The sequence below is a fragment of the Streptomyces sp. NBC_01689 genome, from assembly GCF_036250675.1.
Lineage (GTDB): Bacteria > Actinomycetota > Actinomycetes > Streptomycetales > Streptomycetaceae > Streptomyces.
In genome coordinates this window covers 6,031,727-6,259,960 of record NZ_CP109592.1, presented here as the reverse complement: position 1 = coordinate 6,259,960, position 228,234 = coordinate 6,031,727, and the positions used below count along the sequence as shown (strand labels likewise).

General features: G+C 71.9%; 197 protein-coding genes, 6 tRNA genes, 1 pseudogene and 1 riboswitch (2 of these 205 only partly in view). Of the genes and pseudogenes, 96 read left to right on the top strand and 108 right to left on the bottom strand.

Annotation, left to right across the window (positions count from 1 at the left end):
• The 4 genes from iolD to iolC form a co-directional block, all read right to left on the bottom strand.
• Positions 1–1,051: the 5' portion of a 3D-(3,5/4)-trihydroxycyclohexane-1,2-dione acylhydrolase (decyclizing) gene (gene iolD / locus OG776_RS26675; protein WP_148009827.1), read on the bottom strand. It extends 851 nt beyond the left edge of the window; the window shows 1,051 of its 1,902 coding nt (coding positions 1–1,051); it begins with the start codon at positions 1,049–1,051; its stop codon lies off the left edge, out of view.
• Between the two features lie 8 nt (positions 1,052–1,059).
• On the bottom strand, positions 1,060–1,884 hold the full coding sequence (gene iolB, locus OG776_RS26670) for a 5-deoxy-glucuronate isomerase (protein ID WP_148009826.1): 825 nt from the start codon (positions 1,882–1,884) through the stop codon (positions 1,060–1,062).
• 7 nt (positions 1,885–1,891) lie between these two features.
• Complete coding sequence (locus OG776_RS26665; protein ID WP_148009839.1) at positions 1,892–2,761, bottom strand: Cgl0159 family (beta/alpha)8-fold protein; 870 nt, start codon at positions 2,759–2,761, stop codon at positions 1,892–1,894.
• A gap of 95 nt (positions 2,762–2,856) precedes the next feature.
• Positions 2,857–3,807 carry a 5-dehydro-2-deoxygluconokinase gene (gene iolC, locus OG776_RS26660; protein ID WP_148009825.1) on the bottom strand — a complete coding sequence of 317 codons (951 nt, stop codon included), beginning with the start codon at positions 3,805–3,807 and terminating at the stop codon, positions 2,857–2,859.
• 122 nt (positions 3,808–3,929) lie between these two features.
• Between iolC and OG776_RS26655 the strand changes: the two genes are divergently transcribed.
• Entirely contained in the window at positions 3,930–4,859 is a 930-nt protein-coding gene (locus OG776_RS26655) for a sugar phosphate isomerase/epimerase family protein (RefSeq protein ID WP_148009824.1), read from the top strand.
• 323 nt (positions 4,860–5,182) lie between these two features.
• The gene (locus OG776_RS26650; protein ID WP_148009823.1) at positions 5,183–5,383 is read left to right on the top strand and encodes a helix-turn-helix transcriptional regulator; all 201 of its coding nucleotides are present in this window, start codon (positions 5,183–5,185) and stop codon (positions 5,381–5,383) included.
• A 260-nt stretch (positions 5,384–5,643) separates the two neighbouring features.
• Here the strand turns inward: OG776_RS26650 and OG776_RS26645 are convergent, their stop codons facing one another.
• Both OG776_RS26645 and OG776_RS26640 read right to left on the bottom strand, forming a co-directional pair.
• A complete protein-coding gene (locus OG776_RS26645) occupies positions 5,644–6,678 on the bottom strand; it encodes a zinc-dependent alcohol dehydrogenase family protein (RefSeq protein ID WP_148009822.1) in 1,035 nt (344 codons plus the stop codon).
• A gap of 42 nt (positions 6,679–6,720) precedes the next feature.
• Positions 6,721–8,967, bottom strand: a complete 2,247-nt coding sequence (locus tag OG776_RS26640) for an MMPL family transporter (RefSeq protein WP_261994592.1) — start codon at positions 8,965–8,967, stop codon at positions 6,721–6,723.
• Positions 8,968–9,332: 365 nt separating this feature from the next.
• Between OG776_RS26640 and OG776_RS26635 the strand changes: the two genes are divergently transcribed.
• The 3 genes from OG776_RS26635 to OG776_RS26625 all read left to right on the top strand — a co-directional run bounded on the left by OG776_RS26635 (position 9,333) and on the right by OG776_RS26625 (position 13,278).
• On the top strand, positions 9,333–10,070 hold the full coding sequence (locus tag OG776_RS26635) for a TetR/AcrR family transcriptional regulator (protein WP_148008494.1): 738 nt from the start codon (positions 9,333–9,335) through the stop codon (positions 10,068–10,070).
• Positions 10,071–10,575: 505 nt separating this feature from the next.
• Positions 10,576–10,815, top strand: a complete 240-nt coding sequence (locus OG776_RS26630) for a heavy-metal-associated domain-containing protein (RefSeq protein ID WP_148008495.1) — start codon at positions 10,576–10,578, stop codon at positions 10,813–10,815.
• Positions 10,816–10,989: 174 nt separating this feature from the next.
• Complete coding sequence (locus OG776_RS26625; protein WP_148008496.1) at positions 10,990–13,278, top strand: heavy metal translocating P-type ATPase; 2,289 nt, start codon at positions 10,990–10,992, stop codon at positions 13,276–13,278.
• Positions 13,279–13,842: 564 nt separating this feature from the next.
• Here the strand turns inward: OG776_RS26625 and OG776_RS26620 are convergent.
• Positions 13,843–15,147, bottom strand: a complete 1,305-nt coding sequence (locus OG776_RS26620) for a citrate synthase (RefSeq protein WP_382652192.1) — start codon at positions 15,145–15,147, stop codon at positions 13,843–13,845.
• Positions 15,148–15,400: 253 nt separating this feature from the next.
• On the bottom strand, positions 15,401–17,689 hold the full coding sequence (gene recD2, locus OG776_RS26615; protein ID WP_148008498.1) for an SF1B family DNA helicase RecD2: 2,289 nt from the start codon (positions 17,687–17,689) through the stop codon (positions 15,401–15,403).
• Positions 17,690–17,877: 188 nt separating this feature from the next.
• Here recD2 and OG776_RS26610 point away from each other — a divergent pair, with 188 nt between their 5' ends.
• The 5 genes from OG776_RS26610 to rbsD all read left to right on the top strand — a co-directional run bounded on the left by OG776_RS26610 (position 17,878) and on the right by rbsD (position 23,833).
• A complete protein-coding gene (locus OG776_RS26610; RefSeq protein ID WP_329322649.1) occupies positions 17,878–18,969 on the top strand; it encodes a LacI family DNA-binding transcriptional regulator in 1,092 nt (363 codons plus the stop codon).
• Positions 18,966–20,522, top strand: a complete 1,557-nt coding sequence (locus tag OG776_RS26605) for a sugar ABC transporter ATP-binding protein (RefSeq protein WP_329322648.1) — start codon at positions 18,966–18,968, stop codon at positions 20,520–20,522. Before OG776_RS26610 ends, OG776_RS26605 begins: the two co-directional genes overlap by 4 nt.
• Positions 20,512–22,464 (top strand): ABC transporter permease/substrate-binding protein, encoded by a 1,953-nt coding sequence (locus OG776_RS26600; RefSeq protein WP_148012937.1) that lies wholly within the window; start codon positions 20,512–20,514, stop codon positions 22,462–22,464. The genes OG776_RS26605 and OG776_RS26600 overlap by 11 nt, the downstream gene beginning before the upstream one ends.
• An 83-nt stretch (positions 22,465–22,547) precedes the next feature.
• A complete protein-coding gene (locus OG776_RS26595) occupies positions 22,548–23,447 on the top strand; it encodes a ribokinase (RefSeq protein WP_148012936.1) in 900 nt (299 codons plus the stop codon).
• Positions 23,444–23,833 carry a D-ribose pyranase gene (gene rbsD, locus OG776_RS26590; RefSeq protein WP_148012935.1) on the top strand — a complete coding sequence of 130 codons (390 nt, stop codon included), beginning with the start codon at positions 23,444–23,446 and terminating at the stop codon, positions 23,831–23,833. Before OG776_RS26595 ends, rbsD begins: the two co-directional genes overlap by 4 nt.
• A gap of 38 nt (positions 23,834–23,871) precedes the next feature.
• Here the strand turns inward: rbsD and OG776_RS26585 are convergent, their stop codons facing one another.
• From OG776_RS26585 to OG776_RS26575, 3 genes are all read right to left on the bottom strand, one after another.
• On the bottom strand, positions 23,872–24,774 hold the full coding sequence (locus OG776_RS26585) for a hypothetical protein (RefSeq protein ID WP_329322647.1): 903 nt from the start codon (positions 24,772–24,774) through the stop codon (positions 23,872–23,874).
• A gap of 194 nt (positions 24,775–24,968) precedes the next feature.
• Positions 24,969–25,382, bottom strand: a complete 414-nt coding sequence (locus OG776_RS26580; protein ID WP_148008499.1) for a hypothetical protein — start codon at positions 25,380–25,382, stop codon at positions 24,969–24,971.
• A 458-nt stretch (positions 25,383–25,840) separates the two neighbouring features.
• A complete protein-coding gene (locus tag OG776_RS26575) occupies positions 25,841–26,845 on the bottom strand; it encodes an ArsR/SmtB family transcription factor (protein ID WP_148008500.1) in 1,005 nt (334 codons plus the stop codon).
• A gap of 400 nt (positions 26,846–27,245) precedes the next feature.
• Here OG776_RS26575 and OG776_RS26570 point away from each other — a divergent pair, with 400 nt between their 5' ends.
• The gene (locus tag OG776_RS26570) at positions 27,246–27,665 is read left to right on the top strand and encodes a DUF937 domain-containing protein (RefSeq protein ID WP_148008501.1); all 420 of its coding nucleotides are present in this window, start codon (positions 27,246–27,248) and stop codon (positions 27,663–27,665) included.
• A gap of 256 nt (positions 27,666–27,921) precedes the next feature.
• Here the strand turns inward: OG776_RS26570 and OG776_RS26565 are convergent, their stop codons facing one another.
• Genes OG776_RS26565 through OG776_RS26555 form a run of 3 tightly spaced genes read right to left on the bottom strand, consistent with a single transcriptional unit; the run spans position 27,922 to position 31,078 of the window.
• A complete protein-coding gene (locus OG776_RS26565) occupies positions 27,922–28,719 on the bottom strand; it encodes a sugar phosphate isomerase/epimerase family protein (protein WP_148009395.1) in 798 nt (265 codons plus the stop codon).
• A gap of 59 nt (positions 28,720–28,778) precedes the next feature.
• Positions 28,779–29,930, bottom strand: coding sequence for a dihydrodipicolinate synthase family protein (locus OG776_RS26560; RefSeq protein WP_148008502.1), 1,152 nt, complete (start codon positions 29,928–29,930; stop codon positions 28,779–28,781).
• Positions 29,927–31,078 carry a Gfo/Idh/MocA family protein gene (locus OG776_RS26555; RefSeq protein WP_329322646.1) on the bottom strand — a complete coding sequence of 384 codons (1,152 nt, stop codon included), beginning with the start codon at positions 31,076–31,078 and terminating at the stop codon, positions 29,927–29,929. Before OG776_RS26555 ends, OG776_RS26560 begins: the two co-directional genes overlap by 4 nt.
• A 316-nt stretch (positions 31,079–31,394) precedes the next feature.
• Here OG776_RS26555 and OG776_RS26550 point away from each other — a divergent pair, with 316 nt between their 5' ends.
• Positions 31,395–32,444 carry a LacI family DNA-binding transcriptional regulator gene (locus OG776_RS26550; protein WP_329322645.1) on the top strand — a complete coding sequence of 350 codons (1,050 nt, stop codon included), beginning with the start codon at positions 31,395–31,397 and terminating at the stop codon, positions 32,442–32,444.
• 458 nt (positions 32,445–32,902) lie between these two features.
• On the opposite strand, the gene OG776_RS26545 is transcribed toward OG776_RS26550, so the two are convergent.
• Positions 32,903–34,330: an alkaline phosphatase family protein gene (locus OG776_RS26545; RefSeq protein ID WP_329322644.1), complete on the bottom strand. Its 1,428-nt coding sequence runs from the start codon at positions 34,328–34,330 to the stop codon at positions 32,903–32,905.
• Between the two features lie 421 nt (positions 34,331–34,751).
• Between OG776_RS26545 and OG776_RS26540 the strand changes: the two genes are divergently transcribed.
• The 3 genes from OG776_RS26540 to hemC all read left to right on the top strand — a co-directional run bounded on the left by OG776_RS26540 (position 34,752) and on the right by hemC (position 37,846).
• On the top strand, positions 34,752–35,699 hold the full coding sequence (locus OG776_RS26540) for a bifunctional helix-turn-helix transcriptional regulator/GNAT family N-acetyltransferase (protein ID WP_148014656.1): 948 nt from the start codon (positions 34,752–34,754) through the stop codon (positions 35,697–35,699).
• 28 nt (positions 35,700–35,727) lie between these two features.
• The gene (locus OG776_RS26535) at positions 35,728–36,528 is read left to right on the top strand and encodes a sugar phosphate isomerase/epimerase family protein (protein WP_148014657.1); all 801 of its coding nucleotides are present in this window, start codon (positions 35,728–35,730) and stop codon (positions 36,526–36,528) included.
• Positions 36,529–36,910: 382 nt separating this feature from the next.
• The gene (gene hemC, locus OG776_RS26530; protein WP_329322643.1) at positions 36,911–37,846 is read left to right on the top strand and encodes a hydroxymethylbilane synthase; all 936 of its coding nucleotides are present in this window, start codon (positions 36,911–36,913) and stop codon (positions 37,844–37,846) included.
• Between the two features lie 67 nt (positions 37,847–37,913).
• Here hemC and aroA read toward each other — a convergent pair whose 3' ends face one another.
• A complete protein-coding gene (aroA, locus tag OG776_RS26525) occupies positions 37,914–39,158 on the bottom strand; it encodes a 3-phosphoshikimate 1-carboxyvinyltransferase (RefSeq protein ID WP_148014467.1) in 1,245 nt (414 codons plus the stop codon).
• 4 nt (positions 39,159–39,162) lie between these two features.
• Positions 39,163–40,083, bottom strand: coding sequence for an EamA family transporter (locus OG776_RS26520; RefSeq protein ID WP_148014468.1), 921 nt, complete (start codon positions 40,081–40,083; stop codon positions 39,163–39,165).
• Positions 40,084–40,171: 88 nt separating this feature from the next.
• Between OG776_RS26520 and OG776_RS26515 the strand changes: the two genes are divergently transcribed.
• From OG776_RS26515 to OG776_RS26505, 3 genes are all read left to right on the top strand, one after another.
• Positions 40,172–41,089: a LysR family transcriptional regulator gene (locus OG776_RS26515; RefSeq protein WP_329322642.1), complete on the top strand. Its 918-nt coding sequence runs from the start codon at positions 40,172–40,174 to the stop codon at positions 41,087–41,089.
• A gap of 360 nt (positions 41,090–41,449) precedes the next feature.
• On the top strand, positions 41,450–43,282 hold the full coding sequence (locus OG776_RS26510) for a glycoside hydrolase family 3 protein (protein WP_148008504.1): 1,833 nt from the start codon (positions 41,450–41,452) through the stop codon (positions 43,280–43,282).
• A gap of 112 nt (positions 43,283–43,394) precedes the next feature.
• Positions 43,395–44,018, top strand: a complete 624-nt coding sequence (locus OG776_RS26505; RefSeq protein ID WP_329322641.1) for a hypothetical protein — start codon at positions 43,395–43,397, stop codon at positions 44,016–44,018.
• 23 nt (positions 44,019–44,041) lie between these two features.
• On the opposite strand, the gene OG776_RS26500 is transcribed toward OG776_RS26505, so the two are convergent.
• Positions 44,042–45,493 carry a S28 family serine protease gene (locus tag OG776_RS26500; protein ID WP_148008506.1) on the bottom strand — a complete coding sequence of 484 codons (1,452 nt, stop codon included), beginning with the start codon at positions 45,491–45,493 and terminating at the stop codon, positions 44,042–44,044.
• A gap of 141 nt (positions 45,494–45,634) precedes the next feature.
• Complete coding sequence (locus OG776_RS26495; protein ID WP_148008507.1) at positions 45,635–46,024, bottom strand: hypothetical protein; 390 nt, start codon at positions 46,022–46,024, stop codon at positions 45,635–45,637.
• A 406-nt stretch (positions 46,025–46,430) separates the two neighbouring features.
• On the opposite strand from OG776_RS26495, the gene OG776_RS26490 reads away from it, so the two are divergent.
• Complete coding sequence (locus OG776_RS26490) at positions 46,431–46,724, top strand: hypothetical protein (RefSeq protein ID WP_329322640.1); 294 nt, start codon at positions 46,431–46,433, stop codon at positions 46,722–46,724.
• Between the two features lie 11 nt (positions 46,725–46,735).
• On the opposite strand, the gene OG776_RS26485 is transcribed toward OG776_RS26490, so the two are convergent.
• Together OG776_RS26485 and OG776_RS26480 are read right to left on the bottom strand one after the other, a co-directional pair.
• Positions 46,736–50,464: an ABC transporter ATP-binding protein gene (locus OG776_RS26485; protein ID WP_148008508.1), complete on the bottom strand. Its 3,729-nt coding sequence runs from the start codon at positions 50,462–50,464 to the stop codon at positions 46,736–46,738.
• A 556-nt stretch (positions 50,465–51,020) separates the two neighbouring features.
• On the bottom strand, positions 51,021–51,956 hold the full coding sequence (locus tag OG776_RS26480; RefSeq protein ID WP_329322639.1) for a serine hydrolase: 936 nt from the start codon (positions 51,954–51,956) through the stop codon (positions 51,021–51,023).
• Positions 51,957–52,278: 322 nt separating this feature from the next.
• Here OG776_RS26480 and OG776_RS26475 point away from each other — a divergent pair, with 322 nt between their 5' ends.
• Positions 52,279–53,085, top strand: coding sequence for an endonuclease I family protein (locus tag OG776_RS26475; protein ID WP_329322638.1), 807 nt, complete (start codon positions 52,279–52,281; stop codon positions 53,083–53,085).
• 136 nt (positions 53,086–53,221) lie between these two features.
• Here the strand turns inward: OG776_RS26475 and OG776_RS26470 are convergent, their stop codons facing one another.
• The 3 genes from OG776_RS26470 to OG776_RS26460 form a co-directional block, all read right to left on the bottom strand.
• Complete coding sequence (locus OG776_RS26470) at positions 53,222–54,910, bottom strand: thiamine pyrophosphate-binding protein (protein ID WP_329322637.1); 1,689 nt, start codon at positions 54,908–54,910, stop codon at positions 53,222–53,224.
• Entirely contained in the window at positions 54,907–55,896 is a 990-nt protein-coding gene (gene speB / locus OG776_RS26465; RefSeq protein WP_148008512.1) for an agmatinase, read from the bottom strand. Before speB ends, OG776_RS26470 begins: the two co-directional genes overlap by 4 nt.
• 368 nt (positions 55,897–56,264) lie before the next feature.
• Positions 56,265–57,740: a sodium:solute symporter gene (locus OG776_RS26460; RefSeq protein WP_329322636.1), complete on the bottom strand. Its 1,476-nt coding sequence runs from the start codon at positions 57,738–57,740 to the stop codon at positions 56,265–56,267.
• Positions 57,741–57,999: 259 nt separating this feature from the next.
• Here OG776_RS26460 and OG776_RS26455 point away from each other — a divergent pair, with 259 nt between their 5' ends.
• From OG776_RS26455 to OG776_RS26440, 4 genes are all read left to right on the top strand, one after another.
• Positions 58,000–59,616 (top strand): PucR family transcriptional regulator, encoded by a 1,617-nt coding sequence (locus OG776_RS26455; RefSeq protein WP_329322635.1) that lies wholly within the window; start codon positions 58,000–58,002, stop codon positions 59,614–59,616.
• Between the two features lie 134 nt (positions 59,617–59,750).
• Positions 59,751–60,539, top strand: a complete 789-nt coding sequence (locus OG776_RS26450) for a phosphatase (protein WP_148008515.1) — start codon at positions 59,751–59,753, stop codon at positions 60,537–60,539.
• Positions 60,540–61,949: 1,410 nt separating this feature from the next.
• Positions 61,950–62,690 carry a Crp/Fnr family transcriptional regulator gene (locus OG776_RS26445; RefSeq protein WP_148008516.1) on the top strand — a complete coding sequence of 247 codons (741 nt, stop codon included), beginning with the start codon at positions 61,950–61,952 and terminating at the stop codon, positions 62,688–62,690.
• A gap of 160 nt (positions 62,691–62,850) precedes the next feature.
• Positions 62,851–63,369, top strand: coding sequence for a hypothetical protein (locus OG776_RS26440; RefSeq protein WP_148008517.1), 519 nt, complete (start codon positions 62,851–62,853; stop codon positions 63,367–63,369).
• A gap of 190 nt (positions 63,370–63,559) precedes the next feature.
• On the opposite strand, the gene OG776_RS26435 is transcribed toward OG776_RS26440, so the two are convergent.
• The 4 genes from OG776_RS26435 to OG776_RS26420 all read right to left on the bottom strand — a co-directional run bounded on the left by OG776_RS26435 (position 63,560) and on the right by OG776_RS26420 (position 67,446).
• Positions 63,560–64,534 (bottom strand): cation diffusion facilitator family transporter, encoded by a 975-nt coding sequence (locus OG776_RS26435; RefSeq protein ID WP_148008518.1) that lies wholly within the window; start codon positions 64,532–64,534, stop codon positions 63,560–63,562.
• Positions 64,535–64,605: 71 nt separating this feature from the next.
• Entirely contained in the window at positions 64,606–65,487 is an 882-nt protein-coding gene (tesB, locus tag OG776_RS26430) for an acyl-CoA thioesterase II (RefSeq protein WP_148008519.1), read from the bottom strand.
• 47 nt (positions 65,488–65,534) lie between these two features.
• The gene (locus OG776_RS26425; protein WP_329326525.1) at positions 65,535–66,692 is read right to left on the bottom strand and encodes an acyl-CoA dehydrogenase family protein; all 1,158 of its coding nucleotides are present in this window, start codon (positions 66,690–66,692) and stop codon (positions 65,535–65,537) included.
• A 157-nt stretch (positions 66,693–66,849) separates the two neighbouring features.
• Positions 66,850–67,446, bottom strand: coding sequence for an SACE_7040 family transcriptional regulator (locus OG776_RS26420; protein WP_148008521.1), 597 nt, complete (start codon positions 67,444–67,446; stop codon positions 66,850–66,852).
• A gap of 99 nt (positions 67,447–67,545) precedes the next feature.
• Between OG776_RS26420 and OG776_RS26415 the strand changes: the two genes are divergently transcribed.
• The 10 genes from OG776_RS26415 to OG776_RS26370 all read left to right on the top strand — a co-directional run bounded on the left by OG776_RS26415 (position 67,546) and on the right by OG776_RS26370 (position 80,687).
• Positions 67,546–69,162, top strand: coding sequence for a carboxyl transferase domain-containing protein (locus tag OG776_RS26415; protein ID WP_148008522.1), 1,617 nt, complete (start codon positions 67,546–67,548; stop codon positions 69,160–69,162).
• 13 nt (positions 69,163–69,175) lie between these two features.
• Positions 69,176–71,104 carry an acetyl-CoA carboxylase biotin carboxylase subunit gene (locus tag OG776_RS26410; RefSeq protein ID WP_329322633.1) on the top strand — a complete coding sequence of 643 codons (1,929 nt, stop codon included), beginning with the start codon at positions 69,176–69,178 and terminating at the stop codon, positions 71,102–71,104.
• The gene (locus OG776_RS26405; protein ID WP_148008524.1) at positions 71,101–72,066 is read left to right on the top strand and encodes a hydroxymethylglutaryl-CoA lyase; all 966 of its coding nucleotides are present in this window, start codon (positions 71,101–71,103) and stop codon (positions 72,064–72,066) included. The genes OG776_RS26410 and OG776_RS26405 overlap by 4 nt, the downstream gene beginning before the upstream one ends.
• 11 nt (positions 72,067–72,077) lie before the next feature.
• The gene (locus OG776_RS26400; RefSeq protein WP_148009397.1) at positions 72,078–73,238 is read left to right on the top strand and encodes an acyl-CoA dehydrogenase family protein; all 1,161 of its coding nucleotides are present in this window, start codon (positions 72,078–72,080) and stop codon (positions 73,236–73,238) included.
• Between the two features lie 272 nt (positions 73,239–73,510).
• Complete coding sequence (locus tag OG776_RS26395) at positions 73,511–74,566, top strand: ABC transporter substrate-binding protein (RefSeq protein WP_329322632.1); 1,056 nt, start codon at positions 73,511–73,513, stop codon at positions 74,564–74,566.
• A 40-nt stretch (positions 74,567–74,606) separates the two neighbouring features.
• Positions 74,607–75,461: a siderophore-interacting protein gene (locus OG776_RS26390; protein WP_148008526.1), complete on the top strand. Its 855-nt coding sequence runs from the start codon at positions 74,607–74,609 to the stop codon at positions 75,459–75,461.
• A gap of 193 nt (positions 75,462–75,654) precedes the next feature.
• The gene (gene desA, locus OG776_RS26385; protein ID WP_148008527.1) at positions 75,655–77,097 is read left to right on the top strand and encodes a lysine decarboxylase DesA; all 1,443 of its coding nucleotides are present in this window, start codon (positions 75,655–75,657) and stop codon (positions 77,095–77,097) included.
• Complete coding sequence (locus OG776_RS26380; protein WP_261994470.1) at positions 77,081–78,373, top strand: lysine N(6)-hydroxylase/L-ornithine N(5)-oxygenase family protein; 1,293 nt, start codon at positions 77,081–77,083, stop codon at positions 78,371–78,373. The genes desA and OG776_RS26380 overlap by 17 nt, the downstream gene beginning before the upstream one ends.
• Complete coding sequence (locus tag OG776_RS26375) at positions 78,370–78,918, top strand: GNAT family N-acetyltransferase (protein ID WP_148008529.1); 549 nt, start codon at positions 78,370–78,372, stop codon at positions 78,916–78,918. Before OG776_RS26380 ends, OG776_RS26375 begins: the two co-directional genes overlap by 4 nt.
• The gene (locus tag OG776_RS26370) at positions 78,915–80,687 is read left to right on the top strand and encodes an IucA/IucC family protein (protein ID WP_329322631.1); all 1,773 of its coding nucleotides are present in this window, start codon (positions 78,915–78,917) and stop codon (positions 80,685–80,687) included. The genes OG776_RS26375 and OG776_RS26370 overlap by 4 nt, the downstream gene beginning before the upstream one ends.
• 57 nt (positions 80,688–80,744) lie before the next feature.
• Here the strand turns inward: OG776_RS26370 and OG776_RS26365 are convergent, their stop codons facing one another.
• Positions 80,745–82,265 (bottom strand): beta-N-acetylhexosaminidase, encoded by a 1,521-nt coding sequence (locus tag OG776_RS26365; RefSeq protein WP_443077378.1) that lies wholly within the window; start codon positions 82,263–82,265, stop codon positions 80,745–80,747.
• 170 nt (positions 82,266–82,435) lie between these two features.
• On the opposite strand from OG776_RS26365, the gene OG776_RS26360 reads away from it, so the two are divergent.
• Positions 82,436–83,311, top strand: coding sequence for a DUF4429 domain-containing protein (locus tag OG776_RS26360; protein ID WP_148008531.1), 876 nt, complete (start codon positions 82,436–82,438; stop codon positions 83,309–83,311).
• A gap of 61 nt (positions 83,312–83,372) precedes the next feature.
• On the opposite strand, the gene OG776_RS26355 is transcribed toward OG776_RS26360, so the two are convergent.
• Positions 83,373–84,938: a purple acid phosphatase family protein gene (locus OG776_RS26355; protein WP_329322629.1), complete on the bottom strand. Its 1,566-nt coding sequence runs from the start codon at positions 84,936–84,938 to the stop codon at positions 83,373–83,375.
• 164 nt (positions 84,939–85,102) lie between these two features.
• Here OG776_RS26355 and OG776_RS26350 point away from each other — a divergent pair, with 164 nt between their 5' ends.
• Both OG776_RS26350 and glmS read left to right on the top strand, forming a co-directional pair.
• Complete coding sequence (locus OG776_RS26350) at positions 85,103–85,360, top strand: hypothetical protein (RefSeq protein ID WP_148008533.1); 258 nt, start codon at positions 85,103–85,105, stop codon at positions 85,358–85,360.
• Between the two features lie 13 nt (positions 85,361–85,373).
• A complete protein-coding gene (gene glmS, locus OG776_RS26345; protein WP_148008534.1) occupies positions 85,374–87,191 on the top strand; it encodes a glutamine--fructose-6-phosphate transaminase (isomerizing) in 1,818 nt (605 codons plus the stop codon).
• A 113-nt stretch (positions 87,192–87,304) separates the two neighbouring features.
• Here glmS and OG776_RS26340 read toward each other — a convergent pair whose 3' ends face one another.
• Together OG776_RS26340 and OG776_RS26335 are read right to left on the bottom strand one after the other, a co-directional pair.
• Positions 87,305–87,874, bottom strand: coding sequence for a GPR1/FUN34/YaaH family transporter (locus tag OG776_RS26340; RefSeq protein WP_148008535.1), 570 nt, complete (start codon positions 87,872–87,874; stop codon positions 87,305–87,307).
• A 211-nt stretch (positions 87,875–88,085) separates the two neighbouring features.
• On the bottom strand, positions 88,086–88,613 hold the full coding sequence (locus tag OG776_RS26335; RefSeq protein WP_054232865.1) for a universal stress protein: 528 nt from the start codon (positions 88,611–88,613) through the stop codon (positions 88,086–88,088).
• A gap of 344 nt (positions 88,614–88,957) precedes the next feature.
• Here OG776_RS26335 and OG776_RS26330 point away from each other — a divergent pair, with 344 nt between their 5' ends.
• The 5 genes from OG776_RS26330 to OG776_RS26310 all read left to right on the top strand — a co-directional run bounded on the left by OG776_RS26330 (position 88,958) and on the right by OG776_RS26310 (position 92,949).
• Positions 88,958–89,599, top strand: coding sequence for a hypothetical protein (locus OG776_RS26330; protein ID WP_329322628.1), 642 nt, complete (start codon positions 88,958–88,960; stop codon positions 89,597–89,599).
• Between the two features lie 378 nt (positions 89,600–89,977).
• Positions 89,978–91,219 (top strand): helix-turn-helix domain-containing protein, encoded by a 1,242-nt coding sequence (locus OG776_RS26325; RefSeq protein WP_148008537.1) that lies wholly within the window; start codon positions 89,978–89,980, stop codon positions 91,217–91,219.
• 211 nt (positions 91,220–91,430) lie between these two features.
• Entirely contained in the window at positions 91,431–92,033 is a 603-nt protein-coding gene (gene orn, locus OG776_RS26320) for an oligoribonuclease (protein ID WP_148008538.1), read from the top strand.
• Between the two features lie 106 nt (positions 92,034–92,139).
• A tRNA-His gene (locus OG776_RS26315) sits at positions 92,140–92,212 on the top strand.
• 143 nt (positions 92,213–92,355) lie between these two features.
• Positions 92,356–92,949 (top strand): GNAT family N-acetyltransferase, encoded by a 594-nt coding sequence (locus tag OG776_RS26310; RefSeq protein WP_329322627.1) that lies wholly within the window; start codon positions 92,356–92,358, stop codon positions 92,947–92,949.
• A gap of 50 nt (positions 92,950–92,999) precedes the next feature.
• Here OG776_RS26310 and OG776_RS26305 read toward each other — a convergent pair whose 3' ends face one another.
• Together OG776_RS26305 and OG776_RS26300 are read right to left on the bottom strand one after the other, a co-directional pair.
• Positions 93,000–93,830 carry a serine/threonine protein kinase gene (locus OG776_RS26305; RefSeq protein WP_148008539.1) on the bottom strand — a complete coding sequence of 277 codons (831 nt, stop codon included), beginning with the start codon at positions 93,828–93,830 and terminating at the stop codon, positions 93,000–93,002.
• 188 nt (positions 93,831–94,018) lie between these two features.
• Positions 94,019–95,074 carry a LacI family DNA-binding transcriptional regulator gene (locus tag OG776_RS26300; protein WP_148008540.1) on the bottom strand — a complete coding sequence of 352 codons (1,056 nt, stop codon included), beginning with the start codon at positions 95,072–95,074 and terminating at the stop codon, positions 94,019–94,021.
• 422 nt (positions 95,075–95,496) lie between these two features.
• On the opposite strand from OG776_RS26300, the gene OG776_RS26295 reads away from it, so the two are divergent.
• From OG776_RS26295 to OG776_RS26280, 4 genes are all read left to right on the top strand, one after another.
• The gene (locus OG776_RS26295; RefSeq protein WP_148008541.1) at positions 95,497–96,825 is read left to right on the top strand and encodes an ABC transporter substrate-binding protein; all 1,329 of its coding nucleotides are present in this window, start codon (positions 95,497–95,499) and stop codon (positions 96,823–96,825) included.
• Positions 96,822–97,850, top strand: coding sequence for a carbohydrate ABC transporter permease (locus OG776_RS26290; RefSeq protein ID WP_148008542.1), 1,029 nt, complete (start codon positions 96,822–96,824; stop codon positions 97,848–97,850). The genes OG776_RS26295 and OG776_RS26290 overlap by 4 nt, the downstream gene beginning before the upstream one ends.
• Positions 97,847–98,758 carry a carbohydrate ABC transporter permease gene (locus OG776_RS26285; protein ID WP_148008543.1) on the top strand — a complete coding sequence of 304 codons (912 nt, stop codon included), beginning with the start codon at positions 97,847–97,849 and terminating at the stop codon, positions 98,756–98,758. The genes OG776_RS26290 and OG776_RS26285 overlap by 4 nt, the downstream gene beginning before the upstream one ends.
• Before the next feature lie 168 nt (positions 98,759–98,926).
• The gene (locus tag OG776_RS26280; protein ID WP_329322626.1) at positions 98,927–100,357 is read left to right on the top strand and encodes a GH1 family beta-glucosidase; all 1,431 of its coding nucleotides are present in this window, start codon (positions 98,927–98,929) and stop codon (positions 100,355–100,357) included.
• Between the two features lie 229 nt (positions 100,358–100,586).
• Here OG776_RS26280 and OG776_RS26275 read toward each other — a convergent pair whose 3' ends face one another.
• The 3 genes from OG776_RS26275 to OG776_RS26265 all read right to left on the bottom strand — a co-directional run bounded on the left by OG776_RS26275 (position 100,587) and on the right by OG776_RS26265 (position 104,417).
• Positions 100,587–102,086 carry a glycoside hydrolase family 18 protein gene (locus OG776_RS26275; protein WP_329322625.1) on the bottom strand — a complete coding sequence of 500 codons (1,500 nt, stop codon included), beginning with the start codon at positions 102,084–102,086 and terminating at the stop codon, positions 100,587–100,589.
• Between the two features lie 241 nt (positions 102,087–102,327).
• The gene (locus tag OG776_RS26270) at positions 102,328–103,704 is read right to left on the bottom strand and encodes a HAMP domain-containing sensor histidine kinase (RefSeq protein WP_329322624.1); all 1,377 of its coding nucleotides are present in this window, start codon (positions 103,702–103,704) and stop codon (positions 102,328–102,330) included.
• Complete coding sequence (locus tag OG776_RS26265; protein WP_187285558.1) at positions 103,701–104,417, bottom strand: response regulator transcription factor; 717 nt, start codon at positions 104,415–104,417, stop codon at positions 103,701–103,703. Before OG776_RS26265 ends, OG776_RS26270 begins: the two co-directional genes overlap by 4 nt.
• A 109-nt stretch (positions 104,418–104,526) precedes the next feature.
• Here OG776_RS26265 and OG776_RS26260 point away from each other — a divergent pair, with 109 nt between their 5' ends.
• Positions 104,527–105,069 (top strand): hypothetical protein, encoded by a 543-nt coding sequence (locus OG776_RS26260; RefSeq protein WP_148008547.1) that lies wholly within the window; start codon positions 104,527–104,529, stop codon positions 105,067–105,069.
• Positions 105,070–105,164: 95 nt separating this feature from the next.
• Here the strand turns inward: OG776_RS26260 and OG776_RS26255 are convergent, their stop codons facing one another.
• Both OG776_RS26255 and OG776_RS26250 read right to left on the bottom strand, forming a co-directional pair.
• Entirely contained in the window at positions 105,165–106,034 is an 870-nt protein-coding gene (locus OG776_RS26255) for a spermidine synthase (protein ID WP_148008548.1), read from the bottom strand.
• A 75-nt stretch (positions 106,035–106,109) separates the two neighbouring features.
• Positions 106,110–106,550, bottom strand: a complete 441-nt coding sequence (locus OG776_RS26250; protein ID WP_384955776.1) for a hypothetical protein — start codon at positions 106,548–106,550, stop codon at positions 106,110–106,112.
• Between the two features lie 285 nt (positions 106,551–106,835).
• Here OG776_RS26250 and OG776_RS26245 point away from each other — a divergent pair, with 285 nt between their 5' ends.
• Complete coding sequence (locus OG776_RS26245; protein WP_329322623.1) at positions 106,836–108,344, top strand: hypothetical protein; 1,509 nt, start codon at positions 106,836–106,838, stop codon at positions 108,342–108,344.
• A gap of 120 nt (positions 108,345–108,464) precedes the next feature.
• Here OG776_RS26245 and OG776_RS26240 read toward each other — a convergent pair whose 3' ends face one another.
• Positions 108,465–109,061, bottom strand: coding sequence for a histidine phosphatase family protein (locus OG776_RS26240; RefSeq protein WP_148008550.1), 597 nt, complete (start codon positions 109,059–109,061; stop codon positions 108,465–108,467).
• Positions 109,062–109,331: 270 nt separating this feature from the next.
• On the opposite strand from OG776_RS26240, the gene OG776_RS26235 reads away from it, so the two are divergent.
• The 7 genes from OG776_RS26235 to OG776_RS26205 all read left to right on the top strand — a co-directional run bounded on the left by OG776_RS26235 (position 109,332) and on the right by OG776_RS26205 (position 116,151).
• The gene (locus tag OG776_RS26235; protein WP_148008551.1) at positions 109,332–110,369 is read left to right on the top strand and encodes a phosphatase PAP2 family protein; all 1,038 of its coding nucleotides are present in this window, start codon (positions 109,332–109,334) and stop codon (positions 110,367–110,369) included.
• Positions 110,296–111,498 carry a hypothetical protein gene (locus OG776_RS26230; RefSeq protein WP_329322622.1) on the top strand — a complete coding sequence of 401 codons (1,203 nt, stop codon included), beginning with the start codon at positions 110,296–110,298 and terminating at the stop codon, positions 111,496–111,498. Before OG776_RS26235 ends, OG776_RS26230 begins: the two co-directional genes overlap by 74 nt.
• A complete protein-coding gene (locus OG776_RS26225; RefSeq protein WP_329322621.1) occupies positions 111,489–113,108 on the top strand; it encodes a hypothetical protein in 1,620 nt (539 codons plus the stop codon). Before OG776_RS26230 ends, OG776_RS26225 begins: the two co-directional genes overlap by 10 nt.
• A complete protein-coding gene (locus OG776_RS26220) occupies positions 113,105–114,439 on the top strand; it encodes an AAA domain-containing protein (RefSeq protein WP_329322620.1) in 1,335 nt (444 codons plus the stop codon). Before OG776_RS26225 ends, OG776_RS26220 begins: the two co-directional genes overlap by 4 nt.
• A gap of 103 nt (positions 114,440–114,542) precedes the next feature.
• Entirely contained in the window at positions 114,543–114,920 is a 378-nt protein-coding gene (locus OG776_RS26215; protein WP_148008554.1) for a hypothetical protein, read from the top strand.
• 231 nt (positions 114,921–115,151) lie between these two features.
• Entirely contained in the window at positions 115,152–116,087 is a 936-nt protein-coding gene (locus tag OG776_RS26210) for a hypothetical protein (protein ID WP_329322619.1), read from the top strand.
• Positions 116,078–116,151, top strand: a tRNA-Lys gene (locus tag OG776_RS26205). Before OG776_RS26210 ends, OG776_RS26205 begins: the two co-directional genes overlap by 10 nt.
• Positions 116,152–116,218: 67 nt before the next feature.
• Here OG776_RS26205 and OG776_RS26200 read toward each other — a convergent pair.
• Entirely contained in the window at positions 116,219–117,814 is a 1,596-nt protein-coding gene (locus tag OG776_RS26200; RefSeq protein WP_148008555.1) for a M6 family metalloprotease domain-containing protein, read from the bottom strand.
• A 366-nt stretch (positions 117,815–118,180) separates the two neighbouring features.
• Here OG776_RS26200 and OG776_RS26195 point away from each other — a divergent pair, with 366 nt between their 5' ends.
• A complete protein-coding gene (locus tag OG776_RS26195) occupies positions 118,181–120,211 on the top strand; it encodes a putative bifunctional diguanylate cyclase/phosphodiesterase (protein ID WP_443077288.1) in 2,031 nt (676 codons plus the stop codon).
• On the opposite strand, the gene OG776_RS26190 is transcribed toward OG776_RS26195, so the two are convergent.
• The 3 genes from OG776_RS26190 to OG776_RS26180 all read right to left on the bottom strand — a co-directional run bounded on the left by OG776_RS26190 (position 120,202) and on the right by OG776_RS26180 (position 123,532).
• Positions 120,202–121,344, bottom strand: coding sequence for an LLM class flavin-dependent oxidoreductase (locus OG776_RS26190; protein ID WP_329322617.1), 1,143 nt, complete (start codon positions 121,342–121,344; stop codon positions 120,202–120,204). The genes OG776_RS26195 and OG776_RS26190 overlap by 10 nt on opposite strands.
• A gap of 443 nt (positions 121,345–121,787) precedes the next feature.
• On the bottom strand, positions 121,788–122,519 hold the full coding sequence (locus OG776_RS26185; protein ID WP_148008558.1) for a maleate cis-trans isomerase family protein: 732 nt from the start codon (positions 122,517–122,519) through the stop codon (positions 121,788–121,790).
• Entirely contained in the window at positions 122,516–123,532 is a 1,017-nt protein-coding gene (locus OG776_RS26180; RefSeq protein ID WP_443077287.1) for a maleate cis-trans isomerase family protein, read from the bottom strand. Before OG776_RS26180 ends, OG776_RS26185 begins: the two co-directional genes overlap by 4 nt.
• Positions 123,533–123,739: 207 nt before the next feature.
• Here OG776_RS26180 and OG776_RS26175 point away from each other — a divergent pair, with 207 nt between their 5' ends.
• Both OG776_RS26175 and OG776_RS26170 read left to right on the top strand, forming a co-directional pair.
• Positions 123,740–124,672 (top strand): D-2-hydroxyacid dehydrogenase, encoded by a 933-nt coding sequence (locus OG776_RS26175; RefSeq protein ID WP_329323767.1) that lies wholly within the window; start codon positions 123,740–123,742, stop codon positions 124,670–124,672.
• A 39-nt stretch (positions 124,673–124,711) separates the two neighbouring features.
• Entirely contained in the window at positions 124,712–126,124 is a 1,413-nt protein-coding gene (locus tag OG776_RS26170; RefSeq protein ID WP_148008561.1) for an amidase, read from the top strand.
• Here OG776_RS26170 and OG776_RS26165 read toward each other — a convergent pair.
• Entirely contained in the window at positions 126,121–126,615 is a 495-nt protein-coding gene (locus OG776_RS26165; RefSeq protein WP_148009403.1) for a DUF3830 family protein, read from the bottom strand. The two genes, OG776_RS26170 and OG776_RS26165, sit on opposite strands and share 4 nt — an antisense overlap.
• Positions 126,616–126,724: 109 nt before the next feature.
• Here OG776_RS26165 and ehuB point away from each other — a divergent pair, with 109 nt between their 5' ends.
• The 6 genes from ehuB (at position 126,725) to OG776_RS26135 (ending at position 131,108) form a co-directional block, all read left to right on the top strand.
• Positions 126,725–127,657 carry an ectoine/hydroxyectoine ABC transporter substrate-binding protein EhuB gene (ehuB, locus tag OG776_RS26160; RefSeq protein ID WP_329322616.1) on the top strand — a complete coding sequence of 311 codons (933 nt, stop codon included), beginning with the start codon at positions 126,725–126,727 and terminating at the stop codon, positions 127,655–127,657.
• A complete protein-coding gene (gene ehuC, locus OG776_RS26155) occupies positions 127,654–128,382 on the top strand; it encodes an ectoine/hydroxyectoine ABC transporter permease subunit EhuC (RefSeq protein ID WP_148008562.1) in 729 nt (242 codons plus the stop codon). Before ehuB ends, ehuC begins: the two co-directional genes overlap by 4 nt.
• Positions 128,383–128,416: 34 nt before the next feature.
• Complete coding sequence (gene ehuD, locus OG776_RS26150) at positions 128,417–129,067, top strand: ectoine/hydroxyectoine ABC transporter permease subunit EhuD (RefSeq protein ID WP_148008563.1); 651 nt, start codon at positions 128,417–128,419, stop codon at positions 129,065–129,067.
• Positions 129,057–129,842: an ectoine/hydroxyectoine ABC transporter ATP-binding protein EhuA gene (gene ehuA, locus OG776_RS26145; RefSeq protein WP_148008564.1), complete on the top strand. Its 786-nt coding sequence runs from the start codon at positions 129,057–129,059 to the stop codon at positions 129,840–129,842. The genes ehuD and ehuA overlap by 11 nt, the downstream gene beginning before the upstream one ends.
• Positions 129,843–130,058: 216 nt before the next feature.
• Complete coding sequence (locus OG776_RS26140) at positions 130,059–130,817, top strand: IclR family transcriptional regulator (RefSeq protein ID WP_148008565.1); 759 nt, start codon at positions 130,059–130,061, stop codon at positions 130,815–130,817.
• A gap of 217 nt (positions 130,818–131,034) precedes the next feature.
• Positions 131,035–131,108 (top strand) — tRNA-Lys (locus OG776_RS26135).
• 66 nt (positions 131,109–131,174) lie between these two features.
• Here the strand turns inward: OG776_RS26135 and OG776_RS26130 are convergent.
• The 6 genes from OG776_RS26130 to OG776_RS26105 all read right to left on the bottom strand — a co-directional run bounded on the left by OG776_RS26130 (position 131,175) and on the right by OG776_RS26105 (position 139,119).
• Positions 131,175–132,467, bottom strand: a complete 1,293-nt coding sequence (locus OG776_RS26130; protein ID WP_148008566.1) for a M18 family aminopeptidase — start codon at positions 132,465–132,467, stop codon at positions 131,175–131,177.
• Positions 132,468–133,163: 696 nt separating this feature from the next.
• On the bottom strand, positions 133,164–134,822 hold the full coding sequence (locus OG776_RS26125; protein WP_410093169.1) for an AMP-binding protein: 1,659 nt from the start codon (positions 134,820–134,822) through the stop codon (positions 133,164–133,166).
• Positions 134,823–134,857: 35 nt separating this feature from the next.
• Entirely contained in the window at positions 134,858–135,355 is a 498-nt protein-coding gene (locus OG776_RS26120; RefSeq protein WP_148008568.1) for a DUF3592 domain-containing protein, read from the bottom strand.
• A gap of 151 nt (positions 135,356–135,506) precedes the next feature.
• Entirely contained in the window at positions 135,507–136,130 is a 624-nt protein-coding gene (locus OG776_RS26115; RefSeq protein WP_329322615.1) for a lytic polysaccharide monooxygenase auxiliary activity family 9 protein, read from the bottom strand.
• Between the two features lie 119 nt (positions 136,131–136,249).
• A complete protein-coding gene (locus OG776_RS26110) occupies positions 136,250–137,440 on the bottom strand; it encodes an SPFH domain-containing protein (RefSeq protein ID WP_329322614.1) in 1,191 nt (396 codons plus the stop codon).
• Positions 137,441–137,580: 140 nt separating this feature from the next.
• A complete protein-coding gene (locus OG776_RS26105; RefSeq protein WP_329322613.1) occupies positions 137,581–139,119 on the bottom strand; it encodes a peptidoglycan-binding protein in 1,539 nt (512 codons plus the stop codon).
• Positions 139,120–139,303: 184 nt separating this feature from the next.
• On the opposite strand from OG776_RS26105, the gene OG776_RS26100 reads away from it, so the two are divergent.
• From OG776_RS26100 to OG776_RS26090, 3 genes are all read left to right on the top strand, one after another.
• A tRNA-Lys gene (locus tag OG776_RS26100) sits at positions 139,304–139,377 on the top strand.
• Between the two features lie 399 nt (positions 139,378–139,776).
• Positions 139,777–141,687 carry a glycosyltransferase family 2 protein gene (locus OG776_RS26095; RefSeq protein ID WP_329322612.1) on the top strand — a complete coding sequence of 637 codons (1,911 nt, stop codon included), beginning with the start codon at positions 139,777–139,779 and terminating at the stop codon, positions 141,685–141,687.
• Complete coding sequence (locus OG776_RS26090) at positions 141,684–143,621, top strand: galactose oxidase-like domain-containing protein (protein WP_329322611.1); 1,938 nt, start codon at positions 141,684–141,686, stop codon at positions 143,619–143,621. Before OG776_RS26095 ends, OG776_RS26090 begins: the two co-directional genes overlap by 4 nt.
• Before the next feature lie 92 nt (positions 143,622–143,713).
• Here OG776_RS26090 and OG776_RS26085 read toward each other — a convergent pair whose 3' ends face one another.
• The 13 genes from OG776_RS26085 to OG776_RS26025 all read right to left on the bottom strand — a co-directional run bounded on the left by OG776_RS26085 (position 143,714) and on the right by OG776_RS26025 (position 157,042).
• Positions 143,714–144,730, bottom strand: a complete 1,017-nt coding sequence (locus OG776_RS26085) for a glycoside hydrolase family 6 protein (protein WP_148009404.1) — start codon at positions 144,728–144,730, stop codon at positions 143,714–143,716.
• A 459-nt stretch (positions 144,731–145,189) separates the two neighbouring features.
• Positions 145,190–145,855 (bottom strand): class F sortase, encoded by a 666-nt coding sequence (locus OG776_RS26080; RefSeq protein ID WP_148008574.1) that lies wholly within the window; start codon positions 145,853–145,855, stop codon positions 145,190–145,192.
• Position 145,856: 1 nt separating this feature from the next.
• A complete protein-coding gene (locus OG776_RS26075) occupies positions 145,857–146,480 on the bottom strand; it encodes a hypothetical protein (RefSeq protein ID WP_148008575.1) in 624 nt (207 codons plus the stop codon).
• Positions 146,481–146,571: 91 nt separating this feature from the next.
• Complete coding sequence (locus tag OG776_RS26070; protein WP_148008576.1) at positions 146,572–147,351, bottom strand: HAD-IIA family hydrolase; 780 nt, start codon at positions 147,349–147,351, stop codon at positions 146,572–146,574.
• A gap of 179 nt (positions 147,352–147,530) precedes the next feature.
• Positions 147,531–148,613 carry a 2-aminoethylphosphonate ABC transporter substrate-binding protein gene (locus OG776_RS26065; RefSeq protein ID WP_329322610.1) on the bottom strand — a complete coding sequence of 361 codons (1,083 nt, stop codon included), beginning with the start codon at positions 148,611–148,613 and terminating at the stop codon, positions 147,531–147,533.
• 56 nt (positions 148,614–148,669) lie between these two features.
• A complete protein-coding gene (locus OG776_RS26060; RefSeq protein WP_148008578.1) occupies positions 148,670–149,467 on the bottom strand; it encodes an ABC transporter permease in 798 nt (265 codons plus the stop codon).
• Positions 149,454–150,326: a 2-aminoethylphosphonate ABC transporter permease subunit gene (locus OG776_RS26055; RefSeq protein ID WP_148008579.1), complete on the bottom strand. Its 873-nt coding sequence runs from the start codon at positions 150,324–150,326 to the stop codon at positions 149,454–149,456. The genes OG776_RS26060 and OG776_RS26055 overlap by 14 nt, the downstream gene beginning before the upstream one ends.
• Positions 150,319–151,374 (bottom strand): ABC transporter ATP-binding protein, encoded by a 1,056-nt coding sequence (locus tag OG776_RS26050; RefSeq protein ID WP_329322609.1) that lies wholly within the window; start codon positions 151,372–151,374, stop codon positions 150,319–150,321. The genes OG776_RS26055 and OG776_RS26050 overlap by 8 nt, the downstream gene beginning before the upstream one ends.
• Positions 151,371–152,081 carry an HAD family hydrolase gene (locus OG776_RS26045; RefSeq protein WP_329322608.1) on the bottom strand — a complete coding sequence of 237 codons (711 nt, stop codon included), beginning with the start codon at positions 152,079–152,081 and terminating at the stop codon, positions 151,371–151,373. Before OG776_RS26045 ends, OG776_RS26050 begins: the two co-directional genes overlap by 4 nt.
• A 5-nt stretch (positions 152,082–152,086) precedes the next feature.
• The gene (locus OG776_RS26040; RefSeq protein WP_148008582.1) at positions 152,087–153,211 is read right to left on the bottom strand and encodes a TIGR03364 family FAD-dependent oxidoreductase; all 1,125 of its coding nucleotides are present in this window, start codon (positions 153,209–153,211) and stop codon (positions 152,087–152,089) included.
• 142 nt (positions 153,212–153,353) lie between these two features.
• Positions 153,354–154,112 (bottom strand): GntR family transcriptional regulator, encoded by a 759-nt coding sequence (locus OG776_RS26035; RefSeq protein WP_148008583.1) that lies wholly within the window; start codon positions 154,110–154,112, stop codon positions 153,354–153,356.
• Positions 154,113–154,298: 186 nt separating this feature from the next.
• Positions 154,299–155,321 (bottom strand): hypothetical protein, encoded by a 1,023-nt coding sequence (locus tag OG776_RS42455; RefSeq protein ID WP_443077286.1) that lies wholly within the window; start codon positions 155,319–155,321, stop codon positions 154,299–154,301.
• A gap of 371 nt (positions 155,322–155,692) precedes the next feature.
• Complete coding sequence (locus OG776_RS26025; RefSeq protein ID WP_329322607.1) at positions 155,693–157,042, bottom strand: ROK family transcriptional regulator; 1,350 nt, start codon at positions 157,040–157,042, stop codon at positions 155,693–155,695.
• A gap of 47 nt (positions 157,043–157,089) precedes the next feature.
• Between OG776_RS26025 and OG776_RS26020 the strand changes: the two genes are divergently transcribed.
• Positions 157,090–158,205 (top strand): Gfo/Idh/MocA family oxidoreductase, encoded by a 1,116-nt coding sequence (locus OG776_RS26020; RefSeq protein WP_148008584.1) that lies wholly within the window; start codon positions 157,090–157,092, stop codon positions 158,203–158,205.
• Positions 158,202–158,666 (top strand): heme-degrading domain-containing protein, encoded by a 465-nt coding sequence (locus OG776_RS26015; protein WP_148008585.1) that lies wholly within the window; start codon positions 158,202–158,204, stop codon positions 158,664–158,666. The genes OG776_RS26020 and OG776_RS26015 overlap by 4 nt, the downstream gene beginning before the upstream one ends.
• A gap of 167 nt (positions 158,667–158,833) precedes the next feature.
• Here the strand turns inward: OG776_RS26015 and OG776_RS26010 are convergent, their stop codons facing one another.
• The 4 genes from OG776_RS26010 to OG776_RS25995 form a co-directional block, all read right to left on the bottom strand.
• Positions 158,834–159,691, bottom strand: a complete 858-nt coding sequence (locus OG776_RS26010; RefSeq protein ID WP_148008586.1) for a fumarylacetoacetate hydrolase family protein — start codon at positions 159,689–159,691, stop codon at positions 158,834–158,836.
• A gap of 199 nt (positions 159,692–159,890) precedes the next feature.
• Positions 159,891–160,604, bottom strand: coding sequence for a YidC/Oxa1 family membrane protein insertase (locus OG776_RS26005; RefSeq protein ID WP_329323766.1), 714 nt, complete (start codon positions 160,602–160,604; stop codon positions 159,891–159,893).
• Between the two features lie 164 nt (positions 160,605–160,768).
• Complete coding sequence (locus OG776_RS26000) at positions 160,769–161,128, bottom strand: DUF6412 domain-containing protein (RefSeq protein WP_329322606.1); 360 nt, start codon at positions 161,126–161,128, stop codon at positions 160,769–160,771.
• Positions 161,129–161,404: 276 nt separating this feature from the next.
• Positions 161,405–162,184, bottom strand: a complete 780-nt coding sequence (locus OG776_RS25995) for a class E sortase (protein ID WP_329322605.1) — start codon at positions 162,182–162,184, stop codon at positions 161,405–161,407.
• Between the two features lie 466 nt (positions 162,185–162,650).
• On the opposite strand from OG776_RS25995, the gene OG776_RS25990 reads away from it, so the two are divergent.
• On the top strand, positions 162,651–163,667 hold the full coding sequence (locus tag OG776_RS25990; protein WP_329322604.1) for an SEC-C domain-containing protein: 1,017 nt from the start codon (positions 162,651–162,653) through the stop codon (positions 163,665–163,667).
• Positions 163,668–164,297: 630 nt separating this feature from the next.
• On the opposite strand, the gene OG776_RS42450 is transcribed toward OG776_RS25990, so the two are convergent.
• Positions 164,298–164,504 carry a DUF6602 domain-containing protein gene (locus OG776_RS42450; protein WP_443077377.1) on the bottom strand — a complete coding sequence of 69 codons (207 nt, stop codon included), beginning with the start codon at positions 164,502–164,504 and terminating at the stop codon, positions 164,298–164,300.
• Positions 164,505–164,821: 317 nt separating this feature from the next.
• On the opposite strand from OG776_RS42450, the gene OG776_RS25985 reads away from it, so the two are divergent.
• Complete coding sequence (locus OG776_RS25985; protein ID WP_329326642.1) at positions 164,822–167,962, top strand: DUF3427 domain-containing protein; 3,141 nt, start codon at positions 164,822–164,824, stop codon at positions 167,960–167,962.
• Positions 167,963–167,966: 4 nt separating this feature from the next.
• On the opposite strand, the pseudogene OG776_RS25980 reads toward OG776_RS25985, so the two are convergent.
• A pseudogene (locus OG776_RS25980) lies at positions 167,967–168,616 on the bottom strand (ATP-binding protein).
• Between the two features lie 222 nt (positions 168,617–168,838).
• Here OG776_RS25980 and OG776_RS25975 point away from each other — a divergent pair.
• Genes OG776_RS25975 through OG776_RS25965 form a run of 3 tightly spaced genes read left to right on the top strand, consistent with a single transcriptional unit; the run spans position 168,839 to position 170,308 of the window.
• Positions 168,839–169,687, top strand: a complete 849-nt coding sequence (locus OG776_RS25975; protein ID WP_148008587.1) for a helix-turn-helix domain-containing protein — start codon at positions 168,839–168,841, stop codon at positions 169,685–169,687.
• Complete coding sequence (locus OG776_RS25970) at positions 169,684–169,974, top strand: DUF397 domain-containing protein (protein WP_148008588.1); 291 nt, start codon at positions 169,684–169,686, stop codon at positions 169,972–169,974. Before OG776_RS25975 ends, OG776_RS25970 begins: the two co-directional genes overlap by 4 nt.
• 31 nt (positions 169,975–170,005) lie before the next feature.
• A complete protein-coding gene (locus OG776_RS25965) occupies positions 170,006–170,308 on the top strand; it encodes a hypothetical protein (RefSeq protein ID WP_148008589.1) in 303 nt (100 codons plus the stop codon).
• A gap of 65 nt (positions 170,309–170,373) precedes the next feature.
• On the opposite strand, the gene OG776_RS25960 is transcribed toward OG776_RS25965, so the two are convergent.
• A complete protein-coding gene (locus OG776_RS25960) occupies positions 170,374–171,339 on the bottom strand; it encodes a GlxA family transcriptional regulator (protein WP_329322603.1) in 966 nt (321 codons plus the stop codon).
• 209 nt (positions 171,340–171,548) lie between these two features.
• On the opposite strand from OG776_RS25960, the gene OG776_RS25955 reads away from it, so the two are divergent.
• Positions 171,549–172,016, top strand: a complete 468-nt coding sequence (locus OG776_RS25955) for a hypothetical protein (protein WP_148008591.1) — start codon at positions 171,549–171,551, stop codon at positions 172,014–172,016.
• Positions 172,017–172,295: 279 nt separating this feature from the next.
• Here OG776_RS25955 and OG776_RS25950 read toward each other — a convergent pair whose 3' ends face one another.
• From OG776_RS25950 to OG776_RS25935, 4 genes are all read right to left on the bottom strand, one after another.
• Positions 172,296–172,718, bottom strand: coding sequence for a VOC family protein (locus tag OG776_RS25950; RefSeq protein ID WP_148008592.1), 423 nt, complete (start codon positions 172,716–172,718; stop codon positions 172,296–172,298).
• Between the two features lie 132 nt (positions 172,719–172,850).
• Positions 172,851–173,336, bottom strand: a complete 486-nt coding sequence (locus OG776_RS25945; RefSeq protein ID WP_329322602.1) for a hypothetical protein — start codon at positions 173,334–173,336, stop codon at positions 172,851–172,853.
• A gap of 417 nt (positions 173,337–173,753) precedes the next feature.
• Positions 173,754–175,280 carry an MFS transporter gene (locus tag OG776_RS25940; protein ID WP_329322601.1) on the bottom strand — a complete coding sequence of 509 codons (1,527 nt, stop codon included), beginning with the start codon at positions 175,278–175,280 and terminating at the stop codon, positions 173,754–173,756.
• Between the two features lie 51 nt (positions 175,281–175,331).
• Positions 175,332–176,699, bottom strand: a complete 1,368-nt coding sequence (locus OG776_RS25935; protein ID WP_410093175.1) for a DUF445 domain-containing protein — start codon at positions 176,697–176,699, stop codon at positions 175,332–175,334.
• A gap of 241 nt (positions 176,700–176,940) precedes the next feature.
• Between OG776_RS25935 and OG776_RS25930 the strand changes: the two genes are divergently transcribed.
• The gene (locus OG776_RS25930; RefSeq protein WP_329322600.1) at positions 176,941–178,272 is read left to right on the top strand and encodes an SGNH/GDSL hydrolase family protein; all 1,332 of its coding nucleotides are present in this window, start codon (positions 176,941–176,943) and stop codon (positions 178,270–178,272) included.
• Between the two features lie 53 nt (positions 178,273–178,325).
• On the opposite strand, the gene OG776_RS25925 is transcribed toward OG776_RS25930, so the two are convergent.
• The 4 genes from OG776_RS25925 to OG776_RS25910 all read right to left on the bottom strand — a co-directional run bounded on the left by OG776_RS25925 (position 178,326) and on the right by OG776_RS25910 (position 181,983).
• The gene (locus tag OG776_RS25925; RefSeq protein ID WP_329322599.1) at positions 178,326–179,243 is read right to left on the bottom strand and encodes a DUF1707 SHOCT-like domain-containing protein; all 918 of its coding nucleotides are present in this window, start codon (positions 179,241–179,243) and stop codon (positions 178,326–178,328) included.
• A 9-nt stretch (positions 179,244–179,252) separates the two neighbouring features.
• Positions 179,253–180,242, bottom strand: a complete 990-nt coding sequence (locus tag OG776_RS25920; protein ID WP_148008597.1) for an ABC transporter ATP-binding protein — start codon at positions 180,240–180,242, stop codon at positions 179,253–179,255.
• 6 nt (positions 180,243–180,248) lie between these two features.
• The gene (locus tag OG776_RS25915) at positions 180,249–181,103 is read right to left on the bottom strand and encodes an ABC transporter permease (protein WP_261994537.1); all 855 of its coding nucleotides are present in this window, start codon (positions 181,101–181,103) and stop codon (positions 180,249–180,251) included.
• Positions 181,104–181,182: 79 nt separating this feature from the next.
• Complete coding sequence (locus OG776_RS25910; RefSeq protein ID WP_329322598.1) at positions 181,183–181,983, bottom strand: ABC transporter permease; 801 nt, start codon at positions 181,981–181,983, stop codon at positions 181,183–181,185.
• A 1,010-nt stretch (positions 181,984–182,993) separates the two neighbouring features.
• Between OG776_RS25910 and OG776_RS25905 the strand changes: the two genes are divergently transcribed.
• Positions 182,994–185,273 (top strand): transglycosylase domain-containing protein, encoded by a 2,280-nt coding sequence (locus OG776_RS25905; RefSeq protein WP_443077285.1) that lies wholly within the window; start codon positions 182,994–182,996, stop codon positions 185,271–185,273.
• Between the two features lie 50 nt (positions 185,274–185,323).
• Here the strand turns inward: OG776_RS25905 and sugE are convergent, their stop codons facing one another.
• The 3 genes from sugE to OG776_RS25890 form a co-directional block, all read right to left on the bottom strand.
• Positions 185,324–185,644, bottom strand: coding sequence for a quaternary ammonium compound efflux SMR transporter SugE (gene sugE / locus OG776_RS25900; protein WP_148008600.1), 321 nt, complete (start codon positions 185,642–185,644; stop codon positions 185,324–185,326).
• 30 nt (positions 185,645–185,674) lie between these two features.
• A riboswitch (guanidine-III (ykkC-III) riboswitch) is annotated at positions 185,675–185,744 on the bottom strand.
• A gap of 71 nt (positions 185,745–185,815) precedes the next feature.
• A complete protein-coding gene (locus tag OG776_RS25895) occupies positions 185,816–186,118 on the bottom strand; it encodes a GroES family chaperonin (protein ID WP_187285621.1) in 303 nt (100 codons plus the stop codon).
• 97 nt (positions 186,119–186,215) lie between these two features.
• Positions 186,216–186,554, bottom strand: a complete 339-nt coding sequence (locus tag OG776_RS25890; protein WP_148008602.1) for a DUF3618 domain-containing protein — start codon at positions 186,552–186,554, stop codon at positions 186,216–186,218.
• A 136-nt stretch (positions 186,555–186,690) separates the two neighbouring features.
• Here OG776_RS25890 and bcp point away from each other — a divergent pair, with 136 nt between their 5' ends.
• From bcp to OG776_RS25875, 3 genes are all read left to right on the top strand, one after another.
• Positions 186,691–187,158: a thioredoxin-dependent thiol peroxidase gene (gene bcp / locus OG776_RS25885; RefSeq protein ID WP_148008603.1), complete on the top strand. Its 468-nt coding sequence runs from the start codon at positions 186,691–186,693 to the stop codon at positions 187,156–187,158.
• Positions 187,159–187,318: 160 nt separating this feature from the next.
• Entirely contained in the window at positions 187,319–188,419 is a 1,101-nt protein-coding gene (locus tag OG776_RS25880; RefSeq protein ID WP_329322596.1) for an HNH endonuclease signature motif containing protein, read from the top strand.
• Positions 188,420–188,503 (top strand) — tRNA-Leu (locus OG776_RS25875).
• Between the two features lie 45 nt (positions 188,504–188,548).
• Here OG776_RS25875 and rdgB read toward each other — a convergent pair.
• The 4 genes from rdgB to OG776_RS25855 form a co-directional block, all read right to left on the bottom strand.
• Complete coding sequence (gene rdgB / locus OG776_RS25870; RefSeq protein WP_329322595.1) at positions 188,549–189,151, bottom strand: RdgB/HAM1 family non-canonical purine NTP pyrophosphatase; 603 nt, start codon at positions 189,149–189,151, stop codon at positions 188,549–188,551.
• 34 nt (positions 189,152–189,185) lie between these two features.
• The gene (locus tag OG776_RS25865; protein ID WP_148008604.1) at positions 189,186–189,578 is read right to left on the bottom strand and encodes a hypothetical protein; all 393 of its coding nucleotides are present in this window, start codon (positions 189,576–189,578) and stop codon (positions 189,186–189,188) included.
• Between the two features lie 120 nt (positions 189,579–189,698).
• Positions 189,699–190,433 carry a ribonuclease PH gene (gene rph, locus OG776_RS25860; protein ID WP_329322594.1) on the bottom strand — a complete coding sequence of 245 codons (735 nt, stop codon included), beginning with the start codon at positions 190,431–190,433 and terminating at the stop codon, positions 189,699–189,701.
• A gap of 90 nt (positions 190,434–190,523) precedes the next feature.
• A complete protein-coding gene (locus OG776_RS25855) occupies positions 190,524–190,757 on the bottom strand; it encodes a glucose PTS transporter subunit EIIB (protein WP_112449866.1) in 234 nt (77 codons plus the stop codon).
• A gap of 203 nt (positions 190,758–190,960) precedes the next feature.
• Between OG776_RS25855 and OG776_RS25850 the strand changes: the two genes are divergently transcribed.
• Positions 190,961–192,250, top strand: coding sequence for a PTS transporter subunit EIIC (locus OG776_RS25850; RefSeq protein WP_148008606.1), 1,290 nt, complete (start codon positions 190,961–190,963; stop codon positions 192,248–192,250).
• A 227-nt stretch (positions 192,251–192,477) separates the two neighbouring features.
• Positions 192,478–193,728: a PTS transporter subunit EIIC gene (locus OG776_RS25845; protein WP_148008607.1), complete on the top strand. Its 1,251-nt coding sequence runs from the start codon at positions 192,478–192,480 to the stop codon at positions 193,726–193,728.
• A 71-nt stretch (positions 193,729–193,799) separates the two neighbouring features.
• On the opposite strand, the gene OG776_RS25840 is transcribed toward OG776_RS25845, so the two are convergent.
• On the bottom strand, positions 193,800–194,552 hold the full coding sequence (locus OG776_RS25840) for an MBL fold metallo-hydrolase (RefSeq protein ID WP_148008608.1): 753 nt from the start codon (positions 194,550–194,552) through the stop codon (positions 193,800–193,802).
• 259 nt (positions 194,553–194,811) lie between these two features.
• Between OG776_RS25840 and OG776_RS25835 the strand changes: the two genes are divergently transcribed.
• On the top strand, positions 194,812–195,276 hold the full coding sequence (locus OG776_RS25835) for a type II toxin-antitoxin system PemK/MazF family toxin (protein ID WP_329322593.1): 465 nt from the start codon (positions 194,812–194,814) through the stop codon (positions 195,274–195,276).
• A 211-nt stretch (positions 195,277–195,487) separates the two neighbouring features.
• Here the strand turns inward: OG776_RS25835 and OG776_RS25830 are convergent, their stop codons facing one another.
• From OG776_RS25830 to clpS, 7 genes are all read right to left on the bottom strand, one after another.
• Positions 195,488–196,438: a PLP-dependent cysteine synthase family protein gene (locus OG776_RS25830; protein ID WP_148008610.1), complete on the bottom strand. Its 951-nt coding sequence runs from the start codon at positions 196,436–196,438 to the stop codon at positions 195,488–195,490.
• A 17-nt stretch (positions 196,439–196,455) separates the two neighbouring features.
• The gene (locus OG776_RS25825) at positions 196,456–196,734 is read right to left on the bottom strand and encodes a MoaD/ThiS family protein (protein WP_148008611.1); all 279 of its coding nucleotides are present in this window, start codon (positions 196,732–196,734) and stop codon (positions 196,456–196,458) included.
• 149 nt (positions 196,735–196,883) lie between these two features.
• Positions 196,884–196,985 carry a putative leader peptide gene (locus OG776_RS25820; protein ID WP_315986886.1) on the bottom strand — a complete coding sequence of 34 codons (102 nt, stop codon included), beginning with the start codon at positions 196,983–196,985 and terminating at the stop codon, positions 196,884–196,886.
• Between the two features lie 79 nt (positions 196,986–197,064).
• Positions 197,065–197,487 (bottom strand): Mov34/MPN/PAD-1 family protein, encoded by a 423-nt coding sequence (locus OG776_RS25815; protein WP_148008612.1) that lies wholly within the window; start codon positions 197,485–197,487, stop codon positions 197,065–197,067.
• Positions 197,488–197,594: 107 nt separating this feature from the next.
• On the bottom strand, positions 197,595–199,052 hold the full coding sequence (locus tag OG776_RS25810) for an amino acid permease (protein ID WP_148008613.1): 1,458 nt from the start codon (positions 199,050–199,052) through the stop codon (positions 197,595–197,597).
• Between the two features lie 323 nt (positions 199,053–199,375).
• The gene (locus OG776_RS25805; protein ID WP_148008614.1) at positions 199,376–199,981 is read right to left on the bottom strand and encodes a DUF2017 domain-containing protein; all 606 of its coding nucleotides are present in this window, start codon (positions 199,979–199,981) and stop codon (positions 199,376–199,378) included.
• Between the two features lie 66 nt (positions 199,982–200,047).
• Positions 200,048–200,365: an ATP-dependent Clp protease adapter ClpS gene (gene clpS / locus OG776_RS25800; protein ID WP_148008615.1), complete on the bottom strand. Its 318-nt coding sequence runs from the start codon at positions 200,363–200,365 to the stop codon at positions 200,048–200,050.
• Between the two features lie 173 nt (positions 200,366–200,538).
• On the opposite strand from clpS, the gene OG776_RS25795 reads away from it, so the two are divergent.
• Both OG776_RS25795 and OG776_RS25790 read left to right on the top strand, forming a co-directional pair.
• Positions 200,539–201,867, top strand: a complete 1,329-nt coding sequence (locus OG776_RS25795; RefSeq protein ID WP_148008616.1) for a nicotinate phosphoribosyltransferase — start codon at positions 200,539–200,541, stop codon at positions 201,865–201,867.
• A gap of 356 nt (positions 201,868–202,223) precedes the next feature.
• A complete protein-coding gene (locus tag OG776_RS25790) occupies positions 202,224–202,808 on the top strand; it encodes an isochorismatase family protein (protein WP_148008617.1) in 585 nt (194 codons plus the stop codon).
• Between the two features lie 91 nt (positions 202,809–202,899).
• On the opposite strand, the gene OG776_RS25785 is transcribed toward OG776_RS25790, so the two are convergent.
• Together OG776_RS25785 and OG776_RS25780 are read right to left on the bottom strand one after the other, a co-directional pair.
• Entirely contained in the window at positions 202,900–203,241 is a 342-nt protein-coding gene (locus tag OG776_RS25785) for a hypothetical protein (protein ID WP_148008618.1), read from the bottom strand.
• A 121-nt stretch (positions 203,242–203,362) separates the two neighbouring features.
• Positions 203,363–205,708 carry an immune inhibitor A domain-containing protein gene (locus OG776_RS25780; protein WP_148008619.1) on the bottom strand — a complete coding sequence of 782 codons (2,346 nt, stop codon included), beginning with the start codon at positions 205,706–205,708 and terminating at the stop codon, positions 203,363–203,365.
• Positions 205,709–206,237: 529 nt separating this feature from the next.
• On the opposite strand from OG776_RS25780, the gene OG776_RS25775 reads away from it, so the two are divergent.
• Positions 206,238–206,534 carry a hypothetical protein gene (locus OG776_RS25775; protein WP_148008620.1) on the top strand — a complete coding sequence of 99 codons (297 nt, stop codon included), beginning with the start codon at positions 206,238–206,240 and terminating at the stop codon, positions 206,532–206,534.
• A gap of 85 nt (positions 206,535–206,619) precedes the next feature.
• Here the strand turns inward: OG776_RS25775 and OG776_RS25770 are convergent, their stop codons facing one another.
• Both OG776_RS25770 and OG776_RS25765 read right to left on the bottom strand, forming a co-directional pair.
• Entirely contained in the window at positions 206,620–207,402 is a 783-nt protein-coding gene (locus OG776_RS25770; RefSeq protein ID WP_148008621.1) for an RDD family protein, read from the bottom strand.
• 93 nt (positions 207,403–207,495) lie between these two features.
• Positions 207,496–209,058, bottom strand: a complete 1,563-nt coding sequence (locus tag OG776_RS25765) for an RDD family protein (RefSeq protein ID WP_329322592.1) — start codon at positions 209,056–209,058, stop codon at positions 207,496–207,498.
• A gap of 256 nt (positions 209,059–209,314) precedes the next feature.
• Between OG776_RS25765 and OG776_RS25760 the strand changes: the two genes are divergently transcribed.
• Positions 209,315–209,866, top strand: coding sequence for an SsgA family sporulation/cell division regulator (locus tag OG776_RS25760; protein WP_148008622.1), 552 nt, complete (start codon positions 209,315–209,317; stop codon positions 209,864–209,866).
• 89 nt (positions 209,867–209,955) lie between these two features.
• Here OG776_RS25760 and OG776_RS25755 read toward each other — a convergent pair whose 3' ends face one another.
• Positions 209,956–211,362: an FAD-binding oxidoreductase gene (locus OG776_RS25755; protein WP_148008623.1), complete on the bottom strand. Its 1,407-nt coding sequence runs from the start codon at positions 211,360–211,362 to the stop codon at positions 209,956–209,958.
• Positions 211,363–211,454: 92 nt separating this feature from the next.
• Between OG776_RS25755 and OG776_RS25750 the strand changes: the two genes are divergently transcribed.
• A complete protein-coding gene (locus OG776_RS25750) occupies positions 211,455–213,083 on the top strand; it encodes a tetratricopeptide repeat protein (RefSeq protein ID WP_329322591.1) in 1,629 nt (542 codons plus the stop codon).
• Between the two features lie 287 nt (positions 213,084–213,370).
• Here OG776_RS25750 and hppD read toward each other — a convergent pair whose 3' ends face one another.
• Positions 213,371–214,525, bottom strand: a complete 1,155-nt coding sequence (gene hppD, locus OG776_RS25745) for a 4-hydroxyphenylpyruvate dioxygenase (RefSeq protein ID WP_148008624.1) — start codon at positions 214,523–214,525, stop codon at positions 213,371–213,373.
• A 122-nt stretch (positions 214,526–214,647) separates the two neighbouring features.
• On the opposite strand from hppD, the gene OG776_RS25740 reads away from it, so the two are divergent.
• The 7 genes from OG776_RS25740 (at position 214,648) to OG776_RS25710 (ending at position 220,024) form a co-directional block, all read left to right on the top strand.
• Positions 214,648–215,118, top strand: coding sequence for an Lrp/AsnC family transcriptional regulator (locus OG776_RS25740; protein WP_187285622.1), 471 nt, complete (start codon positions 214,648–214,650; stop codon positions 215,116–215,118).
• Between the two features lie 21 nt (positions 215,119–215,139).
• Positions 215,140–215,787, top strand: coding sequence for an ABC transporter permease (locus OG776_RS25735; RefSeq protein WP_148008626.1), 648 nt, complete (start codon positions 215,140–215,142; stop codon positions 215,785–215,787).
• The gene (locus OG776_RS25730) at positions 215,780–217,063 is read left to right on the top strand and encodes a betaine/proline/choline family ABC transporter ATP-binding protein (protein ID WP_148008627.1); all 1,284 of its coding nucleotides are present in this window, start codon (positions 215,780–215,782) and stop codon (positions 217,061–217,063) included. The genes OG776_RS25735 and OG776_RS25730 overlap by 8 nt, the downstream gene beginning before the upstream one ends.
• Positions 217,060–217,956: an ABC transporter permease gene (locus OG776_RS25725; protein WP_148008628.1), complete on the top strand. Its 897-nt coding sequence runs from the start codon at positions 217,060–217,062 to the stop codon at positions 217,954–217,956. Before OG776_RS25730 ends, OG776_RS25725 begins: the two co-directional genes overlap by 4 nt.
• Positions 217,953–218,921 carry a glycine betaine ABC transporter substrate-binding protein gene (locus OG776_RS25720; RefSeq protein ID WP_148008629.1) on the top strand — a complete coding sequence of 323 codons (969 nt, stop codon included), beginning with the start codon at positions 217,953–217,955 and terminating at the stop codon, positions 218,919–218,921. The genes OG776_RS25725 and OG776_RS25720 overlap by 4 nt, the downstream gene beginning before the upstream one ends.
• 150 nt (positions 218,922–219,071) lie before the next feature.
• Positions 219,072–219,725 (top strand): winged helix-turn-helix domain-containing protein, encoded by a 654-nt coding sequence (locus OG776_RS25715; protein WP_148008630.1) that lies wholly within the window; start codon positions 219,072–219,074, stop codon positions 219,723–219,725.
• Positions 219,726–219,835: 110 nt separating this feature from the next.
• Positions 219,836–220,024 (top strand): hypothetical protein, encoded by a 189-nt coding sequence (locus tag OG776_RS25710; RefSeq protein ID WP_148008631.1) that lies wholly within the window; start codon positions 219,836–219,838, stop codon positions 220,022–220,024.
• A gap of 36 nt (positions 220,025–220,060) precedes the next feature.
• Here OG776_RS25710 and OG776_RS25705 read toward each other — a convergent pair whose 3' ends face one another.
• The 6 genes from OG776_RS25705 to OG776_RS25680 form a co-directional block, all read right to left on the bottom strand.
• Positions 220,061–220,849, bottom strand: a complete 789-nt coding sequence (locus tag OG776_RS25705) for a S16 family serine protease (RefSeq protein ID WP_148008632.1) — start codon at positions 220,847–220,849, stop codon at positions 220,061–220,063.
• A 316-nt stretch (positions 220,850–221,165) separates the two neighbouring features.
• The gene (locus OG776_RS25700; protein WP_148008633.1) at positions 221,166–221,807 is read right to left on the bottom strand and encodes an IclR family transcriptional regulator; all 642 of its coding nucleotides are present in this window, start codon (positions 221,805–221,807) and stop codon (positions 221,166–221,168) included.
• A 410-nt stretch (positions 221,808–222,217) separates the two neighbouring features.
• On the bottom strand, positions 222,218–224,017 hold the full coding sequence (locus tag OG776_RS25695) for a DEAD/DEAH box helicase (protein ID WP_148008634.1): 1,800 nt from the start codon (positions 224,015–224,017) through the stop codon (positions 222,218–222,220).
• 116 nt (positions 224,018–224,133) lie between these two features.
• A complete protein-coding gene (locus OG776_RS25690) occupies positions 224,134–224,553 on the bottom strand; it encodes a type II toxin-antitoxin system death-on-curing family toxin (protein ID WP_148008635.1) in 420 nt (139 codons plus the stop codon).
• Complete coding sequence (locus OG776_RS25685; protein ID WP_148008636.1) at positions 224,550–224,750, bottom strand: hypothetical protein; 201 nt, start codon at positions 224,748–224,750, stop codon at positions 224,550–224,552. The genes OG776_RS25690 and OG776_RS25685 overlap by 4 nt, the downstream gene beginning before the upstream one ends.
• 43 nt (positions 224,751–224,793) lie before the next feature.
• Complete coding sequence (locus OG776_RS25680; RefSeq protein WP_148008637.1) at positions 224,794–226,233, bottom strand: MFS transporter; 1,440 nt, start codon at positions 226,231–226,233, stop codon at positions 224,794–224,796.
• A gap of 227 nt (positions 226,234–226,460) precedes the next feature.
• Here OG776_RS25680 and OG776_RS25675 point away from each other — a divergent pair.
• Positions 226,461–226,532: transfer RNA gene (locus tag OG776_RS25675), tRNA-Cys, on the top strand.
• 145 nt (positions 226,533–226,677) lie between these two features.
• Here OG776_RS25675 and OG776_RS25670 read toward each other — a convergent pair.
• Together OG776_RS25670 and OG776_RS25665 are read right to left on the bottom strand one after the other, a co-directional pair.
• Positions 226,678–227,040, bottom strand: a complete 363-nt coding sequence (locus OG776_RS25670) for a DUF6479 family protein (RefSeq protein ID WP_329322590.1) — start codon at positions 227,038–227,040, stop codon at positions 226,678–226,680.
• A 175-nt stretch (positions 227,041–227,215) separates the two neighbouring features.
• Positions 227,216–228,234: the 3' portion of an SUKH-4 family immunity protein gene (locus tag OG776_RS25665; protein WP_329322589.1), read on the bottom strand. Its footprint extends 160 nt past the window's final position; only the last 1,019 of its 1,179 coding nucleotides appear in the window; its start codon lies off the right edge, out of view — the gene reads right to left on this strand; its stop codon occupies positions 227,216–227,218.

Below are 228,234 nucleotides of genomic sequence, written 5' to 3'. Positions count from 1 at the left end.
CGACCAGCGGTATCCCGGAGAGCTTGTGGCCGTCGTAGGGCGCGATGTTGAGGTTCAGGAAGCGGACGCCCGGGCCGGTGAAGAGGGTGCCGGAGGCGGTGGTGAAGTCGGTGTAGCGGGTGCCGACGCCGATCACCAGGTCGGCGGTGCGGGCGAGTTCGTCGGCGGTCGCGGTGCCGGTGTGGCCGATGCCGCCCACGTCCTGCGGGTGGTCCCAGCGCAGCGACCCCTTGCCCGCCTGGGTGGAGGCGACCGGGATGCCGGTGGCCGCGGCGAGTTCCGCGAGCGCCTCCTCGGCGCGGCTGTGGTGCACCCCGCCGCCCGCGACGATGAGCGGGCGGCGGGCCGCGCGGACCGCCGTGACGGCGGCGGCCAGCTCGGCCGTGTCGGCGGCGGGGCGGCGCACGGTCCAGGTCCGTTCCGCGAAGAACTCCACCGGCCAGTCGTACGCCTCCGCCTGCACGTCCTGCGGCAGCGCGAGGGTGACGGCACCGGTCTCGACCGGGTCGCTGAGCACCCGCATGGCCTGCAGCGCGGCCGGGATGAGCGCCTCGGGACGGGTCACCCGGTCGAAGTACCGCGACACCGGACGCAGACAGTCGTTGACCGACACATCGCCCGCGTACGGGAGTTCGAGCTGCTGGAGCACCGGGTCCGCGGGGCGGGTCGCGAAGGTGTCACCCGGCAGGAGGAGCACCGGAAGGTGGTTGATCGTCGCGAGCGCGGCGCCCGTGACGAGATTGGTCGCGCCGGGACCGATGGACGTGGTCACGGCGTGCGCCGACAGCCGGTTGCTCTGCCGTGCGTAGCCGACCGCCGCGTGGACCATGGACTGCTCGTTGCGGCCCTGGAGGTACGGCATCTCGTCCGGGTACTCGACGAGCGCCTGGCCGATCCCGGCGACGTTGCCGTGGCCGAAGATGCCCCAGGTGGCGCCGATCAGCCGCTGCCGCTCGCCGTCCCGCTCCGTGTACTGCGCGGCCAGGAACCGCACCAGCGCCTGCGCGACCGTCAGCCTGGTCGTCGTCGGCGCCTCTGACTCCCTCGTCATCGGATCGGTCATCGGTAGCCCTCTGTGCTTTCTGCGTGTCCCGGGTGGAAGCAGATCCGCCACTCCCGCTCCTCGCCCGGTCCGGCCATCACGTTCAGGTAGTACATCGTGTGGCCGGGCTGGGCGATGGACGGACCGTGCCACCCGTCGGGGACGAGCACGGCATCGCCGGTGCGGACCTCGGCGAGGACGTCCGTTCCGCCCTCACGCGAAGGGAATACGCGCTGATAGCCGAATCCGTTCGGGCCGTCGATCTCGAAGTAGTAGATCTCCTCGAGCTCGCTCTCCACGCCCGGCCGGTGCTCGTCGTGCTTGTGCGGCGGGTACGAGGACCAGTGGCCGCCGGGGGTGACGACCTCGACGGCGATGAGCTTGTCGCAGTCGAAGGCGTCGGCAGAGGCGAAGTTGCGCACCTGACGGGCGCAACCGCCGCTGCCGCGGTCTTCGACGGGAACCTCCGGCGCGGGGCCGTAGCGGGCGGGGAGTCGGCGCTCGCACTTCGCTCCTGCCAGGGCGAAGCGGCCTCCCGCGCCGGAGGCGATCTGTGCCCGGGCGTCCCGGGGTACGTACGCGAAGTCGGTTACCCCTGCGAACACGCTTTCCCGGCCCAGGATTTGGAACTCTGCGTCCTCTGTGCGCACCGTACAGGCGCCGCTGAGCGGAAGCACGATCCACTCGCTGTCACCTGTGGTGAAGCTGTGCGTGCCGCCCGGCTCCAGCTCCACCACGCGCAGGCTGCTGTGCGTCCAGCCGGCCCGCTCGGGGCCGATGTCGACGGCGTACGGTCCGGTGGCGGCGGCGCCCCTGGGGACGTACTGGTCGTTGCTCGTCATCGGGTCCTCACAACAGTCCTACGGCGGTGTCCACCGCGGCGGTCACATCGCCGTCGGCCGGGTAGAGCAGCGAGCGCCCGACGACCAGGCCCTGCACGGTGGGGAGCTGGAGGGCGCCGCGCCACTTCTCGTACGCGCCCTCCTGGTCCTCGCCGACGTCGCCGCCGAGCAGCACGGCGGGCAGGGTGGAGGTCTCCATGACCCGGGCCATGTCGTCCGGGTTCTCGGTGACGGGGACCTTCAGCCAGGTGTACGCCGAGCTGCCGCCCAGGCCACTGGCGATGGCGATGGACTTGATCACGGCGTCGGAGCTCAGATCGTTGACGAGTCCGCCGTCCGCACGGCGACGGGAGAGGAACGGTTCGACGAAGACCGGGAGCCGGCGTTCCGCCATCTCGTCTATCGCGCGGGCGGTGGACTCCAGGGTGCGCAGCGAGCCCGGGTCGTCGTAGTCGATGCGCAGCAGCAGCTTGCCCGCGTCGAAGCCGAGCCGTTCGATGTCCCGCGGACGGTGGCCGGTGAAGCGGTCGTCCAGCTCGAACGAGGCACCCGCCAGGCCGCCGCGGTTCATCGAACCGAGGACCACCTTGTGGTCGAGGGCGCCGAGCAGCAGCAGGTCGTCGAGGATGTCCGCGGTGGCGAGCACGCCGTCGACGCCGGGGCGGGAGAGGGCGAGGCAGAGCCGTTCCAGCAGGTCGGCGCGGTTCGCCATGGCGAGCTTGCGGTCGCCGACGGCGAGCGCCCCGCGGGCCGGGTGGTCCGCGGCGACGATCATCAGCCGGCCGGTGTCGTCGAGGAGGGGCCGGCGCGGGCGGCGCGCGGCGGCCTCGGCGACGGCCTCCGGGTGACGGGCCCGCAACCGGACCAGCGCGCTCACGTCGATGCCGGGGGAACCGGGGCGGCGGCCGTCGTGGCCGCCCGGTCGGCCGTGTGCCGAGGGATCGCCGCCCTCGTGTCCGACGCGTCCCGCCCTCATCGGACCGCTCCCGCCGCCAGCGCGTCCTCGACCTCTTCGGGGGTCGGCATCGCGGAGGAGCACTCCAGCCGGGAGGCGACGATGGCGCCCGCCGCGTTCGCGTGCCGCATGATCCGCTCCAGGTCCCAGCCGGAGAGCAGTCCGTGGCAGAGGGAACCGCCGAAGGCGTCGCCGGCACCCAGGCCGTTGAGAACCGTCACCGGGAGGGGCGGGACCTCGGCGGACGTGCCGTCGCGGTGGACGGCCAGGACACCCTTGGGGCCCTGCTTGACCACGGCGAGTTCGACACCGGCGTCGAGCAGGGCGCGGGCGGCCGCGTGCGGTTCGCGCTCGCCGGTGGCGATCTCCACCTCGTCGAGGTTGCCGACGGCCACGGTGGCGTGGCGCAGGGCCTCGGCGTAGAAGGGCCGGGCGGAGTCCGGGTCCTTCCAGAACATCGGACGCCAGTCGAGGTCGAAGACCGTCGTGCCGGCCTTGTCACGGTGGGCGAGCGCGGCGAGCGTCGCCGTGCGGCTGGGTTCCTCGCTGAGGCCGGTGCCCGTCATCCAGAAGATGCGCGCCTCGCGGACGGCTCCGAGGTCGAGGTCGTGCGCGTCGAGCTCCAGGTCCGGGGCCTTGGGCTGCCGGTAGAAGTAGAGCGGGAAGTCGTCCGGCGGGAAGACCTCGCAGAACGTGACCGGGGTCGGCAGTCCGGGGACCGGGGTGACCCAGCGGTCGTCGACGCCGAAGTCGCGCAGCGCCTCGTGGAGGTACGCGCCGAAGGGATCGTCACCCGTCCGGGTGATCACCGCCGTGTGCCGCCCCAGCCGGGCGGCCGCCACCGCGACGTTCGTCGCCGAGCCGCCCAGGAACTTCCCGAAGGACGACACCCTCGCCAGCGGGACCCCCGTCTGCAACGGATACAGGTCCACACCGATCCGTCCCATCGTGATCAGGTCGTACGCCATCGAGTTCCCTTCGCTTCGGCTTCCCCCAGGTCTAGCCCCGTGCGGGACGCCCTGTCAACGGTTTGTCCAGACATTCGGACCAGCCCTTGACACCTCCCCGGGGCCGACGGAAGCTGACGCCCATGACGTCGTTGTCACCGCAGACATCACCCCAGTCCTCACTGTCCCGCATCCGGATCGGTTCGGCTCCGGACTCCTGGGGCGTGTGGTTCCCCGACGACCCGCAGCAGGTCCCCTGGCAGCGCTTCCTCGACGAGGTCTCGCGGTCCGGGTACGAGTGGATCGAACTGGGTCCGTACGGCTATCTTCCGACCGATCCGGCCGTCCTCCGCGAGGAGACCACGCGGCGCGGGCTCACCGTGTCGGCCGGCACCGTCTTCACCGGGCTGCACCGCGGGCCGGAGGTGTGGGACGCCACCTGGGCGCATGTCTCGGACATCGCGGCGCTCACCCAGGCCATGGGCGCCGAGCACCTGGTCGTGATCCCGGCCTTCTGGCGGGACGACAAGACGGGCGAGGTGCTGGAGGACAGCACCCTCACCCCCGCGCAGTGGCGCGATCTGACCACCCAGACCGAGCGGCTCGCCCACGAGGTGCGCGAACGCTACGGACTGCGGGTCGTCGTCCACCCGCACGCCGACACGCACATCGACAGCGAGGAGAACGTCACCCGTTTCCTCGACTCGACCGATTCGTCGCTGGTGTCCCTGTGTCTCGACACCGGCCACTACGCCTACTGCGGCGGCGACAGCGTCAAGCTCATCGAGACGTACGGGGAGCGGATCGGCTACCTGCACCTCAAGCAGGTGGACCCGGCGATCCTGGCCGAGGTACGGGCGAACGAGGTGCCGTTCGGGCCCGCCGTCGCCCGGGGGGTGATGTGCGAGCCGCCGTCCGGCGTGCCGGCACTGGAACCGGTGCTCGCCGCCGCGCAGAAGCTCGACGTCGACCTCTTCGCGATCGTCGAGCAGGACATGTACCCGTGCCCGCCCGACAAGCCGCTGCCGATCGCCGAGCGGACCCGCGCGTTCCTGCGGTCCTGCGGAGCCTGACCGGACCCGGCCCGCACACGCGGTCCCCGGAGAGCGCCGCCCGCGCCCGCACCGGGGCGCGGGAGCGCGAGGACGTCACCTTCCGTCGCCCTCGGACGTCCCGACGCTCCCTCCCATTGCGTCACCTGTGTCACGAATGCCACCTTCCTGTCACACATGTCCCGTGTACGCGGGTCTTGCGTCACACCCGGTCGACAAGCACTGCCCTGCGCTCACGCTGCGTCGTTCACCGGGCACAGGCTTTGTGATCACCAGCGCAGTGCCCGGCTCCCCCGACGGCCGCCCCCGGCCGCCGCCGCGGCGCGCGCAGGGAGGTGCCCTTCATGACCGACCGAAAGCTCTGGTCGTACAAGGAGATCGCGGCGCACATCAAGGTGCAGCCGGACACCGTGCGGTCGTATCGCAAGCACGGGCTGCTGCCCCCGCCCGACCATGTGGAGAGCGGCAAGCCCTACTGGTACGCGGACACCGTCCGCGCCTGGGTCGCCTCCCGTCCCGGAAACCGCGGCCGCAGATCCGACTGACCCCGCCCGCCCACGGGCCCCGCGGACCCCGTACCCCTCCCCCGTCCCGTCCCGTCCCGCCTCGTCCCGTCCCGTCCCGTTCTCACCCTCCGCCCCCGCCCTGTCCCGTCCCGCCCGGTGTCCGCCGGAGGGGCGGGACAGAAGCGTCCCGGACTTCATCCACGGGGTCTCGGCTCCGGACCTCTCCATGGGGTCCCGGCTCCGGGCCGCCCCGCGCCCCGGCGAACGCCTCCTCCGCGGGCACCCCGCCGGGGATCCGGTCAGCTCCACGGCTCGATGACCGTGACACCGGTCCCGGGCGCCTCCCCCATCGCGGCCAGCGCGGCCGGCGCCCGGTCCAGCGTCAGGGTGGAGGTGACCAGGAGGTCGGGCCTGAGGACGCCCGCGCGCACCAGCTCCAGCATCCGGGGGTAGGCGTGGGCCTGCATCCCGTGGCTGCCCAGCAGCTCCAGTTCGAGTCCGATGACGCGGGCCATCGGAACGGCCGGGGCCTCCGGCAGCAGACCGACCTGGACGTGACGCCCCCGCCGGCGCAGCCCGTTCACCGAGGCCGAGCAGGTGACCGCGGAGCCCAGCGCGTCGAGGGAGAGATGGGCGCCGCCACCGGTCACCTCGCGCACCGCCTCCGCCGTGTCCCCGGCTCTCGCGGCGTCCACCGTCTCCACCGCGCCGAACGTACGGGCCAGTTCCAGGGCCCGGGGCGAGAGATCGACCGCCACGACCCGCGCCCCGGCCGCCGCCGCGATCATCACCGCGGAGAGGCCCACTCCCCCGCATCCGTGCACCGCGACCCACTCCCCCGCGGCCACCCTGCCCTGCGCGACCACCGCGCGGAACGCCGTGGCGAACCGGCAGCCCAGCGACGCCGCCGTCGAGAAGGACATCTCCTCCGGCACCGCCACCAGGTTCACCTCGGCGTGATCCAGCGCCACGTACTGCGCGAACGATCCCCAGTGCGTGAACCCCGGCTGGGTCTGCCGCTCGCACACCTGCTGGTCGCCCGCCGCACAGGAGGGGCAGCTCCCGCAGGCGCAGACGAACGGGACGGTGACCCGGTCACCGGCGCGCCACCCCGTGACGCGCGCGCCCACCGCCTCGACGGTTCCCGCGAGTTCGTGGCCCGGCACATGCGGCAGGGTGATGTCCGGGTCGTGCCCCAACCAGCCGTGCCAGTCGCTGCGGCACAGCCCGGTGGCCTCGACCCGCACCACCACTCCGTGGTCGGCGGGCGCCGGATCCGCCACCTCACGGACCTCGGCCGGCTCCCCGTACCGCTCGAACACCACTGCCCGCATGTGTCCCGCCCTCCGCCCGAAGATCACCTTGCGGGGTGAACGCTAGCCGCGTACCCCGGCCTTGTCCCGGTCCCGGCCGTCCGCCTCCTCCTCACCCGGTCCGCCCGGTCCGCCCGGTCCGCCCGGACCGCCCGGACCGCCCGAGCCGCCCAGTCCGGGTTCTCCCGTCCTCACGTCCGCCGACGCGGGTGCCTCGCCCTCGTCGAGTCCGAACCGGTCGTGGAAGCGGCGCAGTGGCGCGGGCGCCCACCAGGTCGCGCGCCCGGTGAGCCGCATGACCGCCGGGACCAGCAGACTGCGCACCACCATGGCGTCCATCAGGACCGCGAGCGCGATGCCGAGCCCGAGCATCTTGGTGTTGGTCACGCGCGAGGTGCCGATGGCGACCATCACCACGGCCAGGATGACCGCGGCCGCCGTGATCAGTCCGCCGGTGCGCTGGAGGCCGAAACGGACCGACTCCCGGTGGTCGCCCGTGCGGTCGTACTCCTCCTTGACGCGGGAGAGGAGGAAGACGCCGTAATCCATGGACAGTCCGAAGGCGACGCAGAACATCAGCACCGGGAGCGTCGTCTCGATCGATCCCGGGCTGGTGAAGCCGAGCAGGCCGGAGAGGTGGCCGTCCTGGAAGACCCAGACCACCGCGCCGAACATCGCCGTCAGACTCAGCGCGTTGAGCAGCACCGCCTGGACGGGGATCAGGACGCTGCCCGTGAGGAGGAAGACCAGCAGCAGGGTGACGACCGCGATGAACGCCGCCGCCCAGGGGAGCCGGTCGGCTATCGCGTGCTTGGAGTCGACCAGGACCGCGGCCGTACCGGTCACCGCCGTACCGAACGGGGCGTCCGTCGCGCGCAGTTCCCGCACCAGGCGCTGCGCCCCGTCACCCACGGCCTCGCCCTTCGGCTGCACCGTGAAGTACGCGGAGTCCCCCTTCACCAGGGGTCCGTCGACCCGCAGCGCCTCGGGGAGGGCGGTGACACGGCTCTTGTAGGCCGCGTACTGCGCCGCCGTGGCCCGGCCCTCCGCGAGGACCTCCAGGCCGCCGCCGGGGCTGCCCGGGAACCCGTCCCGGATGTGCTGCTGGACGACATGGGAGGTCGCGTCCGAAGGCAGCTGCCGGTCGTCCGCGGTGCCGAACTTCACCCCCAGGAAGGGCAGTCCGAGGACGACCAGCCCGACCGTGGTGGCCACCGCGAAGAGCGGCGCCCGGCGCATGACGAGGGAGGCCATGCGCCCCCAGGCCGCGCCGTCACCGGACGTACGCGGCTCGCCGCGCCGGAACAGGCGCCGCAGATCCAGGGAGTTGACCCGGTGGCCGAGCAGCACCAGGGCCGCCGGGAGCAGGATCAGGGCGGCCGCCGCGGCCAGCAGCACCACCGCGATGCCCGCGTAGGCGAACGAGCGCAGGAAGTACTGCGGGAAGAGCAGCATCGCGGCGAGCGACACGGCGACCGTGAGCGAGGAGAAGAGAACCGTGCGCCCCGCCGTGCGCAGCGTGGTCCCGACGGCGGTCACCGGGTCGGCCCCCGTCGCCAGCTCCTCCCGGAACCGGCGGACGATGAACAGGGCGTAGTCGATCGCGAGACCCAGCCCGAGAGCCGTGGTGAGGTTCATCGCGAAGACCGAGACGTCGGTGAACTCCGTGAGGCCGCGCAGCACGGCGTTCGTACCCAGGATCGCGATGATGCCGACCCCCAGCGGGAGCAGTGCCGCGACCGCGCTGCCGAAGACCATCACCAGCAGCACCAGGGTCACCGGCAGGGCGATGAGCTCGGCCCGGGTCAGGTCCTCGCGGATGGTGGTCTGCATCTCGTGCTGCACGGCGACGGGACCGCCGACCTTGATGTCCACCAGGCCGTGCGTGCCCCGGTAGGCGGGCTCCAGACGGTCCAGGGTCTCGCTCGCCGTCTTCTCGTCGCCCGTGATCCGTGCCGCGATCAGCGCCTCGTGACCGTCCTCGGCACGCAGCGCCGGGGCGCCCGACGCCCAGTACGAACCGACACCCGTGACGCCCCGCTCGGCGGCGAGCCGTGCCGCCAGCCGCTTCGCCTCGGCCGCCACCGAGGGATCGTCGACCGTGGCCCGCCCGGAGTGGACCAGGAGCAGCAGGTTGGGCTGGGAGGCGGGGAACTCCCGCTCCAGCGCCTTCGTCGCGTACGTCGACTCGGCGGTCGGGTCCTGCCAGCCGCCGCTGCCCAGGCGGTCGGCGACACCGCTGCCGGCGACCACCGCGAGGGCGGTGAGCAGGAGCGCGACGAGCAGGGACAGCCGGGGCCGCGCGGTCACGAACCGGGTCCAGCCCCCCACCCGCGGACCGGCCGCCGGCAGCGCGCCGCCACCTGGCCGGGGGCCGCCCGTGGACACGGCCTCACCCGTCGGCCGGCCGCCGTCCGCGCCGTCCCCGCTCCGTGCGTCCCTCCCCCGTCCCGCACCCCTGCCCCGGTCCTGATCTGCGCTGTTGACTTCGGTCATCGCGCGGTGTCCCCTTCACCGTGACCCCGTGTCCGTGCGTCGCGTCCGTCCGTGCGCTCAGGCAGCATGGGTCGGTCATTGCCATAGAATCGGCAAACACGAGAGATCGCTCGCGTTTCCCCAGAATGCGAGCGACCGCTCGCGTTTGTCAAACACGTCCGGAGAGTTGGGGATAACTCGTGCCCGACAAGCCCGAGAAGCGGCCCGCCGGCGACGAGCGGCCCGGCGCGGAGCGGACCGCCGTCGAGCGGAGGTCCGGCGACCGGACCGCCGACGAGGAGCGGCCCCGCCGACGACAGGCCCGCGGCGAACGCCGGATCGCCCAGCTGCTGGAGGCCGCGGCCGCGGTCTTCTGCACCACCGGCTACACCGCCGCCAGCACCAACGCGATCGCCCGGGAGGCGGGCGTCTCGCCGGGCACGCTGTACCAGTTCTTCCCGAACAAGGAAGCGATCGCGATCGAGCTGGGCGACCGGCTCATGCACGAGATGCGGGCGACCTACGGCGAGGCGCTCGGCCCGGTCACCCCCGCGACCACGCTGGAGGAGGCCGTCGGCGCCGCCGTCGACCGCTTCGTCGCCTTCAACTGCGAGCACCCCGTCTTCTTCGCGCTGATGCACGGCCCCGACATCCCGGGCCGGATCGCCGAGGAGCACGACGCGCTGCACCTGACCCTGGTCTCCCGGGTCGAAGGGCTGCTCTCCGCGTTCCTGCCCGACACGCCCGCCGACGACATCACCCGCACGGCACAGGTGTGCCTGGGCATCTACAAGGCGGGGCTCGAACTGATCCTCGCCCACGAGGGGGCCGAACGCGCCGCGTACATCCGGGAGCTGAAGAACGTCCTGTTCCGCTACGTCGAACCACTGACCGACGGCAGCGCGCTCGCCTCCGGCGCCCACACCGCCCGGCGCTGACCTGGGCCCAGGCAGGCCCGGACGCGACCCGGCACGCCCGCGCTCCGGGTTCCGGACCCCCCGGAGCCCGCGCGCCCCGGGACCGGGGGCGCACGCCCGTCCACTCCAGGACCCCGGCGCGATCCCGCGCACCCCCGCGCGACCGGGCACACTCTCGGAGCACCCGGCCGACCGGCCACCACTCCGTCCCACCACCGGTCACCGGTCACCCGCCAGCCGCCCGCACCGGGGAACCCTGACGACCTCCGACCCCCGACACGGCGGCCCGCTGCCATAAGGTTCGGACAAATCCCCGCGATACCCCCGCACCCGCCGAGACACACCCCACCCCCGTGGCGGCTCGCGCCCACCTCGGACCCTGCTTGGAAAATACCCCCTAGGGGTATAATCTTGTGAACATCGAAGGGAACCCTGGAACCTCAGGGTCCCGTCAGGCCCACCGGCACCACACCGCGACACGCCACCGCACGCCGCGACCCGCACACGCCTCGACGAGGAGCACGCCATGACCACGCAGACCGACACCCAGGGTTCCATCACGGCCGTCTACCAGGTGAGCGGCATGAGCTGCGGGCACTGCGAGGGTTCCGTCTCCGGTGAGATCGCCGGGATCGCCGGTGTCAGCTCGGTGCAGGCCGTGGCCGCGACGGGCGAGGTCACCGTGGTCTCCGCCGCGCCGCTGGACGAGGAGGCCGTGCGCGCCGCGGTCGACGAGGCGGGCTTCGAGCTCGTCACCAAGGCCTGAGCCGAGGTCTACGCCGAGGCCCGGGCCTCCCGCCGGTGGGCGCCGCGCCCCGGCGTCACGCCCACCACGTCACGCCCCCGCACCGCGCACCGTTCCGCCTAGCTCTCCCACCGGGCCGTACCGACCAGCTGATACTGGCTCCGTACGGCCCGGCTCATTCCCTGGAGCCGGACCATGACCACCGCAGCACCCGAGTCACCCATAACGGGGACGCCCCCGACCGCGGACGCCGCGGCAGCCCCTGCCGTCGCCGCCGAGGTCGAGCTCACGATCGGCGGGATGACCTGCGCCTCCTGCGCGGCCCGTGTCGAGAAGAAGCTCAACCGCATGGACGGCGTCACCGCCACGGTCAACTACGCGACGGAGAAGGCGAAGGTCTCGTACCCGGCGGGGGTACAGGTCGCCGACCTGATCGCCACCGTCGTGAAGACCGGATACACGGCCGAGGCACCCCCGCCGCCCCCGGCCGGCACGCCTGAACCCACCGCCGCGACCGACGGCGACCCCGAACTCGCCTCCCTGCGCGAGCGGCTCGTCGTCTCCGCGCTGCTCGCCCTTCCCGTCGTCCTGATGTCGATGGTCCCCGCGCTGCAGTTCGACAACTGGCAGTGGCTCTCGCTGACGCTGGCCGCACCCGTCGTCGTCTGGGGCGCCCTGCCGTTCCACCGTGCCGCCCTCACCAACGCGCGGCACGGCGCGGCGACCATGGACACGCTCGTCTCGGTCGGCACGCTGGCCGCGTTCGGCTGGTCCCTGTGGGCCCTGTTCGGCGGCGACGCGGGGATGCCCGGCATGCGGCACGGCTTCGCGTTCACCGTCGCCCGCACCGACGGATCGTCGACGATCTATCTCGAGGTGGCCGCCGGGGTCGTCGCGTTCATCCTGCTCGGCCGCTATCTGGAGGCCCGTTCCAAGCGGCGGGCGGGGGCGGCGCTGCGGGCGCTGATGGAGCTGGGCGCCAAGGACGTGACCGTGCTGCGGGACGGCCGCGAGGTGCGCGTCCCGGTCGAGCGGCTCGCGGCCGGCGACCGGTTCGTCGTACGGCCCGGCGAGAAGATCGCCACGGACGGGACCGTCGTCGAGGGCGCCTCCGCGGTGGACGCCTCCATGCTCACGGGCGAGTCGGTACCGGTCGACGTCACGGTCGGCTCGGCGGTGACGGGCGCGACCGTGAACGCCGGGGGCCGGCTCGTCGTCGAGGCGACCCGGGTCGGAGCCGACACCCAGCTCGCGCGGATGGCGCGGCTCGTGGAGGACGCGCAGAACGGCAAGGCCCAGGTGCAGCGCCTCGCCGACCGGATCTCCGCCGTCTTCGTCCCGGTCGTACTGGTGATCGCGCTCGGCACCTTCGCGGTCTGGCTGGGCGTCACCGGCGACACCGCCGCCGCCTTCACCGCGGCCGTCGCCGTGCTGATCATCGCCTGCCCGTGCGCGCTCGGCCTGGCCACCCCGACCGCCCTCATGGTGGGCACCGGCCGCGGCGCCCAGCTCGGCATCCTCATCCGGGGGCCCGAGGTCCTGGAGTCCACACGGCGCGTCGACACCGTCGTCCTGGACAAGACCGGCACGGTGACGACCGGGCGGATGACGCTGCGCGAGGTGTACGTCGTCGCGGGCGGCGACGAGAAGGAGCTCCTGCGGCTCGCCGGCGCCCTGGAACACGCCTCCGAGCATCCGGTGGCCCGGGCGGTCGCCGCGGGCGCCCAGGAGCGGGCTGGGGCCCTTCCCGCGGTGGAGGAGTTCGAGAACCTCCCCGGGCTGGGCGTGCGCGGGCGCGTGGAGGGCCACGAGGTCCGGGTGGGGCGGTCCGGTCCCGAGCCGCTTCCCCGGGAGCTGGCCGCCGCGAAAGCGGAGGCCGAGGCCGACGGGCGGACGGCCGTCGTCGTCGTCCGGGACGGGGTGCCGTCCGGCGTCCTGACCGTCGCCGACACGGTCAGGGAGACCAGCGCGAGCGCCGTGCGCGAGCTGCGCGCCCTGGGGCTCACCCCCGTCCTGCTGACCGGTGACAACCGGGCGGTGGCGGAGTCGGTGGCGCGCGCCGTGGGCATCGGCCCGGGAGACGTGATCGCCGAGGTGCTGCCGCAGGACAAGGTGGACGTCGTCCGCCGGCTGCAGGGCGAGGGACGGACCGTGGCGATGGTCGGCGACGGGGTGAACGACGCGGCGGCGCTCGCCACCGCCGACCTCGGGCTCGCCATGGGCACCGGCACGGACGCGGCGATCGAGGCGAGCGACCTGACGCTGGTCCGCGGGGATCTGCGGGTGGCGGCGGACGCGATCCGGCTGTCCCGCAGGACGCTGTCCACGATCCGGGGAAACCTGGTCTGGGCGTTCGCGTACAACGTGGCGGCGCTGCCCCTCGCCGCGGCCGGCCTGCTCAACCCCATGATCGCGGGGGCCGCGATGGCCTTCTCGTCCGTGTTCGTGGTGACGAACAGCCTCCGACTCAGGACATTCTCATGACGACGGAGTAAGAGTCCCCCTAGAGTCCAACGGGAGCCTCACATAAGCTCTTCACAAGGCTCGCGCATCTTCCTTACGCTTGGCTCTCGATTCCCGAATCGGGGCTCTTGCGTATCTTCAGGACATACGCAAGAGACACAGATCACAGTGATGTGAACGTAACCAGCGAAGGGGTTCGTGAGTCTAAGTTGGCGATGCCAGAGACGTCTTGGGGGGCGTTTCTGACATCTGGGGATGTCTTGGGGGACGTTCCCGGAACTGCGTTGCCGGGGCACGTACAGCGGGGAGCTTTGAGCGGCCCTCCCGTCGGTACGGGTCCCGGCAGATCGCACCGGAGCGCGTGCGGGAGCACGCGGTAGCACGAAGAGTTCTGCTCGTTTTGCTCGCAGCGATTCAGGCGCTGTCCACAGACGCCCGGCCGGATCCCGTGGGGGGAATCCGCACCGGGACAAGGAAAGCGCCCTGACTGCCGGCCCGTGGGGGGACCGGTAGCAGGGCGCTTTCCGTTTTGCCGGGTTCCTTCGGCTTCGGACCCTTCGTGGGGCTATGCCCGCACGGGGAGGATCAGCGGGCCTCGACCGGCACGAAGTCGCGCTCGACGACACCCGTGTAGATCTGGCGCGGGCGGCCGATGCGGGAGCCGGGCTCCTTGATCATCTCGTGCCACTGGGCGATCCAGCCCGGGAGGCGGCCGAGGGCGAACAGGACCGTGAACATCTCGGTCGGGAAGCCCATGGCGCGATAGATCAGACCCGTGTAGAAGTCCACGTTCGGGTAGAGGCTGCGCGAGACGAAGTAGTCGTCGGAGAGCGCGTGCTCCTCCAGCTTGAGCGCGATGTCCAGCAGCTCGTCGGACTTGCCGAGCGCCGAGAGGACGTCGTGCGCGGCCGCCTTGATGATCTTCGCCCGGGGGTCGAAGTTCTTGTAGACGCGGTGGCCGAAGCCCATCAGACGGACGCCGTCCTCCTTGTTCTTCACCTTGCGGATGAAGGAGTCGACGTCGCCGCCGGAGGCCTGGATGCCCTCCAGCATCTCCAGCACGGACTGGTTGGCGCCACCGTGCAGCGGACCCCAGAGAGCGGAGATGCCGGCGGAGATCGAGGCGAACATGTTCGCCTGCGAGGAGCCCACCAGACGCACGGTGGAGGTCGAACAGTTCTGCTCGTGGTCCGCGTGCAGGATGAGCAGCTTGTCGAGCGCGGAGACGACGACCGGGTCGAGCTCGTACTCCTGGGCGGGGACCGAGAAGGTCATGCGCAGGAAGTTCTCGACGTACCCGAGGTCGTTGCGCGGGTAGACGAAGGGGTGGCCGATCGACTTCTTGTAGGCGTACGCCGCGATCGTCGGAAGCTTGGCGAGCAGCCGGATCGTCGAGAGGTGGCGCTGCTTCTCGTCGAACGGGTTGTGGCTGTCCTGGTAGAACGTCGACAGGGCGCTGACCACGGACGACAGCATCGCCATCGGGTGGGCGTCACGGGGGAAGCCCTGGAAGAAGCGCTTGACGTCCTCGTGCAGCAGGGTGTGCTGCGTGATCTCGTTCTTGAAGGTGGAGAGCTCGTCCACGTTCGGCAGTTCGCCGTTGATCAGCAGCGAGGCCACCTCGAGGAAGGTGGAGCGCTCGGCCAGCTGCTCGATCGGGTAGCCGCGGTACCGGAGGATGCCCTCCTCGCCGTCGAGATAGGTGATCGCGGATTTGTAGGCGGCGGTGTTGCCGTACCCGCTGTCCAGCGTCACCAGACCGGTCTGGGCGCGGAGCTTGCCGATGTCGAAGCCCTTGTCGCCGACGGTGCTGTCGATCACCGGGTAGGTGTACTCGCCATCGCCGAACCGCAGTACTACAGCGTTGTTGTCGCTCACGTCATCCCTCACCGACGTTGTGCCTCTTCTTCGAGGTGCCCTGACTGTCTCTACCATCCCCCATTTGGCCCTGGAGAGTGCACTCGGGGTCGACCATTGGGCCGGTTGGCGGCACTGAGTGCCGCCAGCCTGCACATCCTGCCCCTCTTCGCCCTGGTTCCGGAAGTGCTGTGTGACCTTTGCGACTCCTTTGATCGATCATTTTTTGGGGAGCGGCGGCCGGGCGGGCCGGAAGGACGCGCAGCGCGGCACCGGCGGGAACCGGTCAGGGCCGGTGGACGGGCTCCGGAGCGGGCCGCCGGGCGGGGGGACCGCCCGCCAGACGGAAGGCCAGGGCCGTACACCGCCGGCCCGCCGACACCGTGCGGACGGCCTGGCCGATCGCCTTGCGGGAGCCGACGAGGACGACCAGTCTCTTCGCCCGCGTGACCGCCGTGTAGAGCAGGTTGCGCTGGAGCATCATCCAGGCGCCCGTGGTGACCGGGATCACCACCGCGGGGTATTCGCTGCCCTGGGAACGGTGGATCGTCACCGCGTACGCGTGCACCAGCTCGTCCAGTTCGTCGAAGTCGTACGGAACCTCCTCGTTCTCGTCCGTCAGCACCGTCAGCCGCTGTTCGACCGGATCGAGCGAGGTCACGACGCCCACGGTGCCGTTGAAGACACCGTTCTCGCCCTTCTCGTAGTTGTTGCGGATCTGGGTGACCTTGTCGCCGACGCGGAAGACCCGGCCGCCGAAGCGCTTCTCGGCGAGCTCGGGCCGCCCGGGCGTGAGCGCCTGCTGGAGCAGGCCGTTGAGGGTGCCCGCGCCCGCCGGCCCCCGGTGCATCGGCGCCAGCACCTGCACGTCCCGGCGCGGGTCGAGCCCGAACTTGGCCGGAATCCGCCGCGCCACCACGTCCACCGTGAGCCGCCCGGTCTCCTCGGTGTCGTCCTCGACGAAGAGGAAGAAGTCCTTCAGGCCGTCCGTGACCGGGTGCTGCCCGGAGTTGATCCGGTGTGCGTTCGTCACCACCCCGGACTGCTGGGCCTGCCGGAAGATCCGGGTCAGGCGGACCGACGGCACGGGTCCGTCCTCGGCGAGCAGGTCCCGCAGCACCTCGCCCGCGCCCACGCTGGGGAGTTGGTCGACGTCACCCACGAACAGGAGGTGGGCACCCGGCGGCACCGCCTTGACCAGCTTGTTGGCGAGCAGCAGATCGAGCATGGAGGCCTCGTCCACGACCACCAGATCGGCGTCCAGCGGGCGGTCCTTGTCGTACGCGGCGTCCCCGCCCGGCTTGAGTTCGAGCAGCCGGTGCACCGTCGACGCCTCGGCCCCCGTCAGTTCGGCGAGCCGCTTGGCCGCCCGGCCCGTGGGCGCGGCGAGGACCACCTTCGCCCGCCGGGCGCGCGCCAGTTCGACGATCGAGCGGACCGTGAACGACTTGCCGCAGCCGGGGCCTCCGGTGAGCACGGCGACCTTCCTGGTCAGCGCGAGCCGCACGGCCTCCTCCTGCTCGGGCGCCAACTCCGCGCCCGTACGCCCCTCCAGCCAGGTCAGCGCCTTGTCCCAGGCCACCTCCCGGAAACCGGGCATCCGGTCCTGGTCGGTGTGCAGCAGGCGCAACAGCTGGGCGGAGAGGGAGAGTTCGGCGCGGTGGAAGGGGACCAGATAGACCGCCGTCACCGGCTCGCCGCCATCGGGGCCGGGCACCTTCTCCCGTACGACACCGGGGTCCGCGTCGTCCTCGACAGGGGCCGCGAGTTCGGCCAGGCACTCGATGACCAGGCCCGTGTCCACCTGGAGGAGCTTCACCGCGTCCGCGATCAGCCGCTCCTCGGGCAGATAGCAGTGCCCCTGGTCGGTGGATTGCGAAAGGGCGTACTGGAGGCCCGCCTTGACCCGCTCGGGGCTGTCGTGCGGGATGCCGACGGACCGGGCGATCCGGTCGGCGGTGAGGAAGCCGATGCCCCAGACGTCGGCGGCCAGCCGGTAGGGCTGGTTCCGCACGACCGAGATCGACGCGTCGCCGTACTTCTTGTAGATGCGGACCGCGATCGACGTCGACACCTCGACACTCTGGAGGAAGAGCATCACCTCCTTGATGGCCTTCTGCTCCTCCCAGGCGTCGGCGATCCGCCCGGTGCGCTTGGGACCGAGGCCGGGGACCTCGACGAGACGCTGCGGCTCCTCCTCGATGATCCGGAGCGTGTCCAGCCCGAAGTGCTGGGTGATGCGGTCGGCGAAGACCGGGCCGATGCCCTTCACCAGGCCGGACCCGAGATAGCGCCGGATGCCCTGGACGGTGGCCGGGAGGACCGTCGTGTAGTTCTCCACCGTGAACTGCTTGCCGTACTGCGGGTGTGAGCCCCAGCGGCCCTCCATCCGGAGCGACTCCCCCACCTGGGCGCCGAGCAGCGCGCCGACGACGGTCAGCAGGTCCCCCGCGCCGCGGCCGGTGTCGACACGCGCCACCGTGTAGCCGCTCTCCTCGTTCGCGTAGGTGATCCGCTCCAGCACGCCTTCGAGGACGGCCTGCTGCCGCGCCCCGCTCCCCTCCTGCTTGGACATGATCCGAAGGTACCCGCGGGGACCGACAACGCGGGCCCCGTCCGCCCGGGCGGGCCCGGACGGGGCCCGCCCTCCCGGAGGGCCTTCATCACGATCCGGTCTCAGAGGGTCTTTGGACCCTTGCCCGATGCCCGTGTAATCGATTCCAATCCTCCGTGTAATCGATTCCACGAGGAGGTGGGGCGGTCATGGCGAGCATCAAGGATGTCGCCGCGGAGGCGGGTGTGTCCGTCGCCACGGTCTCCCGTGTGCTGAACGACCACCCGTCGGTCAGCCCGGATGCACGCACCCGCGTGCTGGCGGCCGTGGCGCACCTGGGCTACCGCCCGAACGCCGTCGCCCGTTCGCTGCGCACCGACCAGACGCGCACCCTCGGCCTGGTCATCAGCGACGTGCTCAACCCGTACTTCACCGAACTGGCCCGCTCCGTCGAGGAGGAGGCCCGCGCCCTCGGTTACAGCGTGATCATCGGCAACGCCGACGAGCGCCCCGAGGTCGAGGACCACCACGTACGGACCCTGCTGGACCGGCGCATCGACGGTCTGCTGGTCTCCCCCACCGACGGCGGCTCCCCCGCCATGCTGGACGCCGCGCGCGCCGGTACCCCGATGGTCTTCGTGGACCGATGGATCGCCGGCGTGGACGTCCCCGTCGTACGGGCCGACGGACGCACCGCCGTACGCGACCTCGTCGCCCATCTGCACGGTCTCGGACACCGACGGCTCGCCATCATCGCGGGCCCGGCGGCGACCACCACCGGCAGTGAGCGCGTGGAGGCGTTCCGGGAGGCGCTCGCCGCCCACGGCATCGACCTGCCGGACGCCTACATCGGGCAGGGCGACTTCCAGGCCGAGAGCGGGCGCCGGGCCACCGAACGGTTCCTGGACCTGGCCGAGCCGCCCGAGGTCGTCTTCGCCGCCGACAACCTGATGGCGCTCGGCGCGCTGGACGCCGTCCGGGCACGGGGGCTGCGGGTGCCCGAGGACATCGCGCTCGCCGCCTTCGACGACATCCCCTGGTTCGTGCACACCGATCCCCCGGTCACCGCGATCGCACAGCCGACCGGAGAACTCGGACGGGCCGCCGTGCACGCGCTCGTCGACCGGATCGAGGGCCGCCCCCCGCAGTCCGTCACCCTCCCCGCCCGGCTCGTCGTACGCCGGTCGTGCGGCGAACCGGACCCGGCCCGCACGGCCCCCGCACCACCGCCCCCCAACCGGCCGACCCCCCGAGAGACCAACCCCGCACAGCAGTCCCCCGTACAAAGGAGCCAGTCGTGAGCAACCAGGACGAGTTGCTGCGCATCGAGGGCATTCGCAAGACCTTCCCCGGCGTGGTCGCGCTGGACAGCGTCGACTTCGACCTGCGCCGCGGCGAGGTGCACGTGCTGCTCGGCGAGAACGGCGCCGGCAAGAGCACGCTGATCAAGATGCTCTCCGGCGCCTACCAGCCCGACTCCGGACGCGTCCTCGTGGACCGCGAGGAGGTGCGCATCCACGGGGCGCAGGACTCCGAACGCCTCGGCATCGCCACCATCTACCAGGAGTTCAACCTCGTACCCGATCTGACGGTCGCCGAGAACATCTTCCTGGGACGGCAGCCGCGCCGCTACGGGCTGATCGACCGCAGGACGATGGAGGCCGAGGCCGCCGCGCTCCTCGAACGGGTCGGCGTGAACGTGTCGCCGCGCGCGCGGGTGCGTGAACTCGGCATCGCGCGCCTCCAGATGGTCGAGATCGCGAAGGCGCTGAGCCTCGACGCGCGGGTCCTGATCATGGACGAGCCGACCGCGGTGCTCACCTCCGAGGAGGTCGAGAAGCTCTTCGCCATCGTGCGCCAGCTGCGCGAGGACGGCGTCGGCATCGTCTTCATCACGCACCACCTGGAGGAGATCGCCGCCCTGGGAGACCGGGTCACGGTCATCCGCGACGGCAGGAGCGTCGGGCAGGTGCCCGCGACCACCCCCGAGGACGAACTGGTCCGTCTGATGGTGGGCCGCTCGATCGAGCAGCAGTACCCGCGCGAGCGCCCCGAGACCGGGACCGCCACGGGGAGCGGCGCCGCGACCGCGCTGCTGACCGTCGAGGGGCTGACCCGGGACGGTGTCTTCCACGACGTGAGCTTCGAGGTGCGGGCCGGTGAGGTCGTCGGCATCGCGGGGCTCGTGGGCGCCGGACGGACGGAGGTCGTCCGCGCGGTCTTCGGCGCGGACCCCTACGACAAGGGCGCCGTGAAGGTCGCCGGCGCCGAGCTGCGCCGGCACGACGTGAACGCGGCGATGCGGGCCGGCATCGGGCTCGTCCCCGAGGACCGCAAGGGCCAGGGACTTCTGCTCGACGCCTCCGTCGAGGAGAATCTCGGCCTGGTCACCATGCGGTCCGCGACCCATGGCGGACTCGTCGACCTCAGGGGCCAGCGGCAGGCCGCCGCGCGGATCGCCGAACAGCTCGGCGTCCGCATGGCCGGTCTCGGCCAGCACGTCCGCACTCTGTCCGGCGGCAACCAGCAGAAGGTCGTCATCGGCAAGTGGCTGCTGGCCGACACCAAGGTGCTGATCCTCGACGAGCCGACCCGCGGCATCGACGTCGGCGCCAAGGTCGAGATCTACCAGCTCGTCAACGAACTGACGGCCGCGGGCGCGGCCGTTCTGATGATCTCCAGCGATCTGCCCGAGGTGCTCGGCATGAGCGACCGGGTGCTGGTGATGGCCCAGGGCCGGATCGCGGGCGAACTGTCCGCGGCCGAAGCGACGCAGGACTCCGTGATGGCACTCGCCGTCAGCACACCGACCACCAACTCTGAAACCGCTGTGGAGGGCTCCCGTGGCCACTGACACGCTCAAGAGCACATCGGGCGCGAGTGGCGCCTCGGCGGTCCGCCGCCTTCTGCTCGACAACGGAGCGCTCACCGCGCTCATCGCGCTCGTCATCGCGATGGCGGCGCTGTCCGGCGACTTCCTGACGACGGACAACCTGCTCAACATCGGCGTCCAGGCGGCCGTGACCGCCATTCTCGCCTTCGGTTCGACCTTCGTCATCGTCGCCGCCGGCATCGACCTGTCGGTCGGCTCGGTCGCGGCGCTCTCCGCCACCGTCCTCGCCTGGCTGGCGACCTCGCAGGGCGTCCCGGTGTGGGTCGCGGTGATCGTCTCGATCGCCGCCGGCATCGCCGTCGGCCTGGTCAACGGCGTGATGATCGCGTACGGGAAACTGCCGCCGTTCATCGCGACGCTCGCCATGCTCTCGGTGGGCCGCGGTCTCTCCCTGGTGATCTCGCAGGGCAGCCCGATCGCCTTCCCCTCCTCGGTCTCGCACCTCGGTGACACCCTCGGCGGCTGGCTGCCCGTCCCGGTCCTCGTCATGGTCGTCATGGGCCTGATCACGGCCGTGATCCTCGGCCGTACCTACATCGGCCGCTCCATGTACGCCATCGGCGGCAACGAGGAGGCGGCCCGCCTCTCCGGCCTGCGGGTCAAGAAGCAGAAGCTCGCGATCTACGCCCTGTCGGGTCTCTTCGCGGCCGCCGCGGGCATCGTGCTCGCCTCCCGGCTCTCCTCCGCGCAGCCGCAGGCCGCGCAGGGCTACGAACTCGACGCGATCGCCGCGGTCGTCATCGGCGGCGCCTCGCTCGCGGGCGGCACCGGCAAGGCGTCCGGCACGCTGATCGGCGCGCTGATCCTCGCGGTGCTGCGCAACGGCCTCAACCTGCTCTCCGTCTCCGCCTTCTGGCAGCAGGTCGTCATCGGTGTCGTCATCGCGCTGGCGGTGCTGCTCGACACGGTGCGGCGCAAGGCCGGGGCGACCCCGGTGGCCGCCGGCGCCGGTTCACCGGGCAACCGGGGCAAGCAGGCGGCGACGTACATCATCGCGGCCGTGGTCGCGGCGGCGATCGTCGGCGCGATGTCCTTCGTGCACGGCGGCTCCTCCTCGACGGCGTCGAAGAAGGTGGGTCTCTCGCTCTCCACCCTGAACAACCCCTTCTTCGTCCAGATCAAGAAGGGCGCGCAGCAGGAGGCCAAGAAGCTCGGCGTGAGCCTGACCGTCACCGACGCGCAGAACGACGCCTCCCAGCAGGCCAACCAGCTGCAGAACTTCACCAGTTCGGGGCTCGGCTCGATCATCGTCAACCCCGTGGACTCGGACGCCGCGGGCCCGGCGGTCCGCTCCGCGAACAAGGCCGACATCCCCGTCATCGGTGTCGACCGCGGCGTGAACAAGGCGGAGACGGCCGCGCTCGTCGCCTCCGACAACATCGAGGGCGGCAAGCTGGGCGCCAAGGCGCTCGCCGAGAAGCTCGGCGGCAAGGGCAAGATCGTGATCCTGCAGGGTCTGGCGGGCACCTCCGCGAGCCGTGAGCGCGGCGCGGGCTTCGCCGAGGGCCTGAAGGCCTACCCCGGCATCAAGGTCGTCGCCCGGCAGCCCGCGGACTTCGACCGCACCAAGGGCCTCGACGTGATGACGAACCTGCTCCAGGCGCACCCCGACGTCCAGGGCGTCTTCGCCGAGAACGACGAGATGGCGCTCGGCGCGATCAAGGCACTCGGCTCCAAGGCCGGCAAGTCGGTCTCGGTCATCGGCTTCGACGGCACGCCCGACGGGCTGACGGCCGTCAAGAACGGGTCGCTGTACGCCTCCGTGGCCCAGCAGCCGACCGAGCTCGGCCGGATCGCGGTGGAGAACGCGCTCAAGTCCGCCGAGGGCAAGAAGGTCGAGAAGACCGTGATGGTTCCGGTGAAGGTGGTCACGGCACAGAACGTGGCCGGGTTCACCGGCTGAGCCGATCGGCGCAGGGGGCGGCCGGGGGTCCACGTGACCGCCCGGCCGCCCCCGCTCACCTCACCTACACAGGGAGACAGTTCATGTACGACTACGACCTGCTGGTCGTGGGATCGGCCAACGCGGACCTGGTGATCGGGGTCGAACGGCGACCCGCGGCCGGTGAGACGGTGCTCGGCTCCGACCTCGTCGTCCACCCGGGCGGCAAGGGCGCCAACCAGGCGGTCGCGGCCGCTCGTCTCGGGGCCCGCACGGCCCTGCTGGCCCGGGTCGGCGACGACGCGCACGGCCGGCTGCTGCTCGACGCGCAGCGGGCGGCCGGCGTCGACACCGCGGGCGTGCTCGTCGGCGGGGCGCCCACCGGCGTGGCGCTGATCACGGTGGACCCGTCCGGGGACAACAGCATCGTGGTCTCACCGGGCGCGAACGGCCGGCTGACACCGGAGGACGTCCGGGCCGCCGCGGGTCTCGTACGCGCCGCCCGGGTGGTCTCGGCGCAGCTGGAGATCCCGCTGGAGACGGTCGTGGAGACCGTACGGACCCTCGCGCCCGGCAGTCGTCTCGTGCTGAACCCGTCGCCGCCCCGGCCGCTGCCCGCCGAGGTCCTGGCGGCCTGCGACCCGCTGATCGTGAACGAGCACGAGGCCCGGGTGGTGCTGGGCGACGGCGCGGGCGAGGAGCCCGAGGACTGGGCGACGGCGCTGCTCGCGCTGGGCCCGCGTTCGGTGGTCGTCACGCTGGGCGCGCGGGGCGCGCTGGTGGCGGACGCCCACGGAACCGCGCGGGTGCCGGCCGTGCCGGTGGCGGCCGTGGACACGACGGGCGCGGGCGACTCGTTCACCGCGGCGCTCGCCTGGCGGCTGGGGCTCGGCGATCCGCCGGCCGTCGCCGCCGCCTACGCGGCCCGGGTGGGTGCGGTCGCCGTCACCCGGCCCGGTGCCCAGGAGTCCTTCCCGACCGCCGAGGAGGTCGAGTCGTCGTGAAGAGGGCCGGAATTCTGAACCGCCATCTGGCGGGCGCCCTGGCCGAACTGGGCCACGGGCACGGGGTGCTGGTGTGCGACGCCGGCATGCCGATACCGGAGGGGCCGCGCGTCGTCGACCTGGCCTTCCGCGCCGGGGTGCCGTCGTTCGCCGAGGTCCTCGACGGGCTGCTGACGGAACTGGTGGTGGAGGGCGCCACCGCCGCGGAGGAGATCCACGGGGCGAACCCGGAGGCCGCCGCGCTGCTGACCGCCCGCTTCCCCGCCCTGGACCTGGTCCCGCACGAGGAACTCAAGTCGCTGTCGGCGGGCGCTCGGCTGATCGTCCGTACCGGAGAGGCGCGGCCGTACGCGAACGTGCTGCTGCGGTGCGGGGTGTTCTTCTAAGGGCTGTCCGACGCCGATGCCCTGTCCGTGCGCCTCCGTCACGGGGCCGGGAAGACCAGCCGCAGACCGTGCTCCCGCTCGGCCCGGCGGAGCGAGGGGACGAGGGTCGCGCGCAGGCTACGGATCGCCGCGGCGTGCTCGGCGACGAAACGGGCGCGCAGCCGCAGACGGGCCGGCTCGCGGACGGCCTCGACGGGGCGCATGCAGTCCGCGTACGCATCCCCGAGCGCGTGCTCGACGGCGGGCAGCCGGTCGGGGGCGGTGGTCTGGGCCCGGCTGTCGGCGAGGGCGAAGAAACCGTTCTCGTCGCGCACCCGGATCCCGTGTCCGGCCAGACAGCCCGGCAGTGTCCGCAGCGCCCGCAGCACGGCGGGATCGCGGCGCAGCGGGACGAGGGCGTCGAACCACCGGCCCTGGAGGGCGGCATAACCGTCGCGCAGCGCCGTGGCGGCGGCCGTCCCCGCGGCGAGGCAGCGCCGCGCCGCGGCCGGCCCGCCGGAACCCCCGCTCCCGTTCCCCCCGCCCGTATTGGTGCCGGTCGTCGCCGGGACGGGCGTCGCGGCGGGTACCGGGGCGCTCTCGCTCATCCCGTGCCGGGCGACGAAGTCCAGGTCGGGGAGCTCGTAGTAGCGGATGAAGGCGAGCGGGGCCTGCGCGGGAAGCACGGTCCTGTGGTCCCGCGCGCAGGACGCGGCGACGGCACGGGCCTCCTGCCGTACGAGGACGTCCAGTCCCTGGGTCCAGCGGGTCTCGGCGCCGGTGGCGGGCAGGACCATCCGGACCGGATCGTCCGGCAGCGCGTCGCTGAGACGCGCCGGGGCGACCCGGGCCGCCCGGGACGGGGCCGCGAGCGGGGCGGGACCCGCCGAGCAGGCGGCGGCGAACACCGCGGCGACGGCCACGACCACGACCCGGTACCCGACCGGGATCCTCTCGCCCATTACCCTGCCCCCTTCATCCCCCGGCCGCCCGGCCCGCCGCCTGTCCGCTCCGCCCCGCCTGCCGTGGCCGCCCTGCCCGCCGCGGCTCCTCCGCCCCGCCGGCCCCGTCCGGTCCCTGGCGGGGGTGCCGCCGGCCCGCGCCGATGGCACCCCCGTACGAGATCGGAACCGGGCCGGCGGACGCTCCGCCCCGGTCAGTGCGTGATCTTGACGGAGTCGCCGCCGTCGAGCTGGCTCGCCACCGTGAACGGGGTGTTGTCGTTCACGTCGGTGCACAGCCAGTAGGTGGAGTCGTTGACGCTGTGGCTGCCGTCGGAGGCCCAGACATAGCCCTTGCTGCAGGTGTGCCAGACGCCGCTGGAGTTGCGCAGCCGCCCGGCGTAGTAGTCCCCGTAGGGGGAGGTCGAGTCGTCGGAGTAGGTGAGGTTGAGGTCTCCGCAGCTGCTGGTCGCGGACTTGTTGCGGATGGTTCCCACGCCTTCGTCGCCCCCGGTGGTGAGCGTCGAGGTCACACAGGCCTGGGGGGCGGCGGAGGCCGCGGGAGCGAGCGTCAGACTGGTCGCGGCGGAGACAAGCGCGAGCGCGCCGGCGGCGAGAGCTCTGTTCATGCTTCCCCTTTTCGGTGTTCCGGTCTTCTCGTGGTCCGGTCTTCTCGTGCCCCGGTTGTCGGGTCCCCGGGTCTTCGGGCTTTCCTGCCTTCCGGCCGTCGGACTTTCCGGCCGTCGGACTTTCCGGCCGTCGGACTTTCCGGCCTTCCGGCCCGCTGGTCTTCCGGCCTTCCGGCACCCGGTCGCGCCCACGCCCGTGCGCACGACCACGCCTCCGGACGGGCCGTTGCTGTCGCGTCCGGGGTGCACGCCGCAGACGCTCGCAGAGCGGGCCCGCGGGGACCACGACCTTCGACCCGGCTCGAAAGTCCCCGGCCCGGCACCGGAGCCGCTTGCTCCGGCGGAGTTCGTGCGGCACATGGGGCCGGTGGGGCGGACCGGGACACGCTTCGCCCGCCGCGGACAGTGGGTCATGACCGGAACCGGTGCGGCGGCGGCCGGGCGGGTGCGGCGGCGGCTTAGGGCCGGGCCGGTGTGCCGTCCGGGGCCCTCGGGGTCCGGCGGAGCATCGCCGCCCCGAGCGGGGTGAGCGTGTGCAGCACGGTGTTGTGCCATCGCCGGCTGGCGATCAGGCCCGCGTCACGCAGGACGGTGGTGTGGTGCGTGGCGGTGGAGGGCGAGACTCCCAGGGACCGGGCCAGCTCCGAGGTGGTGGCGCCGAGCGCCAGGGACCGCAGGGCGGCGGCGCGGGTTCCGCCCATCAGTGCGGCGAGGGGGGCGTCGGGGCTCGCGGTCGCGGCCGGCGGCCGGGAGGTGTGCAGGGGGTAGATCAGCACCGGACGCAGGGTGTCGTCGGCCATCGAGATCGGCGACTGCCAGCAGAAGTACGACGGGACCAGGCGCAGCCCGCGGCCCCCGAGGTGCAGGTCGCGGTCCTCCACGTACTCGACGTGCAGGACGGGCGGACGCCAGTGCATGACCGGCGACAGTCCGGCGAGCAGCCCGTCGATGCCGGTGTCGAGGGTCTGGCGGGCCCGCACGGCGCGCTCCCCGGCGATCCCCGCGCAGATGCGGTCGTGGTGGGGGGCGATGACCGCTTCGTGGTAGGCGCGCAGGGCCTTGACCAGCTCCTCACGGGTGGCGCGCTCCACCAGCCGGGGAGCCCAGGGCGGGGCTCCGCTGAGCCGGTCGAGCAGGTCCACCTCGTGGGCGACCCTGGCGGGCGGGGTGTCCACGATCGCCGCGAGACCCGGTTCCAGCCCGTCGACGGCCTCGTAGGGGGTGAGGAAGTCGGGCAGGTACAGCGCGCGGGGCAGGACCGGGACGAGGAGCCGGCGGACCGCCGCGCCGAGTCCGGTGCCCGCGAGGGTGTCCCGGGTGGTGCGGTACCAGTCGGCGTACGCCCAGCGTCCACGCGTGGTCTGGAGCCGGTGCAGGCTGCACGCGATCTCCCAGAGCGGGTCGGGGGTGCCCGCCACCCGGATACGGGTGAAGTCCTCGGGCGTGAAGTGGATGCGCAGCACGGGACCCGTCCCCCCGATTCGGCTGTCGTCCGGCTCAGGGAGCAGCGTGGGCGTCAGCCGTCACAGAGGCAACGGGCGGATTCGGACGCTCCCCGCGGATCACGGTCCGTACACCGGTCCCGGCCATGAACGGAAGCGGGCCACTTCGGGACGGAGTCCGGGACGCCCGGAGGCGGAGGCCTGAGGCCGGGATCCGGGATCCGAGAAACTTCGAGGGGGCCCGGTCCGTCGACCGGGCCCTCTCGGTTTCCCCTCCGTACCAGAACCCCCGCGATCCCCCCAGATCCCCCTCCAAGGGTCCTGATGGCAAGTACGACTCACCAGGTGCGGGGAGGGTTGTACGGCCTTCCGGGATTTTTTCGGCGTGCCGACCGACCGGGGTGCCCGTAGCGTTTGCGGCATGAACGAGGAGCCACTCCAGCAGGATGTGCTCGACGCGCTCGACGACGCCGGGCTGCAGGAGATCGCGGGTCTGCTCGGCACGGACACGGCCGGGGCGCGCGAGGTCGTCGGCACGACGGTGTCGGAGTTCTCGGGCGGTCTGCAGGACCGCGCCGTCACGGATCCCGGTGAGGTCCAGCAGGCCTTCGCGGAGGCGCAGGAGGCCCCGCTGACCGGTGTGGCCACCCTGGGTGGCATGGGCGGCCTGGGCGGCGGTCTGATGGGCGGCCTGCTCGCCCGCATCAGCAGACCGGTCGCGAACGCGGTCGCCAGGAAGACGGGGCTGCCACCGGCGACGGTGGCCCGGGTGATCGACCTGGTGATCCCGGTGCTGCTGTCGGTGCTGTCGAAGCGGGCCACCCGCGGCACGCGGAAATAGCCTCCCCGCGCGCTCCGGCGCCACGGCCGCCCCGCACCACCGACCACCGCCGGAACCCACCGCCGAACCGCACACCGACCGCCCCGGCATCCACCACGGCCGGATCCACCCAAGCCCGATCCACGGCCGCGGATCCACTCCAGCCCGATCCAGGGCCGCCGGACCGCCGGACCCACCGCGGACGACTGTCCGGACCCATCACGGACGGGCATCCGGACCCACCGCGGACCGCCGGTCCGGTGTGGGTCACGGACGGCTATCCGGTGTGCGTCACGAACCGCGCCACCGTCTCCGCGAGCACCTCCCTCCCGTCGCGGCCCCACAGCACGTCGTTGAACAGCTCGACCTCGACGGGACCGGCGTAGCCCGCGGCCTCGACGTACCCCCACCACTCCCGCATGTCGACGGACCCGTCGCCGATCTGGCCGCGGCCGTGGAGGACGCCCTCGGGCAACGGGGTCGTCCAGTCGGCGAGCTGGAAGCCGTGGATGCGTCCGGACGCCCCGGCGCGGGCGATCTGCGCGGGGGCGGTGTCATCCCACCAGACGTGGTAGGTGTCGACGGTGACGCCCACCTGGTCGGCGGGGAGGCGTTCCACGAGATCCAGGGCCTGGGCGAGGGTGGAGACGACACAGCGGTCGGCGGCGTACATCGGGTGGAGCGGTTCGACGGCCAGCCGTACACCGCACCCGGCGGCGTACGGCCCCAGTTCCGCCAGCGCGTCGGCGACGCGTTCACGGGCGCCCCGCAGGTCCTTCGACCCGGCCGGCAGTCCGCCGGAGACCAGGACCAGCGTGTCGGTGCCGAGGGCCGCCGCCTCGTCGACCGCCGCGCGGTTGTCGTCCAGGGCACGGGCCCGTTCGGCGGGTTCGATCGCCGTGAGGAATCCCCCACGGCACAGGGTCGTCACCGACAGCCCCGCGTCGCGTACGAGCCCGGCGGTGGCCCGGATGCCGTACGCCCGCACCGGCTCCCGCCAGAGCCCTACGCCTGGGACACCCAACTCGACGCATCCGGCGACCAGTTCGGGGATCGTGAGCTGCTTGACGGTCATCTGGTTGATGCTGAGCCGCTCCAGGACGCCGTCGGCCGGACGCGTCGGGCTCGCCGGGCTCACTGGTCCACTCCGTACAGGGCGAGCAGGTCCCTCATCCGCCGCTCCGCCACGGCCGGGTCCGGGAACAGGCCGAGCCCGTCGGCCAGTTCGTAGGCCCGCGCGAGGTGCGGGAGGGAACGGGCCGACTGCAGGCCGCCCACCATCGTGAAGTGCGTCTGATGTCCGGCGAGCCAGGCCAGGAGGACAACTCCCGTCTTGTAGAAGCGGGTCGGCTCCTGGAAGAGATGGCGGGACAGCTCCACGGTCGGATCGAGCAGCGCGCGGAACCCCTTCACGTCACCGGTGTCGAGCACCCGCACCGCGTGGGCCGCGAGCGGTCCCAGTGGGTCGAAGACACCCAACAGGGCGTGACTGAAACCCCGTTCGTCGCCCGCGATCAGCTCGGGGTAGTGGAAGTCGTCGCCCGTGTAGCAGCGGACGCCGGGCGGGAGCCCGCGGCGCAGGGCGATCTCGCGTCCGGCGTCGAGGAGGGAGACCTTGACGCCGTCGACCTTGTCGGGACGGGCCGCGATCACCTCCAGGAGGACATCCGTCGCCGCGTCCAGGTCGCCGGACCCCCAGTAGCCCCGCAGCGCCGGGTCGAACATCGGACCGAGCCAGTGCAGGACCACCGGGCGGGAGGCCTGGCGCAGGAGATGCCCGTAGACGTCGAGGTAGTCCTCGGGGCCCCGGGCTGCGGCGGCCAGGGCCCGCGAGGCCATCAGGACGGCCTGCGCACCGGTCTCCTCGACGAGCGCGAGCTGCTCCTCGTAGGCGGCGCGGACCTCCGCGAGGGAGCCCGTGGTGATCTGGTCGGTCCCCACCCCGCAGGCGATCCGCCCCCCGGCCGCCCTCGCCTCCGCGGCCGACCTGCGGACGAGTTCGGCCGCGCCCGCCCAGTCCAGACCCATCCCGCGCTGCGCGGTGTCCATCGCCTCGGCGACCCCGAGGCCGTGGGACCACAGATGGCGGCGGAAGGCGAGGGTGGCGTCCCAGTCGACGGCGGCGGGCGAGTCGGGGGACACGTCGGCGTACGGGTCGGCGACGACATGTGCCGCCGCGAAGACCGTACGGGAGGTGAGGGGCGCCCCGGCGGTCGGGGCGAGGGGCTCGGCGCGCGGCTCGTACCGCTTCAGTCCACCGGACCGGTCGGGCAGCCGGACGCTCACAGCGTGATCTCCGGTACGTCGAGACGGCGGCCCTCGGCCGCCGACCTCAGGCCCAGTTCGGCGAGCTGGACGCCGCGGGCACCGGCCAGAAGGTCCCAGTGGTAGGGCGCGTCGGCGTGGACATGCCGCAGGAACAGCTCCCACTGGGCCTTGAAACCGTTGTCGAACTCGGTGTTGTCGGGGACCTCCTGCCACTGGTCGCGGAAGGAGTGGCCGGCCGGGAGGTCCGGGTTCCAGACCGGTCTGGGGGTGGCGGACCGGTGCTGGACACGGCAGTTGCGCAGTCCGGCGACGGCCGAGCCCTCCGTCCCGTCGACCTGGAACTCGACCAGTTCGTCACGGTTGACGCGCACGGCCCAGGACGAGTTGATCTGGGCGACGGCCCCGCCCTCCAGCTCGAAGACGCCGTACGCGGCGTCGTCGGCCGTGGCGTCGTAGGGCTTCCCCCGCTCGTCCCAGCGCTGCGGGACGTGGGTGGCGGTGAGGGCCTGGACGGAGGTGACCCGGCCGAACAGCTCGTGCAGGACGTACTCCCAGTGCGGGAACATGTCGACGACGATGCCGCCGCCGTCCTCCGCGCGGTAGTTCCAGGAGGGTCGCTGGGCGGACTGCCAGTCCCCCTCGAAGACCCAGTAGCCGAACTCCCCGCGCACGGACAGGATCCGCCCGAAGAAGCCGCCGTCGACGAGGCGCTTGAGCTTCAGCAGCCCCGGGAGGAAGAGCTTGTCCTGCACGACCCCGTGCCGGACGCCCTTCGCGTCCGCGAGCCGGGCCAGTTCCAGGGCGCCGTCCAGCCCGGTGGCGGTCGGCTTCTCGGTGTACACGTGCTTGCCCGCCGCGACGGCCTTCCTGATCGCCTCCTCGCGGGCGGAGGTGACCTGTGCGTCGAAGTAGAGGTCGACGTCCGGGTCGGCGAGGACCGCGTCGACGTCCGTCGACCAGTGCTCCAGCCCGTGCCGCTCGGCGATCTCCCTCAGGGCGTGCTCGCGGCGGCCGACGAGGACCGGCTCGGGCCACAGCGTCGTGCCGTCGCCCAGGTCCAGACCGCCCTGGTCCCGCAGGGCGAGAATCGAACGGACGAGGTGCTGGCGGTAGCCCATGCGCCCCGTCACGCCGTTCATGGCGATACGCACCGTCTTGCGTGTCACGTCATCCCCTTCGTGCGCGGGTTCCGCGCCGCACGCGCCCCCTCGGTGAGCGCGACAGCAAGCGCTTTCTATCCGGAGGAAAAGCTAGCCTCTGCCCAGCCGATCGGACAAGACCACGTGGAGGGCGAGATGTTCGACCGGCCGGACATCTGGACTTGAGGGCGCGGGCACGATCGGATGGACCCGCACGTGGCGGGCGTACACGGGTGCGGGGGGGGGTGTGCGCGACGCACGGCCGCGCGCCCCGGCGCTCCGACTCCTCGCACCCGCCCGTGTACGGCAACGACAACGAGACGCGCGACCGGAGGACGACGAGATGACCGTGACCCTGGCGGACGTGGCGGCACGGGCGCAGGTCTCGCCCGCGACCGTGTCCCGGGTGCTGAACGGGAACTACCCCGTCGCCGCGTCCACGCGCGAACGGGTGCTGCGCGCGGTGGACGAACTCGACTACGTACTGAACGGGCCCGCCAGTTCGCTGGCCGCCGCCACCTCCGATCTGGTCGGCATCCTGGTCAACGACATCGCCGACCCGTTCTTCGGGATCATGGCGGCCGCGATCCAGTCGGAGATCGGGGGGCCCGGGGGGCGTGCGGGCGGGGAGCGGCTCGGGGTGGTGTGCAACACCGGCGGTGTCGCGGAGCGCGAGCTGACGTACCTCACGCTGCTCCAGCGGCAGCGCGCGGCGGCGGTCGTACTGACCGGGGGCGCGGTCGAGGACGCGCCGCACGCGGCGGCGGTCGCGGCGAAGCTGCGCAAGCTCGGCGAGGCGGGGACGCGGGTCGTGCTGTGCGGTCGGCCGCCCGCGCCGGACGCGCCCGAGGCGATCGCGCTCACCTTCGACAACCGGGGCGGCGGGCAGCAGCTCACCGAGCATCTGATCGGGCTCGGGCACCGGCGGATGGGGTACATCGCGGGACCCGAGGAGAGGACCACGACCCGGCACCGGCTGGAGGGCCACCGGGCCGCGCTCGCCGCGCACGGGATCGGGGACGATCCCCGGTGGACCGTGCACGGGCGCTACGACCGGCGCTCCGGGTACGAGGCGACGGTCGAGCTTCTGCGCCGGGAGCCGGGCCTGACGGCTGTCGTCGCCGCCAACGACACGGTCGCGCTCGGCGCGTGTGCGGCGTTGCGCGACGCGGGGTTGCGCATCCCGGACGACGTGTCGGTGGCCGGGTTCGACGATCTGCCGTTCAGTGTCGACGCGGTGCCGGCGCTGACGACGGTGCGGTTGCCGTTGTCGGAGGCGGGGGCGCGGGCGGGACGGGTCGCCATGGGCCGCGAGGAGGCTCCGCCCGGGGGGATCGCCGGAGTGCGGGGCGAATTGATGGTGCGGGGGTCCACCGGGGTCCCCAAGGGGTAGGCCCCCGTCCCTCCGTACGACCCGGCCAAGGGGCTGCCGCCCCCTGGACCCCCGCATCGCCCGAAGGGCTCGTCCTCAAACGCCGGACGGGCTGAAGACGCGCCCCCGCACCCAAGCCCCGCCCGAACGGAGACGCAACCCCAATCGATGCACCACCCCACCCGCCACCGAACCGTGCCGGTGTGCCGAGGCCGTCGCCAGCCCGCGCCGAGAAGCCCCGCCCGAACGGAGACACATCCCCAATCGATGCACCACCCCACCCGCCACCGAACCGCACCCGCACCCGCACCCGCACCCGCACCCGACGACGCGCGGAAGGGGCCGTGCCGGTGTGCCGAGGCCGTCGCTTACGTCCGGGTCGAGCAGCGGCTCGCATGCCCGGTCCACGTCTGATCCAGCGGCGACGGCCTCGGTACACCGGCGCGGCCCCGACCCACCACCGCCGCCCACGCGATCGCTCACACGTGCGGGCGGCGGCCCCTCTCCTGGTGGGGGAAGGACTGGTCGGCACCGGGAAGCGTGGGCTTCGGGAGGGTCGCCACTTCCTCCTTCGCCTTCTCCAGCTGCTCCGCCGTGTCGTCCGGCAGACGCGGCGCACGCGGGCTGGAGTGGGAGAACCGGAACGCGGACGTGAGGTCACCGAACGTCGACCGGCGCCAGTCGCTGACGTTCGGCTCCTCGACCCCCGTGAACCGCTCCAGGAACTGCAGCGCGGAGGTGTGGTCGAACGCCTCCGTCGCCACCCAGCCCCCCACCGTCCACGGCGAGACGATGATCGCGGGCACCCGGAAGCCGCCCCCGATCGGCAGCCCCTGCACGAACTCGTCGGCCGTCCCGGCCGCCGGCGTGGGCGGTGGCACGTGGTCGAACAGGCCGTCGTTCTCGTCGTAGTTGAGGATGAACGCGGTCTTCCGCCACACCTTCGGGTTCGACGCGATCGCCTCGATCTTCGAGGCGACGAAATCCGCGCCCGCCGCGGGCAGATAGTCCGGATGCTCCGACTGGTAACTGGTCGGCATGATCCACGACACCGCCGGCAGCCGGTCGTTGCGGGCGTCGTCCTCGAACGTCCCCTCCGGCTGCGGCCGCACCCCGCGCTCGTACAGATCGGAACCGGGCTGCGCGGCACGGAAGCCGGCGAACTGCTCCAGCATGTTGCAGCCGTAGTCGTCGTCCTGCTGGTACACCTTCCAGCTGACGCCGGCCGCCTGCAGCCGCTCCGCGTACGTCGTCCACCGGTACGGCGTCGGGGCCTTGTTGACGAGGACCGGACCGCCCTGGGTCCCGCCCGGGTCGATCGTCCCCGTCATCCAGTACAGCCGGTTGGGCCAGGTCGGCCCGAACACCGAGCAGAAGTAGTTGTCGCAGACGGTGAACGTCTCGGCGAGCGCGAACTGGAACGGGATGTCCTCGCGCGTGTAGTAGCCCATCACGTACGGGCCGTTCGCCCCGTCCGCCTTGCGGTGCGCCGGCAGCCACTGGTCCATCCTGCCGCCGTTCCACGCCTCGTGCTGCACGGCCCACGCGTGGCTCGTGGAGGGAATGGCCTGGGCACTGGACGTGTGGGTGTCGAGGTGGAAGGGGAGCAGGTACCCCTTCGGGTTGACCGCGTCGGGCTGGTAGAAGACCGACCGTCCGGTGTCGAGCTTCAGCGCGTGGGGGTCGGCGAACCCCCGGACACCCGACAGCGTGCCGAAGTAGTGGTCGAACGACCGGTTCTCCTGCATCAGCATGACGACGTGCTCGATGTCGCGGAGCGAACCGTGCCGGGGCGGTCCGGCCGCGACGGCCTTCTGGACGCTCGGCGGGAGAAGGGAGAGTGCCGCGGCGCCGCCCAGCGCGCCGGCGGCCGAACCCAGGAGTCTACGACGTGTCAACTCGGTCATAAATGCTCCTTCTTGAGACTTCGCCAGCTCTCCGGAGTCGAACTGCGGGACCCGCCGGGACGAGCCCGCCGTCTCACTCTCCAGGGGGTTCGCGGGGGTTGGCAGAGGCGCGCGATGAACTCGAGGACAACGCGCGGGAAGGGGTTGGCCAAGCCATGACCCGGTTCGCCGGGACGCCGTCCGCCCGTTACCGGAGCGTGGCCGCCTTCACCCGGACTCCACGCCCGCCGGACCCGTCCGGCCCGTGGACGCCGCCTCCCCCACACCCGTACGCTCGACGCGTATCGCTGACTGAGTCAACCGTCGCGCCATCCCCCCGCACCTCCCGCACCCGCACCCGCACCCGCACCCGCCAAGCACAGCGCAACGCAACGCAACGCAACGCACAGCCGAAACCCAGAGCCGACCTCCGGGGTTGACCATGACCGTCCAGGACATCCGCTCCTTCAACCGCTTCTACACGAACGTCATCGGCGCACTCGACTACGGCCGCCACCTCTACGCCCCGTACACCCTCACGGAGTCGCGCGTGCTGTACGAGCTCGCCCACTCACCGCACACCGACGCCACCGGTCTCCGTAGCGAACTGTCTCTGGACTCGGGGTACTTGAGCCGGATCCTCAACAAGTTCGAGCAGGACGGCCTGATCGAGCGCGCGCCTTCGCAGAGCGACCCGCGCCGCCGCCGGATCACGCTCACACCGCGCGGCCGGGAGACCGCGGCCGTACTGGACGAACGTTCACGGGAATCCGTCGGGGCCCTGCTGGCGACCGTGCCCGCCGACGACCGCCCCCGCCTCGCCGAGGCGATGCACACCGTGCGCGCGCTCCTGTCGTCCCGCCGCCCGGCCCCACCCGCCGGCCGCGGACACGAGGACGTCGTGCTGCGCGAGCCCGTCCCCGGCGACCTCGGCTGGATCGTGCAGCGCAACGCCGCGCTGTACGCGTCCGAGTTCGGCTGGAACACCGACTACGAGGGGCTGGTCGCCAGGATCGTCGCGGACTTCGCCGAGGACCACGATCCGCATCTGGAGCGGGTCTGGATCGCCGAGCTGGCCGGCCGGCCGGTGGGGTGCGTGATGTGCGTGCGGGACGACGCCCCGGGAACGGCCCGGCTGCGACTGCTCCTCGTCGAGCCGGACGCCCGCGGGCTCGGCGTCGGCGACCGGCTGGTCGAGGCGGTCGTCGGGTTCGCGCGCGACGGCGGCTACCGGGACCTCGTCCTGTGGACCAACGACGTCCTGACCGCGGCCGCCCGCGTCTACCGCCGCCACGGCTTCTCCCTCGTCGCCGAGAAGCCGCACCGTTCGTTCGGCGCGGATCTCGTGGGCCAGGACTGGCGACTGGACCTGCACGTCTCCCCGGGATGATCCGGGGTGCCGGGTAGGGTCCCGGTCCATGAAGCTGGCCTTCTCCACGCTCGGCGTGCCCGCGCTCCCCGTCCCCGACGTCGTACGGCTCGCCGCCGCGCACGGCTATCACGGCGTGGAGCTGCGCGCGCATCCCGAGGAGCCGGTGCACCCCGGGCTCGGACCGGCCGAGCGGGCCGGCGTGACCGCCGCGTTCGAGGCGGGCGGTGTCGAGATCATGGGCCTGGCCGGGTACACCCGGGTGGCCGCACCGGGCGACGACGCCCCCGTCGTCGCCGAGCTGCGCGGACTCCTGGACCTGGCGCGGGACCTCTCGGCGCCCTTCGTCCGCGTCTTCCCGGGCGCACCTGCCGGACAGAGCGCCGAGGAGGCCGACGCGACGGCGGCGCGACGGCTCGGGACGGCCGCGGAGTACGCCGCCGACCTGGGCGTACGCATCCTGCTGGAGACCCACGACTCGCACCGCACCGGCGCGGACGCGACGCGGATCCTGGGCCTGGTCGGCCATCACCACGTGGGCTCGCTGTGGGACGTCATGCACACCTGGCTCGGCGGCGAGGAGCCGCCTTCGACGTACGCGGCCCTGTCCACGTACCTCGGTTATGTGCAGGTCAAGGACATCGCGTCCGCCGAGGACACCACCCCGCTCCCGCTGGGCGCGGGCGTCCTGCCGCTCGCGGAGTGCGTGGAACTGCTCTCCCGCGAGGGCTGGGACGGCTGGTTGTGCTGGGAGTACGAGAAGCGGTGGTACGAGGCAGCCGCGCCGCTCCCGGGACTGCTGGGTCCGGGCCGGGAGCACCTCGGACGTCTGCTGAACGAGTCGGCGTAGCGCGCCGGCCTCCCCGGCCGCTCTCCCCCGTCGCCCCGCACGCGTCCGAGCCGCCCCGTGGCGTCGCACCGCCCTCCGCCGCACGCCGACACCGCACCGCGCCCGCGTACCCGCGCCGTTCATCACACCCCCGGCCCCGCACCGCACCCCCGTACCCGCACCGTTCATCACACCCCCGGCCCCGCACCGCACCCCCGTACCCGCACCGTTCATCACATCCCCGGACCCGCACCGCACCCCCGTACCCGCACCACACACCGCGCACCGCGCACCGCGCCCCCACCCCCGCCCGCCGACGGCCCGCGGCCGCTCGCGCCGCCACCACCTGGGGCGATCGCCTTACCCCCCACCCGCCCCAAGCAAACCGGCTATCGTGGTCGGCATGTCGGCCCCGGAACTGATCCGTATCGTCTCCCGCGACTCCCCCATGGCCTTGGCCCAAGTGGAGCGCGTACGCGCCGAGTTGGGCGCGCTCCACCCCGAGATCCGCACCGAGGTCGTCCCGGTGCGGACGACCGGCGACAAGTGGATGGGCGACCTGTCCAAGGTCGAGGGCAAGGGCGCGTTCACCAAGGAGGTCGACGCGGCGCTGCTGGCGGGTGAGGCCGACCTCGCGGTGCACTGCGTGAAGGACATCCCCGCGGACCGCCCGCTGCCCGCTGGGACGATGTTCGCCGCCTTCCTCGCCCGGGACGACATCCGCGACGCGCTGATCCACCCCGCCGGGCTCACCCTCGACGAGCTGCCGCAGGGCACCCGGATCGGCACCTCCTCCGTGCGGCGCGTGGCACAGCTCGCCGCCTCGCACCCGCATCTGGAGTGCGTGCCGTTCCGGGGCAACGCCAACCGCCGCCTGGAGAAGCTCGCGGCGGGCGAGGCGGACGCGCTGCTGCTCGCGGCGTCCGGGCTCGAACGCATCGGCCGCACCGACGTGATCAGCGAGGTCCTGTCGACCGAGACGATGATGCCGCCGATCGGCGCGGGCATCCTGGCCCTCCAGTGCCGCGAGGGCGACACGGACGTGATCGGGACCGTCAGCGACCTCGGCGACCCGGACACGCACCGCGAGGCCACCGCGGAGCGCATGTTCCTGCACGTCCTGCAGGGCCACTGCAACTCGCCGATCGCGGGTTACGCGAAGGCGCACCGCGGTGGCGAACTGTCGCTGCGCGCCTGCGTGTTCACCCCGGACGGCAAGACGGTCCTGAACGCGCACGAGTGGGCGGGCCGGCTCGATCCCGCGACCCTCGGCACGTCGGTCGCCGTGGCACTGCTGCGCCAGGGTGCCCGCGAGCTGATCGACGGCATCCCGCACTGACCGGGAGCCCGGCCCCGGGGACGGTCTCCCCGCGGCCGGGCCGGTTCTCCCGTCCCGGCCCGGGGGGTCACGGACCCAGCAGCCGGGCCCGCAGCCCGGCGAACTCCTCGTGGAAGGCCGGGAACGTCTTCCGTACGCAGCCGGGGTCGTCGAACGAGACACCCGGGGTCCGCAGTCCGGTCACCGCGAAGGACATGACGACGCGGTGGTCGCCGTACGTCCTGATCTCCGTGCCGGACCGCGGAGCCGCACCGGGGTGGATCTCGATCCAGTCGGGGCCGGTCCGCACCCGTACGCCCAGCCGCCGGAGGTTCTCCGCGCAGGCGTCGAGGCGGTCGCACTCCTTGACGCGTGTGTTGGCGACGTCCTCGATGCGGACCGGGCCCGAGGCGAACGGCGCGATCGCGGCCAGCGTCGGCATGGTGTCGGAGATGTCCCGCATGCCGACCGTGACGCCGCGCAGTTCGCCGGTACCGGTGACCGTCGTACGGTCCTCGCGGACCTCCACCCGCGCCCCCATCCGCCGCAGCACCTCCACGAAGCCCAGGTCCCCCTGGAGCGCGCCGGTGCCGAGACCGGGGACCGTCACCGTACGGCCCGTCACCGCCGCCGCGGCGAAGAAGTAGCTCGCGGTGGACGCGTCGGGTTCGATCGCCCAGGTCGTGGCGCGGTAGCCGCCGGGGTCCACCTCGAAGACGTCGCCCTCCCTGCGGACGGACGCCCCGAACGCCCGCATCATCGCGAGGGTGATCCCGACGTACGGCGCGGACACCAGGTCGGTCACGGTGATCCGCAGGCCCTCGCGGGTCAGCGGGCCGAGCAGCAGAAGTGCCGTCAGGTACTGGGAGGACTGGCCCGCGTCGAGCGTCACCTCGCCGCCCGCCACACCGGACGCCGCGATCCGCAGCGGGTGATGGCCCTCCTCCCGGTCGTGCCGGAGGTCCACCCCCAGGTCGCGCAGGGCGCGGGTGAGCGGCAGCAGCGGGCGGCGGCGCATCTGCGCGGAGGCGTCGAAGCGGTAGGTGCCGTGGCCCGCGGCGGCGAGGGTGGGCAGGAAGCGGGCGGTGGTCGCGCCGTCCCGGCAGTGCACGTCGGCGTCCGTGACGGCCGGGCCCCCCGGACGCCCGTCGACCTGCCAGACGTGCGGTGCGCGGCCGACCCGGTAGCCCAGCCGGACGAGGCCCTCCGCGAAGCCCTCCGTGTCGTCGGAGCGGAGCGGGCGCCGCAGGGTCGTGACCCCGTCGGCCGCCGCCGCCAGGAACAGCGCACGCGCGGTGATGGACTTGGACCCGGGGATGTCGACTACGGCCATGGGCTCATACTGGCGCCCCGATCCGGTCCGGTGTCGGACCGTCCGCCGGTCGGACCACCCCGCGGGCCGTCCGCGAGGGTGCCAGGGAGGTCAGGGCCACCCCTCCGACCAGCAGCGCCGCCGCCGCCCAGCGCAGGGGGCCCACCGACTCGCCGAGGAACAGGGCGGCGGACGACATGCCGAAGACCGGGACCAGGAGGGAGAACGGCGCGACGGTGGACGCGGGATGGTGGCGCAGCAGCCTGCCCCACGCCCCGAAGCCGAGGACGGTCGTGATCCAGGCGACGTAGACCACGATCCCGGCGCCCCGCCAGTCGAGGGCACGCAGCGCGTCGAGGTCCCGGGCGGGGCCCTCCGTCAGCAACGAGAGCCCCAGCAGCGGGAGTACGGGGACGGTGCTCACCCACACCATGAAATTGAGGGAGTCGGGCGGAGAAGCCCTGCGGGTCAGGACGTTGGACGCGCCCCAGCAGGCCGCCGCCGCGATCACCAGCGCGAAGGCGCCGAGCGGGCCGCCGGTGCCCTCGTCCACGGCGGCCACGACGACGCCGCACAACGCGACCGCCATGCCCGCGAGCCGGACGCCGGTGGGCCGTTCGCCCAGGACGGCGTAGGCGATGAGCGCCGTGAAGACCGCCTGGACCTGGAGGACGAGGGAGGACAGGCCGGCCGGCATCCCGGCGCCCATGCCGATGAAGAGCAGTCCGAACTTGGCGACGCCCAGGACCAGCCCCACCGCCACGATCCACTTCCACGCGACCTTGGGCCGCCCGACGAAGAACACCGCGGGCAGAGCCGCCACCAGGAAGCGCAGGGCGGAGAAGAGCAGCGGCGGGAAGTGGCCGAGACCGACCTCGACGACGGTGAAGTTCACGCCCCAGACGGCGGCGACGAACACGGCGAGACAGATGTGGGCGGGTCGCATGGGTCGAGGATCACGCCCGGGAACCGTTAAGCACCAGCGAATCCTGCTGCATGGTTGGATGAAGCGTTTCTGATGAAAGGGGTGGGTCGTGCTCGACCTCCAGCGGCTGCGCGCCCTGCACGCCGTCTCCGTCCACGGCACGGTCGGCGCCGCCGCGGCGGCGCTCGGGTACACGCCCTCCGCGGTGTCCCAGCAGATCGCCAAACTGGAGCGGGAGACCAGGACCGTGTTGCTCGAACGGCGTGGCCGCGGTGTGCGGCTCACCGAGCAGGCCCTTCGACTGGCCTCCACCGCGCAGCAGTTGATGGCCATCGTGGAGCGTGCCGAGACCGAACTGGAGGAGCGGCGCGGGGTTCCCGCGGGGCGGCTGGACCTCGCCGCGTTCGCCAGCGCGGCCCGCGGGCTGCTGCCCGCCGTCCTGGCCGACCTGGCCGTCCGGCATCCCGCCCTCGACACCCGGCTCACCGAGGTCGACCCGCATCTCTCCGTGGACCTGGTCGCCAAGGGCGCCGTCGACGTGGCCGTGGCGCACGACTGGGACATCGCGCCGCTCCCCGCTCCGCCGGGCGTGGAGCAGGCGGTGATCGGGGACGACCTCTGCGACCTCCTGGTGCCCGCCGGGCATCCGCTCGCCGGGCGGACGTCCGTGCGGCGGGAGGAGTTGGCCGGTGAGCGGTGGATCTGCCAGCCGCCCGGCCGGGTGTGCCACGACTGGCTGGTGCGCACGCTGCGCGCGGCGGGCTGCGAGCCGGACATCGTCCATCAGGCGGACGAGAACCCGACCCTCGTCGCCCTGGTCGCGGCCGGGCTCGGCGTCGCGCTGATCCCCCGGCTCGGGCGTGGCGCGCTTCCCGAAGGGGTGGTGGAGGTGCCGCTCGACCCGATGCCCGTACGGCGGTTGTACGCGCTGTGGCGCACCGGCGCGGCACGGCGGCCGGCCATCGCGGAGACGGTCGCCGCCCTGCGGTCGCACTGGCCCTCGGCGTCCCGGCACGACACGCCGTGAGCGGTGCCGGGCGCACCGAGCCGCGCCGTGAATCGCGCCGGGTGCCCCGCCCCGCCCTCCCGAGTCGCTGATCCCGGACCGGCGGTCCCGTACGGAGACCCCTGTGCGCCGGGGGCCCGTCGGCCGGATTCCGGCGACCCGGCCCCGACCCGCCGGACCCGGCGGCGCCCTCCCGGCCCTCGCCCGCCTTCCTCGTCCCACGACGTGAAGGGGCGCACCGGTGACGGCGTCCGACGGTCTCCCCGCTTCCGACCGCGCCGGTGACGGCCCTGTGCGGCTCCTGTGCACACCCTTGACTGGAAGAAACTTCCCGGATATTCGTGACTCTCGGAAGTTTCCTTCACGAAGGAAGGAGCGCTCGTGCGCGACTCCAGCACGGGAAGCACCGCATCACCGTCCAGACGTACGGTTCTCGCCGCCACCGCCGCGACCACCGCCGCTCTCGCCCTGAACACGGCCCCCGCCGGGGCCGCCGGGGGCCACCATGACGACACGTCACTCCGCGCCCTGATCTCCCGCATGACGCTGGAGGAGAAGGTCGGCCAGCTCTTCGTGATGCGGGTGTACGGCCACTCGGCCACCGCCCCCGACCAGGCCGACATCGACGCCAACCTCACGGAACTCGGCGTCAGGACGGCCGCCGAACTGATCGCCCGTTACCGCGTCGGCGGCATCATCTACTTCACCTGGGCCCACAACACCCGTGACCCGCACCAGATCGCGGCTCTGTCCAACGGCATCCAGCGGGTCTCGCTGGCCCAGCCACGCGGGCTGCCCGTGCTGATCTCCACCGACCAGGAGCACGGCATAGTGGCCAGGGTCGGCAAGCCCGCCACGCTGTTCCCGGGCGCGATGGCGCTGGGTGCGGGCGGCTCGCGGGAGGACGCCCGCACGGTCGGGCGGCTCAGCGGCACCGAACTGCGCGCGCTCGGCATCCGGCAGGACTACTCCCCGGTCGCCGACGTGAACGTCAACCCGGCCAACCCGGTCATCGGCGTCCGCTCCTTCGGTGCCGACCCCCGGGCGGTGGCCCGGCTGGTGACGGCCGAGGTGGAGGGGTACCGCGGCGCGGGCGTGGCCGCCACGTCCAAGCACTTCCCTGGCCACGGCGACACCGCCGTGGACAGCCACTTCGGCTTCCCGGTCATCACGCACAGCCGTCAGCTGTGGTCGGACCTCGACGCCGTGCCGTTCCGGGCCGCGATCCGGGCCGGTATCGACTCGATCATGACCGCCCACATCATGGTCCCGGCGCTCGACCCGGCCGGTGACCCGGCCACGCTCTCCCGCCCGATCCTCACCGGCATCCTGCGCGAGGAACTCGGCTACGACGGCGTGGTGGTGACGGACTCGCTCGGCATGGAGGGCGTACGGACGAAGTACGGCGACGACCGTGTCCCCGTACTGGCCCTGAAGGCCGGCGTCGACCAGCTCCTCAACCCGCCGTCCATCGACGTCGCCTGGCACGCCGTGCTCGACGCGGTGCGCGGCGGCGAGCTGACCGAGGCCCGTCTCGACGAGTCGATCCTGCGCGTCCTGCGGCTCAAGGCGAAGCTCGGACTGCTCGACGACCCCTACGTCGGCGACACCGGTGTCGACCGGGCCGTCGGCACCGCCGCCCACCTCAGGGCGGCCGACCGGATCGCCGAACGCACCACGACCCTGCTGGTCAACAAGCGGGGCCTGCTGCCGCTCTCCCGCCGTACGCACCGGCGCGTGCTCGTCGTCGGCGCCGATCCGGCCTCGCCCACCGGCACCGACGGTCCGCCGACCACCGTCCTCGCGGCGGCCCTGACCGCGCTGGGATTCACGGCGACGGCACTGTCCACGGGGACGGCACCGACCGGGGCCGCCGTCGACGGGGCGGTCGCGGCCGCCGCCGGAGCGGACGCCGTGGTCGTCGCGACGTACAACGTCACCGCGGCGAGTTCCCAGCGGACGCTCGTCGACCGGCTGGCCGCCACCGGCGTCCCGGTCGTCGTGATCGCCGTCCGCAACCCGTACGACGTCGCCCATCTCCCCACCGCCGACGCCCACTTGGCGGCGTACTCCTGGACGGACGTCGAACTGCGGGCCGCCGCACGGGTGATCGCCGGCCGGGCCGCGCCGCGCGGCAGGCTCCCGGTCGCGGTGCAGCGGGCGGACGACCCCGCCCAGGTGCTGTATCCGATCGGGTACGGAATGACGTACTAGCCCTGCGCACCGGGCCGGACGCACCACCCCCGGCAGACGCAAAGCATCCCGAATGTCCGGCGTGTGCCCGCCACCGCGGGTCACGCTGGGCAGGGGCATCGGGGGGAAAGACATGCGAGCTGGCTCGGTGGGACGGCGGTGCGCCGGGGCGGTCTGCGCGCTGGCCCTGGCCGTGCTCACCGGCTGCGGCCACGGGCCGGAGCCCGCGGATGCCGCGCCCCGCCCGGCACCGACGACCGCCGGGCCCTCCGGCCGGGGTGCGGTGTTCCTCGCGGTCGGCGAGTGCGGTTCCGCCGGGACGAGCCGTGTCGCCGAGGTGCCCTGCGCCGGTGACCGGGCCGCCGCCCGCGTCCTCGCCCGCCACGACGGCAGGGTCGCCGACGGGCCGCTGTGCCCGCCGGCCACGGACTTCGTCCTGCACATCGACGCGGCCCGGGCCGCCGCGGACGGCGGCGGCAGCCCGGCCCCACAGGGTTACGCCTGCATGCGCGGGCTGGCTCCCCCGCACCCAGGCGACCCGGGCGGCGGCGGAGGTCCCCGCACGGTCGTCGGCGACTGCGTCTACCGCGCGGGCGGCGGCCAGGTCCGCGAGACCGCCTGCGACGGCCGGGGTGCCGAGCCCCCGGAGTACGTGGTGGCCGAGGCGGTCACCGACCGCTCCGTGTGCCCGCCCGCCACGGCCCTGTACGTCCAGCTGGGCGGCGCCCGACCGGTCGGCTGCGCCCGCCCGCGGTGACCGGCGGGCGGGCGCGGCCGCGGCTACGGACGCAGCGCCGGCTCGCGTTCGACGTCGCGCCGGTCGAGCCCGGCGTCGAACCGGGCCAGCGGGCGGGCCGCCGAGGGGTCCGCCTGCACGGCCGCGGGGGCGACACCGGCCCAGTCCAGGATGCGGGCCGTCGCCAGCGCCTTCTCGTCGGGGACGAGACCGGCGACGTTGGCACCGTGGTTGAGGCCGGGAGCCGTGAAGACGTACGCGTCACGGGCGCCCTTGCCGAGGCGGAAGCGCTCCGCCCCCCACGGGTCGTTCTGGCCGTAGACGTAGAGCATGTGGTGGGCGTGGTGCGCGACCCACGTGTCCACGTCCCGCATCGCCGACCGCTGGAACGTCATCGGGATGGAGCGCGGCACGAAGTTCCGCGGCGGCTGGTAGCCGTAGCGGATCAGCTTCTTCTCGATGTACGGGAAGCGGATCGTGGGCGCGCCGAGCTGCGTGCCCGCCTGGTAGTAGTACGGCGTGTAGGTCTCCAGGCCCTGGTCGGTGTAGGCGGAGAAGCCGGAGATGGTGTCGACGGAGTCCCAGATCGCGTCGTCGGTGGCGTGCGCCGCGTCGGCCGGGATCGTCGCGCAGTCCGCCAGCAGGCTGTACTGCCAGAAGCCCCACACGTAGTCGAGGACGACGGCCTCGTACGCCTTGTCCAGGCTGCCGATCGTGGTGAAGGTGTAGCCGTTGTCGGCGGCGTACTGCGCGTACTTCTTCTCCAGCGGCTCGCGGCGCACCAGCGCCTCGCGCTGCACCGCGTTCAGCCGGTCGCGGCACTCCTTGGTGCCGACGTTGCGGAAGAAGCGGTCGTACGCCGAGTCCTCGTCGTTCACCACGTCGTTGGGGGCGACGTAGGCGACCACGCCGTCCATGTCGCGCGGGTAGAAGCGCTCGTAGTAGGTGGCGGTCATGCCGCCCTTGGAGCCGCCCGTCGAGATCCACTTCCGGCCGTAGATCGGCTTGAGGGCCTCGAAGATGCGGTGCTGGTCGCTGGCCGCCTGCCAGATGTCGAGCTTGGACCAGTCGGCCGGAGCGGGCCGGGACGGGGTGAAGAAGCGGTACTCCATCGAGATCTGGTTGCCGTCCACGATCTGGGTCGGTTCGCGGCGGCTCGGGGTCGTGGAGACGTTGTAGCCGCCGGTGTAGAAGACCGTCGGGCGCGCGGTGTCCTTGTGCAGCACCGTGATGCGCTGCTGGAACGTGCCCCGGGACGGGTGCCGGTGGTCGATCGGCTGGGTGTAGCCGAGGACGAAGAAGCGGTAGCCGGTGTACGGCTTCTCCTCGATCAGGCTCATGCCCGGTATCGCGAGGAGACGGTCCTTGATGTCCTGCGAGGTCGTGCCGGTGGTGGTGGCCGTGGCCTCCGGCTGGGCGGCGGTGGCCGCCCCGGCCGTGCTCAGCGTGCCTATGAGCACCGTGAGCGCCAGCAGCCATCTGAGCGCCTTGCGCATGCACCCTCCCCTGGAGTTACACAGATGTCCGCCGGAACCTAGCGGAGCAACTGAGTTGACACCAGGGGGACTTGAGTGATCCCTGTGACTTCGCTGTGATTCAGCCGGGAATCGCCGGAACTCCGGCCGGGACCGACCGCCTCAGCACAGGATCCAGCCCGAGCTGACCGAGCCCGAGCCGACCGAGCCCCGGATACGGACGCAGCGGTGGCCGGCGTGGACGGTGACCGGGCCCGCGTGGTACGCGAAGCGGCCCGCGTCGACCACCGGCCGGTTGCCGCGCGCCTGCACACTGACCGACATCTGCCGCTTCCGCGCCTGCTGCTTCTTGGGGACGGTCACGGCGCAGACGTAGCCGCCGTTCCGGTAGAGCTGCACGGAGCCGGTCGTGAAGGAGACCGTGCGCACCTTGCGTCCCGAGCAGTACGAGGCGGCCTGCGCACTCCCCGGGCACACCAACGCGAGCAGCCCGGAGGCGGTCAGCACGGCCAGGCCCAGCGCCAGGCGCCGACGGATCGCACCACTGTCCACAATCGCCCCTCCCCGACCATTGAGCGTACTGGTGTACGGACGCAGAACATGTGTCGGATGGTTGCGCGCCTCCGGCAGCCCGCCCTCGGCGCCTTCGTCCCTTGCGCCGGACGGGTCCTTTTCCGCGCCTTCTCGTCCTTCGGGGCAACCGCGCCCCTTCACCCGGTGTCCTCTGGTCAGGAAAGCGAAAGGTGGTACCCGATGTCCCGCACGTCCCGTTCCCGCCCGCCCCGGTCCCGTATGTCCCGTTCCCGCGCCGCCGTCGGTGCGTTCGCCTGCGCCGCCGTCCTGGCCGCGGCCGGCGCCTCGGTCCCCGCGTTCGCCGGCTCCCCCGCCCGCGCGAAGCGGTACCGCCGGTCCGGCGTACGAGCGGGTCGCCGACTTCTACGGCGCCTACATCGACGCCGTGACCGACCAGGGCTCCGGCCGTCTCGGCTCCCAGCTGCGCGCGTTCTACCTGACCCCGGACCTGCGCACCCGGCTCGCCGGGTGGGAGAGCCGTGAGCACGCCGACGGCGTCCTGCGCGCCCAGGACGTGCCGCGTGCCTGGAAGGTGACGGCCGGCGACAGCGGTGCGGGCCACACCTGGTCGACCGTCCGGCTGACCTGGGGCTCCCGCCAGCACCCGACGTACACCTATCTGACCGTCCGGTCCGACCTGGCCACGAAGAAGATCTCCGGCATCGGGCCGAAGGGCTGAACGGGCGGGCGTCAGGCGGTGGAGCCGACCGGCTCCTCCGGCCCCGGCGCCCCCACGAAGGTCCGCCACAGCGCCGCGTACCGGCCGTCGAGCAGCAGCAGTTCATCGTGCGTGCCGTCCTCCGCGACCCGGCCGTGGTCCATGACCACGACCCGGTCCGCCCGGGCGGCCGTGGTCAGCCGGTGGGCGACGACCAGGGTCGTACGGCGGCCGGCGAGCCGGTCGGTGGCCTGGTTGACCAGGTTCTCGGTGGCGAGGTCGAGCGCGGCGGTGGCCTCGTCGAGAAGCAGCACGTCCGGGTCGACGAGTTCGGCGCGGGCCAGCGCGATCAGCTGGCGCTGGCCCGCGGAGAGGTTCCGGCCGCGCTCGGCGACCTCGTGGAGGTAGCCGCCGTCCAGCGTGGCGATCATGTCGTGCGCGCCGACCGCGCGGGCGGCGGCCTCCACCTGCGCGTCGGTCGCGCCGGGCCGGCCGTAGGCGATGGCGTCGCGCACCGTCCCCTGGAAGAGATACGCCTCCTGCGGGACCACCCCGAGCCGGTGCCGGTACGAGGTGATGTCGAGGTCGCGCAGGTCGGTGCCGTCGACGGTGACCCGCCCGCCCGTCGGGTCGTAGAAGCGGGCGACCAGCTTCACCAGCGTCGACTTGCCCGCCCCGGTCTCGCCGACGAAGGCGACGGTCTGCCCGGCCGGGATGGTCAGGGAGACCTCGCTGAGCGCCTCCTCGTCGTCGCCGTACGCGAAGCCGACGTCCTCGAACGCGATGTCGCCGCGCAGGGAGAGCACCTCCTGCGGCTCGGCGGCGGCCTGTGTCGACGTCCGCTCCTGGAGCAGCTCCTGGATGCGGCCCAGCGACACCGTCGCCTGCTGGTAGCCGTCGAAGACCTGGGAGAGCTGCTGCACGGGCGCGAAGAACAGGTCGATGTAGAGGAGGTAGGCGACCAGCGCGCCGGTCGTCAGCGTCCCGGCGTCGACCCGGTGCGCGCCCACCATCAGCACCGCGGCCGCCGCGACCGACGACAGCAGCTGCACGAAGGGGAAGTAGACGGAGATCAGCCACTGTCCGCGGATGCGTGCCGCGCGGTAGTCGGCACTGCCCTCGGCGAACCTCCGGCGGCCCGAGCGCTCACGACGGAAGGCCTGGAGGATCAGCAGCCCCGACACCGACTCCTGGAGGTCGGCGTTGACCGCCGAGACGCGCTCGCGGGCCAGTTCGTACGCCTTCACGCTCGCCCGGCGGAAGAAGAACGTGCCGACGACCAGCGGCGGCAGGGTCACGAACACGACCAGCGCCAGCTGGACGTCGATGACCAGCAGCGCGCCCATGATCCCGAAGAAGGTGACGACGGAGACGAACGCGGTGACCAGGCCGGTCTGCAGGAAGGTCGACAGCGCGTCGACGTCGGTCGTCATCCGGGTCATGATCCGCCCGGTCAGCTCCCGCTCGTAGTAGTCGAGTCCGAGGCGCTGGAGCTGCGCGAAGATCTTCAGACGGAGCGTGTACAGGACCCGCTCGCCGGTCCGTCCCGTCATCCGCGTCTCGCCGATCTGCGCCGACCACTGGACGAGCACGGTGACCAGCGCCAGGGCCGCCGCGGCCCAGACCGCGCCGAGGGCCATCCGGGAGACGCCCTGGTCGATGCCGTGCCGGATCAGCACGGGCAGCAGCAGGCTCATGCCGGCGTCGACGGCGACCAGGCCGAGGCTCACCAGGAGCGGGAGCCCGAAGCCGCGCAGCAGCCGGCGCAGCCCGTACGACTCCTCGGGCGTGACCGCGCGGGCCTCGTCGACGGCCGGGGTGTCGGTGGCCGGGGGCAGCGCCTCGACCTGGGCGAGCAGTTCGGGCGTGGCCGGCATGCCCGCCAGCGCGTTGTCCCGGGGCTCGCGGTCACCGGTCCACAGCCGCGGGGTGACGCCGCGCTCGGCGTCGAACTCGGCGTCCAGTTCCTCCCGTACCGAGGTGTCCTCCGCGGCGGTCACGGGCTGGGCGTGTCCCGGGGAGACCCCGCCCAGCTCGTCCGGGTCGGTGAGGAGCCTGCGGTACAGCGGGGAGCGGTCCTGGAGCTCCTCGTGGGTGCCGATGTCGGCGAGCCGACCGCCGTCGAGCACGGCGATGCGGTCGGCGAGGTTGAGGGTGGAGCGGCGGTGCGCGATCAGCAGGGTCGTGCGGCCCTCCATGACCTGCTTCAGCGCCTCGTGGATCTCGTGCTCGACACGGGCGTCCACGGCGGAGGTGGCGTCGTCGAGGACGAGCAGGCGCGGGTCGGTGAGGATGGCGCGGGCGAGGGCGACGCGCTGGCGCTGGCCGCCGGAGAGCGTGAGGCCGTGTTCGCCGACCTTGGTGTCGTAGCCCTCGGGCAGTTCGGAGATGAAGCGGTCGGCCTGCGCCGCCAGGGCGGCCCGCTCGATCTCCTCCTGGGAGGCGTCGGGGCGGCCGTAGGCGATGTTGGCGCGGATGGTGTCGGAGAAGAGGAACGAGTCCTCGGGGACCAGGCCGATCGCGGCGCGCAGCGACTCCAGGGTGAGCTCGCGGACGTCGTGGCCGCCGACGAGGACGGCGCCGTGCGTGACGTCGTAGAAGCGGGGCATCAGCAGCGACACCGTCGACTTGCCCGACCCCGAGGAGCCGACGACGGCGAGGGTCTCGCCGGGCCGGATCTCGAAGCTCAGTCCGTTCAGCACCGGATGCGTCTTCGAGGTGCCCTCGTACGCGAAGGAGACGTCGTCGAACTCGACGGTCGCGGGCGCGTCGGCCGGGAGGGTCTTGGTGCCGTCCTGGATGACCGGCTCGGTGTCGATCAGTTCGAGCACGCGTTCGGCGCCGGCCCGGGCCTGCTGCCCGACGGTGAGGACCACCGCGAGCATCCGCACGGGTCCGACGAGCTGGGAGAGGTACGAGGAGAACGCGACGAACGTACCGAGCGTGATCTGTCCCCGTACGGCGAGCCAGCCGCCCAGCGCGAGCATCGCGACCTGGCCGAGGGCGGGCACGGCCTGGAGGGCTGGGGTGTACCGGGCGTTGAACCGGATGGTGCGCATCCGTCCGGCGAAGAGCCGCCGGCCGACCTCCCGGAGCTTCCCGGTCTCCTGCTCCTCCTGTCCGAAGCCCTTGACCACCCGGACGCCGCTGACGGCGCCGTCGACGACGCCCGCCACGGCGGCGGCCTGGGCCTGCGCGTACCAGGTCGCGGGGTGCAGCCGGGAGCGGCTGCGCTTGGCGACGACCCACAGGGCGGGGGCCACGGCCAGGGCGACCAGGGTGAGCGGCAGGGAGAGCCAGGCCATGATCCCGAGGGAGATCAGGAAGAGGAGCACGTTCCCGATGGTCATCGGGAGCATGAAGAGCAGGCCCTGGATCAGCTGGAGGTCGCTGGTGGCGCGGCCGACCACCTGTCCGGTGGACAGCTCGTCCTGCCGGCGTCCGTCGAGCCGGGTGATCGTGTCGTACATCTCGGTCCGCAGGTCGTGCTGGACGTCGAGGGCGAGACGGCCGCCGTAGTAGCGGCGGATGTAGGTGAGGACGTACACGACGACGGCCGCAGCTACCAGCGCGCCCGCCCAGGGACCCATGGACCGGGTGTGGTTCCCGACCACGTCGTCGATGATCACCTTCGTGATCAGCGGGACCACCGCGAGCACCGCCATGCCGCCGAGCGCGGACCCGAGCGCGAGCAGCACGTCCTTCGGGTACCGCCACGCGTACCCGGCGAGTCGCCGTGCCCATCCCCGCTGACCTGCCACGCCGGTGCCTTCCGTAGATCTCACTCCGCCGGAAGGGACCAACGCCGGGCGGAGCGGATTTCATCCCTCCGCAACAATTCTCCCCTCACCGTCCGTGGCAGTCGCACGCGCGGCGAGTACGGACGGGTGATCCCCGGGACCCGGGACGGGGTGACCCCCGGGTCATGGGGGCGCGGGCCGGGCGGCCGTTCCCGGGGGCGGGTTCACGGTGACCACGGCCCGGGACGGCGGGCCCGCACACGGCCCGAGACGGCCGTGGAGCAGGGTCCCGTCCCGGGTGCGGACCCGGACACCGAGCCGGTCACCGTCCCGGGTGCGGACCCTGGAGACCGTCCCCGGCCAGGACCGAAGCGGCCCGGCGCCGAAGCGGTCGGCCACGGCCACGCGCCGAGGCGGCCGCTCCTGGTACGAGCCGAGGCGGCCGCCCCCGGTCCTGGCCAGAACGGCCGGCCCGGTGCGGGTGGTGGTGAATCCCCGATGCCTTCGCGGTCGACGGGCTGATCGGCCGGGGCTGTTCGGCCCGGGGGCCTCTGGTGAAGGCCTGCCCTCGGCGCCGTCAGTTCGCGGGCGCGGGCACGACCGCTTCCTGCGGGGTGGCGGTGGGCACGTACCGCAGCGTGCTCGCGCCGCTCCTGGAGGTGGCCGGCACCAGGTCCTTGTGGATCGCCTTGGCCACGCCCTGGATCGTGCTGACGCCGTAGCTCATGGTGCTGTTCCCGTGGGTGAGCACGCTGATCATGTAGTCGTGACCGGCGCCGTCGAAGGTGCCGACACTGTGCACGCGCCAGCCGTGCGTGGAGCGCGACAGCCAGCCGTTCTTGACGTGCACGGCGACCGAGGAGGGCGCTCCGGCCGGGGTGCCCCAGCGCTGCGAGGAGATGACCTTGCCCATCAGCTTCAGCTCGTACGCGCGGGAGTTGTCGCTGAGCACCGAGTTCTTCGCGGTGAGCAGCGCGAGGAGCTTCTGCTCGTCGCGCACGGTGATCTGGGTGAGACCCCAGTAGCCGTTCGCACCCGGCTTGGTCTCGGTCATCCCCGCCGCGGCGAGGAAACCTTTCACCTTGGTCACGCCGAGCTGGTTCCACAGCGAGGTGGTCGCGGCGTTGTCCGACTTGGTGATCATGGCGGTGGCGAGCGTCGTCTCACGCGTGGTCAGGTACCGGTTGTGCTTCTTCGCGTCCCACAGCAGCGTCGCCAGCACGGTGACCTTGACCACGCTGGCGGAGTCGTAGGCGGAGGTCGCGCGCAGCGTGCACGTGGTCTTCGTCGTCCGGTCGTAGAGCCCGACGGCGACGGTGCCGGCCCGGTTCCGCAGGGCCGCGGTGATGTCCGTCTGCAGCTTGGCCGCCAGGCCCGCCTTCGCGGACGTGCAGCTGACCTGCGGCGCCGCGGCGGCGGAGGCCGGCGTCGCGGCCGCCGCGAACGGCACGATCACCCCGGCGCCGAGGCTCGCCGCGAGCACTCGGGCGCGCCGGGATATCCGGTGAGTCATGGAGGTTCCCCATCTCCTTCGACCAGTACGGGCACGCCTGCGGCGCACCCGACTGTCATGACTCGCAGAGGTGACCGAAAGTTGTACGCGCGTTCGCGGGGCGCCGAGCGGCCGTCACACCCGGCCGACCGCTCCCGCACCGCCTGACGTCGACCCCTTCCAGGACCCCCGGTGCCGCCCGGCCCGCCCGCCGCGCGCCCCGGAACGCGGCCTGCCGGATACCGACACGGAACCGACACCGCCCGTTCATTGCCCGCATCGCATGTCCATGTCAGGCTCCGGTTGCCTGCTCCGTCAACACGCGTAGAACGGACTCCCCACGATGCCCGCGACAACGCACACGCACCGCTGGAAGACGCTGGCGCTGACGACCTCCGCCGTCCTGGTGGGCCTCACCCTGCCGACGGTCACCGCGTCTCCCGCGAGCGCCACGAACACCTCGTACGACAGCACGTACTACAAGAACGCGGTCGGCAAGACCGGCACGAGCCTGAAGTCCTCGCTGCACACGATCATCAGCAGCCAGAGCAAGATCTCGTACGCCGCGGTCTGGAACGCGCTGAAGGTCACCGACCAGGACCCGAACAACAGCAACAACGTGATCCTGCTGTACAGCGGCGTCTCCCGCAGCAAGTCCCTCAACGGCGGCGACGTCGGCGACTGGAACCGTGAGCACACCTGGGCCAAGTCGCACGGCGACTTCGGCGAGGTGACCGGCCCCGGCACCGACCTGCACCACCTGCGCCCCGCGGACGTCCAGGTCAACGGCGTCCGCGGAAACCTGGACTTCGACAACGGCGGCAGCGCGGTCACCAACGGCGGCGGCAGCAAGGTGGACTCCGACTCGTTCGAGCCGCGCGACACCGACAAGGGCGACGTGGCCCGCATGATCCTCTACATGGCCGTGCGCTACGACGGCGGCGACGGGTTCGCCGACCTGGAGCCGGACGAGAAGGTCAACAACGGCAGCGCCCCCTACATCGGCAAGCTCTCCGTGCTGAAGCAGTGGAACGAGCAGGACCCGCCGAGCGCCTTCGAGGAGAAGCGCAACCAGGTCATCTACGACACCTACCAGCACAACCGCAACCCGTTCATCGACCACCCGGAGTGGGTCGAGGCGATCTGGTAGCCGGGCCGGTCCCGCGACGGCTCGGCCCGGCCACCGCTCGATGCGGTGGCCGGGCCGAGAGGTCACCCGGGACACACGATGGCCCTACCGCGCGGGGCCGTACCGCGCGCGGGGGCCGGTCGTGTCCGGCGGCCGCTCAGCCGTCGAGGTGCGTGGGCGCGAACATCCGCAGGACCGCCGGGAGCACCACCACCGACGGACCCGGGGTCGCCAGCGCCTTCGACAGGTCCGCGGCGAGGCTCCCGGGGCTCGTCCGGATCCCCGGGACGCCGAAGGACTCGGCGAGGGCCACGTAGTCCGGGCGCGCCAGCTCCGTCGCCGTCGCCTCGCCGAAGGCGTCGGTCATGTACTCGCGCAGGATGCCGTAGCCGCCGTCGTCGATGATCAGCCAGGTGACGTCGAGGCCGTACTGCTTCGCCGTCGCCAGCTCGGCGATGGAGTACAGCGCGCCGCCGTCGCCGGACACCGCGAGCACCGGACGGGAGGGGTCGGCCGCCGCCGCGCCCAGCGCCGCCGGGAAGCCGTAGCCGAGACCGCCCGCGCCCTGCGCCGAGTGCATGGTGTTGGCACCGCGCGGGTCGAAGGCCGACCAGGCCCAGTACGCCAGGATCGTCATGTCCCAGAAGGACGGGGAGCGGTCCGGCAGGGCGCGCCGCACGGACGCCAGCACGTCCTGTTCCAGGGTGAGTTCCTGCCCGGCGATGCGCTCGCCGACCCGGGCGAGCAGGGTGCGCACGCGCTCGGGCGCCGTCGGGTCGGGTCGCTCGTCGACCGTCTCCAGCAGCGCGGAGAGCGCGAGCCTGGCGTCGGCGTGGATGCCCAGGGCCGGATGGTTGGACTCCAGCTTCCCGAGGTCGGCCTCGATCTGGATCACCCGGCCGCGGGGTTTGAACGTGTGGTAGTTCGAGGAGAGTTCACCCAGGCCGGAGCCGACCACCAGCAGGACGTCGGCGTCCTCCAGGAGGTCGGTGGTGTGCCGGTCCTCCAGCCAGGACTGGAGGGACAGCGGGTGGTTCCAGGGGAACGCGCCCTTGCCGCCGAAGGTGGTGACGACGGGGGCGTCGAGCCGCTCGGCGAGCAGGCGCAGCTTCCCGGAGGCGTCCGCCCGTACGACACCGCCGCCCGCGATGATCGCGGGGCGGGCGGCCGTGGACAGCAAGTGGGCGGCGACCGCGGTCAGTTCGGGGCGCGGGACCACCTCTTCCGGGGCCGCGTCCATCGCGGTCACCACGGGCAGGGAGGTCTCGGCGAGGAGGACGTCCTGCGGGATCTCCACCCACACCGGCCCGTGCGGGGCCGTCAGCGCCGACTCCCAGGCCGCGGCGAGCGCGGAGGGGATCTGGGACTGTGAGCGGACTGTGTGCACGGACTTCACGACACCCCTGAACGAGGCCTGCTGGTCCGGGAGTTCGTGCAGATAACCGTGGCGCCCGCCGCCCAGGCCGGCGGTGGGGATCTGGCTGCTGATGGCGAGGACCGGTGCCGAGGCGGCCCGTGCCTCCTGGAGGGCGGCGAGCGAGGTCAGCGCGCCGGGGCCGGTGGAGAGCAGCAGCGGCGCGGCCTCACCGGTGATCCGGCCGTAGGCGTCCGCCGCGAACCCCGCGTTGTTCTCGACGCGCAGTCCCACGTACTGGAGCGAGGAGCGGCGCAGCGCGTCGAACATGCCGAGCGCGTGCTGGCCGGGCAGCCCGAAGACGGTCGTCGCGCCGAGGCCGGAGAGGGTCTCCACGACCAGGTCTCCGCCGTTGCGGCCGGGGGGCGGATCGAGCGCGGCCTCCGTCTGCGCCGCGGTCGGACGGAGTACCAGGTCGTGGTCGTGGGTCACTTGGTCCGGGCCTCCGCGATCTGGCGGGACATGATCGTGGTCAGTTCGTACGCCGTGTGGGACGCGGCGACGGCGGTGATCTCGGCGTGGTCGTAGGCGGGCGCGACCTCGACGACGTCCGCGGAGACCAGGTTGCAGGAGGACAGTCCGCGCAGGATCTCCAGGAGCTCGCGGGAGGTCATGCCGCCCGCCTCCGGGGTGCCGGTGCCGGGGGCGTGCGCCGGGTCGAGGCAGTCGATGTCGATGGAGATGTAGAGCGGGCGGTCGCCGATGCGCTGGCGCAGCTGGTCGGCGACCTCGTCGGCGCCGCGGCGGTAGATGTCCGCCGAGGTGACGATGCCGAAGCCCATCTTCTCGTCGTCGGTGAGGTCCTGCTTGCCGTAGAGCGGGCCGCGGGTGCCGACGTGGGAGAGGGCCGAGGTGTCGAGGATGCCCTCCTCGACGGCGCGGCGGAACGGGGTGCCGTGGGTGTACTCGGCGCCGAAGTAGGTGTCCCAGGTGTCGAGGTGGGCGTCGAAGTGGAGCAGGGCGACCGGGCCGTGCCTCTTCGCCACGGAGCGCAGCAGGGGCAGCGCGATGGTGTGGTCGCCGCCGAGCGTCATCAGGCGGGCGCCGGTGCCGAGCAGCTCGTCGGCGGCCGCCTCGACCGTCTCCACGGCCTCGTTGATGTTGAACGGGTTCGCCGCGATGTCACCGGCGTCGGCGACCTGGGCGAGGGCGAAAGGGGACGCGTCCTGCGCGGGATTGTACGGGCGCAGCAGCCGGGAGGCCTCGCGGATCGCGTTGCCGCCGAAGCGGGCGCCGGGCCGGTAGGAGACGCCGGAGTCGAACGGCACGCCGACGACGGCGACGTCGGCGGTGCCGACCTCGTCCAGGCGCGGCAGCCGGGCGAAGGTCGCGGGGCCGGCGTACCGCGGGACGCGGGACGAGTCGACGGGGCCGCGGGGCTGACCGCCGCCTGCTGCCGGGTTCTCGGTGCTGCTCATCGTCGGACTCCTCCAGGTGATACCCGTGATGCGTGGTACGGGTGGTACGTCTTCCAGTGTCGCGGACCCCGACTGCCGGAGTCCGCCCGGCCCGGCCGCCCCCCGACGACCGGCCCAAGTCTCTTCACCCCCTCCGAGCCCGTAGGCCCGGCCCCCGCGTCACACCCCCACCCAGGGCAACCGCTTCGGAAGCGCCAGGGGCAACCCCCTCAGGGGCGCCGGGGCCATCCCCATCAGAAGCGCCAAGGACAACCCCCTCAGGGGCGCGGGGAACTGCGCGACCAGCCACGGACGACCCGCGGCCGACCACACACCCCGCCCCGCAGGGCCGGTCCGGGGCCCGGAGCCCGGCCCTCAGGAATTCACGGTCACGCCGACACCTCCGCCGCCTCCGCCGGAGGCACCCCGCGCCCCGCCACCCGCTCGCGCCAGGCCCGCAGCACCGCCGGGTCGGTCGCGGGTGTGGCCAGGGACACGGCGACGTACACGACCAGCGAGGCCGACAGCCCGAGGTACACCGGCTCGTTCGCGAGGATGCCGAACGACGCCATCAGCCCGACGACCGAGAGCCCGCCGACCACCACGGAGGCCAGCGCACCCTGCGCGGTCCCGCGCTTCCACAGCAGGCCGCCGAGGATCGGCACGAGCAGCCCGCCGACGAGCAGGTTGTACGCGACGGTCAGCGCCTCGACGACGTTGTTCAGGGCGATGGCGGTGCAGATCACCGCGACACCCATGACGAGGATGAACGCCCGGTTGCCCTTGACCTCGTCGTGGTCGCCGCCGTGCTCCCCGTCCGGGCCCGAGGACCGTACGGCCCCGCGCAGCCGGGACCAGATGTCGTTGTTGGCGACGGTGGCGCAGGCGATCAGCGCGCCGGAGGACGTCGACATGACGGCCGCGAGCGCCGCGGCGAGCACCAGCCCGCGCACCCCGACCGGGAGCTCGTCCTTGACGATGGTCGCGAAGGCGGCGTCGGCGCTGGGCAGCTTGGGGTACATGACCTTGGCCGCCGTGCCGATGACGGCGCCCGCGACGGCGTACACCAGGCAGTACGTGCCGGCGACCGTGCCGCCCCACCGCGCCGTGGTGTCGCTGCGGGCGGTGAACACGCGCTGCCAGATGTCCTGGCCGATGAGCATGCCGAACGTGTAGATCAGCACGTAGGTGAAGATCGTCTCGCCGCCGATGCCCAGCGGGTCGAAGTACTCGGTGGGCAGCTTGGCCTTCATCTCGCTGAACCCGCCGGCCTTGACGACCGCGATGGGCAGGAGCAGGAGCAGCACACCGACGGTCTTGACCACGAACTGCACCATGTCGGTGAGGGTGATCGACCACATGCCGCCGAGCGTCGAGTACGCGACGACGATCGAGCCGCCGATGACGATGGCGAGCGTCCGGTTCATGTCGAAGAGGACGTCGAAGATCGTGGCGTACGCGATGGTCGAGGTCACCGCGAGCATCAGGGTGTACGCCCACATGACGACGCCGGAGACGACACCCGCCCGGCCGCCGTAGCGCAGGTCGAGCATCTCGGAGACGGTGTAGACCTTCAGCCGGGCGATGCGGGCGGAGAAGAAGACGGAGAGGGCGAGGAGGCCGAGGCCGATGGTGATCACCATCCAGGCCCCGGAGAGCCCGTACTGGTATCCGAGCCCGACGCCGCCGATGGTGGAGGCTCCTCCGAGCACGATCGCGGCCATGGTCCCGGAGTACATCGCGGGCCCGAGCCGGCGGCCGGCGACGAGGAAGTCGCTCTTCGACTTGGCGCGGCGCATGCCCCACCAGCCCATGGCCAGCATGCCGGCCAGATAGACGACGATCACTGTGTAGTCGACGGCCATGCGGGGCCCTCCTTCGCGCACTCTCGGTGGCGTGTCGTGCAGATACGGACGGGGACGCGGCCGGGGCGAGCGCGGCCCGGCCGGGAAACCCCGCGGCGGACCCGCCGGCGGATGCCCGCCCGGTCGGTGCGGCAGCGGACCGCGGGGACATACGCCCGTACCCGCGGCTGCCGACGGCACGACCCTAGGTGGCCGGAAGGCGACTCTGAAGTGTACTTTTCATCCATTGCCGCTGAACCGGATGGAGGGAATGTCCACCATGCCGGACGCATCCGCCTCGCCCGTCCCACCCACCTCGTCCACGCCGTCGGCCTCACCGGCTTCCCCCGGACCGGCCGCCGCGTCCGCCCCGTCGGCGCCGTCCGCTCCGTCCGCACTGCCGGTTCCGCCCACCCCGCCCGTCCCGCTGAGCGCGCTGCTGGCCCGTGAGGACCTGGCCCTGCGCCGGATCGCCGGCCCCGCCGACCCGGACACGGTCATCCACTGGGCGCACACCTCGGAGATGGCGGACCCGTACCCGTACCTGCTGGGCGGCGAGCTGCTGCTGACGGCGGGGGTGCACGTCCCGGAGGCGGCGGGTCCGGCCGGGGACGACGCGGACCCGGCCCGCTCGCTCCGGGCGTACTTCGACGGCTATGTCTCCCGCATCGTCGCGGCGGGCGGCGCGGCGCTCGGCTTCGGCGTGGCTCCGGTGCACGACACGGTTCCGGACGCGCTGGTCGAGGCCTGCGACGCCCAGGGCCTCCCCCTGATCGAGGTCCCGCCCGAGACGACCTTCTCGGGGGTGGCCCGCGCGGTCTGGCAGCTGATGGCCCAGGCCCGCCTGGCGGAGCTGCGCCGTGTCACCGAGGCGCAGCAGAGCCTGGCCGCGGCGGCGGCCCGCCCGGACCCGGTGCCCTCGGTGCTGCGCCGGCTGGCCCAGCGGGTCTCCGGGCGGGCGGTGCTGTACGGGCCGGAGGGGGCGGAACTGGCGGGTGCCGGACGCGCCCTGGACCCGCCCGTCGCGCGCGCCCTCGCGGGACTCGCGGCCGTGGTGCGCCCCGGCGGGGCACAGGACCCGGCCCCCTCCTCCGCCAGCGACACCGTCGGGGGCCGCCATCTCGCCGCCTACGCCCTCGGCGGCGGCCGCGGCTTCGTCCTCGGTGTGGCGGCGCCGCACCGCGACCCCGGGGACCACACCATCGCCTCCGTGGCGGCCGTACTGCTCTCCCTGCTGACCGGGGAACAGCAGAGCGGGAGCGGCGCGGCCCGGTCGGCGGCGCTCGTGCGGCTGCTGCTCGGGGCCGCGCCGGAGACGGTCGCCCCGCTCCTCGGCGGGGACCGGTGGACCGTCGTGCACGCGCGGCCCACGGCGGACGGTCCCGCTCCGGACACCGTCGCCGCCTCCGCGCTGGGCACCGCCCTGGGCTCCGCGCTCATCGACGCCGGCGGCGACGTCGTACGCGTCCTCGTCCCCGGCGGCCACCAGCCCGCCGCCCAACCCGGCTGGACCTGCGGGGTCAGCGCTCCCGTCGGCCCGCACGAGTGGGCGCTCGCCGACACCCAGGCCGCCCGGGCGCTGGCCCGCGCGCGGGCGACCCGTACCGCGCTGGTGCGCCACGCGGAGCGTCCCGCGCTCGCCGATCTCGTCCCCACGGCCGACGCCCGGGCCCACGCCCGCGCCCTGCTGGCACCGATCGCGGCGACCCCGGCCCTCACCGAGACGCTGCGCACCTGGCTCTCCCTGCACGGCAGTTGGGACCGCACCGCGGTGGCCCTCGCCGTGCACCGCAACACCGTGCGGCAACGCGTGGCGCGCTGTGCGACGTTGCTGGGGGCCGACCTCGACGACGCCGACGTGCGCATGGAGTTGTGGTTCGCGTTGCGCGAGGGGTGAGCGGGCGCCGCGGTGCGGTGCGGCGGCCGGGACCGCCGTCACCGCCGCGCCCGCGCGCCGCCCTCCCGAGTGACGCACGTCCCAGGGCTCGGGACAGCCGTCCCCCGGACGGGACGCCCCGGCACAATGGGGGCATGCCAATATCCGGGACCCCCAACCGCAGCGAGCTCGTCGACCACCTCGTACGGACGCGTATCGCGGGCGACGTCGCCACGCCCCGCGAGAACAACCTCTCCCACTACCGCAAGCTCGCGAACGGCGACCGCAACTTCTGGCTCGGCCTGGAGCTCGGCGACCGCTGGACCGACGAGCAGGACGTCCTCGCGGTGATGGCGGAGCGGTGTGGTGTGAACGACGACCCGGAGTACCGGTACGGGCAGGACACCATCGACCCGGAGCTGACGGTCGACGCCCTGGACCGGATGGCGGCGCGGCTGCGCAAGGCGGCGGCCGCGAAGGAGCGCGTGCTGTTCGCGACCGGGCATCCGGGCGGTCTCCTCGACGTGCACCGCGCGACCGCCGCCGCGCTGCGCGCCGCGGGCTGCGAGATCGTCGTCGTCCCCGACGGGCTGCAGACCGACGAGGGGTACGTCTTCCAGTTCGCGGACGTCGCGGTGCTCGAACACGGTGCCACGCTCTGGCACACCCACTCGGGCGAGCCGATGCGCGCGATCCTCACGGGCCTGGAGCGGGAGGGCCGTCCGCTGCCCGGTCTGGTCGTCGCCGACCACGGCTGGGCCGGCTGCGCGGGCCAACTCGGCGTCGACTCCATGGGCTACGCCGACTGCAACGACCCGGCCCTCTTCCTCGCCGAGGCCGAGGGCACCGTCCAGGTGACCGTCCCGCTCGACGACCATGTGACGAGTCCCCGGCACTACGACCCGATGACGGCGTATCTCCTCAACGCGGCGGGCCTCGCCTGACGGCCGGCACGGCACACGTGTGGGACCCCTCACACAGGACCGCCAAGAGAAGTGACGGAAAGTAATCGAATGGACATGGTGCGTATGCGCGCCGGTCGTGCGCCGCGGGAGCCCCTCATCCTCCCGACTCACCGCCGGCGCCCGCCTGTTGGCGATGCGTCAGGTCCCGACAAGGACTTCGCGGCGCGTTCGACGAGCCGGACGCCCCGCCTCCGGCGGCCCCGCGCCCGAAACACGCACACCCCGAAAGAAATCACGGAAGGCCACTCACCACCGCCTTCCGGAGCCCTTTCGGGCACCTTTCCGCGAGGAAAAAGAAGCCCTTGATTCCTGACACCCCTCCGTCGCGCGAAACCACGGAAAAGGGCCGGAGGCAGCCACTCGTCCGGTCGCCCGCGGGAAGGTAAGCGGCGACATTAACGCACTTTACCGAACGCTTATTCATTCGTCTCTCGAACGACTTATCGAACAGACCCGCCGGTATGACACCCGGTGTCCACCGATCCACACCGATCCCGATGTGATCGTTATTCACTCGCGCCCTCCCGGTATGAGTCACGAACGAATCGAGCCATGGGACAAAATCCACCCAGTACACCAAAAGGGACTTAGGGTGCGGCTCGACGGCGTGACCCGCTTCCGCGACGGGACGCGGTCAAGTCCGGCCCGCGAACCCCTCACCAGAGGGGAATCCACCCGGCACCTCCTTGACGGAGTGACCTTTTCGCAGCTCATGGTGTTTACTGGAAGTCGGTCTGAGCCTTGGTGGGTCCAGACCCTTTCCTGGCGGCCTCGGGGGTGGTTCCCCGGGGCCGCCTTGTTTTCCTCCGCGTTCACACAAGAGCCCCTCGCCGCTCATCCGCGGGAAATATCCAACCGCTCACGCGTGAATTGTTCAGCCATTCCGGTATGCGCGCGACTCCCCCTCCCTCCGGCAAAGACGGAGCGTGACCATAACCGTACTCAGCGCAGTCGGAGCAAAGAAAACCCTCCCCCAAAGGGTTTGTTTTCTCCTCTCCTCCGAACCTCCACGCGCGGGGAAATTCCGGGCCGCCGCACATGCGTGACTGGCGATTTCCGCGCGGAGGGAGGTAGTTTGTCGATGTAGCGCCTTCGCCTCGCGTGCGGACCTAAACCAGCCGGACGACCAAGCGACGGAGAGGGCTCTGGACCCACCAGCCCGGGTGCGTCCGCCGACCCGGCGGACGCACCCGGTCCCCTGTTTTTCCCCAGCGGGAAGGACCTCGGAACCGATGCACACCGCCGTCGCCGCCGGCGTCGCCACGCCGAAAACGCTCGCCGAACCGGCCCCCGGCACTCCCCGGCCGACACAGCGTCACCCTCACCAGCCGGCACGGCCGTCCGGCCGCCCCGCACCGTGCGGTACGACCGGAGCGGGGGAGTGACCGGATGCCTCCCAAGGTCGACGCCTTCCGCACCAGCGAGGTCCTGAGGGGCCGTCAAGCGATGCCCGAGGGCAGCTTCCTGCGCCATCTCCCCGACGACACATGGCCGTTGTTCGTCAGTGCCTGGGGCCTGGACGCCCGGGTCTACGAGCGCGACGAGGAACTGCCCCTCGGACCCGACGACAAGAACGTCTACATCATCCTCGGCGGCTGCGTCCTCCAGGAGCGCTTCCCCCTCGGCGCGGCGGCCGCCTCCACCAGGATCACGAGGTTCCGCGGCGTCGGCGAGGTCGTGGGCGAGGCCAAGCTGATCGCCCCCGAAGCGGCCGTCACCACCGTCTGCCTCGCCACGACCTGGGTCATGCCCTGTCCCGCGCAGCGGATGAACGTGCTCCTGCGCCGACAGCCGAGGGCCCAACAGGCCCTGCTGTGCAGCCTGGAGGACCGCAACCGCAGCGACGAGATGATCTACTGCACGCCGAACCGCTCCCCCGTGCAACGGGTCGGCGGCCTGCTCCTGCGTCTGGCCGGGATCGCCGGGCGGACGAACTCCGCGGACCCCGGACAGGTCACCATCCTGGGACCGACCCAGCGGGACATCGCCGACGCGCTCCTGATGGGCGTCTCCACCGTCGAGAGCGCGGTCCGCGCCCTGCGCGACACCCATGGGGTGATCACCAGCAGGTACCGGCAGTTCGTGGTGACGGACCTGCACGCGCTGCGCGACATCGCCCTGTCCTCGTAACCGCCGCGACCGCTCCACGTCCTCCTCCCGAACCGCTCCACGTCGCCATGGCCGCCCCCGCCCCCGCGGGCCGCGGCGACCGGCCCCAGCCCACGACCTTCCACGGTGCGCAGGCCATGTGCAGGCCCACGCGCGCCCCCACGAACGGATCGGATCGACGATGATCCTCAGCCCGACCACCCTGGCCGCCGCCACCGGTGCCGGCTCCCCGCCGGTGACCGCCCTGCTCGGCGCGGTCACCGCCACCGCCGCCATCCTCGGGCTCCGCCACGGCCGGCAGGTGTTCGCCTGGATGAAGAAGACCCGCGACACCGACGACGACGCCAAGGACCTCGCCGACGCCGACAGTTATCTCAAGGAGACGTTCGAGAAGCTCTGCGAACTCGCGCAGAAGCCCTGCGGGGCCACCGAACTCGCGCCGCTGAGAAGGCTGCGCAACCTCATCAAGGCCTCCGCCGACCAGCTGGAGGTGATCCGCCCCGACCTGAACGAGGTCGCCGAGCACGTCGAGACCTATCTCGCCACGGCCCTCCCCCCGTGCACCGGCCCGGTGAGGGTGACCCCGGCCGAGCTGGACGGCCACCGGGAACGGGCGATGCGTCAGGAGCACGCCCGTATGGAACTCGAACGCGCCGTGAGCCGGGCCCAGCAGCGGATCCGCGTCCTGCGCAAGCCCTGACCGGCAGGCCGGATGCCGGTCCGGGCAGGACCGGCGCCGGAGCTGACGGCGCCGGGGCCGGAGCGCCGCACGCCAGGTCCGGAACCGGACACGCGGCAACCGGACACGCCGGATCCGGAACGAACCACGCCGTGCCGGGTCCGGACACCCTGGTGTCCGGACCCGGCACGGGTCTCCCGGCGGACGGCCCTCAGGGCCAGGGGTTCAGCCCCTCGGCCCGGCGCTGGGCGTGGCCCGGGGTCGGGTCCAGGTAGACCCGGCTCACCACCGGGAACGCCTCCCGCAGGCGCTGTTCGGCCTGTTCGCAGGCCCATTCGATCTGGGCGGCGGTCGACACGTCACGGAAGTCGACCTTGGCCGCGACGAGCGCCTCGCGCGGTCCCTGGATCAGGGTCGTCAGCTCCAGTACCGCCTCCACGTGCGGCACCGTGAGCAGTTCGGCCCGGATGCCCTCCCGGACGGTCTTCGGCAGCGGTCGCCCGATGAGCAGTTCCGCGTTGGAGCGGCCGAGGACCCAGGCGACGTAGAGCAGCAGGAGACCGATGCAGAGGGACGCGAGGGCGTCCCAGACACCGGAACCGGTGAGCTGCCCGCCGAGCAGTCCGCCCGCGGCGAGGACGAGGCCGATCAGCGCGGCCGAGTCCTCCAGCACCACGGCCTTGACGGCGGTGTCCGGGGTGTGGCGGAGGTAGCGCCTGAAGGGCGCCCCGATCCGCGCCGCCTCGCCGCGTGCCTGCCGTACGCCGGTGCGCAGGGAGTAGCCCTCCAGCAGGAAGGCGACCGCGAGCACGACGTACGAGACGAGGGGGTCGCCCGGTTCCTCGCCCGCGACGAGGGTGTGCACCCCGTCGTAGAGGGAGAACACCGCGCCGCCGACGAAGGTCGCGACCGCCGCGAGCATCGCCCAGATGTAGCGTTCGGGCCCGTATCCGAGGGGGTGTTCCTCGTCGGCCGGTTTCTCGCTGCGCCTGAGGGCGGTGAGCAGCAGTACCTCGGTGACCGTGTCGGCCACCGAGTGCGCTGCCTCGGACAGCATCGCGCTCGATCCGCTGATGACGCCCGCGACCGCCTTGGCCACCGCGATCCCGAGATTGGCGAGGGCGGCGACGATCACCGTGGCCGTGCTCTCGCCGGCACCGCCGTCGTCCCGTGCAGCTTCAGTCATGCCCCAGTCTTACCGGGGATCAGGAGCTCACGGTGCGGCGGGCGGACGGCGTCCGCGCGGCGGGACGGCCCTCAGCGGGGGATGCGGACCACGCCCTCCTGGATCACAGAGATGGCCAGCCGGCCGTCCCGCGTGTAGATCCGGGCCTGGCCGAGGCCGCGGCCCCCGGACGCGGACGGGGACTCCTGGTCGTACAGCAGCCATTCGTCGGCGCGGAAGGGCCGGTGGAACCACATCGCGTGGTCCAGAGAGGCCCCGACGACGTCACCGGTGACCCACCCGCCGCGCCCGTGCGCGAGCAGGATGGAGTCGAGGAGCGTCATGTCGGAGACGTAGGTGGCGAGGACGACGTGCAGCAGGGGTTCGTCGACGGCGCCGTCGAGCTTGCCGTTGGTGCGGAACCACACCTGGGAGTGCGGTTCGCGGGTCTCGCCCACGGTGCCGTAGGGCGGCGGGTCGACGTAGCGCAGGTCGACGGACTCGCGCGCCTCCAGGAGGCGTTCCACGACGTCCGGGTCCTTGAGGACGTCGGCGTAGCGCGGCAGCAGCTCGGCGGCCGTGGGCAGCGTCTCGGGGTCGGGCGCGGGCGGCATCGGGGCCTGGTGCTCCATGCCCTCCTCGTACGCCTGGAAGGACGCGGAGAGGTGGAAGATCGGCTGCCCGTGCTGGACGGCGACCACCCGGCGCGTGGTGAAGGAGCGGCCGTCGCGGATGCGGTCCACCGAGTACACGATGGGAGCGCCGGGGTCCCCGGCACGCAGGAAGTAGGCGTGCAGGGAGTGGGCGAAGCGGTCCTCGGGGACCGTGCGCCCCGCCGCGACCAGGGCCTGCGCGGCGACCTGCCCGCCGAAGACCCGGGGGACGACGGCGGAGCGGGACCGGCCGCGGAAGATGTCCTGCTCGATCCGCTCCAGGTCGAGCAGATCGAGCAGGGACTGCAGTGCCTGACTCATGCTGTCAGTTGTACCGCGCAGTTGTTTCCGGTGATCCTTCTCGGGCCTTACAGACCCATGTCCTTCGCGATGATCGACTTCATGATCTCGCTGGTGCCGCCGTAGATCCGGTTGACGCGGTTGTCCGCGTACAGGCGGGCTATGGGGTACTCGTTCATGAAGCCGTAGCCGCCGTGCAGCTGGAGGCAGCGGTCGATGACGCGGTGCGCGACCTCGGTGCAGAACAGCTTGGCGCTGGCGGCCTCGGCCGGGGTCAGCTCGCCCTTGTCGAGGGCTTCCAGGGCGCGGTCGGCGACGGCCTGCGCGGCGTCCACCTCGGCCTGGCAGGCGGCCAGCTCGAACTTGGTGTTCTGGAAGTGCGAGACCGGCTTGCCGAAGACGGTGCGCTCCTGGACGTACTCCTTGGCGAATCGGACGGCGGCCGCGGCCTGCGCGTACGCGCCGAAGGCGATGCCCCAGCGCTCGGAGGGCAGGTTGCCGCCGAGGTAGTAGAAGCCCTTGTTCTCCTCGCCGAGCAGATCCTCGACGGGCACCTTCACGTCGACGAACGCCAGCTCGGCGGTGTCGGAGGTCTTCAGGCCGAGCTTGTCGAGCTTGCGGCCGACCGAGTAGCCCTCGGACTTGGTGTCCACGGCGAACAGGGAGATGCCGAAGCGGCGGTCCTCGGCCGTGGGCGCGGAGGTGCGGGCGCAGACGATGACCCAGTCGGCGTGGACCCCGCCGGTGATGAAGGTCTTGGCGCCGTTGAGGACGTAGTGCGTGCCGTCCTCGGAGAGCTTCGCGGTGGTCTTCATGCCGGCGAGGTCGGAGCCGGTGCCCGGCTCGGTCATCGCCAGGGCCCACATCTCCTCGCCGGAGACGAACTTCGGCAGCCACTTCTTCTTCTGCTCGTCGGTGGCGAGCATCTTGATGTAGGGCAGGCCGAGCAGGACGTGCACGCCGGAGCCGCCGAAGGAGACGCCCGCGCGGGCGGTCTCCTCGTACATCACGGCCTCGAACTTGTACGAGTCGATGCCGGCGCCGCCGAACTCCTCGTCGACCCGGATGCCGAAGACACCGAGCTCGGCGAGCTTGTAGTAGAAGTCGCGCGGCGCCTGGCCGGCGGCGAACCACTCGTCGTAGACCGGAACGACCTCGGCCTCGATGAAGGCCCGCAGGGTCTCCCGGAACGCCTCGTGGTCCTCGTTGAACACCGTACGGCGCACCGCCGCCTCCTCCGCCTGGATACCTGACGCATGTCTAAGCGCTTGCTCAGACATCAGGTTACCCGCCGGTCACGACGGCCGTCCAGAGCCATCGGCCCCCCGCGGCCCATGACGCTCGTCACGCCGGGGGCGGCCCGCCGCGCGTCCGGCGCCCGGGTCACCGCGCCCCGGCCGCCGCCTCGAACGCCCCCAGGGCCATCCGGTGCAGCAGGGCGGCCGTCCCGCCGCGCCCGGGCAGCACGCCCGGCCGTCCCAGGTGGGGCGTCGAGTTCAGCAGCCCGAACACCGAGTGCACCGCCGAGCGGGTGGTGGGTTCGGTGAGGGCCGGGTACACCTCACGCACGACCTCCACCCACAGCTCGACGTACTGCCGCTGGAGCTGCCGCACCAGCTTGCGGTCGCTGTCCCGCAGGCGGTCCAGCTCGCGGTCGTGCAGGGTGATCAGCGGACGGTCGTCCAGCGCGAAGTCGATGTGCCCCTCGATGAGCGAGTCGAGGAGCGCCTCCGGACCACCGCCGGCCTCCGCCACCCGGCGCTTGCCGCCCGTGAGCAGCTGTCCGCTGATGCCGACGAGCAGCTCGGCGAGCATCGCGTCCTTGCCCGGGAAATGCCGGTAGAGACCGGGGCCGCTGATGCCGACGGCCGCCCCTATCTCGTCCACGCCGACCCCGTGGAAACCGCGCTCGGCGAAGAGCCGGGCGGCCTCCTTGAGGATCTGCTCGCGTCGGGTGGGGGCGTCGGTTCTCGTGGCCATGAAAACAATTCTAGACAGGGAGGTTAGCGGTCGTTAACCTGGACGACATGCGTTAACGCTCATTAACTGGTCGACCACTGGGCGAGGGGACCGCAGGACATGCACGAAGCACCGGAGCTGACGAGCGCGGCCGATCCCGCGTCGGAGGCCTGGCGGGCCAACGAGGCGGCTCATCAGGCCCTCGGCGAGGAGCTGCGCGCCAAGCTCGCCGAGGCGCGGCTCGGCGGCGGCGAGCGGGCCCGGCAGCGCCACACCGCACGCGGCAAACTGCTGCCGCGCGAGCGCGTGGACCAGCTGCTGGACCCGGGATCGCCGTTCCTCGAACTGGCGCCCCTGGCGGCGCACGGGATGTACGAGGGACAGGCGCCGGCGGCCGGCGTGATCGCCGGGATCGGCCGGGTCAGCGGCCGCGAGTGCGTGATCGTCGCCAACGACGCCACCGTCAAGGGCGGCACGTACTACCCGATGACGGTCAAGAAGCATCTGCGCGCGCAGGAGGTGGCGCTGGAGAACCGCCTCCCCTGCGTCTATCTCGTGGACTCCGGCGGAGCCTTCCTGCCCATGCAGGACGAGGTCTTCCCCGACCGCGAGCACTTCGGGCGGATCTTCTACAACCAGGCGCGGATGTCCGGTGCTGGCATCCCGCAGATCGCCGCCGTCCTCGGTTCGTGCACGGCCGGCGGCGCGTACGTCCCCGCGATGAGCGACGAGGCCGTGATCGTCCGCAACCAGGGGACGATCTTCCTGGGCGGGCCGCCCCTGGTGAAGGCCGCCACGGGTGAGGTCGTCACGGCCGAGGAGCTGGGCGGCGGCGAGGTCCACGCACGCGTGTCGGGCGTCACCGACCACCTCGCCGAGGACGACGCGCACGCGCTGCGCATCGTCCGGAACATCGCGGCCACCCTCCCCGCGCGCGGGGCGCTGCCCTGGGAGGTCGCGCCGTCCACCGAGCCCAAGGTCGACCCGTTCGGCATCTACGGCGCCGTGCCGGTCGACTCGCGCACCCCGTACGACGTGCGCGAGGTCATCGCGCGCGTGGTCGACGGTTCGCGGTTCGCCGAGTTCAAGGCCGAGTTCGGGCAGACCCTGGTCACCGGTTTCGCCCGGATCCACGGGCACCCGGTCGGCATCGTCGCCAACAACGGCATCCTGTTCTCGGAGTCCGCCCAGAAGGGCGCCCACTTCATCGAGCTGTGCGACCAGCGCGGTATCCCGCTGGTGTTCCTGCAGAACATCTCGGGCTTCATGGTCGGCCGCCAGTACGAGGCGGGGGGCATCGCCAAGCACGGCGCCAAGATGGTCACGGCGGTGGCCTGCACCCGCGTCCCGAAGCTGACCGTGGTGATCGGCGGATCGTACGGCGCGGGCAACTACTCGATGTGCGGCCGGGCGTACTCGCCGCGCTTCCTGTGGATGTGGCCCGGCGCGAAGATCTCCGTGATGGGCGGGGAGCAGGCCGCGTCCGTCCTCGCGACCGTCAAGCGCGACCAGCTGGAGGCGCGCGGCGAGTCCTGGCCCGCCGAGGAGGAGGACGCCTTCAAGGCCCCGATCCGCGCCCAGTACGAGGACCAGGGCAGTGCCTACTACGCGACGGCCCGCCTCTGGGACGACGGTGTGATCGACCCGCTGGAGACCCGGCAGGTGCTGGGTCTCGCCCTGACCGCGTGCGCCAACGCGCCCCTGGGGGACCCCCAGTTCGGCGTCTTCCGGATGTGAGGGACCTCTGACCATGTTCGACACCGTTCTTGTGGCCAACCGCGGCGAGATCGCCGTCCGGGTCATCCGCACCCTGCGGTCCCTGGGCGTCCGCTCGGTCGCCGTCTTCTCCGACGCGGACGCCGACGCCCGGCACGTGCGCGAGGCGGACACCGCGGTGCGGATCGGCCCGGCGCCGGCCGCCGAGAGCTATCTGTCGGTGCCCGCCCTGCTGGAGGCCGCGGCGCGCACCGGCGCCCAGGCCGTGCACCCGGGGTACGGCTTCCTCGCGGAGAACGCCTCGTTCGCGCGCGCCTGCGCCGGGGCCGGCCTCGTCTTCATCGGCCCGCCCGCCGACGCGATCGCGCTCATGGGCGACAAGATCCGCGCCAAGGAGACGGTCCGCGCGGCGGGCGTCCCGGTCGTCCCGGGCTCGTCCGGCAGCGGCCTGACCGACGCCCAGCTGGCCGAGGCGGCACGGGAGATCGGCACGCCGGTCCTCCTCAAGCCGAGCGCGGGCGGCGGCGGCAAGGGCATGCGGCTGGTGCGGGACGCCGCCGCCCTGGCCGACGAGATCGCCGCGGCCCGGCGCGAGGCCCGCGCCTCCTTCGGCGACGACACCCTCCTCGTCGAGCGCTGGGTGGACCGCCCCCGCCACATCGAGATCCAGGTCCTGGCCGACGGTCACGGGAACGTGGTGCACCTGGGCGAGCGCGAGTGCTCCCTGCAGCGCCGCCACCAGAAGATCATCGAGGAGGCGCCCAGCGTGTTCCTCGACGCCGGGACCCGGGCCGCCATGGGCGAGGCCGCGGTCCAGGCGGCCCGCTCCTGCGGGTACGAGGGCGCGGGCACCGTCGAATTCATCGTCCCCGGTTCCGACCCGTCCTCGTACTACTTCATGGAGATGAACACCCGCCTCCAGGTGGAGCACCCGGTCACCGAACTGGTCACGGGGCTCGACCTGGTGGAGTGGCAGCTCCGGGTCGCCGCGGGCGAACGGCTGCCGTACGCGCAGGAGGACATCACCCTCACCGGGCACGCGGTCGAGGCGCGCGTCTGCGCGGAGGACCCCTCCCGCGGCTTCCTGCCGTCCGGCGGCACCGTGCTCCGCCTGCGCGAGCCGCAGGGCGACGGGGTCCGCACCGACTCCGGGCTGAGCGAGGGCACGGAGGTGGGCAGCCTCTACGACCCGATGCTGTCCAAGGTCGTCGCGTACGGCCCGGACCGCGCCACCGCGCTGCGCAAGCTGCGCGCCGCCCTCGCGGAGACGGTCACGCTCGGCGTCCAGACCAACGCGGGGTTCCTGCGCCGGCTGCTGGCCCATCCGGCGGTGGTGGCGGGCGAGCTGGACACCGGTCTGGTGGAGCGGGAGGCCGACGGGCTGGTCCCCGCCGGTGTGCCGGAGGAGGTCTACGAGGCGGCGGCGGCCGTGCGGCTCGACGCGCTGAAGCCCCGGGGCGCGGGCTGGAGCGACCCCTTCTCGGTGCCGAGCGGCTGGCGGCTGGGCGGCACTCCCGCCCCCGTGGGCTTCCACCTGCGGGTGCAGGACCCCGTGGAGCACGTCCCGCGCGGCGCCCACACGGTCACCCCCGACCGGGTCTCCGTGACCCTCGACGGGGTACGCCACACCTTCGACCGGGCCGGCGACTGGCTCGGGCGCGACGGCGACGCCTGGCAGGTCCGCGACCACGACCCGGTGGCCGCGTCCCTCACCGGCGCGGCGCACGCGGGCGCCGACTCCCTGACCGCGCCCATGCCCGGCACGGTGACCGTCGTCAAGGTCGCGGTCGGGGACGAGGTGACCGCGGGGCAGAGCCTGCTGGTGGTCGAGGCGATGAAGATGGAGCACGTCATCTCCGCCCCGCACGCGGGGACCGTCGGCGAACTGGACGTCACCCCGGGCACGACGGTCGCCATGGACCAGATCCTGGCCGTGATCATCCCGTTCGAGGAGACGACATGAGCACTCCGGAACTCGGCCTCCCGATGGTCGTACCGGCCCCGGACCTGCCCGCGCGGGTACGGATCCACGAGGTCGGCGCGCGCGACGGACTGCAGAACGAGAAGACGACCGTGCCGACCGAGGTCAAGGCCGAGTTCATCCGGCGCCTCGCCGACGCGGGACTGACCACCATCGAGGCCACCAGCTTCGTCCACCCCAAGTGGGTGCCCCAACTGGCGGACTCCGAGGCCCTGTTCCCCCTGGTGAGCGATCTCGGCGGCACCGACGGCGGACCGGGGGTGCGGCTGCCGGTCCTCGTCCCGAACGAACGCGGCCTGGACCGGGCCCTCGCCCTCGGCGCCCGCGATGTCGCCGTCTTCGCCAGTGCCACCGAGTCCTTCGCCAAGGCCAACCTCAACCGGACCGTGGACGAGTCGCTGGCCATGTTCGAGCCGGTGGTGTCCCGGGCCAGGGCGGACCGGGCCCGCGTCCGCGGCTATGTCTCGATGTGCTTCGGCGACCCGTGGGAGGGCGCCGTCCCCGTCCACCAGGTCGTCCGCGTGTGCAGGGCCCTGCTGGACATGGGCTGCGACGAGCTGAGCCTCGGCGACACGATCGGCGTGGCGACCCCGGGCCACGTCCAGAACCTGCTGGCCGAGCTCAACGAGGAGGGCGTGCCGACCAACGTGCTCGGCGTGCACTTCCACGACACCTACGGCCAGGCCCTCGCCAACACCCTGGCGAGCCTGCAGCACGGGGTGACGACCGTCGACGCGTCCGCGGGCGGTCTCGGCGGCTGCCCGTACGCGAAGTCCGCGACCGGCAACCTCGCCACCGAGGACCTCGTGTGGATGCTCCAGGGCCTCGGTGTCGACACCGGGGTCGACCTCGGCCGCCTCACCGCCACCAGCGTGTGGATGGCCGGACAACTGGGCCGACCCAGCCCGTCCCGCACCGTCAAAGCCCTCTCCCACCAGGAGTGAATCCCATGTCCCTGGACCACCGCCTCTCCCCCGAACTCGAGGAACTGCGCCGGACCGTCGAGGAGTTCGCCCACGACGTCGTCGCGCCGAAGATCGGTGACTTCTACGAGCGGCACGAGTTCCCGTACGAGATCGTGCGGGAGATGGGCCGCATGGGCCTGTTCGGCCTGCCCTTCCCCGAGGAGTACGGCGGCATGGGCGGCGACTACCTCGCCCTCGGCATCGCCCTGGAGGAACTCGCGCGCGTGGACTCCTCGGTGGCCATCACCCTGGAGGCCGGCGTCTCGCTCGGCGCGATGCCCCTCCACCTCTTCGGCACCGACGCGCAGAAGGCCGAGTGGCTCCCCCGCCTCTGCTCCGGCGAGATCCTCGGCGCCTTCGGACTGACCGAGCCGGACGGCGGCTCGGACGCCGGCGCGACCCGGACGACGGCCCGGCTCGACCCGGAGACCGACGAGTGGGTGATCAACGGCAGCAAGTGCTTCATCACCAACTCGGGCACGGACATCACGGGCCTGGTGACGGTCACGGCGGTCACCGGCCGCAAGCCCGACGGCAAGCCGCTGATCTCCGCGATCATCGTCCCTTCCGGCACCCCCGGCTTCACGGTCGCCGCGCCCTACTCGAAGGTCGGCTGGAACGCCTCGGACACCCGTGAGCTGTCCTTCGCCGACGTCCGTGTCCCGGCCGCGAACCTGCTGGGCGAGGAGGGCCGCGGGTACGCGCAGTTCCTGCGCATCCTGGACGAGGGCCGCGTCGCCATCTCGGCGCTGGCGACGGGACTGGCCCAGGGCTGCGTGGACGAGTCCGTGAAGTACGCCAAGGAGCGGCACGCGTTCGGCCGGAACATCGGCGCCTACCAGGCCATCCAGTTCAAGATCGCGGACATGGAGACGAAGGCCCACATGGCCCGTGTCGGCTGGCGCGACGCCGCCTCCCGGCTGGTCGCGGGCGAGCCCTTCAAGAAGGAGGCGGCGATCGCCAAGCTCTACTCCTCCACCGTCGCCGTCGACAACGCCCGGGACGCCACCCAGATCCACGGCGGCTACGGCTTCATGAACGAGTACCCGGTGGCCCGGATGTGGCGCGACTCCAAGATCCTGGAGATCGGCGAGGGCACGAGCGAGGTGCAGCGGATGCTGATCGCGCGGGAGTTGGGGCTCACCGGCTGAGCCGGCGCACCCACCGGACGGCGGGGGCCGGCATCGGCCTCCGCCCGGCACCGGCCTCCGCCCCGACCGGCACGGACCGGCCCCGCGCGGACGGCACCGCGGGGCTCGCCGGGCCACCGGCGTGCGCGGGACCACCGGCGCCAGGGGCCCACGGAAGCGGGTGGGCGCCCGTGCGGGGGCACCCCGGCCCTGGACAAGCACTGAGGTTAGGCTAACCTACCTTCGAACTTGTCCCGCGGGCGCTCCGCCCCGTGCCGAAAGCAGCCACTCTCATGCCCAACGCCCGTGCCACCCACCTCTCCCGCCGCGGCATCCTCGCCGCCGGCGGCGCCCTCGGCCTCGGTGCCGTCCTCGCCGCCTGTGGCGACGACGACGCGAAAAGCGGTGGCTCGGACTCGACGACGGCCGCCGACGCCCGGTCCAAGTCCGGCCCCTGGACGTTCAAGGACGACCGCGGCACCACCGTCAAACTCGACAAGGCGCCGGCGAACATCGTGGCCTTCACGGGTGTCGCCGCCGCGCTCCACGACTACGGCATCGAGGTCAAGGGCGTCTTCGGCCCGACCACGACCAAGGACGGCAAGGCCGATGTCCAGGCAGGCGACATGGACGTCAGCAAGCTGACCGTGCTGGGCAACGAGTGGGGGCAGTTCAACATCGAGAAGTACGCGGCCCTCGCGCCGGACGTGCTGATCTCCACGATGTTCGACGCCGCGGGCACCCTCTGGTACGTCCCCGAGGAGTCCAAGGACAAGATCCTCAAGCTCGCTCCGAGCGTCGGCGTCTCCGTCTACGACCGCCAGATGCCGCAGTCCCTGGAGCGCATGTACGCGCTGGCCGAGTCGCTCGGCGCGGACATGAAGTCCGCCACGACAGTGGCGGCGAAGAAGAAGTTCGAGGCGGCCGCCGAGCGGCTGCGCAAGGCCGCCAAGGCCCGCCCGGAGATCAAGGTCCTGGCCGGCTCCGCGAGCCAGGACATCTTCTACGTCTCCGGCTCCAACCTCTCCATCGACCTGGAGTACTTCAAGGCGCTCGGCGTGAACATCGTCGAGCCCTCCGCCAAGGCCCTGAAGGCCAGCGGTGGCTGGTTCGAGAACCTGAGCTGGGAGAACGTCGACAAGTACCCGGCCGACATCATCATCATGGACGACCGCACCGCGACCATCCAGCCGGCCGACATCACCGAGGCCACCTGGAAGAAGCTGCCCGCCGTCAAGGCCGGCCAGGTCATCGCCCGGACGCCCGAGGCGATCCTGTCGTACGACAAGTGCACCCCGATCATCGAGCGTCTCGCCGAGGCCATCGAGAAGGCCAGGAAGGTCGCCTGACACCCCGCCACGAGACCCTGACCCCTTCTCAGGAGCACCGATGACGACGGCCGTGGCCGCCCCGTTCCGTTTCTTCTCCCTCCAGGTCGTACGGACGGAGCGGCTCGGCCCGTCGCTGGTCCGGGTCTCCTTCGCGGGCCCCGACCTGGAGGCGTTCGCCTCCGACGGCATGGACCAGAGCCTCTCGCTCTTCCTTCCGCACCCCGGCCAGGCCGAGCCGGCCGTCCCCTTCGAAAGGGGCGACGGGTGGTGGGAGGGCTGGCGCGAACTCCCCGAGGACGTGCGGGCGGTGATGCGCTCGTACACGCTGCGGGCGCTGCGCCGCGACGCGCGGGGCCGTACCACCGGGATCGACATCGACTTCGTGCTGCACGGGGTCGAGCCCGGCGCCGAGGTCCCGGCCGGTCCGGCGTCCCGGTGGGCCTCCCGGGCGGCGGCGGGTGACCGCGTCGTCCTGCTCGGCCCGGCCGTCGCGGACAACCGGGCGATCCGCTTCCGGCCGCCGGCCGACGCCGACCTGATCGTGCTGTGGGCGGACGAGACCGCGCTGCCGGCCGCGTCCGCCGTGCTGGAGTCGCTGCCGGCCGGCACCCGGGTCCGGGCCTGGCTGGAGGTCCAGCACGGCGAGGACGTCCAGGACCTGTCCTTCGCCGCCGACGCGGAGATCACCTGGCTCGTGCGCGACAGCGGCTCCCCCCTGGCCGTCGACGCGGTACGGGCCGCCCGGATGCCGTCCGCCGAGCGGCCGTACGCCTGGATCGCGGGCGAGTCCGGGTGCGTCAAGGAGATGCGCCGTCACCTCGTGCGCGAGCGCGGGATCGACCGCAGGCGGGTCACCTTCGTGGGCTACTGGCGGCGCGGACTGACGGAGGAACAGCTGCGCGAGGAGGAGTAGCGGCGCACACCGGTGACCGGGCGTCAAACAGAGGCGTACGTCACTACGGGGACCCGAGGGACGAGGTCGCGTGATCGATTTAGGTTAGGCTAACCTAAGTTGAAGCACGCGACCTCGTCCCTTTCTCTCGTCCGAGCCGTCCCTCTGCCACCCCGCCCGGACGCTCCCTCTTCCCCGCACGGAGGACCCCCACATGCGCTCGCACCTGCTCAATGACACGACCGCGGAGCGGTACCGCCGCTCCGTGACCGAAGGAATCGAGCGGGTGGCGGCCAAACTCGCCACCACCGACCGTCCGTTCACGGGTGTCTCCGTCGACGCCCTCGCACCCCGCATCGACCGGATCGACCTGGACCGCCCGCTGCACGACACGAGCGCGGTCCTGGACGAACTGGAGGAGGTCTACCTCCGGGACGCCGTCTACTTCCACCACCCGCGCTATCTGGCCCACCTCAACTGCCCGGTCGTCATCCCGGCCGTGCTCGGCGAGGCCGTGCTCTCCGCCGTCAACTCCTCCCTGGACACCTGGGACCAGTCGGCCGGCGGCACGCTCATCGAGCGCAGGCTCATCGACTGGACCAACGGGCGCATCGGCCTCGGGCCCGCCGCGGACGGCGTGTTCACCAGCGGCGGCAGCCAGTCCAACCTGCAGGCCCTGCTGCTCGCCCGGGAGGAGGCCAAGACCGACGACCTCGCCCGGCTGCGTGTCTTCGCCTCCGAAGCCGGCCACTTCAGCGTCAAGAAGTCCGCGAAACTCCTCGGCCTCGGCGCCGACTCCGTCGTGACGATCCCCGTCGACCACGACAAGCGCCTGCAGACGCTCGCGCTCGCCCGCGAACTGGAGCGCTGCCGTGCCGAGGGCCTGGTCCCGATGGCCGTCGTCGCGACCGCGGGCACCACCGACTTCGGCTCCATCGACCCGCTGCCCGGGATCGCCGAACTGTGCGCCCGGTACGGGACCTGGATGCACGTCGACGCGGCCTACGGCTGCGGACTGCTCACCTCCCTGAAGAACCGGGACCGCATCGACGGCATCGAGCGGGCCGACTCCGTCACCGTCGACTACCACAAGTCCTTCTTCCAGCCGGTGAGTTCGTCCGCCGTGCTGGTGCGCGACGGCGCGACGCTGCGCCACGCCACGTACCACGCGGAGTACCTGAACCCGCGTCGCACGGTTGAGGAGCGCATCCCCAACCAGGTCGACAAGTCCCTGCAGACCACCCGCCGCTTCGACGCGCTCAAGCTGTGGATGACGCTGCGGGTGATGGGCGCCGACGGCATCGGTGAACTCTTCGACGAGGTCTGCGACCTGGCGCGGGAGGGCTGGCGGCTGCTGGCCGCCGACCCGCGCTTCGACGTGGTGGTGGAGCCCTCGCTGTCCACCCTGGTCTTCCGGTTCGTCCCGGCCGCCGTGACCGGCCCGGCCGAGATCGACCGCGCCAACCTGTACGCCCGCAAGGCACTGTTCGCCTCCGGTGACGCCGTCGTGGCGGGCACCAAGGTCGGCGGACGCCACTACCTGAAGTTCACCCTGCTCAACCCCGAGACGACGGCCGACGACATCGCCGCCGTCCTCGATCTGATCGCCGGCCATGCCGAGCAGTACCTGGGAGACTCCCTTGACCGCGCTTCCTGAATCCGTCGAAGGCACCGAGAAGACATACGACTTCGTAGGGATCGGTCTCGGCCCCTTCAACCTCGGCCTCGCCTGCCTGACCGAGCCGATCGCCGAACTGGACGGCGTCTTCCTGGAGTCCAAGCCGGACTTCGAGTGGCACTCCGGGATGTTCCTGGAGGGCGCGCACCTGCAGACCCCCTTCATGTCCGACCTGGTGACCCTCGCCGACCCGACCTCCCCGTTCTCCTTCCTCAACTACCTGAAGGAATCGGGCCGTCTGTACGCGTTCTACATCCGGGAGAACTTCTACCCGCTGCGGGTCGAGTACGACGACTACTGCCGCTGGGCCGCGTCGAAACTCTCCAGCGTCCGCTTCTCCACCACGGTCGCCGAGGTCACGTACGAGGAGTCGGCCGGGGTCTACGCCGTACGGACCGGGGCCGGTGACACCTACCGCGCCCGCCACCTGGTCCTGGGCACCGGCACGCCGCCGTACCTCCCCGAGGCCTGCGCTGACCTCGGCGGCGACTTCATCCACAACTCCCGCTACCTGACGCACAAGAAGGAGCTGCAGACCAAGGAGTCGATCACGCTGGTCGGCAGCGGGCAGTCCGCCGCCGAGATCTTCTACGACCTGCTCAGCGAGATCGACGTCCACGGCTACCGGCTGAACTGGGTCACGCGCTCGCCCCGTTTCTTCCCGCTCGAATACACCAAGCTCACCCTGGAGATGACCTCCCCGGAGTACATCGACTACTTCCACGCACTGCCCGAGCAGACCCGCTACCGCCTGCAGACGGAGCAGAAGGGCCTCTTCAAGGGCATCGACGGCGAGCTGATCGACGCGATCTTCGACCTGCTGTACCAGAAGAACCTCGGCGGTCCCGTCCCCGCCCGTCTGCTCACCAACTCGTCCCTGAACAGCGTGCGGCACGACGAGGGCGGCTACACCCTCGGCCTGCGCCAGGAGGAGCAGGGCAAGGACTACGAGCTGAGCTCCGAGGGCCTGATCCTCGCGACCGGCTACAAGTACGTCGAGCCCGCCTTCCTGGCGCCGGTCCGCGACCGGCTGCGCTACGACGGCCACGGCAACTTCGACGTGGCCCGCAACTACGCCGTCGACACCACAGGGCGGGGTGTCTTCCTGCAGAACGCCGGCGTGCACACCCACAGCATCACCAGCCCCGACCTGGGCATGGGCGCCTACCGCAACGCGTCCATCATCCGTGAGCTGCTCGGCACCGAGTACTACCCGGTCGAGAAGTCGATCGCGTTCCAGGAGTTCGCCGTATGAGCCGCACCGGCATAGGTGTCCTCACCGTCCGCCCGCTCGACCCCGTCCAGGACTCCGGGCTGCTGCACGGCTGGGTGACGCACCCCAAGTCGGCGTTCTGGATGATGCAGGGCGCGAAACTGCACGACGTGGAGCGCGAGTACATGGCCGTCGCGGCCGCGGAGCACCACCACGCCCACCTCGGGCTGCACGACGGCGAGCCCGTGTTCCTGATGGAGAGCTACGACCCGCGCCACGTCGAACTCGTCGGCCTCTACGAGCCCGAGCCCGGCGACGTCGGCATGCACTTCCTGGTCGCGCCGACCGACACACCCGTGCACGGTTTCACCCGGGCCGTGATCACCACGGTGATGAGGCACCTGTTCGCCGACCCGGCGACCCGGCGCGTCGTCGTGGAGCCCGACGTGCGCAACACGGCCGTGCACGCGCTCAACGAGGCCGTCGGCTTCGTGGCCGAGCGGGAGATCCAGAAGCCCGAGAAGCGCGCGCTGCTGAGCTTCTGCACCCGGGAGCGGTTCGAGGCAGCCGTAGGAGCAGCCGTATGACCCTGTCCGACGCCGTGTCCCACCTCTCCCCCGAACGCTGGGAGCGCGCCAACCGCCTGCTGCTGCGCAAGGCGTTCGCCGAGTTCGCGCACGAGCGGCTGATCACACCCGAGCCCGTCGGGGAGGGCCGTTACACCGTCCACAGCGACGACGGCCTGACCCGTTACGGGTTCACCGCGACCGTCCGCCGTCTCGACCACTGGCAGATCGACGCCGACTCGCTCACCCGTCATCGTGACGGGACCGAACTCCCGCTCGCCGCAATGGACTTCTTCATCGAGCTGAGGAAGTCGCTCGGCCTGAGCGACGAGGTCCTGCCGGTCTACCTGGAGGAGATCTCCTCCACCCTCTCGGGCACCTGCTTCAAGCTCACGAAACCGCAGGTCACCTCCGCCGAGCTCGCCGGGGCGGGGTTCCAGGCGATCGAGACGGGCATGACCGAGGGCCACCCCTGCTTCGTCGCCAACAACGGACGGCTCGGCTTCGGCGTCCACGAGTACCTCTCCTACGCGCCCGAGACCGCGAGTCCGGTCCGGCTGGTGTGGCTGGCCGCCCACCGCTCCCGTGCCGCGTTCACCGCGGGGGTGGGCATCTCGTACGAGACCTTCCTGCGCGAGGAGCTCGGCGAGCCGGCGCTGACACGGTTCGCCGCCACCCTCACCGGCCAGGGGCTCGACCCGGAGGACTACCTCCTGATCCCCGTCCACCCCTGGCAGTGGTGGAACAAGCTCTCGGTGACCTTCGCGGCCGAGGTCGCCCGGCGTCACCTGGTCTGCCTGGGCGAGGGGGACGACGAGTATCTGGCCCAGCAGTCGATCCGGACGTTCTTCAACACGTCCCGTCCTGGGAAGCACTATGTGAAGACCGCGCTGTCGGTCCTCAACATGGGGTTCATGCGCGGGCTCTCGGCCGCGTACATGGAGGCGACCCCGGCGATCAACGACTGGCTGGCCCAGCTCGTCGAGAGCGACCCGGTGCTCAGGTCCACCGGCCTGTCGATCATCCGCGAACGGGCCGCGGTCGGCTACCGGCACCTGGAGTACGAGGCCGCCACCGACCGCTACTCCCCGTACCGCAAGATGCTCGCCGCCCTCTGGCGGGAGAGCCCCGTGGCCTGCCTCCAGGAGGGCGAGACCCTGGCGACGATGGCCTCCCTGGTCCATGTCGACCACGAGGGCGCCTCCTTCGCGGGCGCGCTCGTCGAGCGGTCGGGGCTGACCCCGGTGGAGTGGCTGCGCGGCTATCTGCGCGCCTACCTCACCCCCTTGCTGCACAGCTTCTACGCCTACGACCTCGTCTACATGCCGCACGGCGAGAACGTCATCCTGGTCCTCAAGGACGGTGTCGTGCAGCGCGCGGTCTTCAAGGACATCGCGGAGGAGATCGCCGTCATGGACCCGCAGGCGGTACTGCCGCCGGCGGTCGAGCGCATCCGTGTGGAGGTCCCCGAGGACCAGAAGCTCCTGTCGATCTTCACCGACGTCTTCGACTGCTTCTTCCGCTTCCTGGCGGCGAACCTCGCGGCCGACGGCGTCCTGGAGGAGGACGTCTTCTGGCGGACCGTCGCCGAGTCGGTGCGCGCCTACCAGGACGCGACGCCCGAACTCGCCGAGCGGTTCGCGCAGTACGACCTGTTCGCGCCCGAGTTCGCGCTGTCCTGCCTCAACCGGCTGCAGCTGCGGGACAACCGTCAGATGGTCGACCTGACCGATCCGTCCGCCGCCCTGCAGCTGGTCGGCACGCTGAGGAACCCGATCGCGGGCCTCTGAACCGGGTGGGGCCCGGGGGACGGTCCCCCCGGGCCCCACCTCCGTCCCGGACCGGATTCAGACGCCGGGCCAGGGAACCTGGGGCGACCGGTAGTAGCCGATGCCCAGCGCGTCCCAGCGCGGTGCCTGGGCCGCGAGCCGCACCTTGTAGGTGTCCCAGTCGTGCGTCGAGGTGGGCGACCAGCCGAGTTCCGCCACTCCGGGCAGCCGCGGGAAGGCCATGTGGTCGATGTCGGCCCCGGTGACGAGGGTCTCCGACCACAGCGGCGCCTCGACGCCCCGGACCGCCGACGCGGGCACGCCGGGCAGGTAGGCGCCGGGGTCCCAGTCGTAGGAGCGCTTCACCTCGACCAGGCCCGCCCAGTCCTGCCCGAGCGGGGTGTCCTCGGTGTACTTCATGTCGAGGTAGACCCGGTCGGCCGGTGACAGCACCAGTCCCGTCCCGTTCCGGGCGGCCCGCGCGACCTGCTCCTTCTCGGCGGCGCTCGTGTCGTCGAGCCCCCAGTACTGCGCGAGCGCGCCCTTCGCCGGGGTGGCGCCGGTCAGCTGGTGCCAGCCGATCACCTTCTTGCCGTACTTGGCGACGAGCGGCTGCACCTTGTTCATGAAGGTCACGTAGTCGGCGTGGCTGGTGGAGTGGGCCTCGTCCCCGCCGATGTGGAGGTACGGGCCGGGCGTGAGCGCGGCCAGCTCGCGGATCACGTCGTCCACGAAGTCGTAGGTCACGGCCTTGCCCACGCACAGTGAGCTGAAGCCGACCTCGGTGCCGGTGTAGAGCGGCGGCGCGGTCCCGTCGCAGTTCAGCCGGGCGTACGAGGCGAGCGCCGCGTTGGTGTGCCCCGGCATGTCGATCTCCGGGACGACGTCCAGGTGGCGTTCGGCGGCGTAGCGGACGATCTCCCGGTACTGGGCCTTGGTGTAGTAGCCCCCGGGGCCGCCGTCGACCTGGGTGGAGCCGCCGTAGGTGGCGAGCCGCGGCCAGGAGTCGAGGGCGATGCGCCAGCCCTGGTCGTCGCTCAGGTGCAGATGCAGCTTGTTGATCTTGTACAGGGCCAGTTCGTCGATGTACCGCTCGACCTGGGCGACGGTGAAGAAGTGCCGGGAGACGTCCAGCATCGCGCCGCGGTAGGCGTAGCGCGGGGTGTCCACGATGGTGCCGCCCGCGACGAGCCAGGGGCCCGGCTGCACGGAGTCCTTCTCGACGGCGGCCGGGAGGAGCTGGCGCAGGGTCTGCACACCGTGGAACAGACCGGCGGGCCCGCCCGCGCTGATGGTGATGCCGCTTCGGCCGCTGACCAGGCGGTATCCCTCGTCACCCAGGCCCCGGTCGCCGAGCCGCAGCCGGATGCCGCCGGTGCCGCGGTCGGTGACCGGCAGCCGGTAGCCGGTGGAGGGCCGCAGGACGCCGGCCAGGTACGCGCCGACCTTCCGGACCTCGCGCGAGTCGTCCACCCGGATACGGGTGTCCGGGGTGATGCCGTACGGCGATCCGCCGGCGTCGACCGAGGCGGGCGCCGGGACGACCCGGCCCAGCGGGACGGCCGTCCGGCCGGACGCGGAGGGTGCCGCGCCGACCATGGAGATGCCTGCGGCCGCCACGAGCAGCAGCGTTCCGAGAAGGCGGGGCGTTCTGTGCTGTCTCACATGCGCTCCCTTCAGATCCCACGAGCTGACATGAGCCCCGTGCGTCCCTGGGCTCCGATGGGTATAGACCACTCTGCCGCAGAGCCGGTGAAACAATCACCCCCATGGCGGAAATCATCCAGAAGGACGGGACCTGGATCTTCGACGGCGACGCGCTGCGGCTGACCCCCGGCCGCGACCGGAACGTGAGTGTGCTCCGCAAGGCCTTGGGTGAACTAACCGTCCCGCTAGGGGCGTTGGCGGGTATATCCCTGGAACAGGGCAAGCGCAGCGGGCGGTTGCGCCTTCGGCTGCGGGACGGCGCCGACCCGTTGCTGCAGGCCACCGGCGGCAGGCTCGCCGAGCCCAACGACCCCTACCAGCTGGCGGTCGAGTCGGAGCGCTACGGCGTCGCCGAGTACCTCGTGGACGAGGTCCGGAGCGCGCTGCTCCTGGACCAGGTGCCGGCCGGCCCCGTCGACGGCTATCTGCTCCCCGGTCCCGCCGTACCGCTCTCCGCCTCCGCGGGCGACGGCACGGCGAGCTTCGACGGGGAGCAGGTGCGTCTGGAGTGGAACTGGAAGACCGAGGAGGCGAAGGCGGCGGCGGGAACCCGCTGCCTGGCGCTCCGGGACATCACGGGTGTCGAGTGGCACCCCGCGGTCGGCCTGGAGAACGGCTGTCTGCGCTTCACCGTGCGCGGCGCCGGGACCAAGGCTCCGCCGAAGTACGACCCGCACTCGGTGGAACTGTGGGGCTTCAAGAAGGATCCGCTGATGGCGCTGGTCGCGGCGGCGGTGCAGGCGCGGCTCGGCCATCCGGCGGCGCTTCCCGCGGCGTCGCCGGCGAAGGACGTCCCGTCGGTGCCGCACCCCGCCGCCGAGGCCGACCACGACGCCCTGCTGCGGCGTCTGCGCGAGCTGGGCGACCTGCACCGGTCCGGGGTCCTGACGGACGACGAGTTCACGCTGGCCAAGCAGGCGGTCCTCAGGCGCATGTGAGCGCCGGCGAGGACCGCCTGCGACGGGTACGCCCGGGGTCGCGGGCGTACGGGGGTGTGGCCTACTTGGCCCGGCGGGCCACCGTGAAGTGGTCGACCTCGGCGCCGGTCTCGGCGATGCCGCGGACCTTCAGCGTGGTCAGACGGCCCTTGGAGGCGGGGGTGACGTCCACGCGCAGGAACGAGTAGTTGAGGTAGCGCACGCGCGACCAGGCGACCGTCTCGTTCAGCTTGCCGTCCTTCAGGTTGACGAAGGAGGCGACCGAGTCGACCTCGTTCTCGTGGCCCTCGTACGACTCCGCCGCGCTGAACGCGTACAGGCTGCGTCCGGCCGCGCCGGCCGTCACGTACACGACACCGTCGGTCTCCGGGTACGCCGTGCCGCCGATCGGCAGCTTCTTGGTGACCTTGTCGCCCTTGATGACGTCCGTGCGCTCGTACTGGTGGTTGTGGCCGTTGATCACCAGGTCGACCGTGTACTTCTCGAACAGCGGCACCCACTCCTGTCGCACGCCCCCCTCCGAGGCGTGCGCCGTGGAGGTGCAGTAGGCGCAGTGGTGGAAGAAGATCACGATGAAGTCGACGTCCTTGGACGCCCGGAACTTCTTGAGCCGCCCCTCCAGCCACTTGGTCTGGGTGCCGCCGGAGATGCCGAGGTTGGCCGGGATCTCGAACGAGATGTCGTTGGCGTCCAGCGAGATGACCGCCGTGTTGCCGTAGACGAAGGAGTAGACGCCGGGCAGGTTCTTCTTGTCGGGCCCGTTGTCCGGAAGCGTCCAGCGGGCCTCCTCGCCGCCGTAGCCGTTGGGGGAGTACCAGGCCTCCATGTCGTGGTTGCCGTAGGCCGGCATCCAGGGCACCTGCTTGGCGACCGTCTCGGTCTGGGCGAGGAACTGGTCCCAGATGCGCGAGTCGAAGCCGGCGTCCTCCGTCTTGCCCGCACCGGCCGGGTCCGCGTACGCGATGTCGCCGGCGTGCAGGTGGAAGGCCGGGTTCTGGCCGAGCAGCAGGGCGTCGTTGGCGAGGCCGTGGTAGCCGACGCCCTCGTCGCCGAAGGCCGTGAAGGTGAACGGCTCGGCGCGGTCGGGCGCGGTGGTGAAGGTGCCGAGGGTGCCCAGCAGGTGGGGCGCGGCCGGGTCGAAGCCCGCGTGGCCGACGCCGTAGTAGTACGTCCGGCCGGGGCGCAGATGGGTGAGCTTGGCGTGCAGGTAGTACTGCGTGTGGTCGCCGCTCACTCCGACGCCGGCCGGGGTGTACAGCGTGCGGACCTCGGCCTCGATCTTGCGGGAGAGGTCCCAGGGGTGGGCGCCGATGCGGATGTAGGGCTTCGACACCGCGGTCGGGACCTGCCAGGAGACCGTGATCTCCGTGCGCGGGTCGTTGCCGAAGGCGAGGTGGCGGCCGAAGGGGGCGACGAGGGCACCGTCGACCTTCTCGGCGGACGACGCGGCGGCCCGCGTCGGGACCGCGGCCTGCGCGACGGCGCCCGGTACGAAGGCACCGCCGGCGACGGCGCCGAGGGTCACGGCTCCGCCTCTGATCATGTTGCGCCGCGAGAACTTGGCGCGGAGATACTCGTGCTGCTCGGCCATGCTCATGCGCTCGGCGAGCTTCTCCGGTACGCCCATGCGTGGAGTGTCCATGGGCTCAGAAGTTGCTCCCGGCAATCGACGCGGCGCAAGACGGCGCATGGACAGTTCGCAAACAGCGACCCATAAGAGATTCAACAGTCGCTTGCCCGATATCGGGCAGGATTCTTGCGAATCGACTCCTTGTACTCCAGGATCATCGGGTGCACGACGAACTTGCGGATCATCTGACGCGCTCCACGCCCCTGAACCGGGGCGAGGCGCTGCGGGTCATCCAGGACGTGCTCGCCTACTTCGACGAGCCGACCGAGGAGTACGTCCGCCGCCGCCACCGCGAGCTCCAGGCCCAGGGCTGGGTCAACACGGCGATCTTCGAACGGATCGAGGCGGACCTGAAGTACCGAGCGGTCGCGCCGCCGGAGCTCACGCTCAGGCAGCTGCGCCGCATTGTCTACGGCTGAGGAATACGTATATATGTGTGGAATCGTCGGATACATCGGCAGGCGTGACGTGGCTCCGCTGCTGCTCGAAGGGCTGCAGCGGCTGGAGTACCGCGGCTACGACTCGGCGGGCATCGTCGTCACCACGCCGAAGGCGGCCGGCCTGAAGATGGTCAAGGCCAAGGGCCGGGTCCGCGACCTGGAGGCCAAGGTTCCCGCGCGCTTCAAGGGCACCACCGGCATCGCCCACACCCGCTGGGCCACCCACGGCGCGCCCTCCGACGTCAACGCGCACCCGCACATGTCGGCCGACAACAAGGTCGCCATCGTCCACAACGGCATCATCGACAACGCCTCCGACCTGCGGAAGAAGCTCGAGGCCGACGGCGTCGAGTTCCTCTCCGAGACCGACACCGAGGTCCTCACCCACCTCATCGCCCGCTCCCAGGCCGAGACCCTGGAGGAGAAGGTCCGCCAGGCGCTGCGCGTGATCGAGGGCACCTACGGCATCGCCGTGATGCACGCCGACTTCCCCGACCGCATCGTGGTGGCCCGCAACGGCTCCCCGGTCGTCCTCGGCATCGGTGAGAAGGAGATGTTCGTCGCCTCGGACATCGCCGCCCTGGTCACCCACACCCGGCAGATAGTGACGCTGGACGACGGCGAGATGGCCACCCTCAAGGCCGACGACTTCCGCACGTACACCACCGAGGGCACCCGGACCACGGCCGAGCCGACCACCGTGGAGTGGGAGGCCGCCTCGTACGACATGGGCGGCCACGACACGTACATGCACAAGGAGATCCACGAGCAGGCCGACGCCGTGGACCGCGTGCTGCGCGGCCGTATCGACGACCGCTTCTCCACCGTGCACCTCGGCGGTCTGAACCTGGACGCCCGCGAGGCGCGTCAGATCCGCCGTGTGAAGATCCTCGGCTGCGGCACCTCGTACCACGCGGGCATGATCGGCGCGCAGATGATCGAGGAGCTGGCCCGTATCCCCGCGGACGCCGAGCCGGCCTCCGAGTTCCGCTACCGCAACGCCGTGGTCGACCCCGACACGCTGTACGTCGCGGTCTCCCAGTCCGGTGAGACGTACGACGTACTGGCCGCCGTCCAGGAGCTGAAGCGCAAGGGCGCGCGGGTCCTGGGCGTCGTCAACGTCGTGGGCTCGGCGATCGCGCGCGAGGCGGACGGCGGGATGTACGTCCACGCGGGCCCCGAGGTCTGCGTCGTGTCGACGAAGTGCTTCACCAACACCACCGTCGCCTTCGCGCTGCTCGCCCTGCACCTCGGCCGGACCCGGGACCTGTCGGTCCGGGACGGCAAGCGGATCATCGAGGGCCTGCGCCGCCTGCCCGGGCAGATCTCCGAGATCCTGAAGCAGGAGGACGAGATCAAGAAGCTGGCGGAGCAGTACGCCGAGGCGCGCTCGATGCTCTTCATCGGCCGGGTCCGCGGCTACCCGGTGGCCCGCGAGGCCTCGCTGAAGCTCAAGGAGGTCTCGTACATCCACGCCGAGGCCTACCCCGCCTCCGAGCTCAAGCACGGCCCGCTGGCGCTCATCGAGCCCGCGCTGCCGACGGTAGCGATCGTCCCCGACGACGACCTGCTGGAGAAGAACCGCGCCGCCCTGGAGGAGATCAAGGCCCGCAGCGGCAAGATCCTCGCGGTCGCGCACCAGGAGCAGGAGAAGGCCGACCAGACGATCGTCGTCCCGAAGAACGAGGACGAGCTGGACCCGATCCTGCTGGGCATCCCGCTGCAGCTCCTCGCCTACCACACGGCGCTGGCGCTGGGCCGGGACATCGACAAGCCGCGGAACCTCGCGAAGTCGGTGACGGTCGAGTAGTCCGCCCGGTCACGGCCGCCTGGACATGAACGGCCCCCTGTGCGTGCCACCTTCGCACAGGGGGCCGTTCCTTCCGGGGCCGGAGCCGCCTGTCACCCCGGCCCGCGCCGGGCTCAGCCGGTGGCCGTCACCCCCCGGCCGGCGGCGCGTCCGGGAAGCGCGGTGGGCCAGTGGGCGAGCGCCGCGGTGGCCGCGTACCAGGCCAGCAGACCGCCGGCCGCGGCGAACCAGCCGCCCGCCCTGGCGAGCGCGGCGCTGTCCCCGAACTGGCTGACCGCCAGCAGGAGAAGCGCCACGAACAGCAGCGCGTACGTCCCCCGGGCGAGCAGCGGGGCGCCGCTCGCGCCGGCCGTCAGGCTGAGCGCGACGAGTGCGAACAGGAGCAGGAAGAGGCCGGTGGCGTTGGCCGACATCCGCCCGTCGGCGGTGACGCTCCAGGTGAACCAGAACGCGCCGAGCGCCGTGAACGCCGTACCGGTGAAGGCGTCGCGGTCACGGAAGGCAACCAGGCCCGCGACGAAGAGCGCGATCCCGCCGACGTAGGTGGCGAGGGGGACGGAGTCGGCCTGCGTCACTCCGTCGATCACCCGGGTGTTCCCGAGGCCGAACAGCAACAGGGTCAGTCCGAGGGCGAGTTGGCCGAGAGTCGAGGTGGTGCTTCCCGAGGGGACGTCATTGTCCACGGCGGGCTCCCTTCATGCGGGTGCAGTCGTGCTGCGAGAGACCGGCCGAGGGATGGGGCCGGTGACCGGTATGTACCCTTCACAAAGGCACAATCCACCTCGCCACCGACACGGATTCACCCTTTTCCGGGCGCGGACGGGCGGGAGTTGACGATTCACCGGGGAGACGGAGCCGTCACCCCGCCCAGGCGGGCGGCATGTTGACGGCCGGTCAGGGAATGACGATCACCGGACGCTGGGCGCGCTTGGCCAACCGCCCCGCCACCGAGCCGAAGATGCGGCCGACGATGCCGTGCGTGGAGCCGACGACGATCGCGTCCGCCTCGTACTCGCGCCCCACCTCTTCGAGTTCGTGGCAGATGTCCCCGCCGCGCTCGACCAGGATCCAGGGCACCTCGGCCAGGTACTCGGCGCAGGCGAGCTCGAGTCCGAGCACCTCGGTGCGATGGTCGGGCACGTCGACGAAGACCGGTGGTTCACAGCCCGCCCACACCGTGGTGGGCAGCCGGTTCGCGACATGCACGATGATCAGGCCCGAGCCGGAGCGATGGGCCATCCCGATCGCGTACGCGAGGGCACGTTCACTGGACGTCGAACCGTCGAAACCGACGACGACGCCGTGCTTGAAGGCTGGATCGCAGGACTGGCGGGGTTCTTCCGCCGCCAGGGGCTCGGCCGCCGTGGGATCGGCGAGCGGGCGCTTGCGGTCCGCGGGATCGAAGAATTCGTGACCGGCCATGGGTATCTCGGCGTTTGGATCCTCGTGGTGGGGACGACAACGATCGGCAGAGCTGTGTCCGGGAATCATCTTCCCAACCCCATACCCCCAAGGGTACGGCGGCACTCCTCCTCTGCCCAGATACCGCGCACGCTGTGCGGCGTTCTCCGGAGCATGCATGAGAGGCGCCCTCAGCGCAATGGTCGCTGCCCCGTACAGGCTGTTTGCACAGGGTTCACCGGGGATGCACCACCGCGGGAGCGGACACCGGCGGCCGGGCAGTGACCGGCCGGTCGAACACGCGTTGAACAGGTGAGCCACCGCCATGGAGAGCAATGGAGTACCAGGGAACCAGGGAGCAGACCGTGCCCGGACCAGAGACCGCGTCCCGCCCCTCCTCCGGCACGCGCCCCGAAGGGCCCCCCGCCCCGGACACGGCGAGCGAGGTGGCCCGCTGGGCGGCCTTCAGCTGTGTCCTCGTCCCGGTCGTCCTCGTCTGGTTCGGCACCTCGCTCGCCGGGGCGGCCGGCACGGCACTGGGACTGGCGGCCGTCACCGCGGCGTGCCTGGTACTGCTGCGCCAGTCCGAGAAGGGGGCCGCCCGGATGCGCGCCGAGGAGCGGCCCGGGCACCGCGCGCGGCACGGCAGAAGCGGACCGCGGGGACGCGGCCCCCGGGAACACGGGCCCCGGATGCGGCCCCGTCGGCGCCAGGACGGACGGGGCCGCGACGGGCAGGACCGGGACGCGCGGGACCCCGCCGCCCGGGATCTCGCCGCCGGTCCGCAGGCCCCGGACGGAGGGGGTCACGAGGGGGGAGACCGCCGGGGAGGAGATCGCGTCACCCGGGTTCCCGGGCCCGGCGCCGCCCCCGGGGTCGCGTCGGTGCCGGCTCCCGGAAGGCAGGATGTGGCCGACACGCACATCATGAGCGGCTTGCCGGGCAGGAGTGGCTCGGGGGCGCACAGGGGCGGACGCCGCGGTGCGGGAAAGAAGCCGGTCGACTGACCGGTTTCCGCGCACGCCCCCGCTTCTTTTCAGCCAACTTCGGCCTCCCGGGCATCCCTTGCGGTAAGGACCCCTCAACCCGCGTTCGACCTGCGCTTTAAGGCCCCCGGGGGGCTCATGCACCCTATGGGGATTGGCCACTGACACGAGGCGCACTTCCCTGCACGGCCCGTGAGTGCAACGCTTCGTGATCGAATGCTTCACGCCAAGTTGCCATGTCGACATTCTGCCGAGTGCCGAAGTGGTCACCTTGGCGTGACGGGACACAGTAGATTCGATCTTGACTGTCTTACGGCGGGGGACTCGTGCAGGACCGAGGGGAAACGTGCAGGAGCGACACAACCGAGGAGCCGCGACCACCGAGGGGGGCTTAGCAGTATGAGCCACGACTCCACTGCCGCGCCGGAAGCCGCGGCCCGGAAACTCTCCGGGCGACGCCGCAAGGAGATCGTCGCGGTGCTGCTGTTCAGCGGCGGCCCCATCTTCGAGAGTTCCATACCGCTGTCGGTGTTCGGGATTGACCGCCAGGACGCCGGCGTGCCGCGCTACCGACTTCTGGTGTGCGCCGGCGAGGACGGCCCGCTGCGGACCACAGGGGGCCTGGAACTCACCGCGCCGCATGGCCTGGAGGCGATCTCGCGCGCGGGCACCGTCGTGGTGCCCGCCTGGCGCTCGATCACCTCGCCGCCGCCGGAGGAAGCGCTCGACGCGCTGCGCCGGGCGCACGAGGAGGGGGCCCGCATAGTCGGACTGTGCACCGGTGCTTTCGTACTGGCCGCCGCCGGACTGCTGGACGGCCGTCCGGCGACGACCCACTGGATGTACGCGCCGACGCTCGCCAAGCGCTATCCGTCCGTGCACGTCGATCCGCGCGAGCTGTTCGTCGACGACGGTGACGTACTGACATCGGCGGGCACCGCGGCCGGAATCGATCTCTGTCTGCACATCGTGCGGACGGACCACGGCAACGAGGCGGCCGGCGCGCTGGCCCGTCGTCTGGTGGTCCCACCGCGCCGGAGCGGCGGACAGGAGCGCTACCTCGACCGGTCTTTACCGGAGGAGATCGGCGCCGACCCCCTCGCGGAGGTCGTCGCCTGGGCGCTGGAACACCTGCACGAGCAGTTCGACGTCGAGACGCTGGCGGCCCGCGCGTACATGAGCCGCCGCACGTTCGACCGCCGCTTCCGCTCGCTGACGGGCAGCGCGCCGCTGCAGTGGCTGATCACCCAGCGTGTGCTGCAGGCGCAGCGACTGCTGGAGACGTCCGACTACTCGGTCGACGAGGTCGCCGGACGCTGTGGCTTCCGCTCACCCGTCGCCCTGCGCGGGCACTTCCGGCGCCAGCTCGGCTCGTCCCCGGCCGCCTACCGGGCGGCGTACCGGGCACGTCGGCCGCAGTCCGAGCGGCCGTCGGAACCGGACGGTCCGCTGGGCTCGGCCGGGCAGCCGCCGGTCCTGAGCCAGGAGAGCCCGGTCCCGGCGCAGACCCGTCGTACGGCGGCGGCCGGCGCCCTGAGCGGGGCCTCGTCGCTGTCGACCGCGGCGGATCCGGGCAAGCCGGGCGCCGATCTGTACACGGCGGGCCGGCCGAGCCTGCCCGGGCAGCGCAGCGCGCCCTAGCGCTCCGGCGTTCGGGCGCCGCGGTGCCGTGACGTCGTCACCCCGCCCGGCCGCGCACGGCCCGGGGCCTTCGGGTCCCGGGCCGTCGCCGTATGCGGGCGGCCGGTGTCCGGGGGCCCGGCACCGGCCGCACCCGCGGGCCGCGCCTCGCTCCCGGCCGCCGCCGTCCCGGACCTGCCCGTGCGCCGGAGCGCGCCGTAGGGTTGGGGCCATGAACGATCGCATGGTGTGGATCGACTGCGAGATGACCGGGCTCTCGCTGTCGGAGGACGCACTCATCGAGGTGGCCGCGCTGGTCACCGACTCGGAGCTGAACGTGCTCGGCGAAGGGGTGGACATCGTGGTCCGCCCGCCGGACGCGGCCCTGGAGACGATGCCGGACGTGGTGCGCCAGATGCACACGGCCTCCGGCCTCCTCTCCGAACTCGCCGCGGGCACGACCCTGGCCGACGCCGAGGAACAGGTCCTGGCCTACGTGCGTGAGCACGTCAAGGAGCCGGGCAAGGCCCCGCTGTGCGGGAACTCGGTGGGCACGGACCGGGGTTTCCTGCTCCGCGACATGCCCACGCTGGAGGGCTATCTCCACTACCGCATCGTGGACGTCTCCTCCGTCAAGGAGCTGGCCCGCCGCTGGTACCCCCGGGCGTACTTCAACAGCCCGGAGAAGAACGGCAACCACCGCGCCCTCGCCGACATCCGCGAATCCATCGCCGAACTCCGCTACTACCGCGAGGCGATCTTCGTCCCGCAGCCCGGCCCCGACTCGGACACCGCCCGCACCATCGCGGCGAAGCACGTACTGCCCGTCGAATGACACGTGGCCGGGGTCTGCGAGGACCCCGGACAAAGTCGGGCGCGAGCACCCCTCCGGACCCTGTACACTTTTTCTCGGCCGGTCAGGGAAACCAAGACCGGTCGTGGTGGGTGTAGCTCAGCTGGTAGAGCACCTGGTTGTGGTCCAGGATGTCGCGGGTTCAAGTCCCGTCACTCACCCTGACAGACCGAGGCCCGGTCCGCACGAGCGGACCGGGCCTCGATCATGCACCGGCCCGGCGCGTCCGGTCCGGCAACACGGCGGGGCCCCGTGGTCCTCGTGCGCCCGCGGCGGAGTCAGGGACAGTCCCTAGGCTCACCACGTGCCCCTCCACACCGAGATCCTCCGCACCCCCCGCCTCGACCTGATCCCCCTGCGCGTCGAACACGCCGAGGAGATGGCCGCCGTACTGGCCGACCCGGAGCTGTACACCTTCACCGGGGGTGTGCCCGCCACCCCCGAGTCCCTGCGGTCACGCTACGCACGTCTGGTCGCGGGCTCCCCCGATCCCGCCGTCCTCTGGTGCAACTGGGTGCTGCGGCTGCGCGGGGCCGCGGCGGACGACGGCGGGGGCCTCCTGGTGGGGACCGTCCAGGCGACGGTCACCGTGCCGACCGCCGAGGTCGCCTGGGTGGTCGGCACCCGCCGACAGGGGCGCGGGTTCGCCCGGGAGGCCGCGCGGGAGCTGGTCCGCCGGCTCGGCGAGGAACCCGGTGTCCGTACGGTCGTCGCTCATGTCCACCCGGACCACCGGGCGTCCGCGGCCGTCGCCGCGGCGGCCGGCCTGTCCCCCACCGGCATCCTCCACGAGGGCGAGGTCCGGTGGCAGCGCGCGGTAGGGCCTCAGGACGTCCCCACCGCGCGCCCGGCGCCGGACCACCGGCCCGGGCACCCCGCGCCGGACCACCGCATCTGACACCCGGACGCCCGGCTCGGACATCCCGCCCGGACGCCCGGACGCCCGGATCAGGCGTCCGGCGAGGTGCCGGCCGCCCGCCACGCCTCGGCGAAACGGTGCACGTTCTCGAAGCGCTCCCCCGGATCGGTCCGGGTGGCACGGACGATGACCGCCTGCTGGGCCGCGCTGCCCCGCCAGGCGGCCTCCTCCGCGCCCTCGTCCAGCAGGAGCCGCGCGGCGCGGCCCAGCGTGAACACGGTCGTCCGGGTGTCGATCACGGCCCCGCGCACCCACTCCTCGGGGGCCATGAACCGCCGGGAGCCCGGCAGGCGTTCGTCCTCGACGACGAACGGACCCGGCCGGTACTCGTCGAGGTCGATCAGATGGGCGACGTCACGGTCGAAGTCGTACAGCAGCGCCCCGTCGTAGAAGTCGACGGCGACCTGGCCGGCCGCCTCCACCGCGAGGTGGGCGTCGAGGACCCGGTCGAAGGCGCGCAGGACCGCGTCGGCCGGCAGCGCGCGGAAGCGTGCCATCGCACCGGCCTGTTCCGTACGGTCCCGGTCGCCGCCCGCCTCGGCCGGATACAGCGCCTCTCCCTCCCGCCAGGGCATCACCACCGCCCAGCCGCCGTCCCGTACGGCGATGCGGTGCACCTGCGGGACGATCGCCCGGTGCTTCACCGACCGGTGGAAGGCCCAGCCGCGCTCCAGCGAGCGCCGGCCACGATCGGTGACCGCCTCCTTGAGGAACCACCGACCGCCGTCGAGCAGTCTCACCCCGTACGACACGCACCCCGAGTCCTGCTCGCGGAACGCCCGGAACACCTCGCCCACCCGGCCCAGATAGGGCTCCACGGCGGACACTTCATCGACTCCCAGCAGGGGATGGAGGACCATACCCGCCAGACTGCCCTACGGAACTGCTCCGGTGCGGCAACGGCGTCGACAGCGGCGGGGCGACTCGGCCGTCAGCGGTACGGAGCGGTCCACGCTCCGGCGGGACGGAGCGCGACGGCGGCAGTGGTCCCGACGGAGCCGTGCCGGCGTCCGGTCGGCGACGGGTGGCGAGTCGACGCCGGACGCCGTCAGGACGACGCGCGCGCCACCAGCTCGGTGGGCAGCACGACCTGACGCTTCTCCAGGTCCCGCGACACCGCCGGGCGCCGGTCCGCGATCTCCCCGAGCAGCAGGTCGATCATCGCCCGGCCCATCTCCACTATCGGCTGGCGCACGCTGGTCAGCGGCGGGTCCATGTGCCGGGCGATGGCCGAGTCGTCGTAGCCGACCAGGGCGACGTCGTCCGGTGTACGGCGGCCCGCCTCGCGCAGGACCTGGCGGGCGCCGGCCGCCATCACGTCCGAGCCCGCGAAGACGGCGTCCAGATCGGGGCAGCGTTCCAGCAGTTCGGTCATCGCCCGGCGCCCGCCCTCCTCCGTGAAGTCACCGGCGACGATGAGGGCGTCGTCGACCGGACGGCCCGCGGCGCGCAGACCCTCGCGGTAGCCGTCCACACGGCGCTGGGCGCCGAAGACGTCGAGGCGGCCCGCGAGGTGCACGATCCGGCGGCGCCCCCGGGCGACCAGGTGCTCGACGGCGAGGCGTCCTCCGCCGTAGTTGTCGGAGTCCACGGACGGCAGCGTCTCCTCCGCAGACCGCCGGCCGCTGATCACCGCCGGGATCTCCAGCTGGGAGAGGAGGTCCGGCAGCGGGTCGTCCGCGTGCACCGAGACCAGCAGGACCCCGTCCACGCGGTGCGCCGCCAGGTACTGGGCGAGGCGCTCCCGCTCCCGGTCGCTGCCCGCGAAGATCAGCAGGAGCTGCATCTCCGTGTCGGAGAGCTCCGCGCCGACCCCCCGGAGCATGTCCGAGAAGTACGGCTCCGCGAAGAACCGGGTCTCCGGCTCGGGGACGACCAGCGCGATCGCGTCCGTACGGTTGGCGGCGAGGGCACGGGCCGCCGTGTTCGGGACATAGCCGAGTTCCGCCACGGCCGCCTCGACCGCGGCGCGCGTCGCGTCGCTGACCCGCGGGGAACCGTTGATCACCCGGGAGACCGTGCCGCGGCCCACACCGGCGCGCGCGGCGACCTCCTCAAGGGTCGGCCGCCCGCCGCTCCGGCCCCGCACTCCGTGGCCTGCCATGGTCCGCCTCCCGTCGAAGCCGCGTCGCTGAGCGGCTGGCCTGGAATCTAACAGTCCCGTTCATGGACAGGGGCCCGGCCGCGGTGGCAACCTCGCCGAGGCTGCGGTGCCGGACCCGGCGACGCCGCCGCGGGCCCCGTGACGTCACCTCGGCACGGGCCGCTCCATCCGTCCCCCACCCTCGTACGCCCCCGCCATCGGAGTTAGTTAACAGGCCGATAACTGAACGCGTCTCTCCGTGTCCGCTCCCTTGACACCCCCGCGCGAACCGACGACTCTTCAACACATCACCTGTGGGAGCGCTCCCACGGTACCTGACACCTACACATCCCGCACGTTCCCCGCCCGAGCCGCAGCGAGAAAAACGGGCCCAACAATGCAGTTGGCCGGGGGGTCGGCACGTCAGGCAACAGGAGGACGCAATGCGCACGAGTACCCGCCGGTCCCGCAGGCTGGGGGCCCTCGCGGCCGTCGCCGCGCTGACCACAGGGCTGCTGGCCGGCTGCGCCAACGACTCGAACGACGGATCGTCGAACTCGGGCGACGGCGGTGGTGGCGGCAAGGGCAAGACCACTCTGACGGTCGGCACCTTCGGTGTCTTCGGCTACAAGCAGGCCGGTCTCTACGACGAGTACATGAAGCTGCACCCGAACATCTCGATCAAGGAGAACGTCACCACCCGTACCGACGTGTACTGGCCCAAGACGCTCACCCGTCTGCAGGCCGGCTCCGGTACCGACGACATCCAGGCGATCGAGGTCGGCAACATCACCGAGGCCGTCCAGACCCAGGCCGACAAGTTCGTCGACCTCGGCAAGGAGGTCGACAAGTCGCAGTGGCTGGACTGGAAGCTCGCCCAGGCCACCACCAAGGACGGCAAGACCATCGGGCTCGGTACGGACATCGGCCCGATGGCGATCTGCTACCGCAAGGACCTCTTCAAGCAGGCCGGTCTGGAGACCGACCGCACCAAGCTCGCCGCGCAGTGGAAGGGCGACTGGGCCAAGTACGTCGACCTCGGCAAGCAGTACATGAAGAAGGCGCCGAGCGGCACCAAGTTCGTGGACTCCGCCTCCTCGGTCTACAACGCGGCGCTCGGTGGCGAGAGCCAGCGGTACTACGACAAGGACGGCAACGTCATCTGGGACAAGTCCACGGGCGTGAAGAAGTCCTGGAACGCCGCGATGACGGTGGCGACCAGCGACATGTCGGCGAAGCTGAAGCAGTTCGACCCGACGTGGGACCAGGGCTTCGCCAAGGGTTCCTTCGCGACGGTGGCCTGCCCCGCTTGGATGATGGGCTACATCCAGGAGAAGTCCGGTGACGCCGGCAAGGGCAAGTGGGACGTGGCGGCCGCGCCGACCGCGGCCAACTGGGGCGGTTCGTTCATCGGCGTGCCGACGGCGGGCAAGCACCAGAAGGAGGCCATCGCCCTGGCCAAGTGGCTGACCGCGCCCGAGCAGCAGGCGAAGGTCTTCGCCAAGCAGGCGAGCTTCCCGTCGACCCCGGCGGCGTACGACAGCCTGAAGCCGGCGGCCGCGACGACCTCGTACTTCTCGGACGCGCCGATCACGCAGATCTTCGCCGACTCGGCGAAGACCATCCCGGTGCAGACCTTCGGCACCAAGGACCAGCCGATCGGCACCGCGATCACCGACGTGGGCATCCTCCAGGTCGAGCAGAAGGGCAAGTCCCCCGAGCAGGGCTGGAACGCGGCCAAGGCGGAGATCAAGGACGTGCTCGGCCAGTGACCAGCTCCAAGGAGGCTCTCGCGCACACCGCGACGAGCGCCGACGCCGCGCCCGGCTCCCAGCCGGGCGCGGCCCGGGGCGCTCAGGGTCGCGGTACGCCGCCGCCGGGCCCGGATTCCTGGCGCAGCCGGCTGTACCGCTGGGACATGAAGGCGTCTCCGTACGCGTTCGTCGCCCCCTTCTTCATCGTCTTCGGGGCCTTCGGGCTCGTGCCGCTGCTGTACACGGCCTGGTACTCGCTGCACAACGTGCAGCTGTCAGGCCTGGATCACCAGACCTGGGCCGGGCTGGACAACTACAAGAACCTGTTGTCCTCGGAGTTCTTCTGGAACGCCCTGGAGAACACCTTCACCATCGGTGTGATCTCCACGGTGCCGCAGTTGCTCATGGCGATCGGCATCGCCCACCTGCTCAACTACCGGCTGCGCGGCTCGACCGTGTGGCGGGTCGTGATGCTCACCCCGTACGCCACCTCGGTGGCGGCGGCGACCCTCGTCTTCACGCTGCTGTACTCGTGGGACGGCGGCATGATCAACTGGCTGTTGCACTTCGTCGGGGTCGACCCGATCAACTGGCGCGAGTCCGACTGGGGCGGCCAGTTCGCCGTCTCCTCGATCGTGATCTGGCGGTGGACCGGCTACAACGCGCTGATCTATCTCGCGGCGATGCAGGCGATCCCCACCGACCTCTACGAGTCGGCGGCCCTGGACGGCGCGGGCCGCTGGCAGCAGTTCCGCCACGTGACGATCCCCATGCTGCGGCCCACGATCCTGTTCACGGTGGTCGTGTCCACGATCGGCGCGACGCAGCTGTTCGGTGAGCCGCTCCTGTTCGGCGGGGTCAGCGGCTCGAAGGGCGGCTCCGCGCACCAGTACCAGACGCTCGGCCTCTACATGTACGACCAGGGCTGGGGCATCGGCAACCTCGGCAAGGCGTCAGCGATCGCATGGACGATGTTCCTGATCCTGCTGATCGTCGCCGCGATCAACCTGCTGGTCACCCGACGGCTGAGGAAATCCCAATGACCACCACTGAACTGACCGCCCCTCAGGCGGGGCCGAAGGCGGCCGCGGACGGCCGGGGCACCGGACGCCGCCGGGTGCTCGGCGCGGGCAAGCAGATGCACGCGGGTCCGGTCACCTATGTCGTGCTGACCGTCTTCGCGCTGGTCTCGCTCGCCCCGCTGGTCTGGACGGCCGTGGCCGCCTCGCGCAACAACGCGCGGCTGGCGCAGACACCGCCGCCGCTGTGGTTCGGCGGGAACCTCTTCAAGAACCTCGAGACCGCGTGGGACCAGGCCGGGCTCGGCACCGCGATGGTCAACTCCACGATCGTCGCCGGCACCATCACGGTCGGTACGGTCGTCTTCTCCACGCTCGCCGGGTTCGCCTTCGCCAAGCTGCGGTTCAGGTTCTCCGGTCTCCTGCTGCTGCTGACCATCGGCACGATGATGATCCCGCCGCAGCTGGCCGTCGTACCGCTGTATCTGTGGATGAGCGACCTGGGCTGGTCCAACCAGTTGCAGACCGTCATCCTGCCCACCCTGGTGAGCGCCTTCGGTACGTTCTTCATGCGGCAGTACCTGGTGCAGGCGCTGCCCACCGAGCTGATCGAGGCGGCGCGGGTCGACGGCGCCAGCAGCCTGCGGGTCGTGTGGCACGTCGTCTTCCCGGCGGCGCGGCCGGCCATGGCGGTGCTCGGCCTGCTGACGTTCGTGATGGCCTGGAACGACTTCCTGTGGCCGATCATCGCGCTCAACCAGCAGAACCCGACCGTGCAGGTCGCCCTGAACTCGCTGGGCACCGGCTACATCCCGGACCAGGCCGTGATCATGGCGGGCGCACTGCTCGGCACGCTGCCGCTGCTCATCGCGTTCCTCCTGTTCGGCAAGCAGATCGTGGGCGGCATCATGCAGGGCGCGATCAAGGGCTGACCCCGGCACCACAGCCCGCGGGGGCCGGGTCACCGCCGCCCCGGCCCCGTCGACCGCCTTCCCCCGCCGCCGCCCCTCCCCTCCCCTCCCTTTCCGTCCCCTCCCCCCTCTCCCCTTCTTCTCTTCTCCATACCGTCGTTCTCCACGACCTCCTATGGGAGCGCTTCCATGCCTGAACCCGCATCGCCCGTGACCTTTCCCCCCGCGTTCCTCTGGGGCGCGGCGACCTCCGCGTACCAGATCGAGGGGGCGGTACGGGAGGACGGCCGCACGCCCTCCATCTGGGACACCTTCAGTCACACCCCCGGCAAGACGGCCGGTGGCGAGACCGGTGACATCGCTGTCGACCACTACCACCGCTTCCGTGACGACGTGGCGCTGATGGCGGAGCTGGGCCTGTCGGCCTACCGCTTCTCGATCTCCTGGTCCCGGGTACAGCCCACGGGCCGCGGACCGGCGGTCCAGCGCGGTCTGGACTTCTACCGCAACCTGGTCGACGAACTGCTGGCCCACGACATCAAGCCGGCCATCACCCTCTACCACTGGGACCTCCCCCAGGAGCTGGAGGACGCGGGCGGCTGGCCGGAGCGCGACACGGCCCTGCGGTTCGCCGACTACGCGCAGATCGTGGGCGAGGCGCTGGGCGACCGGGTGGAGCACTGGATCACCCTGAACGAGCCGTGGTGCAGCGCGTTCCTGGGCTACGGTTCCGGGGTGCACGCGCCGGGCCGCACCGACGCGGCGGCGTCGCTGAAGGCCGCCCACCACCTGAACCTGGCGCACGGCCTGGGCGCGAAGGCCCTGAGGTCGGTGATGCCGACCCGCAACTCGGTCGCGGTGAGCCTCAACTCCTCGGTGGTCAGGCCGCTCTCGCAGAGCCCCGCGGACCTCGCTGCGGCCCAGCGCATCGACAACCTGGCCAACGGTGTCTTCCACGGCCCGATGCTGCACGGCGCCTACCCGGAGAGTCTGCTCCAGGAGACCTCCTCGGTCACGGACTGGTCGTACGTCCGGGACGGCGACCTGGCGCTCATCAAGCAGCCGCTCGACGCGCTGGGCCTGAACTACTACACCCCGACCCTGGTCTCGGCGGCGGACGAGAGCACCGCGGGTCACCGCGCCGACGGTCACGGGGCGAGTGCGTACACGCCGTGGCCGGGCGCGGACGACGTGACGTTCCACCAGACTCCGGGCGAGCGGACGGAGATGGGCTGGACGATCGACCCGACGGGCCTGCACGACCTGATCACGCGCTACACGCGGGAGGCGCCGGGTCTGCCGCTGTACATCACCGAGAACGGTGCCGCGTACGACGACAAGCCGGACCCGGAGGGCCGCGTCCACGACCCGGAGCGCATCGCCTACCTGCACGGCCACCTGTCGGCGGTCCGCCGCGCCATCGCGGACGGCGCGGACGTCCGCGGGTACTACCTCTGGTCCCTGATGGACAACTTCGAGTGGGCGTACGGCTACAGCAAGCGCTTCGGCGCGGTGTACGTCGACTACGCGACCCTGGCCCGTACGCCGAAGTCGAGCGCCCACTGGTACAGCCAGGCGGCCCGGACGGGGACGCTGCCGCCGGTGCCGGCCGCCGAGTAGGGCGCGGCCCGGCAGGACGCGGCCCGGGAGGGCGCGGCCGCCGTCTTCCGGACGCGGGATTCCTCGTCCGGGAGGGCGGAGGGCCCGTCGTCCGTGGGAGACGGGCCGAGAAGACCGGGGGGGGGCGGGGCGTGGTGCCCGGGAACGGGGGCCGCGCCCCGGCCGGATGGGGGGTGGTCCCGGCCGGGACGCTCTTCACCCGTGGGGGAGGACTCGGTGGGCGCCGGGCCTACTTGTAGGCGCCGAACGCCTTCGAGAACGCCCCCGCGTCCTGGACGACCGAACTGCAGGTCGCGTCGGCGGAGTTCTTCGCGCCGCCCGCGCACTGCCGGTCGCGGCTCGCGGACCACATCGACAGCCAGCCGAGCCCCTTGGACTTGGCGAAGGCCACCAGCTGGGCGGCGTCGTCGACCGTGAAGATCTCGGACGCCACGTCGTTGACGCCGATCATCGGGGTGACGGCCACGGTCTTCCAGGCCGCGCTGTCGGAGAGTCCGAGCACGCCCTTGACCTGGGCCTGCGTGGCGGTGGCGGCCTGCTCGGCGTAGGTGCCCATGTCACCGTTGTACGAGGGCCCGTAGTCCATCGCCATGATGTTGACGGCGGAGATCCTCACGCCGTTCGACCGGGCGTCGGACAGGAGGCCGACGCCGTCCTGGGTGAGGCCCTCGGGCATGACGGGGAGCGTGAAAGACACGTCCAGGCCCGGGTGCTGCTGCTGGAGTTTCACGATGGCCTTCGCGCGCCGGGTGTTCGCGGCGGTGTTCGACAGCGCGCCGCCCTCGACGTCGAAGTCGACCTTCGTCAGCTTGTAGGCGTCGACGGCCTTCCCGTACACCGCCGCCAGCGCGTCCGGCGACGAGCAGGTCGTCGCCAGCTCCGAGCCCGAGGCACCGCCGAAGGAGACACGGACGTCGCCGCTCTTCGCCCGCAGCGCGCCGATCTGCGCGGCCACCGCGTCACTGGCGAGGTCGCTCACCCCGCCCCACTTGGGCGTGCAGCCGCCGCCGTCGGTGATGAAGGCGAGGTTGTAGTCCTTCACCCCGGTGGCCGCCGCGCTGCCGACCAGGTCGAAGGCCGGGTAGAGGGAGGTGTCGACGTACGGCGCGAAGCCGGCGCCCGCGGCGCTGCCACCGCCGGTGCTCGCCGAGGCCGAGGGCTTCGGGGTGGTGGCGGGAGTGGAGGCCGGCGTGGTCGGGGTGGCCGGGGTACCGGTGCGGGAGGCGCTCGGGGTGGGCTTCGGCGTGGCGGTGGGGGTGGCCGACGCGGTCGGACGGCCGCTCGGCTCCGGGGTCGCGCCGTCGTCCACGGAGCACTTGGCGCCGTCGATGACACAGCCCTTCGGGTCCGCGGTGCCGTTCACGACGAAGCCGACGGTGACCGACTCGCCGGCCGCCAGGCCGTCCTTGTCCCAGGACGGCGGCTTCACCGTGACATGACTCCCGCTCACCGAGGACGCGCCGTTCCACAGCGAGCTGAGCCGGTCGCCGGAGGGCAGGTCGAACTCCAGCGTCCAGCCGCTCTTCGCCCGGCCGGTGTCGTTCGTGACGACGTACTGGGCGGTGTACCCCGTGGACCAGTCACTGGTCCTTGTGTACGCGGCGCCGACACCGGCGGCGAGCGCGGTGCCGGAGAACAGGAAGGCGCCGCCACCGATCATGGCAGCCGCGACGACGCCGCCTATCGCCTTGTTCCTGCCACTGACCTTGCGCCGGTGCGTACTGCTCATCGCGTGCCTGCCTTCGCGGTTTCACGGGAGTTCGCTGGGGATTCCCAGGGGATGCGGGCAGCACGCTAGCGATCCGGAATCGGGCAAACCGCTTGATCCGGGCGGGGGCCCGCGATCTTAGGGTGCGCTTAAGGAAGGCATCGGGGACGGTTAAAGGTCGGGAACGGCCGGGGGCCGCGCGCCGGTCGGGACCAGCCGGATGCCGCGTACCGGTCGCGACCGGCGAGGACCGGAGGCCGGCTCAGCTCACGCCGACGCCGCGCCGGCGCCGCCGTACCGCGCCCCGGTGTCCGCGCCGCACCGGTGCCCGCCCGTCCAGCTGGATCCATATCCGCACCTCGGTGCCGCCCAGCACAGAGGACCCCAGCCGTACGTCACCGCCCGTCGACTCCGCGAGCCGCCGCACGATGTCCAGCCCGAGCCCGGTCGAGCCGTCGTTGCCCGAGCCCCGCCCGCGGGCCATCGCCGACACCGGGTCCACGATCCCCGCTCCCGCGTCCGACACCAGCACGATCACCGCGTCGTCGCTGTTGTGCACGTCCACCGCGAAGGCCGTGCCCTCCGGGGTGTGCCGGAAGACGTTGCCGAGGAGCGCGTCGAGCGCCGCCACCAGGTCCGCCCGCGCGACCGGTATGCGCACCGGACGGTCCACGCCCGCGACCCGCACCTTGCGGCCCTCGTCCTCGGCGAGCGCGGACCAGAAGTCCATCCGCTCGCGGACCACTTCGGACGCGTCGCACCCGGCACCCACGCCGAGCGCCACCGTCTGCGGCTTGGCCTCCCGCGCGGTCCGGATGATCGTGTCCACCTCGCGCTCCAGCTGGGCCACGGCCGTGCGGGTCTGCTCGGCGGCCGGTCCGTCGCCCAGCGAGGCCGTGTTCAGCCGCAGCACGGTCAGCGGGGTGCGCAGCCGGTGCGAGAGGTCCGCCGCCAGTTCCCGTTCGTTCGCCAGGAGTTGGACGACCTGGTCGGCCATCGAGTTGAACGCGACGGCCGCCAACCGCAGTTCGGTGGGGCCTTCCTCGGGAACCCTCGCCCCGAGCTTGCCCTCTCCCAGTTCGTGCGCGCTCTCGACCAGCCGTTGGGCCGGCTGCACCATACGGACGCCCAGCCGGTCGGCGACCGCGACCGAGCCGACGACGAGCGCGACGCCGACCGCGGCGAGCACCGCCCAGGCCGTCCCCACGCCGTTGCTGACCTCGGACTCGGGTACGTAGACCTCGACGACCGCGATCTCGCCGGAGCTCAGCGCGGTGGGCTGGAGCAGGGTGGAGCCGCCCGGGACCTCGGTGGTGGAGGCGCGGCCCAGTCCGCGGGTGGCCGCGATGTCCTTGGCGGCGGCGCGCTGCCGTCCGATGTCGACCGCCTCGGTGCCGTCACCCGCCGGGATGTGCACGGCCATGCCGTCGTCGGACCCGGCGGAGGCGACGACCCGCTCCAGCTGGTCCCGGTCGGTGGTGATGGAGAGCGCGGGGGCGACGGCCGCGGCCTCCCGCTCGGCGTTGGAGAAGGCGCGGTCCCGTGCCATCTCCTTGATGACGAGCCCGAGCGGCACCGCGAAGGCCACCACGACCATCGTGGTCACCGCCACGCACACCTTGACCAGTGCCCACCTCACAGCGGGGGCTCCGTCCGCGGGAACTCCGCGCGCGGCGGCTCCAGTTTCACGCCGACGCCGCGCAGGGTGTGCAGATAGCGCGGTCTCGCCGCCGTCTCGCCCAGCTTCCGCCGCAGCCAGGACAGATGGACGTCGATGGTCTGGTCGTCCCCGTACGACTGCTGCCACACCTCGGCGAGCAGGTCCTTGCGGGCCACCACGACACCGGGTCGGCCGGCCAGGAAGGCGAGCAGGTCGAACTCGCGCCGGGTGAGGTCCAGGACGCCGCCGTCCAGCTCGGCCCGGCGGCGCAACGGGTCGATGGCCAGGCCGCCGACCCGGATGACCGGCGAGGCGGGCACCTCTCCCACGGACCGCGAGCGGCGCAGGACGGCGGCCATCCGCGCGGACAGGTGCTCGACCGAGAACGGCTTGGTCAGGTAGTCGTCCGCGCCGTCGTTCAGCAGGCGGACGATCTCCGTCTCGTCGTCCCGGGCGGTGGCGACGATCACCGGTACGTCGGTGATGCCGCGCAGCATCTTGAGGGCCTCGGCCCCGTCCAGATCGGGCAGACCGAGATCCAGGATGACGACGTCGAAGGGGAAATGGGCGACCTCGCGCAGCGCCTCGAGCGCCGTGCCGACGCTGCGCACGGTGTGCGAGGCGTCGGTCAGATGCCGGATGAGGGCCGAGCGTACGAACTGGTCGTCCTCGACCACGAGCACACTTGCCATGGGCGGCACCGTACGCCATCCGTGCGATACCGGTCCGGCACCTGTGGACAACTCCCGTCCTGTGAAGGGAACGAGACACCCGTGGGGCGAGTGAGGCAGTATGGCCGCGATGCGCAGAGGTCTCGTACACGTACTGGCTTGGACGCTCGCCACGGGCGCGGCGGTCACGCTGTCGTGGTGGGGTGTCCACACGGTCATGACGGGGACGGCGTACGACCCGCCGCGGGCGCTGCCGGTCACCGTGGGCGACTCCGTCACGCAGAAGGCCAAGGCGCTGCCCTCCCCGACCGGCCGGACCGGGGTGCCGCGGACCACGGCGGCCCCGGAGCCGGAGCGGAGCCGGCGGTCCGCCGCGACGCCCTCGCCGTCGCCCTCCGGACCGGCCTCCCCGAAGCCGGATCCGGGCCCCTCCGCGCAGGCCGGACAGACGGGCCGGGTCAAGAGCTACGACACCGACGGCGGGCGGGCGGTCTTCGACCTGGGCCCGGCCTCCGCGACGCTCGTCTCGGCGACCCCCGGCTCGGGCTGGTCGATGCAGGTGTGGAAGACCGAGTCGTGGATCCGGGTGGAGTTCACCTCGGGCGCGGACCGGGTGTCGGTGTTCTGTACGTGGCACGACGGCCCGCCGCGTGTCGAGATCGGCACCTACTAGGGCCTGTTGTCCTGATCGTGGGGTCGGCGCGCGGTGCTGCGTCGCGGTGCCGCGGCTCGGCCGGCGGATGGACGGCGCCCGCACGGCCCGCGCCGTCAGCGGAAGACCGAGGGCGGCGGGGCGGGTGACGCCACCGCCGCCACGTCCAGGACCGGTGCCGCGCCTCCGGTGAAGTCGGCGAGCTGTCTTCCGTGTTCGACCCGTCCGGGGTGCGGGTCCGAGGCCGCGCGGCGGGTGAGTTCGGCCAGCGGCAGCGGCCGGTCGCAGGCGACGAGGACGGCGTTGCCGAAGCGCTTGCCGCGCAGCACCGTCGGGTCGGCGACGAGGGCCAGTTCGGGGAAGACGGCCGCGGCGGTGGCGATCTGGCCGCGCAGATGGGCGAGCGGGGGCCCGTCGGCGAGGTTGGCGGCGTACACACCACCGGCTCTGACGACCCGGCGGACGTCGTCGAGGAACTCCACGGAGGTCAGGTGGGCCGGGGTCCGCGCGCCGCTGAACACGTCGGCGATGACCAGGTCGGCCCAGTCGTCCGGCACCTTGGCGAGTCCCTCGCGGGCGTCCAGGGAACGCACCCGGATACGGGCGTTGGGGTCCAGCGGGAGCTCGCGCCGGACGAGTTGTACTAGGAGTGCGTCCCGTTCGACGACCTGCTGGGTGGAGCGGGGGCGGGTCGCGGCGGTGTAGCGGGCCAGGGTGAGGGCGCCGCCGCCGAGATGCACGGCGTGCACGGGCTTGCCGGGCGGCGCGACCAGGTCGATGACGTGGCCGAGGCGCCGCTGGTACTCGAAGCTCAGATGGGCCGGGTCGTCGAGGTCGACGTGGGACTGCGGGGCGCCGTCGATCAGCAGGGTCCAGGCGCGCGGGCGGTCCCGGTCGGGTATCAGCTCGGCGAGCCCGCCGTCGACCGTCTCGACGAGGGGCTCGGTGGGCGCCTGGCCGCGCCGCACGTTCTTCGACCTTCCCATGCCGCCATTATCAGGGGCTCCGGCACGGTCGGCCCCATGGCTGCCGGGGAGTGCTCAATAGCTGCCGCGGAGTGCTCAGCGACAGTTGTCCGCGGCCTCGATGAGCCGTGCGGCCTCCCCCAGCGCCTCCCGCAGGACGGCCGGATCGGTCGCGAGATCCGCCTCCCCCGGCGGCAGCAGCCAGTCCGAGCCCTCGACGGGCGGCTCGGGCGCGAGTCGCAGTCCGTGACCCGCGGTCTGCGTACAGGTGCTGCCCGGCACGTCCCAGGCGTCGGCGGTGCCGGGCGGGACCAGGAAGCCGAGGGTGTCGCAGCCGCCGTCCAGCAGGACGGGCCCCACGGATTCACACGCGCCCCGGCGGAGGATGTCGACCGCCTCCAGGCCCTGGCGCGCCGGAACGGTCACCAGGTCGCAGCCGGTGTCCGGCGGCGGGGCGCCGCACTCCGGGGACGACCCGTACGCGGCGGTCGACGGCGGTCTGCGGAACTCGGTGCTCTCCAACCCGGCCTCCAACACGGAACCCCTCCTCCTGCACGAGCGGGTCGGGAGTTCGGGTGCGCTCCCGGTCCACCGGGTTCAACGCGTCGGAACGTCAACGGCTACGGCGGAACAGCGCCGCAAAGGATGGCAGTTCATGGCAGATCGTGGATGAGATATCCGGTTTGTAGCCAAACCCAGCGTGGCGGCCTCGTCACAGCAGGTACGTTCTTGCTCCGCCGGAGCAGGGCACCACTCGGCATGACACAGGCATTTCGCCCTGGTTCCGGCATGGTTCGACGGTTCGCAAGAGAGGGCCCGGCCATGGCGTCGTCAATGGTGACCTCGTCCCCGTCCCCCCGGCCGCCACGGCCGAACCTCGCCTTCCGGCGGCTGCGCGGACAGCGCTCGCCCGGCGAGTTCGCCGCGGCGGTACGGCGGGCCGCGCGCGAGATCGGCGAGCGGGTCAGCTGCGACGCGCGCTATGTCGGGCGGGTGGAGGCCGGCGAGATCCGCTGCCCCAACTACGCGTACGAACGGGTGTTCCTGCACATGTTCCCCGGCCGCACGCTCACCGACCTGGGCTTCTCGCCCCGCTCGTCCGTACGCGGACGAGGGGCGCGCGGCACGGACGACGAGCCCCCCACGCACATCACAAGCCTTTCGCACACCACGGGTGAGACGGAAGGGGCGGGTGAGACGTATGAGAGCACGCTGACCCCGTACCGGCCGCACGACCCGCACCGGCAGCACCACCCGCACGACCCGCACGACCCGCACCAGCACCATGAACAGAACCACGAGGAGAGCGACGTGCAGCGTCGCGCATTCATGACCGGAGGCACCGCCACCATGGCGGCAGCCACCCTGGGCCCCTTCGCGGGCACGTCCGGCGCTACGGCCGAGGCCGCGGACCGCCGCGTCCACCGGCCGGGGGCGTCCGAGGCGGGCGCCCTCGAGGAAGCCGTCCGAAGGATCCGGCTGCTCGACGACCGGCACGGGGCCGACGGCCTCTACCGGCGGGCCGCCGCCCCCCTGCGCACCGCGTACGAACTGCTCGACGCGGGCACCACCCACCGGCGGACCGCCGACCGGCTGTACGCGGGCGCGGGCGAACTGGCCATCTCGGTCGGCTGGTTGGCGCACGACTCCGGGCGCTTCGACGACGCGCGCTCGCACTACGCCGAGGCACTGGCGACCGCGCGGATGTCCGGCGACCCGGGCCTGGAGGCGCACGCCTTCTGCAACACGGCCTTCCTCGCGCGCGACGCCGGCCGCCCGCGCGAGGCGGTGCGCGCGGCACAGGCGGCGCAGCGAGCGGCCCGCCCGCTCGGCTCCTCCCGCCTGCTCTCGCTGCTCGCGCTGCGGGAGGCCGGCGGCTGGGCGGGGCTCGCCGACCGGGCGGAGTGCGAGCGGGCGCTCGTCCGCGCCCAGGCCCTCTTCGCACGCGGGCCCTCGGAGAGCGACCCCGAGTGGATGACCTTCTACGGGGAGGCCGAACTGGAGGGTCTGGAGGCGCAGTGCTGGTCCACGCTGGGCGACTGGCCGCGCGCGGCCCGTCACGCCCGCCGCGCGGCGCACCTGCAGGATCCGCACTTCACCCGGAACATCGCCCTCTACACCGCGGAACTCGCCGACGACCTCGCCCGCGGTGGCCGTCCCGACGAGGCCGCCGTCGCGGGCCTGCGCGTCCTCGACCTGCTGGGCGAGGTCCAGTCGTCCCGTATCCAGACCATGCTGGCGGCCACCGCGCGCGTGCTGCTGCCGCACCGCAGGGCGTCGGGCGTCTCCGCCTTCCTGGAACGCCACGCCAGTCTGCCGCGCACGGCGTGAGCCGGGCCGCGTCCCGCGCGGCGCGGAGGGCGTCCGGTGAAGGGTCCGGGCCGGGGCGCCCGGCCCGTGGCACTGATTCCCGGACGCCGGGCGGAGGCTCCGCCCGGCCGCCCGCAGCGTCTACGCCGTCAGGTGGCCGAGGTCGTTCCAGGACTCGATGGCCGGTTCCCCGTAGGCCCAGCCGAGCACCGACAGCGAGGTCGGATGGAGGCGGATCCGCGCCGCGAAGTCCAGCGGGAGGCCGAGCCAGCGGGCACCGATGGAGCGCAGGATGTGTCCGTGCGCGAAGACCAGCAGGTCGCGGTCGGCGGCGCGGGCCCGCGCGACGACCTCGTCCGCGCGCGCGGCGACCTGCTCCAGGGTCTCGCCCCCGGGCACGCCGTCGCGCCAGATGAACCAGCCCGGTCGCACGGCCTGGATCTCGTCCGGGGTCATCCCCTCGTACGCGCCGTAGTCCCACTCCATCAGCGTGTCCCAGGAGCCGGCACGCTCGCCGAAGCCGGCCAGTTCGCAGGTCTCACGCGCGCGTGCCAGCGGGCTGGTCAGCACCTCCGCCTCCGGGAGCCCGTCGAAGGGCGCCCGGTGCAGCCGTTCGCCCAGCGTCTTGGCTCCGCGCCGGCCCTCCTCCAGCAGCGGCACATCGGTCCTGCCGGTGTGCTTGCCGGACAGCGACCACTCCGTCTGTCCGTGCCGGGCCAGCAGGATGCGCGGTGCCATGGGGAGGAGCCTTTCCGATTCGCCGGACAAGTGGGTCACTCCATCATCGCGCACCCCCGTCAGGGGCAACCCGCAGGGCGATCTCTGCGTCCTTGACGACCGGGGGCGCTTCCCACGGCCGCTCGCACACGCCGTAAAATCCGGTGCGGCCACGCATCGTCACGAACAGACTTGCGCACCGGCACACCGCGAGCGACCGCTCGCGTACCGCCGACGCTGCCACCGGCGGACTCGCCGGGGCACCACGAGCAGATGGGGGAGGGCGATCGGATGCCGCAGACCGATGCACGGCTGACCGGGGCGGCGCCGCGCGCCCGGCTGCGCCGGTGGACCGAGCTGCGTCCCTCCGCACCTCACCTCCGGCTGCGCTGGTGGACCGAGCTGCCGCTGATAGTCCTGGTGTACGCGTCGTACTCGGCCGGCCGGCTGCTCGCCCGGGGCGACACGGACAGCGCCGTCGACCACGGCCTGGAGATTCTGCGCGTCGAAAAGGCCCTCCACCTCAACGCCGAACACCCGCTCAACCGGCTGTTCACCCGCGAGGCCTGGCTCGGCGTGCCCGCCGACTTCTGGTACGCGTCACTCCACTACCTGGTGACGCCCGTCATCCTGGTCTGGCTCTTCCGCTCCCGCGCCACCCTGTACCGCGCGGCGCGCACCTGGCTGATGACGTCCACCCTGATCGGCTTGATCGGCTTCACGCTGATGCCCACCTGCCCGCCCCGGCTGCTCTCGGCCGGCCACGGCTTCGTCGACACGATGGCCCAGTACAGCTCGTACGGCTGGTGGGGCGGCGAGGCGAGCGCTCCACGGGGTCTCGGCGGCATGACGAACCAGTACGCGGCGATGCCGAGCCTGCACGTGGGCTGGTCGCTCTGGTGCGGAGTGATGCTGTGGCGCCACGGCCGCTCCCGCGTCGTCCGGCTCGCCGGCATCGCGTACCCGCTGCTCACCACGATCGTCGTGATGGGCACGGCCAACCACTACTTCCTCGACGCGGTCGCGGGGGTCACGGTGATGGGAGCGGGGCTGCTGCTCACCCCCCTGGTGACCCGCCTCGCGGACCGCGCGAAGTCGCTCCTGGGCACCTGGGTCCCCTGGCTCACGGGCGCCTCCCACGACGCGAATTCCCCAGTTGTCAGTGCCGGATGCCAGACTTCCACGGGTGAACGCATTCCCCGACAGCGCGAGTCCCGCACCGGACCGGGAGCCGACCCCGGTGGCCCTCCCACGGATGCGGGGGACGGAGCTGCGGACTGGGATCTCCCCTCCTCCAGCGAAGCCGGGAGTCTGGGGAAGACTCGCTGAGCTGCGCGGCCCGGCCGTGCCGCCCAAGGCCCTGGACGCGCGCGCTCTCGCGGCACTCGCCGCGAACCCGGGATGCGAGCGGCGCGCCCTGCTCGACGGCGCGGGGGTCGACAAGGCCAAGCTGGCGGAAGGGCTGGGGTCGCCGTCGTCCTTCGGCCAGTCCCAGTTCGCCTTCATGCGGGGCAACGCGTTCGAGGCGCGGGTCAAGGCGGACGGCGGCGCGGAGCTGCTGCGGCTGGTGCACGAGCACCTGGACCCCGCCGCCGAGCCGCCCCGGGCCGGGACCGTCCCCGACCTGACCGCCGTCGGCCCCGAGGGCCGCACGGCCCGCACCGCGCTGGCGCTGCGCGACGCGACCGCCGCCGGCGCCTGGACCCTGCTCGACCACCCGATGCTCGCCCTCGACGTCGCGGGTTCCCCCGCCTTCCTCGAACCCGACGCGGTCGTGGTGCACCCCGACGGGACCTGGACGGTCGTCGAGATCAAGTCCTTCCCGATGCTGGACGGCTCGGCCGACCCCGCGAAGGTGGGCGCCGCCGCCCGCCAGTCGGCGGTGTACGTCCTCGCGCTGGAGGAGGTCGCGGCCCGCCTGGACCCGGCACCCGCGGTCCGCCACCGGGTGCTGCTGGTCTGCCCCAAGGACTTCTCCAACCTCCCGACCGCCTCCGCCGTCGACGTCCGCAAGCAGCGCGCGGTCACCCGCCGCCAGCTGGGCCGCCTCACCCGTGTCGAGGACATCGCGGCCGCCCTCCCCGAGGACGCCTGCTTCGCCCCCGGCCTGCCCGCCGAGCGGCTGACGGCGGCGGTCGAGGCCGTCCCCGCGGCCTACGCCCCCGAGTGCCTGGCCGCCTGCGAGCTCGCCTTCCACTGCCGGGCCCGCTCCCGGGCGGAGGGCGCGGTGACCTCGCTGGGGCGGTCGCTCCGTGCGGAGCTGGGCGGTCTGACCACCGTGGACGACGTGCTGGCGGCGGCCCGCGGAGAGGCCGGGGACCCGCGTGATCCGGCGGTCGCCGCCCTGCGCCGGGCGGCCCTGCTGCGGGCCGGGGCCCTGCGCGGAGGCGATTCGACGAGGGAGCCGGCGAGATCCGGCGCCCCGGCCGCACCCGAGGAGGTGGCCCCTTGTCGCTGATCACCACCCTCGCCCGGCTGGAAGCCGTCGAGAGCGGGCGGGCCCAGCCCCTGGCCACCGTCCGGCACCGGCATCTCTCCGACCGGCCGCTGGTCCTCGTCCCCCTGATCACCGCCGGTGAGGCGGGCGCCCCCCTCGGGGCCCTGGTCGGCACGGACCGGGACGCGCCGCGGCTGCTGGTCGTGCCCCAGCCCCGGGACCGCGAACTGCGGTTCGCGTTCCTCGCCGATCTCGCGGACGTCGTCCTGCCGTACGTCGACTCCTACGCGGACGTGGTCGAGGCAGCCGAGCGCAACGAGACCGACCCGGAGACCGGCAAACGGGTCAAGGTCGAGGTCGAACTCTGCGCGGACGCGCCCCAGTTGATCGTGCCGAGCCGGTCGGGCACCGAGTTCGTACGGCTCCTCGGGCGTTCCATGCGGTTCCGGCGCACCGCGGAGCAGGAACCGGAGGCCCCGCACCCGGCGCCGCCCCGGGTGCCGCTGCTCGGGCGGTGGCTGACGCACTTCGGGGAGCGGTCCCGGGTACCGGGCTCCGCCCTGCTGCTGGCCCTCGGCGACGTGCTCTCCCGGCACTGGGCCACCGGCCAGAGCAGCCTGGAGGACCAGCACCTGGGAGCACTGCTCGCCTGGATCGACCCCCCGGCCGGCGAGTCGGGCGCGCGGGCCGCCCTGGAGGCGGAGCTCCGGCGCGACCGGAGCGGCCAGCTCGTCCGGCCGCCCGCGGGACCGGCCACCGATCCCGCCTTCGACAACAGACTGCTGGCCCCCGCCGTCGAGCGCTACGACCGCGCGCGCACGGCCCTGGCCGCCGCCGAGGACGGTCTGGAGGCGGACGACCGGCTCGGTGAGCTCACCGCCGCCGAGCGGGAGATCCGTGCCCTGGTGGAGCGTGTCGCCTGGCCCACCTGGGACGCGGTGTGGCAGGGACTGGACCTGCTGCGGACCCTGCCCGAGGGGGCGCACGCGGCCGACCGGTGGACCCGCGACCGCTGGTCGTTCACCGGTCACCGCGACCGGGTCGTCGCGGGCGAGCCGCCGCAGCCGCGCCGCGACGACGCGGTCACGGCGGCGAACAAACTGGCCACCCGCGAGCGCGAACAGGCCCGCCTGGACGCACAGGAGGCCCTCGACGATCCACTCGTCATGGCCGGCCGGCGGCTGGCGGGCGAGGCCTTCGCGGGCGAGGTCACCGATGTCGTCATGGCGTACAGCGAGAGCAAGCGCCCGAGCCCGCGCCCCCTGGTGACCGTCCGCACGGACGACCGGCCGCATCTCGGGGAGCGCGCGAAGGTCTACCGGTCGCTGGACGGCAAGCCGCAGGCGGCCGAGTTCGTAGGGACCGCGCGGACGGCCGGACCGGCGGCGGCCGAGGAGGAGGGTCTGCTCGTGCTGCGGATCGTCGACAAGATGGGCCGCGGCAAGGAGCCCGAGCCCGGTTCCGTGCCGGAGAAGGGCGACCTCGTCTGCTTCACGCTCTTCGAGCACGAGCAGCGCGGCGGGGCGAAACTGCCCGACCCGGAGGACACGCCCTGGACGCACGGCGGGCCGCCCGGCGGACCCGACGCCGTACCGCAGCCGGACCCGGTTACGGAGGAGGACGTCCTGTGACCACCGACCTCGATCCCGGGGCCGCGGCGGCCCGTGCCACCGACGCGATCCTGCGCGACACCCTGCACGGCGCGCACCGCGGTGTGGTCGTCGACTCCCCGCCCGGCGCCGGGAAGTCGACGCTCGTGGTGCGCGCGGCACTCGAACTCGCCGCCGCCGGGCGCCCCCTGATGGTCATCGCGCAGACCAACTCCCAGGTCGACGACCTGGTGCTGCGGCTCGCGGAGAAGGACCCCGAGCTGCCGGTGGGACGCCTGCACAGCAGTGACGCCGACCCGTACGACAAGGCGCTCGACGACCTGGGGAACGTCCGCAAGTCCGCGAAGGCCACCGATCTCGCGGGCCTCCCGGTCGTGATCTCGACCGCCGCGAAGTGGGCGCACGTCAAGAACGTCGAGCCCTGGCGGCACGCCATCGTCGACGAGGCGTACCAGATGCGTTCCGACGCGCTGCTGGCCGTGGCCGGCCTCTTCGAGCGGGCCCTGTTCGTGGGCGACCCGGGCCAGCTGGACCCGTTCGCCATCGTGGGCGCGGAGCAGTGGGCGGGACTCTCGTACGACCCGTCGGCGTCCGCGGTCACGACGCTGCTCGCGCACAACCCCGAACTGCCCCAGCACCGGCTCCCGGTGTCCTGGCGGCTGCCGGCCTCCGCGGCCCCGCTGGTCTCCGCCGCGTTCTACCCGTACACACCGTTCCGCAGCGGTACGGGCCACGGTGACCGGCGGCTCGCCTTCGGTGTGCCGTCGGACGGTTCCGGCCCCGACCAGGTCATCGACGAGGCGGCGGAGACGGGGTGGGGGCTCCTGGAGCTGCCCGCCCGGCACACCCCGCGCACCGACCCCGAAGCGGTGGGGGCGGTGGCACGGGTCGTACGGCGGCTGCTGGAGCGCGGTGGCGCGGCGACCTCGGAGCGGTCGGACGATCCGGTGCCGCTGACCGCCGACCGGATCGCCGTCGGCACGGCCCACCGGGACCAGGCGGCGGTGGTGCGGGCGGCGCTGGCGGATCTCGGGGTCACGGACGTCACCGTCGACACGGCGAACCGGCTCCAGGGCCGCGAGTTCGACGTGACGGTGGTGCTCCACCCGCTCTCCGGGCGGCCGGACGCGACGGCGTTCCACCTGGAGACGGGCCGGCTGTGCGTCCTCGCCTCCCGGCACCGGCACGCGTGCATCGTGGTCTGCCGGGCCGGGGTGACCGAGCTGCTGGACGAGCACCCCTCCACCGAACCCGTGCAGCTCGGCGTCACGGTGAAGTTCCCGGACGGCTGGGAGGCCAGCCACGCGGTGCTCTCACATCTGGCGGAGCACCGGGTGCGATGGCGGCCCTGAACCCGGTCCGCCCCGTCCCACGGGCCCCCTTGCGCGGGCGGGGGACAATGGACGGTGGTCCACCCACGAGGCGGGCCCCTGAACCGTACGAGGAGGAGAAGACATGGCGGAGCCCACGCCGCGTCGGAACGAACCGCGGCTACGCCCCGCGCCCCTGCTCTTCGAGCCCGCGGAGGCGGCCGGTGACCCGGAGCACTTCTTCGATCTCGAGTCGATAGACGATCCGCGGGCCCTGCTGGCGCGGGCGACGGAGCTGACGCTCGCCTTCCGGGCGGCGGCCGACAGGGCGCTGGAGTTCCAGGCGATCGCCGCCGCGCAGCTCGCAGACCCCCGCCGCTTCGACCGGCTCACGACGGCCGACATCGCCGAACGCGCCGAGTGGACCGAGGACTACGCGAAGAAGATGGTCGAGTTCGGCCGTGACCTGCTGCGCGGCGCGGACGGCAACGGGCACGGACACGGGGTGGGCGACCACGCCTGAGCCCGACGGCGCGACGGCCGGGGGGGCTCCCCCCTCGGCACCGCCGGCCCGCGGTCGTCTCCGGTGCCGGGCGCCGGCTTCCGGTGGTCTCCCGGCGCCGGGGCGGAGAGGCCCGACAGGCGCCTCCGGCATAGGCCCGCGGCGGGTGACATACCCCATGCGCGTCCCCCCTGTCCCGAATTCTCGCAACCCTCGGAGACGGACCGATCACCGACGGTAGATATTTGCACCATGAGCAGCACTCGGAACTCCGCCGGCACCACCGCCCACGGCTCCGGCGCCCCGCTGCCCGACCGGTTCGACGCCTCGGGCGTCACCGCGGACGGGGCCGCCTGGCTCGCCTCGGCAGGAACGTATCCGCGCAGCACCCTCGCGCTCTGGGAGGACCGGCCGACCGCGCCGGTCGTACTGCCCTGCGGCACCGTCTTCGACGTGGTCAACGCGCCCGCGATCTTCGGCCGGCGGATGCTGGACCACCTGTGGGACGAGGGTCCCGGCTCCGGCCCGGTGGCCGTGTTCCGCGGGCGGGTGCTGCTGTTCGGCGCGCCGGGCACCGCTCAGCGGCTCCCGTCGCTCCTGGAGTGGGAGGAGTGGGGATCCCGCGGCGCCGGGGACCCGCCCGGCACCCGGCACACCGGCCGGGTGGGCGCCTTCGACGACCGCGAGATCCTCGGCGGCGGCCTCGGTGACGGACCCTGGGACGACGACTTCGGTCCCGACGACGGCCTCGGCCTCGACGACGCCCTCCGGGGCCGGGGCGAGCCCGTCGCGCGGCGCGGCGGACCGCAGGACACCGGGCCGTCCGGCGTCGCCGCGGGTGCCGTCGCGGGCCAGGCCCGCGCGGAGGGCCCGGGTCGGGTCGGCGCGGTCCCGCCCCTGCTCTGCCACGGCACCGGCGACGCGGTGACCGTCCCCGCCCTGAGGATCGGCGGGGCGGAGACCCGTCTCCCCCGCCCCGGCGGTACCGGGGCGGACCCGGCCGCCCGCCCCGAATCCCGCTGGCTGGTGGCCCCCGACACCCGGCATCCCTGGCTCCCCGGAGCCGAGATCCTGGTCTGGGCGGCGGTCCGCGCGGCCCGCGCGGCGGCCTCCACCGCGGTGCGGATATCGATTTTTCCTCCCGCCGATCAGGATGCTAAGGTCTACGACGTCAGCAGGCGCCGCTAGCTCAGTTGGTTAGAGCAGCTGACTCTTAATCAGCGGGTCCGGGGTTCGAGTCCCTGGCGGCGCACGCTAGTGATGGCGAGGGTTGTTCGTGGAAACGCGAACAGCCCTCGCCATCGCCATGTGCGGGGTCCTCAACCCGTCGTGATCTTCACCGTCCAGGCCCCCGCGGCCGTCCAGTCCTCCACCTTGACGCGTACGTGCTCGCCGGGGACCGTGAAGCTCTCGCCGAGCCCCACCGGCGCGTCCGCGAGCGGCGGGTACACCGACTCGCCCCAGCAGGACTCGGCGTGCGGGTGCGCGTCGACGACCTGGATCGGGCCGTCGCCGGACGAGGCCTCGCTGCGGACGCGGTAGACGAGGATGCCCTGCGTACAGGTCGTACCGTCGTTGCCCGCCGAACCACGCGCCTCGAAGGCGATCGCGCTGTCGGGCCCCGTACGGACGACCGCCAGTTTGGTACCGCGCCCGGAGCCGAAGGCCGGTACCGCCGACCCCACGGGCACGAGACCGGAACCGGGCAGCGGCGCGGCGGACCCGGCGGGCCGCACACCGGAACCGGCGAGCCGGGCGCCGGGGCCCGGACCGGGGAGCCGGGCGGCGCGACCCGGGCCGGGGAGCCGGGCGGCGGAGCCCGCGGGCCGCGGGCCCGACCCGGCACCCCTCGAATCCGCCTTCGGAATCCGGTCGGCCGGCGGGACATCCGTCTCCGGCGGGACGGAGACACCGGAGGTGCCGGACGCGCCCGTCTGCGGGGCCGCCCCGCCGGCCGGCGCTCCCGCCGCGCCCGTACCGGCCGGGGCGGGCCCGGCGCCGAGCGGCTCCAGGGTCAGCCGTGTGCTCCCGTGGGGCGCCACGCACACCACCTGCCGGGGCTCCAGCCACCCGAGCTTCCACTTGTGCCAGCCGAACAGGTCCGGCGCGAGGCCGAACTGACTGCCCATGAGGTCCCAGTCGCCGACGTAGGTGTCCCAGTCGCCCTTGCCGTCGGAGGGGCGGTGGTAGAGGTCGGGCAGGTCGAAGACGTGTCCCGTCTCGTGGGCGAGGACGAGCCGGTCCGGCGGGTGCTTCTCGAAGACCGTGACGACCCGGCGGATGTCCTTGCCGTCGGCCCGCAGCGGGGTGTCGAGGTTGACGACCTTCGTCGCGTCGGAGTCCACGCCCGGCGCGTCCGGATCGGCGACGAGGTAGACGATGTCGAAGTGCGAGAAGTCGACCTGCCGGTCGGCCGCGGCGATCGCGTCCCGCAGATAGGCGGCGCGCCGCGCGGCGTTCCAGTCCCGCCGCACGGCGTACGAGGTCGAGGCGTGCGGCATCCGGATCCACTCATGCCGGGCGTGCGGCCGCAGCGTGAACCTGCCGTAGGAGGCGCGCTCGAAGAAGCGGCTGGTGGACGGGAAGTAATCGGCCGTCAGTTCGGCCGGCGTGGTGCGCGGGCGCGAGTCGGGGAAGGAGAGGAAGACGAGCACCGCGTCGAGCGGACGGGTGGGGCGCGGGTACGCGGCGTTCCAGGCGTCCAGTCCCTCCGAGTGGTGGGCGTCGGTCCGCTTCAGGGCGCAGGGGGAGAAGAGGGGTTCGGCGAGGGCCGGGCCCGTCACCAGGGAGGTCGCGACCACCGCCGCCAGCGAGGTGAACGCGGCCGCGGTACTGCGCCAGCGGGGAGCCCCTTCGGGAGCGAGGCCCCGCAGGACACCACGGGCGAGTCCCCTCAAGGGGAGCTGACGCGGCACGTCGACCTCCGGCTGCGGATTTCAGGACACCGCACCCAGCTTGGGTCATTTCGTACTACTTCGCCCTGTTTGTCTGCGCCGGAGGAGTGAGAGACCCCACGCCACCGACACCCCTGCCGACACCCCGGACACTCACGGAACGTCACATATGATCGCCGGACGAAGGATCCGGTCCAGATGCAGGCAGAAACGATCTGTCAGAACGGGTGGTTGTTCCGGGACACTGGAGAGTGGCTGCAAGGCCCCGAGACCAGCCTCTATGATCGGCACACTTTCCTGCACGGACACGGCTTGTTCGGCCGTCCAGCACCGGCCGAGCACTCCGAGAGACCCATACGAAGAACGAGTGCACTGCGGGAGCGAGCGGTGAGCGGAACGTCCGAAGGGCCGGCGCCCGCGGCAGACCTCGACCGGCCGGCCGTCACAGAACGTCACAGCACCACATCTCCTCGTACGTCCACCGGATCACCCTCCGGCGCGTCCGCCCCGTCCGCCCCTTCCATCCCTTCCGTCCCACCACCGGTCTCCCCGTCCGGCACACCCGTCCCGGCGGAATCCGCCTCGCCCGACCCGGCCACCGGGTCCGCGTCACCCGACCCCGCGGAGTCCCACGCCCACGCCCGGGCGGAACAACTCCCCGCCCCGGCCGCGCCTGCCGGCACGTCCGTGCGCACGTTCCGCGCCGCCTTCGCGGCGGCGCCGCTGCCGATGGCGGTCGTGGGCCGGGACGGCCTGGTCGTCACCGCCAACGGGTCACTGGACGCGCTGCTCGGGACCGGGTCCGGCGCGCTCACCGGGCGGATCGCCGCCGACCTGGTCGACCTGGCCTCCGACGCCCGCACCTGGCACGCCTACCGGGAGGTGCTGCACGGCCGCCAGGCCCGGCTGCGCTGCACCCGGCGGCTCAAACACCCCGACGGGCACTCGCTCTGGGTGCAGGTGACGGTCGCGCCGCTGCCCCCGGACGAGCAGGCCGTGCTGCTGTCCGTCACCGACCTCAGCCCTCGCCGCGAACTCCAGGCGCGGCTGCGGCACTTGCAGATGCACGACCCGGTGACCCGGCTGCCCAACCGCACCCTGTTCTTCGAACGGCTGACGTCCGCGCTGGAGGCGGACACGTACGAGGAGGGCGGCACCGGCCGGATCGGGCTCTGCTATCTCGACCTGGACGGGTTCAAGGCGGTCAACGACACGCTCGGCCACCGGGTGGGCGACCGGCTGCTCGCGGCCGTCGCCGAGCGGCTGAGCCGGTGCGCGGACACGGCGGGATCCGGACGGGCGGCCACGCCCCTGGTGGCCCGGCTGGGCGGCGACGAGTTCGCCCTGCTCGTCGAGGACTCCACGGGCACCGATCAGGTCGCGGACCTCGCCGAGTCGGTACTGACGGCGCTCCAGGCGCCGTTCGACCTCTCCGGCCGGCGGCTGTCGCTCTCCGCCTCGATCGGGGTCGTCGAACGCCGCGCCGCCGGGACGACCGCGACCGGTCTGATGCAGGCCGCGGACACGACGCTGTATTGGGCGAAGGCGGACGGCAAGGGCCGCTGGACGCTCTTCGACCCGGAGCGCAACGCCCACCGCATGACCCGTCAGGCACTCGCCTCCACCCTCCGCTCGGCCGTCGAGCGCGATGAATTCGCCCTGGAGTACCAGCCGTTGGTGGGCATGGAGGACGGCGGCGTGCGCGGGGTCGAGGCGCTCGTGCGCTGGAACCACCCGCAGTTCGGCGTGCTGACGCCGAACCGGTTCATCGGACTGGCCGAGGAGGACGGTTCGATCGTGCAGCTCGGCCGCTGGGTGCTGGCCACCGCCTGCCGCCAGGCACGGAGCTGGCAGCTGGACCATCCGGACGCCCCGCCGATCTTCGTCAGCGTCAATGTCGCCGTACGGCAGGTGTGGGACTCCGACCTGGTCGCCGACGTCGGGGAGATCCTCGCCGAGACCGGGCTCGCCCCGCAGCTGCTCCAGCTGGAGCTGACCGAGTCGGCGGTGATGGGGTCGGCGGGCCGGCCGCTGCAGGCCCTGCAGTCGCTCAGCGACATGGGGGTCCGGATCGCCATCGACGACTTCGGCACCGGCTACTCGAACCTCGCCTACCTCAGCCGGCTGCCCGTCTCCGTCCTGAAGCTGGACGGTTCCTTCGTCCGCGGCTTCCGGTACGACAACCGCGACGGCGGCACCGCCCATCCCGGGGCCGCCGACGAGGTCATCGTCGAGGCGCTCATCCAGCTCGCGCACCGGCTGGGTCTGACGGTGACCGCCGAGTGCGTCGAGACCGCCTCCCAGGCCTCCCGGCTGCGCGGCATCGGCTGCGACACCGGACAGGGGTGGCTCTACTCCCGCCCGGTGGCGCCGGACCGCATCTCCGCGCTGCTGACGGCGGCCTGCGCTCAGGCCTGAGCGTCGGGGCCCGCCGGGGCGTCCTGGCCGGGCCGCGCCGTCGGCAGCCCGTAGACGTCCGCGAGCAGTTCGTACGAGCGCAGGCGCACGTCGCCGCTGTGCGCGTTGCCCGTGATCATCAGCTCGTCGGCGCCGGTCCGCTTGTGCAGGTCGTCGAGGCCCGCGCGGACCTCGTCGGCGGTGCCGTGGATGACGTTGGCGTTCCAGGAGGTGATGAACTCCCGCTCCATCGGCGAGAAGCTGTACGCCTCCGCCTCCTCCGGGGTCGGGACCAGGCCGGGCCGGCCGGTGCGCAGGCGCACCATGTTCAGCGCGGCGGCCAGCACCTGGCGGCGGGCCTCCTTCTCGTCGTCCGTGGCGAGGGCGGAGACGCCGATCAGGGCGTACGGGGCGTCCAGCACCTCGCTCGGCCGGAAGGACTCGCGGTACAGGTCCAGGGCCGGGATCGTGTTCTGCGCCGAGAAGTGGTGGGCGAAGGCGAAGGGGAGGCCGAGGACTCCGGCCAGCCGGGCGCTGAAGCCGGAGGAGCCGAGCAGCCAGATCGGGGGGCGGTGCGGGGACTGGACTCCGCCGGGCGAGGTGGCCTGGACCGGGCCGGGCACGGCGTGGATACGTCCGTAGGGGTGGCCGTCGGGGAAGTCGTCGTCCAGGAACCGGGTCAGTTCCGCGAGCTGCTGGGGGAAGTCGTCGGCGCCTTCGCCCAGGTGGTCGGTGCGGCGCAGGGCCGCCGCGGTGGCGCCGTCCGTGCCGGGGGCGCGGCCGAGGCCCAGGTCCACCCGGCCGGGGGCCATCGCCTCCAGCGTCCCGAACTGCTCCGCGATGACCAGCGGGGCGTGGTTGGGCAGCATGACGCCGCCGGAGCCGAGGCGGATGCGGGAGGTGTGGGCGGCCAGGTGGGCGAGGATCACCGCCGGTGAGGACGAGGCGACACCCGGCATCGAGTGGTGCTCGGCGACCCAGTAGCGGTGGAAGCCGCGGGACTCCGCGAGGCGGGAGATGGCGACGCTGGTGCGGAGGGCGTCGGTGGCGGTGCGGCCGGCGCCCACGGTGACCAGGTCCAGTACGGAGAGGGGTACGGGGGCGGTGCCCTGTGCGGTGCCTCGGATCTCGTCGGGCTGGTCCGTCGCGTCCACCGGGGGCCTCCTGTATTGCGTACGTCCGGATGTCGTCCAGGGCACAACAGGAGACAGTCCCCGCTTATTCCCGTCCACCGCCTTCGCCTCGCCCCCGCCGCCCCTGCCCGACCCGTCCTCGCCCTGGGGGCTCCGCCCCCAGACCCCCACCAAGGGGCTGCCGCCCCCTGGACCCCCGCATCGCCCGAAGGGCTCGTCCTCAAACGCCGGACGGGCTGAAATACCTGCCCCCGGCCGGCACCATCAGCCCGTCCGGCGCTTGAGGACGAGGCCGTCCAGGCCGACGCGGGGGTCTGGGGCGGCAGCCCCCAGACAGCGCGCAGGCCGACGCCCACCCCGCAAACACACGCCCACCCCCCAGCCCGTCCGGCGCCTGAGGACGAGGCCGTCCAGGCCGACGCGGGGGTCTGGGGGCGGCAGCCCCCAGGGACGGGAACCCCGGGTCAGGACTGCACCAGGGGTTCCCTGACGAACAGCGCACCGAGAGCCGGCGCGTTCACGCGGCGGTCGGCCAGTCGAAGCGCCTCCCACACACTGACCTGGTTCGCGGTGAGCACCGGCTTCCCCAGCTCCTTCTCCAGCGCCGTCAGATGCGCGACCGTGTGCAGAGCCGTGTCCGGCAGGAGCACCGCGTCCGCGTCGGGATGGTCCCCGTCCCGTGCCAGCGCGAACAGCTCCGCCTCGCCCCACGTCCCGACCTCCGCCCCCGTCACGATCCCGGAGGCCCGCACCGAGACCACCTCCACGCCGGCCTTCCGGAGGAAGTCCGCGAAGAGCTCGGCCACGTCGTCCGGGTAGGTCGCGGCGACGGCGACGCGCCGGGCCTTGATCTCGCGGACGGCGTGCGCGAAGCCGAAGGAGGTCGAGGAGGCCGGCAGGCCCGCCGCACGGGCCAGGGAGCGCACCTGCTCGTGGGCGCCGTCCCATCCGTACACGAAACTGCCGCTGGTGCACGCCCAGACCACGGCCTCGGCCCCGGACAGCCGCAGTTCCTCGACGCCCGGCGAGAGCCGCTCCAGGGCGCCCATCTCCCGCAGGGCGTCCACCCGGTGCGCGTCCTCGCCGATGTCCGTGTGGACCAGCGGCAGCCGGATGTCGCTGCCGAGCAGCTGCTCCATACGCGGGTAGTCGTCCTCGGCCGAGTGGCCCGGGTAGAGGAATCCGAGTGCGGTCATGTCCAGCCTTCCTGTTCTTCCGGCAGTACAGGAGCCCGGTGCGCGGTCTGTCCCCCCGAACCCGAGGGGCGGGGAAGGTGTCCCCGGACCAGCCGCTGGCGCGGGCCCACTGCCCGGGTACCCAGATGACGCAGCGCCGCCCACATCGTCACCTGGTTGGCCGAGATGACCGGGATGCCCAGTTCCGGCTCCAGCCGGGCGATCACGTCGTACGTCGGCAGGTTGGTGCAGCTGATGAAGAGCGCGTCCGCCGGGCCGCTCCGGACGGCGCGGTGGGCCATGTCGACCACATCGCGGTAGGGCACCCTCCAAATATGCCTGGTCAGGCCCATGAAGGCACGCCCGGTGACCTCCGCGCCCGCCTCGGCGAGGTACTCCTCCAGGGCCTGGGTGACCGAGACCGTGTACGGGGTGACCAGGGCGATCCGGCACGCGCCCAGTTCGGCCAGGGCCTCCAGGAGCGCCCCGGAGGTGGTCAGCGCGGCCACCTCGCCCGCCCGGCTCATGGCCTCGCACATCGCCCGCTCGCCCGCGACGCCGCCCACGAAGCTGCCCGAGGTGCACGCGTACGCCACGACCTCGGGCGAGACGGCGCTCAGCGCCCGGACGGCGTCGCCGAGCGTCTCGTGCTCGGAGACCAGGCGTGCCAGGTCCAGGCTGACCTCGACCGGTACGAACGGGGTGCGTGTGACGTGCAGGGAGACGTCGTCCGGGACCCAGCGCCACAGCTCCCGGTCGAGGGCGAAGTCGAAGGGGGCGACGACGCCCACTCCACGCTGCGGGCGGGGGCCGCCCAGGAACGAGATGTCCAGCGAGACGTCCATGGCAGCACCGGCCTCACGAAGGCGAACACGAACGACGAGGGGAGGAGCGGAGGTGCGGAGGAGCGGAGGAGCGCGAGAGGGGCTGGGCGGGGCGCGCGGCACACGCGGAGGTACCGACGGGCAACGGACCGTGCGCGCGACCGTGTTGACGAAGGTAGGTTCGGGTGCGAGCGTGGTCAATCCGCGCATCTCAGACGGGTCCGGCCCCGCCCCGCTCCCCCTGCCTCGCCGCTCGGCCGCGCACCCGTACCGCACGCCCGTCCCCGCGGGTCCGTCCCCGGGGGGTCGTTCTCTCAGGAAAGCGGACCCGCATTGCGAAACGGTTTCAGCCGAACGCCCCGCCCCGGGTCCGCGGCCGCGCGGCCGGCCGCCGCCGGGTCCGGAGACCGCGCCACACTGCTCGTCCTGGACGCCGACCCGCTCCCCCGCCTCGGCCGGCTGACCGGCCGGGTGCGGATCGAGCACGCCGACGAGTCCACGCTCGCCGAGCGGCTGCCGCGCGCCGACGTGCTGCTGGTCTGGGACTTCACCTCTCGCGCGGTGCGGCACGCCTGGCCGGGCGAGGGCCGGCGGCCGCGCTGGGTGCACACGGCGAGCGCGGGTGTCGACCATCTGCTCTGTCCCGAACTCGCCGCCTGCGACACGGTGGTGACGAACGCGCGGGGCATCTTCGACCGGCCGATCGCCGAGTACGTCACCGCACTGGTGCTGGCGATGGCCAAGGACCTGCCGCGGACCTGGGAGCTGCAGGGGCGGCGGGAGTGGCGGCACCGGGAGTCGCAGCGGGTGGCGGGCACCCGCGCCTGCGTGGTCGGGTCCGGACCGATCGGGCGGGCGATCGTCAGGTCGCTCAAGGCACTCGAGGTGACGACGGCACTGGTGGGGCGCACCCCGCGGACCGGTATCCACGGGCCCGGGGAGCTCGACCGGCTGATGGCACGCGCCGACTGGGTGATCTCGGCGGCGCCGCTCACCGAGGCCACGTACGGGATGTTCGACGCGCGGCGCTTCGGGATGATGCAGCCGTCGGCCCGCTTCATCAACGTCGGACGGGGGCCGCTCGTCGTCGAGGACGCACTCGCGGAGGCCCTGTCGAAGCGGTGGATCGCGGGTGCGGCGCTCGATGTCTTCCAGCACGAACCGCTCGGCCCGGAGAGCCCGTTGTGGGAGGTGCCCGGGCTGATCGTGTCCCCGCACATGAGCGGGGACACGGTCGGCTGGCGGGACGAACTCGGCGCGCAGTTCGTGGAGATGTACGAGCGCTGGGAGGCGGGCCGGCCGCTGCCGAACGTGGTGGACAAGAAACGCGGGTACGTGCCCGGGCACTGAACCGCCGAACCGCCGAACTTCCTCTGGAGGGGCACGCCGATGACGGAACTCACCGAGCTGACCGCGGTCCAGCTCGTCGACGGCTATCGCAAGGGCGAGTTCGGTCCGGTGGACGTGGTGCGGGCGGCGCTCGACCGGGCCGTGGAAAGCGGACCGGCCGTGAACGCGTTCGTCCGCCTCGACGCGGACGCGGCGCTCGCGCAGGCGGCCCGGTCGGCGGACCGCTGGCGGCGGGGCGAGCCTGCGGGGCTGCTCGACGGCGTCCCGGTCTCCGTCAAGGACATCCTGCTGCTGCGCGGCGGCCCGACCCTGCGGGGCTCGAAGACCGTTTCCCCCGAGGGGAGCTGGGACGAGGACGCGCCGTCCGTGGCCCGGCTGCGCGAGCACGGCGCCGTCTTCCTCGGCAAAACGACGACACCCGAGTTCGGCTGGAAGGGCGTCACCGATTCACCGCTGTCGGGGGTCACCCGCAACCCCTACGACGTCTCGCGCACGGCGGGCGGCTCCAGCGGCGGCGCCGCCGCGGCCGTCGCCCTGGGCGCGGGGCCGCTGGCGCTGGGCACGGACGGCGGCGGCAGTGTGCGCATCCCGGCCGCCTTCTGCGGGATCTTCGCGCTGAAGCCGACGTACGGGAGGGTGCCGCTGTATCCGGCGAGCCCCTTCGGGACGCTCTCGCACGTGGGTCCGCTGACCCGCGACGCGGCCGACGCGGCGCTGATGATGGACGTGATCAGCGGGCCCGACGCACGTGACTGGTCGGCGCTCGGCCCGCCCGCCGGTTCCTTCGTGGACGCGCTGGCGGGCGGGGTACGGGGGTTGCGGGTCGCCTACTCGCCGTCGCTCGGCGGACAGGTCGCGGTCCATCCGGACGTCGCGGTGGCCGTGCGGCGTGCGGTGGAGCGGCTGGCGGCCCTGGGCGCGCACGTCGTGGAGGCCGACCCCGACGTCCGGGACCCGGTGGAGGCGTTCCACACCCTGTGGTTCGGCGGAGCGGCCCGGGTGGTCCAGCGGCTCGGACCGCGCCGGCGGGAGCTGCTGGACCCGGGGCTCCGGGAGATCTGCCGGCTGGGCGCGCGGCTCAGCGGCCTGGACCATCTGGCCGCCGTGGACGTCCGGATGGATCTGGGCCGCCGCACGGGTCTCTTCCACGAGTCGTACGACGTGCTGGTGACGCCGACGCTGCCGATCACCGCGTTCGAGGCGGGCCTCGAGGTCCCGAGGGGCTCCGGGCACCGGCGCTGGACGGGATGGACCCCGTTCACGTACCCGTTCAACATGACGCAGCAGCCGGCGGCGTCGGTCCCGGTGGGCACCGACGTCGCGGGGCTGCCCGTCGGCCTGCAGATCGTCGCCGCCCGTCACCGTGACGACCTGGTCCTGCGGACCGCGCACGCGCTGTACGAGGCGGGGGCGGCCGGGGTCGCCCCACCGCCGGGTTCCGCCCGGTCCTAGGACCTGCGGAAGCTGAGGGTCTCCCCCAGCGCGCCGGAGCGCCACAGGTCGTTGCAGGCCTCGGCCATGGTGTCGAGGCCCTCGACGATCTGTCCCCAGACGATGCCCGGCACCCAGCCCACGTCACCGTTGATCAGCAGGTTGTTGCGTTCGTAGAACAGCGCGAGGTCGACGACCGTGGTGCCGGGGCGCACCTCGGTGTCATAGCCGTACGCCTTGGTGCCGAGCTCGGTGCCGGCGAAGGAGAAGTAGCAGAGGTCGCCGGGGACGGGCGTGACGGTGGGGTTCTCCAGCGGCGGTTCGCCGGCCGCGAAGGGCGGGAACAGGGCGTAGATCTCGTTGCGCGCGTACTTGGCGTGATACACGTCACCGGCCAGGGGGAGGGCGTCCCACACCGCCGCGCAGGTGAGGGGTGCCCGGTCGTCGAGCAGTCTGGCCGTGCAGTGGACTCCCCGCTTGACCAGGGAGATGTCGAGGTACCGGTCGGTCATGCGCTCGGTCATGCGTTCCATCGTCCCGCCGGGGTCAAGGGCGCCTCGTGGAGGAACCGTGCGCGCGGTGGCCGGAATGGATCGTGTGGTCCCGGGTAGCCGCGCCGCCATGGCTCCACCACTACGCAATGACGGAAACGACGGGAACGGTGCGCGGACCCGCGGCCCGAGCCGGCGGGCGCTGCTCGCGGGTGTCCCGGCGCTCGGCGCGGTCGGCGCTCTGGGCGCCGCGGGCTGCAGCCGGGTGGCCACCACCGCCGCCACGGACGGCGGTGACCTCCTCGGCCGGCTGCGGGCGCAGGGGGTCGTGCGGCTGGGCATCGCGGGTGAGATCCCGTTCGGCTACATCGACCGGGACGGCGAGCTGACCGGGGAGGCGCCCGAGCTCGCGAAGGCGGTCTTCAAGCGGCTGGGGGTCGACCGCGTCCAGCCGGTCCCCACCGAGTTCGGCTCGCTCATCCCGGGGCTCAACTCGCAGCAGTTCGACGTCGTGTCCGCCGGGATGTACATCAACGCCGAGCGGTGCGAGCAGGTCATCTTCGCCGACCCGGACTACCAGATGCTCGACGCGTTCATCGTGCGCAAGGGCAATCCGAAGGGCCTGCACGACTACAAGGACGTGGTGGCGAAGAAGGCCAGGTTCGCGACCGGCACCGGGTACGCCGAGATCCAGTACGCGGTCGAGGCCGGGTACCGGGAGAGCGACATCCTGGTCGTGCCCGACCAGGTCGCCGGGCTGAACGCCGTCGAGGCGGGGCGCGTCGACGTCTTCGCGGGTACCGCGCTGACCGTCCGCGAGGTGGTCAAGAAGTCGCGCAAGGCCGAGAGCACCAAGCCGTTCGCCCCCCTGGTCAAGGGAAAGCCGCACGTCGACGGCGGCGGCTTCGCGTTCCGTTCGGCCGAGACACGGCTGCGGGACGCCTTCGACGTGGAGCTGCGGAAGATGAAGAAGAGCGGCGAACTGTTCCGCATCCTGCGGCCGTTCGGCTTCACCAGAGCCGAGATGACCGAGATGACCGCGAAGGAGCTCTGCCGCGGATGACCCCGGGACTGTGGGAACTCGTACTCAAGGGGACGTGGGTCACCCTCCAGCTGCTGTTCCTCGGCTCGCTGGTGGCGGGAGCCGTCTCCTTCGCGGTGGGCGTCGCGCGCACCTCACGGCGGTGGATCGTCCGTTTCCTCGCGGGCCTCTACACCGAGGTGTTCCGCGGGACCTCCGCACTGATCATGATCTTCTGGGTGTACTTCGTGCTGCCGCTCGCCTTCGGCTGGCAGCTCGTGCCGCTGTGGGCGGGCACGCTGGCGCTGGGGCTGACGTACGGGGCGTACGGGAGCGAGATCGTGCGCGGCGCCCTGAACGCCGTCGACCCGGCCCAGCGCGAGGGCGGCATCGCGCTCAGCTTCACGCCCTGGCAGCGGATGCGGCTGATCCTGCTGCCGCAGGCGGTGCCCGAGATGATCCCCCCGTTCTGCAACCTGCTGGTCGAGCTGCTGAAGGGCACGGCGCTGGTCTCCATCATGGGCATGGGTGATCTGGCCTTCAGCGGCAACCTGGTGCGGCTCGCGCTCCAGGAGAGCGCGGAGATCTACGCGTACATCCTGGTGATCTATTTCGTGATCGCCTTCGCGATCACCCGGCTGATGCGCGTCCTGGAGCGGCGGCTGAAGGCCGGGCTCGGCAGGGCGCCCGAGCGCCGTGCCCCCGCGCGGGAGAAGCGCCCCGTCGGAGCCGGCGGAGTGGGCGCGGCGAACGGAGGTGCCTCATGACCGGGTGCACGACGGCCGACCGAGGAGGTGCCGCATGACGTGGGACTGGAGCGCGGTCGGGGACTTCATGCCGCTCTTCCTGGACGGGCTGCTGGTCACGCTGAAGGCACTGGCCCTCGGCTCGCTGATCTCCTTCGCCCTCGGGCTGGTGTGGGCGCTGCTGATGCGGGCGCCGACCCGCTGGGTGCGCTGGCCGGTGGGGGCCGTCACGGAGTTCGTGCGCAACACCCCGCTGCTGGTGCAGTTGTTCTTCCTCTTCTACGTGCTGCCCGAGTGGAACATCACGTTCTCCGCGCTGACCACCGGGGTGGTCGCGATCGGGCTGCACTACTCGACGTACACGATGCAGGTCTACCGGGCCGGCATCGAGGGCGTGCCGGCCGGCCAGTGGGAAGCGGCCACGGCGCTCAACCTGCCCCTGCGGCGGACCTGGACCGCGGTGATCCTGCCGCAGGCGGTCCGCCGGGTGGTGCCCGCGCTCGGCAACTACGTCATATCGATGCTCAAGGACACCCCGATGCTGATGGCGATCACGGTCCTGGAGATGCTCGGCGAGGCGCGGCTGTACTCGCAGGAGCACTTCCAGTTCACCGAGCCCCTCACGGTCATCGGCGTGGCCTTCGTCCTCATTTCCTGTCCGGCTTCCCTCCTTCTGCGAGCCCTGGAGCGACGTCTTGTCCGTTGACACCGACAACCAGACCCCCGAGATCCACGACGTGCGGACCCAGGAGCTGATCCGGTTCGAGAAGGTCACCAAGCGCTTCGGGGACAACACCGTCCTGGACGGGCTCGACTTCCGGGTCGACCCCGGCAAGCACGTCACGCTGATCGGCCCCTCGGGCTCCGGCAAGACGACCATCCTGCGGCTGCTGATGACCCTGGCCAAGCCGGACGAGGGGACGATCACGGTGGCCGGGGAGCGGCTCTTCCCGGCGGAGGAGAAGCAGATCCGTGAGGTCCGCAAGAAGATCGGGATGGTCTTCCAGCAGTTCAACCTGTTCCCGAACATGAAGGTGCTGCGCAACATCACCGAGGCGCCGGTCACCGTCCTCGGCCTGTCCCGGGACGAGGCCGAGCAGCGGGCCCGGGAGCTGCTCGATCTGGTGGGCCTCGCGGACAAGTGCAACGCCTATCCGAGCCAGTTGTCCGGCGGGCAGCAGCAGCGGGTGGCGATCGCGCGGGCGCTCGCGATGCGGCCGCAGGTGCTGCTGCTGGACGAGGTGACGTCCGCGCTCGACCCCGAGCTGGTCGCGGGAGTCCTCGACGTCCTCCGTGACATCGCCCGCACCACCGACATCACCATGCTCTGTGTGACCCATGAGATGAATTTCGCCCGGGACATCTCGGACCAGGTGCTGATGTTCGATTCTGGCCATGTCATCGAGGCGGGTCCGCCGGAGCGGATCTTCGGCGATCCGGAACACGAGAGGACCCGGGAATTCCTCAGCGCGGTCCTGTGACGTCAAGGAGTGAAGGCGGGAAGGTACGAGGTCCGGCCCGCGGGGCATGCCCCGCGGGCTGTGACTCTGGCATATGCCAGGGAATCGCTCCGCTGCTGAGAGCACCGCGGCGGACGGACAATCTGGCCAACACCCCCTCCTCGTCCACCGTTTGACAGTTATCGTGGAGAAGCTCAGCTGTCCGGATCGAGGGCCCAGGAAGCGCAGGGGGAAACCGTGGCGCTGAAGAACGAGCCGACCGCGCCGTACCACTCGGCCCAGGACGCCCTGCGTGTCCTGGAGGCGGTGGCCCGGCACTCCACCGGCATCACCGACGCCGAACTCGCCCGCAGGACGCGCCTCGGCCCGGACCGCCTGACCGCTCTGGTGCGGATGCTGCGCCGGGAGGGGTACGTCGAGCAGCTCGCCGACGGCGTGTTCGTCGCCGGGGCCGCCTTCGGCCGGCTGGACTCGGCCCAGGGCCGCGACCTCGCCCTGCGCGAGCAGCTCCAGCAGACCATCGACCGGCTGCGCGACACGGTCGGCGCCGCGATCTACCTCAGCCGCTACGTCGACGGTGAGGTCGAGGTCACCCAGTGCGCCGAGGGCCCGGCGACGCCCGCGGTCAACGAATGGGTCGACTTCCGTTCCTCGGCGCACGCCAGCGCCGTGGGCAAGAGCCTTCTCGGGCAGCTCGACGCCGACGCCCGCCGCGACCATCTCTCCCGTCACCGGCCGGCCCGCCTCACCTCGCGCACCATCACCGACGAGCGGCTGCTGCTGTCCCGGCTCGACGCCCACCCGCCCACGGTGCCGGTGCTCGACCTCCAGGAGTACGCGATCGGCACGGTCTGCGCGGCCGTCCCGGTCACCGCGGGTTCCTCGGTCGGCTGCCTCGCCCTGTCGCTCCCGGTCGAGCACGCCCACCGGCTGCGCCGGGCCGCGGACACCCTGAACCGCGAGGCGCCCAAGGTGCTCGTGTCGCTCGCCCTCTAGGGCCCGGGCCGCCCGGCCGTACGGCCGGGCAGTCCCGTCGATCGCCCCGGCGCCCGCAGAGCGGAACCCCCGCCGGGCCCCCGACCGCCCCCACGGCCCCGCCGCGCCCGCCCGCGGGGGCGGAAGCGCACCCCCGACCCGGGTGGTCCTGAGCACCCCGTCGGACCAGGTAGTATTTCTTTTGTCGCCGACCGCGGAAGCGGGAGGCGAGAGTCATGCGCCGCTAGCTCAGTTGGTTAGAGCAGCTGACTCTTAATCAGCGGGTCCGGGGTTCGAGTCCCTGGCGGCGCACAGCAACGAAAGCCCTCCACGGCCGTGGAGGGCTTTCGCGCGTCTCCGGGCGGACGGGGCGCGTCCTCAGCCCGCCCTGACGAACTCGGTCAGCACCCGGGCCAGCAGACCCGGGTCCTTCGCCCCGCACAGCTCGCGGGAGGAGTGCATCGACAGGCCCGGTACGCCCACGTCGACGGTCGGGACGCCCAGCCGGGCCGAGGTGATCGGTCCGATCGAGGTCCCGCAGGGTATGGCGTTGTGGGAGACGAACGGCTGCCAGGGCACCGCCGCCCGCTCGCAGGCGGCGGCGAAGACGGCGACTCCGGTGCCGTCGGTGGCGTACCGCTGGTTGACGTTGACCTTGACGACGGGACCGCCGTTGGGCAGCGGCTGGTGGTCCGGGTCGTGGCGCTCGGCGTAGTTGGGGTGCACGGCGTGCGACATGTCGGCGGAGACGCAGAATCCGCCGGCGAGGGCCCGGTGGAAGTCCTCGGCGCTCCCGCCGCGCGCGCCGACGGACCGGCTCAGCACCCGTTCCAGCAGCGGTCCCTGGGCTCCCGACCAGGAGCCGCTGCCGACCTCCTCGTGGTCGAAGGCGGCGAGCACCGGGACGTACGCGGGCGGCCGCTCGGCGTGCGCGGCGGCCACCAGCGCGGTGACGCCCGCGTGCACGGAGATCTGGTTGTCGAGGCGGGAGGAGACGAGGAACTCCTCGTCGGCGCCGAGATAGCCGGGCGCCTGGATGTCGTGCAGCATCAGGTCCCAGCCCAGGATGTCGGCGACGTCGGCGTCGGCCTCCCCGGCGATCCGGCCGAGCAGGGCACCGGGCCGGGTGTCGCCGAGCCCCCACAGGGGGGTGAGGTGCCGCTGCGGGTCCAGCGCGACGCCTTCGTTGACGCCGCCGTCGAGGTGGATGGCGAGCTGCGGCACCCGCAGCAGCGGCCGGTCGACGCTGACGAGGCGGCTGGACCCGTCCCGCATCATCAGCCGCCCCGAGACCCCGAGGTCCCGGTCCAGCCAAGTGTTGAAGGGCACACCGCCGTAGACCTCCACGGCGATCTGCCGCCAGCCCGCCGTCCCGGTGTCCGGTTCGGGCTTGATCCGCAGGTTCGGGGAGTCGGTGTGGGCACCGATGATCCGGAACGGCGTACGGGCCGGAGCGCCCGCGGGGACGTACCAGGCGAGCAGCGCGCCCGCGCGGACGACGTACCGGCCGCCCTCGGCGCCGGCCGCCCAGTCGTCCGTCTCGCGCAGTTCCTGGAACCCCGCCTTCTCCAGACGCTGGGCCGCGTTCGCGACCACGTGGTAGGGCGAGGGGCTGGAGCGGACGAAGGACAGCAGATCGTCGCTGTGACTGCGGTCATGCGTGGGGGACATGGGCGCTCACGCCTTTCGGGAAGGACTGACGAGGGTGGTGGAGGGATCCGCGGGCCGTCCGGCCGAGTGCACGGTTCGGGGACGGAGGCGCGGGTCGGGGGACGCGGGGACGGAGATGCGGTCGGGGACGGAGGACGGGGCGGCCGGCGACTCCGGGCGGTCGCGGGACACCGCGGACCGTCGGGCGGCTGTGGGGGGCGTGGCGGCCGGGCCGGCGTGCGGCGCGGAGCCGAAGGGAGACACCCGTTTAACAGGGGCATGACAAGAACTCGGTGGGGGGTCCGCACCCGGTGTCACACCCGCCGGCCCCCACCGGCGCCACGCCACGGGCCGCCGCGCGCTCCACACCGTCCAGGCGGCGCGAGTGCTCCACACCGTCCGGGCGGCGCGAGTGCTCCACACCGTCCGGGCGGCCGGCCGTTCCCGCGGCGCGGGACGGAGCGGCGTGGACGGCCGACCCGGCCCGGATGAGCTGACGCATGTTCCCTCTTTCCTCGGCGCGGCGCCGTCCTCGGCACGAGCGACACGTGTACCGGTGTCCGGGTGCATCCTCCCCCGGTCGGGCCGCGGGGATTCCTCCGCCGTCCGAGACCTCCGCACGACCGCTGCGGGACCCCGCCGGACCTGGGGACAGACCGGTACACACCATGGGAACGGGCCGGAACGGGAGCGAACGGCGTTGCGGCCGGGGCGAGTTCAGCCCCGTGTCGCCGGCAGGAGGTCCTCCCGCCCCCGCGCCCGGTACTCGGCCAGCAGGGCCCGCACATCGGCCTCCGTGAGGCGGCGGTAGGCCCGCTCCCCCGGCGGACGCCACCACACCGGGTCGGCGCAGCGGAAGCCCGCGCGCCGCAGCGCCGCCCGGTGGATCTTGTTGGTGGCGGTGACCGGCATCCGCTCCACGATCCGTACGAAGCGGGGTGCCATCTTGGTCCCCAGGTCGGGCTGCACGGCCAGGAACGCGGCGAAGGCGCGCGGGTCGAAGGGGACGTCGTCGCGCGACGCCACCGTCGCCATCACCTGGTCCCCCGCCACCGGGTCCGGCACGGCGTACACCGCGACGGCCGCCGCGCCCCGGAAGCGCGCGAGGATGTTCTCGATCATCGCGGCGGCGAGGTTCTCGCTGTCGACGCGCAGCCGGTCGTCCGTGCGGCCCGCGAAATAGAGGAAGCCGTCGCTGTCGCGGTAGAAGAGGTCTCCCGTCCAGTACCAGCCGTCCCGCCGCCGGGCCAGGTCGGCGGCCGGGTTGCGCCAGTACCCCTCGAAGGGGCTGGCCCCGCGGTTCACCAGTTCCCCGATCGCCGCGCTCCCGTTGAGCAGCCGGCCGTCCGGGCCGAAGACGGCCGCGGGGCATTCGGCGCGGGTCTCCGGGTCGACCACGGCGAGGTCGTCGCCGGGCGCCGCCCGCCCGATCGCCCCGGCCGGGGTGCCGGGCGTGCGCTGGACGGCCGCTCCGCCCTCCGAGGAGCCGTACCCCTCCACCAGCCGTACCCCGAAGCGCTGTTCGAAGGCGGCGGCGTCGACCACGCCCGCCTCGGTCCCGAACCCGGTCCGCAGCGGGTTGTCCCGGTCGTCGGGGCGGGCGGGCGTGGCCAGCAGGTACTGCACGGCACGGCCCACATAGGTGAAGTACGTGGCTCCGCAGGCCCGTACGTCCGGCAGGAAGCCCGAGGCGGAGAAGCGGCGCCGGAGCGCGACTCGGGCGCCCGCGGCCAGCGCGGGCGCCCAGTCGGCGATCACCGCGTTGCCGTGGAACATCGGCATGCAGATGTAGTGGGTGTCCTCCGGCCGCACCCCGAAGTGGCCGGCGAGCGAGTGTCCGGCGGCGGCCAGCCGGTCCTGGGTGCAGATCGCGGCCTTGGGCGCGCCGGTCGAGCCGGAGGTGAAGTAGAGCAGCAGGCGGTCGCCCGGGGACACGGACGCCGCCTCGGGCCGGGCCCCCTCGTACGCCGCGAGGAGGTCGGCGTACTCCTCGGTGTCGGTCACCAGGACGCGTACACCGGGCAGTTCGAGGCCGTCGAGGAGACGCAGATGACTCCGCTCGGTGACGAGCACCCGGCACTCGGTGTGCAGGATGTCGCGGGCGAGTTCCGGTCCGCGGCGGGTCGGGTTGATCCCGGCGACGGCGGCACCGGCGAGCGCGGCTGCGCTCAGCCACATCGGGTACTCGGGGGTGTTGTCGAGCAGGACGCCGAGGTGCGGCTCGGCTCCCGCGGGGAGCAGCTCGGCGAGGAGCGCGGCCCGTGCGGCCGCGGCCGCCGTCACCTGGTGGTGGCTCAGGACGCGCCCCTCGAACCACAGCCCCGGCCGGTGGTCGCCCCACCGTTCCGCTACGAGTTCCGCGACGGTGCGCCTCATGAACCCCATGGACGCGCACCATAATTGACGGCTCGTCAGAAAGGGAGTGGCGCGCCCTCGAACTCCTCCCGACCGGTCCAGGCCGAGTCCCACGCCGACGAGAACGCGTGGAAGCCCACCATGAAGCCCGCGCAGAGGAGGACGACCACCGTGCAGAAGACCAGGACGAAGACCGTGCCCGCCGCCAGCAGCCCCCGGCGGGGCGCGTGGGCCGTCGCCTTCTGCGGGCGGTCGGCGCTGTAGTGGACGGTGACGATGTCGCCGTCGAGGACCGTCGCCGGGCCGTTCGCCTCCTCGAAGCGGATCGTGCGGCCGTCACGCGTCGTGAACTCGTAGACGTGGTGGAGCGTCGTGGACACGGAGGTGTCACCGCCGCCGCTGGTCGTCGCGTACGAGCGCAGACAGCGCGCCTCCGCGGTCAGTCCGCTGTTCCACGCCCGGCGCATGTCCAGCGACCGGCGGACCACCAGGACCGCCATGGAGGTCGCCCCGGCCATGATCAGCGCGGGCACCACATAGAAGATGACGTCCATGACATACCCCCGTGTGTCAGGTTCGGTTCCACGCACGCCGTCATGGTCATGGCGACGTGCGTGGAACCTACCCGTGGGGGGTGGACCGGCGCCTCAAGGGAGGCTCAGATCATCCGGGTCGGCACGTCCCGGATCGGTACGTCCGGGACTCTCAGAACGTGACGTCCGCGCACGAGTAGAACGCGTTCGCGGTGTCGGCGATCGTCCACACGCCGAGGATGACGTGATGTCCGCTCAGACCGCTGGGCAGGGTGCCGGAGTGGGAGAGGGTGGACGGCGGGCGCTGACCGTTGTAGGGCACCGTCAGGAACGGTGTGGTGTTCAGGTCGGCCCGGGTGAGCGCGTGGTTCTGGTTCCAGCCGGGCTTGGTGACGTAGTACTTGAAGTCGGTCGTGGCGTGCACGGCCGTGAACTGCCAGCGGAAGCTGTAGCTCTGGCCGCCGGTGACCCTGGTCGTGGGCCAGGCGCCGCCCGAGGGCGTCTTGGGCTGGTCGAGCTGGCCGAAGTTGGTGTGGTTCGCGGAACAGATCCGGCCGTCCGCGGGACCCGCCGCCGGGAACCCCTTGGGCCCCTCGACGCTCTGGGGCTCCCACTGGATGTCACCGCAGTTGGCGACGGTGCCGCCGCCGGCGCACATCTTCTGCCGGCTGAGGGGCTGATCGGTGTAGCCGTGGGCGCCGGCACTGCCGGTGGCGAGCACGAAGGTGCTCGCGGTGGCGAGGCCGACGAGGGCCGCGTACCACTTGACGTTGTTCCTGGGCGTGCGTATGCGCATGCTGCCGCTCCTGGAGGACGTGGGGGAGGTTCTCGTGAGCCGTGCGCGCGTTTTTCAGGTCTAGACCAAGTCACAGATTATTGCGGCTTCTTGAACATGTCCAGACCAATCACACACGCTCACGAGGAGCCCTCCCCGCGCCCGGTGCAGAACGCCACCGTCAGGTCCTTCACCAGCGCCTTGCGTTCGTAGTCGTCGAGCTCGACCAGACCGCGCAGGGTCAGCCGGGTCACCGTGTCCTCGACGGAGTCGACGACCGAGTCGAGCACGGAGTCCCGGTGCCGGGCGTCCAGGGCGGCGATCCGGTGACGCTGCATCACGGCGGCGACCTCGGGCGCGTACTCGATCCGGGTCGGCTGCGCCGAGAACACCTCCAGACCGACCGGCGCCGCGTCCTCGGCGACCAGCGCGGTCAGCGCCTCGCCGACGGCATCGGTGTTGCGCAGGGTCACGTCCTTGACCACCGAGGGCGGCAGGTCCGCCGGCAACCGCGTGAGCACCCGTGACAGCGCCGCCTCCACGCACTCGCGCAGATACGTCTCATGGTCCTCGACCCCGAGCACGGCCCGTGCCGTGTCCTTGACCCGCCACACGACGAGCACCACCACCCGCAGCGCCACCCCGTTCGCGTCGACCACCGGCATCGGCTCGCTGCGCCAGTGGCGCAGCCGTACGTCGGCCCGGCGCCGCGTCGCCAGCGGGTTGATCCACATCAGGCCGGCGCGCCGCACCGTGCCGCGGTAGCCGCCGAAGAGACGGAGCACCCAGGCCCGTCCGGTCCGGCCGCGGGCCAGACCGCCGAAGCCGAGGAGACCGAGCGCGCCCGCTCCGGCGTACGCCCCCATCTGGGCGGGACCGAGCCCGGAACCCGCGTGTCCCGGCAGCCCGAACGCGTGCCCCGCAGCCGACGGCAGCGTCCCCGTCCACCAGGTGGTGAGGACGCAGCCGGCCACCCCGCAGACCCCGGCCAGCACACCCGCCGCCGCGGGCAGTACCCGCGCGGGCCGCTCCACCAGCGCCGGATCGACCTCCGGCACCGGGCGCGCGGACCGGCCCGAAGCGGGCCGGCGCGTCCGTGCCGGTTCGCGCTCCCCCTTTTCCGCCCGCGCCCGCAGCGGGACGGTGGTGTCCGGCGGCCGCTCCACGGCGTCGGGCGCGAGCGGCACCGGCAGCGCGTCCGCCTCGTCCCGGAAGAGCAGGTGGACCGGGATCTCGGTGGTCGCCTCGTTGTGGATGAGCCGGGCGGACCGGACGGTGCCGTGCTCCGGGCCCTCCTCGGGTTCCGGAGTGGGTGAAGTGGTCGACGTCATACCTGCCTCCATGCCTCCGCGCGTGGACGTGCGCTCACGGCCCGCGTCGGGACCGTGGGCCGTGATGCTCCGTCAGGGACCCCCGCGCCGGCCGGGCGGCCCGCGCCGCGCGCGGGTCCCGTGCGGTCGTGGTGAGCCGGTCACGAGAAGAGCCGCCGCCAGGTCTCCGGACCCGGAAAACCGTCCGCGGCCCCGCCCCGCCAGCCCTGCGCCCGCTGGAAGGCCTCGACCGCGCGCCGGTCCGACTCGCCCCAGTCCGGTCCGGGCCCGGTCGTGTAGAAGGCCCCGAAACCCCTCTTGACCAGCTGCCTTCCGAGCAGGGTGACGTACGCGTCGTGCGACCCGGGCAGGAACGTCCCGCGGCCCGGGAAGCCGGGGACCACGGCGGGCGGCGCGGCACTCGCCGCGCTCGTGACACTCACCGCCCTCACGGCACTCACGGCACTCACGGCTCCGGCTGTACTCGCCCTACCGGGGGCTCCAGCTGTGCTCGCGGTACTCGCCTTACCGGCGGCTCCGGCTGTACTCGCGGTACTCGCCTTACCGGCGGCACGCGCAGTTCTCGCCGTACCGGCGGTGCTCAGGGCACCGGCCGCACCGGCGGTACTCGCCGTACTCGCCGTACCGGCCGTGCTCGCGGTCCCCGCCGCGGGCGGGATGTCCTTGCCCTTCCCCTCCACCAGGTACGACCAGGTCAGCGGCCCCGGCAGCCCGTCGGCGCCCGCTCCCTTCCAGCCCTGGGCCAGCTGGAACGCCTGGGTGGCCCGCCGGTCCGCGTTCGTCCAGCGCGGCCCGGGGCCCGAGGTGTAGAAGCGGCGGCCGCCCCGCGCCACCAGCAGCCGGCCGAGCTGGGTGACGTACGCGTTGTTCGCGCCGGGGCCGAAGGCGGTCCGGCCCGGGTAGGGGGTCTTGGTACCCGGCACCGTGGGCTGCGCGCCGCCCGTGCCGTCGGCCAGCCCCTTGTGGCGGTAGGGCACATAGCGGGCCGAGTTGCTCCAGTACGCGTACGGAGTGGCCTGCCGGCGGGTGTTAGGGCGGGTCTGTTCGTAGGCGATGTAATACGTGTGCGTGTAGTCGGTCCAGCCGCCGAAAAGAACGACGTGCGAACCGTTCTGGGGGTCCGCCGGATTGTGGAAGAGGAGAATGTCGCCGGGCTCCAGCTGATCGCGGGAAATGCGTACGCCGAACGTGTCGAGACTGCCCGTCCATTCGTTCCCGGGAAGGTCCCAGGCCATCGAGACGTATCCGGAACAGTCCTGCCGGTATCCGTCCGACCAGTACGCGGACATGCTGTAGGGCACCTGCGCGGTGATCCATTTCTTCGCCCGGTTGATGATCGCCGCACGGGTGGTGGCGGGCGCCACGGCCCCGGTCCCCGGCTTCGCCGGGCCGCCGGCCGGACCGTGCAGCGGGGCCTCACCGCCCTGCGGCGTGTCGGGCTCGTCACCTGGAGGATCGCCCGGCCGGGCGGGTGCGTGCGCGGCGGCGACGGCGGGCACCGGCGGGAGCGCGACCAGGGCCGCGCCCGCCGCCGCCCCGATCGCGAGGGCCTTGCGCGCCGCCGTCCGGGCGGCCGGCCCCGGGAGCGCGGAAGGGGTCGGGAAACGCCGCACGCGCGCGCATCCGGGGCAATCGCAGTCACTCGCGGGATCGAATTCCTCGAATACCGGAGTCTCCATGCGTCGCCCCTCACCCTCCAGATAGAAATCTCCGCTTTTCTGCACACTCGTCAGTTTCTCAACTGTCGTCCGGTGTCGCATGTTGACGGTCCGAATGATGTACGGGGCCGCCCGTGGACGGAACGGGCCCCGCAGCGCGGTCGGGAGCACCCGTTCGGATCGGGTAGAGTTCTCGGGTCAGCAGGCGCCGCTAGCTCAGTTGGTTAGAGCAGCTGACTCTTAATCAGCGGGTCCGGGGTTCGAGTCCCTGGCGGCGCACCGACAGAAGGGCCCCCCGCCATCGGCGGGGGGCCCTTCGTCGTACGAAGACGCCACACTTTCGCACAGATATCCCGATTAGCTCGTATGACCGATTAACAGTGGGTTTCGCGCCTTGCGATCATGGCGGGCGCCATAGAACCCTGGGGCACAAGAGACTGCCGGTGCACGGCAGTTGGGGGATCGACCGGTTGCGTCCGTGGGGGTGGGGACCCCGTTCACGAACAGGTGCCCATGGGGCGCTGTGCGACCGGAGGGTCGCGTTTCCGCGGACTTCTTGAAGGGGACCGAGCGGTGACGCCGCCCACAGGCACGCGTCCGCGACGGTCCAGGGGGATCCGGCCGGGCGGAAGGAACCGACGAACACGCACCCGACCGTGCGTGTGGGGGGAATGACTCATGACGTCGACGCCGACAGGCGCCCGACAGGACTCCGACGCGTCCCGAGCGGCCCGGCCCAGGGTGCCGTCGCAACGGACCGGCGACCTCGACAGGATCACGAAGTCCCTGCCGAGATACGACTACGAGCACTACAGCAGGCTCGCGGGGCCGCTCACACGGCCCGATCCGGGCAGACCGTACAAGGTCCGGTACCGCTCCCTGCTGTCCCAGGAGCCGCACCGGGTACGGGCCGCCCTCATGCTGGGCGCCGCGCCGCTGCTCTCGCTCGTCCTGCTCGGCTGGCTGCTCCGGCCCGAGCACTGGACCCAACGCGACCACCCGGCACACGACTTCCTGCCGGCGCTCGACACCGTGATGCTCGTCTCGATCGGCCTGATCGAGCTCTTCCGGTGCATGAACGTGCTCTCGAACGCGCATGCCACGCTGGTCGCCCGCGACCCGGTCCCGGTGGTGCCCGAGACCGGCACCAGAGTGGCCTTCCTCACCTCCTTCGTGCCCGGCAAGGAGCCGCTCGCCATGGTGACGAAGACCCTGGAGGCCGCCGTCCGGCTGCGTCACCGGGGCCTGCTGCACGTCTGGCTCCTCGACGAGGGCGACGACCCCGACGTGAAGGAGGTCTGCCGGCGGCTGGGCGTGCACCACTTCTCCCGCAAGGGCGTCGCCCGGTGGAACCGGCCCACGGGACCGCACCGGGCGAGGACGAAACACGGCAACTACAACGCCTGGCTGGAGGCGCACGGCGACACCTACGACTTCTTCGCCTCCGTCGACACCGACCACGTGCCGTTGCCCAACTACCTGGAACGGATGCTCGGCTTCTTCCGCGACCCGGACGTCGGCTTCGTGATCGGCCCGCAGGTGTACGGCAACTACGACAACCCCATCACCAAGGCCGCGGAGTCCCAGCAGTTCCTCTTCCACGCGCTGATCCAGCGCGCCGGCAACCGCTACGGCGCCCCGATGTTCGTGGGCACCTCCAACGCCGTACGCATCAGCGCGCTGCGGCAGATCGGCGGACTGTACGACTCGATCACCGAGGACATGGCGACCGGATTCGAGATGCACCGCCACCGCAATCCGGCGACGGGACGCAAGTGGCGCTCGGTGTACACCCCGGACGTGCTCGCGGTCGGCGAGGGCCCGAACGCCTGGACGGACTTCTTCACCCAGCAGCTGCGCTGGTCGCGGGGCACCTACGAGACGATCCTCAAGCAGTACTGGAAGGGCTTCTACTCACTGCCGCCCGGCAAGCTCCTCAACTACACCATGATGATCATCTTCTATCCGATGTCGGCCCTCAACTGGATCCTCGCGGCCCTGAGTTGCACGCTCTTCCTCGGCCTGGGCGCCTCGGGCGTGAACATCGACCCGACGGTCTGGCTGATGCTGTACGGCAACGCCTCCGCGCTGCAGATCGGCCTGTACGTGTGGAACCGCCGGCACAACGTCTCCCCGCACGAACCCGAGGGCTCAGGCGGCGTCGCCGGCATGATCATGTCGGCGCTCTCCGCACCGGTCTACGCCCGCTCGCTGACCGACGCCGTGCTGCGCCGCAGGAGCGGGTTCGTGGTGACCCCCAAGGGCGATTCGGCGAGCCCGGACACGCTGTTCGGGACCTTCCGCATCCATCTGTCCTTCGTCGTGGTCTTCGCCGGATCGATCGTCGCCGGGCTCCTGCTCGGGCACGCCCACCCCGCGATGATCACCTGGGCCTGCCTCGCCCTGCTGATCACGGCCTCGCCGATCGCCGCCTGGCAGTGGACGCTGCGCCGGGCCCGACGCAGGCCCCCGGTCCCGCCCGTGGGGACCGCTCCCCCGCCCGTGCCGCCGTCCGGGCCGGGCCTGCCGGCCGCGTGGGCGGACGACGGCCGGACCCCGCGGGTCTCCCTCGGGGAGCGTGAGCGATGAGGGACGGTTCCCGTCGCCGCCGCGCCCGTCGTCTCGCGATCGGCGGGGTGGCGGTACTCGCCCTGACCGGCATGAACGGCCCGTGGGTCTACCGCTTCGGTACGGAGAGGTACCACCGGTACGCGATCGACAGGCCCGCGTACAAGGCCGAGAACGGCCACTGGGACATCGTCCGCTTCCCCAGGCGGTACCGCCTGAACACCATCCACGCGGCCCTGCTGCACACCGGCAAGGTCCTGCTGATCGCCGGGTCGGGCAACAACCAGGACAACTTCGACGCGAAGAAGTTCGACACGCGGCTCTGGGACCCGGTCAAGGGGACCGTCAGGACGATCCCGACGCCGGCCGACCTGTTCTGCACGGGCCACACCCAGCTCACCGACGGCAAGCTGCTGATCGCGGGCGGCACCAAGCGCTACGAGACCCTGGAAGGGGACGTGACCAAGGCCGGCGGACTGATGGTCGTCCACAACGAGAACCCCGACAGGCCGGTCACCCTGCCCGCGGGCACCCGGTTCACCGGCAGGGAGAACGGCAGGACGTTCGTCTCCAAGGACCCGGTACTCGTCCCGCGCGCGAAGAAGGTCTTCGACCGCTCGACCGGCGCGTTCCTGCGCAACGACCCGGGCCTGGGCCGTATCTACGTCGAGGCGCAGAAGAGCGGCCGGCGGTACCAGACGGGCAGCCAGGACAACTACCGGGTCCGGGGCCTGACGGGCGCGGACGCGCGCAACACGTACGGCATCGCCCAGAAACTCGCCCTGGACAAGAAGGACTTCCAGGGGATCCGGGACGCGTTCGAGTTCGATCCGGTGGCCGAGCGGTACATCAGGGTCGACCCCATGAACGAGGCCCGCTGGTACCCGACGCTGACCACGATGAGCGACGGGAAGATCCTCAGTCTCTCCGGCCTGGACGAGATCGGCCAGCTGGTCCCGGGCAAGAACGAGGTCTTCGACCCGCGGACGGGGAAGTGGGCCTACACCAAGGGCGTCCGCCGGTTCCCGACCTATCCGGCGATCAGCCTGATGCAGAACGGCAAGATGTTCTACTCGGGCTCGAACGCGGGCTACGGGCCGGACGACGTGGGCCGCACCCCCGGCATCTGGGACGTGGCGACGAACCGGTTCACCGCACTGCCCGGCCTGAGCGACCCCACCCTGATGGAGACCTCCGGCACGGTGCTGCTGCCGCCCGCCCAGGACGAGCGGTACCTGGTGATCGGCGGCGGCGGGGTCGGCGAGTCGAAGCTCTCCAGCAGGAAGACCCGGCTGATCGACCTGAAGGCCGGGAACCCCCGGTTCACCGACGGCCCCGAGCTGGAGAAGGGCACCCGCTATCCGCAGTCCTCGATCCTGCCCGACGACACGGTCCTGGTGTCCGGCGGCTCCGAGGACTACCGGGGGCGCGGCGCCTCCGACATCCTCCAGGCGCGGATCTACCACCCCCGCACCCGCACCTTCGACCGGGTCGCCGATCCCCTGGTGGGCCGCGACTACCACTCGGGCTCGATCCTGCTGCCCGACGGACGCGTGATGTTCTTCGGCTCCAACCCGCTCTACGCGGACAAGGCCGACACCGAACCCGGCACCTTCGAGCAGCGCATCGAGATCTACACACCGCCGTACCTCCACCACGGCGCGCGGCCCGGCCTGTCCGGCGGCCCGAAGACCGTGGCGCGCGGCGGCTCGGCGACCTTCGCCTCGCCGGACGCCTCGTCCGTGCGGGCGGCCCGGCTGATCCGGCCGAGCGCGTCGACCCATGTCACCGACGTCGACCAGCGCTCCATCGCGCTGGACTTCAGGACGACGGCGAGGGGGATCACGGTGACCGTGCCCGGGAACCGGAATCTGGTGCAGTCCGGCTGGTACATGCTCTTCGTGACGGACGCCCGGGGAACGCCGTCCGAGGCCCGGTGGATCAGGGTCCCCTGAGCCACCCCGGCCCGCCCGCACGACCGGGGGCGCCCTCCGCGCGACGGCGGAGGGTGCCCCCGGTCAGGTGTTCCGCCGCCGGCCGCGGGCCTTCACCGCGAGGCCTTCGCGAGCGCGAGCGCGTACGCGGGCCACCAGTCGCCCGCCTTCGGGCCGCCCTTGCAGGTGCCGTCCGACTCGCCGGGCCGCTTCACCCACAGATAGGCGTCGACGAGCGGATCGGCGGTCCTCGTCGTCGGGCTCTCGCCCAGCGCGCGTCCCGGTGGGTTGCACCAGTTCTCGTCGGGCCGGCCGGCCGTGTAGGGACCGTTGCCGTTGCGGCTGGTGTCGACGACGAAGTGCTTGCCGCCGACCTTCTCCGACAGCCGCTTGCCGTACGCGACGGAGTCCCGGGTCGAGTAGAAGTTGGAGACGTTCACCGCGAAGCCGTCGGCCAGGCCGACGCCCGCCCGTTCGAGCGGCCGGAAGATCTGGTCGGGGCGGCCCCAGCCCGCGTTGCCCGCGTCCAGGTACACCTTCGTGCCCGGCAGGGACTTGAGCCTGGTCACGGCCTCCCTCAGGAGGGAGTAACGCTCCTCCCGCGGCCCGGCCGGAGTGCACCGGTCGACCAGGTGCAGGACCGCGTCCGGCTCCAGGATCACCGTGACGCGACGGTCGCCGATCCCCCGGGCGACCCCGTCGATCCACGCCCGGTAGGCGGCGCCGTCGGCGGCGCCGCCCCGCGAGAACCGGCCGCAGTCGCGGTGCGGGATGTTGTAGAGGACCAGCACGGCGGCCCGGCCGGCCCGTTGGGCGGCCCGGGTGAGGCCGCGCGCCTCCCGCTCCGGGTCCCGCGGCCCGATCCACTCCCCGGTCGGCCGCCCGGCGATCTTGCGGATCTGCTCGGCGTCGTCCTTCCTGCCCGCCCTGGCGTACGCGGCGGCCTGCTCGGCCGCGTTGCCCGCCGGGTTGACCCAGAACGGGGCGGAACCGCCGGCCCGCGTGGTCCCGGCGCCCGCACCGTCGCCCCGCTGCCGGCCGCCCCCCGCGTCGGAACATCCCGTCAGCAGCAGGAGCGCCCCCGTCACCGCCATGGACGCCCGCACCCGGGCCCCCTTGCCGCCGTACATCCAACTCCCCCTCGGCTGCACCGCATCGAGGGTCAATCGTGGCATGAACGCCCCCTCCCCCACGAAATCCCCCGAACCCTGTCGGAGAGCTGTTACAGGCCCGCGGGTGACGGGCGGGCGCCGCTCGGCCCGGCCCGGCCCGCACCGCGCCCCGGGCCGCCGACCGGTGTCCGACGTCCGGTGTCCGGCAGCCCCTAGGCCGGGAAGCCCTTCCGCTCTAGAGTTGCCTCGACCGCTCCCGGCCCCTCGCCTCTCGCGCCGCGCCGGTCGTCCGGATCACCGAGCTCCGACCCGTGGCGCGGACCGTCCGGAACGGTCGCAGACCTCCCGCGCTGTCGCCGGGTTACTCCCGCAGCCCGTGCGCGCACGGTCGAGGACCGGTCCGGTCGGTGGCCCCGGGGGGAGCAGGCCGCCGGCCGGGCCAGGTGTGCGCGACCCCGTAGGGAGTCCGCCCCGCCCTCAGAAGCCCTTGCCGGTGAGGTACGCGGACACGACCACGTTCGCGGTGTACGTACGGCGGGTCCGGTCGAAGGTGCCTCCGCAGGTGACGAGTCTCAGCTCGGCCCGCCCCGACTGCCGCGGCCCGTAGGCCTGCCGGGCGTCGAAGTGGTCGCGCGGGAGGACCGCGACGTCGTCGACGGTGAACTCGGCGACCGTCCCGTCGTCGCGCATCACCCGGACCGTCTGGCCCGGCCGCATCGCGCTGAGCTTGTAGAAGACCGCGGGCCGGGTCTCGGTGTCGACGTGTCCCACGAACAGCGCGGTGCCGGCCGACCCCGGCTGCACTCCCGCGGCGTACCAGCCGACCACGCCCGGCTGTTCGTAGGGTGGCGGGTCGATGGCGCCCTGGGTGTCGAGCCCGCGGGCGACGACCGGTGCACGGATCCCCATCGAGGGGATGTCGACCCGTTGCGGCCGTGCGTCGCCGAGCGGCTTCAGCGGGGGAGGCATCCGCACCTCCGGCGGCCGTCCCACCGCCGCGATGTCTCCGGTGGTCGGGGCCGACATCCCGAGCCGTACGTCGGTCACCTCTCTGCCCCACAGCCACAGCCCGAGCAGCAGCAGCGCCCAGGCGACGCCCGTCAGCAGTCGCCCCACACCCGGGGAACGTTCCCTGTCCGGCATGTCACTCGGAGGTGTCTCGGCCCCGGCGGGCGCTGCGCAGCGCCACGGCCACCGCGGCGACGCCCGCGAGGACGAGGCCGATCACCGCCTGCCGGGCCCCGGGACCGGTCGCCCGCGCGTCGACGGCGACCGCGGGTCCCCCGCTCCCGTCGGCGTCGGCGGTGCCGCCGCCGCCCGCGTGCACCGGTGCGACGGGTGAGGCGGGGACCGGGAGCGACGCGGGGGCGGAGAGCGTGGAGAGCGGTTCCGCCTGCCCGGTGACGGTCACCGTGCCCGTGACCTGCCGTCGGCCCTGACCGCCCTCGCAGCCGACCGTGACGTCGTAGGTGCCGGGCGACAGCGAGGTACGGACCCGGGTCTCGCCGGTGAGCACCCCGCCCGAACCGGTGAGCCGCGCGTCCGAGACGAACGCGGTGGACGCGGCCGTACCCGTGCTTCCCGTGCAGCCCTCCGCCCGCAGCCGGATGTCGCTGCCGGGCGCGGGGGCCGCGGGTGTCACCGACACGGCCGTGGCGTCACTCCGGGCGGCGGCCGCGTACCCGGCGGGGGCGGCCGCGTACGCGGTGGGAGTCAGCGCGGCAGCGGTCACGGCACCGGCGCAGAGAGTGAGTTTCCATGAACCCATCGTGAACCTCCAGATATCTGGAGACTCCCCCCGTGGGCTCTACGACGCATCCGCTGACGCCCGCGACTGCTCCGGACGGGTCATGAATGGTTTAGATCCGGTCTACGAGGTCCGCGATCGAGTCGACGATCCTGGAGGGCCGGAACGGGTACTTCTCGATCTCCTCACGCGTGGTGAGACCGGTCAGCACCAGATAGGTCTCCATCCCGGCCTCCAGCCCGGCCAGGACGTCGGTGTCCATGCGGTCGCCGATCATCGCGCTGGTCTCGGAGTGCGCGCCGATGGCGTTCAGACCGGTCCGCATCATCAGCGGGTTCGGCTTGCCCGCGAAGTACGGCTGTTTCCCGGTCGCCTTGGTGATCAGCGCGGCGACGGCGCCGGTGGCGGGCAGCGGGCCCTCGGTGGACGGGCCGGTCTCGTCGGGGTTGGTCGCGATGAACCGGGCGCCGCCCTCGATCAGCCGGACCGCCTTGGTCATGGCCTCGAAGGAGTAGGTACGGGTCTCGCCGAGGACCACGTAGTCCGGTTCGTGGTCGGTCAGTACGTAACCGATGTCGTGCAGCGCGGTGGTCAGGCCCGCCTCGCCGATGACGTAGGCGGTGCCGCCGGGCCGCTGGTCGTCCAGGAACTTGGCGGTGGCCAGGGCGGAGGTCCAGATGTTCTCGACCGGGACGTCCAGGCCCATGCGGCGCAGCCGCGCGTGCAGGTCACGGGCGGTGTAGATGGAGTTGTTGGTGAGCACCAGGAACGGCTTCCCGGACTCCCGCAGCCTTTTGACGAAGGCGTCGGCGCCGGGGATCGGCACACCCTCGTGGATGAGCACACCGTCCATGTCGGTGAGCCACGACTCGATGGGCTTGCGCTCTGACATCTGCTGGGTCTCCTGCCGTCCTGGCGTTCGCACGCACTGGCTCCGGGGGCGCCGGAACGACGCTGTGCCGACGCCCCCAGCGTAGTCAGAGCGGTACGGTCGCGGTCCGGTCAGGCGGGGCCCACCGCCACACCGTCGATCACCCGGTAGCGCTCGTGCCCGGCGGTGCGGCTGCCGATTCAGCTGCCGGTGGCGGACTTCCAGTCCTCGACGTACGTGGTGAGGTTCTTGTCGATGTCCGCCCAGTCGGGCTCGAAGACCTCGACGCCGTCCATGAGCTTGGTCAGCGCGATGGCGTTGGCGTCGGTGGCCTTGACGTCGGAGCGCGCGGAGAAGCCGCCGCCGATCTCGCTGACCTGCTGCTGGGCCTTGGCGGACAGCATGAAGTCGAGGAGCTTCCTGCCGTTCTCGGTGTGCGGGGCCTTGGTGACGAGACCGGCGGCGTACGGGAGCGTGAAGGTGCTTGGCCTGCCGGCGGCGTCGGTGGCCTTGTCGGTGGCCCGCGGGAACCAGAGGCCGAGGTTCGGCATGTCCTTGGACTGCGCGTAGTTCATCTGGACGTCGCCGTTGGCGACCAGCAGTTCGCCCTTGTCGACCTTGGGGGCGAGCTTGCCGGTGGAGGCGGACGGGCCGACGTTGTTGGCCTGGAGCTTCTTCAGGTAGGCGAGTGCGGCGTCCTTGCCGCCGAAGTCGTGGATCGCCTTGATGAGCACGGCGGTTCCGTCGCCGGCGACACCGGGGGTGGAGTACTGGAGCTTGTTCCTGTACGTGGCGCCGAGCAGTTCGTCCCAGGTGGTGGGCGCCTGCTTCAGCTCCTTCTTGTTGTAGACGAAGCCGAAGTAGTTGTTGACGACGGAGGTCCAGGTGCCGTCGGAAGCCTTGTCGGCGCCGTCGACCTGGCCGGAGTCCTTCGGGGCGTACTTCTGCAGCAGCCCCTTGCCGTCGGCCTGCTGGATGAACGGAGGGAGGGTGACGAGGACGTCGGCCTGGGGGTTGCTCTTCTCGCGCACGGCGCGCTGGACCATCTCGCCCGAGCCGCCCTCCACGTACTCGACCTTGATGCCGGTCTGCTTCTCGAAGTCCTTGAAGACCTGGTCGTACCAGCCGTCGCCGTTCTCGCCCTTGAGACCGTCCGCGCTGTAGACGGTGACGGTCTTGGCCTCCGAGGCGGCGGAGTCGCCGCCGCAGGCGGTGAGGGTGGAGGCGAGGGCGAGGGCGCCGAGGACGGCGGCGAGCGAGGTGAGGCGGATGTCTCTGGGCATGGCGAGGTGAACTCCTTGCGTGGTGGGGTCGATCGGTGACGAGGCGGACCGGCCGGTCAGCGGTAGGTGGCCCGGGTGCGGATGCGGGAGACGGCGAACAGGACGAGCAGGGTCGCGGTCATGAGGACCACGGCGAGCGCGGAACCGGTGAAGAGGGCACCGCGGTCCGTGGCGGCGTAGATCTGGACGGGAAGCGGTGTCCAGTCCGGCGGGTAGAGCATCATGGTGGCGCTCAACTCGCCCATGGACAGGGCGAAGCAGAGGCCCGCCGCGGCGGTCAGCGAGGGCAGCAGCAGCGGCAGCCGCACCCGCCACAGCACGTAGGAGGGGCGGGCGCCGAGCGAGGCGGCGGCCTGCTCGTACGCGGGGTCGAGGCGCACGATCGCGGCCGAGACCGACTGGTGGGCGAAGGCCGTGACGAGGACGGCGTGCGCGAGGACGACGATCCACCGGGTGCCGTTGAGGAGCACCGGCGGCCGGGAGAAGGCGACGAGGACCGCCAGGCCGACGACGACCGAGGGCACGGCCACCGGCAGCATGAACAGCGCGTCGAGGACGCGCGCGCCCCGTCGCCTGAGGGCGTGCGCGGCGAGCGCCGCCCAGGTGCCGACGACCAGCGCGAGGACGCTCGCGGTGAGTGCCGTGACCAGGCTGGTGGTCAGGGCCTGGAGCGACTCGCCGCGGGTGGCCGCCGCGTAGTGGCCGGTCGTGAAGCCGGACGGGAGGACGCTCGACCAGTTGGTGGCGAAGGAGGCCGCCAGCACGACGAGGAGCGGCAGCGCGAACAGGGGCAGGAAGAGCAGGAAGAACACGGCCCAGACGGCCCACTTCCCCTTGCGGCTATGCACCAGCACGACGGCTCACCACCCGGTACAGGCCGTAGAGGCCCACGGAGATCAGGACGTCGACGACGGCGACGACACAGGCTCCCGGGTAGTCGGACTCCAGGATCGCCTTGCTGTAGACGAGCATCGGCAGGGTCGTGACCCCCTTCGCCCCGGTGAACAGGACGATCCCGAACTCGTTGAGGCACAGCACCAGGACGAGGCTGCCGCCGGCCGCGAGCGCGGGCAGCGCCTCGGGCAGGATCACCTGCCGGACGATCCGCGCGGGCCGCGCCCCCAGTGAGGACGCCACCTCCAGCTGGGCGGTCTCGATCCCCGAGAACGCGGCGAGCAGCGGCCGCATCACGAACGGGGTGAAGTACGTGATCTCGGCGAGCAGCACGCCCCACGGAGTGGTGAGGAACTGGAACGGTCCCTCGGCGGCTCCGGTCGCGTCCGTCCACAGTCCGTTGGCGACGCCCACGCTGCCGTACAGGAACAGCAGGGCGAGGGTGATGAGGAAGGACGGGAAGGACAGGAAGACGTCGATGAACCGGGCGACGGCCTTCCCGCCGGGGAACGGCACGAACGCGATGACCAGGGCGAGCAGGAACCCGAGGACGAGGCACCCCACCGTCGAGCCGGCCGCCAGCCACACGGTGGTGCCGAGCGCCTCGCGGAAGGCGGTGGAGGCGAACACGTCGCCGTACGCCTGTGCCGAGGTGCCGCCCGTGTCCGGGTGGAAGGACTGCTGGACGACGAGGGCGAGGGGGTAGAGGAAGACCAGACCGAGGACGGCGACGGGCGGCAGGGCCCACACCCACGGCGGTATCCGGCGGCGGGCCCCGGTGGACGCCGTCGCGGGGGCGGTGGCCGCGGCGCTAGCCATCCGCGGTCACCCCCGCCGACAGCAGTACGGCGTCGTCGGGGGCGAAGTGCAGGGTCACCGGGTCGCCGTGGACGGGCGGTTCGCGCAGATCGCGGAGGTCCGCCATGACCCGGTGGCCCTCGACGTCGACGTACAGCCGGTGGGTGGATCCCCGCCACTGCACCTCGCCGACGGTTCCGGCGAGCTGGTTGGGGCCGGGGCCGAGGCCGACGAGGTGGGGGCGTACGCACAGGGTCGCGAGGGCGCCGGGCGCGGCATCCGCGGTGTCGACCTTCAGCTCGGTCCCGGCGAGGGAGACGGTGCCGGCTCCGACGGTCACGGGCAGCAGATTGGCGTTGCCCACGAAGGACGCCGTGAACTCGGTGCGCGGCGTCCGGTACAGCTCCCGCGGTGTCCCGCAGTCCCGCAGCCGCGCCCTGTCCATGACCGCGATCCGGTCGGCCAGGGTGAGCGCCTCGACCTGGTCGTGGGTGACGTACAGGATCGACACGTCCGGCAACTCGCGGTGCAGGCGAGCGAGTTCGGCGAGCATTCCGGAGCGCAGCTGCGCGTCGAGGGCGGACAGCGGTTCGTCGAGGAGCAGGACGCCGGGCCGGATGGCGAGGGCCCGCGCGATGGCGACGCGCTGCTGCTGTCCGCCGGACAGCTCCCGGGGGTGGCGCCGGGCGTAGGCGGCCATCCCGGTCATCTCCAGTGCCTCGGCGACCCGCCCGCGGATCTCGCTCCTGGCGACCTTCCGCGCCCTGAGCCCGAAGGCGACGTTCTCCTCGACGCGCAGGTGCGGGAAGAGCGCGTACTGCTGGACCACCACGCCGATGCCCCGCCGGTGGGGCGGGAGGTCGGTCACGTCCCGGTCGCCGATGAACACCCGCCCCGAGGCGGGCCGCACGAAGCCGGCGACGGCCCGCAGCGCGGTGGTCTTCCCGGATCCGGAGGGGCCGAGCAGCGCCATGACCTCGCCGGGTCCGACGGTCAGGTCGAGGCCGTCGAGGACCGTGGTGCCGTCGTAGACGACGGACACCCGGTCGAAGCGGACGCCGCTGGTCATCGCCCGGTCCCGTCGGGCCGGCCGGATCCGGTGAGCAGGGCGGGCAGTTCGGCCACCGAGCCGAGGACGTGTCCGGCCCCGGCGGCGCACAGCGCCGGGGCGTCGTGCGCCCCGGTCAGCACGCCGGCGACCAGGCCGGCCCCGGCGCGGACGCCGCTGAGCATGTCGTAGGAGGTGTCGCCCACGACGGCGGTCTGCTGGACCCCGTCGGCCGCCCCGGTGCGCAGGAAGGCCTCCAGGACCATGTCGGGGTACGGGCGGCCCCGGCCTCCCGCGTCCGCCGGGCACAGGGTGAGCGGTACCAGGTCCCGCCAGCCCAGGGAGTCGAGGATCGCGTCCTGGGTGACGCGGGCGAACCCGGTGCTCAGCACGACGGTCCGGCCGGACCCGGTGAGCTCCTCGATCGCCTCGCGCGCTCCGGCGACGGGCGCGATGTGCCCGGCGTCGACCAGTTCCCCGTAGGCCTTCTCGAAGGCGCTGTTGGCCCGCTGGGCGAGGGGTTCCTCGCCGAACAGATGCCGGAAGACGGAGATCTTGGACTCGCCCATCGTGGCGCGGACGTAGTCCAGCTTCTCCGCGTGGTCCGCGGATCCGGGCTCGACGCCCAGTTCTCCGGCGGCGGCCGCGAAGGCCCGCTCCACCAGGCCGCCGTCGGCGACGGTGGTGCCGGCCATGTCGAGAACGACGAGCCGTATGTCCGTGGTCATTTCTCTCACCATCCCAGGTGGTCGGCGGTGGTCTCGGCGATCGCCGGTGAACAGGTCATTCCGCGCCCGCCGGGCCCGGTGACCAGCCACACCCCGTCCCGTACGCGCTGCCGGTGCACGACCCGGCCGGTGTCGGTGCACTGCGCGTACACCCCGGCCCAGCGGCGCCGGATCTTCGGCAGCGGGCGTCCGAGGAAGGACTCGACGACCTCGGTGAGGTGGTCGTAGGGGTCTTCGAGGGTGTCGAAGGCGAAGGGGTGCTCGTACTCGTGGGTGTCGCCGATGGTCAGGCCGCCGTCCGCGCGCTGCACCATGAGCAGCTGCATCCGGTGCTCGGCGGCGGTCGGGGCCTGCGGCTGGAGCGAGTTGAGCTCGTCGAGGGCGGGGCCGCGGTAGGCGGGGTAGTACCGGAAGCTGTCGGCGTCGGCGACGGAGGTCGTGAGCGGCTCGCCGAGGGGGTCGGTCTGCATCATCTGCAACCGGACGCGCCGTACGGGCAGTTCGGGTCCCGCCAGCTCGCGCACCAGGCCGCCGAGCCAGGCGCCGGTGCACAGCACGACGACGTCGCCGGTGTGCACGTCCCCGTGGTCGTCGCGCACGGCGTGCTCGCCGACCACGTCGCGTACCTCGCGTCCCGGCAGGAAGGTGTAGGCCGGGGAGCGCGACAGCGCCTCGCGCAGGGCGAGCTGGGCGGTGCGCGGCTCGACGGCGGCGTCGCGCTCGCAGTACAGGGCGGCGTCGAACGCCCCGCGCAGGGCCGGGTTCACCGCGCGCGCCTCGTCGGGCGTGAACAGCTTGTAGCCGCGGGCGGCCGCGTCCGTACGGGCCAGGGCGGTCTCGGCGACGGCGAGTTCGCGCTCCCCTCGCAGGGGGGTCAGCGATCCGTTGGCCCGGAAGCCGAGGCCGGGCACGCGCGCCCCGATCGACTCCCACAGTTCTCGCGCCCGCAGCGCGGTGTCGAGTTCCTCTCCTCCGGCGCGACCGCTCACCCAGATCTGCCCGAAATTGCGCAGCGAGGCCCCGCGGGCTTCCGCCTCGCGCTCGATCTGTACGACCTCGTGGCCGCGCTCCACTGCGTGCCAGGCATGCAGGGTGCCCACCACTCCGGCTCCGACAACTATCACTCTCACGGCGGCAACGCTCCTCGGCACGGGGTAATCGGAAGGGTCCGGACTGCAACCAGATGGTGAACTGCCCATCACCTTTGGGCTAGACCCGTTATCATCTCGTTATAAAAAGAGCGGGCCGGAGCCCGCCCTGACACGGCCCGGATCATCCCCCCAGATGGGCCGTGAAGGAGAAGCGGTCCCCCCGGTACAGCGTCCGCACCCGCTCCAGCGGCCGCCTCCGCGTGTCCCGCGAGACACGGTGGATCAGCAGCATCGGCAGCGCGGGGGGCGTACCGATGAGCAGTGCCTCGCGCGGGGTGGCCAGCACCGTCTCGATCCGCTCGTCCGCGTCGCCGAACGCGATCCCGAGCCGCTCGCGGAGGTACGCGTAGAAGGACGAGTCCGGCGTGAAGTCGCGGTCGAGGTCGGGTACGCGCGCCACGGCGACGTAGGTGCTCTCCAGCCCGACCCGCTCGTCGTCCGCGAGCAGCACCCGCTCCATGTGCCAGACGGGCTCGCCGCGGGTGAGCCCGGCCTCGGCGGCCAGCGTCTCGGAGCAGGGGAAACGGTCGAGGCTGATCAGCGTACGGCCGGGGGTGCGCCCCTGCCGCCGGACACCCTCGGTGTAGCTCGCGAGGGAGAGCGGCTGTTCGAGTTTCGGCCCCGCGACGACCGTCCCGCGTCCCTGCCTCCGCAGCTTCCCTTCGAGCAGCAGCTCGCGCAGTGCCTGGCGCACGGTCTCGCGGGCGACCTCGTACTGCTCGGCGAGATCCCGCTCGGTCGGCAGGAGTCCGCCCTCGCCCAGCTCCTCGATCAGCAGGGCGATGTGCGCCTTCACCGCGTAGTACTTGGGGATGCGGCCGTGCTCCGGGATGCCGGAGCGGACGGGGGCGCCGGGGGCCTGGTCGTTCGGGTAGTCCACGGGTGGGATGGTCGCAGACGCGACGCGCGGGCGCGCCCGCGGGAGGGTCCGGCCGCGTCCGGAGAGGGTCGGCGGGACCGGTGTCGGCGAGCTCGTCCGCGGCCGAAGCGGTCCGACGGGCCGGCGGACGCGGTCGGCGGCGTCCCGGGTCGGCCGCGTCCGAACCGGCCGCGCGGGCGGGGGCCGTCAGTGGCGTCCGGACCGGGAGCGGCGGGCCACCACGAACAGGGCGAGACCGGTCGCGAACAGACCGATCACGCCTGCCACGCCGAACCCGCGCGGGCCGCCTGGGCCGGTGTCGGCGAGCTCGTCCGCGGCCGAGACGCCGTCCGTCCCCCCGTCGCTGTCCGTCCCCACGTAGCCGTCCGTGCCTCCGCCCGTACCCCCGTCGCCCCCACCACCGCCGTCCACCCCGCCGGTACCGGCGCCGGAACCGCCCCCGTCGGCACCGGTTCCGGCATCGGTACGGGCCTCACCGGTCCCGGCGCTCTCGCCGCCGCGGTCGGAGCCGGTACCGCCGTCCCGCCCGCCGTCCCCACCACCGCCGTCCCCACCACCGGTCGCGCCGTCACCGCTGTCGGTGCCGCCGTCGTCGGTGCGTCCCTGATTCTCCGCGGTCCCGGGGATGTCGGCGGCCGCGCCCTCGATCCGGAACCGGTAGTCGTTCGACTCCCCGACCCAGTCCCCGTCGTCACCGTGCCGCTGGACGGCCGCCGCCTTGACGACGACGTCGTTCGGCACCGCGTCCGAGGTCACGGACAGCCGCACCTTCACCGTGACCGTCCGGCCGGGCCCGACCGTGAACCCCGGGAACCCGTCGTCGAACGCCCCCACGTTCTCGGCCCGGTCACTCCTCTCGAACACCACCGGGTGCGGCTTGCCGCCCTCGTAGAACTCCATCCGCGCCTGCTTCGGCCGCAGCGCCCGCTTGCCGTCCACCAGCACGACGACCGGGTGGAGGTCGCCGCAGGCCCGCGCCGTGGTGTTGGTCAGGTCGATGTACCAGGTCCCGAAGCCGCCGCCCGCCTTCAGGGTGCCGGGCCCGCCGTGGATCCGGGTCGTGACGGGGAAGGCGCCGGGGTCGGCGGCGGCGCAGGCGGGACGGGGTCCCGCGAGGGCGGTGAGCGCGTGGGCCGGGACGGGCCCGAGGGCGAGGACGAGACCCAGGGCGGGCGCGGCGCCGAGAGCGAACGGGAGGAGGTCCGGCACGGGCGGAAGGAACGGGCGCGGTCGCATGGGAGGCCTTAGCCGATCGAGGACGGGAGGGACCAGGAGCGTCAGGCGGAGACGGGCAACGGCACGGGAGACCGTCCCACTCCGGTCCGCCGCCACCGCGCCGACACACCGGCCCGTGGCCCCGGACGGCCCCGGGAATCCCCTCGAACGGCGTACCGGGAAGCGCCCCCCGCGGACCTCTCGAACAGCGGACCGCGAAGCGCCCCTCACAGCCCCCTCGAACAGCGGACCGCGAAGCGCCCCCGCGGACCTCCTGTCCCGCCGACCCGTGCCGCCCCCGCCTCGGCCTCGGCCCAGCCCTTCAAGCCGTCAAGCCCCTCACCGCCCCAAGGTCCTCGAACCCCTCAGTCCTCTCCCCGCCCGAACAGCGGGGCCAGCAGCAGTTGCGCCGCGCCCTCCGCCACCCCGCGCGCTCCGCCGGGGGCGACCCGCACCGGGACCGTGTCCGTGCCCTCCCGCCGGGCCCGCTCCCCCAGCACGGCGCCGACGCCCCGTACGAACGCCTCCTGATGGGCCGCGACCGTACGGCCGCCGAGCAGCACCACGTCGATGTCCAGCAGTCCGACCAGGTTCGCGGCCCCCGCGCCCAGCACCCGGGCCGCCTCGTCCACCGCGCCGCGTCCCACCGCGGCGAGGCACAGGGCCTCCACGCACCCACGGTTCCCGCAGTCGCACGGAGGCCCGTCCAGCTGGATGACCTGATGCCCGAACTCCCCGGCCCCGGTCCGGGCGCCCCGGTGCACCGCGCCGCCGAACACGAGTCCGGCCCCGAGCCCGGTGCCGAGGTGCAGATAGGCGAACGCCTCCTCACCCGTGCGGGCACCCCCGCCGTCCCTGCCGCCGCCCGAGCCCCCGTCGCCACCGTCCCGGCCCCGGTCGTGGTCGTGGTCGTCACCGTGCCTCCCGGCACGACCGCCGCCCCCGTGATGTCCGCCGCCGTGACCGTCATGGCCGCCGCCCACGCCGGGACCTCGCCCGTCGCCGTGCGCGCTGTCGCGCCCGGCCCCCGGCCCCCGGCCCGGCGCGCATCCGCCCACCGCCAGCCCCAGCGCCGCCGCATTGGTGTCCTTGTCCACCACCACCGGCACTCCGAGCCGCCCGGCGAGGGCGTCCCGCAGCGGGAAGCCGTCCCACTCCGGGAACCCCGTGACCCGGTGCAGCACCCCCCGTGCGTGGTCGAGCGGGCCGGGCAGCGCGACCCCCACCCCCAGGACGGACACCTCCGCGCCCTCGATCAACGCCTCGACCTCCCGCGCCGCGCCCTCGACGACGGCCGCCGCCCCGGCGCCCAGACCGAGCGGCGCCCTCCGCTCGGCGACCACCGTGCCCGCGAGATCGCAGAGCACCGCCGTCAGCTCGTCCCGGTCGAGGTGGAGCCCGACCGCGTGCCCCGCCTCGGGGACCAGCCGCAGCACCGTACGCCGCTTGCCGCCCGTCGAGGCCAGATGTCCCGCCTCCGCCGCCAGCCCGTCGGCCCGCAGCCGGGCGGTGATCTTGCTGACGGCCTGGGGGGTCAGGCCGGTGCGCCCGGCGAGTTCCAGACGGCTGATGCCCGTCGTCCCGGCCGTGCGCAGCAGATCGAGCACGAGCGCCCCGTTGTGACTGCGCAGGGCGAGGAGATTCGCCCCCGCCCCCTCCGGCCGCCCCGGCAGGCTCACTCCCGACTCCCCGCTGCTCCTGTTCACGTACGCCATTGTCCCCCGCGCTTGCACTTTGGCAACAGCGTTGCGAAAGTGGAGCCATGACAGGAAGCACGACTGACACAGGTCCTGAAGCAGGTTCCGCCCAAGGCGCCCCCCTCCGCGTGGCCCTCATCGGCTACGGGCTCGCGGGCTCCGTCTTCCACGCCCCGCTGATCGCCGCGACCGAGGGCCTGGCCCTGGACACGATCGTCACCTCGAACCCGGAGCGGCAGGAGCAGGCCCGCGCCGAGTTCCCGCGGGTGCGCTTCGCCGCCACCCCGGACGACCTCTGGGCCCGCGCCGACGAGCTGGACCTGGTCGTCATCGCCTCTCCCAACAAGACCCACGTCCCGCTCGCGACCGCCGCCCTGAAGGCCGGCCTCCCGGTCGTCGTCGACAAGCCGCTCGCCGGCACGGCGGCCGAGGCCCGGGAGCTCGCGGCCCTCGCCGACGAGCGCGGCCTGCTCCTCTCGGTCTTCCAGAACCGCCGCTGGGACAACGACTTCCTGACCGTGCGCAAGCTGCTCGCCGAGGGCGAGCTCGGCGACGTCATGCGCTTCGAGTCCCGTTTCGAGCGCTGGCGTCCGCAGCCCAAGGGCGGCTGGCGCGAGTCCGGCGACCCGGCAGAGATCGGAGGTCTTCTCTACGACCTCGGCAGCCACGTCGTCGACCAGGCGCTCGTCCTCTTCGGCCCCGCCGCCTCCGTGTACGCCGAGGCGGACGTCCGTCGCCCCGGGGCCGCTGCGGACGACGACACCTTCATCGCGATCACGCACACCAGCGGCGTCCGCTCCCACCTGTACGTCTCCGCGACCACCGCGCAGCTCGGCCCGCGCTTCCGCGTCCTCGGCTCGCGAGCCGGTTACGTCAAGTACGGCCTCGACCCGCAGGAGGCGACGCTGCGTGAGGGCGGGCGTCCCGGCACGAGCGCCGAGTGGGGTGTCGAGCCCGAGTCCCTGTGGGGCCGCGTGGGTGCCGGCGAGTCCCCGCTCACCGGGGGCGGCCGGCCCGAGCCCACGCTCCCGGGCGCCTACCCCGCGTACTACGCCGCGGTGGCCGCGGCCCTGCGCGACGGCGGGCCGAACCCCGTCACCGCGCTGGAGGCGGCGGCCGCGCTCGACGTGCTGGAGGCGGCCCGCCGCTCCGCCCGCGAGAACACGGTGGTGGCCCTGTGAGCGCCCCGGACATCGCCGAACTGGAGGAGCAGGAGCGCCGGTTGGTGCTCCCCCGGTTCACCCACGACGACGCGTGGGCGCTGGGCACGCTGCTCGTCGAGCTCGCCCGTGAGCGCGGCGCGCCCGTCGCCGTGGACATCAGGCGGGGCGGCCAGCAGCTCTTCCACGCGGCGCTGCCCGGCTCCACACCGGACAACGACGCCTGGATCGACCGCAAGCGGCGCGTCGTCGAGCGCTACGGCTGCTCCTCGCTCCTGGTCGGCACCCGGTTCCGCGCCAAGGGCACGACCTTCGAGGAGTCCTCCCGCCTCGACCCGGACACGTACGCGGCCCACGGCGGCGCGTTCCCGGTCGCGGTCGAGGGCGCGGGCGTGATCGGCACCGTGGTGGTCTCGGGCCTGCCCCAACTGGACGACCACGCCATGGTGGTGGAAGCCCTGACCCACTTCCTGACCCCCTGAGCCCCGCAGGGGCCGGGCTACGCCCCGGCCCCTGGAAGCCCCGCCGTGCCAGGGGCGCCGGGAACTGCGCGACCAGCCCCCACCCACCCGCACCCACAGCCGAACCCGGACCACCACACCCCCCGAGGGGCCAGGGCGCAGCCCGGCCCCCCAGCCCCGTGAGGAACCTACGCCGCGCCGAAGACCTGCCGCTGCCGCCCCAACCCCGCGATCTCCAGCTCGACGACATCCCCCGCCCGCAGATACGGCTTCGGCTCCGGCTGCCCCAGTGCCACCCCCGCCGGCGTGCCGGTGTTGATGACGTCACCCGGGTACAGGGTCATGAACTGACTGACGTAGCGCACCACTTCGGCGACCGAGAAGATCTGCTCGGCCGTCGTGCCGTCCTGCTTGAGCTCGCCGTTGACCCACAGCCTCAGCGCCAGGTCCTGCGGGTCCGGGACCTCGTCCGCGGTCACCAGCCAGGGTCCCAGCGGGTTGAACGTCTCGCAGTTCTTGCCCTTGTCCCAGGTGCCCCCGCGCTCGATCTGGAACTCGCGCTCGGAGACGTCGTGCGCGACCGCGTACCCGGCGACGTGCGCGAGCGCCTCCTCGTGGGACGACAGATAGCGGGCGGTACGTCCGATCACCACCGCCAGCTCGACCTCCCAGTCGGTCTTGACCGACCCGCGCGGCACGAGCACGGTGTCGTGCGGCCCGACCACGGTGTCCGCCGCCTTGAAGAAGATCACCGGCTCGGCGGGCGGCTCGGCCCCGGTCTCCCGGGCGTGGTCGTGGTAGTTCAGGCCGATGCAGACGACCTTGCCGATACGGGCGAGCGGCGGCCCGACCCGCAGCCCCGCCGCGTTCAGCGCGGGCAGCTCCCCGGACTCGGCGGCCGAACGGACGCGGCCGAGCGCCGCGTCGTCGGCGAGCAGCGCCCCGTCGATGTCCGAAACGACACCCGACAGGTCCCGGAGGGTTCCCCCGGCGTCGAGCAGCGCGGGCCGCTCCGATCCCGCCGTACCGACTCGCAGCAGCTTCATGATCACAATCTCCCTCGATCGCGGGCAGCCGCCGATGGGTGCAGCCATCGGAGGACTGGTCGATCCTCCAAGCTGGACGTCCACTCCGCAAGACCCAGTTCACGGACTGGACCCCGCCGCCCGCCCCGCCGCCCCGGCCGGACGGCGCCACCCCGCCCCCGCCGGACGGCGCTCCACGGCGCCGTCCGGCGGGCGCCCCTCAGGGGTACAGCACCGCCCGTTCCACCGCGCTCCACGTCGTACTGGTCACCACGTACAGCGCGGCGGCCAGCGGCACCAACGCCACGGTGAGGAGCGTCAGATAGGACAGGAACGGCATGACCGCGCCGGCCGCGGCGAGGCCGGGGACCTGCTCCTCCCCACCGGTCTCCGGCACCCCGGCGGCCGCCGTCGCCCGCCTGGCGCGCCGGTGGTTGAAGGCCGCGACCGCTGCGGTCACCGCGAACAGGCCGAGATAGACCAGCCCTTGGGACCCGAACACCCCGCCGTCCCCGAGCGCGTCCGCGTACCGGTGACCGAGGGGGGCGCCGAACAGCCGGTGGTCCAGCAGTCCGTCGGGGCCGCCGCCGATCGCCGAGCCGGAGAACAGGTGGTACAGGAGCACGAAGGCGGGAATCTGCAGCAGTCCGGGAAGGCAGCCGGCCAGCGGTGACACCTTCTCCCGCGCGTGCAGTTCCAGCAGTTCCTTCTGGTACCTCTCCGGGTCGCCGCCGTGCTTCTCGCGCAGCTCGGCGACCCGCGGGCGCAGCGCCGCCCGTGCCCGCTGCCCCCGCGCCGAAGCCCGCGACAGGGGGTGCACGAGCAGCCGTACGAGCAGGGTGATCAGAACGATCGCGGCGGCGGCCGCGGAGGCGTGGAACAGCGGCTGCAGCAGATCGGTGAGCCGCTCGACCGCCGTCGCGCAGGCGGACATGAGCGCGGACACGGGTGTGGACAGGAGCGTGGACATGGGTGAGCCCTCCGAGGGTCTCGTCGTGCCGGAAGCGGGGCGGATTCGGCATGACGACCCGCGCGGGCCACGTCGGCCGTACGGGAGGTACGGGGACGTACAGGGTGTACGGAGGTGAGTGCCGTGGCCTACGCGGTGGTCGCCGGGAGGGCGCGCCCCGGTGCCCGCGGTCGCCTGCGGCCCGCCGCGTCGGGATCGCGCTGCGGCAGGAAGGCCGTCCGGTGCTCGCGGTCGCGCAGCGCCGTACGGATTCTGGTGCGCGGGACCACGGGGGCGCAGCGCGCTGCGAGGACGGCGCAGACCGCGAGGGCGGAGCCGGCCGCCGTGGTGGCGGCGAGGGCGACGACGACCGCGGCCGGGAGACCGCCGGAGGCAAGCGGCACGGCCTCGGCGAGGAAGAGGAACAGGAGCAGGACGGGAACGAGCGGCAGGGGAGGGCGGGTCGGCGCGACGGCGAGGCGGCGCACGGTCGTCCGGCGACGGATCATCGGCCCCTCCCCCTTCCCGCCCGCATCCTCGGCTCCCGTCCGGTCACCCCGTCCATGTCCCGGTCGGGTCCGGGGTCCGGCACCCTTTCGACGTCCGGGAGGGGCCCGATGGTTCCGCGGGCGGGACATTCGTTCACCGCACGAACCGCGTCCGGCGCCGCGGCCCGTTCCGGTGCGTGACCGGCGCCTGAGCGGCGCAGGAGGGGCGCCGGGACAGCCGCGCCGACCGGCCCGGCCCGTTCCGGACCAGGGACCCCGCCTGCGAGGCCCCGGGCCTCAACGGGGCTTCATGGACCGCAGCTTCCCCCACACCACCAGGCGGTACGTGGAGGTGTACTCGGGGGTGCAGGTGGTGAGGGTGATGTAGTACCCCGGCTCGGTGTAGCCGTACGCCGGCCGGACGGTACTGCGCGGCACCGGACCGATGACCCCTCCGTCCCGCGCGGAGGTCCGCGGCAGTGTCCTGTCGACCACGTACGTGAAGACGGCGGCGGCCGTCTCGACGCGGACGGTGTCGCCGGGCCGCAGTCGGTTGATGTACCGGAACGGCTCTCCGTGCGTGTTCCGGTGTCCGGCGAGCGCGAAGTTCCCCGCCTGGCCCGGCTGCTGGGTCCCCTTGTAGTGACCGGCGTACCCCTTGTCGAGGACGTCCCGCTTGCCGACGCCCTCGGCGACGGGGACGCGCAGGCCGAGGCGGGGCACGGAGAGGACGGCGTACGCCTGGGACCGGCGCGGCACGGCGGCGACGGACCCGGTGGCCCCGGACCCCCGCTCCCGTGCCGGGGACGGGGGTTTCCCGTCCCCGCCTCCGGCCGCCGTGCCCTCGGAGGGACCGGCCGGCCCCGGCGCCCCCGGTGCTCCCCATTCCCCTTCCAGCGCCCGCACCTCGCGCGCCGCGTCGTGCCGGGCCTGCCGGTTGGTCCACCACACCTGGTGCACGACGAGGAGCAGCAGGACGACACCGACGGTGACGAGGAGTTCGCCGCAGCTCCACAGGACGCGTCTGCGCAGGGCACGCCGGCGCAGGGTGCCGTGCCCCACCACGGGAACCCGCACGCGCGTCCCTCCTCCGCCCGGCCCATGTCCCCCGGTCCGGTCCCGGGGCCCGCACCATAAGGCGTGCCCCCGCAAGTCACCAGCCCCGTACGCCTCCGGCCTCGCCACCGCGACACCCGGCACCGACCCCGGGCGTCACGTACGGCACATGAGCCGGCGGGCGTACCTCACCGAAGGGGCCCGCTCGGTCCTCACCGAAGGGGCCCGCTCGGTCCTCACCGGCCCCGAACGCGTCGCCCCTTGGGCGCCCCGGCACCTCCCCGGCGCCCGCGGTCGCGCGGGGTGGGGCGACGGGCGCGGCCGTCCGAGCCGGGCACGCCGTCCTGACACCGGAGCCGATCTCCGGGGCCGGTCTCCGGAGCCCGTCCCCGGAGCCGGTCTCCAGGGCGGGTATCGGCCGCCCGCGCCCACCCCGTGGCCAGCGGATCTCTCCATTTCGTAAGGCGACGGCAGTACGGTGTCCCCCATGCGCCCCGACACGCCTGCCGACAACGTCGACCACACCGCCGAAGCCGCACGCCTGGAGCGGACCGCCGGCCTCTACCCCGAGGACGCCGAACACCTGCTCCTGCAGGCCGCGGCCCACCTCGAACTGGCCGGCGACCGCCCCGGCGCCAGCGCACTCTACGACCGCCTCCTGTCGTCCTCGACGCCCCTGGAGCGTCCTCACCTGGTCCGTGCCCTGAAGGCGTCGAACCTGTGGGAGTACGGCCACGAGGCGGAAGCGCGCGCGATCATCGACGGCGTACGCGCCGCGTCCCCGCGCGACCCCGCGCCCTGGGTGATCGTGGCGGAGGCGCTGGAGTCGCACGACGAGCTGGAAGCGGCGCAGGAGACGTTCACGGAGGGCGCGACGCTGCTCCTGACCGACGTGACGGACCCGCCGTACGCCACCCGCCCCATCCTCTTCGGCCGCCACCGCGTCCGCCGCATGCTGGGCGTCGCCCACGACGACTGGGACGCCCTCGCGGACACCCTGCACTCGTCCCCCGTCTCCCTGGACGAACTCCACGACCCCAAGCGCGTGTGGTCCCTCGGCTCGGAGAACCCGGAGGAGCTCCAGGCGGAGATCAGCCGCCTGCGCGCCGAGCTGGGCGCCCACCGCGAGGCCCTCTCCCGCCCGTTCCCGGTGGCTGTCCTGCACTGGCCCGCCGACGAACTGGCGGAGCTCCTCGCGGCGTACCCGTCGCTCGCCACGGAGTACCCCTCCCACGAGGAGCACCTCGCGACGATAGAGGAGTCCCTGCGCGAGCTGTCCGCCTCCGGCACCCCGAACCTGGGCATCGTCACCGGCACGGTCCCGTCCTACGAGGCCTTCTCCGCCTCGGAGGCGTCGTCCCCGTCCGACACGACGCTCCTCCCCCAGTACGCGACGACCCTGGCAGCCCGAGGCCGAGCGATGGCGTGGCCGCCGCAGCGGGGGGTTGTGTGCTGGTGCGGGTCGGGGCGGGGGTATGGGGAGTGTCACGGGGCGTCTAACTAACCAAATGCCCACGTGTCCCGGCCCTGGCCTATCGGCTGGGGCCCCGTAGGCCGTCTCCGATCACGCGGTGCTGATGTGCGTAGACTTCCTCACTCTCGTTTGTTGCTCATTTCGACTTGCAACTCGGTTGGCTACACCGGTAGTTGTTAGAGTCATGACATGACAACAGAAGAGAGCAGGACTGTCCCCGGAAACCTGCATACGCGCGCAGAAATCAGACGTGCCTTCGAGGAAACAGGCAGGGCAGCATATGCTCCGCCGTCGCAGAACGGAGCGTCAACCTCTTCTCGGACCCTGCCGTGGGAGAGGTCAACGGCTACTACGACGGTTGGCTAGAGAGGAAGACGAACTCGGCCCCATCTTCGAATACACAGGGGCTGGGGAGTCTGGCGATCAGACGTTCTCCGGGGTCGCCAGCACAGGCAACCGCGCCATCCTGCGTCACGCCGACAGGGCGATTCTTTACCCAGGTCGACCTAGTTCTAGTAGCGGCACCAGAACTCATGAGTATCTCGGTAAATTTACTCTGGACGCACGGGAATCCTACGCGTGGCGAGTGCACGGCGAAGACAAGAAGGAACGCAATGTCATTGCCTTTCCTCTGCGACCAGAAGGAGAAGTCCAGCACTATCATCCCGCCTGCAGGAGAGACGACGGGGGAACACGGTCGCATTGCGGAGAGGTCTCGCCTGATGCCGTGACATTCTCGGCGTTATGTACCGTCTTCGCGTGAGATGGCAGATAGCTGGCCAGAAAATCCCGTACGAGAGCTTCTCGGGAAGTACCCCGTTCGCCGTTATGACTAAAGTTCCTCGACTGCTCGAAATCTGCATGCATCCGCTGGGCCACCGAGTGTAGGATTTTTCCAAGCTTCGCTTGAGACATGAAATAATTCTAAGGCAATACGGCGAGGACTTTGGAGTGCCAGTGGACACATTCTCCCCAGCCCCCGCCTGACGCTACCCCTCACAACCACCGCTTGACGGTCCTCCCGCATCGGATGTCTGATCACTGGGGGCGCAGCCTGAGAACCGGCGGACCCATCCACGTTCAGCGGTTGACCATCGCCAGCCCGCTGTCAGTGCCCTCTGTTACACATGGGCATAGCTATCTGAGCAACCGAGGGGATCAGCGTGCTCGAGTCGGGGGATCTGATGCAGCCGGCCGTGGGGGTGTACGAGGAACTCATCACCGTACGCTTCGAACAGAAGTTGAAGGAGTTCGCGAGCCTCGGGTGGCACCCTGTGAGCGACACCGTGGGGGCCGAGTCTGTACCCCATGTTCTGGCAGGGCATATCGCCCGGACGGTACGCCGAGTGCTACAGAACCTCCCTACAGAGGAACGGGTGTACGCGGCCAACCACATATTGGACTCCATCAGCACACTTGAGGGAGCACAACAGTGGGTGGATCTGGTGGCGGACGGACCTCGTCAACTCCTCACGCTGACCAAGCAGGAGGCACCCGGCGTCTTCGCTGTGCGCCCCGGCATCCCGCTCTCTGACACAGCGCTCATCACCAACTCTCCCGAAGATCCAAGCCTTGGCTTCGAACTACGCGCCGAGCTCGCCACCGCTGACCGCGTCGATCTGCTCTGCGCCTTCGTAAAGTGGCACGGTCTCCGCATCATCGAGCAGTCCTTGCAAGCCGCCCACGATCGGGGCGTGCCGATGCGCGTCATCACGACGACGTACATTGGAGCAACTGAGCGGCGTGCTCTGGATCGACTGGTACGAGAGTTCAACGCCGAGGTCAAGGTCAACTACGAGACCCGCTCCACTCGACTCCACGCCAAGGCCTGGTTGTTTCAACGGATTAGCGGCTACGACACGGCGTACGTCGGTAGCTCCAACCTCTCCAAGGCCGCCCTACTCGATGGTCTTGAGTGGAACGTCCGGCTGTCTTCCATCGCCACTCCGGACGTGTTGCGGAAATTCGAAGCAACCTTCGAGGCGTACTGGAGCGACCCCGCCTTCGAGACATACAACCCTGATGTCGACGGATCCCGCTTGCAGGAGGCGTTGGCGATCGCGGGAGGTACGTCCTCGACGTCGTCCGCGGACCGAAGAATCACGCTGTCCGGCCTTGAGGTACGGCCTTACCCACACCAGCGAGACATGCTGGAGCGACTTGAAGTTGAGCGTGGGGTTCATGACCGACACCGGAATCTGATGGTGGCCGCGACGGGCACCGGCAAGACCGTCATGGCAGCTCTCGACTACAAGCAGCTATGCAAGAAGCATGGCCGTGACCTGCGCCTGCTGTTCGTCGCGCATCGCAAGGAGATCTTGCAGCAGTCCCTGCGGACCTACCAAGACGTCCTGGTGAACCCCAACTTCGGCGAGTCCCTCCACAGTGGGGAAATCCCAGAGCGATGGACACACATCTTCGCCAGCGTGCAGTCACTCAACGCTAGTGCACTGAGCCGACTCGCTGCCGACCACTTCGACGTGATTGTGATCGACGAGTTCCATCACAGCACCTCCCCGACGTACCGGAAGATCCTCGATCACTTTCAGCCGTTGGAGCTGCTGGGGCTGACAGCGACCCCTGAGCGCATGGACGGCAAAAACGTCCAAGATGAGTTCTTCGATGGCCGGATCGCCGCGGAGGTGAGGCTGTGGGAGGCCTTGGAGAACGATCTCCTCAGCCCCTTCCACTACTTCGGCATCAGCGACAACACCGACCTGAGTGCGGTGGAGTGGAAGCGTGGAGCATACGACGCCAACGCTCTGAGTAATGTACTCACAGGAAATGATGCACGAGCCCGACTGGTCATCAAGGCAGTCAGGGACAAAATTGCCGAACCCGGTGTCATGCGGGCCCTAGGCTTCTGCGTGTCGGTCGCGCACGCGCACTTTATGGCCGAGCGCTTTCGCACGGCCGGACTCAACGCCCTTGCACTGTCAGGGGAAACGCCCATCGACCAACGCGCTCAGGCACTGGCTGATCTCAGATCAGGCTCATTGCAGGTGATCTTCTCAGTTGATCTCTTCAACGAGGGCCTCGACATCCCCGACGTGGACACGCTTCTCCTGCTGCGCCCCACCTCCAGCGCAACCTTGTTTCTACAGCAACTTGGCCGGGGCCTCCGTCGCACTGAAGGCAAAGCCGTACTGACCGTACTGGACTTCATCGGCCAACACCGCAAAGAATTCCGCTTCGAGAACCAATTCCGAGCGCTGACCAACCTCACACGCAAGAGGCTTCTGGACAACATCGAGCATGACTTCCCGCAGCTTCCCTCCGGCTGTCAGATCCTTCTGGAGGAGAAGGCGAAAAAGGTCATCATCGCCAACATCAAGGACCAGATCGGCGTCAATGTCACAGCTCTAGCCCGCGAGGTCGCCGAGTACGCCGAGCCACGACTGAGCCACTATCTCGATGAGAGTGGTCGCGATCTGCGAGACCTCTACCGCGGCAACGGAAACTCGTGGACAGGCTTGCTTCGTCGATCCGGGCTCATGCAAGGTCAGGCGCCTGAAGGTGAAGCTGCACTACTCAAGCGAGTTTCCGCCTTCCTGCACGTGGACGACCCTCGGCGCGTGGCCGCGTACACGCGACTGCTGGAAGATGACGCTCCTGTCTACGACGCCCTTGAAGAGCGCGACCAAGCGTACGCACGGATGCTGTTCTTCCAACTGTGGCCGCTGGGAGGAAACATCCGTAAGGGCTTCGCGAATTACGATGCCGGGTTTGCGACGCTACGCCAGCAGCACGCTGTAAGAGACGAACTGCGTCAAGTGTTGGCATACAACTTGGAGCACACCGAGCATGTTCCGATCCCTCTCTTGGGAATCGGCGGAATGGCCGGACTGCCGCTGACCGTGCACGCCTCGTACACTCGAGAGGAAATCCTGCCAGCGCTCCGCCAGTCCTTCATTGGCGGCTTCATGCCAGGCGACTTTCGCGAAGGGGTAAAGTGGTGCGGCTCCATCGAGACGGACGCCCTGCTAATCACCTTGGACAAAGATGAGAAGGACTTCTCTCCCCAGACGCGCTATCACGACTATGCACTGAGCGAGACCCGCTTCCACTGGGAGTCACAGAACCAGACCTCGGACACCTCACCCACTGGCCTCCGTTACCAGCACCATGCCAAGGAAGGCAGCCATGTGCTGCTGTTTGTCCGTCGCTATAAGAGCACGGATATCGGCGGCGCCCAGCCGTGGATGCTGCTCGGCCCTGCTGAGTACGACACCCACAATGGGAGCAAGCCTATGGCGATCACATGGAAGCTGACTCACGAGATTCCAGCAGACGTATGGACGTACTCCGCGATCGCCGCCGGGTGATACCTCAGCGCGAGCCCTGCCCCGCGTCCGCTGTCGCCTCGAAGATCATCTGCGCGCGTTCCAAGGCCTCATCCACGTCTCGGCCGTGCGCTTGCAGCCAGTTGAGGAGATCGGTGATGGCGTCGACTGCCATGTCCGCTGCGCTAGTTGCGAGCGAAGTCGAAGAGCTCGGGCTCGCCTCACAAGCAGCCTTCGTCGAGCCGTAGAAGGTGAGGAGGGCGCCCGCTCTTGCCACGCCGGCGCCACCGGTGTGGCCGCTGGGCGAGTTCAGACTGGTCGCTAGCTCACACCAGGTGATCTTGCGGTCGGCGCGCAGTTGGACGCCCCAACGATCCGCAACCGCGTCCACGAGAGCCATACCGCGACCACTCTCGGAGTCGTCGCGTGCATCGAGAGCGTCGGAAGGGCCCTGGCGTCGGGGTCGTGGACTTCCATCCGCAGATACGTGCCGTTCATGGAGACTGCGAGCGTGGTCGGAGTACCCGGACCGACGTGCGTGATCACGTTCGAGACGAGTTCACTGACGCAGAGTTGGGCGATATCGGTGGCTTCCTGTAAGCCCCAGCGCTCAAGGTGCACTCGCATGATGCGGCGCAACGCTGCGACTTCTTGCGGGTCTGCTGCAAAGGCCAAGTCCCAAGGCTTCCGTGACATACACGCCTGCTGGATCACCGAGACCCCTCTCATCGACGGCAGCACCAACCCCGCCGGAACGACGGAGTGTCACGCTCACTCACACTGAGTGGCGTCCCTTGCCAGAATGGCGGCCGCGAATCCCTTCGTGCAATGTGCACGGCGGGATTCCCACTTCCGAGTGATTGGCAATCGCACCCCTTGGCGAAAGACTGAACGCCCATTACCAGAAGAGGGGTTGGGATGGCTGGATCGCCGACTGCACGTCGTCGACGTCTCTCGATCGAGCTGAAGAAGCTCCGCGAGAAGAGTGCACTGACCTGCGCGGAGGTCGGTGCGGCGCTGGACTGGAGCGGCTCCAAGGTCAATCGAATGGAGACGGGCAGCGGCAGAGTCCAGCCGTCCGACATCGATGCCCTGTGCCGCTTCTATGCCACCAGTGATGAGCTGCGCGAGTTCTTGAAGGCGTTGGCCCGACAGGCGAAGACCCGAGGTTGGTGGCAGGTACACGGCGCGGGAGTTCCGGAGTGGTTCTCCATCTACATCGGTCTGGAGCAAGACGCTTCCACGTTCCGCCAGTACCAATGCGAGCTGCTGCCGGGACTGATGCAAACCCCAGCGTACGCCGGTGAACTCCACAGAACCGGCGCGCACCTGTCCGTGCGAGACATCGACCGCGCGGTGCAGGTGAGGATGGAACGGCAGGCGATGCTCACACGGCCCGGCGGTCCCGATGCCTGGTTCATCGTGAACGAGGGTGCGTTGCGTAACGTCATCGGGGATCGGGCTCTTATGCGTGAACAGCTCGAACGAACCCTGGAATCGATCGCGTTGCCCAGTGTGACCCTGCAGGTCCTCCCCTTCGATTCGGGCACCTACCCGGCCACCGGTTCGTTCACCTTGTTGGGCTTCCCCGACCAGGAGGACCCCGACCTCGTCTATCGGGACGGCATCACCGATGCCGTGTATCTCGAAGGCGAGCATCATGTGCGTGAGTACACGAGGGCCTTCGATGGACTGCGAGCCGCGGCTTTGAGCCCTCGGCGTTCCGCCGAACTGATCGAGACCGTTCTCAAGGGGTACACGAGATGAACGCCGCACCGTCCATGGCCGCCCACGCCTCCGCTTGGTTCACGTCCTCGTACAGCAACGGCGCGGGCGGTGAATGCGTCGCATGCGCGCGCCGCGTGGACGGTGTCCTCGTTCGGGACTCCAAGGAGAGGGGTGGACCCGTGGTCGCCTTCCGCTCGACCCCCTGGCAGTCCTTCATAGACGGCATGGAAGGGATAGGGGGCCAGGAAGGACGGGAGGGTTGGAGGGCGACCGTCGGTCAGCCGTCCGACCGCGTTAGCCTCGATTTGTTCAGCATGCGCAGGTAGATGCATGCACTGGTAGGCGCAGGAGGCAGTCATGGCGAAGGTACCGGCCGCGGTGGTGGCCGCCGGTGGGCTTGTCGGTGGGTACGGCGTGGCCCGGTGGACGCGGAAGCGGCAGCTCGGCGGGGTCGTGCTGGCCGCCGCGGGGGCCACGGCCGCGCAGCAGTGGCGGCGGCAGGCCGGCGGGAAGGCCGCCGGCGCGCTGACCGTCGCGTACGTCGCCGCCTTCGCCGGGTCGCACCCGCTGGCGAAGAAGGTGGGCGCCTGGCCCGCGGTGTTCGGGGTCGCCGGGGCCGTCGCCCTCGCCTCCTGGGCCGTGGCCGACCGGCGCGCCTGAGGCGGCGGCAGGGGCGCGGAGCCCGGCACACCGGCACACCGGCGCGCCCCCGCTCACGCTCACGTTCAGGAGACCCGCTCCTCCGCCCCCCGGAACGCCCGCCGGTACGCGTACGGGCTCGTCCCCACCACCCGTTTGAAGCGTTCGCGGAAGGCCGTCGGGGAGCCGAAGCCCGCCTGGGTCGCGATGCGTTCGACCGGGTACGTGGTCGTCTCCAGGAGGTACTGGGCGCGGCGGACCCGCGCCCGGTGCAGCCACTGGAGGGGTGTCGTGCCGGTCTGTTCGCGGAAGCGGCGGTTGAGGGTTCGGGTGCTCGTGCCGGCCCGGTCGGCGATGTCCTCCAGGGTCAGGTCCCGGTCCGCGTTCTCCTCCAGCCAGGCGAGCAGCGGTTCCATCGTCGTGCCGGCCGGTGCCGGTGGCTGGGTGTGGACGATGAACTGGGCCTGGCCGCCCTCCCGTTCGAGCGGCATCACCGACAGCCGGGCCGCGTGCGCGGCGACGGCCGAGCCGTGGTCCCGGCGGATCATGTGCAGGCACATGTCGAGGGCCGCGGCCGCGCCCGCCGAGGTGAGGAACTGGCCGTTGTCGACATAGAGGACGTTCGGGTCGACGGTCACCGCGGGGTGCAGGGCCGCCAGGTCCCCGGCCGCGAGCCAGTGGGTCGTGGCGCGCAGTCCGTCCAGCAGGCCGGTGGCGGCCAGGACGAAGGCGCCGACGCAGATCGAGGCGATCCGGGTGCCGTTCGCGGCCGCGGCGCGCAGTGCCTCGGCCACACCGGGCGGCAGCGGAGCGGTGGGGTTCTCGGTCCCGGGCAGGATGATCGTGTCCGCCTCGGCCAGCGCCTCCAGCCCGTACGGGGCGCGCAGCGTGAACGGGCCCGCGTCGACCTCCCGGCCCGCCTCGACCGAACAGACCCGGATCCGGTACGCCGCCCGACCGTCCGGCAGGCGCGCCCGGCCGAAGGCGTCGATCGGGGCGGAGAGGTCGAACGGGACCACCTGGTCGAGCGCCAGTACGGCAACGGTGTGCATGGCCAGATCGTAGGCGTACGGCGGATTGTGGCCAACAGCGGCGACGGGCAACCCGCCTCTGCCGCGGTGGGCCGCGGATCTCACGGGACCTCCGCCCACCGCCCCGTACGGCAGGAACGGGCGCCAGGTGACAGCGGCTGGCGGGAATCCGTCGGGTACTGGCAGAAGTGCCACTTCTGCAAGATCCAGGACCCCCATAGCGTCACCCCGTGACCAAGTTCCTTCTCGCCGTGCACGTCCTCGCCGCGATCGTCGCGATCGGGCCCGTCACCGTCGCCGCCAGCATGTTCCCGCCCGCCGCCCGCAAGGCGCTCACCGAGCCGCGGGACGACCAGGCCCTCTCCACCCTCCGGCTGCTGTACCGCATCTGCCGGGTGTACGCGACGGTCGGCGTCGTCGTCCCGGTGTTCGGCTTCGCCACCGCGGGCGCCATGGGTGTGCTCGGTGACACCTGGCTGATCGTCTCCATCGCCCTGACGGCCGTGGCGGCGGTCGTGCTCGCGGCGCTGGTGCTCCCTCGGCAGACCGCGATCGTGGAGGGCATCTGGCACGACACCGCCACGGTGGGCCCCCGGGCGACGGTCAGGCTCGCCATGTTCACCGGCGTCTTCAATCTGCTCTGGGCCGCCGTGACCGTACTGATGATCGTCCGGCCGGGGTCCACCACCGGCGCCTGACGAATTCGTCGCCGGTGGGCCGCGTTGCGAAGGTGTGGTCCAGTCGTCGATGCGCTACCGATCTGTCCCCTTCGAGGGCCGGCCCGGCCGCCGGCCGCACGGGAGCGGTGACAACGACTCAGGGCCCGCCCATCGCGCGGCGGTCGCCGTCCGACCGCCGCGTCACCGCGGAGGTGGCCACGAGGTCTCCGGTGGCCGTTGTCCGGTTCTTCTCGGTCGATGAACCCCTACCGGAGACCTCGCTCCCTGCCGATCAGAGCAGGCCGCCGCTCAGTCCACTCAGATCTCGCCCTCATCGCGCCGGGGCCACTGGGGGCCCTGCTCGGTCCAGACGACACCCTTGTTGCGGCAGAGACAGAAGGGGTGGCCGATGGGGTCGGTGTAGACGCGGAAGCCGTAGCCGTCCGGGCCGGTGCAGTCCCGTTCCAGGGTCGCGCCGAGGGCCAGGACGCGGCTCTGTTCGGCCTCGATGTCGTCGACCTCGAAGTCGAGGTGGAACTGCTTGGGGTGCTCGCTGTCGGGCCAGCGCGGGGCGCGGTACTCCTCCACCTGTATGAAGGCCAGTTCGACCTCGCCGACCTGGATACCGGCCCAGTTCTCGTCGCTGCCCGCCTTGACCGGGAGCCCCGTCACCTCGGAGTAGAAGGCCGCCAGCTTCATCGTGTCCGGGCAATCGATAATGAAGTCGGTTAGTCGTAGCATCCCGCGATGCTGTCACAAGATCACTAGAGTCGGGCGGTGAAACGGGCTCCGGCCGAAAGCGCGCGCTCGTACGTGGGGACGTACCGCGGCGGGCCCGCCCTCGGACGCGCCTCGCGCCTGGCGCCTCGCGCCTCAGCGATAAGGGCTCGCGGTCCTTCGGCGTCCGGTGAGGAACGGCGCGTCGGCCCGTTCCTCCAGGTCGGACCTGAACTGCCGGGCCACCGCCGTCGCGACCAGCACCCCCGCCGCGACGACCAGCGTGAAGGACGCCCACGCCAGGGGCCAGACCGCCGCGTCCGGGGGCTCGGGGTGGGCGTGGAAGGAGACGTACATCAGGACGGTCGGCGGAGCCGCCACCAGCAGCAACGGCCAGGCCAGCGCGTCCCGGCGGCCGAAGTAGGCCGCCAGGAGCAGCAGCGCCCCGCCGAGGAGGACGACGCCCCGGACGGTCACCGGGGTGGTCTCGGTGAGCGATCCGGGTGCCTCGGGGCGGTTGCGCAGGTCCCAGGGCAGGCAGAGGAGGTACGCCGCACCGGAGAGGGCGGCGCCGAGCACGCGGGTCAGCCAGCGTTCCGGCCAGGGGCGCGTGCGCAGGGGGCCCAACAGCTTCTCGGTCATGCGTACGAGAGTCTCCGGCCGGGCGGCGGTCCGACAGAGTACGCGTACTCAGATCATCGGATTCGGCGCGCCGGACCGCCCGGTGCGGTGAGCAGCCGGCGCGCACCGGACCGCCGAGTACGCGGACCGCCGGGCGCCCGGACCTCCAAGCACGCAGAACCTTCAGGCGCGCGGACCCGAGGGCGCGCCGGACCTCAAAGCGCGCAGACCTCCAGGCCCACGGACCGCCGGGATGCGGCGGACCGCGCTCGGCGAGCGGAACGCGGACGAGCCGTGGGCGGAACGCGGACGGGACACCGTCCGGACGTGAGCGGAACGCGAACGAGCCGTGGGCGGAACGCGGACGGGACGCCGGCGGGACCTGGGCGGCCACAACACACCGCCCCCGCGCGACCCGGCACCGCCCGTGCGGTCCGGTCAGACCGCCTCCCCCGACGCGCCGGACGCGCCGGACGCACCGGACGCACCGGAAACACCCCCCGCACCCGACGACACCGACAGCGGTGTGGCGATGTCCTCCAGGGAGCGGCCCTCCGCGTTCACCGCGAGGAACGCCGCCACCAGACCCGCCGCGCACATCAGGCCCGCCCCGATCTGGAAGGCGAGGACCGTGTCCCCGACCACGCCGGACGAGGTGAGGTCGGCGAAGACCAGCGGTCCGCTGATACCGCCGGCCGCCGTCCCGAGCGCGTAGAAGAAGGCGATGGCCATCGCCCGGGTCTCCATCGGGAAGATCTCCGAGACGGTCAGGTAGGCGCTGGAGGCGCCGGCCGACGCGAAGAACAGCACGACGCACCAGCACGCGGTGAGCGTCGCGGCGGTCAGCGAGCCCTGGCCGAAGAGCCAGGCCGTGCCGAAGAGCAGCACACCCGACAGCAGGTACGTGGAGGAGATCATCACCTTGCGGCCGACCGTGTCGAAGAGTTTGCCGAGCAGCAGCGGGCCGATGAAGTTGCCGGCCGCGATGACGGCGAAGTAGTAGCCGGTGCCACCGGAAGGGACGTCGTAGAACGTGGTGAGGATGGCGCCGAAGCCGAAGGTGATCGCGTTGTAGAGGAAGGCCTGGCCGATGAAGAGGGAGAGGCCGAGCACGGCGCGCTTCGGATAGCTGCGGAAGACGGTCCGCGCGATGAGCCCGAAGCCGATGCTCTTGCGCTGCTCGATGGTGATCTCGCCCTCCGCGCGCGGCAGCGGCCGGCCCTTCTCCCGCTCGATGTCCCGCTCGACGGACGTGACCAGCGCGTCCGCCTCCTCGCCGCGGCCGTGGATGAACTGCCACCGCGGGCTCTCCGGCACATGGCGCCTGACCAGCAGGACGACCAGTCCGAGCACCACACCGAGGGCGAAGGTGAGCCGCCAGCCGAGGTCCTTGGGGAAGATGTCCGTGTTCAGCATGACGATGGACAGCAGCGCGCCGCCCACCGCGCCGAGCCAGTAGCTGCCGTTGATGATCAGGTCGACGCGGCCCCGGAACTTCGCCGGGATGAGCTCGTCGATCGCCGAATTGATCGCCGCGTACTCGCCGCCGATGCCGAAACCGGTGAGGAAGCGGAAGGTGAAGAACCACCAGGCGTCGAAGGAGAGGGCGGTCATCGCGGTCGCGCCGAGGTAGACGACGAGCGTCACCATGAAGAGCTTCTTGCGGCCGTAACGGTCGGTCAGCCAGCCGAAGAACAGGGCCCCGGCGCAGGCCCCGGCGACATAGAGCGCCGCGGCGACACCGGTGACCTGGGCCGAGGAGATGGACAGGCCGCTGCCGTCCTCGGAGAGCCGGCTCGCGATGTTGCCGACCGTGGTGACCTCGAGGCCGTCCAGGATCCAGACGGTGCCGAGGCCGATCACGATCATCCAGTGCCAGCGGGACCAGGGAAGCCTGTCGAGGCGGGAGGGGACATTCGTGGTGACGGTTCCCGTGGAGGCGGGCACCGGGGCTGATGGGGTCATCGCTCCCTCTCCGTTCGACGAACCCTGACCGGATTCCCCGCCGCGAGGTGGTTACGCCCCCAGCGCCCGCGACACCACGTAGATCAGCAGTCCGGCCAGTGATCCCACCACCGTGCCATTGATCCGGATGAACTGCAGGTCACGGCCGATGTGCGCCTCGATCTTCCGGGTCGTGTGCTCGGCGTCCCAGCCCGCCACGGTGTCGGTGATCAAGGAGGTGATCTCCTTGCGGTAGGTCGTCACGACATACACCGCCGCACCCTCGACCCACCGGTCGACCTTGGCCTGGAGCTTGGGTTCCGTCGCCATGCGGGAGCCCAGCGACAGGAGCGAGGCCCGCACCCGCAGACGCAGTTCGCTGCGCTCGTCCTCGGCGGCGGAAACGATCATGGATCGTACGGCCGTCCAGGCGGAGGCGATCAGGTCCTGGACCTCACCGCGGCCGAGCACCTCGCCCTTGAGACGCTCCACCCGGACACGGGTGTCGGTGTCGGACTGCAGGTCGGCGGCGAAGTCGCCGAGGAAGCGGTCCAGGGCGCCGCGCGCCGGATGGGACGGGGCGTCACGCATCTCGGTGACGAAGCGCAGCAGTTCCTTGTAGACCCGCTCGCCGACCTTCTTGTCGACGAAACGCGGGGTCCAGCCGGGCGCGCCGCCCTGCACGGCGTCCATGACCTGCTCGTCATGGAGGACCAGCCAGTCATGGGCACGGGCGCAGATCAGGTCCACGACCCGCTTGTGACCGCCGTCCGCGACGACCTTCTCCAGCATCTTCCCGATACCGGGCGCGATCTCCTGGGCGTCGGCGCGGCGCGTGATCGCCTCGCCGACGACCGCCTGCACGTCGGAGTCGCGCAGGACCGTCAGGGCTCCCCTGAGGGCGGTGGCCAGCTCCGCCGTGACCCGGTCCGCGTGCTCCGGTTCGGCGAGCCAGGCGCCCAGCCTGCCGCCGATGCCGACGGCGCGCAGACGCTGGCGCACCACCTCCTCCGAGAGGAAGTTCTCACCGACGAACTCACCGAGCGACACCCCGAGCTGGTCCTTCTTCGTGGGGATGATCGCGGTGTGCGGGATGGGCAGGCCGAGCGGATGGCGGAAGAGGGCCGTGACCGCGAACCAGTCGGCGAGCGCGCCGACCATGCCGGCCTCGGCGGCCGCCGCGACATACCCGGCCCAGGGGCCCGCGCCCTCGTGCGAGGCCCACTTGGCGAGGACGTACACCAGCGCGACCAGGAGCAGCAGGCCGGTCGCCGTCAGCTTCATCCGGCGCACGCCGCGCTGCTTCTCCTCGTCGGCGGGGCTGAACGAGGCCATCGTGCGGTTGCCCGGCCCGGGTGCCGTCGCCGTGCGGTGCGCGGCCGTACCCGGCCGGGCACGCTGCCCTTCGGTGTCCGCTGCTTCCGGTTCTGTGCGTTCCATGCGCTCCACCCGTTCGCCGATCCCGTCCGGGATCTCGTACCCATTGTCCCTTCCTGACCGACTCATGGAACGGAACAGGAGTTCCCGGCGTCTGTTCCGGCGGGGAGAACTCGGGGAGATCTCCGGGTCGTCTCAGGGACATCCCGGAAGGGGCCCCGTCCTTCGCCCCCTGTCCCATGACGCATCATGGGTTCATCACATCGGAGCCTCGGGCTCCCTCGCCCGAGGAGACACGCACCGCATGACCAAGCGTCACGGTTATGCCCTGCTGGCCGCGATCGTCGCCGTGATCGTGGCCATGTCCGCAGCCATATACGTGGGAGCCGCGGCCGACGACGGGAACAGCTCCCGCAGCGCCCTGGCCGGCGCCCCCGGCCCGCACAACTCCGTGGCCCCCGCCTCCGTGGGTACCTGGGTCGGCGCCTGGTCGGCCTCACCCGGCGGAGCCGAACCCGGCACCGAGGCCGCCGGCATGGCCGGCCGCTCCGTGCGCAACGTCGTGCACGTCGGCGTCGGCGGCACCGACGCCCGCATCACCCTCTCCAACCTCTACGGACAGCAGCCGCTGCGCATCACGCACGCGTCGATCGCGGTCGCCGCGAGCGAGAACGACGCGGCCGCGGCGGACGGGACCATGAGCCGCCTCACCTTCGCCGGCAGCACCGCGGTGGTCGTCCCGGCGGGGCAGCAGGTGATGAGCGACGGCGTGCGGATCCGGATCCCGCGCGACACCGACGTCCTCGTGACCACGTACTCCCCGACCCCGTCCGGGCCGGTCACCTATCACCAGCACGCGCGGCAGATCTCGTACGTCGCCCAGGGCGACCGCACCGAGGACCCGACCGGGACCGCCTACACCGAACAGACGCCGTACTGGCGCTATCTGACCGCCCTCGACGTGCTGAGCAACGAGTCCGCGGGCACCGTCGTCGCGCTGGGCGACTCGCTCACCGACGGCATCACCTCCACGACGGGCGCCAACCACCGCTGGACCGACGCCCTTTCGGAGCGGCTGCGGGCGGCGGCCGGTTCCGGGGACGTGCCGCGCTACAGCGTCGTCAACGAGGGCATCAGCGGCAACCAGGTCCTGGCCGACGGTCTCGGCCGGCCCGCCGACAACCCGAGCGGCCTCAACCGCTTCCGCCGCGACGTCCTCGACCGTACGAACGTCAAGGCCGTCGTCATCGACCTCGGCGTCAACGACATCCTGCGCAACCCCCGCCAGGTCGACCCGCGCACGATCACCGACGGACTGCGCCGGCTGGTCCGGCAGGCGCACTCCCGGGGCCTGCGCGTCGTCGGCGCCACCCTGATGCCCTTCGGCGGCCACCGCGGCTACACGAGCGGCCGCGACGCGGTCCGCCGGGCCGTCAACGAGGAGATCCGCGCGGGCCTGGTGTACGACGCCGTCGTCGACTTCGACAAGGCGCTGCGCGACCCGTACGACCCGCGCAGGCTCCGTTCCGACTACGACTCGGGAGACCACCTCCACCCGAGCGACCGTGGCTTCGAACGGATGGCGGCGGTCTTCGACCTGGACGACCTGAAGGGATCGGCGCCGGCCGAGCTGTAGCGGAGGCCGAGCTGCGGCCGGGGCCGGCCCGGCCGGCGGGGGGCCGGCCCGGCTCAGAAGTCGTGGTGGCGCCTGCGGTGACGCTCCTCGCGGCGGGCCTCATGGCGCTCACGCCGCTCGGTGTGCCGCTCCCGGCGTTCCTCGTGGCGCTCGCGGATCAGGTCCCGGGCCTCTTCGAGCGCCTCCCGATGGGCCTCGTACACGTCGTCCAGGCGGTCCCGCGAGCCGCCCCCCAGCGCACCGCGGGCGGCCTTGCGGTCCAGCTTCTGCTGCCGGCGCTCCTCCCTCAGGCGCAGCCGCTCGGCGCGGGTGATCTTCCGCTCGACGCCGACCCCGCCCCAGAACGCGAACCCCGTGACGATCACGCGCGGGGCCCCGGGATCTCCCGGCCGCCCCTCCTCGCGGTGGTCGAAGCCGCCCATGATGCCGATGCCGCGGACGACGACCTCCACCCCGGGCGGCACGACGACGTTCACCCCGCCCATCACCGCGACGCAGTTCACGACGACCTCACGGTCGGCGAAGTTCGCCTCGCGCAGGTCGATCTCGCCGCCGCCCATGAAGGCGAAGGAGGTGAAGCGCCGCGGCACGGTCCAGCGGCCCTTGCGCTCGAAGCCGGACAGGATCGCGACGCCCCACGTCGACGAACCCTCCCCGCCCACGATCCGGGACGCCCAACTCCCGCTCTCAGCGGGCTCCTTGACCATGTTCACCGGAGCCGCGGCGGCCTGCCCCGGCAGATCGCGGGTGAGCGGCGCCAGGTCCCGGTACGTACGGGCCCTGAACGTCGCCTCCAGCCGCTCCTCGAACTCCTCCATGTCGAGGCGCCCCTCCGCGAGGGCGTCCCTGAGCTGTTCGGCGACCCGTTCACGATCGGCGTCGGAGGCTCGCAGCTCGGGTCCCGCGGGCTCGGGGGCCCGCGCCACCGGACGCTGGTCGTCGCTTCCCCGGGAAGGCACATCCTCGGTCATGGGACCAGCCTACGAGAGAGCCTTCTCCTCGTACATGCGGCTGATGACCGCCTCGATGTCCGGCTCCCGCACCGAGAGGTCCACCAGCGGGTACGCCGCCGCGATCCGCGCCACCAGCTCGGCCGCCGACGCCGACGCGGGGAACGCCAGCCACTGCCGGGGCCCCTCCACCTTCACCACCCGCGCCGACTCCACCTCCACCGGAGGCAGTTCCCGCTCCAGGTCCACCACGAGGGTCCGCTCGCTCTCCCCCACCTCGTGCAGGCCGGTCAGCGCGCCGTCGTACATCAGCCGCCCGTGGTCGATCACCATCACCCGCCGGCACAGCTGCTCGATGTCGGTGAGGTCGTGCGTGGTGAGCAGCACCGTCGTACCGCGCTCCGCGTTCAGGTCGCGCAGGAACGAACGGACCTTGGCCTTGCTGATCACGTCCAGACCGATCGTCGGTTCGTCCAGGTAGAGGACCTCGGGATCGTGCAGCAGCGCCGCCGCGATGTCCCCGCGCATCCGCTGGCCGAGCGACAGCTGCCGCACCGGCACGTCCAACAGCGCCCCCAGTTCGAGGAGTTCCACGCAGCGGTCGAGGTTCTCGCGGTAACGGGCCTCCGGGATGCGGTACATGCGGTGCATCAGACGGTAGGAGTCGATCAGCGGAAGGTCCCACCACAGCGTCGTGCGCTGTCCGAAGACGACCCCGATGCGCCGCGCGAGCCGGGTCCGCTCCCGCGACGGGTCGATGCCCGCCACCCGCAGCCGGCCGCCGCTCGGCGTGAGGATCCCGGTCAGCATCTTGATGGTGGTCGACTTCCCCGCGCCGTTCGGCCCGATGTAGCCGACCATCTCGCCGCGCGACACGGTGAAGGAGAGCGAGTCCACCGCCCGCACCTGCCGGCGCTCGCTGCGCAGGAAGCCGGTCTTCTTGCGCACGTCGAAGACCTTCTCGACACGGTCGAGTTCGATGAAGGCGTCGGCCGGGTCCGGTACCGGTTCCGTTGTCATGTCGGTTCAGCTCCCCGTGCTGCGATAGGAACGAAGTCCCGCCCGCCAGGCGACCCCTGCCAGTGCGCAGCAGGCCGCCGCGACCAGCGGTGGTGCGAAGGCGACCCAGGCGGGCAGGTCGAGCGGATACGGCCGCCCCAGGACGTAGAGCGCGGGCAGCCAGTTCACGAAGGCGAGCGGAAGCACGAAGGTGACCCCGCGCACCAGGTCCTTGGCGAAGACGGTCGGCGGGTACTGCAGGAGCGTACTGCCGCCGTACGTGAAGGAGTTCTGCACCTCGGAGGCGTCCTGCGCGACGAACTGGAAGGCCGCGCCCGCCACGAACACGGCCGAGAAGATCGCGGCACCGCTCAGCACCATCAGCGGCACCAGCAGCACCTTGAGCGGCGTCCAGGTGAGGTCGAGCGCGGTGACCGCGTAACCGAAGACCACCAGTCCCTGCGTGATCCGGCCGAGCCTGCGCAGCGCGAAGCGGTCCGCCGCGACCTGCGCGAGCACGGGCACGGGCCGCACCAGCAGCGTGTCGAGCGTGCCGTCCCGCACCCGGCGCCCGAGCCGGTCCATCGATCCGAGCGCGAGGTCCGTGAGTCCGAACGCGATGGCCGAGACCCCGTACAGGAAGGCGACCTCGGGCAGGTCGTAGCCGCCGAGCCGGTCGATCTGCGAGTACATCAGCAGGATCGCGACGAAGTCGAGGCCGGTCGCCGCGAAGTTGCCGAAGGTGGTCATCGCGAAGGAGGCGCGATAGGCCATCGTGGAGCGGATCCACATGGCGGCGATCATGCGGTAGGCGCCCAGACCGTCGCGCAGCCGGGCGTACGTCCCCTGCCGGGCCCACGGATCCCCGGCCTGCCGCGGGATCCGGGTCGTCCGGGACCGCTCACCCCCCGCAACGTCCGCCGTGCCGCCCGCCGCGCTGTCCGCCGTGCCGTCCGCCGCGCTAGCCACCCTGCACCACCACCCTTCGCGTCGCCGCCGACTGGAGAAGCCGTCCGAGCGTCAGCAGCCCGACCGCCCACGCCGCCTGGAACGCGTACGTGCCGAGCGGGTCCGCCGTGCCCAGCAGCACGTCCACGGGCGCCTGGATCAGCGAGGACCAGGGCAGCGCGCGCACCACCTCGCCCAGCACACCCTGGAAGACGTTCAGCGGCAGCAGCATGCCCGAGCAGAAGACGCCCGCGATCATGGACATCTGGGCCGTCCCCGCCCCGTCCAGCAGCCAGAAGGCGGACAGGGCGACGAGATAGCGGAGGGAGAAACTGACCAGCACCCCGAGGGCGACCGACACCAGGAACGCCAGCCAGGTCAGCGGGTCGGACGGCAGCGCCAGCTCGAAACAGAGCGCGCCGAACACGAGCGGCACCACTCCGCGCCCCAGCAGATGGAACAGCGCCCGTCCCACGTCCTGGGCCAGCCACCACAGCTGGAGGTCCGCCGGACGGTAGAGGTCGATCGCGATGTCACCCGTACGGATGCGCTCCAGGAGCTCGTCCTCGAAGCCGCCGCCCATGGTGGCGACGACCATGAGCAGCGCCTGGGAGAGCCACACGTAGGAGAGCGCCTGCGCCTGGTCGTAGCCGCCGAGGTGCGGTTTCTCGTCCCACAGCGCGGTCATGATGTACGCCAGGATGAGCCCGAAGACGGTGTTCGTGAACACACCGGCGGCCGTCGCCGTCCGGTAGGTGGCGTAGCGCCGGAACCCGCCCAGGGCGACGGCCGTGTACAACCGCCCTGTCCCCACGAGGAAGTCCTCCTTGCACCGGGAAAGCCGTTTTCGGCCGAAGCGCAGGAGCCTAGTCCCACGGCGGCGCTCGCTGCCAGGCATTTTCCGGCGCGACGCGTGCCGGAATCCGGGAACGGAACGCCGGGTGCGACAGTCTTCAACAGGGGGGCGCACACGGCGTATGAGGTCGTACGGGTGCGTACGACGTGAAACAGGAGTCCGGCAGACAGATGAGCGACAAGCCACAGCCGCAGGAGCACAACCAGGGCTGGGCACCGAGGGGGCCCGAGCCGGCTGCCCAGGCGGCACCCGGCGGACCCGGTGAGCCGGGGGACCCGCCCGGAAGGCCGGAGGGTCCGAGGAAGCCGGAGCAGCCGGAGCAGCGGGAACGGCGGGAGCAGCCGCAGGCACCGGAGAAGCCCGGGGAGGCCGGGGCGCCCGGGGGAACGGGGAGGCCGGAGTCGTCGGCGGAGCCGCAGCCGTCGGGGACGCCGGACCGGACCGGACGGCCGGAGGAGACCGCACGCCCGGGAGACGGCGCGAAGCCGGAAGAAGCCGCACGCCCGGGAGACGGCCCGGAGCCGGAGAAGGCCGCGAACGCGGAGGAGGCCGCGGGGCCGGGAGGAGCCGCACGGCCGGAGGGGCCGTGGACACCGCGGGACCGCGCGACACCGGAGGGACCCCGTAGGGCGCAGGGACCCCAGAAGGGACAGGGCCCCCTGGCAGCGGGGGGACCCCTTGCGGCTCAGGGCCCCCTGGCGGCCCAGGACCACCAGACGCCAGGGCACCCCGGGAACCCGGAAGATCCCGCGACCGCGCGCGGACCCCGGTCCGAGGAGGGACCCCAAACCGCACGGCACCACGTGCCGCAGGGACAGCCGGGACGGCCCGGGCAGCCGGGACAGCCGGGACAGCCGGGAGGATCCGCGAACCCGGAGGGGACAGCGGCACCCGCACCGTCCGGGAAGCCGGGGAAGAAGGCGAAGCGGAAGCGCACCGGCTGGAGACGCCTCGTCCCCACCTGGCGGATGCTCCTCGGCACGTTCGTCGGCCTCGTCCTGGTCGTGATCGGCCTCTTCGCCCTCGGCTACTACCTGGTCAAGATCCCGCCCGCGAACGCCGCCGCGACCAAGCAGAGCAACGTCTACCTCTACGCGGACGGCAGCCAGCTGGCCCGCGACGGCGAGGTCAACCGCGAGAACGTGTCGCTCGCGCAGATCTCCGAGGACGCCCAGCACGCCGCGCTCGCCGCCGAGGACCGGGACTTCTACACCGAGTCCGCCATCGACCCCAAGGCGATGCTCCGGGCCGGCTGGAACACCGTCACCGGCAAGGGCAAGCAGTCCGGATCGACGATCACCCAGCAGTACGTGAAGAACTACTACCTGGGCCAGGAGCAGACGGCCACCCGGAAGGTGAAGGAGTTCTTCATCTCCATCAAGCTCGACCGCCAGCAGAGCAAGTTCGACATCCTCGAGGGTTACCTCAACACCAGCTACTACGGCCGCAACGCCTACGGCATCCAGGCCGCCGCCCAGGCCTACTACGGCGTCGACGCACAGGACCTGACGGTCGGTCAGGGCGCGTACCTCGCCGCGCTCCTGAACGCGCCGAGCGAGTACGACGTGATCGCGCACCCCGAGAACAAGGCCGCGGCCGAGGCCCGCTGGAACTACGTCCTCGACGGCATGGTCAAGAAGCAGTGGCTGACCCCGGCCGCACGCGGCGCGGTCACCTTCCCCGAGCCCAAGCAGTCGGTGATCGCCACCGGCATGTCAGGGCAGCGCGGCTACGTCGTCAAGGCCGTGAACGACTACCTCGTCGAACACAAGATCATCGACGAGGACACCCTGCAGACCGGCGGCTACCGCATCACGACCACCCTGCAGCGGCCCCGGCAGGACGCCTTCGTGAAGGCCGTCGACGACCAGGTGATGAGCCACCTCGACAAGAAGAACCGCAAGGTCGACCGCTACGTCCGCGCCGGCGGTGTCTCCATCGACCCGGCCACCGGCAAGGTCGTCGCCATGTACGGCGGCATCGACTACACCAAGCAGTACGTGAACAACGCCACGCGCCGCGACTACCAGGTCGGCTCGACCTTCAAGCCCTTCGTGTTCACCTCCGCCGTGCAGAACGGCTCACGGACCGAGGACGACCGCCCCATCACCCCGAACACCTTCTACGACGGCACGAACAAGCGTCCCGTGCAGGGCTGGAGCGGCGGCTCGTACGCGCCCGAGAACGAGGACAACGTCTCGTACGGGCCCATCACCGTGCGCACCGCCACCGACAAGTCCGTCAACGCCGTGTACGCGCAGATGGCCGTGGACGTCGGCCCGTCCAAGGTCAAGGAGACCGCCGTCGACCTCGGCGTCCCCGCCGACACCCCGGACCTCACCGCCACCCCGTCCATTGCGCTCGGCCCGTCCACCGCGAGCGTCCTCGACATGGCGCAGGCCTACGCGACCCTCGCCAACCACGGCGAGCACGGCACGTACACGCTCGTCGAGAAGGTCACCAAGGAAGGCGCGGCGGACGTGCACCTGCCCAGGCAGGAGACGAAGCGGGCGGTGACCCGGCAGGCCGCCGACACCACCACCTCCGTCCTGCAGAGCGTCGTCGAGGGCGGCACCGGCACCGCCGCCAAGGCCGCCGGACGGCCCGCCGCGGGCAAGACCGGCACGGCTGAGGAGGACCAGGCCGCCTGGTTCGCGGGCTACACCCCCGACCTCGCCACCGTCGTGGCCGTGATGGGCCAGGACCCCGACACCGGCGTCCACAAGTCCCTGTACGGCGCGCTCGGCCAGGCCCGGATCAACGGCGGCGGCTACCCGGCGCAGATCTGGGCGCAGTACACGAAGGCCGCGCTCAAGGGCAGCGGCCACAGCGACTTCGACCTGTGGCTCCAGCCCGGCGCCGAGGAGCAGCAGCAACTCCCGAGCACCGGACCCACCGGCCAGACCCCCGGCACCGGCGGCCAGGACGGCGGCGCGGCGACCGGCGGCCAGGGCACCCAGAGCCCGCCGCCCGGCGACACCGCGGGCCAGACCGGCGGTCAGACGGACGGCGGGACCACCACCGACGGAGGCGCCACCACCGGCGGCACCACGGACGGGGGCACCACCGACGGCGGGACCACCGACGGAGGCGCCACCACCGGCGGCGCCACCGACGGGGGCACCACGACCGACGGCGGTGCCACCGACGGCGGCACTCCGGGCAACGGTGGCGCCACCGACGGCGGGACGACCGGCACCACCGCCGGGGCGGGACCGCTGGCCGGGCTCACCCCGCGACGGCAGTGACCACGGGCAGGGGCCACGGGCACTGACCCCGAGCGGGGACCGTGACGGGGTCAGTGGCCCGAGGTGACCTTCAGGCCCACCACGGCCACCAGCAGCAGACAGACGAAGAAGATCCGGGCGGCGGTCGCCGGCTCACCGAGCACGACCATGCCGAGCACCGCCGCACCGGCCGCGCCGATCCCCACCCACACGCCGTAGGCAGTGCCGATGGGCAGTGACTTCGCGGCGTACGACAGCAGCACCATGCTCGCGACGACTCCCGCGCCCGTGAGCACGCTCGGCACGAGCCGCGTGAAACCGTCCGTGTACTTCATCCCGATCGACCAGCCGACCTCCAGCAGGCCGGCGACGAGCAGCAGGATCCAGGCCATGACAGGCACCTCCGTCCATGGGGCAACAGGGGTGCGTCGTCTTTGCGTGGTCCCGGTACGGCGCGTCTCGTCGGGCGCCTCCACGGTAGCAAAGGGCAGGCAAAAGGGGCTGGTGACCATGGTCACCAGCCCCTTGGGGACCGTCGCCGCGGGGAACGGCCGGCCCGTCGGCTACAGGTAGAGGCCGGTCGAGTCCTCGGAGCCCTCGAACCGGTCGGCGGCCACGGCGTGCAGGTCCCGCTCGCGCATCAGCACGTACGCGATCCCGCGGACCTCCACCTCGGCCCGGTCCTCCGGGTCGTAGAGCACACGGTCGCCCGGCTCCACCGTCCGCACGTTCTGCCCGACCGCGACGACCTCGGCCCAGGCGAGCCGCCGGCCGACCGCCGCCGTCGCGGGGATCAGGATGCCGCCGCCGGAACGCCGCTCGCCCTCGGCGGCGTCCTGCCGCACCAGCACGCGGTCGTGCAGCATGCGGATGGGCAACTTGTCCTGGTGGGTGTTCTGCTTGTCCTGATTGGCGCTCACGCCCCGAACCTACCTGCCTCTGAGCCGTCGTCCCGCAGCCGGGTCACCGCTTGCGGCGCCGTGAGCCGACGGCGAGCAGCCCCACCACGCCGACCACCACGAGCGCGACGGGCACGATCCGTTCCAGTCTCGGCGCGCCCTCCTCGGTGACCAGCCGGCCCTTCACGTCGCCGACGACGCGGTGGACACCCATGTACGCCCGTCCCAGGGTGTGATCGATGTTCGCGGCGACCTTGGCCTTCGCGTCCCCGACGATCGTCTTCGGGTGCACCCGCACACCGATCTCGTCGAGCGTCTCCGCCAGGGTTTCGCGGCGGCGCTTGATGTCCGCCTCGATCTGCGCCGGAGTCCTGGTATCCGACGTTCTCGACGTATCCGACACCGCGCTGCCTCCGTGGTCGATTTCCGAACTCTGTACCGTCGACAGTCTGTCAGCTCACGCTGCGGCTCACCCCTCGGCACCCCCATTACGCTCACTCCGTAGTTCCGTAACCATCCCCCGGCCACGTGAGGTACCGATGAGCGAGCGACTCCAGCCCGGCGACACCGCCCCCGCCTTCACCCTGCCCGACGCCGACGGCAACGAGGTCTCCCTCGCCGACCACAAGGGCCGCAAGGTCATCGTCTACTTCTACCCGGCCGCCCTGACCCCCGGCTGCACGAAGCAGGCCTGCGACTTCACGGACAACCTCGACCTCCTCGCGGGCGCGGGCTACGACGTCATCGGCGTCTCCCCCGACAAGCCCGAGAAGCTCGCCAAGTTCCGCGAGAAGGAGTCCCTGAAGGTCACCCTGGTCGGCGACCCCGACAAGTCCGTCCTGGAGGCGTACGGCGCCTTCGGCGAGAAGAAGCTCTACGGCAAGACGGTCGTCGGCGTCATCCGCTCCACGGTGGTCGTGGACGAGGAGGGCAAGGTCGAGCGGGCCCTGTACAACGTGAAGGCGACGGGCCACGTAGCCAAGATCATCAAGGATCTGGGGATCTGACGGTTCGCGTCCCCGGGCTCATCCGACTCTCGGTTGTCGTGGAGCCGTGCCGGTCCGACGCGACTCCACGGCAACCGAGAAGACGGGCGTGACTGTCCGATAAACGGTTCGTTACTCCGTGCGAGGCCGCGAACGTGTGGCCGGGACGGAGGGGACGGACATGCGCGACGCACCGGCGTCCGAGGGCGGGGCGGCACCCGGAGGCCGTGCCCCGGGACCCGATCCCTACGCACGGGAGCGGCTCGCACGGGCGGTCGCCGGGGCCCGCGACTGGACGGACCTGATGAGACGTCTCGGTTTCGAGCCCAGTGGCGGCCGCCGGCGTGTGCTCCGGGAGAAGGTCACCGCGTACGGACTGGACACCGGCCACTTCGTCAGGCACACCCCGTGGCGGAAGTATCCCGACGACGCCATCGCCGAGGCCGTCGCCTCCTCGTCGTCGCTGCGCGAAGTCGCACTGAAGCTGGGTGCCGTCCCGGCCACCGGGAGCCTGTCCCACATCCGGCGCCGTATCGCGGCGGCGGGCATCGACATCGCCCACTTTCCCGGCATCGCGCGCTCCGTGCCCGAACTCTCCTTCACCACCCAGGAGTTGAACGAAGCAGCGGCCGGGGCGACCAGTGTCCGCGGCGTGGCCCGCGCACTGGGCGTGCCCGAGGACAGCCGCTCACGCGCCGCGCTGGCCCACCTGCTCCGCACCAAGGGCGTCGACATCGCGCACTTCTCCCACCGGCGCCTCGCGATCCCCGAGGACCGGCTGCGCACCCTCGTGGAGCACTGCACGAGCTACGCCGACGTCATGCGCGGCCTCGGACTGGAGGTCAACGACACCAACCACAGGCGGGTCCGGCGCGCGGTGACGCGCGTCGGTCTCGAGACCGGTCACTTCAGACGCCGGAGCCGGGCCGATGCCCCCGCACCCGCGCAGAGGGCGGGCAGGACGCTGACCGTCCTGCCCGAGCACGCGGGCCGGACCAGCAGAACCCAGCTCCATCGGGCGCTGGCCGAGATCGGGACGCCGTACAGATGCGTCGGCTGCGGCAACACCGGGGAGTGGCTGGGACGGCCCATCACCCTGCAGATCGACCACGTCGACGGGAACTGGCGGGACAACCGCAGGGAGAACCTCCGCTACTTGTGCCCGAACTGCCACGCCCTGACGGGGACGTGGTGTCGCCGGAAGAGGGCAATTCCTCTCGCTGGCCCGTTGGACCTACCCGTAGACTGGGCGCCGCCGGTCGAGCACAACGACCGTTCATGAGCGGCCGTGATGGAATTGGCAGACATTCTGGCTTTAGGTGCCAGTGGGTTAACACCCGTGTGGGTTCGAGTCCCACCGGCCGCACAGGGCATGGAGGGGCCGTCCGGACGGACGGCCCCTCCCCGTGTCTCAGACCGCCAGCTCCCGCAACACCCCCACCAGCCCCCGGAACGCCTTCCCCCGGTGGCTGATCGCGTTCTTCTCGGCGGGGGAGAGTTCCGCGCAGGTGCGGGTCTCGCCGTCCGGCTGGAGGACCGGATCGTAGCCGAAGCCGTTCGTGCCCGCCGGGGTGTACCGGAGGGTGCCCCTCAGCTGGCCCTCCACCACCCGCTCCGTGCCGTCGGGCAGGGCGAGGGCCGCCGCGCAGGCGAAGTGGGCGCCGCGGTGCGGGGCGTCGATGTCGGAGAGCTGGGCGAGGAGGAGATCGAGGTTGGCCTGGTCGTCGCCGTGCCGGCCGGCCCAGCGGGCTGAGAAGATGCCGGGCGCGCCGTTCAGGACGTCGACGCAGAGGCCGGAGTCGTCGGCGACGGCGGGCAGGCCGGTGGCCCGGGCCAGGGCGTGGGCCTTGAGGAGGGCGTTCTCGGCGAAGGTGACGCCGGTCTCCCGGACGTCGGGGATCTCCGGGTAGGCGTCCGCGCCGACGAGGTCGTGGGGGAGACCGGCGTCGGCGAGGATCGCCTTGAGCTCGGTGACTTTTCCGGCGTTGCGGGTGGCGAGGATCAGGCGGGTCATGTCCCTCAGTATCCCGAACCGCCGGGGGCGGGTCCTACGGGGTGCACACCTTGGTCAGTTCGCCCGCGGCGTCGGTGACGGGGCTGATGTCGGGGGTGTCGTCGCCGTTCCTGACCGCCGTGCGCACGTTGCCGACGGCCTTGCGCAGATCGTCGACGGCCTTGTTGACATCGGTGTTGTCGGTCTTGTCGCCGATCTTGCCGAGGTTCTGCTCTATCGCGTCGAGGGACTCGCCGGTCTGCGTCGGGTCGTTCGCCGCGTTCTCCACGGCCTGCTGGAGGTCGGTGACGCTGTCGGCGATGGCGTCGGCGGTCTGGACGCAGTCCAGGGCCTTGTCGACGGCGTCGCAGCCCACTGCGGCCGGGAGGGCGGCGAGTGCGGCGGCGACGGCGAGTGCGGCGGTGCGGCGACGGTGGCGCGCGGCCATGGAACGGTCCCTCCCCGTGGACAGGATGTGGTCGACCGGCGGTGCGGTCGGCCTGCCCCGTGCGGGGCCGGCCGGGCGTACGGCTGGACCGTACGCCCGTACCCCTTAGAACGCGAAGAGTTAGGCCACGGTTGCCTCGAGCGCCGCGCGCTGGATCGCGGCGAGTTCGTCGCAGCCCGCTACGGCGAGGTCGAGGAGGGCGTTCAGTTCCTTGCGGTCGAAGGGCTCGGCCTCGGCGGTGCCCTGGACCTCGACGAAGCGGCCGTCGCCGGTGCAGACGACGTTCATGTCGGTGTCGGCCCTGACGTCCTCCTCGTAGCAGAGGTCGAGGAGGGGGACGCCGCCGACGATGCCGACGGAGACGGCGGAGACGGTGCCGGTGAGGGGCTTGCGGCCGGGCTTGACCAGTTTCTTGTTCTGCGCCCAGGTGACGGCGTCGGCCAGAGCGACGTAGGCGCCGGTGATGGCCGCCGTGCGGGTGCCGCCGTCGGCCTGCAGGACGTCGCAGTCCAGGACGATGGTGTTCTCGCCGAGTGCCTTGTAGTCGATGACGGCGCGCAGGGAGCGGCCGATGAGCCGGCTGATCTCGTGGGTGCGGCCGCCGATCTTGCCGCGGACGGACTCGCGGTCGCCGCGGGTGTTGGTGGCGCGCGGGAGCATCGAGTACTCGGCGGTGACCCAGCCTTCGGCGCTGCCCTTGCGCCAGCGTGGGACGCCTTCGGTGACGGAGGCGGTGCAGAACACCTTGGTGTCGCCGAAGGAGACGAGGACGGAGCCTTCGGCGTGCTTGCTCCAGCCGCGCTGGATGGTGATGGGGCGCAGTTGCCCGGGGATGCGGCCGTCGATTCGAGACATGGCGTCGAGCCTAGCCGTACGCGGATGAGGGGCTGCCGCCGATGGCGGAAGCAGCCCCTCAGGGGTGAGCCGGGCTCCGGGGAGCGTGGCTCACATCATGTCTTCGATGTCCGCGGCGATCGGGTCGGCGTCGGTGCCGATGACGACCTGGATGGCGGTGCCCATCTTGACGACGCCGTGGGCTCCGGCTGCCTTGAGGGCGGCTTCGTCGACCTTGCTGGGGTCGATGACCTCGGTGCGCAGGCGGGTGATGCAGCCCTCGACCTCTTCGATGTTCTCGATGCCGCCGAGTCCGGCGACGATCTTCTCAGCCTTGGTGGCCATGTCCTACTCCCTGATCCGAACCGCTTTGTCGCAGTAACCCACAGTTGGCCCATCTTCGCGAGCATTCATGCGGTGTGTACCGAATGATGGCGTTCACGACAGTGCGGCCGTTCGCCGACCGGTCTGCACCGGCCAGCCCACATCCGACTGGTCTACACCAGCTGACGGACGGTCTCCAAACCGGCTCCGCCCAAAGGACGCTCATGAGTGCCGACAGCGCCGCCGCACCCGCGCACGCCCGCTGGAACAACCTGTTCCAGGGTCTGCAGAAGATGGGACGCAGCCTTCAGCTCCCCATCGCGGTACTGCCTGCCGCGGGCATCCTCAACCGGTTCGGCCAGCCGGACATGTTCGGTTCGGACGGCCTCGGCTGGGACAGCGTCTCCAAGGTCATGAAGGGCGCGGGCGGCGCGCTGCTCGACGGCTCGCTGGGGCTGCCCCTGCTGTTCTGCGTGGGTGTGTCCATCGGCATGGCGAAGAAGGCGGACGGTTCCACCGCGCTCGCCGCGGTGGCGGGGTTCCTCGTCTACTTCGGTGTGCTGCACCAGTTCCCGGAGAGCTGCGCGCAGCAGGCGAAGGTCATCCAGAACATCGGCTGTCAGTTGCCCGACACCTCCGTGACGGCGTTCACGTACCAGAATCCGGGGGTGTTCGGGGGCATCGTCATGGGGCTGCTGACCGCCTGGTTCTGGCAGCGGTTCCATCGCACCAGGCTGGTGGACTGGCTGGGTTTCTTCAACGGGCGCCGGCTGGTGCCGATCATCATGTCGTTCGTGGCGATCGCGTTCGCCGCGCTGTGTCTGTGGATCTGGCCGCCGGTCGGTGACGGTCTGCAGACCTTCAGCGACTGGCTGGTCAGTCTGGGGGCCTGGGGTGCGGGCCTGTTCGGCGTGGCCAACCGGGCGTTGCTGGTGATCGGTCTGCACCAGTTCCTGAACGTGCCCATCTGGTTCCAGTTCGGCAGCTACACCACGCCGGACGGGACGGTGGTGCACGGTGACATCAACATGTTCCTGCAGGGCGACCCGGACGCGGGGCAGTTCACCTCGGGCTTCTTCCCGATCATGATGTTCGCGCTGCCGGCCGCCTGTCTGGCGATGACCCACTGCGCGCGTCCGCACCGGCGCAAGGAGATCGGGGGCATGATGCTCTCCCTCGCGCTGACCTCGTTCGTCACCGGCATCACCGAACCGATCGAGTACTCCTTCGTGTTCATCGCGCCGGTCCTGTACGCCGTGCACGCGCTGCTGACGGGTGTCTCGATGGCGGTGACGTGGGGTCTGGGCGTGCACGACGGTTTCAGCTTCTCGGCCGGGCTCATCGACTACGTCATCAACTGGAACCTGGCGACGAGACCGTGGGCGATCATCCCGATCGGGCTGTGTTTCGCGGTCCTGTACTACGTGATCTTCCGGTTCGCGATCACCAGGTTCGATCTCAGGACGCCGGGGCGCGAGCCGGAGGAGGAAGTCGAGGACCTCACCAAGGCGTAGCTCCCCTCTGCCCGAAGGGCCCACGGACCTGCAGGTCCGTGGGCCCTTCGGCATGAATGCGGGGGGTATTTCCGGTATGGCCGAGGCCACAAAATCCGTGGGTTCCTTATCCAGCCTTCACCGTGCTACAACAGGTCTACACCACTGAGTGGTGTAGACCACGCGGCCGCTGCCGCCCCCTTTTTTCACCTTCCCGTCCCCCGGCAGCGCCGGCACATGGAGGAACTATGAGCACCGCCACCGCATCGGCGGCTCCCGCGAAGAAGCGGGGATCCGGCCTGTTCCAGGGCCTGCAGAAGGTCGGTCGCAGCCTACAGCTGCCGATCGCCGTGCTGCCCGCGGCGGGCATCCTGCTCCGCCTCGGCCAGCCGGACGTGTTCGGCAAGGACGGCCTGGGCTGGGACAAGGTGGCGTCGGTCTTCGCCACCGCCGGTGACGCGGTCTTCAGCAACCTGCCGCTGCTGTTCTGCGTCGGCATCGCCATCGGCTTCGCCAAGAAGTCCGACGGCTCCACCGCGCTGGCGGCGCTGGTCGGCTTCCTGGTCTACAAGAACGTGCTCACCGCGTTCCCCATCACCGACGCCAAGGTCACCAAGGGTGTGGACGTCGCCGCGACGTACAACGACCCGAAGGTCCTCGGCGGCATCATCATGGGCCTGATAGCCGCCGTCACCTGGCAGCGCTTCCACCGCACCAAGCTGCCCGACTGGCTCGGCTTCTTCAACGGCCGCCGGCTCGTCCCGATCCTGATGGCCTTCATCGGCACCGCCGTCGGTGTCTTCTTCGGCCTGGTCTGGGAGCCCATCGGCGACGTCATCACCAACTTCGGTGAGTGGATGACCGGACTCGGCGCCGTCGGCGCGGGCATCTTCGGTGCCATCAACCGCGCGCTGCTGCCGGTGGGCATGCACCAGTTCGTCAACACCGTGGCCTGGCAGGAGATCGGTACCTACAAGGACTCCGCCGGTGCCGTGTGGCACGGCGACCTGCCGCGCTTCTTCCACGGCGACCCGACCGCGGGCCAGTTCATGACGGGCTTCTTCCCCATCATGATGTTCGCCCTGCCGGCCGCCGCCCTGGCCATCACGCACTGCGCCCGCCCCGAGCGCCGCAAGGCCGTCGGCGGCATGATGCTCTCCCTCGCGCTGACCTCCTTCGTCACGGGTATCACCGAGCCCATCGAGTTCGCGTTCATGTTCATCGCGCCGGTCCTGTACGTGATCCACGCGGTGCTGACCGCCCTCTCGATGGCCGTCACCTGGGCCCTGGGCGTCCACCACGGCTTCAGCTTCTCCGCGGGCGCCATCGACTACTTCCTCAACTGGAACCTGGCCACCAAGCCATGGCTGATCATCCCGATCGGCCTGGTCTTCGCGGTCATCTACTACGTGGTCTTCCGCTTCGCGATCCTCAAGTTCGACCTCGCCACCCCGGGCCGCGAGCCCGAGGAGGAGGTCGAGGACCTCACCAAGGCGTGAGCCGTCCGGCCGTACGGCCGAAGGCCCCCGGAACCGACTGGTTCCGGGGGCCTTCGCGTGCGCGGGAGCGGTCAGATCTCGTACGACGTGCCGGGCACCGCCAGATCCGCCCGGCCCGCGTACGCCGTACGGGCGTCGGCCAGGTTGATCCGGGGGTCCGTCCACGGCGGGATGTGGGTGAGCAGGAGCCGGCGGGCACCGGCGCGGTGGGCCGTCTCACCCGCCTCCCGGCCGTTGAGATGCAGGTCGGGGATGTTCTCCTTGCCGTGCGTGAACGCGGCCTCGCAGAGGAACAGGTCGGTGTCCCGGGCGAGTTCGTCCAGCGCCTCGGTGACACCCGTGTCCCCGGAGTACGTCAGCGACCGCCCGCCGTGCTCGACACGGATGGCGTACGCCTCGACGGGGTGGCGGACCCGTTCCGTGTGCACGGTGAACGGGCCGATCTCGAACGAGCCCGGTTTGACCGTGTGGAAGTCGAAGACCTCGCTCATCGAGGAGGCCGTGGGGGTGTCCGCGTACGCGGTGGTCAGACGCTGCTCCGTGCCCTCGGGTCCGTAGACGGGGATCGGGTCGCAGCGGCCACCCTCGTGGCGGTAGTAGCGCGCGACGAAGTACGCGCACATGTCGATGCAGTGGTCGGCGTGCAGATGACTGAGGAAGATCGCGTCGAGGTCGTAGAGACCGCAGTGGCGCTGCAGCTCGCCAAGGGCACCGTTGCCCATGTCGAGAAGCAGCCGGAAGCCGTCGGCCTCTACGAGGTAGCTCGAGCAGGCCGATTCCGCGGACGGGAACGACCCCGAGCAGCCGACGACGGTGAGCTTCATAAGAGCTGGAACCTCCGCGCTGACAGGAAGTGCAGAGAGTAAGTGCGGTAGGCAACTACTCGGAGCAGATACGGGTACGGGGGTCGTGCGGTCCGTCGAGCGTAAGGCGCGAAAGGGCGGGTCGCTCCTCCACCAGGGGCCGTTGTGGGCGAACTCACCTGTGCTGTCACCGGTTCGGATGGACGCTCGGACGAAGGTGGGACGGGCGCGTCGCGCGGGCGGGGGGCGCGGCGGGGTGCGCGCCGGTACCTTCTTTGGTATGGACACGTCCTGGTGGCTCGCGTTGGCGGCCGTGGTGCTGCTCGCGCTCGTCGCGACGCTGGTGGACGGCTGGGGGCGCCGCGGGCGCCGGCCCGCCGCCCGTACGCGGCCGCCCGGCCGGCCCGGTCGGCGACTCGTCGGGGGCCGTGGGACGCGGCCCCGGCCGGCGGAGATCTGGTGGGCGAACGTCCCCTACGAGGACATGGACGGGGGGAAGGACCGGCCCTGTCTGGTCCTGATGGTGCGGGGGGAACAGGCGACCGTCGCGAAGATCACCAGCAAGTACCACGACGAGCGGGCCGGGGTGATCCCGTTGCCGCCGGGGGCGGTCGGGGACGCGCACGGGCGGCCGAGTTTCCTGGAGACGGACGAGTTGCGCGAGGTCGCTGTCGGGGAGTTCCGGCGGCGAGTCGGCGTGGTCGACCCGGTCCTGTGGGACCAGGTCCGCCACCTCGCCGGCTGACGGTCCTCGCCCCTGCCCCCGGGTCTCCGCCCCAGACCCCGCCAAGGGGCTGCGCCCCCTGGACCCCCGCGTCGCCCGAAGGGCTCGTCCTCAAACGCCGGACGGGCTGGAGATCTCCGGCGCGGGCTCGCACCATCAGCCCGTCCGGCGCTTGAGGACAAGGCCCTCAAGGCCGGAGGGGGCCGGAAAAGGGCCGGGTGCACCCCTACCCCTACGCCCAGAGCTGCCCCTGGAGCGTGGCGATGGCCTCCTCCGTCGTCGCGGCGGTGTACACGCCCGTCGACAGGTACTTCCAGCCCCCGTCGGCCACGACGAAGACGATGTCCGCGCTCTCCCCCGCGGCCAGCGCCTTGCGCCCGACCCCGATCGCCGCGTGCAGCGCCGCCCCGGTGGAGACCCCCGCGAAGATCCCCTCCTGCTGGAGCAGCTCCCGGGTGCGGGTCACCGCGTCGGCGGAGCCGACCGAGAACCGGGTGGTCAGCACGGACGCGTCGTACAGCTCGGGCACGAAGCCCTCGTCGAGGTTGCGCAGCCCGTACACCAGGTCGTCGTAGCGCGGCTCCGCGGCGACGATCTTCACGTCCGGCTTGTTCTCCCGGAGGTAGCGCCCGACGCCCATCAGGGTGCCGGTGGTGCCGAGGCCCGCCACGAAGTGGGTGACGGAGGGCAGGTCGGCGAGGATCTCCGGCCCGGTCGTCGCGTAGTGCGCGCCCGCGTTGTCGGGGTTCCCGTACTGGTACAGCATCACCCAGTCGGGGTGCTCGGCCGCGAGTTCCTTCGCGACGCGCACGGCGGTGTTGGAGCCGCCGGCGGCCGGGCTGGGGATGATCTCGGCGCCCCACATCCCGAGCAGTTCACGCCGTTCCTGGGAGGTGTTCTCGGGCATCACGCACACCATGCGGTAGCCCTTGAGCTTCGCCGCCATCGCCAGCGAGATGCCCGTGTTGCCCGACGTCGGTTCCAGGATGGTGCAGCCGGGCGTGAGGCGGCCGTCCTTCTCCGCCTGTTCGATCATGTGCAGCGCGGGCCGGTCCTTGACCGAGCCGGTCGGGTTGCGGTCCTCCAGCTTCGCCCAGACGCGGACGTCCGCGGACGGCGAGAGCCGCGGCAGGCGCACCAGAGGGGTGTTGCCCACCGCGGCGAGCGGGGAGTCGTAGCGCATGAGTGATCAGCGGCCGATCAGGCCATGCCGCCGGCCACGGCCGGCAGGATCGTCACGTTGTCGCCGTCGGCGAGCTTCGTGTTGATGCCGTCGAGGAAGCGGACGTCCTCGTCGTTGAGGTAGACGTTGACGAAGCGGCGCAGCTGGCCGTCGTCGACGATGCGGGCCTGGATGCCCGCGTGCCGGGTCTCGAGGTCGGCGAAGAGCTCGGCGAGGGTCTCCCCGCCGCCCTCGACGGCCTTCTCGCCGCCGGTGTAGGTACGGAGGATGGTGGGGATGCGGACCTCGATGGCCATGGGTTCGGGCTCCTGTCGGAAGGAAGTCGGTCGGTGGGCGCGCGGCAGCGCGGAAAAGCATGGGGTACGCCGGTTGCGGATCCCCGAAGCCCTCGGCTTCGCTCGGGGCGGTGGCCCCGATGACTCACGGCCGTACGGCGGCGGCAGGATCAGCGCATACAGATGGCGCTCTGCAGCCTGCACAGATCGACGTGCAGCCGCGCCACGAGCAGCATGCCCGGCGTCTTCTCGCTCACGTCCTGGGAAACCATGGGCTCATCGTATCGATTCCCGCCCGGTATCCCCGAGTGTGATCTCGCGATCCGGACATTTTCGGGCCGAAGAGTGAGATCAGTAGGCCTCTACGACCTTGACCTCCTCCTCCGTCACCTCGCCCTCCAGGATCCGGTAGGAGCGGAACTGGAAGGGACCCGCGTCGTCGGTGTCCGCGGTCGAGACCAGGACGTAGTGCGCGCCGGGCTCGTTGGCGTAGGAGATGTCGGTGCGGGAGGGGTACGCCTCGGTCGCGGTGTGGGAGTGGTAGATGATCACCGGCTCCTCGTCGCGGTCGTCCATCTCGCGGTAGAGCTTCAGCAGGTCGCCCGAGTCGAACTCGTAGAAGGTGGGCGAACGGGCGGCGTTGAGCATGGGGAGGAAGCGCTCGGGGCGGCCCGTGCCGGCCGGGCCCGCGACGACGCCGCACGCCTCGTCGGGGTGGTCCTGGCGCGCGTGCGCGACGATCTGGTCGACGAGGGACTGAGTGATGGTCAGCATGTCGGCCAGGATAAGCAGAGGGCCGCCCCGTACCGAAGGCTGGTACGGAGCGGCCCGTATGCCGGACGTCCGAGCGGCGGCCCGTGGGGGCCGGACGTCCTCGGGGGTCAGCCGGTCTTCTCGAGGGTGGGCTCGCGGCGCTCGGTGACCTCGGGGTTGCGCGTCTTGAGGACGGCCCAGCCCACGGCCAGCGCGGCGGCCCAGACGGCCATCACGTAGAGGCAGATGCGGGAGTCCGCGTCGTAGGCGATCAGGCCCGTGACGAAGAGCAGGAACGCGACCGCGACCCAGCTGCACTTCGCGCCGCCCGGGGCCGGGAAGGACGAGGCCGGCAGGCGTCCGGCGTCGACCGCGCGGCGGTAGAGGATGTGGCTGACCAGGATCATCAGCCAGGTCCAGATGCCGGCCGCGGTGGCCACCGAGGTGACGTAGCCGAAGGCCTTCTCCGGGACGATGTAGTTCAGGACCACGCCGATGCCCATGAAGAGCACGGAGACCGTGATGCCGAAGGCCGGGGTCTTGGTCGAGGAGAGCCGGTTGAAGACCCTGGGCGCCTCGCCGTTGTCGGCGAGGGTGCGCAGCATGCGGCCCGTGGAGTACATGCCGGAGTTGCAGGAGGAGAGGGCGGCGGTGAGCACGACGAAGTTGACGATACCCGCGCCGGCCGGGATGCCGATCTTCGCGAAGGCTTCCACGAAGGGGCTCACCCCGGGGGCGAACTCCGTCCACTTCACGACGCAGAGGATGACCGTGAGCGCGCCGACGTAGAAGAGGGCGATCCGCCACGGGAGGGTGTTGATGGCCTTGGGGAGCGTCTTCTCGGGGTTCTCGGACTCGCCCGCGGTGACGCCGACGAGCTCGACGGCGAGGTAGGCGAACATGACGCCCTGCAGGGTCATCAGGGAGGAGCCGATGCCCTTGGGGAAGAAGCCGTCGAACTGCCAGAGGTTGGCGACGGAGGCGGTGTCGCCGGCGGAGCTGAAGCCGAAGGTGAGCACGCCGAGGCCGATCACGATCATGCCGATCAGCGCGGTGACCTTGACCATCGAGAACCAGAACTCGATCTCGCCGAAGAGCTTCACCGAGATCAGGTTCGCCACGAAGAGGACGACCAGGAACACCAGTGCGGTCACCCATTGGGGGACGGCCGGGAACCAGTAGTGGACGTAGATCGCGGCGGCGGTCAGCTCGGCCATGCCGGTGACCACCCACATCAGCCAGTACGTCCAGCCGGTGAAGTAGCCGAAGAACGGGCCGAGGAACTCGCGGGAGTACTCCGCGAAGGACCCCGAGACCGGGCGGTAGAGGAGAAGCTCGCCGAGCGCCCGCATGATGAAGAAGATGATCACGCCGGCCAGGGCGTACATGAGGATGAGGCTGGGGCCGGCCTTGGCGATGTTCGCCCCGGCACCCAGGAAGAGTCCGACACCGATGGCGCCGCCGATCGCGATCATCTGGACCTGCCGGCTGCCGAGCCCGCGCTCGTACCCCTCTCCGGGGGCGTCGCCGGCTGCGGTCCGGCTCGCGTGCGGCTCGTCGGTCCTGTCGACCTGCGGTGAGGTCATGTGTGGTGCGCCTTTCTCCATTCCGTTCCGAGCCAGTCCCCCTGGCTTCGGATCGGGTTCCGATCCCCCCGGATTGATGGAGCGTGTGCCTGGCCGGCGATCCGCCGGCTCGGTGGCGCACCCGACCGGACGTGGGTGGTGTCCTGTCGGGCGGTCGTGAAGATTTATCACGACCGCAACGAGCGGGGCGGGCGGCGCGTGTTGTGCACACCACAGGGAGAAGCGGACAAAGAGAACAGAGCACTGCATAGCAGGCCGCAACGGTGACGCGATCGTTATCCGGATTTGAGCGTCCTCTGAGCGGACGCCGAAATGCGGAGGGATCAGGACATGAGGGTCTCGACGAGCGTCTCCTGGAGACCGCCCAGCCAGAGATAGGCCATCACCATCGGCTTGCGCGGGTCCTCGTCGGGCAGGCGGTAGAGGAGATCGGTGTCCTCCTCGTCGACGACATCCAGCCGGGCGCCGATGGCCAGCCGCAGGTCGTTGAGCGCGCGCAGCCAGGACTCGGACTCCGGGACGGAGAGCTTGAGGACCGCGCCGCCGTCGCCGGCCGTGGTGAGCGCGTCGAGGCAGCGGATCACCACGAGGGCGTTCTCACGCTTGCCCGCACGCAGGTCGTTCTCGGTGAAGCGGCGGAACTCGGAGGAGTACGCCCGCTGCTCCTCGGCCTGCTCCGGCGAGGATGCCTCGACGTCGGGTCCGCCGTAGGCGTCCGGGAAGAGGCGCTTGAGCACCGGGTCGGAGGGCGGCTCACTGGGCCCTTCCGCGAACAGCTCCGCGAGCGGGTCGTCGGGGGCGTCCTCCGCGGGGCCGGGACCGATGAGCTCCAGGAGCTGTACGGCGAGGGAGCGGATGATGGAGATCTCGACCTCGTCGAGCGCGACGGCCGCGCCGCCGCCGGGGAGCGGTTCGAAGTGTCCTGGCATGGAGTGAGTTCGCTACTTCCGGTCCTGCTCGCGGGTTCGGGCTGTTCGGTGGTCCGGTCGGTCCGGTTACTTCCGGTCCTGCTGGAGGGTGGCCCACAGACCGTAGCCGTGCATCGCCTGCACGTCGCGCTCCATCTCCTCGCGCGTCCCGCTGGAGACGACGGCCCGGCCCTTGTGGTGGACGTCGAGCATCAGCTTGGTGGCCTTGTCCTTGGTGTACCCGAAGTACGTCTGGAAGACATAGGTCACGTAGCTCATGAGGTTGACCGGGTCGTTGTGCACGATCGTGACCCAGGGAACGTCCGGCTCGGGCACGGCGAAGACCTCCTCCGCCGACTCGGTCTTTTCGGTCTCTAGGGGTGCGGGAGCCGTCACACGGCCCATGCTGCCACCACAAGGTGGTGCCCGCACAAACGGGCCCCGCAAACCGGACCCATAAATCGTCAGAGTGACGAGATGGGGGTACGATCCCGTGCTGTGCGGCGATTCCGGGGGACGGCCCCCGGCGCCCCGGCGCGTGCCGGGGGAGCCGGAGCGATGAGTGCGAGGAGAGCGCAGTGAACCCAGCGGACCTCGGACTGCCGGTGGACGTGCCCTCGACGGCACTCTTCACCGACCAGTACGAGCTGACGATGCTGCAGGCCGCGCTGGCGGGCGGGACCGCCGAGCGGCGCTCGGTCTTCGAGGTCTTCACCCGGCGGCTGCCCGAGGGCCGCCGCTACGGCGTCGTGGCGGGCACCGGGCGGGTCCTCGACGCCGTCGAGAACTTCCGGTTCGACGCCGACGTCCTCGGCTTCCTGCGCGAGCGGGCCATCGTGGACGAGCCGACCCTGGAATGGCTCGCCTCCTACCGCTTCCGCGGGGACATCTGGGGCTATCCCGAGGGCGAGGTGTACTTCCCGGGCTCGCCCGTCCTGCGGGTCGAGGGGTCCTTCGCCGAGTGCGTGCTCCTGGAGACCGTGGTCCTGTCGATCCTCAACCACGACTCGGCGATCGCGGCCGCCGCCTCCCGGATGTCCTCCGCCGCCGGCGGACGCCCGCTGATCGAGATGGGCGCCCGGCGCACCCATGAACTGGCCGCGGTCGGCGCCTCGCGGGCCGCGTACGTCGGCGGGTTCACGACCACCTCCGACCTGGCGGCCGGATTCCGCTACGGCATCCCGACCGTGGGCACCTCCGCACACGCCTTCACCCTCCTGCACGACCACGAGCGGGACGCCTTCCAGGCCCAGGTGGACTCGCTCGGCCGGGGCACCACGCTGCTCGTGGACACCTACGACGTCGCCGAGGCCGTGCGCACGGCCGTCGAGATCGCCGGACCCGAGCTCGGGGCGGTCCGCATCGACTCCGGGGACCTGCTGCTGGTCGCGCACCGGGTGCGGCAGCAGCTGGACGAGCTGGGGGCGACCGCGACCAGGATCGTCGTGACCTCGGACCTGGACGAGTACGCGATCGCCTCGCTGGCGGCGGCGCCGGTGGACGCGTACGGCGTCGGCACCCAGCTGGTGACGGGCTCCGGCCACCCCACCTGCTCGATGGTCTACAAACTGGTCGCGCGTGCCGAGTCGGCGGACCCGAAGGCTCCGCTGGTGCCCGTGGCCAAGAGGTCGACCGGGGGCAAGACCTCCGTCGGCGGCCGCAAGTGGGCGGCCCGGCGGCGCGACGAGCGCGGGTTCGCCGAGGCCGAGGTGCTCGGGACCGGGCCGGTGCCCGCCGACCTCGTCGACCAGCAGCTCCTGGTCGAGCTGGTCAAGGGCGGCCAGGTCGTCTCCCGGGAGCCCCTCGACGCGGCCCGCGACCGGCATGCCGCGGCCCGCGCCCGGCTGCCGCTCTCGGCGACCCAGCTGTCACGCGGGGAAGCGGTGATTCCCACGGAGTACGTCTGAGGGCCGCCCCGCCGTACGTCGGAGAAGGACTACGCGCGCGTCGACAAGGCGTCCGCGCCGGGCCGCGGCCGAACCCCGTCCGGGCTCCGCCGCCCCGGACGGGACCGATACGCCCGGGGTGCGCCGGGGTGCGCGCGGGCAACGCCGTGGCGGCGGCCGGTCTTCTTCGGCCGCCCCCGGGCAAACACGAATGAACGGGCGGTCAGCGGGAATGCAACGGCAGCACGCACGAGCACAGCCGTCGGGGCCGCCCGCAGTGGTCCGACCCCTCCCGCGCCGCACGTGAAGTCTCCAGGCGGGCCCGACAGGCCGGGCCCGCATCCCTCCACCGAACCCACAGTCGAAGGACACCGACCATGCGCCGCGCCTTGATCGTCGTAGACGTGCAGAACGACTTCTGCGAGGGAGGCAGCCTCGCGGTGGCCGGGGGCGCCGACGTGGCCGCCGCCATCACCGAGCTGATCGGGCAGGCGCCCGCCGGGTACCGGCATGTCGTCGCCACCCGTGACCTGCACATCGCCCCCGGCGGCCACTTCGCCGACAACCCCGACTACGTCCACTCCTGGCCCGCGCACTGCGTGGCCGGCACGGAGGGGGTCGGGTTCCACCCGAACTTCGCCCCGGTGGTCGCCTCCGGCGCGATCGACGCGGTCTTCGACAAGGGCGCGTACTCGGGCGCCTACAGCGGGTTCGAGGGCGCGGACGAGAACGGGGTCTCGCTGGGCGACTGGCTGCGGGCCCGCGAGATCGACGAGGTGGACGTGGTGGGCATCGCGACCGACCACTGTGTGCGTGCCACCGCGCTGGACGCGGCGCGGGGCGGTTTCCGTACCCAGGTGCTGCTCGACCTCACGGCCGGGGTGTCCGAGGCGACCACGGAGCGGGCGCTGGAGGAGATGCGGGGAGCGGGCGTCGAGCTGACCGGCAAGCCGGTCGTCTAGGTCGTGTCCGCGGGACCGGACGTCCCACGGTCAGGTGCTCCCCCCTGCCGCGAGCGGCCGGGTCTCACGGCCGCGGCGCCGCGCGGGTGGCTCACGGCTGCGCGGCCGGGCGTCTCAGGAGCGCTCGGATCGGGTGCCAGAGCTCCTGGGACGGGACGGCGCACGCGACGCCGGTGTCGGGGGCCGTGCGCCATATCAGGCCGTCCGGATGGTGCAGCACGGCGGTGATCTCGTCCGGGGTGGGCGGAGCCCCGTTGCCGCTGAGGTACACGGCGCGCAGGCCCAGGTTGCGCAGGCGGGTCAGGGCGCGCGCCCGGTTCTGGGCGAGCACCAGGAAGCGCACCCGGCCCAGCGCGGAGCCGGGCGGGCTGGGCAGGTTCAGCGCCACCACCACGCTGCCGTTGGGCAGCTTGCAGAAACCTCCTGTGGCCATGCAGTCACACCCCAGTGCGTCCATGTGTCAATAAGAAATCCACAGGACGCACCTAAACACGATCGGCCGCAACCCGCCAGGGGGTCACGGCCGATCATGCTCTGACCTGCTAAAACGTAACTTACTTCGCCGAGCGGCCCACGAGGACCGTGATCGTCGAGCCGTCCTTGGGCTCCTTCACGATCCTGATCTTGGTGTTGGTGTCAGTGATCTTGACACCGCCCGTGGGGTTCGCCGAGTCGTAGTAGGAGTTCCGGCCGTCGTCGAAGACGGAGACCCCCTTCTGCGACTTGATCTTCAGCGCGACGTCGGCGTTGTGGAGCTTGAGCGCGTCCGTCGGGTAGGTGCTGAACGTCGAGTCGAAGGTCTGGATCTTGTTCCGGAGGATCGTCCCGTCGGTCCACTTCAGGGCCTTCGCGTGCGCGTCCACCGGCAGGATCAGACCCACGCCCGGGTGGGCGCTGGTGTTGTTGTCCGCCTGCGAGGTGTCCCACTTCCAGATCAGCAGACCGTTCTGGTACGGGTAGTGCTCGACCCAGTCCGGACGCGTCGTCGAGAAGCCGAAGTTGTACGGGCCGACCTTGAGTGTCTTGTCGTACGAGACGTACTGGCGGTTCTCCGCGATGTAGTACTGCGCGTAGTCGTCGGAGAAGGACGCGCCGATCCGGGAGAAGCCGTTCGCCTTCCACGCGGCGTCCGCGCTCTCCGCGTTGTCGGAGAAGAGCGTCGCGCCGTCCGCGGTCACGGTGATCTCGTCGGCGGTGAAGCCCTTCAACGCCACGCCGCCGTCGCTCTGGTAGCGGAAGCGCAGGTCGATCTTCTTGCCGGCGTAGGCGTCGAGCGGGAAGGACAGCTTCTTGTACGCGTCCACGGAGCCGGTCAGCGCGGGCTTGCCGCTGCCGTCGCGCGGGATCGCGGCACCGTCCACCGTGCCGTCGAGGGCGGTCCAGTTGGCGCCGCCGTCGGTGGACACCTCGGTGTAGAGGTAGTCGTAGTCCTGCTCGATGTCGTACCAGCCGTCGAGCGTCAGCGTGGCCGCGGACCTGCCGGTGAGGTCGACCGAGCGGGTCAGCGTGTTCTTGAGGTCGTTGCCGCTGCCGCTCCACCACTGGGTGGCGCCCTGCGCCGGGGTGACGACGGTGGTGGTGACTTCCTTGTCGGGCAGCGAGACCACGAGGGCCTGCCGGTCCTTGGTGTTGTACTCGGCGACACCCAGCTTGTGCTCGGAGGTCACGCCGGCCTTGGCCCGGCCGTAGTCCAGCCAGCCGAGCTGCAGCTTGTCCCACGCGTTCATGTCGCCGGGCAGGTCACCGATGGCGTTCTTGCCGGTGCCGAGCCAGGATCCGGCCGACATCAGCGTCCAGAAACCGGTGCCGTTCTCGCCGCCGCCGGAGGTGTCGTACTCGTCCGGGAGGCCGAGGTCGTGGCCGTACTCGTGGGCGTAGACGCCGAGTCCGCCGTTCTCCGGCTGGATGGTGTAGTCGCCGACCCAGATGCCGGTGTCACCGATCGCGGTGCCGCCGAGCTTGTTGCCGACCGGCCCGGTCGCGCCCGCGTCGGTGCCGAACGCGTACCAGCGGTGGGCCCAGATCGCGTCCTCGCCCTGCGCACCGCCGCCCGCGGACTCGTCCTCACCGGCGTGCACGATCTGGAAGTGGTCGATGTAGCCGTCCGGCTCGTTGAAGTTGCCGTCGCCGTCGTAGTCGTAGCGGTCCCACTGGTCGTACTGGGCGAGGTCCGCCTTGATGTCGGCGTCGGACTTGCCGGCCGCCTTCTGGTCGGCGACCCAGGCGGTGACGCCGTCCTGGACCGCGTACCAGGCGCCGGTCGGCGCGTCGTTGGAGCCGTAACGGGCCTCGTTGTAGGGGACCTTGACCCAGTCGGTGACCTCACCGTCGACCGAGTAGCGGCCTGAGGACTGCTTCTCGTAGTACTTCTTCAGCGACTCGCTGTTCTTGCCGGTGCCGAAGTACAGGTCCTGGAAGTGCTTCTGGTTGTAGTCCGCCTGCCAGGCCGTGCTGTTGTCCTTGGCACGGTCGGGCGCGGCTATCTTGTTGTGCAGCGGACCGGGCGTGCCGCCGTAGCGGCTGTCGACCTGGTCGCCGAACTCGACGAGGATCGTGAAGATCCGGTCGGTCTTCTCGCGGCCGAGCTCGACGTACTTGCTCCTGCCCTTGTTCTTGCCCTTGAGCTGGACGACGTGCGAACCGTTGCGGTCCTGCACCTTGGCGTCGCCGGATATGACCTGGTCCAGGGCTTCTTTGCGCTGTGCTTCCTGGGTCTTGCTGAGCGGGCCGTCGAGGTCGTGGTCGACCTTGTTCCTGGCCGGCTGCGGGTCGTGGCGCTCCACCGTCGCCGACGACGCACTGTCGGCCTGCGCAACGGCGAACGTCGAGAACGTGGCGGTAGCCGCCGCGAGGGCCACGCCCACCGCGGCCGCTCTGAACGTCCATGGTCTGCTGGTCACTTGAAATCCTCCCCCGCGTCCGTCCGCGCGGATGGGGGGATCCCGGTGACATGGAGGTCCGCGCGCGTCTACGCGTATCAAGTGACGACATTTGACCGGAGTTACCAAAGAAAAGACAGATCTTGACTTGCACAAGTCAACTGCACTATGCAGGGTCGCCCGTTCGGTATCCGAACCGCCCGAAGTGCCCCCAACGGGCGCGTCGACACGTCCACTTGCTGGACGTGATGACTCCGTGCGCCCCCTGTGCACCGGCACCGTGGGTTAGGTCACGCTTACCGGGCGTTCCAGTCGGGCATGCAGGCGAATAGAGTCGATTGGCGCAACTCGGAACGGCCGGGGACTGGCAGGCCGACAGCGTTGTCGCCGCACGATTCACCGCTCCACCCGAGCCCGGCGCTCCACCCGGGCTCGGCGCTCCGTCCGGCTCGCCGCACCACCCGAACACACAGCTCCAGCCCCGTTGTTGTCCGCATCCTCCCCCATCTCGAGAGGCACGGGGGGAGTACCCCCACCCCGAGGAATCGCCATGCCTCGTCCGACCGCCGCACAGCTCGCCTACGGTTCCTGCACCGTGATCTTCTCGACGCTCGCCATGCTGCTGCTGTCTCAGACGAGTTCGGGCCTGGGGATCGCGGTGATCACCCTCTCGGCACTCGCTCTCGGACTGCTCGTCGCGGTAACGGTTCCGCTGCCGAAGCGCGCGCCGTCCGCCGCCGCGGCCCCCGCCGTCCCGGCACCGGTTCCGGTGCGGCGCGAGACCGCGTCCGTCGCCGTGTCCGTCTCCCGGTCGTCCGAGCCCGTTCACGAACCGGCGGGTCCGTGACCCCACGCACGAACGGCGGGCCCCGCAGCGCGGACCCGCCGTCCCGGTCAGCCGTCTCCTCCCGGAGTGCGGCTGATCGCGTGTGTCAGCCGGTGGAGACCACCACCGTCTTGGCCGCCTTGTCGTGCAGCCCCTGTTTGTAGGGCTTGTCGAAGAAGCTCCAGCCGCCCGCGATCGCGGTCCAGATGCACGCGCAGCAGAACGCGAACGGGATCCACAGCACCAGCGCGCGGATCAGCGAGGTCTGTGTGGAGGGCGTGGCGCCGTTGTCCAGGTCGGCCACCCGCATGCGCAGCAGCTTCATCCCGAGGGTCTGTCCCGACCTGCGGATCAGGACGGTGTCGTAGCCGGTGTAGAGCACCGCCGCGATCACGGACTGCCCGAGGCCCTTGCCGTACTCGACACGGTCGGCGTTCACGTTGTACTCGGTGACCCCGAACGCCCAGGACAGCAGCCACACCACGATGCCCACGAGGATCATGTCGAGAATCCTCGCCAGCACCCGCTTGCCGCTGTCGGCGAGCGGCGGCATGCCCTCCAGCGGGTCGCCGCCGTAGGGGCCGCCTGCGCCGTAGGGATCGCCGCCGCCCGTACCGTACGGGCCACCGCCACCGCCACCGTACGGACCGCCCGCGCCCGGGCCGTGGGGACCACCGCCGGGGGGCGGGGGCTGCTGACCGCCGTAGGGCGGGGGCTGACTCCCGTACGGCGGCGTGCCGTTGTTATGCGGGCGGTCGTAGGGCGATCCCGAAGGGGGCGAGGCGCCGTCGTCCGGGGAGCCGCCGCCCTCAGCCGGCGGGGGCTGCTTCTCGAACGGGTCTTCCTCCGGTGGCTGTCCGGAGCCGGGGCGCGGCGGTTCGCTGCTCATGGCCCGAGTCGACCGCGAACCCCCCGGCTCCGCATCCCGCGAGCGGCCGTCCGGGGTACCGCGGAGCCGGGTGTCCGGCCCCGCGGAGCCGTCTCAGGCGGACGGCGGCCGGGCCGCCACGAACGTGTGGGCCGCCTTGTCGTGCCAGCACTGCCGCCAGGGCCGGTCGAACAGGCACCACACGACGCCCACGACACCGACGCCCAGCACGCCGGGGACGCTGTAGACGAGCCAGCGGCGCAGCGCGGCGCCGAAGGCCGGGGGTTCGTGGCCCTCGATGTCCCGGACCTCGATCCCGCACAGCTTCTTGCCGAGGGTGCGGCCCCAGCGCGCGGTGGGCAGAGCGTCGTAGACCACGCCGAAGAGGAACAGGACCGCGAGACAGACGCCCAGGTAGCCCGCGGTCGTGCCGTCCAGCAGCCACACGGTCACGGTCTGCCCGGACCGTTCGGCCGCGTCGATCTTGCCGTTGATGTGGTCGATCGCCTTGGTGCCCAGGGGCACGGCGGCCACGGCGGTGACGGTGGCCAGCACCGCGGTGTCGACCGCTCTGGCCACCAGCCGTCTGCCCAGTGCCGCGGGCCGGGCCGCCGAGTGGCGGCGGGCGGCGGCCTGGAACACGTCGTCGACCGGCGGTTTCCAGGGCGCGGCGGGCCCGTCGTCACCCGCGAGCCGGTGCACCTGCTGGGCCCACGAGGGCTGTCCGCCACCGGCGCCGCTCGACAGCGGCGTGTCGGCGGGGCCGGTGGACTGCTGGGGGACGGCCGGGGCCGGCGGCTGCGGGGCCGCGGTGGCCTTCGCCGCCTGGGCGGCGGCCTGCCCGGCGCCGAAGCCGCTGCCGGGGCCCGCGGCCGAGCCGTCCTCGGGCGTGGCCGCCCCGGGTGTGCCGCCCGCCGGCGCCGTGCTCCCGCCGAGCGCCCCGTCCTGCTGCCCCGTGCGCGGGGAGCGCGCGCGGAAGGTCATGGTGCCCTCGGAGGGGACGGGTTCCTGGGTGCCCGGGGTGCCGGTGGGCGTGGAGGGTCCCGTGGCCGCCTGCTGCCCGGGGCCGGCGAACCGGGCGCCGTCCGGCGCGGCCGTGCCGGGGCCGCCCGCGGACCGGCGGCGGAAGACGAAGGTGCCGTCGGGCGCCGGGGGTTGCGAGCCGTCCGCCGGTTCCGTGGGCGGAAGCGTCGTGATGCCGTCCGTGTGCGGGGTCTCGCCGCCGGGCGGGCGGATCCCCTCGGCGGGCTCGGCCGTGCGCGGCAGACGCGGGTCGGCGCCCTGGGGCGTCCCCCAGGAGACCCGGCGGTCCTGGTCGCCGCCGAAGCCGGACTGCCGGGAGCGGTCGGCGCCCCACGCGGTCGCGGGCTCGGGCCTGCTGCCGTGCTGCGCCTCGGCCGGGGTCACCCGCCGGGGCTCGGCGACCGGCCCGGGGTCCTCGTCGAAGAAGTGCGGTCCCGTCTCCTCGGTGGGCGCCGGTGCCGGAGCGGGTACGGGAGGCGCCGGACGCGTACCGGGCGGCGGGACGAGCGGCACGCCGTCGGACGGCGCGGGACGGCTCGTGCCCGGCACCCAGGCAGCGCCGTTCCAGTACCGGACATATCCAGGAATGGAGGGGTCCGGGTAATACCCTTCACGGGGCCTGTCGTCACCGGGGGCCGGGGTTGGGGCGCTCATGTCCGTCGTCCCGTATCTGCTCGGGGGTCTTCTGGGGGCTCCACATCTATCAGACCGACGCCCCCGTCAGCGGCGCTCCCGCGGTACCCACCTCTTTCGGGCAAGGATCCGCCACTTCCGGTCACCGCCCGGAAATCCCGTCCCGGCACCCCCGCCAAAAGATTTCGCCGAACCCGCGTAATGGTTCCGCGCCGCCGCGCTCTCCACTCGTACGGACCCGCTCCGGAGGCCCGTAGACGAAGGGAAGCGCACCGACATGCACACCGTGGTGGAACGCGAACTCGAACTGCACCTCGTCCTGTCCCCCGAGCGCAGCATCCCCGTACCGGCCCGGCTCGGTTACCGCTCGGACGACCCGTACGCCGTCCACATCACCTTCCATGTCGGCACGGATCATCCGGTCAGCTGGACCTTCGCCCGCGAGCTGCTCGTCGAGGGGGTGTTCCGGCCGTGCGGGCACGGCGACGTGCGGGTGTGGCCGACGAAGGTCGGGGGACGCGGTGTCGTGCTGATGGCGCTGACCTCACCCGACGGCGACGCGCTGCTGGAGGCGCCGGCCGTCCACGTGTCCGCCTGGCTGGAACGCACCCTGCGGGCGGTTCCGCCGGGGACCGAGGGCGAGCAGCTCGGCCTCGACGACGGACTCGCGGAGCTGCTCGCGCCCTCCCCGAGGTTCTCGGCCTCTCCCCCGCGTCCGGCCGCCGCGCGGGAGTGCGGGGACCTCCAGGACCAGCCGGGGCCGCCGTCGGCCGACGAGTTGTGGCTGCGTGACCCGTGGCCCTCGGACGAGTCGGACGGCGGCGAGTGAGGTGAGGGAGGCAGGTGGACCGGCGCGCGGGCACTCCCGCGCCCCCGCGCCCGGCCGGACGCGCCGCCGCGACCGGCCCTGGGTCCGGCCTAGAACACCTTGCCCGGGTTGAGGATCCCGAGCGGGTCGAACGCGGCCTTGACGGCGCGCTGCATCTCCAGCCCGACCGGACCGATCTCGCGCGCCAGCCACTCCTTCTTCAGGACACCGACCCCGTGCTCGCCGGTGATCGTGCCGCCGAGTTCCAGACCGAGGGCCATGATCTCGTCGAAGGACTCGCGGGCGCGCCGGGACTCGTCGGGGTCGGTGGCGTCGAAGCAGACGGTGGGGTGGGTGTTGCCGTCGCCCGCGTGCGCGCAGACGCCGATCGTCAGGGCGTACTTCTCCGCGACGCGTTCGATGCCGTCGAGCATGTCACCGAGCCGGGAGCGCGGCACGCACACGTCGTCGATCATCGTGGTGCCCTTGACCGCTTCGAGCGCCGTGAGGGACAACCTGCGTGCCTGCAGGAGGAGTTCGGACTCCGCGGTGTCCTCCGCCGGTACCACCTGGGTGGCTCCGGCGGCCTCGCACAGGGCGCCCACGGCGGCGAGGTCGGCCGCCGGGTCGTGGGTGTCGAAGGCGGCGAGGAGGAGCGCCTCGGTCGTCTCCGGCAGGCCCATGTGCGCCAGCGCGTTGACCGCCTTGACCGTCGTGCGGTCCATCAGCTCCAGGAGGGAGGGCACATGGCCGCCCTCCATGATCCGGCAGACGGCGTCGCAGGCGGCCCGCGCCGACCCGAACTCGGCGGCCAGCACCAGCTGCCGGGGCGGCTGGGGCTTCAGGGCCAGCACCGCCCGTACGACGATGCCGAGCGAGCCCTCCGATCCGACGAGGAGCCGGGTGAGGTCGTAGCCGGCGACCCCCTTCGCGGTGCGGCGTCCGGTGCTCATCAGCCGTCCGTCGGCGAGCACCACGTCCAGCCCGAGGACGTACTCGGCGGTGACCCCGTACTTCACGCAGCACAGCCCGCCGGAGGCGGTGCCGATGTTGCCGCCGATCGTGCACATCTCCCAGCTGGAGGGGTCCGGCGGGTAGTACAGACCGTGTTCGCCGACCGCGCGCGAGAGCGTCGCGTTGACGACGCCGGGCTCGACGACGGCGATGCGGTCGACGGGACTGATCTCCAGGATGCGGTCCATCTTCACCAGGGAGAGCACGATGCAGCCGTCCGAGGCGTTCGCGGCGCCGGACAGACCGGTTCTGGCGCCCTGCGGGACGACCGGGACCCGCAGGTCGGTCGCGGTGCGCATGACGTGCTGGACCTCTTCGACGGTGCGCGGCAGGACGACGACGGCGGGTGTGCCGGCCTCGCAGAAGCTCGCCATGTCGTTGGCGTACGAGACCGTGACGTCCGGGTCGGTGAGGACCGCCTCGCTCGGCAGGCCCGCCAGGAGACGGTCGACGAGGGTGCCGGTGGCGTCGTCGCGCGGGGCTTCGATACGGCTCATGATCACAGCGTCGCACTCGGGGCCATCGGTGTGAACCCCGTCTGCCGCACCCTTCGTGTGCCGGGCCGCGGTCCCCGTGCGGGCGCATGGTGAGCGGCATGGAGATCGAAGAGCGCGGACGGATCCCCGCCGGGCCGGAGTCCCGGAAGCCGTCGGGGCGGCGCCGCTCCCGTGGCGCCCGGCGCACGCTGATCGGCGCGGTCGCGGGATGCGCCGTCTTCGCCGGGGCGATGGTCCTGCTGCCCTCCGGCGGATTCGTCCCGACACCGCCCGCTCCGGGCCCGGTGGCCGGGGCGATGACGGCGGCGGCCGCCGGGATGCCCCTGTCGCTGCGGGACCTGACGGCGCTCGTCGGTGACCGTGAGGCGTATCTGCGCACCCATCCACGGGACGCGCGGTCCTGGGCGATGCTCGGGACGGCCTATGCGGAGCAGGGACGGCGGACCGCCACACCCGGTTACTTCCCGAGGGCCGAGCGGGCCCTGCGCACCTCGCTGACGACCGGGCCGGCGGAGAACCTGGCCGCGCTGCAGGGGATGGCCGCACTCGCCAACACCCGCGGCGACTTCCGCAAGGGCCGCGAGTGGGGCGAGAAGGCGCGGAAGCTGGCGCCCGGGCAGTGGACGACGTATCCGCTGCTGATCGACTCCAGCCGGGGCCTCGGCGACTACAAGGCGAGCCGCAAGGCGCTGGAGAAGCTGCAGTCGCTGCACACCGGACCGCGGGTGCGGGCCCGGGCCGCCCAGGTCTACTGGGACCGGGGCTGGCGCGAGGACGCGCTGGCGGCGCTCTCGGACGCCGCGGCGGGCGCGGCGACGCCGACCGAGCGGGCGGCCTGGCTGACGGAGGCCGGCGGGCTGGCGTTCGAGCGCGGGGACCGCGAGGCGGCGCTGCGCACCTACGAGGCCGCGCTGCGCGCCGACCGGGCCGAGCCCGCCGCGCTCGCCGGGCGCGGTCGTGCGCTGGCGGCACTCGGGCGGGTGCCGGAGGCGGTGAGCGCGTACCAGGCGGCGTTCGCGGGGCGGCCCGCGCCGGGGTACGCGCTGGAGCTGGGCGAGCTGTACCAGGCGCAGGGCCTCGACGCGGCGGCCCGGGCGCAGTTCGGTCTGGTGCGGGCGCGGGCGCGCGCGGAGACCGCGGGGGGTGTCGACGACGCGCCGCTCCTCGGGCTGTTCGAGGCGGACCACGGGGACGCGGCCGAGGCGGTGCGGCGGCTGCGCGCGGAGTGGAAACGGCAGCCGGGCATCGGCGTCGCGGACGCGCTGGGGTGGGCCCTGCACCGGGCGGGGAAGGACAAGGAGGCGCTGACGTTCGCGGCGCGGGCCACGGACAAGGAGCACGGCGGCGGGGTGCGCAGCGCGCTGTACGTCTATCACCGGGGGCAGATCGAACGCGCGCTGGAGCTGACGGGGGCCGCGCGCCGGCATCTGGCGGAGTCCCTCCGGATCAATCCGTACTTCTCCCCCGTGTTCGCCCCCCTGGCCCGCCGGACGCTGGACGCGCTGGGCGAGCCGTCCACGGCGCCCTCGTCGTTCCCGAGCGAGCTGATGGAGGACCCGGCGTTCCCCGAACCGGAGGTCCCGGAGCCCGTCCGCCCCTCACCGGCCCCGCCCGCGGCGGCCCCGCCCGCGGCGGCCCCGCCCGCGGCGGCCCCGCCGAGCCCGTCCGTCCTCGCCCCGATCGGGCCCGGCCCGTCACCTGCGCCCGCGCCTGCTCCGGCGACCTGACCCGTGCCCCCTGGCCCCTACGGGCCGTCCGAGCCGTCCGGGCTCAGCACCGGCTGTGCTCCCGGGGGCCCGGGCCACCGGGCCTCGGGCCACCGGGCAGGTCCGCGCCACCGGGCACCTCCGCGCCATCGGGCCTACGGGCCTGCCCGGCCACGGGCGCCGGTCGGCGCGGGCCCGTGGGCCCGACGTCCGCGCCCCGCCATGGCACCCCCGCGCGATCCGCGGGCGGTACGGCGGGGCGCGCCGGGCCGGTGGTCAGCGGCCGCCGTGGTGGGCGGCCGCCCCGGTCACAGGTTGCCGCGCCTCTCCTGCTCGCGCTCGATCGCCTCGAAGAGGGCCTTGAAGTTGCCCTTGCCGAAGCCCATCGAACCGTGCCGCTCGATGATCTCGAAGAAGACGGTCGGCCGGTCCTGGACCGGCTTGGTGAAGATCTGCAGCAGATAGCCGTCCTCGTCGCGGTCGGCGAGGATCTTGAGTTCGCGCAGGGTGTCCACGGGGACCCGGGTGTCGCCGACCCACTCGCCGAGGGTGTCGTAGTACGAGTCGGGCGTGTCGAGGAACTGGACCCCGGCCGCGCTCATGGTCCGTACGGTCTGGACGATGTCGTTGGTGTTCAGCGCGATGTGCTGGACCCCCGCGCCGCCGTAGAACTCCAGGTACTCGTCGATCTGCGACTTCTTCTTGGCCACGGCGGGCTCGTTGATCGGGAACTTGACCTTGAGCGTGCCGTCCGCGACGACCTTCGACATCAGGGCGCTGTACTCGGTCGCGATGTCGTCGCCCACGAACTCCTTCATGTTCGTGAAGCCCATGACCTTGTTGTAGAAGCCGACCCACTCGTTCATGCGGCCGAGCTCGACGTTGCCGACACAGTGGTCGACGGCCTGGAAGGTGCGCTGGGCGGGGGGCTCGACCATCGGCGCGGCGGCCGCGTACCCGGGCAGGTAGGGGCCGTCGTAGCCGGTCCGCTCGACGAGGGTGTGCCGGGTCTCGCCGTACGTGGCGATCGCGGCCAGCACGACGACGCCGTGCTCGTCCTTCAGCTCGTACGGCTCGGTGACCGGGCGGGCGCCGTGCTCGACGGCGTACGCGAACGCGGCGCGCGCGTCCGGGACCTCGATGGCGAGGTCCACGACCCCGTCGCCGTGCGCCGCCACGTGCTCGGCCAGGAAGTGACCCCACGGGGTGGCGGGCTTGATCACGGAGGTGAGGACGAAGCGCGCGGAGCCGTTCTCCAGGACGTACGACGCCGTCTCGCGGCTGCCGTTCTCCGGTCCGGAGTAGGCGACCAGCCGCATGCCGAACGCGGTGGAGTAGTAGTGCGCGGCCTGCTTGGCGTTGCCCACGGCGAAGACGACGGCGTCCATTCCCTTGACCGGGAAGGGATCGGCCTGCCGGGCGGTGTCGGGAGTCTGGTCAGGGTTCGCGTCGATGAGGGACATGGCCGCAGGCTCTCTCCCTTCCACAAGGTGCGCAATAGTTTGCGTATCGACTGGGCAATGTGTTCAGCGATCCGCCCGGAACAGCGGGCGGTCTGTACATGATGACCACTGCGGAGGCGGGCGTGGCGATCGATCACCTGGACGGCCGGCTCATCGTGCTGCTGGCGCGTGAGCCGCGGATCGGGGTCCTGGAGATGTCCCGGCGGCTGGGGGTCGCGCGCGGCACGGTGCAGGCCCGGCTGGACCGCCTTCAGTCGAATGGAGTCATCAGGGGATTCGGCCCGCAGGTCGATCCCGCCGCGCTCGGATACCCCGTGACGGCGTTCGCGACGCTGGAGATCCGACAGGGTCAAGGACCCGACGTACGGGCCCACTTGGCGACCGTCCCGGAGGTGCTGGAGCTGCACACGACCACCGGCAGCGGGGACATGCTGTGCCGGCTGGTGGCCCGCTCGAACGCCGATCTCCAGCGTGTGATCGACCGGGTCGTCGGTTTTGATGGCATCGTCCGGGCCTCCACGGCGATCGTCATGGAGAACGCCGTACCGCTGCGGATCATCCCGCTGGTGGAACAGGCGGCTGCCGAGCACTGACCGACGACGGGGTGAGGCGGCGTGAACTTCTGGGAGTACCTGAGCAGCCGCCACCAGCAGTTGCTCATGGACGCGTACCAGCACGCCAGCGTGGTCTTCCAGTGCATGGTCGTCGCCACGCTCGCCGGTGTGGTGCTCGGGGTGGTCACCTACCGCAGCGACTGGGCGGGCGGCCTCGCCACGACCACCACCTCCACCGTCCTGACCGTCCCCTCCCTCGCCATGATCGGCCTGCTGATCCCGGTGGTGGGGCTGGGCGTCCCGCCCACCGTGATCGCGCTGACGCTGTACGGGCTGCTGCCGGTCGTCCGCAACTCGATCGTGGGCCTGCGCGGGGTCGACCCGGCGCTGGTGGACGCCGCGAAGGGCATCGGCATGTCGCGGGCCGCCCGGCTGCTCAGGGTGGAACTGCCGCTCGCCTGGCCGCCGATCCTCACCGGCGTCCGGGTCTCCACCCAGATGCTGATGGGCATCGCGGCGATCGCGGCCTACGCCTCCGGGCCGGGCCTCGGCAACGAGATCTTCCGCGGCATCGGGTCCCTGGGCAGCAGGAACGCGCTCAACCAGGTGCTCGCGGGCACGGTCGGGATCGTCATCCTCGCGTTGCTGTTCGACGCCGCGTACGTGCTCATCGGGCGGCTGACCATCCCGAGGGGGATCCGTGGCTGAGACGGCCGAGGACGGGCGGGACCGCCATGCCGCCGCTGTCGCGCACACCTCCACGACCGGCGCCACCATCGAGCTGGAGCACCTCACCAAGCGCTACCCCGGCAGCCGTGACCCGGCCGTGGACAGCGTCAACATGGAGATCAAGGCGGGTGAGCTGGTCGTCTTCGTCGGTCCGTCCGGGTGCGGCAAGTCCACCACCCTCAAGATGATCAACCGGCTGATCGAACCGACCGGCGGCCGTATCCGCATCGGCGGCGAGGACGTCACCGACATGGACCCGGTGAAGCTGCGCCGCAGGATCGGGTACGCGATCCAGTCGTCCGGGCTCTTCCCGCACATGACGGTCGCCCAGAACATCGCCCTGGTGCCGAAGATGGTCGGCTGGCCGAAGACGCGGATCAGGGCGCGGGTCGAGGAGATGCTGGACCTGGTCGGCCTCGACCCGGGTGAGTTCCAGGGCCGCTATCCGCGGCAGCTCTCCGGCGGTCAGCAGCAGCGGGTGGGCGTGGCCCGGGCGCTGGCCGCCGACCCGCCCGTCCTGCTCATGGACGAGCCCTTCGGCGCCGTGGACCCGATCACCCGCGACCATCTCCAGGACGAGCTGATCCGGCTCCAGCGCGAGCTGCACAAGACGATCGTCTTCGTCACGCACGACTTCGACGAGGCGATCAAGCTGGGCGACCGCATCGCGGTCCTGCGCGAGCGGTCGCACATCGCGCAGTTCGACACCCCGGAGGCGATCCTCACCAATCCCGCCGACGACTTCGTGTCGGGGTTCGTGGGCGCGGGCGCGGCGCTCAAGCGGCTCAACCTCACCCGGGTGCGGGACGTGGAGATCACCGACTATCCGACGGTCACGGTCGACGACCGGCTCCAGGAGATCTTCAACAAGCTCCGGAGCAGCGGGACCAACGAGATCCTGCTGCTCGACAGACGGCGCCGCCCCTACAAGTGGCTGCGGCGCGGGGACCTGATGCGGGCCAAGGGCTCGCTTGCCCGGGCGGGCACGCTGGTGCACGACACGGTGACCCGGGACGCCACCCTGCGGGACGCGCTGGAGGCGGTGCTCACCGACAACACCGGCCGGGTCGCGGTGACCGGGCGGCGCGGTGAGTACATCGGTGTCGTCGACATGGAGACGCTGATGAACTCCGTGCACGAACTGCTGGAGGAGGACCGGCTGGAGGCGATGGAGCACCAGCACGAGCTGGAGGACGCGCGCGCCCAGCAGACCCACTTCGAGCAGGAGGGACCGGGCGGGGAGGCGAAGGCATGAGGAACTACCCGCCCTGGCGCCGGCGCGCGGGCGCGCACGAGGTCGAGGGGCTCGCGTTCCGGGACGACGGCGCGTTCGCCGACGGCGAGGACCTCCCCGAGGACGCCGGCCTCCCGGACGAGCGGGAGCCGGTTCCCCCGCCGCCCGCGCCGCGGCGGCGGATCACCTGGCCCAAGCTGACGGTCCTGCCGGCGGTGCTGGCGGCCGTGCTGCTGGCCACCTGGCTCTGGTTCCAGCAGGCCACCCTCGATCCCATCTCCAGGAACGCGCTGTCGAACGGGCAGGTGCCGAAGGCCCTGTGGCAGCAGATCGAACTGACCGTGATCTCGACCTTCTTCGTGCTGGTCATCGCGATCCCGCTGGGGGTCCTGCTCACCCGCCGGATGTTCCGCAGGGCGACGCCCATCGCCATGGCCTTCGCCAACATGGGCCAGGCCACTCCGGCGATCGGTCTGCTGGCGCTGCTGGTCATCTGGCTCGGCACCGGCCAGAAGGCGGCCCTGATCGGCATCACCGTCTACGCGATCCTGCCGGTCCTCTCCAACACGATCGCGGGCCTGAAGGCCAACGATCCGACCCTCCTGGAGGCCGCGCGCGGTATCGGCATGTCCCCGATGGGGGTCCTGTCGCGGATCGAACTGCCGCTGGCCGTCCCGCTGATCCTGGCGGGTGTCCGTACGGCCCTGGTCCTGAACGTCGGCACGGCCACGCTGGCCACCTTCGGCGGGGGCGGCGGCCTCGGTGTGCTGATCACCACCGGGATCACCAACCAGCGGATGCCGGTCCTGGTGCTCGGTTCGGTCCTCACCGTGACGCTCGCGCTGCTCGTGGACTGGCTGGCCTCGCTGGTCGAACTGCTGCTGCGGCCGCGGGGACTGGAGCCCGGATCATGAGGCGCAGGGGTCCGTGCGCGACGCTGGCGGGCGTGCTGGTCCTGCTCTCCGGCTGCGGTCTGACCAGCGGCTCCCCGATGGTCGACGACGTCGGACCCGGCTCCATCGGACAGGGGCTGCCGCTCAAGGGCGCTCATCTGACGGTGACGTCCAAGGAGTTCACCGAGCAGCTGATCCTCGGCGCGATCATGGGGATCGCCTTCCAGGCGGCCGGCGCGGACGTCCTCGACCGGACCGGCATCCAGGGTTCGATCGGCGCCCGGGAAGCGGTCAAGAGCGGCGACGCGGACGGCATGTACGAGTACACGGGCACCGCCTGGATCACGTACCTCGGCAACAGCAGGCCCATCGCCGATCCCGGCGGGCAGTGGCGGGCGGTGCGCGACGCCGATCTGCGGAACGGGATCACCTGGCTGCCCGCGTCCGCGCTCGACAACACCTACGCACTGGCCATGAACCGGGCCAACTTCGAGAAGTACCGCACGAAGACACTCTCCGACGTGGCCGCGCTGTCCAGGAAGGACCCCCGCGCGGTCACGCTCTGCGTGGAGAGCGAGTTCGCCAACCGGGCCGATGGGCTGCCGGGCATGGAGAAGGCGTACGGGATGAGCGTGCCCGCGAAGAACATCACGCAGATGGACACCGGGATCATCTACACCCAGGTGGCGAAGGGGAGTTGCACCTACGGGGAGGTCTTCACGACGGACGGCCGCATCCGGTCGATGAAGCTGGTCGTAATGGCGGACGACAAGAACTTCTTCCCCAACTACAACGCGGCGCCCGCCATCAACTCCAAGGCGCTGAAGAAGTATCCGGCGATCGCCCGGGTCCTCGACCCGGTGACGAAGAAACTGGACAACACGGTGGCGCAGGAGTTGAACGCCAAGGTGGACGTGGAGGGCCAGGACCCGCACGAGGTGGCCCTGGACTGGATGACGGCGGAGGGGTTCGTGAAGCAGCGCTGAGAGCCGTCCGGGGGCCGCGGGTCCCGGGCCGGCCCGGGACCCGCGGCCAAGGCCCAAGGTCCAGGGATCAAGGCCCAGGGATCAAGGTCCAAAGAAGTGGTTGCAAAGAAACCCTTGCAAGGACTTCTTTGCAACGCTACCTTTGCATGTATGCAGGAGCACGGAGAACAGACCGGACCGGCCGCACCCGAGCCGACCGCATCCGGACCGGCGTCACCCGGACCGACCGCATCGGGACCGGCGGCCCGCACCCTCGACGCCCGCTCACTGCGCGGCATCGCGCACCCGCTGCGGATGCAGCTGCTCTACGCGCTGCGCCGCGGCGGCCCGGCCACCGCGTCCCAGCTCGCCACGAAACTGGGCGAGTCCAGCGGGGCCACCAGCTACCACCTGCGCCAGCTCGCCGCGCACGGCTTCGTCGAGGACGCCCCGGGGCACGGCAAGGGGCGGGAGCGCTGGTGGCAGGCGGTCGACCAGGCGCTGGTCCTCGACAACGACCGGTTCGAGGACTCGGGCCCGGAGGTACGGGGAGCCCTCGACCTGTTCCTGCACGAACTCGCGACCAGCCACAACCGCGAGCTGTCCACCTGGATCGCGAACCGCGACGACTGGCTGCCGGCCTGGTCGCGCGCCAGCGACATGAGCGACTGGACCCTGCGGCTGACGCCCCGGCGGGCCGAGGAGCTGATCAGCAGGATGCACGAACTCCTCGACTCCTACCGCGCGCAGGCCTCGGCCGAGGACGACCCCGAGGGTGCCCAGGTCCGCTTCCACACCCATGTCTTCCCCGTCCAGGACGGCTGAGCCCGCCCCGTCAGACGCCCTTCGGACGCCCAACAGCCGCTCGTCGGCCGCCCGTCAGCTCCCGTCCGCCCGTCGCCGGCCGGGACCGAGAAGGACTGAGAGGTACTCCGATGACCAACGCCCAGACACACCTGGCCCTGCACCGCATCCGCGCCGCCGACCTCCGCGCCGAGGCCGACGCCCACCGGCTCGCCGCCGCGGCACGGGTGCCGGGCGAACTGCGCACCCGCCTCGGCTGGACCCTGGTGGAGGTGGGCCTGCGCCTCGCCTCCGCGCCCAGGGCGGCCGTCGCCTCCTAGGTCGGCGCCTCGCTCGGGGCGCGGCCCGCCCGGCGGCTAGCAGCCGGGAACCGGGCCCTTCCCCTTCTCCAGCGACACCAGCGCGTCGACCGCCCCCTTTAGGGTCGTCACCGCCACCAGCCGCAGCCCCTTCGGGAGCTCGGCCTCGGCCTCCGAGCACTCCCCCTTCGGCACCAGGAAGACCGTCGCGCCGTCCCGCCGCGCGGCCTGTGTCTTCAGTCCCACGCCACCGACCGCGCCGACCTTGCCGTCGGCGTCGATCGTCCCCGTACCCGCGACGGTGCGGCCGCCCGTCAGGTCGCCGCCGCTGCCGTCGCCGTCCAGCTTGTCGATGATGCCGAGCGTGAAGAGCAGGCCGGCGCTGGGACCGCCGACGTCGGCCAGCTTGAGCGTGACCTTCACGTCGTTCTTCTCGTGCAGATAGGCCAGCGCCGCCTCGGTGGCCGTGTCCTGCGACTGCTTCATCTCGTCCGCGTTGTGCTGCTCGATCTCCTTGACGCTGTTCCCGCTCGGGTAGACCGAGTCACGGGGCATCACCGCACGGTCCTTGGCGAACCAGCCGCTGATCACGTCGCCGAGCGAGACGCGCGCGTCCGGCCCGGTCGCCTCGATCGTCGTCATCCGCAGCTGTCCGCTGGTCCGGCGGACCGGCGCGCCGCTGATCGTGATCACCGGGTCGCCCTTGTTCTCACCGAGGACGTTCGCCGTCAGGCCGGGCTGCGCGAGAGAGAACGGCAGCGGCGCGAACACCGCCGTGGCGAGCAGCGCCACGACGGGAACGGCGCAGACGGCGACGGCCTTGGGACGTGTGAGGCGAGAGAGCACGGGATCAATCTAACGTCCGTTCCGTCCTCGGCCTTCAGCGCGTCGCTCCACCGGACCGTCGCACCGGGGCCGGTCGTCGCCCGCCGCGCCGCCGGCCGTGGTCCGCGCACCGTCCGCCCGACCGTCACACCCGGGCCCGGTCGTCGCCCGCCGGGGCCACCGGCCGGTCGTCCGGGCATCCCCGGGCGTCTCCCGTCGGGAGGGTCGGGTAATTCGGGCCGGCATCGCACGCCGGGGAACCGAACCACCGTCCAGGCATCGCACGGCAGGCAGCCGAGCCACCGTCCGAACGGCTGCGGACCGCCGGAGGCGACCTTCAGCGCAGTGCGTCCGCGACCTCGCGGGCCGCGTCCATGACCCGCGTGCCCACCCGTTCCGGCACGGAGTCCGCGAGCATGACGACGCCCACGCTGCCCTCGACACCGGTCACGCCGAGGAGCGGAGCCGCGGCGCCGCTCGCCCCCGCCTCCAGCTCCCCGTGCGTGAGCGTGTATCCGGGCTCGCCCACGGGCGCCTGCCGGGCCGAGAGGATCGCGCGCCCCGCCGCGCCCCGGTCCAGCGGGTGCCGGAACCCGGCCCGGTAGGCAACGTGGTAGTCGGTCCAGGTGGGCTCGACGACGGCGACGGCGAGCGCCTCGGTCCCGTCGACGAGCGTGAGATGGGCGGTCGCCCCTATGTCCTCGGCCAGCGCGCGCAGCGCGGGCAGCGCGGCCTCCCGTACCAGCGGATGCACCTGCCGGCCCAGGCGCAGCACCCCGAGCCCGACCCGGGCACGGCCGCCCAGGTCACGGCGTACCAGCGCGTGCTGCTCCAGCGTCGCGAGCAACCGGTACACCACAGTCCGGTTGACGCCCAGTTTGTTCGAGAGCTCGGTGACCGTCAGCCCGTGGTCCGTGTCGGCGAGCAGCTTGAGGACCCGCAGTCCCCGGTCGAGCGTCTGAGAGGTCTCCGCGGTCACGACGCCCACTCCTTAGTGGTGAGGTCGGCGGCCCCCGCACGGCGGTCACGACGCCGAGTCCCGTCGGCGACGCGCTTCAGAGGCCGCCGTCGGCTGACGACCCGGGCTCTTCCCGGGCGGAGTCGCTACACGGCTGCGCTCCGCGGCGGCGCTGCCACGGGGCGTGTGCGTAGCGTGACAGTAGCGAGCCGGTCCGCTCAGCGGAAGTCTCCGTCCAGAATCCGGTCATGGGCGGGTACGGAGTCTGTCCCTTTGTCCCGTTACACGCGGCGCCCGCCACACGGCGCGCACCGCCTCCCCACGCCGTGCACACGCCCCGGGACTCCGCCGGAGCGCACACGCGAGCGCGCGCCGACCGCGGTCGGCGCGCGCCTGGAATCCATCTTCACGAACCGGGGAGGGACGGGTCGTCACCGCATCCGGGTGGCCCACTCCTGCACCTTGGCGATCCGCTGCCGCAGCTGTCCCGCGGTGGCCTCGGCGCTCGGCGGCCCGCCGCACACCCGGCGCAGTTCGGTGTGGATCACCCCGTGCGGCTTGCCGCTCTGGTGGACGTAGGCGCCGACCATGGTGTTGAGCTGCTTGCGCAGTTCCAGCATCTCCTTGTGCGAGACCACCGGGCGCCGTTCGGCGGGGAGTTCGAGGAGGTCGGCCTCCTCGGCGGGCTTCTTCCGGCTGTGCGCGATCTGCCGGGCCTGCCGCTTCTGCAGCAGCATCTGCACCTGGTCGGGCTCCAGCAGCCCGGGAATGCCGAGGTAGTCCTGCTCCTCCTCGCTCCCCGGATGGGCCTGCATCCCGAACTCGGCGCCGTCGTACAACACCCGGTCGAAGACCGCCTCGGACTCCAGCGCCTCGAAAGAGAACTGCTCCTGCTCGCCGGTGTCCTCGTCCTGCTCCTTGTTCGCCTCGTCCATCTCCTTCTCGGACTCGGCGTACGGGTCCTCCTCGCCCTCCTTCTTGGGCTTGTCGAGGACGTGGTCGCGCTCGACCTCCATCTCGTTGGCGAAGCCGAGGAGGTCGGGGACGGTCGGGAGGAAGACGGAGGCGGTCTCGCCGCGCCGCCGGGAGCGGACGAAACGGCCGACGGCCTGCGCGAAGAACAGGGGGGTGGAGATCGTGGTCGCGTAGACGCCGACGGCCAGCCGGGGTACGTCGACGCCTTCGGACACCATGCGGACGGCGACCATCCACCGGTCGTCGCTCGCCGAGAAGTCGTCGATCCGCTTCGAGGCGCCGGTGTCGTCGGAGAGCACCAGGGTCGCCTTCGTACCGGTGATCTCGCGGATCAGCTTGGCGTAGGCGCGGGCGGAGTCCTGGTCGGAGGCGATGACGAGGGCACCGGCGTCCGGGATGCCCTTGCGCACCTCGGTCAGCCGCTGGTCGGCGGCGCGCAGCACGCTGGGCATCCACTCGCCGCGCGGGTCGAGCGCGGTGCGCCAGGCCTGGCTGACGGCGTCCTTGGTCATCGGCTCCCCGAGCCGCGCCGCGATCTCGTCGCCCGCCTTGGTCCGCCAGCGCATGTTGCCGCTGTAGGAGAGGAAGATGACCGGCCGCACGACCCCGTCGCCGAGGGCGGACCCGTAGCCGTAGGTGTAGTCGGCGGAGGACCGCCGGATCCCGTCGTTGCCCTCCTCGTAGGTGACGAAGGGGATCGGGTTGGTGTCGGAGCGGAACGGCGTACCGGTCAGCGCCAGCCGCCGGGTCGCCGGCTCGAACGCCTCGAGGCACGCCTCGCCCCAGGACTTGGAGTCACCGGCGTGATGGATCTCGTCGAGGATGACGAGGGTCTTGCGCTGCTCGGAGCGGTTGCGGTGCAGCATCGGCCGCACGCCGACACCGGCGTACGTCACGGCGACGCCCTGGTACTCCTTGCTGAGCGGACCCGCGCTGTACTCGGGATCCAGCTTGATCCCTATCCGTGCCGCCGCCTCCGCCCACTGCTTCTTCAGGTGCTCGGTCGGCGCGACGACGGTCACCTGCTGGACCACGTGGTGGTGCAGCAGCCAGGACGCGAGGGTCAGCGCGAACGTCGTCTTGCCGGCGCCGGGGGTGGCGACGGCGAGGAAATCGCGCGGCTGCTCCTGGATGTACCTCTCCATCGCCCCCTGCTGCCAGGCGCGCAGCTTGCCCGCGGTGCCCCAGGGGGCGCGTCCGGGAAAGGCGGGTGAGAGGTGGTGCGAGGAGGAAGCGGTGGCGGCGGTGGTAGTCACGGTCTCCGTGGGGTGGTCGAGCGGCTCGGCTACGTATGACAACCGGGCCACCCTACCGGCGCCCCGGACGTGTCACGGCGCGGACGACGCCGGGGCGCCCGTGGATGCGACCCACCTCACAGGGCGCGCAGCCGGGCCGCGATCACGCCGAGGGCGGTCTCCTGGCCGGACGCCACGTCGATGACCAGGTCGTACGCCGTCGCCTGGTCGCAGCCGCCGAGGTCGACGCCGTTGACGGCGAGGAAGGTGGCGGCGGCCAGCCAGGCCGTGCGCTTGTTGCCGTCGACGAAGGGGTGGTTGGAGGCGAGCCCGTGCAGCAGGGCCGCGGCCTGTTCGTGGAGGTCGGTGTGGGCGGAGACGCCGAGCATGCGGGCGCGCGGGCGGTGCACGGCGGAGGCCAGCAGTCCGGGCTCACGCGTCTCGGGGGCGGTGCCGCCGAAGGCGATCCGGGCGATGTCCGTCACCTCGGCGACGGTGAGGTGACGCGTCGGCCGGCTCGGGTCCGCGGTGTGCGCGGCGGTGTCGGCCGGGGTCATTCGCCGAGCCTGCGCAGCAGTTCGGCGTGGTCTTCGGCGAGCCGGGCGGCGAGAGCGCGGACGTGCGCGCCCTCCTCGTGCAGATACCGGCGTACGGCGTCCACGGCGACCTCCTCGGGGGAGCGGTCCCGCGCGTCCGCGAGGTCGGCGAGGGCTCGCGCGAGGCCCGGGTCGAGACGGAGCGACAGATCTTCCACGGCGTCACGGTAGGGCCGGCCGGCCGCCGGGGTCGAGCCGGTTTCACGGCCGGTGCTCCCGCAGCCGGGTCGTCACCCAGGCCCCGGCCAGTGCCACGGCGGCCATCGGCAGGAACACGACGGCGAAGGCGGCGGGGTGGGAGTCGGCCGCCGCGCCGGCCGTGTCCGTGACCGTACCGCCGCCCAGCACGGCGAAGGCCGCGCCGCCCGCCGCGAGCAGGACGATGTCGGAGAGGGCGTCGGAGATCTGCAGCGAGGCGGAGTTGGCGCCGGCCTCCTCGGGCGCCGAGAGCCGGAGCAGCAGCACACTGGTCGAGGCGATCACCAGCCCCATCCCGAAGCAGCCGAAGGCCCAGGCGACCGCGACGGTCCACACCGGCACGGCGTGCACCAGCACACCGGGCACGGCGGCGATCGCGGCGGCGACCAGCAGCATCCCGGAGAACATCAGCCGTTCCCGGTACGGCTCCATGCGCGGCCTCGACTGCACGTACGACCCCAGCGCCCAGGTCCCGCCGCCCGCCGCGAGCGAGAACCCGGCGAGCGTCGGCGACAGGCCGCGCTGGGTGACGAGCATGAGCGGCACGAAGGACTCGGCGGCGACGAACGAGCCGGCCGCGACCCCGCGCAGCAGCACCACGGAGGGCAGACCGCGCGCGGCCCGGTAGGTGCCGGCCGGGAGCAGCCGGCGCACGGTGGGGACGAGCAGGGCGGCGCCCGCCGCGGCGGGGACGAGCGACAGCGGGCGCAGGTCCTGGGCGGCGTACTGGAGCAGTCCCGCGCCGAGGGCGATCCCGAGCGCCGCGCGGATGCGCCGCCGGTCCGGGGGCGCGGCGGTGTCCGTCGTCCGGCCCCGGGTGCGCCGCCGTATCTGGGGCAGGGCCAGGGCCAGCGGGAGGACGACCAGGACCGGTATGCCGACGAAGACCCAGCGCCAGCCGAGGTGTTCGGTGACCGCGCCCGCCGCGAGCGGCCCGACCACGGACGGCACCACCCAGGCCGCGGCGAAGCCCGCCATGATCGAGGGCCGCAGCCGTTCCGGGTAGGCCTGCCCCACGACCACGTACAGCGCGACGATCACCAGGCCGCCGCCGAGGCCCTGCACCGCCCGTCCGAGGACGAACAGCCCCATGCCGCCGGCCGTGCCGGAGAGGATCAGGCCCGCGGCGAAGGCCCCGATCCCCGCGGCCAGCGAGGCCAGCGGGCCGTCGCGGTCCGACCACTGGCCGGCGAGCACCATCCCGAACAGACTGGTCGTGAAGTACCCGGAGAACGCGAAGGCGTAGAGCGCGACCCCGTCGAGTTCCCTGGCCGCCACCGGCATCGCCGTGCCGACCGCCGTCGCCTCGAACGCGATCAGCAGCACGACGGAGACGATCCCGACACTGAGCGACCGGTAGGGCCGGCTCAGCACGCCCTCGCGGGCCGCGGCGTCGTCCTGCGTCGGCGCGCCGGCGGCATCCCGTGGTTCCAGTGCGGTCATGGCCGTCAGCGTAAGGGGCACAACCCGTGCTGACTCCTGTCCGAAGACCGTGATCAGCTGGTTCTTTGGTCGTACGACCAACCGGGCCGCCGGCCCCGCGACCCGTTTCGTGAACGCCGTGTGGCAGTCCCGTTGCGGCGGGCCCGGACCCCTTGAGCGCCGCCCGCGCGCCCGCCTACCGTCGACGCATCAGGTTCGGAACGAGTGAGCCGTGCCGCACCTGACACGGCCGTGTGCCCGAGTGGTTCAGGGACTCGCCTGCAAAGCGAGTTACGCGGGTTCGATTCCCGCCACGGCCTCCGGCGCCGCAGGCCCCCTCCGCGGGGCAGGCGAAAGGGGCTCCGCGCGTGGTGTGTCCGCGCGGGCCCCGGTGGGGTGGGGCGCCGCCCACGGCCGGTGCCGACCGGGCCGGTGTCCCTGCGGTCTCAGGTGTCTCAGGTGGTCTCAGTGAGGGCCCAGGCCGCCGCTGCCGAACGAGCCGCTGCCGCCCTCCGCCCAGCGCCGCCGTTCCTGGGACGCGCTCGGCCTGGACGCCGAGTGGGCGAGCTCGTACGGGGTGAGGGCCCGGCCGTTCTTGTCCACCTTGGGGATCTCGGCGGGCTCACGGAACTCGCGGACCTCGTGGACCGCGCCCTCGGGTGGCAGTTGTGGCTGCTCCTCGGGGCGTGGAAGCTGCTGGCTCGACCGTATGCGGCAGCCCAGCCAGAGACTGCCCGCCAGCAACGTCACGAGGGCCACGGCGACCAGGAACAGCCCGAGGCTGAGCAGGCCACTGGGCGCTGCCATCTCCATCGATGCAGTACTCATATCAGTGAAATACCCACAAATACCCTCCCGAATCGGACGCCCGTGCTCCAGGCCGGCCCGTCCGGTCCCGACAGCGCGGTCCGGTCGGTCCGGTTCGGCGCAGTCGGGCCCGTCCGTCTCCGCGCCACGCGGCCGACGAGCCCGTGCCGTGACCCGGTCCGCCCGGCCGGCAGGGCTACGCGTACAGCGTGCCGCCCGCCTGGTCCTCGAATATCTCCGGCCAGTAGCGCCAGCCGTCGTCGCCGTCCAGTCTCGGGGTCGGGTCGCAGGCGACCGGGTCGACCGCGGCGAGGGTCTGCGCCATGGTGGCGGCGAGCTGCTCGTAGGAGTCGGTGAGGTCGTAGGCCGCGTCGATCGACTTCTCCCGGTGCAGCAGCCAGAGGGTGAAGGCGAGCGTGGAGATGTCGGCGTTGAGCGGGCGCAGCGTGGCGTCGGGCTCGCTCCAGGCGAGGACCGCGCCCGTGGCCCCGTCCACGACGAGGCTGGTGTCCTCCAGGAGGTACCCGAGGCGGATGAGCCGGTCCGCCGTCACGGGCAGCTGCTCGGCGGTGAAGGCCTCGGGGCGCTCGTCCGCGTAGTACTCGGTGAGGGCCGGCAGCGGCACCTCCGTGTCCAGCTGGAAGAGCAGCCCGTCCTCCGGCAGGCCCGTCTCGCGCAGGAAGCGGCGGGTCGGCTCGTGCACGAGCGCGGGGGGAAAGTCGACGTCCTCGAAGCGCATGATCGCGCCCGGCCCGAACTCCTCGTCCAGCAGCCGCTGCGGAAGGTCGAGCAGGAGCCCCTCACCGGGGCCCGCGATGCGCGCGAGCGGGCGGATCAGCGCGGCCATCCGCCAGTACGCCGCCACCTCGCCGCCCGCGCCCGTCTCGAAGACCTCGGCCAGCGATTCTGAGGCCTCGGTGACCGCCTTCGGGCCGAACCGGTCCCGGTAGGACGCGAACCGGCCCCGGGACGCGGTCAGTTCCTCCGTCGCGGCCGCGAAGCGCACCAGCGCCTCCAGGGACGGGGCCAGCGGGGCGAGGTCCATCAGGACGGGGTGGGAGCTGAGGTGCGTCGTGGCGACCCTGCCGGTCGACCCGTCCAGCACGATCGATTCCAGGTCCCGGTCGACGGTCCGCAGCGCCCCGATGACCAGCTGGTCCCGGAGCTCCCCGGCGAGCTTGTCGGCGTCCCCCGCCAGCTCCGTCACCCTGCGCA

What these genes read in the sequence shown, in the direction of transcription:
- iolB (WP_148009826.1), bottom strand. Translation starts at nt 1,884, where the DNA reads ATGACGAGCAACGACCAGTACGTCCCCAGGGGCGCCGCCGCCACCGGA.
- iolC (WP_148009825.1), bottom strand. Translation starts at nt 3,807, where the DNA reads ATGGCGTACGACCTGATCACGATGGGACGGATCGGTGTGGACCTGTAT.
- OG776_RS26655 (WP_148009824.1), top strand. Translation starts at nt 3,930, where the DNA reads ATGACGTCGTTGTCACCGCAGACATCACCCCAGTCCTCACTGTCCCGC.
- OG776_RS26650 (WP_148009823.1), top strand. Translation starts at nt 5,183, where the DNA reads ATGACCGACCGAAAGCTCTGGTCGTACAAGGAGATCGCGGCGCACATC.
- OG776_RS26645 (WP_148009822.1), bottom strand. Translation starts at nt 6,678, where the DNA reads ATGCGGGCAGTGGTGTTCGAGCGGTACGGGGAGCCGGCCGAGGTCCGT.
- OG776_RS26630 (WP_148008495.1), top strand. Translation starts at nt 10,576, where the DNA reads ATGACCACGCAGACCGACACCCAGGGTTCCATCACGGCCGTCTACCAG.
- OG776_RS26625 (WP_148008496.1), top strand. Translation starts at nt 10,990, where the DNA reads ATGACCACCGCAGCACCCGAGTCACCCATAACGGGGACGCCCCCGACC.
- recD2 (WP_148008498.1), bottom strand. Translation starts at nt 17,689, where the DNA reads ATGTCCAAGCAGGAGGGGAGCGGGGCGCGGCAGCAGGCCGTCCTCGAA.
- OG776_RS26610 (WP_329322649.1), top strand. Translation starts at nt 17,878, where the DNA reads ATGGCGAGCATCAAGGATGTCGCCGCGGAGGCGGGTGTGTCCGTCGCC.
- OG776_RS26595 (WP_148012936.1), top strand. Translation starts at nt 22,548, where the DNA reads ATGTACGACTACGACCTGCTGGTCGTGGGATCGGCCAACGCGGACCTG.
- OG776_RS26585 (WP_329322647.1), bottom strand. Translation starts at nt 24,774, where the DNA reads ATGGGCGAGAGGATCCCGGTCGGGTACCGGGTCGTGGTCGTGGCCGTC.
- OG776_RS26580 (WP_148008499.1), bottom strand. Translation starts at nt 25,382, where the DNA reads ATGAACAGAGCTCTCGCCGCCGGCGCGCTCGCGCTTGTCTCCGCCGCG.
- OG776_RS26570 (WP_148008501.1), top strand. Translation starts at nt 27,246, where the DNA reads ATGAACGAGGAGCCACTCCAGCAGGATGTGCTCGACGCGCTCGACGAC.
- OG776_RS26565 (WP_148009395.1), bottom strand. Translation starts at nt 28,719, where the DNA reads ATGACCGTCAAGCAGCTCACGATCCCCGAACTGGTCGCCGGATGCGTC.
- OG776_RS26550 (WP_329322645.1), top strand. Translation starts at nt 31,395, where the DNA reads ATGACCGTGACCCTGGCGGACGTGGCGGCACGGGCGCAGGTCTCGCCC.
- OG776_RS26545 (WP_329322644.1), bottom strand. Translation starts at nt 34,330, where the DNA reads ATGACCGAGTTGACACGTCGTAGACTCCTGGGTTCGGCCGCCGGCGCG.
- OG776_RS26540 (WP_148014656.1), top strand. Translation starts at nt 34,752, where the DNA reads ATGACCGTCCAGGACATCCGCTCCTTCAACCGCTTCTACACGAACGTC.
- OG776_RS26535 (WP_148014657.1), top strand. Translation starts at nt 35,728, where the DNA reads ATGAAGCTGGCCTTCTCCACGCTCGGCGTGCCCGCGCTCCCCGTCCCC.
- hemC (WP_329322643.1), top strand. Translation starts at nt 36,911, where the DNA reads ATGTCGGCCCCGGAACTGATCCGTATCGTCTCCCGCGACTCCCCCATG.
- aroA (WP_148014467.1), bottom strand. Translation starts at nt 39,158, where the DNA reads ATGGCCGTAGTCGACATCCCCGGGTCCAAGTCCATCACCGCGCGTGCG.
- OG776_RS26520 (WP_148014468.1), bottom strand. Translation starts at nt 40,083, where the DNA reads ATGCGACCCGCCCACATCTGTCTCGCCGTGTTCGTCGCCGCCGTCTGG.
- OG776_RS26505 (WP_329322641.1), top strand. Translation starts at nt 43,395, where the DNA reads ATGCGAGCTGGCTCGGTGGGACGGCGGTGCGCCGGGGCGGTCTGCGCG.
- OG776_RS26500 (WP_148008506.1), bottom strand. Translation starts at nt 45,493, where the DNA reads ATGCGCAAGGCGCTCAGATGGCTGCTGGCGCTCACGGTGCTCATAGGC.
- OG776_RS26480 (WP_329322639.1), bottom strand. Translation starts at nt 51,956, where the DNA reads ATGACTCACCGGATATCCCGGCGCGCCCGAGTGCTCGCGGCGAGCCTC.
- OG776_RS26475 (WP_329322638.1), top strand. Translation starts at nt 52,279, where the DNA reads ATGCCCGCGACAACGCACACGCACCGCTGGAAGACGCTGGCGCTGACG.
- speB (WP_148008512.1), bottom strand. Translation starts at nt 55,896, where the DNA reads ATGAGCAGCACCGAGAACCCGGCAGCAGGCGGCGGTCAGCCCCGCGGC.
- OG776_RS26460 (WP_329322636.1), bottom strand. Translation starts at nt 57,740, where the DNA reads ATGGCCGTCGACTACACAGTGATCGTCGTCTATCTGGCCGGCATGCTG.
- OG776_RS26455 (WP_329322635.1), top strand. Translation starts at nt 58,000, where the DNA reads ATGCCGGACGCATCCGCCTCGCCCGTCCCACCCACCTCGTCCACGCCG.
- OG776_RS26450 (WP_148008515.1), top strand. Translation starts at nt 59,751, where the DNA reads ATGCCAATATCCGGGACCCCCAACCGCAGCGAGCTCGTCGACCACCTC.
- OG776_RS26445 (WP_148008516.1), top strand. Translation starts at nt 61,950, where the DNA reads ATGCCTCCCAAGGTCGACGCCTTCCGCACCAGCGAGGTCCTGAGGGGC.
- OG776_RS26440 (WP_148008517.1), top strand. Translation starts at nt 62,851, where the DNA reads ATGATCCTCAGCCCGACCACCCTGGCCGCCGCCACCGGTGCCGGCTCC.
- OG776_RS26435 (WP_148008518.1), bottom strand. Translation starts at nt 64,534, where the DNA reads ATGACTGAAGCTGCACGGGACGACGGCGGTGCCGGCGAGAGCACGGCC.
- tesB (WP_148008519.1), bottom strand. Translation starts at nt 65,487, where the DNA reads ATGAGTCAGGCACTGCAGTCCCTGCTCGATCTGCTCGACCTGGAGCGG.
- OG776_RS26420 (WP_148008521.1), bottom strand. Translation starts at nt 67,446, where the DNA reads ATGGCCACGAGAACCGACGCCCCCACCCGACGCGAGCAGATCCTCAAG.
- OG776_RS26415 (WP_148008522.1), top strand. Translation starts at nt 67,546, where the DNA reads ATGCACGAAGCACCGGAGCTGACGAGCGCGGCCGATCCCGCGTCGGAG.
- OG776_RS26410 (WP_329322633.1), top strand. Translation starts at nt 69,176, where the DNA reads ATGTTCGACACCGTTCTTGTGGCCAACCGCGGCGAGATCGCCGTCCGG.
- OG776_RS26405 (WP_148008524.1), top strand. Translation starts at nt 71,101, where the DNA reads ATGAGCACTCCGGAACTCGGCCTCCCGATGGTCGTACCGGCCCCGGAC.
- OG776_RS26395 (WP_329322632.1), top strand. Translation starts at nt 73,511, where the DNA reads ATGCCCAACGCCCGTGCCACCCACCTCTCCCGCCGCGGCATCCTCGCC.
- OG776_RS26390 (WP_148008526.1), top strand. Translation starts at nt 74,607, where the DNA reads ATGACGACGGCCGTGGCCGCCCCGTTCCGTTTCTTCTCCCTCCAGGTC.
- desA (WP_148008527.1), top strand. Translation starts at nt 75,655, where the DNA reads ATGCGCTCGCACCTGCTCAATGACACGACCGCGGAGCGGTACCGCCGC.
- OG776_RS26375 (WP_148008529.1), top strand. Translation starts at nt 78,370, where the DNA reads ATGAGCCGCACCGGCATAGGTGTCCTCACCGTCCGCCCGCTCGACCCC.
- OG776_RS26370 (WP_329322631.1), top strand. Translation starts at nt 78,915, where the DNA reads ATGACCCTGTCCGACGCCGTGTCCCACCTCTCCCCCGAACGCTGGGAG.
- OG776_RS26365 (WP_443077378.1), bottom strand. Translation starts at nt 82,265, where the DNA reads ATGGTCGGCGCGGCACCCTCCGCGTCCGGCCGGACGGCCGTCCCGCTG.
- OG776_RS26360 (WP_148008531.1), top strand. Translation starts at nt 82,436, where the DNA reads ATGGCGGAAATCATCCAGAAGGACGGGACCTGGATCTTCGACGGCGAC.
- OG776_RS26355 (WP_329322629.1), bottom strand. Translation starts at nt 84,938, where the DNA reads ATGGGCGTACCGGAGAAGCTCGCCGAGCGCATGAGCATGGCCGAGCAG.
- glmS (WP_148008534.1), top strand. Translation starts at nt 85,374, where the DNA reads ATGTGTGGAATCGTCGGATACATCGGCAGGCGTGACGTGGCTCCGCTG.
- OG776_RS26335 (WP_054232865.1), bottom strand. Translation starts at nt 88,613, where the DNA reads ATGGCCGGTCACGAATTCTTCGATCCCGCGGACCGCAAGCGCCCGCTC.
- OG776_RS26325 (WP_148008537.1), top strand. Translation starts at nt 89,978, where the DNA reads ATGAGCCACGACTCCACTGCCGCGCCGGAAGCCGCGGCCCGGAAACTC.
- orn (WP_148008538.1), top strand. Translation starts at nt 91,431, where the DNA reads ATGAACGATCGCATGGTGTGGATCGACTGCGAGATGACCGGGCTCTCG.
- OG776_RS26305 (WP_148008539.1), bottom strand. Translation starts at nt 93,830, where the DNA reads ATGGTCCTCCATCCCCTGCTGGGAGTCGATGAAGTGTCCGCCGTGGAG.
- OG776_RS26300 (WP_148008540.1), bottom strand. Translation starts at nt 95,074, where the DNA reads ATGGCAGGCCACGGAGTGCGGGGCCGGAGCGGCGGGCGGCCGACCCTT.
- OG776_RS26295 (WP_148008541.1), top strand. Translation starts at nt 95,497, where the DNA reads ATGCGCACGAGTACCCGCCGGTCCCGCAGGCTGGGGGCCCTCGCGGCC.
- OG776_RS26285 (WP_148008543.1), top strand. Translation starts at nt 97,847, where the DNA reads ATGACCACCACTGAACTGACCGCCCCTCAGGCGGGGCCGAAGGCGGCC.
- OG776_RS26280 (WP_329322626.1), top strand. Translation starts at nt 98,927, where the DNA reads ATGCCTGAACCCGCATCGCCCGTGACCTTTCCCCCCGCGTTCCTCTGG.
- OG776_RS26275 (WP_329322625.1), bottom strand. Translation starts at nt 102,086, where the DNA reads ATGAGCAGTACGCACCGGCGCAAGGTCAGTGGCAGGAACAAGGCGATA.
- OG776_RS26265 (WP_187285558.1), bottom strand. Translation starts at nt 104,417, where the DNA reads ATGGCAAGTGTGCTCGTGGTCGAGGACGACCAGTTCGTACGCTCGGCC.
- OG776_RS26260 (WP_148008547.1), top strand. Translation starts at nt 104,527, where the DNA reads ATGCGCAGAGGTCTCGTACACGTACTGGCTTGGACGCTCGCCACGGGC.
- OG776_RS26255 (WP_148008548.1), bottom strand. Translation starts at nt 106,034, where the DNA reads ATGGGAAGGTCGAAGAACGTGCGGCGCGGCCAGGCGCCCACCGAGCCC.
- OG776_RS26245 (WP_329322623.1), top strand. Translation starts at nt 106,836, where the DNA reads ATGGCGTCGTCAATGGTGACCTCGTCCCCGTCCCCCCGGCCGCCACGG.
- OG776_RS26240 (WP_148008550.1), bottom strand. Translation starts at nt 109,061, where the DNA reads ATGGCACCGCGCATCCTGCTGGCCCGGCACGGACAGACGGAGTGGTCG.
- OG776_RS26235 (WP_148008551.1), top strand. Translation starts at nt 109,332, where the DNA reads ATGCCGCAGACCGATGCACGGCTGACCGGGGCGGCGCCGCGCGCCCGG.
- OG776_RS26230 (WP_329322622.1), top strand. Translation starts at nt 110,296, where the DNA reads ATGCGGGGGACGGAGCTGCGGACTGGGATCTCCCCTCCTCCAGCGAAG.
- OG776_RS26215 (WP_148008554.1), top strand. Translation starts at nt 114,543, where the DNA reads ATGGCGGAGCCCACGCCGCGTCGGAACGAACCGCGGCTACGCCCCGCG.
- OG776_RS26210 (WP_329322619.1), top strand. Translation starts at nt 115,152, where the DNA reads ATGAGCAGCACTCGGAACTCCGCCGGCACCACCGCCCACGGCTCCGGC.
- OG776_RS26185 (WP_148008558.1), bottom strand. Translation starts at nt 122,519, where the DNA reads ATGACCGCACTCGGATTCCTCTACCCGGGCCACTCGGCCGAGGACGAC.
- OG776_RS26180 (WP_443077287.1), bottom strand. Translation starts at nt 123,532, where the DNA reads ATGCGCGGATTGACCACGCTCGCACCCGAACCTACCTTCGTCAACACG.
- OG776_RS26170 (WP_148008561.1), top strand. Translation starts at nt 124,712, where the DNA reads ATGACGGAACTCACCGAGCTGACCGCGGTCCAGCTCGTCGACGGCTAT.
- OG776_RS26165 (WP_148009403.1), bottom strand. Translation starts at nt 126,615, where the DNA reads ATGACCGACCGGTACCTCGACATCTCCCTGGTCAAGCGGGGAGTCCAC.
- ehuB (WP_329322616.1), top strand. Translation starts at nt 126,725, where the DNA reads ATGGCTCCACCACTACGCAATGACGGAAACGACGGGAACGGTGCGCGG.
- ehuC (WP_148008562.1), top strand. Translation starts at nt 127,654, where the DNA reads ATGACCCCGGGACTGTGGGAACTCGTACTCAAGGGGACGTGGGTCACC.
- ehuD (WP_148008563.1), top strand. Translation starts at nt 128,417, where the DNA reads ATGACGTGGGACTGGAGCGCGGTCGGGGACTTCATGCCGCTCTTCCTG.
- OG776_RS26130 (WP_148008566.1), bottom strand. Translation starts at nt 132,467, where the DNA reads ATGTCCCCCACGCATGACCGCAGTCACAGCGACGATCTGCTGTCCTTC.
- OG776_RS26125 (WP_410093169.1), bottom strand. Translation starts at nt 134,822, where the DNA reads ATGAGGCGCACCGTCGCGGAACTCGTAGCGGAACGGTGGGGCGACCAC.
- OG776_RS26120 (WP_148008568.1), bottom strand. Translation starts at nt 135,355, where the DNA reads ATGGACGTCATCTTCTATGTGGTGCCCGCGCTGATCATGGCCGGGGCG.
- OG776_RS26115 (WP_329322615.1), bottom strand. Translation starts at nt 136,130, where the DNA reads ATGCGCATACGCACGCCCAGGAACAACGTCAAGTGGTACGCGGCCCTC.
- OG776_RS26110 (WP_329322614.1), bottom strand. Translation starts at nt 137,440, where the DNA reads ATGACGTCGACCACTTCACCCACTCCGGAACCCGAGGAGGGCCCGGAG.
- OG776_RS26105 (WP_329322613.1), bottom strand. Translation starts at nt 139,119, where the DNA reads ATGGAGACTCCGGTATTCGAGGAATTCGATCCCGCGAGTGACTGCGAT.
- OG776_RS26095 (WP_329322612.1), top strand. Translation starts at nt 139,777, where the DNA reads ATGACGTCGACGCCGACAGGCGCCCGACAGGACTCCGACGCGTCCCGA.
- OG776_RS26090 (WP_329322611.1), top strand. Translation starts at nt 141,684, where the DNA reads ATGAGGGACGGTTCCCGTCGCCGCCGCGCCCGTCGTCTCGCGATCGGC.
- OG776_RS26085 (WP_148009404.1), bottom strand. Translation starts at nt 144,730, where the DNA reads ATGTACGGCGGCAAGGGGGCCCGGGTGCGGGCGTCCATGGCGGTGACG.
- OG776_RS26080 (WP_148008574.1), bottom strand. Translation starts at nt 145,855, where the DNA reads ATGCCGGACAGGGAACGTTCCCCGGGTGTGGGGCGACTGCTGACGGGC.
- OG776_RS26075 (WP_148008575.1), bottom strand. Translation starts at nt 146,480, where the DNA reads ATGGGTTCATGGAAACTCACTCTCTGCGCCGGTGCCGTGACCGCTGCC.
- OG776_RS26070 (WP_148008576.1), bottom strand. Translation starts at nt 147,351, where the DNA reads ATGTCAGAGCGCAAGCCCATCGAGTCGTGGCTCACCGACATGGACGGT.
- OG776_RS26065 (WP_329322610.1), bottom strand. Translation starts at nt 148,613, where the DNA reads ATGCCCAGAGACATCCGCCTCACCTCGCTCGCCGCCGTCCTCGGCGCC.
- OG776_RS26055 (WP_148008579.1), bottom strand. Translation starts at nt 150,326, where the DNA reads ATGGCTAGCGCCGCGGCCACCGCCCCCGCGACGGCGTCCACCGGGGCC.
- OG776_RS26050 (WP_329322609.1), bottom strand. Translation starts at nt 151,374, where the DNA reads ATGACCAGCGGCGTCCGCTTCGACCGGGTGTCCGTCGTCTACGACGGC.
- OG776_RS26045 (WP_329322608.1), bottom strand. Translation starts at nt 152,081, where the DNA reads ATGACCACGGACATACGGCTCGTCGTTCTCGACATGGCCGGCACCACC.
- OG776_RS26025 (WP_329322607.1), bottom strand. Translation starts at nt 157,042, where the DNA reads ATGGCGTACGTGAACAGGAGCAGCGGGGAGTCGGGAGTGAGCCTGCCG.
- OG776_RS26020 (WP_148008584.1), top strand. Translation starts at nt 157,090, where the DNA reads ATGACAGGAAGCACGACTGACACAGGTCCTGAAGCAGGTTCCGCCCAA.
- OG776_RS26010 (WP_148008586.1), bottom strand. Translation starts at nt 159,691, where the DNA reads ATGAAGCTGCTGCGAGTCGGTACGGCGGGATCGGAGCGGCCCGCGCTG.
- OG776_RS26005 (WP_329323766.1), bottom strand. Translation starts at nt 160,604, where the DNA reads ATGTCCGCCTGCGCGACGGCGGTCGAGCGGCTCACCGATCTGCTGCAG.
- OG776_RS26000 (WP_329322606.1), bottom strand. Translation starts at nt 161,128, where the DNA reads ATGATCCGTCGCCGGACGACCGTGCGCCGCCTCGCCGTCGCGCCGACC.
- OG776_RS25990 (WP_329322604.1), top strand. Translation starts at nt 162,651, where the DNA reads ATGCGCCCCGACACGCCTGCCGACAACGTCGACCACACCGCCGAAGCC.
- OG776_RS42450 (WP_443077377.1), bottom strand. Translation starts at nt 164,504, where the DNA reads ATGCATGCAGATTTCGAGCAGTCGAGGAACTTTAGTCATAACGGCGAA.
- OG776_RS25985 (WP_329326642.1), top strand. Translation starts at nt 164,822, where the DNA reads ATGCAGCCGGCCGTGGGGGTGTACGAGGAACTCATCACCGTACGCTTC.
- OG776_RS25975 (WP_148008587.1), top strand. Translation starts at nt 168,839, where the DNA reads ATGGCTGGATCGCCGACTGCACGTCGTCGACGTCTCTCGATCGAGCTG.
- OG776_RS25970 (WP_148008588.1), top strand. Translation starts at nt 169,684, where the DNA reads ATGAACGCCGCACCGTCCATGGCCGCCCACGCCTCCGCTTGGTTCACG.
- OG776_RS25965 (WP_148008589.1), top strand. Translation starts at nt 170,006, where the DNA reads ATGGCGAAGGTACCGGCCGCGGTGGTGGCCGCCGGTGGGCTTGTCGGT.
- OG776_RS25960 (WP_329322603.1), bottom strand. Translation starts at nt 171,339, where the DNA reads ATGCACACCGTTGCCGTACTGGCGCTCGACCAGGTGGTCCCGTTCGAC.
- OG776_RS25950 (WP_148008592.1), bottom strand. Translation starts at nt 172,718, where the DNA reads ATGCTACGACTAACCGACTTCATTATCGATTGCCCGGACACGATGAAG.
- OG776_RS25945 (WP_329322602.1), bottom strand. Translation starts at nt 173,336, where the DNA reads ATGACCGAGAAGCTGTTGGGCCCCCTGCGCACGCGCCCCTGGCCGGAA.
- OG776_RS25940 (WP_329322601.1), bottom strand. Translation starts at nt 175,280, where the DNA reads ATGACCCCATCAGCCCCGGTGCCCGCCTCCACGGGAACCGTCACCACG.
- OG776_RS25935 (WP_410093175.1), bottom strand. Translation starts at nt 176,699, where the DNA reads ATGGAACGCACAGAACCGGAAGCAGCGGACACCGAAGGGCAGCGTGCC.
- OG776_RS25930 (WP_329322600.1), top strand. Translation starts at nt 176,941, where the DNA reads ATGACCAAGCGTCACGGTTATGCCCTGCTGGCCGCGATCGTCGCCGTG.
- OG776_RS25925 (WP_329322599.1), bottom strand. Translation starts at nt 179,243, where the DNA reads ATGACCGAGGATGTGCCTTCCCGGGGAAGCGACGACCAGCGTCCGGTG.
- OG776_RS25920 (WP_148008597.1), bottom strand. Translation starts at nt 180,242, where the DNA reads ATGACAACGGAACCGGTACCGGACCCGGCCGACGCCTTCATCGAACTC.
- OG776_RS25905 (WP_443077285.1), top strand. Translation starts at nt 182,994, where the DNA reads ATGCTCCTCGGCACGTTCGTCGGCCTCGTCCTGGTCGTGATCGGCCTC.
- sugE (WP_148008600.1), bottom strand. Translation starts at nt 185,644, where the DNA reads ATGGCCTGGATCCTGCTGCTCGTCGCCGGCCTGCTGGAGGTCGGCTGG.
- OG776_RS25895 (WP_187285621.1), bottom strand. Translation starts at nt 186,118, where the DNA reads ATGCTGCACGACCGCGTGCTGGTGCGGCAGGACGCCGCCGAGGGCGAG.
- bcp (WP_148008603.1), top strand. Translation starts at nt 186,691, where the DNA reads ATGAGCGAGCGACTCCAGCCCGGCGACACCGCCCCCGCCTTCACCCTG.
- OG776_RS25880 (WP_329322596.1), top strand. Translation starts at nt 187,319, where the DNA reads ATGCGCGACGCACCGGCGTCCGAGGGCGGGGCGGCACCCGGAGGCCGT.
- rdgB (WP_329322595.1), bottom strand. Translation starts at nt 189,151, where the DNA reads ATGACCCGCCTGATCCTCGCCACCCGCAACGCCGGAAAAGTCACCGAG.
- OG776_RS25865 (WP_148008604.1), bottom strand. Translation starts at nt 189,578, where the DNA reads ATGGCCGCGCGCCACCGTCGCCGCACCGCCGCACTCGCCGTCGCCGCC.
- rph (WP_329322594.1), bottom strand. Translation starts at nt 190,433, where the DNA reads ATGTCTCGAATCGACGGCCGCATCCCCGGGCAACTGCGCCCCATCACC.
- OG776_RS25855 (WP_112449866.1), bottom strand. Translation starts at nt 190,757, where the DNA reads ATGGCCACCAAGGCTGAGAAGATCGTCGCCGGACTCGGCGGCATCGAG.
- OG776_RS25850 (WP_148008606.1), top strand. Translation starts at nt 190,961, where the DNA reads ATGAGTGCCGACAGCGCCGCCGCACCCGCGCACGCCCGCTGGAACAAC.
- OG776_RS25845 (WP_148008607.1), top strand. Translation starts at nt 192,478, where the DNA reads ATGAGCACCGCCACCGCATCGGCGGCTCCCGCGAAGAAGCGGGGATCC.
- OG776_RS25840 (WP_148008608.1), bottom strand. Translation starts at nt 194,552, where the DNA reads ATGAAGCTCACCGTCGTCGGCTGCTCGGGGTCGTTCCCGTCCGCGGAA.
- OG776_RS25835 (WP_329322593.1), top strand. Translation starts at nt 194,812, where the DNA reads ATGGACACGTCCTGGTGGCTCGCGTTGGCGGCCGTGGTGCTGCTCGCG.
- OG776_RS25830 (WP_148008610.1), bottom strand. Translation starts at nt 196,438, where the DNA reads ATGCGCTACGACTCCCCGCTCGCCGCGGTGGGCAACACCCCTCTGGTG.
- OG776_RS25825 (WP_148008611.1), bottom strand. Translation starts at nt 196,734, where the DNA reads ATGGCCATCGAGGTCCGCATCCCCACCATCCTCCGTACCTACACCGGC.
- OG776_RS25820 (WP_315986886.1), bottom strand. Translation starts at nt 196,985, where the DNA reads ATGGTTTCCCAGGACGTGAGCGAGAAGACGCCGGGCATGCTGCTCGTG.
- OG776_RS25815 (WP_148008612.1), bottom strand. Translation starts at nt 197,487, where the DNA reads ATGCTGACCATCACTCAGTCCCTCGTCGACCAGATCGTCGCGCACGCG.
- OG776_RS25810 (WP_148008613.1), bottom strand. Translation starts at nt 199,052, where the DNA reads ATGACCTCACCGCAGGTCGACAGGACCGACGAGCCGCACGCGAGCCGG.
- OG776_RS25805 (WP_148008614.1), bottom strand. Translation starts at nt 199,981, where the DNA reads ATGCCAGGACACTTCGAACCGCTCCCCGGCGGCGGCGCGGCCGTCGCG.
- clpS (WP_148008615.1), bottom strand. Translation starts at nt 200,365, where the DNA reads ATGGGCCGTGTGACGGCTCCCGCACCCCTAGAGACCGAAAAGACCGAG.
- OG776_RS25790 (WP_148008617.1), top strand. Translation starts at nt 202,224, where the DNA reads ATGCGCCGCGCCTTGATCGTCGTAGACGTGCAGAACGACTTCTGCGAG.
- OG776_RS25785 (WP_148008618.1), bottom strand. Translation starts at nt 203,241, where the DNA reads ATGGCCACAGGAGGTTTCTGCAAGCTGCCCAACGGCAGCGTGGTGGTG.
- OG776_RS25775 (WP_148008620.1), top strand. Translation starts at nt 206,238, where the DNA reads ATGCCTCGTCCGACCGCCGCACAGCTCGCCTACGGTTCCTGCACCGTG.
- OG776_RS25770 (WP_148008621.1), bottom strand. Translation starts at nt 207,402, where the DNA reads ATGAGCAGCGAACCGCCGCGCCCCGGCTCCGGACAGCCACCGGAGGAA.
- OG776_RS25765 (WP_329322592.1), bottom strand. Translation starts at nt 209,058, where the DNA reads ATGAGCGCCCCAACCCCGGCCCCCGGTGACGACAGGCCCCGTGAAGGG.
- OG776_RS25760 (WP_148008622.1), top strand. Translation starts at nt 209,315, where the DNA reads ATGCACACCGTGGTGGAACGCGAACTCGAACTGCACCTCGTCCTGTCC.
- OG776_RS25750 (WP_329322591.1), top strand. Translation starts at nt 211,455, where the DNA reads ATGGAGATCGAAGAGCGCGGACGGATCCCCGCCGGGCCGGAGTCCCGG.
- hppD (WP_148008624.1), bottom strand. Translation starts at nt 214,525, where the DNA reads ATGTCCCTCATCGACGCGAACCCTGACCAGACTCCCGACACCGCCCGG.
- OG776_RS25725 (WP_148008628.1), top strand. Translation starts at nt 217,060, where the DNA reads ATGAGGAACTACCCGCCCTGGCGCCGGCGCGCGGGCGCGCACGAGGTC.
- OG776_RS25720 (WP_148008629.1), top strand. Translation starts at nt 217,953, where the DNA reads ATGAGGCGCAGGGGTCCGTGCGCGACGCTGGCGGGCGTGCTGGTCCTG.
- OG776_RS25715 (WP_148008630.1), top strand. Translation starts at nt 219,072, where the DNA reads ATGCAGGAGCACGGAGAACAGACCGGACCGGCCGCACCCGAGCCGACC.
- OG776_RS25710 (WP_148008631.1), top strand. Translation starts at nt 219,836, where the DNA reads ATGACCAACGCCCAGACACACCTGGCCCTGCACCGCATCCGCGCCGCC.
- OG776_RS25690 (WP_148008635.1), bottom strand. Translation starts at nt 224,553, where the DNA reads ATGACCCCGGCCGACACCGCCGCGCACACCGCGGACCCGAGCCGGCCG.
- OG776_RS25680 (WP_148008637.1), bottom strand. Translation starts at nt 226,233, where the DNA reads ATGACCGCACTGGAACCACGGGATGCCGCCGGCGCGCCGACGCAGGAC.
- OG776_RS25670 (WP_329322590.1), bottom strand. Translation starts at nt 227,040, where the DNA reads ATGAGTACTGCATCGATGGAGATGGCAGCGCCCAGTGGCCTGCTCAGC.